Origin of the sequence: Vibrio metoecus, assembly GCF_009665255.1 — a bacterium.
Taxonomy (GTDB): domain Bacteria; phylum Pseudomonadota; class Gammaproteobacteria; order Enterobacterales; family Vibrionaceae; genus Vibrio; species Vibrio metoecus_B.
In genome coordinates this window covers 1,095,758-1,326,443 of sequence record NZ_CP035686.1, presented here as the reverse complement: position 1 = coordinate 1,326,443, position 230,686 = coordinate 1,095,758, and the positions used below count along the sequence as shown (strand labels likewise).

The window sequence follows — 230,686 nt, the reverse complement described above, 5'->3', positions numbered from 1 at the left end:
CCGGGACGTTTGATGGATCTGTATGGTCAGCGCGCCGTCTATTTCGAAGAAATCGAAATGGTGGTACTCGATGAAGCTGACCGCATGTTGGATATGGGCTTTATTGAAGCAATCAATAAAATTATTGATTGCTTGCCAAGTGAAGTGCAGTTCTTACTATTTTCCGCGACACTGTCACGTAAAGTTCGTGAACTGGCGAAAACGGCAGTCAATGATCCTTATGAAATTACTATTGCGGCCAACCAAGCTTCAAAAAGTAATATCAGCCAGTGGTTGATCTCGGTGGATAAAGACACCAAATCGGCGTTGCTAAGCCATTTAATTACTGAACAGCAGTGGGATCAGGCACTGATTTTCATCGAAACCAAGCATGGTGCAGCCAAACTGGTAACACAGCTAGAAAAGCGCGGGATTCAAGCCGAAGCATTTCATAGCGGCCGTAGCCAAGCGATTCGTGCACAGTTGCTTGACGATTTTAAAGCAGGAAAAATCAAATACTTGGTTGCAACCGGTGTTGCGGCGCGAGGAATTGATATTGAGCAGCTGTCTCGTGTGGTGAACTACGATTTACCTTTCCCTGCCGATGAATATGTCCACCGAATTGGTCGAACCGGTCGCGCAGATGCGGTAGGTGAAGCCATTTCGTTTGTGTCGAAAGACAACTTTAAAAACTTATGCATGATTGAAAGCCGTTTAGGTCATTTGATTGAGCGCCGAGTGGTCGAAGGTTTTGAGCCTAAAAAGCCCGTGCCAATTTCGATTCTAAACTATGTGCCGAAACATAAGCGTGTAACGCAAGAACAATAAAGAGTGATCGAAATAATAGCGATTAAAAAAGCCGGGAGAATCCCGGCTTTTTTGTGTCTTGCTTTTACTATCAGTTTGGCGCGTAAAGGCACAAAAATGCGTCTACCGCCCGCTGGGTCGTTGCTTTGAGTTCACTGGGTGTCGGCTTATCAATGGCACCTAATGAGAACGGTTCAAAATATTGCGCCGAAAGCAAGGCTTTGAAATGCATGGCGGCGACCCAAGGATCACACTCTTTCAGTGAACCACACTCAATTTGACAAGCAATATAGCGGCTTAAGCGTGTCCAACCCCGTTTAGGGCCATTTTCATAATAATGCCGCCCAATTTCAGAACGATCTGCTTCGTGAATCGCCATGCGATAAATCGCCATCACATCTGGTGTTAAAACAGAGTTCAAAAAATTGTAACCAAATTCTAATAGGGCGGGTTTTACCTCTCGATTTTGGTCCAAAGAGAGGAAAGAAAGGGCTATTTGCTCTGTAGCTGATGATTGCATAACGGCAGCAAATATCTCTTCTTTCGAACTAAAATAGTTGTATAGCGTCGCTTTTGAGCCCCCCAATGTCTTCGCAATATGTGACATAGAAGTTTGCTCAAAGCCTTGTTGTGTAAAGGAATCTTTCGCAATTTCTAAAATTGCTTGCCTTTTTTCTTCACTTTTTACCCGCATAAAATCGTCTATTTCCAGTTAGAAATTGTGGATAAGTTTCTCTTGACGATTTCCTTCTGTCAAGAGTATAACTGTACAGTACGGTTTAGTTATAAGGTTTTCAAATGTGAAAAATAGCGTTCAATCGGTAGGTTTGCTGCATAAAGCCGCACCTTATTTTGCCATTTCTCTGCTTAGCGCCTTAGTTTTAACGGGGTGTTCAGTACCTGAACATCACAATGATCTGGCGGTGATGCGAGAAGCCAATGAGCTTAGCTCGACCAACATTTTTTCTCACCAAGCTGAAATGGACTGGCCATCAGCAAATTGGTGGCAACGCTATCAAGATGAACAATTAAACCAACTGATCGCGGAGGCGCTGCAGCACTCACCCTCATTAGATGTCGCTATAGCTCGGCTCAAAGGTGCACAAGGCCTAGCTCGTCAGGCAGGAGCGGCTCGATCATTTGATCTCGGGTTAGCGGCATCGGCCACGGAAAGTAAAGTTAGCGAACGTTATCAATCAGCCACGCCGCCAGATGGATGGAATGATTACGGTACGTTGACCCTAAATTTTCAGTATGACTTTGACTTCTGGGGAAAGAACCGAGCAGCCGTGACGGCGGCGACTTCTGAATTAGCGGCGGCTGAAGCGGAAGGTGTGGCAGCGCGTTTGATGATCAGCACATCAATTGCTAATGCCTATGCTGAGCTGGCTCGTCTTTATGCCAATCAACACACAGTACATGCCGCATTGGAAGTGCGTAACAAAACCGTTGAGCTTTTAGAAAAACGCTATACCAATGGTTTAGAAACGCTAGGCTCAGTAAGCCAAGCGAAAGCGATTGCGGCGAGTGTGGAAGCCGAATGGCTTGGAATTAATGAATCTATTCAGTTACAGAAAAATGCTTTGGCCGCTTTAGTGGGGCAAGGTCCTGATCGTGCGCTCATGATTACTGAACCGCATATCCAATTAACTCATCGTTATGGTTTGCCCTCTGAAGCGGGCGTTGGGTTATTGGGACATCGTGCGGATATTACTGCAGCACGTTGGCGTGCTGAGGCTGCATCACAACAGGTGGGCATTGCTCAAGCACAGTTTTACCCAGACGTTACCTTATCCGCGTTTATTGGTTATCAAGCATTTGGTCTGGATCATCTGTTTGATAGTGGCAATAACGCTGGTGCGATTGGTCCGGCGATCTACTTGCCGCTGTTTACTGGGGGGCGTTTAGAAGGGCAACTGACTTCTGCTGAAGCACGCTATCAAGAAGCGGTCGCTCAATACAATGGCACGTTAGTGCAAGCTTTGCATGAAGTGGCAGATGTGGTGACGAGTAGCCAAGCTTTACAAGCACGAATTAACAAAACACAACAAGCCGTTCAGCAAGCTGAGCAAGCATTGCATATTGCGACAAATCGCTATGAAGGTGGCTTAGCCACGTATCTGGATGTTTTGGTGGCTGAAGAATCCTTACTCAGTAACCAAAGAGCGTTAGTCAATTTGCAATCACGCGCTTTCAGCCTAGATTTGGCGCTGATCCATGCGCTAGGCGGCGGTTTTGAAACAACAGAATCTTAATGGGTTATCTTCAATGAATTCAAATAATACTGACACCGAGTTTGATGGTGAACGCGCAGCTCAGTCGCGTAAAAAAGGGTTTCTCGGATTAGCGGCCGCAATTGTGGTTGCAGGGGGGAGCTATGCACTCTATTGGCACTTTATCGGGTCACGCTACATTTCAACCGACAATGCTTATGCGGCAGCTGAAATCGCCGAAGTCACGCCAGCCGTGGGCGGGATTATCGCGCAAGTGAATGTGGTGGACACCGAGTATGTCAAACAAGGTGATGTACTTGTGCAGTTGGATGATACTGATGCGCGATTGGCTTTGCTCCAAGCTGAAGCGGATTTGGCTCTCGCAGAACGCCGTGTGCGTAGCTATCTAGCAAATGATGAAGGGTTGACCGCGATGGTAGAAGCCCAAGAAGCCAATGAACAGCGCGTGAAAGCGCAATTTAAAGCCGCACAAGCGGATTTTGAGCGCGCCAAAATCGATTTATCTCGTCGGGAAGATTTAGTGCGTTCGGGATCCGTGTCTGGTGAAGAGCTGACGAATGCCAAAACAGGGTTTGCACAGGCTCAAGCGAACTTTAACGCCGCAAAAGCCGCTATGGCTCAAGCTCAGGCGACCAAACTATCGACCATCGGCTCACAAAAAGCCAATGCTGCGTTGACTGATAACACGACCGTAGACAGTAACCCGGAAGTCTTACTGGCAAAAGCGCGTTATGAACAAGCGAAAATCGATCTCGAACGGACGGTTATTCGCGCGCCGATCAGTGGTGTGGTTGCTAAGCGTCAGGTGCAAGTTGGGCGTCGTGTACAAGTGGGTATGCCATTAATGACCGTAGTGCCGACGACTCAGATTTATGTCGATGCGAACTTTAAAGAAGTGGAACTTCGCAACGTGAAAGTAGGCCAACCGGTGACGTTAACAGCAGATCTGTATGGTGATGAAGTGACCTATCATGGAGTGGTTGTTGGTTTCTCTGGCGGCACGGGCTCTGCGTTTTCCATGATCCCGGCGCAAAATGCAACAGGGAACTGGATTAAAGTGGTACAGCGTCTACCGATCCGTATCGAGCTGGACCCTAAAGATCTGCAAGCCTACCCATTGCAAGTCGGGTTATCTATGATTGCCACGGTAGATACTGCAGGTAATACGGATCCGCAAACCTTAGCCCAATACCGCGCCGCGAAAGCCTCAACGCAAGGCTAAGGTGAATTCATGAGTCATAACACTGACAATGAGATTCAACCCTTATCAGGATGGGCACTGTTTTTCGGTGCCTTATGTCTGGCAATGGCGAATTTTCTCGCAATTTTAGATACGACCATCGCTAACGTATCGGTTTCAAGTATTGCAGGGAGCTTAGGCACGTCAACCAGCCAAGGGACTTATGTCATCACCTCTTATGCGGTTGCAGAAGCGATTTCAGTGCCTCTTACTGGGTGGTTGGCTTCGCGGTTTGGTTCTATTCGGGTTTTTGTTACCTGTTTTCTGTTATTTGGTGTTTTCTCTCTGCTTTGCGGTTTGGCCAATAGCATGAATATGTTGGTGATGTTCCGGATCTTTCTCGGCTTTGCCGGCGGGCCTTTAATGCCACTCTCGCAGACCTTGATGATTCGGATTTTCCCGAAAAACAAAAGCCATGCTGCGATTGGTATTTGGTCGATGACCACGCTTGTCGCGCCGATTATGGGGCCAATTTTAGGGGGCGTTCTGTGTGATCAGCTCAGTTGGCCGTACATCTTTTTCATCAAAATGCCTTTTGCGATTGCGGCAGCACTGCTGTGTTGGAAGCTACTGAGAAAATTTGAAACCAAAACCAAACATTCAAAAATTGATAAAGTGGGGCTGGCGCTACTGGTTGTGTGGGTCGCGGCACTGCAATTGATGTTGGATGAAGGTAAAGATCATGATTGGTTTGAATCCTCACGTATTGTGATGTTGGCAGCGATTGCCGTGATTGGCTTTATCGCGTTCTTGATTTGGGAATTGACGGAACGTAATCCGGTGGTGGATTTAAAGGTATTCCGACATCGCGGTTACAGCATGAGTATGGTGACGTTGTCACTCGCTTTTGGTGCTTTTTTTAGTATCTCGGTACTGACACCGTTGTGGTTACAAATCTATATGGGTTACACCGCGACTATCTCAGGCCAAGCAACCGCAAAAATGGGGATTTTAGCGGTATTTTTGGCACCTATTGTGGCAAATTTGTCGTCTAAGTTTGATCCGCGGCCGTTCGTTTTCTTCGGCGTAATGTGGTTAGGGCTATGGACTTTCATGCGCGGTTTTAACACGGTGGACATGACGTTCTCGCAAATCAGTTGGCCTTTATTCTTCCAAGGCATCGGCATGCCGTTGTTCTTTGTGCCATTGACTGCGATTGCCTTAGGTAGCGTGAAACCCCATGAAATAGAATCGGCTGCCGGCTTGATGAACTTTATCCGAACCTTGTCTGGTGCCTTTGCTACCTCGATGATCAATACATCGTGGGAACATGAAACACGTTATGTTCATGCTGAGTTGGCAGGTTTAACTGATAAAGCCGGAATGGCTACTCAGGCCATGCAAAGTTCAGGGATGAGTGCTGAGCAGAGCCGATCGGCGATGGATTGGATGCTACAAAATCAGAGTGTGATGGTGGCAACCAACCAGCTATTTATCGTGATTGCTCTGATCTTTGCTTTTGCGGCATGCATGATCTGGTTTGCACCCAGACCAAAAAAGGCTGTGGATACATCCGCAGTGCATTAAATAATAACGGCGTAATACCCAAGGGTGTTACGCCGTTATTCCATCGAGCTGATGAGTCTTGTTAGGTGGAAGGTTACTGCACCCTAAATCGTCCCACGACATCCCCTAACCCGTGGGAGGTGTTTTGCAACTCATCACTGACGGAAGTCACTTGCGCCGCGTTGTTGTTAAGTTCGCGCACCATCTCTTGAATTGCTGCCATGTTTTTGCTCACTTCTTGCGTTACTTGGCGCTGCTCCATCGCTGAGGTCGCGATTAAGGTATTGAGATTGTTGATTTCTACTACCGAATCGGTAACCACGTTGAGCGAGTCCATCACATGATTAGTGCGTTCAGCTGTTTCTTCGCTGTGAATACGGGTTGAATCCATTTCTTTTACTACGTTTTCCGTAGTGGTTTTCAACGTCGCTAGCATGTCATTAATTTGCGAAGTGCTTTGCTGTGTGCGAGAGGCTAATGCACGAACTTCATCAGCGACTACCGCAAAACCTCTACCTTGTTCACCAGCACGAGCAGCTTCAATTGCTGCGTTGAGCGCCAGTAGGTTAGTTTGTTCTGCAATCGCGCCGATGACTTGTAATACGGTGGTGATCTGTTTTGTGTCCTCGCTCATGCGCGTGATCGTTTCCGCCATGGAGGAGACTTGGGTCACTAGCCCGTTCACACTGTTTACGGCTCCGCTAACGGTTTGCTTTGATTGATCAGCGTAGCGATTGGTTCGTTCTGTCAATAGCGCAGCATCATCCGCACTCTGCGCAATAGCACTTGCACTGGCGCTCATTTCTTCAATGGCGGTAATGGCTTGTTCAGTTTCTTGCGTATGTTGGTTCAGTGTATTGAGATTAGACCGCGCCTGATTGCTTAAATGCATCACCGCATGATCAATTCCTTTCGATGAATCTGCCACTTCAATAAACATCTGTTGCAGTTTCTCAATGAAAAGGTTGATGGAGTGAGAGATGTGACCGATTTCATCGTTTGATTCCACCGCAAGGCGTTGGGTCAAATCACCATTACCTTGTGATAGGTCTGCGACCAAAGCGTTGAGGCGGCTCAATGGCTTAAAAGAGACGTGCAGCATGACAACACTGGCAACAATAATGACCGAGGCACAGACGAGAAGCGCGAGGGTAATTCTCCAGTTGAGCTGATCGGTATTGGCCTGAATAGCGGCTAAATCGATGTAGCCAATCAATTGCCAATCTTGTCCTGCAAAATTGATTGGGCGAATAATCGGCGTGAGATTCTCACCCTGTTTATTAGTAAAAATCACACTGCCATTGGCCATCAACTCTGCAAAGCTACCTTCAGTTGCGTAATCGATCATCATTTGGCTAAAGGCGGAAAGGTTGAACACGAAGAAATCAACCGAGTCATCAAAACGCTTGACTGAAAAAGTAATCGTCGGCTGCCCCTCATGCAATGTCACTGGGCTAACCACCACAGCATCACCATGATTTTCAGCGAGACTCACGTACTGCTGTGCATCTTCTTCGCTCATATTGCCTGTATCATCAAAGGCATATCCGTTGACGATCTTAATGATTTTATCGAAGCCCGAACTGGCTTTGGTTTCACCAATATCCATCATGCTGAAATTCAAACTTTGCGCGAGAGCTAACTTACTGTTCAGTTCGTTTTCGAGCTTACGCTGCATTAAGTCAATGTTATGTGTGATGTTGTGGCTATCGGCGTTCTGGATGTAACGGCTGATAAAATGGTTAACACTAAAATATGAGGTGATGATGGTCAGCGAGATAATCGCGATGATCAGAGAAATTATCTTGTTCTTAAACGAGAGTTGGGTCATAGCACTTTACATCCTTAAAAGTGATCAATTTGGATGGCATTTCCTACGCCATTGGAAAAACTCATGCAAAAGTTTGAGTCACATACTAAGTGAGCTGTGTCATGGTTGCAATTGTGTTGCATCTATTTACAGAATTTATCTCGACTATGCCGAGAAATGGCGTTGATGGGGCTGAGTGTTCCAGGTATAAAGAACCCCACGTGCGGTGGGGCTCTTGAACGATCACTTCAGATAGCGTTGGCTTAAGTGTGTCTTGAAATGCTCAGGATTGAGGGTTTCTCCGGTAGCCTGTTTAACCAGTTCATCGGTGCTAAATAAGCTGCCTTTACTCCAGATATTCTCAGACAACCAAGTAAAAATCGGTGAGAGATCGCCGCGGCGAATCGCGCCATCCACATCCACGGTTTTCTTCATCGCCGTCATAAATTGTGCGGCATACATGGCACCTAAGGTGTAGCTTGGGAAGTAACCAAAGCTGCCATCGGTCCAGTGAATATCCTGCATACACCCATTTTGGTCGTTGCCTTTGGTGCTTAGGCCTAAGTAAGCCTGCATTTTTTGATCCCAAAGTTCTGGCACATCAGTGTGTTTGATTTTGCCGTTCATCAAATCCCGTTCGATTTCAAAACGCAGGATCACATGAGCTGGGTAGGTGAGCTCATCCGCATCCACGCGGATAAAATCTTTCTGCACGCGCGTGTAAAGTTTTTGAATATTCTCAATGAGGAATACAGGGTCATTCATTGCCGAAAAATGGTTGCCTGCCAGCTTGGCGAGGTGAGCAATAAACGCAGGGCTACGACCCACTTGCATCTCAAAGAACAGAGATTGCGATTCATGAATGCCCATTGAACGCGCTTCGCCAGCCGGAGTGCCTGCCAAATGCTTAGGTAAACCTTGCTCGTAACGCGCATGGCCAGTTTCATGCACGATGCCCATCAGCGATTGAACAAACTCACTTTCGTTGTAGCGTGTGGTAATGCGCACATCACTTGGCACGCCGCCACAGAAGGGGTGCACACTTTCATCAAGTCGGCCGTGGTTAAAATCAAATTGCAGCAGCTTCATCACATCCAGCCCCAGCGCCTTTTGGCTTTCAGCAGGATAGTGGCCTTTGGGGGCGATAAAACTTTCGCTACTCTGTTTTTCAATCACCACGTCAATTAAGTTGGGTAGCCAAGTTTTGACATCACTAAATACGCGATTGAGCTGTTCAGTTGTCGTGCCCGGCTCGTACAGCTCCAGCATCGCATCGTAAGGTTTTTTACCGGTTGCTTCGGCACGAATTTGCGCTTCTTCTTGAGAAAGTTTGACCACCTCCGCCCAGTTTTTCTCAAAACCGGCCCAATCATTGTTTTTACGCTGGCTGCGCCAAGCGTGCTCACATTTGGAGCCGGCCAGTGATTGCGCTTCGACTAAGGCTTCAGGGAGAACTGTTGCTTGTTGCCATTGGCGTTTCATTTCGCGCAGGGTGGCTTGCTGCTCGGTATTGAGCGTTTCGCTTTCTGCTTGCGCAAACCAATCGGCTAACTGTGGCTGAGTCATTAAACCGTGAATATGCACAGAAAGTTCAGCCATAGCTTGCGAGCGCGCTTCTGCACCGCCACTGGGCATGACGGCGGCTTGATCCCAACCGACAATAGATGACAAATGATTGAAGTTAGAAATTTTTTTAGAATGTTTTACTAATTTATTGAATGCATTCATGGAAATAGCCTTCCGTGACGTTAAATGAAAGCGAAGTGTATCAATCAGGAAGCCCATAACCAAGTGATGAGAAGCGCGTTTTTTCATCAAGATGAATCTTGCCCACCAAGCAAGATCTTGCTCAAGAACAGGCAGGTTTTTGCTTTATTGATGGAGATAATTGAATAACACATTGATTTTAAATGGTAAGTAAGTTGGCATCGACCTTGCTCCTTCTCTGGCGACGGTGCGCTTAGCGCGTTAACGCTTTCATTTTGTTTAATGATTTTTTAGAAAGGAAATAGCCATGCCAACTCCATGTTATATCTCTATCGACGGCCAAACTCAGGGTCTTATCACTGCGGGCGCATGTACTGCAGACTCTATCGGCGATTCATTCGTTGAAGGTCACGAAGATGAGATGCTGGTTCAACAGTTTGATCACGTAGTGACGGTACCGACTGACCCACAATCAGGTCAACCTTCAGGCCAACGCGTGCACAAGCCATTCAAATTCACTGTCGCGCTGAACAAAGCCGTTCCTCTGCTGTACAACGCACTGTCTTCAGGTGAGAAGCTGAAAACCGTTGAGCTGAAATGGTACCGCACGTCTATCGAAGGCAAACAAGAAAACTTCTTCACCACTAAGCTGGAAAACGCGTCTATCGTGGACATCCACTGTGAAATGCCACACTGCCAAGACCCAGCAAAATCTGATTTCACTCAGAATGTGACTGTGTCTCTGTCTTACCGCAAAATCACTTGGGACCACGTTAACGCGGGTACTTCAGGTGCGGATGACTGGCGTAAGCCAATCGAAGCGTAATTTACGCTCCGAGGATATCGCTCACCTTCGGGTGGGCGATTGTAAACCTTAAACCCAGAGTATCGTTTGACGCGGTATTGTGGGTTTAAGGTTTTGCCATTTTTAATGTAGGGGAAGGAAAGGCAGGATGGCGACATTAGCGTACAGCATTGAGGTGGAAGGGCTGGAAGATGAGACTCTGGTGGTCAGAGGCTTTCATGGGCAGGAGTCACTCTCTAATAGTGTCTTTTTAGAGCAGGCCTGTTACGGGTTTCGCTACGAAGTGCAATTGGCGAGTAGGGTATCAAACCTCACCGCCGAGCAGATGGTGGATAAGCGTGCCGAGCTCAAGCTTTACCGCAACTCACAACTGGTGCAGCGCGTGCATGGCATTGTGCGCGCTTTCAGTCAAGGCGATATCGGCCATCACCATACTTTCTACGAACTCACCTTAGTCCCTGCCTTAGAGCGCTTATCTCTGCGCCACAATAGCCGCATTTTCCAAAAGCAGACTGTCCCTGAGATTATTTCTATCTTGCTGCAAGAGATGGGCATCAACGATTACGCTTTTGCGCTCAAGCGTGATTGCGCGCAGCGTGAGTTTTGCGTGCAGTATCGTGAAAGCGATATCGACTTTCTGCACCGCCTCGTCGCCGAAGAAGGCTTGGTGTACAGCTTTGTCCATGAAGCGGGTAAACATACGCTCTATTTCAGTGATGCCAGTGACAGCCTAAGCAAACTGCCTGAGCCTATCCCCTACAACGCCTTAGCGGGCGGCACGATGGATACGCCGTATATCCACGGCTTAACCTATCGCACCCAAGCGGAAGTGAGCGAAGTTCAGCTCAAAGACTACAGCTTCAAAAAGCCAGCCTACTCCTTTTTACAAACCGTGCAGGGCACGGAGCTGGATTATCAGCAAACCCGCTACCAACATTTTGATGCGCCGGGGCGTTATAAAGACGATGTCAACGGTGAAGCCTTTAGCCAAATCCGTTTAGACTACCTGCGCCGCCATGCCCACACTGCGGCAGGGCAGAGCAACCAGCCGCTGCTGCGTGCCGGCTATAAGTTTGACCTGCAAGAGCACCTTGACCCCGCGATGAACCGCGATTGGGTGGTGGTCTCAATTAACCATCAAGGTGAGCAGCCGCAAGCGTTACAAGAAGAAGGCGGCAGTGGTGCAACGACCTACAGCAATCAGTTCAGCTTAATTCCGGGGCATCTTCACTGGCGCGCTGAGCCACAACCCAAACCGCAAGTCGATGGCCCAATGATAGCGACGGTTGTTGGCCCTGAAGGCGAAGAAATCTTCTGTGATGAACACGGACGGGTGAAAATCCATTTCCCGTGGGACCGCTACTCGAACGGTAACGAGCAGAGCTCCTGTTGGGTACGAGTGTCGCAAGGTTGGGCGGGCAGCCAATACGGCTTTATCGCCATTCCGCGCATCGGCCATGAAGTGATTGTCTCTTTCTTAAATGGCGACCCAGACCAACCGATCATCACCGGACGCACTTTTCATGCGACCAATACACCGCCATACAGCTTGCCAGAGCACAAAACCAAAACCGTGCTGCGCACCGAGACGCACCAAGGGGAAGGGTTTAACGAGCTCAGTTTTGAAGACCAAGCGTGCAAAGAGCAAATCTACCTGCATGCGCAGAAAGACTTCGATGGTTTGGTGGAAAACGACCACACCACGGTCATTCGTCACGACCAACATCTGACCGTTGAAAATGACCAGTTCACCCAGATTAAGCGCAACCAACACCTGACGGTCGAGGGAGAAAGTCGAGATGCGGTAACGGGCGAGCAAGTGCTGAGTATTGAAGGCTCGCTGCATGTGAAAGTGGGCAAAGTTTGGGTCAATGAAGCGGGTACAGAGATCCATGTGAAAGCGGGACAGAAAGTCGTGATTGAAGCGGGCTCCGAGATTACCGTTAAAGCGGGCGGCAGCTTTGTGAAAGTCGATCCGGCGGGGGTGCATCTGTCTGGTGCTTTGGTCAATCTCAATTCTGGTGGCAGTGCTGGAAGTGGTAGCGGCTTTGGCGGTGCAATGCCCGCCTTACCGGGCGGCTTAGAGCCTGCCGTGACACTGGCTCCACCGCAAACCATCTCTTACCAAGCGTTGCTACAGGCCGAGCAAGCGAATGTTCCTGCGGTGAAGGTGTGTCCTTTAGCGGGAGCAAACTCATGATTCAGCAATGGTTAGTGAAACAAACCACACCAGTCTTCTGGTTATTAGATCAGCAAGCCTTTAAACAAGTTATTGCGGCTAATAATGGGTTAGTGTTTGACGGCACTCAGATTCTATTTCATGGCGAAACATTTGCTCCTGTGATGAGTTTGTCACCTTGGTTAATTCCTGTCTCCGACAAGGTGCTGGAATTGCCGGATGAGCTGTTACAGCAAGGCATTTTCTTAACCAGTCATAGTTCTACAAGTGAATTATTAAGCCATCTCCAAAGCCTTTTGATTGCAGCACTAGAAGGCGAAGAAGTACTGTTTCGGTTTTATGATAGGCAGGTCATTGTGCCCATGTTGGATGAGATGCGAGATCTGGAACGCAACGAATTTTTAGGGCCAGTAGATAAATTAGCCATCGTTAAACAAGGAATATTTCAAGAATGGGTAAATACGCGTAGTTCCGAGTTTATCTATCAGCCTGCACCTTGGTGGAAAATACAGCCTTATCATTTGATGCCACTTTATCGAACCGAAGTGCATGCTCAAGTTTTAGAACGACGTTTTTGGGAAAAACTTCCTTACGTAATGGAACAGCTTGATGAGCCACAACAATGGATTAAAACCATTTTAGATGAAGCTAAGCAGGCTAATTTGGGGCACGAGAATGCAGAGTACTTAGTTTTAAATCACTTGTGGAAAGCCTCATTAACCACTCTAGAGCAGCTGAGTGATGCACTTCATATTAATCAACAAGAACTTCAGGAAATAATGCAAATTCGGGAGAAATTAGCATGAGTAGCACAGGTGCCCATCCACATTGTCAACCTTGTGAGAATCTCAAACATTGGATTGAAATTATTGTGCGGGATGAACAGAACCAGCCCTTTGAAGGTGTGAGTGGTGTTTTGATTGACGCAATGAAAAATAAGCATCCAATTGAGCTCAGTGCTTCACCTATCCTGATTGAAAATCTTGCGCCCGGTCCTGTTGAAATCGAGTTGGATTATGATCAGTGGTTGAAAGCTGCGCAAGATAAAAGTCACCCAAAAAATGAAGAAAAAGCTAAACCGGTTGAAGAGTTTTCTAGCAGTTACAGTGCCCACAAGAGTGGTCCGGTGGTTTATCAAGAAATTACGACGGGTGATTTGACCAAATTACCGAAAGAGATCGTATTACCAACTAACCATCAAAAAGGCAAAGCCGGAACGCTAAAACTCTTTACAGATAAAACCTATATTCTTCAAGTTAGGGCATACAAGTTTATTACTCTTCGAGTCGGAATGTTCTTTGATGGTACTGCTAACAATACGTACAGCGCCCAATGGGGAAAACAACAATTAGAAAATTACTATCGTAAATGGAAAGCAAAATACGATGCTGAATGCGAAATTAATTCCAAAAACGGTAATGGAGCAAAAAAAGAAGTCCCAATTACGGCACTTTCTAGTGATTGTTTTACCTATCCGAAAAAGGATAATTTCATCCTCTCCTTATTCAAAGATGATGAGGGAGAAATAGAGACGGTTGCGGGTAGTGCAAGTAATGAATTAACCAATGTTCAAAAACTGTTCGATTTATACTCTCAAGACAAATTTTTTAAAGAAAAAAATATGTTTAGCCATGCTGAGTATATCACTGGGATTGGTACGGGAAATAGCACCGCGATTGCTCCTGCAGATGAGTCGATCGTTGTCGGGCAAGGCTTAGGAATTGGTAAGTATGGAGTTACAGCCAAAGTCACTACAGGGATTCAAACACTTTCTCAAAATATAGAACAGGTTACCTCTACATTTGAAACAGTTCTTAAAATGAAAGTCGATGGTATAGAAAAGCTCCAATTTGATGTTTTTGGATTTAGTCGTGGAGCGGCTGCCGCAAGACATTTCATCAATATGGTATTGGATGGTGAAAATGGCGAATTTGCGAAGACGTTTACATTAGGCTGCCAGAAAGCCGATTTACCACTCATTTACGCTTTTGATTGGGATGAGGTCGATGAAATAAAAGCGAATTGCGAAATCACCTTTGCTGGTTTGTTTGATACAGTGGCCTCAGTAGTCAATATTTTTTCTAAAAACTCCTCTTTGGGCCTAGATCTCAATACACACACGGATAATGGTGATGTAAGACTATGGATTGACCCTAGACGAGTCAGGCGTGCCGTACATTTAACTGCGGATCCGACCATTGAATGCCGAGATAACTTTAGTTTGAATCATCTCAATTCTACGGATGAAGAACATTTTCATGAATTTGTTTTGCCAGGCGCTCACTCAGATATTGGGGGCGGCTATTACTCTAGGCTCAGTTTTAACAATCAAGGGTATCTGCTGCCTGTTTTAGAGAAGAAACTTGTTAAGCGTGTGAGTCGTACGTTTTCCGATCGCTGGGATGAAGAGAAAACCAAGCAATATGTGTTAAATGAGCTAGAAAAATATAAGGTGCTAGATAGGCTTACGGGTTGGAAAGATGAGGATTACGTGGTTGAGCCGTTGGACGTTCGTCAAGAAGGTAAGAAAGATGGGGGGCAAGTGACAGGCAAACTTTATATTCAACGTCAAGTGGAAGGGGATCTCTCGCGTTTGTACTTACGTTTAATGTACGGTTTGGCCGAGTTCCATGGCGTTCCCATGTCCGACGAAAATTCCGAAGTCTGGGAAGATAAAGATATGCGTCACTACAACATCGAAGATTATGGCAGCGGCTTTGCCAAGATCAATCAAAGCGTACTAGAGCTAGCTAAAAATGGGCAATATTCAGCGTTGCAACAGAAGCTCTCAATCCCAGAGCTAAAGACAAATCTCATGGCATTGAATCTCTTCCACCATTCATCCGGTGATGATATTGGAATGTCTCCGTTGTGGGACGAAAAAGCAGGCTGCTATAAAAGAGCCAGCTATCCATGCGAACAAGGAAAATAAAATGAATAAAGTGTTCTTGTTATTGTCAGTGCTTTTACTTAACTCATGTTCTACTAATGCTGCATATCAAACCGAGCAGCCATGGACGTGGCGAGTTGGTGTAACAATGCCTTCGTTTTACCCAGTAAAAATTACCCAAATCTACGGTGTTAATGAAAAAGAAAACTGGACTGTATTAATTCATAATATTATCCCCCGTATGAGTGATAGCGATATTGAGTATATCCGTCAGATATTTCCTGATTATGATGGTTTTGGGCTGTCACATGCCTTAGGTATTACAAGCAGAAGCCAAATTGGTGTAGGTTCCACCCAGCTACCTGATACACTTTATGTGTACTGGGTTTCATTGTTTGATACCAAATTTTATGTCACTAAGTATGAGATTCCTGACAACGTAAAACAGTTAGTAGCTACGAAAACAACTTATACTAAATGGAATGGATTTATTGTTGATCCATGTTATCGCGCAGAGTTTATTTTTGGTCTTCTGCCTAATGGGAAAGCTAAAGTTTGGTTAGATGGATGCGGAGAGACTATTTATCTTACGGAGTTAGCTCCTGACCAAACTCCTGATCGTGATAGCAATGGATTTAAAGCCGATACATATAAAGAATCTTCTTATCTTAGAAATATCCAACAACGCGCTAAGGATGCAGGTGTTGAGCTAGAGCCCATCCCTTGGGATAAAGTGAATAAAGTCTATTCCATCAATGAGATTAAAACGCTTGGCGAGTAACTTCGCGTGAGTTGAAAAATCTTCATAAGACACATGAGAGGCTTTGCGGTATAAGAAAGACTTGCTGATTTTCCTTCAAGGATTGATATGGTTATCCAGAATTTCGAAGCTTTTCTTATCGCTATTACTATTTTGACCTTAACACCGGGACTCGATACTGCTTTGGTGATCCGTAACACTTCACGGGCTGGGTTTGCAGATGGATGCACAACCAGCTTGGGTATCTGTTTTGGGTTATTCGTTCACGCCACTTTTTCTGCTATTGGTATCTCCGCGATTCTTGCCCAATCGGCTGAGCTATTTCAAATCGTTAAAATGGTGGGAGCGGCTTATCTGATTTGGTTGGGTATTTCGAGCTTACGATCATTAATGAAAACAGGGCAGGGCATTGAGGTTGCGAGCCTAGCTCATACACAATTTCGCTTAACCCGATCGCTGCGTGAAGGTTTCCTCTCGAATGTGCTGAACCCGAAAACTGCCGTTTTTTACTTAGCTTTTCTGCCTCAATTTATTAATCCTGACTATTCACCGTTAGCGCAATCTTTGCTGATGGCGTTGATTCATTTTGTGATCGCGATGGTATGGCAATGTGGTTTAGCCGGTGCTTTGAGCAGTGCTAAAAACCTTCTGAAAAACGCTTCTTTTATGCGTTGGATGGAAGGTACAACGGGAGTTGTTTTGGTCGCATTAGGTATCAAACTTCTCTTAGAGAAACCTCAAGCCTAACTTGTAATAAAGGTTTAAAAGTAGAAAAAGCGCCGTTGGGCGCTTTTTCTTTGTGCTTAGACCGACTAGGTATTATTGAACTTGGGCTTCGGCTTCGGTGTATTGATAACGCGCGGCAAAATACTGCTTCGTTTCTTCCACGACCACATGGCGTAAGGCAACAAGGCCAATAAGATTCGGAATGGCCATTAAACCATTTACAATGTCGGCGATAATCCAAATCAAATCGAGGTGCAGGAATGCGCCTGAGGCAATCAAGCCAATAAAGACGATTTTGTAAGGTAGTACCGCTTTGGTTCCGAATAAGAACACCATGCAGCGTTCGCCGTAGTAGTTCCAACCCAAAATGGTCGTAAAGGCGAAGAACATCAAACCAATCGAAACCAGCATCGGACCGATAGTTTGTGCATTTAAGCCTGTGGCAAAGGCGTAGGTGGTCATCGCTGCACCGGAAAGATCGCTTTGCCAAGCGCCCGTTAGAATGAGAGCCAAGCCAGTCATCGTACAGATGATGATGGTATCGAAGAAGGTCCCCGTCATAGAGATAAGACCTTGTTCAACGCAGGAGTCAGTTTTCGCCGCCGCCGCAGCCATAGGCGCACTGCCTAAGCCAGATTCATTGGAGAACACGCCGCGAGCAATACCCGATTGAATCGCGAGCATAATGCTCGCACCTAAGAATCCACCTGTCGCAGCAGTCGAGGTGAACGCGGATACCAGCACCAATTCCACGGCGTCTGCGAGTTTGTCCGCGTTGGTAACAATCACACTTAAGCAGGCGACAATGTAAAACAGCGCCATCGCAGGAACCACTTTTCCTGCCACTTTCGCGATGGATTGAATACCACCGATAGTGACAATGGCAACCAGTATGGTCAGTACCACCGCAGAGGCTTCACGAGGGACGCCAAAAGAGATTTGAGTGGCATCTAAGATCGCGTTCACTTGTGGGAAAGTACCAATACCGAAGCAGGCAACCCCTACGGCAAACACTGCAAATAATACTGCCAGTGTTTTTGAACCCACACCATCACGCAGGTAGTACATTGGCCCGCCGACCATTTGCCCTTTGTCATCCACTTGGCGATATTTCACTGCGAGTAAACATTCTGCGTATTTGGTTGCCATGCCAAACAGGGCGGCGAGCCACATCCAGAACAGGGCACCTGGGCCGCCGAGTTTGATTGCGGTCGCAACACCTACGATGTTTCCTGTACCAATGGTGGCAGAAAGAGCAGTACACAATGCGGCGAAGCTTGATACATCACCTTGTTTGTCTGCAGATTTTTCGCGGCCAAATACCATAGCTAAAGCCGTCGGCAGGCGTCGAAATTGCAGTAAGCCCAAGCGGAAGGTGAAATAGACACCGGTGCCGACCAGAAGAATTAACAGTGGTGGACCCCACACTAAACTATCAACAGTTTGCAGAAAAGATTGCAGGTTATTCATGATTTCCCCTTAAAAAATAAACATAAGGAGAAGAGAGAAAGGGTGCGAAAAATGCACAGCAGAGCTCTAGCGAGCTCACTAAAAGATTGGCCTTTCACTCCTCTGTCCTTTTGCCTGAGAGTTTCACTCTGCATATGCGCAGAGCTTGCTCCTTCGGCGACCGATTAAACGGTTCTCTCCAGAGGTTCCTCCAACTACAGTCCTCGCTTATTCGTTGCCAATAAATGGCTAAGAATAATGCACCTGAAAGATTTACTTCTTCGGCGGGTTATTTGGCTCAGATGTTAAAACCTGGTTAACAACCACTCTCCTGCAGTCTTCAACGGAACAATCGTCTTGAATAAAACGATTTGCAAGGCGGATACTAGCGAAAAGAAAATGTGATGTCACCAACAAAAGATGCTGTCTGACTAACTCTTGTCCAACTCTACTTAGGAAACCACTTTTCTCTGACGATAAACTGCGTATAAGTGGTATAAGATAAGTGCGCCAGGAGAGGTGATATGGTGAGATTGATTGCTATAACGTTGTTGATTGCATTAGCGTTTGTATTGATTCGCTATCGCACCAACGAAAAATTGCAGAAGGGGGTTGTCATCGCCATTTTGGCGACCTTCGCTTTATACACCACCTTCTTGGTGATTTCAGAATTGATTCGCTGACGCAAAAGGAGCGAAGCGTGAACAAACACAATGAGTTTGACGACAACGAAGAAGTTGTTGTTATCGAACGAAGAGATAAGCAAGGTTATCTTTATATTGCGATTGCTGCGGCATTAGGTATTGCATTGGGTGGACTGATCGGTTCATCTGTGACAACCAGTCGCTGGGAGGCGTCGTATGACGCGCTGCAGAATCAGCTTGAACAGTTGCAAAATTCGAAAACAGAAGTTGTGAAAGCGGCCGAAGTAACAGAGCAGAACAATGATGAGCAATGGCAGATCAAAATGGATCAGGCCTTAGCTAAGCAGCGGGAAGAGTGGCAAACAGAATCGGTGCAGCGTGATAAGTATGTGGCAGAGCTTGAGAAACACAACCTCGATCTTGAGCAGCAGTTGAATGAACAGAAAATGGCTCTGGAGCTTGCCAATACACATAACAATGAACTTAACCGTCAAACTGATATACAAGCGACTATGCTGGAACGTTCTCGAGAACTTTTCCAACGTGAGTTAAAAATCAAACAGGAATTAGAAGAATTGCAAAAAGAACGTGATTCACTAGTTCCGAAAATCAAGGTGCTGAAGAAAGAGTGTGATATCTACCTTGAAGGAAAATCGTGGGATGCGAAATCGGATTCTTGTGATAAACAGGATGAAGCCAATTCCCGTATTAGCCAAATTGATCAGATGATTCGTGTCCATCAAATGGATTTGGAACAGATTAAATCGCTTTCAGAAGAAATAGGCCTATAGCTGGAAGTAAAAAATAAAAAAGCCACCCATGGTGGCTTTTTTATTGTCATCCCTAAACCACCGTTTTTACAGTGGTGAGCGTTTTAGGTACGAGACTAGTCATTCACTTTGAGTTTTTGAAAGTATTCATCATAGATGACACTTGCTTCGCCCACTTCATCTTGCCATTCACCGCTATCCATAACTGATTGAGGTGGATAAATATTGGGGTCATTAGCAAACTCTTTAGGTAAGAGATTATTTGCCGTTTTGACTGGTGTTGGATAACCGATTTCTAAAGCGATTTTTGCAGCATTTTCTGGCCGCAATAAAAAGTCGATCATTTTATGCGCGGCTTCTACGTTTTTTGCTCCCGTCGGAATGGAGATACTATCCATCCAGAAAATGGCCCCTTTCTCTGGCCAAATTATCTCGATCGGTGCACCTTCTTGGCGCGCCATATAAGCCGAACCATTCCATAACATACCGAGTGATACTTCACCGGCTAAGTATGGGTTGGCTGGGAAATCCGAGTTAAATACCAATACGTTTGGCATCAGTTTTTTCAACTCACGATAGGCTGCTTTAATTTCTTTAGGGTTGGTTGAATTAGGTGAGTAACCCAGTTTGCTTAAAGCGATATGGAAGACTTCACGTGAGTCATCCATCAGCATTAGCTGACCTGCCCATTTAGGATCCCACAGGTCTCCCCAGTTTTTGAGTGACTTCTTATCAAGCATGTCAGTATTAATACCGATGCCAGTCGCCCCCCAAATATAAGGAATCGAATATTTATTGCCGGGGTCAAAAGGTTTGTTGAGATAGTTTGGGTCGAGGTCTTGATAGTGAGAAAGTTTCGAATGATCAATCTCTTGTAGCATTCCTTCTTTGCGCATTTTAGAGACAAAGTAAGTGGAAGGAACTACGAGATCATAACCGGAGCCCTGCGTTTTAAGCTTGGCATACATACTTTCGTTGGATTCATAGGTGGAGTAGATCACCTTGATTCCAGTTTCTTTGGTAAAGTCTTCTAGGACTTCGCTCGGGATATATTCAGACCAGTTGTAGAAGTAAAGTTCTTGGTCTTTAGCCATTGCATTGGTGGTGAACAATGCTGCTGCGCACAGAGCACTCGCAAACAGTTTATTTTTCATTACGTTCCCATAGTGTATAGAAAGAACCTAACTAGGCGATGGAGGGGGAGTATAACAAGATAAAAAAAAATAGGCAGCAAATGCTGCCTATTTGATGCTTTTCTGCGACTTTATTGGCCGGCTTTCAACTTCATGAAATACTCTTCGTACTTCACAGTCTTATCGCCTACGGCAGATTGCCATTCAACACGATCCAGATCTTCTTGAGATGGGAACAGTGGTGCAACATCTTTAAACTTGTCGTTTGATGCCTTAACACCTGTCAGGTAGCCCGTGTCACGTGAAATTTGCTCTGCAATTTCAGGACGTAGCAAGAAGTCGATCATTTTGTGTGCAGCATCAACATTTTTCGCGCCAGAAGAGATCGCAAAGTTGTCAACCCAACCGATACCGCCTTCTTTCGGGAATACCAATTTGATCGGTAGACCTTCTTTTTGTGCGGCAGCAGCAGAGCCATTCCACAGCATACCTAGGCCAACTTCACCTGAAAGGTAAGGCGCTGCAGGGTTATCAGAGTTGAAAACCAGCACGTTTGGCATCAGTTTTCGCAGTTCTGCATACGCTTCATCGATCTGTTTATCGTCTGTTGAGTTACCAGAGTAACCTAACTTGCGCAGAGCGATGTGGAATACTTCACGCGTATCATCCATCAACATCAGTTGACCTTTTAGCTCAGGCTTCCATAGGTCACCCCAGCTTTGGAAGTCATTAGGATCATACATGTCGGTATTAACAGCTAGACCAGTGATAGCAACAACGTGTGGAATTGAGTAATCGTTGTTTGGATCATAAGGTTTATCTAGGTAGTTAGAATCTAAGTTTTTGAAGTTACTCAATTTAGATTTATCGATTTTTTGTAGCATCCCTTCATCACGCATTTTTGCAACGAAGTAGGTAGATGGAACTACCAGGTCATAACCTTCATTGTGCGTTTTGAGTTTTGCATACAAAGTTTCATTCGACTCATAAGTTGAGTAAATAACTTTGATTCCTGTTTCCTTGGTGAATTGCTCTAGGATACCGCTATTGATATACGGACCCCAGTTCATGAACACCAGTTCCTTATCTTCCGCTGCCGCTGTGCCAGACAACAGAGAAAGCGCACATGCGCTACCTGCTAAAAAAGTAGCCAGTTTTTTCATCGACGTTAGCTCCAAACTAAACGTTGCCCTTATGGGCGTTGCAAAGAAAAACAGAATGATTTCCATCATTCTGTTTCGCGTGTTTCCAAACGGACGTGGATTTTACTTCATTTTTTCTCTTGCTAACAGCTGTGAAATAACCACAAGAGTTAATGAAACCACTAACATCACCGTTGCCAGTGCGTTAACTTCTGGTGAAATACCTACTTTGACCATTGAATATATCTTTAATGGCAAAATTTCGTAGGTTGGACCAGTCACAAACGAACTGATAATCACGTCATCCAACGATAGGGTAAAGCTAAGTAACCAGCCAGCCGCTACCGCTGGTTTTGCCAGAGGCAGAATGATCTTCTTCAGTATAACCCATTCTCCGGCTCCAAGATCTTTTGCTGCTTCAAGCATTTTCACATCAAAGCCATTGAGACGGCTGTATACGGTTACCACAACGAATGGTAAGCAAAAGGTGATATGAGCAATCAGCAGTGTAAAAAAGCCGAGCTTGGCGCCTAATACTAAGAACAGAGCAAGCAGCGAAATTGCCATGACGATATCGGGTGACATCATGACGACAAACAGCATGCCACTCACCACCTTTTTACCTTTGAACTGGTAACGGAAGAGGGCAACGGCCGTCAAGCTGCCGATCAGGGTTGCTGCAGTAGCTGAAAAAACCGCGACGTTGATCGAGTGCCAAGCCGCTTGCATTAAACTGTCGTTATTCATGAGAGCGTGGTACCACTTGGTGGTGAAGCCACCCCATTTGATACCAAACTTGTTTTCGTTAAATGAGTTTGCAATCAAAACAATAATTGGTAGGTACAAAAATAAGTACACCAAACTCATAAAGCTAAATCTAATTGAACGTCCCATTAGTCTAGCTCCACCTTCTTATTCAATAGTTTACCTGCACGGTAGTAGGCGTACAGCATGATGGCCATGGCCAATGTCAAGGCAATGCTCGTTGCCGCACCAAACGGCCAGTCACGGGCGTTAAGGACTTGGCTCTTAATTACGTTACCGATAAGTAAGTTTTTCGCACCACCAAGTAGGTCAGCGATGTAGAACATACCGAGTGCTGGAAGTAAAACCAGTAAACAACCACCGATGATGCCGGGCATCGTCAGAGGTAAAATTACACGAACCAAAGTCTGGAATTTATTGGCTCCAAGATCGCGCGCCGCTTCAATATAAGTGCCATCCAATTTTTCGATGGCAGAGTAGAGTGGCAGGATCATAAATGGCAACAAAATGTAAACCAGACCGATCATTACGGCTGTTTCGGTGAACATAATGCGTAATGGGGCATCAATCAGACCGAGTGATATTAACGCTTGGTTCAGAATGCCTTGCGTGCCGAGTACGATTTTTAAACCATAGGTGCGAATGAGTGAGTTGGTCCAGAAAGGAACAATAATCAAAAACAGCATAAATGGACGCCATTTAACTGGCATCTTGGCTACAATGTACGCAAATGGGTAACCAATCACGAGGCAGATCAAGGTTGCGACAATCGCCATGTAAAACGAGTGCAGCATCACTTTGCCGTACAGCGGATCAAGCAAACGTGTATAGTTCTCAAAGGTGAATACAAACTTAATCAAGTTTGCTTCATCACGAGTCAGAAAACTGGTACCAATAATCATCAGGTTTGGGAACAGTACAAATAGCACTAACCAACTGACAATTAAGGTAATAATTGCATTTTGCAGATTAAGCTTTTTGCTCATCATTGAGTACTACCTCCCAGCTTTCAACCCAAGTGATGGCAACCTTCTGCCCGATAGAGTGATCCACATCTGGATCATCTTCGTTGAAGAATTCGCTAACCATCACGCACATACCGGATTCCAGTTCAACCACTGATTCCAGAGTCATGCCTTTGTAGGTGCGGTCAGTCACGTGACCCACAATACCTTTTTCTTCTGACTCTTTGATTTCTTCGATACGTAAGTCTTCAGGACGGAGGAGCACTTGCAGCTTGTCACCAGCCTTCACTTCATCTTCATAGTAAACAATCGACTCGATACCTTCGATGTCAACGCGGATGCGTTTTTCGTCGATACGATCGATAGTCGTTGCTTGGAAGACGTTGATTTCGCCGATAAAACGAGCAACAAAGAGATTTTTGGGGTCTTCGTAGATTTCACGAGGAGAGCCGTCTTGTTCAATTTTTCCTGATCGCATAACGATGATGCGGTCTGACATTGACAATGCTTCTTCTTGATCGTGAGTGACGAAGATAAAGGTAATGCCTAATTGGCGTTGAAGCTGTTTAAGTTCGCTCTGCATTTGTTTACGCAATTTGTAATCCAAAGCTGAGAGCGATTCGTCAAGGAGCAGTACTTTAGGTTTGTTAACCACTGCGCGCGCAATAGCGATACGCTGTTGCTGGCCACCAGAAAGTTGATGCGGTTTACGTTGTGCCATTTCGGCAAGGCGCACCATGCGTAATGCTTCCATAACACGAGGCTCGATTTCGCTTTGAGGTACTTTTTGCATGCGCAAACCAAAAGCAACGTTATCGAACACAGTCATGTGAGGGAAGAGAGCATAGCTTTGGAAGACCGTATTGACGTGTCGTTGTTCAGCAGGAACTTGAGTAACGTCTTGATCATCTAGCAGAATCTGACCTTGATCTGCAGTTTCAAAACCGGCAATCATTCTTAACACAGTTGTCTTGCCACAGCCTGATGGGCCTAGGATAGTTAAGAATTCACCATGATTCACATCAAGATTGAGGTTACCAATGATTTCCTTACCATCGAAACTTTTGCTAATGCCAGATAGACGAATGACTGGCTTTCCTACTGAATGTTGTTCGTTCAACGTCTGTATTTCTCCCACCTCGGCCTGTAGACAATTCTACTTGTTGGACCTGTAGTTAAACAAAAATAAGGGGCGCATCATAAACACCAAGAGCACGATTTCAAAGTCTTTTTCTTACCTTGAAACAGAAAAATTTTTGCCAGTTTTATTCTATTTTGTCTAGCATGCTGATTTTGCTTAACTCTTAATGCTATCAAGCGGTTAATTATCAATCATATCGACAATAATGCAAGATGAGATTGGTAATCAGATTTTAGCCTGAGCTGCATTTCAGTATAATGAACACAATTTTCATGTCGAAGCGTGACGTTATCCGCGCATTCGACCGAACTAGGGCATTTTATGAATAACGATATCGAAAGAGAGTTCAATCTTGGCGGCTCGGTAGACAAAGCACTATCGGGAAGTTATGAGTTAAAAGTCGGTGATGTCTTGAAAGAGGCATGGGGCATGACGGTAAAACACTTTATTAACTTTACTCCGGCTATTTTTGTGCTCATTTTCGTGCAATTAGCGATTTTCTATTTGGCTTTCAAATTGCAGATTGGTGATCTCTCGGTAATTTTATCGGTTTTTGAACAAGGTGGGACTGTACCTGACGGCTTAGTCCAAGCGATGTTTATTGCGAACTTTAGTTATGAAGTGATCAGTGCTCCTATTTATGCAGGCATCAGCTTGATGGCGATGAGCCACGCTGCAGGGCTCAGAACGCAAACTCGTCATATGAGTAAAGGGCTACAATTCACCATCCCGGTTATTTTAGCCACTTTATTTAGTTTAATGTTACAAGGTGTGGCAGGGATGATTCTACCATTCCTCTCCATGTATCTTTCGATTGCTTTTAGTAACTCATTGCTACTTATCTGTGAAAAGAAAGTACCACCGATGCAATCGTTACTACTTTCGTTAAGAGCTGTGAATAAGAAGATTTTTTCATTGATTGCTATTTATTCAGTATTAATGGTGCTATTTATCATGTCTGTATTTCTATATGGAATCGGACTGGTGCTATTTTTACCTTTCTTCTTCCATGTGAAAGGGATCATTTATCGCAATATGTTTGGTATTCGTTTGAAAATTATTGCTACAGATCACCCCAAGGACGATCAGGATAACCACAATCAATCCTCTGGAGTTTTTGATGCATAAAAAGGTAAGTATTGGACTTGTTTGGCTGATGATTGTTGCCATTGCTATTTTTGGCGTTTACCGTTTCGAAAAACCGAAAAGGACAAAACTGCCATTACTAAGAGGTGAAGTTGTGGGCATTGCACCTGACTTTACAGCCATGAGTGACATTTCAGAAAGGAAACAAGCTTTCTTTAATTACCTAAAACCTGGCGTGATGTACGAGAACTCTCGCATTTTACAAGAAAGGGCAATTCTCAAGCGGATTAAAAAAGACTTTGTAGATAGTCAACTCTCCTCCAATAATCTAGCGCAAGCTCAGCGCTTGGCGAGCTTATATTCGCTAGAGTTAAACCAAGGTAATGTGGATGCAGCATGGTTACAAGAGATGCTACATCGAGTCGATGTTATCCCTGAAGCTTTGGTACTCACACAAGCAGCAAATGAATCGGCATGGGGGACATCAAGGTTCGCCAGAGAGGGTAATAACTATTTTGGACAGTGGTGCTATAGCTCTGGATGTGGATTAGTACCCTTGGAACGGACTGAAGGTGCGTTTCATGAAGTTGCTAAATTTGATAGCGTTCAAGATTCGATTCAGGGCTATTTTATGAATGTGAATCGAAACGCTGCATATCGAGAACTACGTGATATTCGTTTTCAACTTCGCCAGAAGAAGCTCAACCCCGCAAGTGATGACAGTGCTAAAGCGATGAGTAATGGTCTATTGAAATACTCAGAGCGTGGTGAATCCTACGTAAAAGATTTACAAGCTATGATGGCGGCAAATCAATCCTATTGGAATAATAATTAAAATGAAATCAAAATCTTACCTCCTACTTGCTCCTTTGTTTTTAAGCCTAAGTGTCCCTGCTGTGGCTCAACAATATATGTTTACCTACAGCAAGTTATTCTCTCAAATGAAAAGTAACACGAAAGAAGATCATCCTGATGTGAAAATGGGTATTTTCTTCATTGATGCACAAAGTAAACAAAACTGCGTGATTGAAAAAGCGTGGATGGAAAAAGAAGAGCATTATGAAGCGTTGAAAACAGGGCCTGGCTATGAACTTTTAGTCCCATTGGATAACAATCTGCGACAAGCGAACCCTCTGGTTTTTGTTGATACACCTCAAGATAAGCGCTGTGATTTTTCTATGGTAGTGATGGCTAAAAAGCCGTTCGAAGGCAAAGTCGCTTACCAAGAAGTGCAAGTATTGTTACCACAAATGCAAGCTATGCTTGAACAACTAGGTGGTATGTTTGCAAGTTGGTTTACTCCGGCAGTTGAAGGTGTCACGTTGGAGTTTTCACCAGAAACAGAAGGGGTTATTACCTTGAGTAACGGGCAAACGGTGGCGATTGTGAATCACAAAGCCCAAGTAGCTCTATCTCAAATTGGTCCAGAGGGTTGGATGGAATTACCAGCCCCCACTTTACGAGTACTGCCATATTTACCGAAGGCGAAAAAATAAAAGCATATTTTCTAGCGTACATAAAACAAAGGCTGCCTTTAGGCAGCCTTTGTTATTAGTCGGACTTTCTGTTAGAGATTGGTGACATTTAACTGGAGTGATGGGTCAAACTCCATCACTAAGTCTTCATCTTCCACGACTTGCGGTGCAATTTCTTCTTTATCAAAGCCAATATCGCCGCCATTAATGACGCCAGAGTTTTTATCAATCGATTTAAAATCGAACAAAGAGAAGTCAGCTAGATGGCTTGGCACCACGTTTTGCATTGCTCTGAACATGGTTTCAATGCGGCCGGGAAAGCGTTTATCCCAGTCGTTGAGCATCATTTTTACCGCTTGGCGCTGTAAGTTAGGCTGTGAGCCACACAGGTTACATGGAATGATCGGGTAGCCGCGCATGTCTGCGTATTTAATGATGTCTTTTTCACGGCAATAAGCTAGTGGACGAATTACAACGTGCTCGCCATTGTCGGATACCAATTTAGGCGGCATGCCTTTCATTTTTCCGCCGTAGAACATGTTCAGGAACAAGGTCTCCAGAATATCATCACGATGGTGGCCAAGAGCAATCTTAGTTGCCCCCAGTTCTTTGGCCGTACGATATAAAATACCGCGACGCAGGCGAGAGCAAAGTGCGCAAGTCGTTTTGCCTTCTGGAACTTTGTCTTGCACGATCGAATAGGTATCTTCTTCAACGATTTTGTATTCAACACCTAAGCTTTCCAAATACTCTGGTAGCACGTGAGCTGGAAATCCTGGTTGCTTTTGATCAAGATTGACGGCGATGAGTTCAAAAGAGATGGGGGCACTTTTTTGCAGGCTCATCAAAATTTCCAGCATGGTAAAGCTATCTTTTCCACCGGACAGACACACCATAATGCGATCACCATCTTCAATCATATTGAAGTCAGCAATTGCTTGACCGGTATTACGACGAATACGCTTTTGCAATTTGTTAAAATTGTATTGTTGAGCTTTGGTCAACTCTTGAGTTTGCGCTGTCATTGCTTGCTATCTTAAATCTCAAAACAAAATGAAGTGCGTATGATACGGATAAATGCAAGAGATGCCAGATTTATAGCATGCAGGGATAAAAAATCCCTGCCTATAGGACAGGGATCAAACACGTAAGACTTAGATTGCGGTTTGCGGGTCGAGTGGGCTTACATAGCCATTAGGCTTTAGTGCGAGTACATCACAGTTAATTTTATCAATAACATGTTCGGCAGTATTGCCGATAAACACGGCCGAAAGCCCAGTTCTACCTGTGGTACCTAAAATTACCATTGCTGCGTTGAGTTGTTTAGCCGCATCAGGAATAACATCTTCAGGCAACCCTTGCTGAACAATCGTCTGTTCTTCACTTAAACCATGTTTCTGGCGTAGTGCTTTCATCGCTGTAAGATGGTGACCGCGGACGGCATCAGTATAAGTGGTTGGGTCAAACTCAGGCAGCTCAATAGTTATGTTCGCGGGGGTAACAGGGTATGCGTTAACAAGATATGGGTTTGCTCCAAGACGCTGGCTAAGGTTGATTAATTGATCAACCATTCGATCATTCAAATCAATGTGTGTATCGACTTCAGATCCCACATGCACTGAAGCAATAATGTTGGCGTTTTCTGGCCAATCAGCATTTTTTACTAACAATACAGGGGTTGGGCATTTGCGCATTAAATGCCAGTCAGTTGGAGTAAAAATAACCGACTCTAACATGTCATGTTTGCGTGTGGCTTTGATAAGGATGTCATGCTCGCCAGCAAAGATTTCTCCAATAATCGCCTCGTAAGGCCTGTTGTGCCATACGACCTTAATTTCAAACTGAACGGATTGATCAACATAAGGTTCAGCGATTGAGCGCATCCATTGTTCTCTCTGGTGAATAACTCCTTTACGCATGGCGTCGCGTTCTTCAAGAGAGAGCATGGATGTCATGTCATAAGAGAAATCATAAATCGACAGGAAGAAAGTCACGTGACTAGTTGAAGTGCTTTTTTGCGCGAGTTGCATTGCGCGAGCTAAAGCGGGTTGTTCATCATGGTTGATGTCGGCCACGACAAGAATTTTGCTGTAAATGCTCATGGGAAACTCCTTGTTCAGTGAGGAGGTCTATTAGCTTTACTTTAGCTTAGTTATGAACAGAGTTTTAGCAAAAAGAGAGGGTATTTCTAAGAAGTATGATGTAGCTCATTATGAGCTACATCATTGATGTTATTTAGATTCTTTAGATACGCCAGCAAGTTCCATTAGCTCAGCATGATTGAGAATCGTAATGTATTTCCCTTTTACGCTCAGGATCTCTGATTTTTGGAAGCGACCTAACAATCGGCTGATGGTTTCAACAGTCAACCCGAGGTAGTTACCAATATCACCACGAGTCATGGTGAGACGAAACTCACGAGGGCTAAAACCGCGTTGAGAAAAGCGAGTTGAAAGGTTATATAAAAATGCAGCAAGACGTTCCTCGGCATTTTTCTTCGAAAGTAACAGGATCATCTCCTGATCGCCTTTGATTTCGCTACTCATTAACCGCATGATTTGTTGGCGAAGTTTCGGCATTTTACCTGATAGGTCATCCAAAATCTCATATGGTATTTCACACACCATAGAAGTTTCTAGTGCTTGAGCAAAGCTTGGGTGTTGATCCTCCGTGATGGCATCAAAACCCACCAAATCGCCCGCTAAATGGAATGCGGTGATCTGCTCATCACCTTGTTCAGTGATGGTGTAGCTTTTAATCGTACCAGAACGAATAGCGTAAAGAGATCTCAGTTCGTCACCAGCTTTAAAAAGCTCCTGACCTTTCTGAATCGGTTTTTTACGCTCGATGATCTGATCAAGCTGGTCGAGCTCAGACTCATTCAAGGTAAAAGGGATACACAGTTGGCTAATACTGCAATCTTGACAGTGAATAGCACAACCACCCGATTGAATGCGCTTCGCAGCAGGCTTTTCGGAAATCATAACAACCTTTCACTAATTGATGTACGTCAATATTTTAGCATTGCTTAACCCTAAAGGGTAGTTAAAATAAATCAGCAATAACTAAACCATCAACTAAGATTAACTATCAGCTTTATGGCATCGTAAGCCGTATATAGCCCATACAGAATCACCAATATTGCTGCACATTGACGGAAAAAAAACGAGTTTTGCCAATGTGTTAGCTTAGTGGCACCCCAGCCACTGGCAAGCATGGCAGGTAGCGTTCCTAAGCCAAATGACAGCATGATCAACGCTCCTTGAGCAAAACTTCCCGCTACCGCAGACCAAGTGAGCATAGAGTAAACTAAACCGCAAGGTAGCCAGCCCCATACCATTCCAAACGGTAGTGCATGCCATTGTTTTTTCAGCGGTAATAGAGACTTACCTAATGGGGAAATCCATGGCCATGCTTTTTGACCGAACTTTTCAAGCCAGAGTAATCCGAACCACCATCGCCCGATGTAAAGACCTAATATCACCATTAAAATGGCGGCCATGAGCCTTAGCCAGACTAACGCCGCTTGAATATCAATGAGGTTGGTTAGTGAGGCTGTAATACCTCCGACAATACCACCAATCACTGCATAACTAAGTAGCCGACCAAGATTGTAGTAAAGCAGTAATACTGGCGAGGTTTTTATTTGATTCAATGAAAGTAGGGCGCTTATCCCCCCACACATCCCCAAGCAATGTCCTACACCTAACAACCCTACAATCGAGGCGCCTAAGTAATCAGGATTCACTGTTGGTCCTTATGCTGAGTGTCATCTTCGTCGAATAGAATGTTATGACCTTGCCTTTCAAGATCTTCGAACTGTTCGCTTTTCACTGCCCACAAAAAAATACCTACTGCAACACAAACAAGTACGATCGCAATGGGGATCAGTAAATACAAGCTTTCCATGGCTATCTCCCTTGCTTTTTGAGCAAACGAAGTGAATTCGAGACAACGATGATGGAACTGGCTGACATGCCGACCACGGCAATATAAGGCGCCACTAATCCTGCTACCGCTAACGGAAGAATGAGCACATTGTAACCCAGCGACCATGCTAAGTTTTCACGAATGATTTTACGAGTCTTCAACGCCAATGTTCTTGCTTCCAACAGCTTATCTAAACGGTCTCCAATCAGCACCATATCCGCCGAGGCTTTGGCCACATCGGTTCCACCACCCATAGCGACAGATAAATGCGCTCCCGCAAGTGTAGGGGCATCATTAATGCCATCGCCTACCATTAAGGTGATGTCAGTTTGGTTTAACTGGCGCAGGTAGTTTAGCTTATCTTCCGGTTTTGCTTGAGCGACGACATTATCGATTTCCATCTCTTTAGCAACGATTTGCGCGCTAGTTTGAGAGTCACCAGTCAATAAGGTAATTTTGATTCCCGCAGCATGGAATTTACTGATGAAGTCTTTGGCTTCTTTACGTATTGGGTCTTGGTAATGAAAAGTTGCAATATGCTGATTATCTAAAGATAAGAACACACAATTAATGTCAGAATGAGATTGTGTATCTAACACAAACTCAGCACTGCCAATTTTAACGAAATGATTTCGGTAGAACCCTTCAATTCCGCTACCGATGACATTTTTTACTTCATTGAGGTTGATACTTTCAACTTTATAGCGACGAAAGGCTTTAGCGATGGGATGGTTAGCATGACTTTCCAATTCCGCAGCAATCGTTAAGCATTCTTGTTCTGTAAAGTCTCCCCAAGTATCCACGGAACAAATTTCAATATTGCCATGGGTTAATGTGCCGGTTTTATCGATCACCAAGTGATTAACTTTACACAGGGTTTCGAATACATGGCTTTTGCGCAGCATGACGCCAATACTTCCCATACTGGAAGTAGCGCAAGTTAATGCTGTTGGCGTAGCGAGTGACAAGGCACAAGGGCAGGTCGCCACCAGAACGGAGAGCATAATCCAGAAGGCATCTTCAGGCCGTGTCTGATGCCAGAAAATCCATGTTCCTGCAGCAATAATCAAAATAATAGCAACAAAATAGCGCGCCACTACGTCGGCTATTTCGGCAATTTTAGGTTTAGAAGATTGAGCGTCATCTTGTAATCTCACGATATTAGAGATCACTGAGTCCGCTTTTGAGGCCGTTACACGTAGGTCGAAAGATTCGTCACCATTGAGTGTACCAGCGAATACTTGATCGCCAGAGTTTTTTACTACAGGCAAAGATTCACCAGTGAGCATAGATTCATCAATATGGACGCGAGTGTTGATGATTTCACCATCGGCAGGAATATGTTCACCCGGTAAAACGCGCACACAATCTCCGGGTTTCAGGGTTTTAACTGGGACTTGCTGACCATCAAGTGTTGTGGCAATAGCCGGGATCAGTTTAAGTAGATTACCACTTGCGGCGGCGGCTTTACGTCTTGCCCGCATTTCCAGAAAGCGCCCGACCAAGAGGAAAAACGTAAACATGGATATCGACTCAAAAAAAACTTCCCCTTGTTGAGTCACTGTAGCTATCAAGCTAGCAACATAGGCAAAAATAAGAGCTAATGAGACAGGTACATCCATGCCTAAGGTTCTTCCACGAACGCTTCGCCATGCATTCAAATAAAAAGGTAGAGCTGAATAGAGCAAAACGGGAGTAGCAAAAATTAAACTTACCCAGCGAAAGTAGTTTTTAAATTCAGCATCAAGGTCACCAAAGGCTTCTAGATAAAGTGCGACGGCTAGCATCATCACTTGCATGGTGGCAAGCCCTGCAATACCAAGACGATAGAGATAGGTTTTCATCGCATGATGATATTGTGCTTCGTGTTTATCTGCCTCAAAAGGCGCAGCTTTATAGCCTAATTTATGGATTTGGGCTAAGACATGGCTGAGCTGAGTTTTCGAACGATTCCAACTCAACAAAGCTCGATTCGTCGTGGTATTCACATGAATCGAGACAACACCTGGTTCGGCGTGAAGTTGTTTTTCAATGAGCCATGCACAAGCCGCACAAGAGACTCCATCTAGTGACAATGTAACCTCTGAGTGGTCGTCATTATGACGCACAAATTCTGCTTGTACATCAGCATTGTCATAATGAATAAGTGCTTTAAGTTGCTCTGGGACGAGATCGACTTTTTCAGCAGGAGCGGTACGGAATTGGTAATAAGAAACTAAGCCATTATCGACGATAGTTTGAGCGACCGTTTGACAGCCCGGACAGCACATTTCACGTTTTTCACCCAATATATCTACGTTAAAGTTCGTGTTGGCTGGTACATCTTCACCACAGTGATAACACGTTTTATTCATGATCTTAGTTCATTAATGGGGTTGACGAAGTTGGGAAAGTAATACGTCCTTGAATCAGCCATTGGGCGTCATGAGGAGTGATCTCAATAAACCAAGGGCCTTGGAGTTCATGATCGAGTTTTACTCGATAAATACCTTGAGCATCTGCGGTGACTAGCTGAGAAAAATCTCGATCTGGAAGCGTTCGGTGAGCAAACATTGCCTGAATCGCAGGATAATGGGGAAGTTGGCCCTTATCAAACACGATGAGCACATTATTACCTTCAGATTGAATGGTTGCGTGCAGTTCTAGTTCTTTGGCTATGTTGATTTTACTAAGATCAATATTGATGCCTTTGCCTTTTTTATAGTAATCCTCAGTCACTAATGAAACAGAGTTATTCGCGAAAACAATGACGGTAGCGACCGTCCAGATCACCACCGTCAGCGGCAAAATGATCAGGAACCAGGGCCAAAATTGTTTATACCAAGGCTTTACCATAAAAAAGTTCTCTACAACGATAAGAGGCTAAAAAATATAAGAAAGACAGCCCCTTGAAAAGGGGCTGTTATTAGAATGTTACTTATTCTCTGAATTGCTTAAGCTCCAGACATAAGCCGCAACCAACTGGATCTTTTCTTCACCTAAGGTGTTGATCCATGCTGGCATAACACCAGAACGACCGTTCATCACAGTTTCGGTGACATCAGCACGTGAGTCACCGTACAACCAGTCATTATCGGTCAGGTTAGGTGCTCCAAATGCAGGGTTACCTTTACCATCTGTTCCATGACACGCAGAACAAACCGCAAAGCGAGCTTTACCTGCCTCGGCTTCTTTGGCATTAACAGAACGACCTGATAGGCTCAGTGCATAACTTACAACTTCTTTTACACCTTGTTCACCTAAAATGTCTTTCCACGCTGGCATTTGACCGATACGACCATGACGAATGGTTGTTACGATAGCTTGTGGTTCTCCGCCGTATAGCCACGCATTGTCAGTAAGGTTTGGGAATCCTCGTTGACCACGAGCATCTGAACCATGACACTGAGAACAGTTTTGTAGGAACAAACGTTGGCCGACTTTAAGTGCTTCACTATCTGCGGCGATATCAGGAAGATCGCGTAAGTTAGTGGTGCCATCTTGGTAAGCTAAACGTTTGAAAGCTTCACCATAATAAGCATTCGCGTCGTCTAATTCTTTTGAATATTGAACCAAGCGCTTATCTTGCTGTGCTGCTGCAATTGAAGCGCGTGATTCTTCAAGAGAACGTACGGTTTGATCTGAACTTTGCCAGCCAAGAATACCTTTGAAGCTACCTAAACCAGGGTAAAGGGTTAAATAGACGGCTGCGAAAATGAAAGTGCTTACAAATAGGTAAGTCCACCATTTTGGCAGCGGATTGTTAATCTCGCGAATACCATCGTACTCGTGCCCCATGTCAACGCCTTCTTCAACCCCCATTTTGTCTTTCAGACACCAAACGAGGAGAATTGCGCAACCGAGCAAAGTACCAACGGTAATTACGATGATCCATAGACTCCAGAATGTAGTCATTACTTAGTCACTCCTTGTTTTTAGAGGTATGTTGCTCTTCATCGGCAAAAATAAGATTGGCAGCTTCATCAAAACGCGCTTTGCGTTTTTTACCATAAGCCCACCAAACAACGCCTATAAAGCATATGAACAGCACTATGGTCCAAATACTGTGAATAGTACCGATATCCATAATTACCTCTGTTATTTCATTGCGTGACCAAGAGATTGAAGATAAGCAATGATGGCATCCATCTCTGTTTTACCTTCCACATCTTTTGTCGCATTTGCTATTTGTTCATCAGTGTATGGCACACCAAATTGGTCACGGAACAAGGTCATTTTTTGTTGCGTGTATTTGCCGTCCAGAGTGTTTTTGGCCAACCATGGGAATGCTGGCATATTAGACTCTGGTACAAGCTCACGAGGATTTGTTAGATGAACGCGATGCCATTCGTCAGAATAACGTCCACCGACACGTGCCAAATCAGGACCTGTACGCTTAGAACCCCATAAAAATGGGTGTTCCCAAACACTTTCACCGGCCACAGAGTAATGACCATAACGTTCAGTTTCCGAACGGAATGGACGAACCATCTGGCTGTGACAAACGTTACAACCTTCACGGATGTAAATGTCGCGTCCTTCGAGTTGCAACGCGGTATAAGGTTTGAGGTTTTGCACTTCTTCAGTTGTTTGCTTTTGGAAAATCAATGGAGTGATCTCTACTAGAGCACCCCAACTGATCGCAAACACGATAAAAATGGCCAACAAGCCGACATTACGCTCAAGTAGTTCATGGCGATTGTTAGAATTAGAACTCATTGCTTAATTCTCCTTATGCCGGCTGCACAATAGCTTTTAAGCTATTTTTCGGTGCAGAAATTGTCTTATAGGCGTTGTAGGCCATTAGGAACATCCCAGACAAGAAAATGAAACCACCAATAAAGCGAACAGTATAGAATGGGTAAGATGCTTGTACTGATTCGACGAAACTGTAAGTTAATGTTCCATCAGAGTTTACTGCACGCCACATCAAACCTTGCATTACGCCGGAAATCCACATCGCAACGATGTACAAAACGGTGCCGATAGTCGCTAACCAGAAATGCGCATTGACCAAACTCATGGAGTACATGCGTTCCTGCCCGAAGAGTCTAGGGATCAAGTGGTAGACAGAACCAATCGATACCATGGCTACCCAACCTAATGCACCAGAGTGAACGTGACCAATCGTCCAGTCGGTATAGTGAGACAGTGCATTAACCGTCTTGATTGACATCATTGGACCTTCAAAAGTTGACATACCATAGAAGGATAGAGACACAATCAAGAAACGTAAGATTGGATCATAACGTAACTTATGCCATGCACCAGAGAGGGTCATAATACCGTTAATCATACCACCCCAAGATGGAGCGAATAAGACAAGAGACATCACCATGCCGAGAGACTGAGTCCAATCGGGTAGAGCAGTGTAGTGCAAATGGTGAGGACCCGCCCAAATATAGAGCGAAATCAGAGCCCAAAAGTGAACGATAGATAGACGGTAAGAATAAACTGGGCGTTCAGCTTGCTTAGGAACAAAGTAATACATCATCCCAAGGAAGCCCGCTGTTAATAGAAATCCTACGGCGTTGTGTCCATACCACCATTGAACCATCGCATCAACCGCACCAGCGTAAATAGAGTAGGACTTACCCCAATAGATCGGTAAAGCCATACTATTCACAATGTGCAGCACGGCTACGGTAATGATAAACGCACCGAAGAACCAGTTAGCAACATAAATATGGGATGTTTTACGTTTCACCAAAGTACCAAAAAACACAACAGCATATGCAACCCAAACAGCTGCAATGGCAATGTCGATTGGCCACTCAAGTTCTGCGTATTCTTTACCTGAGGTATAACCTAAAGGTAAAGAAATTGCAGCGGAAACGATGATGGCTTGCCAGCCCCAGAATGTAAATGGAACTAACGGACCACCGAATAGACGAGTTTGACAAGTACGCTGAACAACATAGTACGATGTTGCAAACAGGGCACTGGTACCAAACGCAAAAATTACCGCATTAGTATGCAGAGGACGTAAGCGACTATACGTCAACCACGGCGTATCAAAGTTTAGCTGTGGCCAAACTAATTGAGCGGCAATCAAAACACCTACAGCCATACCGACTATACCCCAGAGAATTGTCACAAGGGTAAATTGGCGGACCACGGTATAGTTGTAGTTTTGTTCAAGCTGCTTTTCTTGGCTCATTTGCATGCTTCCAATGTTTAATTAACTACACTTTTACTTCCAACACGACTTTCGTCGCAACACCACCCAAATCCACAATAAAAACAATGACATTCAATGTGTTAATTCTTATTGCTGACTTTAAAAAAAAGTGGCATTTTCAACGTATAACTATACTTCAATTAACAATTCAATGACAGTGTAGTAACCTTACACTCCATCAGGATTTGGCCTTTTATTTCAAAAATTTGAAGTTTGTTACACGAGGAACATGCATTCATGGCTGCAGTAAAACTCTCAAAAGCTCGACTTGCTCAAATCATAATCACATTGGTGGTTTTGATCTGCGCTTTTGTCTGGAGAACATTGTCATACGAAAGTGAACCCGTTGTGACATGCCACATGAGCCATCCTTGTGAATTTCGTATTGATGGACGTGCTGTCACCATTTCTCGCCATACTGACTTGGCTTCAGATTTTACTATCTATACTTTCTTACCTTGGAATGAAGATTGGTCGATAGCCACTGACGGTAAAACAACTTATCAACAAGGAAGGCTACAGCTTTCCGTAAAAAAAGAATTGAAAAGCTCGGATGTGAAGATTAACCATCGCATAACGCTAAAATTGGTAGATGTTATGTAGAGTATCCTCTAAAAGCTAAACCATAGATTGGCGCTATTTAAACGTGCCGTTATATCAGGTATAAAGAGCCTCATGTAGCGTAAGAAAATTTGTGTAATGCGGCTAAAAACCACCGTTTCCACTCAAACAAACCTTGAATCTTGTATCTATGAACTCAGAAAAGTCATAGATAAAAAAGATTTGTCGAATTTGGTTTGCTATTTCACTCAAGAATTTGATGCAGAGCAATTAGCTGCATCATTGATAGTGGCTTTTCCTAATATCCCCATTATCGGTTGCTCTTCATGCCGAGGAGTGATGACTCAAGATGGCTATTTTTCTAATCCTGCTGTGGGTTTACTTGGAATTTACGACTTATCCAAATCTGCATATGCCAGTGCTTTAGTTCGCTTGGATGAACATGCCTGCGTATCTGTATTGATCGATCAAGTGATTGATGATGCCTTAAACCGAATTAATCGAAGTGGTGAGTTACCTAGTCTTGTGCTTTTGCATGCAACACCTGGTATTGAAGAAACCTTAATTGAAAGTATTGATAATAAATTTGGTTCACAAGTTCCTATTATCGGAGGTAGTGCGGCAGATAATTACATTGATCAAGACTGGTCAATATTCACAGAACAAGGTGCAACCCACAAAGGAGTTGCTTTGCAGTTGATGTTTCCTTCTCAATCGGTGTTTAGTGGATTTAGTGCTGGATATTCACCTACAGAATTTTCAGGATTGATTACTAAGGCTAAAGGTCGAGTAATAGAAGAGATTGATGACGAGCCCGCCAGTAATTTATACAAGGAATGGGTAGGGGATCACTCCGGAATTCTCATTGGCGATGAGTACATTTTTGATCATGTAACTCGTTTTCCTCTAGGGCGAGCGATCGTTGATAATTCGGACTTTCCTCAATATAAATTGACTCACCCAGTTCGAAGAACTGAAGAAGGTGGGCTAGAAGTATTTGCGAATGTTGAGGTCGGGGAATTGGTTAGTTTAATGACTGGATCTCAAAGGCAACTGATCGAACGAGTGTCTCGTGTTATTCAAGAAGCTAGCTATAAAAGTTATCAGGATAAACCTTTACTCGGTTCATTAACCATATTCTGTGCAGGCTCAATGTTACGCCTTGGAAAAGATATACACAAAGTTCACCATAAAATGCTAGAGCAGCTTGATGGGAGCGATTTTATTTGTCCTTTTACTTTCGGTGAGCAGGGGCGATTCATTAATGGTGAGAATGCACATGGGAATTTAATGATTTCATCAGTTGTATTTTGTGAGGGGTAATCATGAACTCAGAATATACTGAAAAGATCAATGAACTTAGCCTTGAGTTGCAAAAAAGCATTGAGCGTGGAAAACAATTAGCCGAAGAGAATAGGGTGATTTTGTCTGCAATATCTGCATTTAGTGTTGCAGTCAATAAAAATGAGATTTTTGACGAATTAAAAAAACTGCTCAATCGATATATCAAGTTTGATGATTTTGTCGTTATATCGAAAGAAAAGCATTGTAAAGATTTTAAGACTCTTGTCTCATCTAACGACCTCTTCAATGACTTATTATGGCCTATGGGGGATAAGTTTTCTCGTGTGCTTAGTGGAGAGTGTATATTATTTTTTGAACCATTTAAATTAGAAGAGTTTTCTTGTTTAAAACAACACTATGAAGGCAAGGCTAATTCATTATTAATCACTGGAATTCAAGCGCAGACGAGTAACTCAGTGCTGATCTTAATTGGTCACAAGAAAGGGCAGTTTTCTCTTGAAACAAAAGATACATTGTCACGTTTTCGGCCATTGCTTGAAAGAGCTATCTCCGACATGGAGCATAAGGAAGAGCTTATAAAGCTTGTCGAAATAAGAACTCGAGAACTCCGTTTAGCGCAGAAACTTGCCGAACAGGCTAATCAGTCAAAATCTAACTTCCTAGCGATGATGAGCCATGAACTAAGGACACCGTTAAATGCAGTTCTTGGGTTAATAGATGTTTTGCGAGGAGAGTCAACGAGTTATCAGTCTGAGTTGCTTGAACAAATGGAGAGTTCAGCCGAACTGCTCTTAATTATTATTAATGATATTCTGGACTTAAGTCGTATTGAATCTGGACATTTCTCGTTACATTGTCACTGGGTTGATTTGAGAAAAAAACTCGATCAATCATTAGTGTATCATCGACAAATTGCTCAAGAAAAAGGTATCGCATTTAACGTTCAGATTCATACAAATGAAAATTTTGAGTATTACACAGATTCCGCTCGATTAACTCAAATTCTCTTCAATATTGTAGGTAACGCAATAAAATTCACTCAGTCTGGACAAGTAGATATTGATCTGAACTATGACACTCATCAAGTTTCATTTCGAGTGAAAGATACTGGTATTGGTATCGATAAACAGCGAATTGAACGGTTATTTACGCCTTTTATTCAGGCTGATAATTCTATAACAAGAAATTACGGCGGCACAGGATTAGGGTTGGCAATTACGAAACACTTAATTGAGTTAATGGGAGGGACAATTCAGGTTGAAAGTGAATTGGAGGTCGGAACCACATTTATATTGATAGTTCCGGTTCATTCACGTGTGAACTGTACTGGCCGGGAATATACTCATTTACAACCTCAGTCTGGTCTAAATAATCACCACATTCTTGTTGTTGAAGATACAAAAACAAATCAGATGGTTATTCAACTTTTGCTGACTAAAATGGGGTGCCGTGTAACTATCGCTGAAAATGGATTGAAAGCAGTCGAGTTATTAAATAAATCACCTGAATTCGATCTTGTACTTATGGACATTTCAATGCCAGTTATGGATGGTTTATCTGCAACAAAAATAATCAGGGAATTCAACCCTGAGATACCGATTATCGCTTTAACAGCCCATACTGCAGGAAGTGATAAACAAAATTGTATCGATGTCGGTATGAATGATATCGTACTAAAACCAATCAGAAGTAAAGATATCATGAATGTAGTTAAACGGTTTCTTACCTAATAATCATACTTAGCATAGAAGATGATAAATATGATTATTAGGTATTTTATGGTAAATAGGTTTATGTTTAATGTGAGTAATCTTGGTGGGGAAATCTGTCTGTGTTCTTCTGTTTTCAATATTTAATTTAACATAATGCGCGTAATGCGCACTAAGGTGTTTTGGTTTTGGGGTGGTTTTTGTAACAGATTTCAAGCGGCTTGATTAGTGTTACAGGTTCCAACTGCCACGAAGCTTAAGCCCTATGGCAGTTATTTGGTGATTAACGGTTGGTCTTTGGTAATCATTGCGATGGCAGCTACATAATAATTGAGTTCTATTCTAAGTGGATTTTACGACACTAGGAAGCGTCACCTAGCAGTGATTTGGATCCTTATGTAACGTTCTGGGACATCATAGGCATACTTGCTACCTAGTTTGATCGTTCTTTTTGCTATCTGACAGAGCCCATGATCACCTAATGTCGAAACCTTTTTTACTACAGCGCTATTTTGTTGCATGTAGTCAAGATCTATAAATACATCACAGTATCCAACAAGCGGTGCTTTGCTTTTTTTGATGGATTTTTCGATCTGTGTTTTGATTTTCTTCGCAACACGATTTAATTCTGCATCATCCGCAGAGACGGAATGACTATAAATAAGAATACATGTACAGAATGCTAGTTTTAATAATCGCAGCATTATAATCACCTTAAAAATAACATCAGAAAATATACCTGAAATTTTTCTTAGGGTTATAAATGCTTACATTATTTGGGGATGAACCATATTTTCATGCAACTGAGCTGTTTCATGTTAATCTATTCTAGTGACCTTTCTTTGCTGTTGAATTCATGTTGTTAAAACCTTGATGTGGAAACACATTGCGGATACGCTGCTGTACTTTTTTGGGGATTCTCTTAGAGAAAACCAGTTTTGCTCCCGTTCTTTGTTGATACACCTTTAGTTGCCCAGAAAACGGCTCATGTTGAGCAATGTCAACCAAGTTATGCTTAAAAGTATGCGGTAGATGGCCTTTACTTTTAATCAGTTGCCCATCCTTAAATGTTACGACCAAAACAGGTCTATCAACAGCAACTAACCAGAAAATGATTGCCGCCGCGATTAATATTACATACAACATGTATACATCCTTATTCTGACAATAATCGATTAAGATCTTCTTTCAGACTATTTACCGTTTTACTGGCTTTTTCACTTCTCGAAGCTTCACTAAGCAAATACTCAATGGCATCAGATAATGTACAACCTAATTCATTGGCTTTATGAGATAACTTCTCCCACACTCTATAATCTAAATCGATAGATTTCTTACGAGTATGAATTTGTTCTGCATTAAAGTGACGCTTACGTTTAGCCCTAATTGCTTGTTTAAGCTTGTTGTCGAGCTCTGGAGACATATGTTCGTCAATCCACACTAAGACCTGTGTGGGATCATGTTCAAGCATTTTGAGTTTTTGTACCGCAGACTCAATTTCACTTCGATCGATATAATGTGTGATCGCTTCCCCATCCTTCCATTTGTTGATGAGATACTGCCATTTCCAACCACATTCTAAATTTTCAAGTTGTTGATATTTCATCTTCGGTCATTGTCCATTGTTGTACAGTGACAGCGTAACCCAGTATAGGGTGGCTTTCAATTATCATCGTTAAAAAAGCGAGCAAGATCATTGTTGAGTAGTGCTGTTCGCTGCGGGGCTTTTTCTATATAATTTGGCTCTTTTCAATCAGTTCGATATCTCATGACCGAAAGCATCTGGCGCAGTGTAACGCCTCAATTTGAGCAGTTTAACAAAGTCCTTGAAAACTACCCTAACCTAGCTCCCAATTCACTGATAGATATCCAGCCTCGTTTGGCCAGTGCGTTTGACCAGTTTTTCCATCTTGATGGTTTTAGTCGAATTTTATTGATTAATGCACCTGATAACTCCATATATCGGTCATATTTTAGAAATGCTTTGTTAAATGAGAGCCATGATGTACCAGTTGTGACCACCGAAACATTAGATATTTCGGATATTTTGGGACAAATTAAGATTGAACATGGTGGCATCACTCAACAGGTTGCGGGATGCCTTGAGCGGGCGAATGGTGGCTTTTTAATTGTTTCTGCTAATTTAATTTTAGCTAATGCAAGAGCTTGGCCAACTTTAAAGGCTGCGGTTTTAGGGGAACCTGTCTCCCCTATCAATTGTGACCCGCGATCTCCTACTCCTATCTCTCAAACTCAAAGTTATGATGTAAAGTTGATTGTGGTTGGCGATCGTACCCAATTGGGCGATATTGATTTTCTGGATGCGGATATCCACTCTGGCTTATGTCTGTTTTCTGAGCTTGAAATGGATTTGAAGATTGATGAGGAATCGATTGAATATTACCTAGGATACTTACTTTGGTTATGCGCTCAATATGGCTTACCGCCATTAGAGGTTTCTGCTATTAAATCATTAATGACGGCAGGTGCTCGTTTTACTGAAGATCAACACTATGCTCCACTGTGCCTCATGTGGCATAGAGCTCTCTTAGAAGAAGCTCGCGTGGAATCTCAAAATCAGCGTATTGAAGCTGAGCATATTGAGACGGCTTTAGATAAACGCTATTTGCGAGAGTCTTACCTACCTGAGCGTGCATTAGACGATATTCTTGATGGTCAGGTCATTATTGAAACACAAGGTGAGCAAGTGGGTCAGGTTAATGGTTTGACAGTGATCGAAGTCGCCGGACATCCACTGGCTTATGGTGAACCGGCACGAATTTCTTGCGTTATACACTTTGGTGATGGTGACATTGCTGATGTGGAACGAAAAGTAGAGCTCGGCGGTAACTTGCATGCTAAAGGTATGATGATCATGCAAGCCTTTGTGAGTAGTGCATTGAATCTTGATGGTCCCTTACCTTTTTCTGCCTCGATCGTTTTTGAACAATCCTATAGTGAAGTTGATGGCGACAGCGCATCGTTGGCTGAGCTATGTTCGCTTGTAAGTGCATTGTCTGAATACCCGATAGATCAGCAAATTGCAGTTACCGGTGCCGTTGATCAGTTTGGTCGAGTTCAAGCTGTTGGCGGTTTAAATGAAAAAATCGAAGGCTTTTACCAAGTGTGTTGCCATCAAGGATTAACTGGTGAACAAGGCGTCATTCTACCTAGCTCGAATCTGAAAAACTTGTCTCTTCATAAATCCGTAGTAGAAAGCATTAAGAATGGTGAATTTAACATTTGGCCAGTCTCAACCGTTGACGAAGTGATTCCTCTCTTAATGGGGAAACCTTTCCGTGGTGAAGATGAAGATAGTGTAATAGCGAAAATAGCGGAACGAATTGATAATTTTGAAAAACTTGTGCAGCCACACGGAATTGTGGAACGGATCAAAAACTTGCTTGGCTGGCACTGATCGGAGTTGTTTGGCGTACACGTGTTCACTAACATGCACCCAACAAAAGATGGAGTAATCAATAATGCAAAACAAACGTGATTCGTATAGTAGAGAAGATCTTTTAGCTTCAAGCCAAGGTAAGCTGTTTGGTGAGGGATATCCTCAACTTCCTGCACCCAATATGTTGATGATGGATCGTATTACTAAGATGTCAGAAACAGAGGGTGAATTTGGTAAAGGCTTGATCTTGGCTGAACTCGATATCACGCCTGATTTGTGGTTCTTTGATTGCCATTTTCCTGGTGATCCAGTGATGCCTGGTTGCCTAGGTTTGGATGCAATGTGGCAACTTGTCGGCTTCTTCTTAGGCTGGGTTGGCGGTAAAGGCAAAGGCCGAGCACTTGGTGTTGGTGAAGTTAAGTTCACAGGACAAATTTTACCAACAGCCAAAAAAGTGACCTATGAAATCAATATGAAGCGTGTCGTTAATCGTAAGTTAGTGATGGGCTTAGCTGATGGTCGCGTACTGGTTGATGGGAAAGAGATTTACGTCGCCAAAGATCTAAAAGTAGGTTTATTCCAAGATACATCAGCATTCTAATTCATGTTTTTCTAAACGAATAACAGCCCTTTAAGGGCTGTTTTCCTTTGCTTAAAAGCTTTAATTAAAGCTTCATATTGTATGGGAAATTATTTGCAGAGACCAGAAAGTTTATCGTTTCTAGCATCACGCCAACCACCTAACCAATAAGAGCGTACTTCCGTTTGTTGATAGGGACATTCATCATGGGATCGACCATTTAGGCCGGCTTTATATCCTTGTGACTGAGCTCTTTCTAGGCGATCACGCTTTTGTCTCTTCATAGTTCTGTCCTCATACGGTAACTTTGGTATAACGTACAACTATTAAAGTTGTGTGGATCTTTTATGACCACACCATTAGAGAATCGATCAATTTTTCGTGTTTCACAAGCAATAAAAAAGGCACAAGCCCAAATCTGTGAGCTTGTGCCCTTCCTGACAATATTTACAATTTTCTACGGAACCCTAGCAATCCCAACACGACTAGAAGCCCTAAACCTAAGCTACCCCCTTTACGTTCAGAGGCTTGCTCTTCGGTTGGGCGTGTTTGAATATTGTTGCTTGTTGCATTCGTAATTGGAACTAACTTCACAGCTACTACGGTTTCCTCACGGTTACCACCACCACACAATGAGTTGTGTGCGGTTGTATCGTATCCACCATCACATTTTAGTGCTGTGGCAGAAATAACCCCTGCATCATTAATATCCGTGGCATCAATAATCCGGAACTGGTTATTGCCTGTGACTGAACCATCATTGGTTAAATCGTCCAACCACCATGCTTTTTTCGCAAAAATAGCCATGCGATTCGCATCACTGCCATTTGCGTTGTATGGGTAAATGAACCCTCTTTTACGGCGTGGCTTACCGTCGTTTTCTCGAGTGCTATCCGCATCAACTTGTCCAACAATCTCGTTGTAACTATTGATGGAACCCGCTTTACCACCTGCCCCAGCAAAGAAAATACCGCCAGTTAAAAATGATGCTGTTGGTGCACTTGCTGAAACATCATTAATAACAAACAGACGATTGCCCGCTGCTCCATTTTCAGGTCGGCTACCTGCACGTTTGGCCTCGCCTAAAGCAACAAGATTTTTATTCACATCAGTAACTACCGAGTTGCTATGAATATAATCGCCGCTAATTTTTGCCTCTGCACCAGAAACAGCTTTGGTTGTCCAATTAGCGGTATTGGAAAAATTAGCTAGGCTATCGAGTTGAAAAACAGATGCTTGCATGTAGTTATTATCCGCATCGTAGGTGTTATAACCTACAGCATATAACTTATCTCCATCTACAACCACGTCACGCATACTGCCTTGTGCTAGGCGGTTACTTTTGTTTTCTGTATTACTTGGCCAGTTAAGCTCAATGGCAGTTCCATCAGTTTTCCAGATCGCAGGTTTTGAAGAGAAATAATCACCTTCATCACTTTTAAAAGGGCGAGATACACTGCCTACGGTATAAGTACCATCAGTTTTCCAGGCTCGAGTATAAAGAAAACCCGTGGTGAAATTAGGCGCTGAGCCAGTATTACGAGCGGTGATAGCTGCAGCGTTTCGACGATACGTTGTCACGTCACCAGCTTTCACGTTGATTCCGATAGGTTGCGCGGTATCAGTTAGGCTATTGATGACTACGTTTTGGGACTCGTCGATAGAATTTCCCGTTGTTCCAGTACCTACAAAAGCGATTGAGTTTGGAATTTGTGATGCGTTGATTTCTGCCTGCCAACGATTCCAATGTGGCTCAGCCCATTCATTACAGGTAGAATACAGCAGTTCGTTGTAGCAGTAACTTTCAAAATCCTTGAGTTCTTGAACATATAAGAACGCATTATCAATTCCGAAAGCCACTTCATCACGGTAACTTAAACCATCGACAGCTTTACCTGTACTGGCTTTTTCAATGCGAGTCTCACCAGCCAAAGCAAAGTTTTGACAGCTCACGCCACCGACAGTAGAACTGTTAAAACAGCTATCGTTACCAGTGCTTGGCTGAATCGCCACACCCCATGCACTACCGTAGCTTTGCCCGGTGCTTGGTGTCACTTCCATTACTTGGTAGAGTGCCGCGTTGGCCGTTTGGGTAGCAAGCAATACTGCGCTGGCTAAAATCGAACGTTTAAAAGTAATACGACTCATGTTTTCTATTCACTTTCCTGTTGCATCGCTTCAAGCTCTTCCCAACGCTCAAAAGCAATTTCGAGTTCCTGCTCTGTTGCAGTTAACTTGTCTAAAATGGGTTGTGTTTTATCGACAGGCTGACTGAAAAAGTCTGGATTATTGACGATGTCTTGTAACGCTGCGATCTCAACTTCCAGCTCTTCTAACTTTTGTGGAAGAGCTTCAAGTTCGCGTTGCAGTTTATAAGATAACTTCTTCGGCTTAGTTTTTGATGGTGCGGATTTGGGAGACTCCTCAACCACTTTTTCCTTTTTGACGATATTTTCAGCAGCTCTGCTTTGTAAAGCTTGGGCACGTTGTTGCTGGGCATCGTGATAGCCACCGACAAATTCTTCAATCTTGCCGTCGCCTTCAAAAATCCAACTGGAGGTGACAGTGTTATCTACGAATTCACGATCGTGACTGACGAGCAATAAAGTACCTTGGTAATTGGCAAGCATTTCTTCCAAAAGTTCCAAAGTTTCGATGTCTAAATCGTTGGTTGGCTCATCAAGCACCAACAGGTTGTTGGCTTTAAGTAAAATTCGCGCCAGTAATAAACGGTTTTTTTCTCCGCCAGAGAGTGCTTTTACTGGGGTTCGTGCACGTTTTGGTGAGAATAAGAAATCTTGAAGATAACTTAATGCATGGCGAAGACGCCCACCCACCATGACTTCTTGTTTTCCATCCGCGAGGTTATCAATGACGGTTTTTTCAGGATCAAGCAGTTCACGATATTGATCGAAATAGGCGACTTCTAGCTTAGTTCCGCAGTGCAATCTACCGTTGTCGGCTTGTAAATCGCCAAGCAGGATTTTCAACAGCGTACTTTTACCACAGCCATTGGGACCAATAAGTGCAATTCGGTCACCGCGCATAATGTTAAAGCTGAAACCATCAACAATCGTTTTGCCACCAATCGAGTAGTGAAGATTTTCGGCTTCAAAAACAATTTTGCCTGAGCGGTTAGTATCATCAATTTGCAGGTTAACTTTGCCCTGCACTTCACGACGTTCACTACGTTCTTGGCGAAGGCGTTTTAATGCACGCACTCGTCCTTCATTACGAGTTCTACGGGCTTTAATCCCTTGACGGATCCAGACTTCTTCTTGGGCGAGCTTTTTATCAAATTCTGCATTTTGTAGTTCTTCAACACGCAGCATTTCTTCTTTCTCATTCAGGTAGTTTTCATAATCACCAGGAAATGAGCTAAGTTTGCCACGATCTAAATCAACAATTCGAGTTGCCATGGATTTGATGAAAGCACGGTCGTGAGAAATGAAGATGATAGAGCCACGAAAATCTTTTAGGAATCCTTCTAGCCATTCAATGGTGGTGACATCAAGATGGTTTGTTGGTTCATCAAGAAGCAGCACATCAGGATCACAAGCTAGAGCACGCGCTAGTGCTGCTTTACGCTGCCAGCCGCCCGAGAGGTCTGTGAGTTTGGTGTGCCCATCTAACTTTAATGAACCCAATACGTTTTTAATTCTGTCTTCAAAACGCCAAGCACCAGAAACCTCAAGTTGCTCCTGAATATGGGCAAGTTTGTTAATATTCGATTCGGTTGGATCGGTCGCTACGAGATCTAATTGATCTTGATAGATCTTTAATTGTTCACCGATACCTTGTAGACCGCCGGATACATAGTCAAAGACGGTTCCCGCTTGATTACGAGGTGGATCTTGTTCTAAACGCGATACAACGACATCTTGCATGATTTGCATTTTGCCGTCGTCCATTAAAATTTCACCGGCAAGCACTTTCATGAGTGTAGATTTGCCAGCGCCATTACGACCGACTAAACACACCCTTTCATTTTCTTGTAACGCAAAATCCGCGCTATCCAGTAATGGGTGATCACCAAAAGCAAGTTGACCGTTATGGATGGTAATTAATGCCATTATTCTGTAACCACTCTAGTAATTCTTGTAAGTTAAAAGGCCAATTCAGTTCGTTATCTTGGTAAACCACAACCGGTATGGTGACCCCGTAACGAGAAAACAGTTGGTCATCAAACGCAATATCTATAATCTTGAGCTGTTTAGCCAATCCCGATTGCTCAAGCAGCTCATAGGCCATCTCACAGAGATGGCATCCTTCCGTGCTATATAGAGTTATCATTCATGCCTTAATTTTGATGGGTGATCAACCAGCAGTTATGGATCTGTTTATTACGCTCAAAATCCAGTGGCAAGGTTTGGTGCGAAATATTCTGCGCATTCAGCCCCAAGCTTTGTAGCGCTTCCAAGTCCATCTTGAAGTGACGTTTATTGTTAGAAAATACAATCGTACCTTCAGGGCGTAACAGACGTTTGAGGTTTGTCATTAAAGTGACGTGGTCACGCTGAACATCAAAGGTTTGTTCCATGCGTTTGGAATTAGAGAATGTCGGAGGGTCGATAAAGATAAGATCATATTGACCTTGCGCATTGGCTAACCATTGGAGGCAGTCTGCTTGAATGTACTGATGCTGGCGTCCTACTTGACCGTTGAGTTGCATGTTTTCTTTTGCCCACTCAAGGTAGGTTTTTGACATATCAACCGTGGTTGTTGATTTTGCTCCCCCACAAGCCGCATGGACAGTGGCAGAACCTGTATAAGAAAACAGATTAAGGAAATCTTTCCCTTCGGCCATTTGCCCTAAACGACGACGGGTGATTTTATGATCTAAGAACAAACCGGTATCGAGATAATCATAAAGATTGACGATCAGTTTTACGCCATATTCATGAATCTGCATGGTTTGTGCTTGTTGTCCAAGCTTCTCGTATTGAGAGGTACCCTTTTGTCTCTCTCGGACTTTAAGTACAACATTGTTTGCATCAACGTCTAACACTTGAATTGCAGCGCGGATGATATCGGTTAGACGACGCTTCGCTTTTTCTTCCGGAATATCTTTCGGAGCCGCATATTCTTGAATCATGAGGTGATCTTGATAAACATCGATTGCCACATTGTATTCAGGTAAGTCTGCGTCATAAAGGCGGAAACAGTCTAAGCCTTCGCGTTTTGCCCATTTACCAATCTTGTTGAAGTTTTTCTTTAGGCGGTTAGCAAAATCGGGAGCAATCAGAGACTCTTGACTCGCGCTGCCGTTTTCAGTTGTGGTCACATTATTGTCACGTACTGCGATTGTGTAATTTTTCTGGTGACAAGGTAACGCACCATTGTTCAGTTTGAATTGTTTATCTGCACGCATACGCAAACAGCTGAGTAATTCGTCTGAACTCGAAAAGATAGAAGCTTGACAACCACCAAACTCAGCTTTGAGTTGTGCGCCGAATGCAGTGTAAAGTGCAATTAAGCCTGGGTGTGTACCTAAACGCTCACCATAAGGAGGATTACAAATTACAATACCTTCCGCGAAATGCTCTGGGCGTTTTACTTTTGCTGCATCACCCACTGTAAAGGTGATTAACTCTTCCACGCCAGCACGACGAGCATTGTCTTTGGCTGTTTGTAAAACACGGCTGTCGTTATCTACACCATAAAAGTGAGTGTCAACTTTTTTGACTCCACGCTTACCTTGTACGCTAGCTTCTGATTTTACACTTGCCCACAGTTCCGGATCGAAATCTTCTAATGATTCGAATCCCCATTTTTTGCGCTGTAATCCAGGAGCCACATTTGCAGCCATCATTGCCGCTTCGATAAGCAAGGTGCCAGAGCCACACATCGGATCCATGAGGGGTTTATCTGCTTTCCAGCCACTACGCAGAATAATTGCCGCCGCTAAAGTTTCTCTTAGTGGTGCTTTACCTGCCTCCGTTCGATAGCCACGCGCATGCAAACCAGAACCCACCATATCAATACCGAGTAATGCGTTTTCTTTGTGTAAACGTACGTGGATGTGAAGATCGGCAAGATCTTTACTGATCGATGGACGAGGTAGGTTCTTCTTAGTAAAGCAGTCGACAATCGCATCTTTGACCTTCATCGCGCCATATTGGCTGTTGCGAATCTCTCGGTTAGTACCATTGAAATCGACGACCAGTTTTTTCGAACTATGGAAATGATTAACCCAGTTAACCGAAGTCGTTGATAAATAAAGGTCTAAGTCGTTCTGGCATTTAAATTCAGCGACAATACGAACAAATCTTGATGCGAGACGACTCCAGAGGCAGCAACGATAGATCTGCTCATTGGTTGCTTTAAATTTAACCCCGGCCTGAACGGGTTTTGCGTCGTTGATCCCTAGTTGGGTTAATTCTTCAACTAATAGATTTTCAAGGCCGTTAGACGTCACCGCTAGATACTGATTCATAGTGTTCTTTTGCTGATAAAAATGGTCTCAGATTATAACTGACAATGTGAACCATACCTAAAGCTAACTCATCAACAAGATAAAAAAACTCAGTTTTATCCCGTCTTCTCAATCAAAGCTAACCGCATCTAAAAATTTTGTCAGTGTGCACACACTCCCTTGCTATCCATTGATTAATAAAGCACCACTCATTCATCTGAGTATTTATTCACCATGAATTTGGTCTATACCAGTGCAGTTTTTACACTGTAAATAAGTTACAAAATGGTCTAAACGGGGAATTTTTGTTGGGAAACATTAATGTGAAAGCTATAAAAGGGATTTCTTAAGGGCAGGATGAATGTGTGAAATTTGTACCAAGCTCACAATGTGTACTGAGTTGTCTTGGGATCTGAGGCAAAAAAAATCGGCTTACGCCGATAAGAAATGAAGGAACGAAATGGGAAAGGAACGAAATTTTACGAAAAATCTAACTGACCATGGCCATTGGTTGTGTAAGGAAAAGTGTGTTAGCGTCAGACATTCTGTCATGCATCACTTTAATCACCTGGCCAAACTCTAAGGTTTTATTCTCGTTGAGAGCAAATGAAACAAGATCGGTATAAGCACAAAGGCTAGCATTCTCCCCTACTTCCAATGCGATAAAAATGCCATCATTAAGCCCATTACGTAAGATAATGAGATCGCCTTGTTCTGGAATGAACTCTGAACTTTGTGAGTCAAAAAACCAGCTTTTAGGTTGTACTGGCTTGTGAAAACGCTTGGCTGCGATACAGTAAAGCGCCAGTTCTGCTTTGCGAGGTTCACTTAATGGAAGGCAAGCGATTCGTTCTTTATACAACTGAAAGTCTGAGGCATCGTCTACCGTAAAGTGGTTTTCTGCAAACGCACAATCCACCAAAAGATTTCGGCTCAGGTTTGTGCGAAATAGCATATCGTCACCAAGGTTGAGCATCAGATAACCTTCATTATCTGAGTAATACCAACTCCATTTGTCACTTGGTTTAAGCATTGTTCCACTCTCAACGATACATTTAGGGGACTAGGTAAAACGCTTAAATTACCTTTGCCTATGAATATCGGTAATTTTATGAGGCCGTTCAGAAAAAAAAAGAGGAAATGCACTATGCATTTCCTCTGTAATTCAAGCTGTTCATTTGGGAAAACTAGAGGTTTTTAACAATATCTGCGACTAAGCGAGGACCTTGATAAATAAAACCGCTGTAAACTTGAACCAATTTTGCTCCAGCCATCAGTTTTTCTTTAGCGGAGATGTAGGAGTCAATCCCGCCAACACCGATGATTGGAATTTCTTCACCCAACTCTTTATATAAGCATTTGATGACTTCTGTGCTGCGGGTTTGTAGAGGGCGCCCGCTTAGGCCTCCGGTTTCTTCCGCATACTTCATTCCGTCAACTAATGAGCGATCTAAGGTGGTATTGGTTGCAATCACACCATCAATATTATTCTTCAATAAAGACTGACAAATTTGTTTGATTTCATCGTCACTTAAATCTGGTGCAATTTTTAATGCCAGTGGCACATATTTATCATGCTTAGCGGCCAGTTCGGATTGGCGCGCTTTTAAAGCGGCAAGTAATTCATCGAGCGCTTCACCGTATTGCAGTGAACGAAGTCCAGGAGTGTTAGGTGAAGAAATGTTTACTGCAATATAACCCGCGTATGGATAGACCTTATCCATACAGATTAAATAATCCTCTACCCCTTTCTCAATCGGCGTATCTTTGTTTTTACCGATGTTGATCCCAATGATGCCATCGTATTTAGCGCGTTTAACATTCTCAACCAAGTGATCAACACCAAGATTGTTAAAACCCATGCGGTTGATGATGCCTTCCGCATGCACTAGACGAAACAAGCGTGGTTTATCATTGCCTGCTTGTGGTCTTGGTGTCACCGTACCAACTTCAACAAAACCAAAACCCATTGCACCAAATGCTTCAATGCACTCGCCATTTTTGTCGAGTCCTGCGGCTAAACCGACTGGGTTTTTAAAGGTGAGTCCCATACATTGAACAGGACGATGAGGAAGTTGTTGACGATAGAAGAGATCGAGAGGAGTACCGGTGAAACGTTTGAAATTAGAGATGGCCAAATCATGTGCTTTTTCAGCATCCAATTGAAAAAAGCCAGCTCTGGCTAAGCGGTAAAGCATAATGCCTCCGAAAGAAAAAAGCCCCGAATAAACGGGGCGTTATTATTGACTCATTCGTCAGGCAATTCAATGCTTATTCTGAAGTAAGGCAGTTTAAGTTGAGCAAAGTCAACTCTCGTAGTGCCACAGAGAACTTAGCGAATTCATGCACGCTACCGACTTTGAATTCATTAAGAATATTTTCCCAACGAGTAATCGACACTTGGTTTCGCTCCAACCACTTATCCAGAGCGGGCTCAACATCAACGTGAGTACTGGTTAAGTTACCGCTGAGTACCTGAGCGGTTAACTGACGCTGCTGCCAATCGAGATCTTCTCGGAATGAGGCTCTTGCGAGCGCTTGCCAATGGTTATCAACAGCCTGTTGATTGATCTGTTTTAAGAACCAGTGTAGCGACAGTCGATCTCCTAAGCTAAAGTAGAGTTTAGCGGTTTGAGCTACTGCAGTGTTTTTCTCTTTCGCAACACTGGAAATATCCAATGCCGAATAGAGGCTAGAGAGTCGTGCCACGTAATGAGCAAGATCTTTCTCGATCCCCTTCTCTATCCATGCCTCAGCCATGAGTTGATGTTCCGCAATCTCTTCTTTTACCAAAACGTGATCAAGCTGTTCAGTAATCGCTTTTACATCATCTTGGTAACGTTCAATCATGCTCATAACGTTTGGTTTGCCAGTGCGGTTACGCAGCAGCCAACGAGTCAAGCGTCGTAATGTGCGGCGCACGAGGAACATCACATCATATTGGGCACTGCTTTGCGCAATATTGTCTAAGTGGCGAACTTTTTCCAGCACAGTACCAAGGCCATAAATTTCGCGAGCTGCAGCATAAGCGTTAGCAATATCTGTCACGCTTGACCCCGTTTCTTCTTGTAAACGAGTCACAAAGTTGCAGCCCATTTCGTTAACCATTTGGTTCGCTAAGGCTGTAGCGATGATTTCTACTCGTAACGGATGGTTCACCATCTGCTGTGCATAGTGACCGCGTAACTCTGTTGGGAAGTAGTTAACCAGTTGTTTTGCATGAAATTCATCTTGAGCAATTTCTTCACTGGCGAGTTCTTCTTTCAGTGCCATCTTGCCATAGGCCATCAAAACAGAAAGCTCTGGGCGAGTTAAGCCCATGCCCTGTCTTTCACGCTCAAGTAAGGTTTCATCATCTGGAATGTATTCTAATGCACGATCTAGGTATCCATTTTTCTCCATATGATGGATAAAGCGGATTTGCTCTTTCATCAGAGAAACGCCCTGGGCTTCGGTAACAGAAATGGATTCTGACTGGCCGTAAGCATCTTCAATAACAATCGTTCCCACTTCATCTTTCATTGACTCAAGGATTTGGTTGCGCTGTTTTAGCGTTAAATCTCCGTTTGCGACTAAACCATTGAGGAAGATCTTGATATTAACTTCGTTGTCTGAACAGTCCACGCCGCCGACGTTATCTACAAAGTCGGTATTGACTCGGCCACCTTTGAGCGCAAATTCAATACGCCCACGTTGAGTCATCCCTAAGTTACCACCTTCACCGATAATCTTCGCATTCAGATCACGTCCATCAACCCGCAAACCATCATTTGCACGGTCACCTACATCCGTATGGGTTTCGATTGACGATTTGACATAAGTGCCGATCCCACCATTCCACAGGAGATCAACTTCCATTTTTAGGATCATCTTGATCAGCTCGTTGGGAGCTAAAGATGCCTTCTTGGTGTTGAGCATTTTCTGCATTTCAGGTGTTAGCGTGATAGCTTTCGACTTACGAGAAAAGACACCACCACCTTTAGAAATCAACTTAGAGTTGTAATCTTCCCAGCTTGAACGAGGCAGGTTGAACAAACGATTACGCTCTTCCCAACTGCTTGCGGAATCTGGCGTTGGATCAATGAAAATATGGATATGGTTAAAGGCTGCCAGTAGGCGAATATGTTTCGACAACAGCATACCGTTACCAAATACGTCCCCTGCCATATCACCAATACCGATTGCAGTAAAGTCCGTAGTTTGGCAATCAATACCCATTTCACGGAAATGGCGTTTCACCGACTCCCAGCCACCTTTAGCGGTGATCCCCATGGCTTTATGGTCATAGCCATTAGAGCCACCAGAGGCAAAAGCATCGCCTAACCAAAATTGGTATTCTGCAGAAACTGAGTTCGCTAAATCAGAGAAAGTTGCAGTCCCTTTATCCGCTGCAACCACCAAATATGGGTCATCTTCATCGTGACGAACGACATTTTTCGGCGGTACGACTTGCCCTTCAAGGATGTTATCTGTGACATCGAGCAATGCCCGGATAAAGCGTTTATAGCAGCGCTGACCTTCGGCGAAGATTTCATCTCTAGTGGTGTAAAGATATTGCTTCTTACACACAAAGCCGCCTTTCGCACCCACCGGAACGATAACGGTATTTTTCACTTGCTGTGCTTTAACTAAGCCCAAGATCTCTGTGCGGAAGTCTTCTTGACGATCAGACCAACGCAGCCCTCCACGAGCGACTTTGCCACCCCGTAAATGCACCCCTTCGATATCCGGAGCATAAACGAAGATTTCAAAAGCCGGTACCGGCGCTGGGATTTCTGGAATATCGCTTGGTTTCATTTTGAGTGATAACCAAGGTTTTGGTTGTTTGCTTTCATCCAACTGGTAGTAGTTGGTGCGCAGAGTCGCATTAATCATTTCCATGTAGCGACGGATGATCCGGTCATCATCGAGACTTTCAACTTGATCTAACTGCTCAGTGAGGGATTTGATCAGTTCGGCTTGACCTTTCTCACCACCTTTATATTTAGGATCAAAGCGATGTACAAAAAGATCCACCAAACCTTTGGCAAGATCAGGGTGATGGCTGAGCGTGTCTTCAATATAGTGTTGGCTAAATGGGAAACCAACTTGGCGCATATAACGTGCATAAGCGCGCAGAATAGAGACCTCTCGGCCAGAAAGTGATGCACCTAAAATCAGGCGGTTAAAGCCATCGCTTTCTAGCTCTCCTGCCCAAATCGCTGCAAATGCTTGTTGGAAGCGATCGCGCGCTTCGCGGAGGTCAACTTGCTTATCGCTCTTATGGAGCATTGAAAAGTCGAGGATCCAGTATATTTGGCCATTCGCTTTGACCACTTCGTAAGGTGATTCGCCAATCACACGTAAGCCAAGGTTTTCTAGCATAGGCATCACGTCTGACAAATGGATAGGCTCATCTTTGTGGTAGAGCTTGAGTCGAACTGCTTTGGAATCTTTTGCCGTTTCTTGCAAGCGGTAGAACAACATACCCAGTTTATTGTTCCCATCGAGCGCTTCAAGATGCTCAATATCCGCTAATGCAGAGCCTGGCATCACATCTTCTTTGTAAGAGCGAGGGAAAGCTCGTTGGTATTCTTTCGAGAGAGGCAAGCCACGACTCTCTCCAAAATTCGCTACTATGGCTTCTGCGAGACGATCATCCCACGTGGTTGAGGCTTCCATTAAGTTTTGCTCTATTTTTTTCACATCGACGTCAATATTGTTGTTATCAACCCGCACGATATAGTGGGTACGAGCTAAAGAACTTTCGGAGAAATAGGTTGTAAATTCAACCTCTTGCTCGCTGGAGAAGTAGCTTTTGAAGATACGTTGGCTTTGGCGACGCAGCTCGGTATTGTGGCGTTCTTTGGCAACATAAACCATGCAGCTAAAGAAGCGGCCGAATGGGTCTCGACGAACAAACAAACGGAGTAGATCGCGATCTTGCATCTGCACTACCCCCATGCCTACTTCAAGCAGCTCTTCTTCACGTGCTTGCAGTAACTCATCGCGTGGGTAGTTTTCTAGAATGTTATGCAGTGCTTTGTAAGCATAAGATCCTTGGCGGTAACCACTGGCAGCTAAGATACGACCAACTTTTTCACGAATCAGTGGGATGCTTTCCACACTCTGGTTATAAACGGCGGAGGTGTACAAGCCGGTGAAACGATGCTCGCCAATCACTTTGCCTTGGGCATCAAACTTCTTAATACCGATGTAATCGGTATAAGCTGGGCGGTGAATACGCGATTGTTTATTGCCTTTGGTGAGGATCAATAAGAATGGTTTTTTCGCTTCTAGCCTTGCTGAATCTGGGAATTGTGAGAGTTTTACACTACGTACCCGTTCATGCTCTGAAAATAAACCTAAGCCAGCCTCTTGAGTTGGAGTGAGCTCGGTTTCTCCTTTCTCTTCAATCAAATCAAACTCTTTGTAACCCATAAAAGTAAAGTTATGGTTACCAAGCCAACGTAAGAATTGAATTGTTTCCGTTAAACGTTCTGCTTCAATGGGGAGCTGATTATGCTCCACTTCTAGCTGTTTAATGACTTGTTCAAGCTTGTTAGACATCGGCTTCCAATCTTTAACCACAAGTGCCGTGTCTTGCAGGATATCAAGCAGCTCATTTTTGAGTTCCGCCATCTCTTCTTTACTGCTAAGACGATCGACTTCGATGTGGAACATGGATGTCAGTTGACCTTCACCTTGATTGATGCTTTTTACAGAGCCATCCTCATGGCGTGCAATGTGTGCGGGGCCGTTTAACATTAAGTGTGATGCCAATCCTAGGCGACTTAATGCCATTTTGATCGAATCGACCAGAAATGGGCTATCTGGAAGAACAATTTCCACAATAGTATGGGTCGACTGCCAACCTTGGCGACTGACCGTTGGGTTAAACACTCGAACTGAGCGTTCATCGGCGGTTTTTTCATTAATATGGTGCCAGAGGCTGAGTACCGCACCATAAAGATCAGACTCGTTACGTTCAACTAAATCGTCTTGCGAAATATTGCTGAACAGGTGTTGTCCAAGTTGAGTCACTAAGGGTTGTTGAGCAAGCTCTAGTTTGTCTTGAATCAGTTGATACACTTTTTCAAGCAAAACTGGCATCAAAGTTTCACGCGCAGTCATGGTCGACTCCAGAATTTGATTCTTATTTTTGTAGGGTGTGTGCAATAAGCATAGTGCTTACTGTGAGTAATGCGGGGGTTATTGTAAGAGTTTTATTGATAAATAGTTAATTGTTTTGGGGTGGTCATGGAGTAAAAGTGTGAGAATGTGACTAAAGTACCTATTCAAACCACTACAAATTAATGCTTTTACAGAACTTCTAACTTAACGAAACGATTATTTTGGTCAGTTGTTAACCGAAATCGACCTTTTACTCCAATTTGGCTTAAAAATGGCCGTAGACGAGTCGCAGGAAGTTGTAATCTCAAACCTTGCTCTGTTATGACCACGACACTGCTCGCCACACCAGAATAATGCGCGACAAAGGTTTGATAAGAGATGTTTAGAGAGAAAAAATAGTAGTTCATGCAAGTATGAGGTGGCACTAAGTGCCACCTAGTTTACCTTTACTGTTTGGCTTATGCGTCGAGTGCTTTACTCACTTTTTCAAACAAATCACGCGCAAGATTTTCCATACTTTTCAATTGTTCAAGTTCTTGTTTGATCAATGCTTGGCGCTGTTCATCATAGAGTCGGAACTTAAGTAATGGATCAATCAGACGTGAAGCCACTTGTGGATTGCTACTGTTTAGCTCACGCAGGATTTGCCCCGCGAAGCGATAACCTTCCCCTGTTTTCGCATGGAAATTGACTGGGTTAGCATTCAAAAATGCACCAATTAAGCTGCGAGTTCGGTTCGGGTTTTTCAAACTAAACGCTTCATGTTGCATTGCCTGCTGGATCACATCCAACACTTGAGAAGATGGGTTGGAACCTTGCAAAGTAAACCACTTATCCATGACCAAGCCATCGTGCTTCCATTTGTCGCTGTAATCTTGCATCAAGGCTTCACGGCACGCTAACTGCGCCTGATTGGCGGACGTCATGGCTGCTATGGTATCTGTCATGTTGTTGGCTTGCGCATACTGCTTTTGTACCAATGAGTTGCCTTGCGCTGTATAGGCAAGGTAGCTCAAGCACACGTTGCGTAGCGTACGTTGACCAATAGCAGCATGCTCAATCGAGTATGTGTCTTGCTTTAACGTGTGATACGTTGCGCTGAGCTCATCCTCCAATTCGGTCGCTAGAATGACTTTGATTTTAGTAAGAACTTGAGCAATGGCATCCACATCAACGCGCTTGTACCAGCCAGACACTTCGTTATGGCTTGGTAGCGAGAGCATTTCTGCAACAAATTCAGCTTCCAAGTTGTCACTGAGCAAAACACCACGGAAAGCATCTACTACTGCTTCAGCCAGTTCGACAGGCTTACCTTGTTGTACGCGCTCAACGTTGGTGCGAATGTATTTAGCAAGCAATATCTGCCCTGCATCCCAACGTGCGAACTCGTTACGCGCGTGAACCATCAAGAAGATTAACTCTTCATCACTGTAGGCATATTCCAATTTCACTGGCGCTGAAAACTCTCGCAACAGTGATGGGATCGGTTGTTGAGCGACCTTTTCAAAGCGGAAGGTTTGTTTAGCTTGTTTCACATCCAGCACGTTAGAAATAGGCTTTCCGTTACACTGTAGCTGAATGACATCCCCATTTGGTGCGTAAAGCTCAATATCAAATGGAATATGCAGTGCTTGCTTCTCTTTCTGCTCGTGAGTCGGTTCCGTGTTTTGTTCTATCGTCAGCTCATAGCTTTGAGCCACAGCATCATAAACACTACTCACTTTGAGTGTTGGAGTGCCAGATTGGCTGTACCAAAGACGGAACTGCTGTAGGTCGACACCGGAAGCATCTTCCATCGCGGCGACAAAATCTTCACAGGTGGCTGCGGTTCCATCATGACGCTCAAAATAGAGCTTCATGCCGCGTTGGAATTTTTCTTCACCTAGCAATGTATGCATCATTCGAATGACCTCACTGCCCTTTTCATAAACGGTCAGAGTATAGAAGTTATTCATTTCAATGACTTTATCCGGGCGGATTGGGTGCGACATTGGGCTAGCATCTTCCGCAAACTGTGGGCCACGAATGATGCGCACATTGCCAATTCGGTTTACCGCACGCGAGCCGAGATCCGAGGAGAATTCTTGATCGCGGAATACTGTTAAACCTTCTTTCAAGCTCAATTGGAACCAATCTCGACAAGTAACTCGGTTGCCTGTCCAGTTGTGGAAGTATTCGTGGCCAATGACGGCTTCAATACCGAGGTAGTCGGTATCGGTCGCCGTTTTCTCATTGGCTAGCACAAACTTGGAGTTGAAAATGTTCAACCCTTTGTTTTCCATGGCTCCCATATTGAAGAAATCGACAGCGACAATCATGTAAATATCGAGATCGTACTCAAGCCCAAAACGTTGTTCATCCCAACGCATAGAGTTGATGAGTGAAGTCATTGCATGGCCAGCACGATCCAAATTGCCTTTATCAACGAAAATTTCTAGCGCAACTTGGCGACCAGATTGTGTGACGTACTGATCGCGCAGCACATCAAAATCTCCCGCCACCAAAGCAAACAGATACGCAGGTTTTGGATGGGGATCTTGCCACTTCACCCAGTGACGTCCCGCATCTAATTCACCTTGAGCAATCTTGTTGCCGTTGCTAAGCAGATAAGGATTCTGAGCTTTATCTGCAATAACTGTGGTGGTGTAACGAGCCAAAACGTCAGGACGATCCAAATAATAAGTAATGCGGCGGAAGCCTTCCGCCTCGCACTGCGTACAGAATGCACCACCAGATTTGTATAGACCTTCCAGTGCGGTATTGGCTTGTGGATCAAGTTGAGTCACCACGGCAAGGGTAAATTCACTCGGTAAACCGCGGATTTCTAAGTTTGCCTCTGTAACCGTGTAATCTTGCCAATCTTGCCCGTTTACCTTGAGTTCTTTAAGCGTAAGCGCTTCACCATCAAGGGTTAAGGTATTGCTGTCATTTTGCTGTCTAATGTGAGATACCGCCGTCACCAGAGTGGCATTGTCATGAAGATCAAACACCAAATCGATATCAGTAATCGTGTGTGAGGGCGGTTGGTAATCAAGACGGTATTTGGCTTGAGGAATGTGAGCCATTGTCGTAATCCTTTTTTGACTTTATGTTCTGAGACAAAACGCTGAGCGTTAAGTTTATGAGTATGTAACGCATTAATGAGACAAGATCTTAGGCCTGGCGTAATGAATAACAACCCCTAAACGTAAAAAAACAGGGAGCTTATCTGTAAACTCCCTGCCACTATTAACGGCTGCTGTTTTATTGAACACGATTCATCACGACGGTCATACCATCATCGATTTCCAAGGTCAGTTGATCTTGATCGAGCACATAACGGGTATCATGTTCACCTTCTGAGTACAACAACACTAACCGATTACCTTCGGTGTAATAGACACCGCGATGTGTTGCTTCATGACCATTGGGATTCACGATATGAAATGAAAAAACAAAATCGGGTTGTAAGGTTAACTGGATCAGGCTGTGATCGACGTCCTGCTCCATGCCCTCAATTTGATTACTGCTCCAATTACCCGCCAAGGTATTAGGTAATCCTTTGGTAAAGGTAACGCCATTGAGCGTCAATAAATGGTGATTGTTTTCGTATTGGTAAACTTGCGGATCGGAACTATCTAGCCCTAGGATGATGGTTTTCTCATCGGCAGAATAATCCCCATTCCAATGATCCACACTGTAATCTTTTTTCTGAATATCAATCGAAAACTGATAATCCGAAGCCAAGTTTAACTTGATGACTCGGAAATTTTCACTGGATTGCTCGGGGTTTGGATTCAGTAAATACCAATCGCCGAGCAATAAAGGTTGATCAAACTGAGTTAGGTCTGCACGGCTACCATGAGTATTATTAGCACTAAGTACGGGGGATGATGCGGTAAAGAGTATGCTCATCACGAATGTGAATATCCATTTCATCGGTATTCTCCTCACTTTTTTGTAAGCGTAGGCAGAGAGAATATGAAATGCGAAATTATTTGATGTTCATCACATTAATTTTAAAGGCTAAAAAAGTACAAAATAAAACGGACCCTCAGGTCCGTTTAAATAATCGCTTTTAAAGCAATATGTTACCGAGCAATCATGTCAAGCATAATGTTCACTGACTCATCTAAATATGCATCAGGAGTTTCGTAATCTTTCGGTACATCCTGCAAGCTTGCATAAGCTGATTTACCTAACGCTTTCTGGCGTTGGTTGATGCGAGCTAAACGCTCTTCATCGGCTTTAGCACTTTCTTCTTTGCGTACTTTTTCATTTAGAGATAACAGATTGTCATCTTTATCTGCACGATATTTGGCAATATCTTGCTCAATGAACCCGAACTCTAAGTCATTCGATACGCGCTTTTGGTGCTTAGCATCAAGGCTTGCAATGATCGATTTGAAATTATTCAAACGCTCATATTTTGCTTTATCAATGCTATCCCAAGGTAGTGCATTATCTTCAACGCTTTCCCCTGTTTCGGAAGGGTCAACTGCTGTTGGGTAAGCAATATCGGGAATCACGCCTTTATTTTGGGTACTTCCACCATCGATTCGATAGAACTTTTGAATCGTGTATTGTACGTAGCCCAGCTCTTTATCAAACAGATCGTAGATATGGTTGAGAGAACGATGCTGCTGCACAGTACCTTTGCCAAATGAGTTTTCACCTAAAATAATGGCACGGCCATAATCTTGCATTGCAGCGGCAAAAATTTCAGAGGCTGAAGCACTGTAGCGGTTGATTAACACGGTCATCGGGCCGTTGTAACTGATGTTACCGTCAGTATCCGAGTTCACGTTAACTCGACCATAACTATCACGCACTTGTACCACTGGGCCACTGGTAATAAACAAGCCGGAAAGTGCGGTGGCTTCCGTTAATGCCCCACCACCGTTATTGCGGAGGTCGACAATAATGCCATCGACTTTCTTCGCTTTCAGCTCGGTCAGTAATTTCTCAGTATCTTGAGCTAAGCCAACATAAAAACTCGGAACTTCAAGCACTCCGATTTTTTTACCTGCTTTTTCAATCACTTCAGACTTTACCGCTCGATCTTCCAGACGGATTTTATCACGCACCATAGTGACAACGTGACTTTTAGCATCCTTTCCTTCGGGTAAAACCATCAGTTTTACTTTACTGCCTTTAGGGCCTTTGATGAGTTGCACGACGTCATCAAGTCGCCAGCCGATCACATCAACGATCTCTTCGCCTTCTTGGCCAACACCAATAATGCGATCCCCTTCACCCAACTGCTTACTTAATGCCGCAGGGCCACCAGCAACTAGTGAACGGATGATCGTGTAGTCATCAGTCATCTGCAATACTGCCCCAATTCCTTCTAACGAGAGGTTCATCTCTGATTGGAATTGTTCTGCGTTACGCGGTGACAAATAACTGGTATGCGGATCCACTTGACGCGCAAACGCGTTCATATAAACCTGAAAAACGTCTTCACTTTTGGTTTGTGTGAGTCGTTTCATGGCGTTGTTATAGCGTTTTTCTAACGTTTCTTTGATTTCTGGCCACTCTTTACCTGCCAGTTTCAAATTCAGTGCGTCATACTTTACACGTTGTCGCCATAACTCATTGACTTCTTGGATATCTTTAGGCCAAGGAGATTTAGCACGATCTAATTCAATGAATTCATCACTATCGAAAGTCATCTCTTTATCAAGTAAAGAGAGTGCGTATTCGAAACGCTCAAAGCGCTTTTCCATCGATAGGTTGTATAAATCGTATGCAATCTGGTTATTGCCCACTTTCAGCTGATCATCCAACTGCAAAGACCAATTTTTGAATGAATCAATATCGGCTTGAGTGAAAATGTTACGGCTGTAGTCAAGCATCTCAAGATAACGTTCAAACATGGCTTGAGAAAACTGATCGTCCAGATTGAATTGTTTGTAATGAGAACGGGTAAAACGTGAAGTGACACGTTTCGCTGCCGTTTCGTGTTGAGCTTCAGGGGCAAGAAGAGGTAAATCTTCTGGTTTGATTTTGGCTTCTAAAGCCTGAACTGAAGAGGCTGCTAGCCAAAGGCTAGCAGCAATCAGAGATATTTTTGAACGGCATTTCATGCGTAGGAGTATCTCCCTTATGCGCGCAAGTGCTCCGCTTTCACAACCATTTGTAGGCCGTTGGCAAGTTGAACACGCACATCTTCCTTACTGATTTCAACGATGGTCGCAGCCATGTTGCCTTTACCCATATTCACATTGACTTGTTTGCCGACGTTAAGCTCTGACGCAACCAGTGCGCGAGTTTCTACGGGTTTCTCCACTTTCGGTGCATTTTGAGGACGACGAGCTTGTTGCGGCTTTTTCGCCTTTGGCTTGCTTGCCTTCGCTTCTTCACGCACTTTCTTTACTTGTTCTTTACGACGAGCTTCTACGCGAGCTTTGCTCTCCGCCAGTGCCGTTTGTGCGTGTTCTACGTGTTGTTCTTCTAGCTCACCGCATGGGTTACCATCAAGATCAACACGAGTTGCGCCAGGTTTTACACCATGTAAATAACGCCAAGAAGAGGTGTATTGTCTTAACGCGGCACGAAGCTGAGTTTTGCTTACTTTAGGGTCGTCATTCAAGCGATCAGCAAGATCCTGAAAAATACCAATTTTCAGAGGCTTTGCTTCACCTTCTAAAGTAAAGCAGTTAGGGAAACATTCAGCAATGTACGCGATCACTTCTTTGCTGTTTTTTAACTTTTCAGTGTTTTCCATGAGGATTCCTGGTTATTGCGGCTGCCCGCCAAACATTGATGTGTAAATATGTGCGGTATTATAAAGACCTGCAAAGGAAAAACCACAGGCAAAGGGCAATTTATGCCTTATTAGTCTGTGAATTGAGCAGCTTTTCTACTTCGCTCATCAAATAGGTTAGGCCTTGCTCGTCAATTTCACTGAAACGGCCAATGTTTGGACTGTCAATGTCCAACACTCCGGCGACTTTTCCGTTAATCGAGAATGGGATAACGATTTCTGAGTTACTTGCGGCGTCACAAGCAATGTGTCCTTCAAACTGATGAACGTCATATACACGTTGCACTCTGTTTTCAGCGACAGCGGTACCACAAACTCCCTTACCTACTGGAATTCGAACACAAGCGGGTTTGCCTTGAAAAGGACCTAAGACCAATTCTTCTTGTTGCATCAAATAAAACCCAACCCAATTAAGGTCGGTCAATTCCATATTCAGTAAGGCACTCAGGTTAGAAAGGTTAGCAATCAGATTGCTTTCACCTTCTAATAAAGCTAAGGCTTGTTTTGTTAAGCGCTGGTACTGCTCTAAATTCATATTAACTTCCATTTGAAAACTAAAGACTTCACTTTATGAACTACGTACAATACAAACCATATAAATAGGATGCATTCTCATTATTATGACGTACTTCAACGACACTATTAGCCGCTCTTGGCTGATAACTCAAGTAAAAAAACATCGTACTAAACTTCTATTTGCCAACATTATTGCGGTGATTGCAACTCTGATCAGTGTACCTATCCCGCTATTAATGCCGCTGATGGTGGATGAAGTCTTGCTAAACCAACCTGCTCAAGGGGTTGAGGCAATGAATCATTTACTGCCTTTGAATTGGCAAACCGCAACGGGCTATATCATGCTCACCTTGCTACTGGTGGTGATCATGCGTATCGCTAGCCAACTATTGAATATTTTACAAAATCGTCAATTTACCTTGGTTTCGAAGACGATCACTTATGAAATGCGCCGGAAAATGATTGAAAAGCTTGGGCGTATCAGTATTCGTCAGTATGAGACTCGTGGTAGCGGAGGGATTAATGCCCATTTGATCACCGATATAGAAACAATTGATCAATTTATCGGCTCAACACTGAGTAAATTCCTGATCTCACTACTAACCGTTATTGGGACAGCGATAGTGCTGCTCTGGCTAGAGTGGCGGCTTGGGTTATTTATTCTGCTCGTCAACCCGGTGGTGATTTACTTTTCGAGAATGTTAGGCAGCAAGGTTAAACATCTTAAAAAACGCGAAAATCAAGCTTTCGAGCGTTTTCAAAACCGTTTAGTAGAAACCTTAGAGGGAATTTATCAATTACGAGCTGCAAACAAAGAGCGAGAATTCTTAAATCGCCTTATCGCGGATGCTGACGCTGTACGCGAAAATGCCGATAAATACGCGTGGCAATCTGAAGCTGCGGGCCGCCTCTCCTTCTTACTTTTTTTACTCGGCTTTGAGCTATTCCGTGCTGTCGCGATGCTAATGGTGGTGTTTAGCGATCTGACGATTGGTCAGATCTTCGCGGTATTTGGTTACTTGTGGTTTATGCTTAGCCCTGTACAAGAGCTGTTGGGCATCCAATTCTCTTGGTATGCGGCTAAGGCAGCGTTGAAAAGAATCAATGGGTTATTGGAGCTAGAAGAAGAGTTTCGTCCGATCAGCAAAGTGAATCCTTTTACTGAGCCACGGGAAATTGAGATTAAGATTGAGCACCTCAATTTTTCGTATGATGGTGAAAATCCGGTTCTGCACAATTTGTCGCTCACTATTCCAGCGGGTAAAAAAGTGGCGCTAGTCGGAGCCAGTGGAGGAGGTAAATCGACTCTCATTCAGTTGTTGATGGGAGTGTATCGTGCACAAAGTGGCGCAATTCTGTTTAATGGACAAAACTGTGATGACATTGGGTTTGAAGTCATACGTGATCAGATTGCCGTTGTTTTACAACAACCTATACTGTTTAATGACACTTTGCGGCATAATCTCACGCTTGGTGGCCAGTTTAATGATGATGCCTTATGGCAAGCGTTAGACATTGCTCAACTGCAAGATGTGATCGCAAAACTGGATTTGGGGCTAGACAGTCAAATTGGCCGCAATGGTATTCGTCTTTCTGGCGGTCAAAGACAAAGGTTAGCGATTGCACGTATGGTGCTCAGTAATCCTAAGTTTGTGATTTTGGATGAAGCGACTTCGGCTCTGGACACCGCGACGGAAGGAGCCCTGCACCGAGCGTTGTCACAATTTTTACAGGGTAGAACAACCTTAATCGTTGCTCATCGCCTTTCGGCAGTGAAACAAGCGGACTTAATTTATGTACTGGAAGATGGACATGTCAGCCAATCAGGCACGCATAATGAGCTTTTGGAACAAGAAGGTCTCTACCAAACCTTATATGGCAATGTCCAATCACATTGATTCTAGTGACAATGTCACTATTGGTGGTGTTATCTGCCTATGATGCCACCTTTGCCTCGTCACTCTCATGCAATGCAGCCGAGCCGCATTCGTTTGTGCCCCGGTTGCGAATTGGCGGTGGATACCGTCAAGGTCGAACAAGGACATAGTGCCTATTGTCCCCGTTGCGGAACGCAGTTGTATCGCGGGGGTTCTCCTTCTCTATCTGGTAACTTAGCCCTTGCCGTCACATGCTTGCTGCTGTTTATTCCTTCGCATTTTTTCAGCTATATCAACATCCGATTGTTTGGTGTCATGATCCCAGCAACGCTTCCAGACGGAGTGTTCGCACTATGGAATGAAGGCTATTGGCCTTTAGCGTTGTTAGTTTTATTTTGTAGTTCAATAGCACCACTCATTTTATGTTTATCTGTGCTAGGGGCGCATTGGGCTTTGCGTTTTCACCACTTTCAGACGTTACGTCATTCCTTATTACTGATCCATCACCTCAAGGTGTGGGTGATGTTGGATGTCTTCTTGGTCAGCGTGGCGGTGTCTTGCTTTAAGCTCAAAGACTATTCGGATATTTACGTAGGGTCTGGATTATTAGGCTTACTGTTATTACAAATTTTCACAGTCCTTTTGCTGAGTCGCATCAGCACTCGTCATTATTGGGAAACTTGGCAAAAAGAAGAAGATTACGATTTACCCTTGAAGCAAGTGCACTGTCATAACTGCCATCTCTCGCAACCAGAAAGTGGGCACTGTGTGCGTTGTCAGCATAAGCTTTATCATCGTAAACCGAACTCTATCGAACGGACATGGGCCTATGTATTCGCCGCGACAGTGGCGATTGTGCCTGCCAACGTTATTCCAATTTCGATTCTCATCACAAACGGACAGCGTCTTGAAGACACCATCTTCTCTGGGGTTGCTTCATTAGTGAAAAGTGGCATGTGGGGAATCGCCGTCATTATTTTTGTGGCAAGTATTGTGGTGCCTGTGATTAAAATTGTCGGACTTGCTTACTTGCTGCTAGCGATCAAATTTAAACACGAAGTGCATCAGCGACAGCGCATGATGATTTATCGTGGCATAAAATGGATTGGTAAATGGTCTGTCATGGATCTGTTTGTGATTTCTATCATGCTCACTTTAGTTGATCGAGGGCAAATCCTCGATTTTACCCCCGGTTATGGGGCTGTGGCTTTTGGTATGGTTGTGGTGCTCACTATGTTGGCGGCGGAAAGTTTGGATCCTCGCCTACTCTGGGACAATCCTGACGTTACCCGTACTCAACAATAGGTTGTTTGAATGAGTCAAGAAAATACAACGCAAAACTCTTACACACCGGACATTCGCAAACATCGCGGAATCTCGCCACTGTGGATTTTGCCGATTGTGACGATGGCCTTGGCGGGCTGGTTAGTTTTTAAAGCGATACATGATGCAGGAGTGCGAATTCAAATTCACTTTGATAATGCGCAAGGACTGGTTGCTGGGCGTACCACGATTCGCTATCAGGGCTTAGAAGTGGGCATGGTGCGTGATATTAAGCTGTCTGAAGATCTCGACAGTATTTATGTGGAAGCGGATATTTATCCAGAAGCTACCCAACTACTGTCTGACCAAACGCGTTTCTGGATGGTGAAACCCACTGCCAGTTTGTCAGGAGTTTCGGGGTTAGATGCGCTGGTATCGGGTAACTATATTGCCATTCAGCCAGGCACGCTCCATCAAGATGATTATCCCACTAATTTCAAAGCATTAGAGTCAGCCCCCTCGGACTTGTTGGCGCAACGTGGATTAACCATTTCTTTGAAAGCGCGTGATTTGGGCGGTATTTCTGTCGGTTCTCAAATTGTCTATAAGAAAATCCCGATTGGTGAAGTCTTTAATTATCAATTGGATGAGAATGCCCAATCGGTAATCATTCAAGCCTCAATCAAAGATGAATATCGACACATCATCAATACCGAGAGCCGTTTTTGGAACGTCAGCGGTGTTGGGACAAGCATCGGTTTCGAAGGTGTGGATGTACGCTTGGAAAGCTTAAGCGCCTTGCTTGGTGGCTCGATTGCCGTCGATTCACCGGAAGAAGGTAAACCGGTTGAACAAAATGCGCAGTTCCGCCTCTATCGAGATTTAAAAACCGCCGGACGCGGTATCGCGGTATCGATCACTTTACCCGATGGCAACAACATATCCGCGTCCGGTGCTCCTATTATGTATCGCGGCATCGAAATTGGGCAAATTACCGATGTGCAGTTGACCGATAATCGGAAAGGGATTGTCGCGGCAGCCGCGATTCAGCCTGCATTCAATGACATGCTTAATAGCGGTAGCCAATTTGTATTGGAAGAAGCTCAAGTCTCGTTAGCGGGGGTAGAAAACCTCACTAACTTAGTGAAAGGAAATTTCTTAACCTTGATTCCGGGTGAAGGTGAACGGACTCGAAACTTTCATGCGGTGCGTAAAAACGAGTTTAAATACGCTCGTTCAAACAGTATTAGTTTTAAATTAGTCGCCGATAACTCATTTGGTTTAGAAGCAGGCACGCCTATTCTGTATCGCGGAGTGACCGTGGGGAGCGTCACGGCAGTGAATTTAAAACTCGATTATGTTGAGTTAAATGTGCTGATCGATGAGCAGTATGGCGCGTTGATCCGCTCACAAAACCGCTTTTATTTAACCGGCAGTGCTTCAGCAGAGTTAACTGAATCAGGGCTGTCGGTTTCGATTCCACCCGCCAAGCAGTTGTTACTTGGCTCCATCAGTTTTGCCAGTGAAGGAAGCTCTACACCATTAGAACAATATCGCCTCTACCCTAGTCAATCTTTGGCGGAACTGGCGAAATACAACCAATCAGGTTCTCGTTCATTAACACTTTTTGCCAATGAGTTACCATCGATCAGTGCTGGCGCCCCCCTTCTATACCGCAATTTAAAAGTCGGTAGTATTTCTGGTTTCACGCTTACACCGAAAGGGGTACAAATTGAAGCGACTATCGAGAAGCAATACCAGCATTTATTAACGCCCAACACCGTGTTTTGGAATCGCTCAGGCGTCGAAATAAAAGCCTCCATGGATGGTGTCGATGTGAAAGCCGCACCACTGCAAACTTTGCTGCGTGGTGGGATTGCGTTTGATAGTCTGCCGGGCATTGAAAACAAAGTCGGTTCGATGTGGAAGCTGTATAACGACTATGATCATGCCCGTCGTTATGGAGAGAAAATCACGCTTACCGCGTTAGGTACACTTGGCGTTAAAGTGGGCACTCCTGTGCAATATCAAGGGGTTCAAATTGGTGAGGTATTTGAAATCATTCCAGATTTTGAATCTGAATTTGTCAAACTTTCCGCACGAATTGAGCCACAATATGCCCCCCAAATTGCCAAGCAGAATTCACAATTTTGGTTATCGCAGGCCAAAATTGGTTTAAGTGGTATTGAAAATGTACAAAACCTATTAGGCCAAAGTATTGAGGTTCAACCAGGTGTGGGTGATAGCCGTTATGAATTTGAACTGCACAAAGAAGCACGCCACGGCGGTGCAGGTAAAACCTACACATTACAAAGTGAGAAGCGTGGCTCGGTAAATGTCGGCACTCCTGTGCTGTACCGCGATATTGAGATCGGCAAAGTGATCGATGTACGTCTCGGTGAATTCGCTGACCGAGTGATTACCACCATTCGTATTGCGCCGCAGTACACTTACCTACTTCGCCAAAACAGCGTTTTTTGGAATGTGTCTGGGCTCGATATGTCGATTGGCATTACAGGAGCCAATGTGAAAACCGGTACGTTTGATAGCATGTTACGAGGTGGAATTACTTTTGCTACGCCAGAACAGAAACAATTAACGCCTGCGGCTCCTGAAGGACACACTTTCTATCTCTACCCACAAGCACAAGATGAGTGGAGTAAATGGCGGACTCCTATTCCTAAACCATAATCCTTCTCCGTTTCACGAAAAGCAGCTTTAGGCTGCTTTTCTTCTTTTACGGCTACCTTTATGTCATGAACCTATCTGGGTATAATCGCCGACCTTATTCATCAACGGAATTTGCCTGTGCATCCGAACATTTCTCTTCCCGAAGAATTCATTACTTCGATGGCGAAAATACTGCCTGATTCTACCCAACTTGCTGATTTTATAGCTGCCTGTCAAAGGCCATTGCGCAAAAGCATTCGGGTAAATACGCTCAAAATTTCTGTTGCTGAGTTTTGTGAACGTGCGGCTGAAAAACACTGGCAGTTATCGCCTGTTCCTTGGTGTGAGAACGGTTTTTGGATCGAAGCCGATGAAAGCCTCGTTCCACTCGGTAATACTGCCGAACATATGGCGGGGCTTTTCTATATTCAAGAAGCCAGTTCGATGATGCCTGTTTCCGCCTTATTCATGGAAAATGAACAGTATGATTCGGTTCTCGATATGGCCGCAGCACCAGGTTCTAAGACAACACAAATCGCTGCTTTGATGGGTAATGAAGGTGTTTTGGTGGCTAACGAATTCTCTGCAAGTCGTGTCAAAGTGCTTCACGCCAATATTGAACGCTGTGGTATTCGTAATGCGGCGCTAACTAATTTCGATGGCTGCGTATTTGGCGGCTGGCTGCCTGAGCGATTTGATGCGGTGTTAATTGACGCGCCCTGCTCTGGAGAAGGAACGATCCGTAAAGATCCCGATGCGATGAAGAATTGGAGCATGGATGCTATTCATAGTATCGCATCCACTCAGAAAGCGTTGATTGAAAGCGCGTTTCAGGCCTTAAAAGTTGGTGGAACGCTAGTGTATTCCACATGCACTCTCAGTCGTGAAGAGAATCAGCAAGTGTGTTGGCACCTCAAGCAAACTTACGGTGATGCCGTACGTTTTGAATCTCTAGATAACTTATTTGAGCACGCCTCAATTGCGTTGACCGACGAAGGCTTTCTGCACATTTTCCCGCAAATGTACGATTGTGAGGGCTTTTTTGTCGCCAAAATCCGCAAATTGGCGTCAGTACCGGTTCCTGACGTCAATAAGCGTCTGGGGAAATTTCCTTTTAATAAAGCAAGCCCAAAGCAGCAATCAGAAATTGCTCTGCAACTTCAAAAGTCACTTGGGATCGAATTACCATCGGATTCACAAGTCTGGCTGCGCGATAACGATGTGTGGCTATTCCCGCAAGCATTAGAGCCCTTATTGGGTGAGCTGCGCTTTTCTCGCATGGGAATAAAAATTGCTGAAGCACATAAATCGGGTTATCGTTGGCAGCATCAAGTTGCAACCTGTTTGGCCTCCGAAAGTACTACTCATAGTGTGGTGTTGGATACCGCTCAAGCACGAGAATGGTTTATGGGTAGAGATGTCAGACCAGAGGGACAAAGTGGTCAAGGTGAGGTGATCGTCCGTTACGCTAACGATGTGATTGGGTTAGGAAAATGGGTCGGCAATCGCGTGAAGAATGGACTGCCAAGAGAGCTTGTGAGAGATAAAAATCTATTCTGAATCGTTGAACTATAGTATGAAATTCTAAAAGCCTGTCGCTAATTTCAGTATATGTACTAGGCTTAGTATTAAGCAACCTCCTACATTTTCGATTAGCGCAGGCTCTTTAGAGCCATTCCCCTAGGCCCTAAAACCTTACGTTTTGGGCCTTTTTTTAGCTCTAAAATCCTCTATAACAAGAGGTTAAGCTAGACGAATACCGTCATTTTCAATCACGATTTTGCCTTGCTTATACAAACCGCCGATGGTCTTTTTAAAAGTCCCTTTACTCGTACGGAATGTAGCAAAAATCGCCTCTGGCGTTGATTTATCGCTCAATGGCAGGAAACCACCTTTCTTTTCTAAGGTTTCTAAGATCTTAGTGCTTAGCTCATCCATTTTCTCTACCCCCACTTTTTGCAGGGACAAGTCGATTTTGCCATCTTCGCGCACGCTCTTAATGTAGCCCTTGAGTTTCTTACCGATGAACAGCTTGCCAAAAACATCAGAGGAGAAAATCATGCCCCAGTGCGTACCATTCACAATGGCTTTGAAACCAAGCTCTGAGCGTTCAGCGATCAGCAAATCAACTTGCTGGTTTGGCGTGTATTTCGCTGGGGTTTTATCAAGCCACTTGTTGAATTTGGTTGTGCCAACAATACGTCCCGAAGCTTTATCGGTGTAGACGTAAACCAAGACAGTTTGACCTGCCGTAAAACGGGCACGTTGCTCACTGTATGGAATCAGCAGATCTTTGTTTTTAATGCCCCAGTTAGCAAATGCACCTGTGTTGTTAACGCCTTCGATCGTCATTAAGCCCCATTCACCCACTTGAGCAATCGGAGTTTCAGTTGTGGCAGCGAGTTGGTTTTCAGAGTCAAAATACAGGAAAACGTCAATAAACTGCCCAATTTCAGTACCTTCTGGCACGAAGCGCTTAGGCAGTAAGGTAGTGCCGTATTCTCCCGCATCCAAAAAAACACCAAATTCAGCGAATTTCACCACTTCTAAACTATTAATTTGACCAATGTTAATCATATAAAACTGTCTCACAGCAAATTTGCAGAGATTATACGTTATCTCTGTTATGCTTTCTCGCATTGGAGCAATAAATCCGGCAATTTTTACAGGAGTTTTCGTTGATTACCGTAGAGCAGCAAGATGCGGCAACCTTGACGATTGTCAGTCAGATGAAGGGCAGTAAAGAGCTCGATCTAAATTTTTATCTGTTTATCCCAGGTGAATTGGATATCTCACCAGAAGTGATCTCAGAGTCTGAGTTTTTTTACAGTTCTATCCACCAACAGCGTTCCTATTACAGTGATCAAATCTTATTGCCACTGGTGCATAGCCGACTCGCTCAACGTGGGCATCTTTCTTCTACGCAATACCGGGTAAGTTTGAGTTTGTTTGCTTATCAGTATGTGATTGCCTTGGATAAGGCGGTTTCGCAACTCAATAACACCAGTGATACGGTGACGACGGAAGAAGTGGATAGCGTGATTGAGCTGTCATTGGATATTTTGCGCCGTTTACGGCGTAGCATTCCTTATGAAGAGCAACTCAAGCGTTATTACGCCAATATCGATAATTACCTGTCTTGGTATACCGAACAGAGCTTTCTATCCATGATTGCGCACATGACGCGTGATAATGAATATAAAACCAATAAAGAGCGGTTGATTACCTTAGTGGAGAAAGAGCAAGCCCACCGCGCACTCAATCAATACAACTCTGATAAAGCTAACCAAGACATCACGCGGTTAAGTAACAAGATGCGCTTATTGCGTCGTCTCATTGAACACCCTGTTATCCTCAATGAGAAAATCGCCTCTCTGGGCAATAACACTAAGCGAGCAGTAAAAGGACTGGCTACTGGATTGGTGATGATAGCCGTAACGATTACAGCAGTTTCCGCACGTGATTATTGGGGCGAAATTACCGCATCTTTTATTATTGCGATGTCGTTTATTTATGCCCTACGCGAAATTTTCAAAGATGATTTGCGCGATATGCTGTGGCGTTGGATTCGTAAAGGGAGACCCAAATGGCGACGCCACTATTTTGATCCGACGACAGGCAAACAAGTCGGCGATAAAGAAGAGTGGCTGGATTACAAAAAGCTAAGTGATTTGCCCGATCGCATTCAAGCCATTCGTAAGAAGCGCATTGTGCAGCGTGAAGAGCAGATCCTGCACTATCGTTCACATACCGAAATGTCAACCTCACGCTTTATGAGTGGTTATGAAGAAACGCGTGAAACGCTAATGATTGATCTGCGTTCGATCATGCGTCAGATGGATAAAGGTTCAAACCACATTTACCAGCTCAACAATGGGCAAGTAAGTCGTGAGTCGGTCGAAAAGCGCCATCTGTTGAACTTGATAGTGAAAGAGAATCATCACAAAGGTGAGCCTACCTACTATCGTTGGAAAATCGTGCTTAACCGAAGCCGAATTGTGGATATTGAATCTATCCCTCAGACTTAGTGACTTTCAGCGAAAGGGTTAACCAAAACTCAGCCATCGGTTCATCACCATGCAAGGTTGGGCAAGTGGCTATGATATGCACCTCTTGGTTTACCCTTTCCCCTGTTCGCGAAGTTTCCTCTAGCATGCGATCAATCTTCTCACCTTCTATACAATGAAAATGGACTGCGGCTTCGGGGCGTTTATGAAACTCTCCTCGCACCGCTTTGAACGCTAACGAAACTCGGCAACCCCGTTGATTGGCTTTATGCATCGCCATATACCCGCCAGCAACATCCGCTCCTACCGCCAGTACTCCAAAATACATGCTGTTCAGATGATTTTTATTGCGTCTTTTCAGAGGAATGCGCACTTCTACCGCTTGCTCATCAAGCTTGAGTATTTTTGGACGGCATGCCCAAATCAAAGGCACTTTAAAAAAACCAAACAGATTCAAGTAAAGATTGGCTTTCGCTAAAGGTGATAGCATAAAAACTCCGCACAGTAAGTTGTCCGACCACTTCAATCTATCCATCTTTAAATGTCAAATAAATGTTAATAAAATGCCGTATCACCGTGACTTTTACGAGTTCGTAAAGAGTGAGTGGCCTCGGTATGAATTTTGATTTGGTGAAACTCTCATCAAAATGCCCCTTATTGAGCGGATTTACACGCAATCGATGATCTGTTTTGTGGGCAGTGGTTTATTCTCGTTGACAAATTCGTTATCTTTAGCGCTTCGCAACAAAAGGACAAGCGCTCCTATGCCACTGAAAACCGATGAATTAAGAACCCAAGCATTGGGTCCGATGCCGACACCGGCAGAATTGAGTCACGCACACCCAATCACTGATGAAGTCGCGTTACGGATTGCGCAGTCTCGTCGCCAAATTGAAAACATTCTGACTGGAGAAGATGATCGTCTGTTGGTTATTGTTGGTCCTTGTTCAGTACACGATACCGATGCCGCACTCGACTATGCTCGCCGCCTTGCTGCACTACAAGAAAATTATACTGATGAGCTTTTTGTGGTGATGCGGACCTATTTCGAAAAACCACGAACTGTGGTGGGTTGGAAAGGACTGATCACAGATCCAAACTTAGATGGCTCTTACGCTTTAGAAACGGGTCTCAATAAAGCCAGAAAATTGCTTCTCGATGTAAACAAGCTCGGATTGGCTACCGCGACCGAGTTTCTCGATATGATCACAGGTCAATACATCGCAGACCTCATCACTTGGGGGCAATTGGCGCACGTACCACCGAGTCGCAAATTCACCGAGAAATGGCCTCTGCACTCTCCTGCCCAGTTGGCTTTAAAAACGGTACAAACGGTAACGTGAAAATCGCGATTGACGCAATTCGCGCAGCGAAAGCATCACACTATTTTTATTCTCCAGATAAAAATGGCCGTATGACCGTATACCGCACCAGTGGTAACCCATTTGGTCATATCATTCTGCGTGGCGGCGATACTGGGCCGAATTTTGATCAAGCCTCAATTGATGAAGCTTGCCAACAATTAGCACAATGTAACCTACCTGAACGCTTGGTTGTCGATTTTAGTCATGCCAATTGCCAAAAGCAGCATCGTAAACAAGTCGATGTGGCGCGTGACATTTGCCAACAACTCGAAGCGGGTAGCCACAAAATAGCGGGCATTATGGCGGAAAGTTTCTTGGTTGAGGGCAACCAACCAATGCACGATCTCAATAACTTGACTTATGGACTTTCAATCACAGATCCTTGCTTAGGCTGGGATGATACCGCCATGATGCTCGACATGCTGGCACAATCCATCAAAGTCCGCCGCTCTCGTAATTAAGGAAATACCCATGCCTTCTTTTGATATTGTTTCAGAAATTGATGCTGTAGAACTGCGTAACGCAGTAGAAAACTCAACTCGTGAATTGGCTACTCGATTCGATTTTCGTAACGTAGATGCCCGTTTTGAGCTGAAAGAAGAGACGGTCAAGTTGTCTGCAGAAGATGATTTTCAGCTTGGTCAGATGATGGACATTTTGCGCGGAAACCTCGCCAAGCGTGGTGTTGATGCTCGTGCCATGAATGCCAAAGACTCTGTTCATATCGGTAAGCACTGGCACAAAGATGCAGAATTCAAGCAAGGTCTGGAAGCTCTGCTCGCGAAGAAGATCGTTAAATTGATCAAAGATGCCAAAATCAAAGTTCAAGCTTCTATCCAAGGTGACAAAGTTCGCGTGACGGGTAAAAAGCGTGATGATTTGCAAGAAGTGATGGCGATGTTGCGTGAAGCGAATCTTGAACAGCCACTGCAATACAACAACTTCCGCGATTAATCATTTCGTTGGATAGATGCCTTGAGTGGATATGCCCCGCACTAGAGGATGCAGTATCACAAAAACGCCCCGTTTATCGGGGCGTTTTTTTATCCGCTTATTCTTATCGGCATTAACTAAGCGTGTTTGTATTGTTTACCTGCTGAGCTATTCGCTGCTGAACTATGTACCGCACGTTTTTGTACTGCCAGAATTTCTTCTACTAACCTTGGAACTTCAATACTGGCTTTGCCATAGCGTTTCTCTGCAAACTCACTTTCGACGGCGCTGGGTTCCAAATTAATTTCTATCGTGTGTGCTCCATGCATACGTGCGTCATGCACAAAACCGGCTGCAGGATAGACAACCCCTGACGTACCAATAGAGACAAACAGATCCGCTTGTTCAAGCGCGGCATAAATATCGCCCATGCGTAGCGGCATTTCACCAAACCAAACAATGTGTGGGCGCATTTGCGCGGGCATTTGGCAGCAGTGGCACAGATCGCCATTACGAATATCGTCTTTTTGCTCAACCGTTTGATTGGATTCAGGACAGCGCGCTTTCAGCAACTCACCATGCATGTGAATAATGTTCTGGCTGCCGCCACGTTCATGCAGGTTATCAATGTTCTGGGTAATCACAGTGACACTACCCTGCAATTCTCTTTCCAGTTTACCTAGGGCAAGATGTGCCGAATTGGGCTGAATCGCATCAGAGAGCAATTTGCGGCGGCGTTGGTTATAAAACTCCAACACCATATCCGGATCGCGCTGAAACCCTTCGGGTGTCGCCACATCTTCAATACGATGATTTTCCCACAGCCCATCCTGAGCGCGAAAAGTTTGAATACCAGACTCCGCAGAGATCCCTGCTCCAGTCAGTATCACAATATGTCGATACGGTAAGCTCATAACCCATTCCTTTTCTCGGCTTTTGTTTAAGCTTAACACCGAAGCGTTATCAACCCTAGAAAACGGGGATTAGACCATAGTAGTAACAAGGCTATTGATGAGAAAAAAGAGAGCATTGCAGAATGAGTCAGAAGACGAATTGAGGGCTTCTCAAACAGAGAAGCCCATGAAAATCAGTATTACTCTTCGCTGGTTGCAGAGATTTTGTGAATTGCTAAATCGGCGCCATTAAACTCATCTTCTTGTGATAAGCGTAACCCCATCACTTTATGCAAGATGCCATAAACCATCAGTGCGCCACTTAATGCAATCACAATTCCCATTAAGGTTCCAACAATCTGTGTGCTGAAACTTACGCCTCCTAAACCAGCGAAAGTTGTTTGGCCAAAAATACCTGCGGCAATGCCACCCCATGCCCCACACACGCCATGCAGCGGCCATACACCGAGCACATCATCAATTTTTGTTTTGTTTTGTAATTGAGTGAACAGCCAAACAAACACGGCACCTGCAATCACCCCCGTCACCAATGCTCCTAAAGGATGCATTAAATCCGATCCAGCACACACGGCGACCAAGCCCGCTAATGGGCCGTTATGGATAAAACCTGGGTCATTTTTTCCAACAATTAACGCGGCCAGAATACCGCCCGTCATTGCCATTAAAGAGTTCATCGCCACTAATCCACTGATGCCATTTAAGGTTTGCGCTGACATTACGTTAAAGCCGAACCAACCTACACTTAGGATCCAAGCGCCAAGAGCCAAAAAGGGAATGTTAGAGGGTGCAAAGTTAGTGTGCTTACCAGCGCGTACGCGGCCACGACGCATGCCTAAGAAAGCTACGGCTACCAGCGCAATCCAACCACCGACGGCGTGAACGACGACGGAACCAGCAAAGTCGTGAAATGGTGCGCCTAAATTGGCGGCAAACCAGTCTTGTACGCCAAAGTTGCTATTCCAAATGATCCCTTCAAAGAAAGGGTAAACCAGCCCAACGGTGAAAAATGTCGCGAAAAGGATCGGATAAAATCGTGCGCGTTCAGCAATACCGCCAGACACAATCGCAGGAATGGCCGCCGCAAAGGTCAATAGGAAAAAGAACTTCACTAAATCATAACCATTGCCTTGCGACAGTGTCGCTGCATCAGCAAAAAAATGATGCCCATACGCAACCCAGTAACCAATAAAGAAATAGGCAATCGTAGAAACCCCGAAGTCTGCCAAAATTTTCACCAGCGCGTTAACCTGATTTTTCTTCCGAACCGTGCCGACTTCAAGGAAAGCAAAGCCTGCATGCATCAAAAACACCATAATGGCGCCGAGCAGCAAAAATAAAGTGTCTGAACTTTGGGTCAGGGTTTGAACGGCACCTTGAACCTGACTTACGCTATCGCTCATCGATATGATACTCCATCGTCTGTTATGCACTTTTCCTGTGCTTTGTTGTTATTTTCACCAAGTTGGTGAGAAAAGAAGATTTAAGCTCGACTGAGCAAAAGCTGTTCCAGTTTTTGTGCTGATGATGAAATAGAAAATAACTCCATTAATTTATTGATAAATAATGGTATTAATTGTGATGCTTGCGAACAGACAGCGACTAGGTGTTACATTTCGCAGTAGAATTGCACCAATTTGGCGCTTTAGCACCAAAACAACGCGCACAAGAACTTAGCATGTTGAAGAGAAAAAATACCCGGCTGTTTGGCCGGGTATGGAATTACAGATTCGGTCCTTTGGAGGGAGAATGCGGTAAGTTATTTTGATACTGCTGCATGCCTTGGATCATCCGCCAGATCCAAATAGAGATGGCTCCAACGGCAATGAGTGCCCCCACATAAGGAATACCATGCCCAAGTTTGGCAAGCCAAGACTCCGGCATCCAGTAGCGATTCACGCCCATGATGATGCCGTTCGTGGTCGCTACCGTCACAATCAATACCACAAAGAATGTGAGATAGAGGAAGAAACTGCGAATGAGCCCATAGTAGTGAGAATTCGCTATCTCACCATCTTGGTTCTTATCCAGTCGATAACCGGCATAGATGATACCAATGACGCCAGAGAGCAAGCAGGTAAATGGCGTCAGCAAGCTTGCAATGTAGACAAACCACACGGACTTGTGCGCGCTATCTTGATTCATGGCTCACCTCTCCTTTCGTTTGATTGAATGAAGCCGTTTGGGATTCCGCACTTACTTCTTCAATTTCACCGCGGCGCTTCACTTCTTCATACCAAAGATCGTGATGCTCTTTCGCCCACGTTTCATCCACTTTGCCGGTCACCATGCCTTCTAATGCGCCCTCCATACCAAACAAGCCAATGTAGATATGGAAGATAAAGCCACAGATTAAGATCAATGCTGAGAACATATGGATCAGGTTCGACAGCTCCATGTGGCGACGCGTCTGGTCGAAAATTGGGAAATCCAGCACCAAACCACTGATGGCTGCAAAGGTTCCAAACACAATCAATAACCAGTAAATGGCTTTTTCCCCAGCATTGGAAAAGCCTGCTGAAGGGTGTGTACCTTTGTGTTTACCGACCATGCCACCGAGCTTCATAAACCACTGCACATCCACTTTATTGAAGATGGATTTACGCCACCACTTGAGCAGTACAAACATCAGCAAAATGAAAAACAGTGGCCCCATGTAGTTGTGATACTGCTTCGCGGCATAAATGATCCAGCCCCACAGCTCACTCGGGATATACGGTTTTAAGAAGTGTTTACCATACACCAGCATCAGCCCACTGAACGCCAAGGTCAGGAAAGTAAACGCCATACTCCAGTGCAGCGCCCTATCTGAGCGTGACCAACGATTCAGCTTACGTCCGGTGCGCGGCTTACTCAGCATCAACGGGCCAACCGCGATATACGCCAGCACCACCATCGCTATGCTGCCGAAAATCGCCACCGCACCGGCCGGAGACATCCATTTCTCTTTGAGGATAAACCACGTTTCACCCGGTTTACTGATCAACACGCCATGTTCAGGCGACTGAGACGTGGTGTAACCCGCTTCGCCTTGTCGTACCTGACGCCAAAAGTCTGCGCCTGCCAGTTGGGTCATCTCTTTTTGCACCACATCCGGTTTTGCGTTCTCTTCTGCCATCACGGGTTGAGCCAACCAGCACAGCAGTGCTGCCAATAAAGGCAGCACAAAACGAGTGGCGCGAGAAAGTTGTTGTCTCATAGCCACTTAACTCCGAGTTGCGTCATACGAAAGATCTTCACCGTTAGTCCAACCGGCACCTTTCGCCCCACGTTCAACCACGCGTTGACGGAAAATATCGGAGATTTTCTCCGCATCCCCCGCTAGCAGAGCTTTGGTAGAACAGAGAGAAGCACACATGGGCAGTTTACCTTCCGCAATACGGTTGGCACCGTATTTACGCCGCTCCTCTTCCGACCCCGGCTCTGTTTCAGGGCCACCTGCGCAGAAAGTGCATTTGTCCATCTTACCGCGCTCACCAAACGCCGCTTGTTTCGGAAACTGCGGCGCACCAAATGGACAAGCAAACAAGCAGTAACCACAACCGATACAGAGATCTTTGTTGTGCAGTACAATGCCATCTTCGGTATGCACAAAGCAGTCTGCCGGACACACCGCCATACAAGGCGCATCGGTACAGTGCATGCAAGCCACGGAAATCGAGTTTTCACCCGGTTCACCATCGTTGAGCGTAACTACGCGGCGACGCTGGATGCCCCATTCCAGCGCATCATCGTTTTCATTTTTACAGGCAGTGACACAGCCGTTACATTCGATACAGCGTTTGGTGTCACACAGGAATTTCATTCTTGCCATGGGTAAGCTCCTTACGCTTTACGAATGTTACAGAGGGTGACTTTGGTTTCCTGCATCAAGGTGACAGGATCGTAGCCATAGGTAGTGGCGGTGTTTGCCGCTTCCCCAACCACGTAAGGCTGTGTCCCTTCTGGGTATTTTGGACGCAGATCTTCCCCTTGGAACTTGCCACCAAAGTGGAATGGTAAGAACGCCATGCCCGGTTTCACCCGACGTGTCACCATAGCTTTGACTTTGATGCGACCTTTCTCTGCACCTTCAACCCAAACCATATCGCCATCCATAAAGCCTAAATCGTTGGCATCTTTCGGGTTCACTTCAACAAACATCTCTTGTTGCAGTTCAGCCAGCCAAGGGTTAGAACGGGTTTCTTCACCACCACCTTCATACTCGACCAAGCGACCCGAGGTTAGGATGATCGGGTATTCCACTGATTTATCCTGCGCTTGAATCGACTTATACAGCGTTGGAACACGGAAGATGAACGCTTGATCGTCCCACGTGGGGTAATCAGCCAGCAGATCACGGCGTGGTGTATACAGCGGTTCACGGTGCAGCGGTACGCGATCTGGGAATGTCCACACAATCGCACGCGCTTTCGCGTTACCAAATGGAATGCAGCCGTGTTTGATCGCGACACGCTGAATACCGCCAGAAAGATCCGTTTTCCAGTTTTTACCTTCTGCAGCCGCTTTCTCTTCAGCGGTTAAATCATCCCACCATCCGAGTTGTTTCAGCAGCTTATCGCTAAATTCTGGATAGCCGTCTTGCAGCTCACAGCCTTTCGAGTAGCTGTCTTCAGCCAGCAGGCTCTTACCTTCAAACTCCACACCAAAACGGGTACGGAAGTTACCGCCACCTTCGGCTACAGTTTTCGAGGTATCGTAAAGAATGTGCGTGCCGGGGTGTTTCATCTCTGGCGTTCCCCAACATGGCCAAGGCATACCGTAAGTGTCCCCATTCGCAGGGCCACCTTCAGCCGCCAACGTGGTTTTGTGGAAGGTGTGCCAGTTTTGTTGGTGCGTTTTCAAGCGCTCTGGGCTTTGTCCTGTGTAACCAATCGTCCACATTCCACGGTTAAATTCGCGCGTAATGTCTTCAATCAGTGGTTTGTTGTTCTCAACACGAATGTTTTTACACAGTTGGTCGACGATCCCCAGTTTTTGACTGAGCAAATACATGATTTCGTGGTCAGGTTTGGATTCAAACAGCGGCTCAATCACCTGATCACGCCACTGAATAGAACGGTTAGACGCCGTCACACTGCCGTAGGTTTCAAACTGAGTGGTCGCAGGAAGTAGATACACTCCATCCGTGCGATCGTTCATTACCGCAGCAACCGTTGGGTATGGATCAACAATCACCATCATATCCAGCTTTTGCATCGCTTTTTTCATTTCCACGCCGCGGGTTTGCGAGTTCACCGCATGACCCCAATAGAACATGGCGCGAATGTTTTCACGTTGCTGCAGGTTGTCTTTGTTTTCCAGTACACCATCGATCCAACGAGATACAGGGATCCCCGGAGTTTCCATTGGCAATGCGCCGTTATAAGTGCCTTGGTCAAAGCGGTTTTTGATCCACTCGAAATCCACGCCCCAAACGCTTGCCCAGTGTTTCCATGAACCTTCGGTCAAACCGTAGTAACCCGGCAACGTATCGGATAGCACACCTAAGTCGGTTGCGCCTTGCACGTTATCGTGACCACGGAAAATGTTGGCACCGCCGCCCGATTTACCGATGTTGCCCAGTGCTAACTCAAGGATGCAGTACGCACGAGTATTGTTGTTACCTGTGGTGTGTTGAGTACCACCCATACACCAAACCACACAACCCGGACGGTTTTCCGCAAGAATTTTCGCGGTGTTGTAGACTTCTTCTTCGCTTACGCCAGTGACACGCTCAACTTCTGCTGGCGTCCATTTGGCCACTTCAGCACGGATTTCATCCATACCGAAGACACGTTGACGGATGTACTCTTTGTCTTCCCAGTTATTTTTGAACACGTGCCACAGCACGCCCCAAATAAAGGCTACGTCACTACCCGGACGCAGGGAAACAAAGTAATCCGCTTTTGCTGCAGTACGGGTACGACGAGGATCGGCAACCACGATTTTGCAGCTGTTTTTCTCTTTCGCGATCAAAATGTGCTGCATCGCGACTGGGTGAGCTTCGGCGGGGTTAGATCCAATGAACAGCATCGACTTACAGTTGTGCATGTCATTGAATGAGTTGGTCATGGCACCATAACCCCAAGTGTTTGCTACACCCGCAACCGTGGTGGAGTGGCAAATACGCGCTTGGTGGTCAACGTTGTTGGTGCCCCACAGGGAAGCCATTTTACGGAACAGATAAGCTTGCTCGTTACTGTGCTTAGCACTGCCGAGGAAATAAACCGAATCTGGGCCTGACTCTTCACGGATCTTCAGCGCTTTGTCACCAATTTCATTGATGGCTTGTTCCCAAGAGATCTTCTTCCACTTGCCGCCTTCGAGCTTCATTGGGTATTTCAGGCGACGTTCACCGTGGCCGTGTTCACGCAATGCGGCGCCTTTCGCACAGTGACCGCCTGCGTTGAATGGGTGATCAAAAGCCGGCTCTTGGCCAGTCCATACCCCGTTTTGTACTTCAGCGTAGATACCGCAACCGACTGAGCAGTGCGAACAGATGGTACGCTTCACTTCCGTTTTTGCACTGCGATCCACGTCGCTGGCCTGAGCTTTACGGATCATGCCCGGCGTAAACAAAGAGGCACCTACCGCCGCTCCGCCCGCTGCCAGTGACGTGCTTTTCATAAAGGCACGACGACTAATACCGAGCTGATTTTGCTCTTTGGTCACGCTGTCTGAACGTTTGATGAGTCTCATCGGGTTGGCTCCTATAGCGTGTTGTAGTAATCACGAATGTGTTGAGTTTCGTGATAGCCTTTTTTCAGCGGCTCTTTGCTCTCGGTGCTTGCTTCACTGGCGACCGTTTGAGTACTGACCCCCGCGACGACAGCGCCAGCGACAGCCGCTGTGCCTAACCCTTTAAGCAGATCGCGTCTGCTTTGGTTTACTTGGTTCTCTTTTTTCATCGATTGCTTCCTTATTGCTTAAGTTTTAGCAACTTAGCTGTGCGTCTTAAGACGTCTGTTTTCTAATTCCGGTTTGTTCATTGCTCAGCTTTATCGGTCAAGTTCTTCACCTCGATCCGATAACGATTCTTGCGACTGCTTGGTGCTTGTGTCATCGCCACTTGTTCTAAACTCAAAAAAGCGTCCAGAAGCTGCGCGACGGCTAAATAAAATTGTGCATGTGGAGCCTGACGGATTTGGCTCACCAGTTTGCCAAACCACGGGGCGATGTGACGATTGAAGAACGCCTGTTGCGTCTGCGCATCCGCATTTTCGTCATCACCTTGCTCACATAAATAAGCCATGGTTTCGCACAGCGCCGAAATGTGATCTTCTGGCTCGTGCACTTGCTCATCACGCTCTAGCCCTAAGCGGCTCAAATCATCACGAATCTCAGCCAGCGGCTTTTCCATCAATGAACCAGTTAGATGCCATGAGGCAAAAGGCACCACTTCACCACGACCGATACCAATAAACAGCTCTTGATACTCGTCAGCCAAAGAGTCCGCTTGAGCGTTGTGTGCGGCGGCGGATATCGCCTGCCACGCTTTCGCCATTTCGGTGCCATTGGCCTCAAAGTCCAATTCGGCTAGAAAGGTGCACAGCTCTGCTGAGGGCACATCACGCAGCAGTGTGGCGAGCAGCAGGTAGATGTCTGAACGCATTGACTGTGAATGTGTTGACTGTGAACGCATAGATTGCTCTTGCATGGCTTTCTCCTTAATACTTGAGCTGCTGCTCAGGGTCATGTGCCATGGCTTCAAACATGTCGACTACCCGACAGTCTTCGCACATCGCAATCCGATTGAGCGCTTCCGGCGTGGCGAAATGTGAGTGACCGCGTAACTTAGTTTGCAACATGGTAATCATGGATTGTGGCGCGAAAGGCTTATGGCAGCGCAGGCACTTAGCGGGCTCTTCTTGATGCAAAGTCACCACACCTTGGCGTGCCGCTTTGTTCCAGTTGAGTTGTGGCGTCGCGCTAAGCGCTTGTTCAGGGCAAGCTTTGACACACAAGCCGCACTGCACACAGTCTTGTTCAATAAAGCGTAGTGCTGGGCTATCTCCCGCCGGATGCAGTGCACGTGTTGGGCAAACCGCGACACAGCTCATGCACAAAGTACAATCGCTTGTTTGGCATTCAATTTTGCCGTAAGGCGCGCTGATACTGAGTGGTTGAACGCTAGGTTCAGCATTGAGTGTTTCCGCTAACGCATCCAGCGCGGTAAACAGGCGTTCGCGCTTATTACCGATTAAGTCACCCAACTTAAGCCCAAGCGGCTGTTCACACAGTACCGGCATCCCCTCGCGCAGCGATTCGAGATAAAGAATATCAATCGTCTCTTTGGGCAAACCCAAGTGAGTCAGCAGGCTCTGCGCCATGCTCACTTCTTGGTTGAGAATACGCTGGATAGTGGGCGGCATATGACGGCTCGCTGCAAACAGCACTTGAGTTGCACCGTTAACTAAAGCAGCAAACCAGCTGTCGATACCGACAGAAGGTAGCTCTTCCACCACCACAGGAATGACATTGTCTGGCAAGACATTTAATGCCATGACGTTGTAACTTTCATGGCGAGAACTGCAGATCAGCACGATAGGTTTTTCACCACCAACTTGATGGTAATTCGCCAGTAATCGCTCAATAAATTTTTGCGTATCGGTAGGATTAGGCAGTGCGTAGTGAATCGCTTCCGTCGGACAAGCGGTCGCGCAGGTTCCGACGCCCTGACACAGATAAGGGTTAATTTGAATGCGATGGCCAGTTTGATCAGAGCCTTCACTGGAGAGCGCGCCAGCAGGACATGCATCCACACAGCGTTCACACCCTTTCACTCCACGTGAGCTATGCGCGCACAAGTCTGTATCAAGACGAAAATACTTAGGTTTATCGAAGGTACCCATCAAAGTTGGGATCTCTTCCAGCGCATCCGCCAGCTTTGGATAACCGCGTCCTACTGGGAAATAACCAGGCACAGGGACTTCTTCACTCATTAAACCGTTGAGTGACATATCCAATACGATATCAAACGTGTTTCCACCTATAGCGGCTTGCGCCAAATTGACTCGCTTACCGTGGTTTTCTACGTTCACCGAGAATGCGCCGAGGAAACCGCTGATTTCTACCGTATCGGCATAGTACAAATTGCTTTGTGTTCCAGGCTCACCATCTACAGAAAGGAGCGTGATTGAAGTCATACTGCTCAATGGCTCGGTAATACGCTCAATGAGCATCGTTGGTCCAATAATTAAGGTATGGCCGCCACTTTCGTAACTTACGGTAGGAGGAATAAGATTGGTCAACTCAACCGTATGCTCAATCGCATACTGTCTCGCCCGACCGTTTGGAGACGTCGCTTGTTGTAGTAGGTTGTTTAACATTGCTTGCTTCCGCTTATAAGAATCACGAGCGTGTTGGCTCGTTTTACATAAGCTAAAGCAAATAGCGTTCCAAATTTATTTTATTGAAAAATCAGAGAATTTATCGATAACGAGGATGAGAAATAAAAAGCCACAATAAGAGTGAGACATTATGTCTCACTCTACCTATTGAGGAGTAAGTCAAAATGTCCCTAATCTCTATGCGGTATATTTTGTCTCACTGTTCAGTGTGTCAGATGCCGCAGTATCGCAAGAAGAAAGCGTATTGTGATCAGAAAGTCGCGCAGAACCCTCCGCGAATTCGGGCGCAGAAGCTATCGTTTCATCAGGCTTGGTTTGGTCAGGCATACTTTGATCAAGCATAGTTTGGTCAGACATAGCTTTTTCCGGTATAGCCTGTTCAGACTTAACCTCTGGCGTCGTTTCTAGCTCATTACACCATTGGCGTAAGGTTTGTGCGACTTGTGTGGTGAGTGTCGCTGTGTTGCTGTAATCCGCGTTGTAATCATCCAGCATACACACTTCGCTAAACTCACCGCTTAAAAACAGCTTACGCAATGCCGCTTTCTTCAGTTCTTGCGACGCATCGGATACCAACAAACTCGCTACGCTGGGTTCTTCATTCTCTGCTGAATGAGGTTGTTCGAGCGCATCACTCACCAAACCACTTTTAATGTCTACCGAAGATTGATTAGCAATCGGCTCTGCCTGCGCAGGCTCAGAGTTCAAACTCTTAGTTGTATCAAGCGCTTGGTCTGATTCTGCGGTTAATTTACGTTGTGACCAACGAGAGAAAAACGTGTTTTCAGTTGCCACAGGACCTCCCCGCGCCTTCACGTTTCTTGCGGCGAATTTCCAGTAGCTCACCGTGACGACCAATATAGGCTTCCATCCACGCCTGAACGGGTAGTGGCATATCGGCCGACAGCACCAGATAATCGCTGTCCATATAGCGGCTGGCGACGGCTTGCGATACGGTCAATTGCACGATTTTAAGCGGCTGATCTTCAATCGGATCTTCGGCAACCAAGAACAGCTTTGGTGCTTGTGAACTGAGGTTAAAGCGATAGTCAGTACGCTCGTCACGATACAAGTGTAAGGTTGCGACATATTGACTCTGCGCCTCTGGCGTTAAACTGAAACCGTGCAACATCCACTGCGTGGTTTGCCAACGGCCACGTGAGACCAAACGTGGCTCAAGGTTGCAAGCGAGCGGCCAAGCGCAGTCGGTTTTGCTATGAGCAGCATCCGTTAAGGATTCAGGAGAAGTTTGTTCAGTCATAACCCATACTAAATTAACAATCAGAGTTGAAATTAAAGCAATAATTGCGCCATGGGTACCAGTACCTTGCTTTAAGTAGAGCGACATCATCACTTTTGTTCAGTTTGTTTTTGATTCGGCACCCTTTTTGCTACATTGACGGCACTTTTTCTTATTCGCTCTACCGCAAGATCTGCATTCACAGATCGGCGGTGAATAAAGCGAGCATCACACAGGAATCCAGAGTGGCTAAACCTTCCATCATCAAAACCAGCGAAAATCCTCTGCAAACCATTGAAGTTGAAGTGTATGACGAATACGGCGAAAAACTGGTGAAATCGATCGCCTGTGAACGCCCTCTCACTGTTCTGCTCAACTGGAAAGAGATAGTGACCTTGATGACGCTCGGTTCGCGGCCAGAAGCTTTAGTGCTAGGTTATCTGAAGAACCAAAGTTTTATTTCCGATCCTGAAGCGCTCGATTCCATCATCATCGATTGGGAAACTCATTCGGCCGCGGTGGTTACGCGTGAAAACATTGACCATTTAGAGTCGGCGCTGAAGAAAAAAACCGTCACCTCCGGCTGTGGCCAAGGCACCATGTATGGCAACGTGATGAAGCAGCTTGAGAATTACCAAGTGCCACAGCAGCCAATTAAACAGTCACAAATCTACGCTGCATTGGAGGCCTTAACTCACTACAACGACACCTACAAAAAAGCCGGCGCGGTGCATGGCTGCGCAATTTGCCAAGAGGATCGGGTGATCTCTTTTGTGGAAGATGTCGGTCGCCATAACGCCGTGGATACCTTGGCGGGTGAAATGTGGCTGAATGACATGCGTGGTGATGACAAAATTTTTTACACCACCGGTCGTTTAACTTCTGAAATGGTGATTAAAGTGGCGCAAATGGGGATTCCTGTGCTGCTATCGCGCTCGGGTGTGACTCAAATGGGGCTTGAGCTTGCGCAACGTTTTGGCATTACCACGATTGCTCGCGCTTCTGGTCGTCGGTTCCACGTTTACAGTGGCGCAGACAAAGTGGTGTTTGATGTGAAAGGTCACAGTGAAGAGGCATAGCAACATTTTCGCACGATAAAAGGTTTGAACGTTTTTCGGATAGCAAAAGAGCCTCACATAGAGGCTCTTAGTATTATTTTGCATGCAGAATATTGGCTTAGGAAACTTAGCCTTCAACGCCACGTGATTTCAGGAACTCAGCGTAAGTGCCTTTGAAGTCAGTGATTTTGCCATCACGAATTTCGATGATGCGGGTTGCCAGTGAGTCTACGAATACACGGTCGTGCGATACAAAGAACAGCGTGCCTTTGTATTGCTCTAAGGCGTTGTTCAAAGACTCGATCGATTCCATATCCATGTGGTTGGTAGGCTCATCGAGCAGCAGCATGTTTGGCTTGTGCATCATCAGTTTGCCAAGCAACATACGACCTTGCTCACCACCCGACAGCACCTTCACGGATTTCTTGATGTCATCTTGGCCAAACAGCATACGACCCAAGAAGCTGCGCACCACTTGCTCGTCATCGCCTTCTTGACGCCACTGACCCATCCACTCCATCAAGTTCAGATCTTCGGCAAACTCGTGAGCGTGGTCTTGTGCGTAGTAACCAATGTTCGAGTTTTCAGACCACTTGTACATACCGCTACGTGGCTCAAGTACACCCGCTAGCGTGTTCAGCAGTGTCGTTTTACCCGCACCGTTCTCACCGATAATAGCGACACGCTCACCCACTTCAAAAATTGCGTTGAAGTTGCTGAACAGGTCATGATCAAAACCTTGGCTGAGGTTTTCCACAATCAGGGCGTTACGGAACAGCTCTTTCGATTGTTCAAAACGAATGAACGGGTTCTGACGGCTAGATGCCTTCACTTCATCCAGTTTGATCTTATCAATCTGTCTTGCGCGAGAAGTCGCTTGTTTGGCTTTCGATGCGTTCGCCGAGAAGCGCGCTACGAAGGTTTGTAGCTCAGCAATTTGCGCTTTCTTCTTCGCGTTATCAGACAACAGACGCTCACGCGCTTGAGTGGCCGCGGTCATGTATTCGTCGTAGTTGCCTGGGTAAATACGCAGCTCACCGTAATCCAAGTCAGCCATGTGGGTACACACTGAATTTAAGAAGTGGCGATCATGCGAGATGATGATCATGGTGCAGTTACGTGCATTCAGCGTATCTTCCAACCAGCGAATGGTGTCGATGTCCAAGTTGTTGGTCGGTTCGTCAAGCAGCATGATATCTGGGTCTGCAAACAGGATTTGCGCCAGCAGCACACGCAGTTTCCAACCCGGAGCCACACTGCTCATCAAGCCGTAATGTTGCTCAAGAGGAATACCTACCGCCAGCAGCAGTTCACCCGCTTTAGATTCCGCCATGTAGCCATCCATCTCAGCGAATTCCACTTCGAGATCGGCAACACGCATACCATCTTCTTCGGTCATTTCTGGTAGCGCATAAATACGGTCACGCTCTTGTTTTACCTTCCACAACTCTTTGTGACCCATGATAACGGTGTCGATTACCGTGAACTCTTCGTACGCAAACTGATCCTGATTCAGCTTGGCAACGCGCTCGTTTGGATCGTAGCTTACGTTACCGCCACTTGGTTCGAGCTCACCACTGAGGATTTTCATGAAGGTGGATTTACCGCAGCCATTTGCCCCGATTAGACCGTAGCGATTACCTTCGCCAAACTTAACTGAAATGTTTTCAAACAGTGGCTTAGCGCCAAATTGTTGAGTGATATTCGCTGTAGAAATCAAAGCCTGTACCTTAGTGCGTTAACATTCCCGCCCACTTAAAACGGCGCACTTCGAGTGGCTAAATTAAGCTGACAGGGATCACAAATAGAAAAATCTGCGCAACGTTACTTGTTCAGCGCCCAGACTACAAGCCCTGATTTGCATAACGCGCATGAAAGTCAGTCATCTCAAGTGAAATGACCAACAAAATAACGAGCTTTTCGTAGGGGGATTATTGAAGCAGCAAGGTCTCGCGAAGTTTCGCTTCATTTTTGGAAGGTAGGAAGATACTGAAAGTGCTACCCACGCCCAATTCAGACTGCACTTTAATTTCTCCGCCAGACTGGCTAAGCAAACTTTGTGAAACCGAAAGCCCAAGCCCTGTCCCCTCACGTTTGGTGGTATAAAACGGATCGAAAATACGTTTGAGGTTTTCTGGCTTAATGCCACAACCTCGATCTTCAATATGGATCACCGCACCGCGGTTTTGCCCCTCTTCAACCCAATCTTCGCTACGAATAGTGATACGACCTTTGCCGTTCATGGCATGAATCGCGTTCATCTGTAGGTTAACCAGAATTTGCAGCAGTTGATGGCGATTGACCTCTACCGAATTGTGCGCTTTCAGTTCCAGCACAAATTCAATATCGCGCTTTTTCGAACCGGTTTTGACTAAGGTAATACTCTCATCAATGATCGGATTGACGTGCTGCCAAGTGATTTCGTCCTGCACACCACCTTGGCGACTGTATTGCAACAAGCTGCGGGTGATGTTTCGGATCCGCTCAATTTGCAGCAAGATGGCATCAATTTCCTCTTCGACTCTGCTCGCGTCAGCACCAAGCTCAAAACGAATTAACTCGGTATTACCGAGAATCACGGCGGTAGGGTTATTGATTTCATGGGCAATCCCAGCGGTTAGCTCACCAAGTGCCGCCAGTTTTTCATGCACCACTAACTTATTGCGCGTTTGGTTAAGCAAGGCAATGTGGTGTTCAAGCTGCGCGGTTTTCTCTTGCAAACTGGCGGTGCGCGATTGCACTTTTTCTTCTAACTCATGCGCGGCTTGTACGATTTCTTCGTTACGCTGCTGCAACTGATCCAACATGTTGTCGAACTGTTTGGCAAGCTGTGCGAGTTCGTGTTTGTCATCAAGCCCAAGTTGCCCGATACGTTGGTTTTTACCAAGTTGCACCATTTTCACTACACGGTGAATGCGCTCGATAGGACGAAACAGATCGCGCGAGCCGCGGTACACAAACAGGCCTGAAATCACCAGCAGGAAAAGCGTGGTGATCCCGACTTCTAAAATATTGGTGACATAGGTTTTTAAAAACGGCCACATTAAATAGCCGGTGTACAGCATGCCAATTTCGTTATTGTATTGATCGCGAATCGGCTGATACGCGGTGATGTACCAAGCATCATACACATACGCCAGATTAACCCACTGCTGACCACCTTTGAGCACTTGGTTAAACACTTCGGATGACACCCGTGTGCCTATCGCGCGCCCAGCGTGAATTGTGCTATTCAGTGGTACGTTGGTGCTAACTCGTAAGTCATCCAAAAAAAGAGTTAAAGTGCCCGTTGGGCGAAGCAGGTCTTGATGGCTTGGGTAGATAAGATCTCGAATTTGATCGACTAAGGTTGTGCTGTTGTTGAGCAATAAACCACCATCCAAAAAACCTATGATGTCACCGAAGTCATTGCGCACTGGAATCACGGTACGACTGACTAATCCCCGAGTTTCGATCTGTTGAGAATTAAGAATCGGGATTTGCGCTTGCTTGACTAAATCGGGATCGAGCTTTTCTAGCTCATCGGCACTAAGTACATCAAAGAAGGATTCACGCTTGGTGAGATCGAGATAGCGAAACTTCTGCTCTAAGCTATCCACGCGCTCAAAACTTAAGAAATCTAAGCCATAGCGATTTTTTTGATTTTGCACCCAACGCGGCAAGGTACTGAGCGTTTCCGCCTCTTGCAGACGCTTGCGAAAATCGTACGATTCCGCAAAGGCTCGCACGTGATTGGCTTGTTTCTGTTGCAGCAGAGTTACACTGTTTTGCGCCACGCCTAACCGCTCAGACACATCAATTAAAGCGCTGTTCCAGGTGTAGTGCAGTGACCAGTAAATGGTGATCGCAATCAGCGCCAGCAGTGTGAGAAAAATCGGCGCTGAGGTCAGAATCCACAGCCGATAGCGTACGGTGGTTTTAAAACGGTGTCGCCATTTTTGCCACCAAGCCCATTTAGCTTTCATGGCTGAGATCCTCGCTTTCCCACTCTTTGTATTTACGCTCTAGCGTTTTACGAGCCACGCCTAAATCGCGGGCGGCGGCCGATTTATTTCCCTCATACAGCGCCACAATTTGTTGAATATGTGCTTTTTCTACGGCACGCAGAGGCCAATCGTTAGGATATCCTAAGCCGGGTTGCGTGACATTGTCACTAGAGGATGCGTTGGCACTGAAATTTGGTGACATTGTCACCTCAGGTTCTGCATAAATAGGCAGACCATTGAGCTCTCGCCAATAATGCGCAGGCGGTTTGCCCAATAACAAGCAGCGCTCAATTAAGTTTTTCAACTCGCGAATATTGCCCGGCCAATCATAGTCTTGCATCGAAGAGATATCTTCATACGCCCATTTAGGCATTGGCATCCCCAGTTCCGCACAGAGCATTTTGGTGAAAAACGGCAGCAGTTCGTGCAGATCTTGCTTGCGCTCACGCAGTGGGCTCACTTCGATTTTCAGCACATTAAGCCGGTAGTAAAGATCGCCGCGGAAACGGCCATTTTCAACTTCTTGTTGCAAATTGCGGTTGGTGGCAGCCACCACTCGCACGTCTACACTCACCTCTTTTTCCGAACCCACTGGACGCACCGCGCGTTGTTCTAAAACCCGTAATAGCGAGGCTTGCATAGTGAGTGGCATTTCGCCGATTTCATCCAAAAACAGAGTGCCGCCGTTAGCCACGCGAAACAGACCTTCACGACTCTTTTTCGCGCCGGTAAATGCCCCAGAGGTGTGCCCAAACAGTTCACTTTCCAGCAGTTCTGGCGCAATCGCACCACAGTTGATTGGCACAAAAGGACCTTGGCGACCACTTGCTTCATGAATACCGCGTGCAACCAACTCTTTGCCCGTTCCCGATTCGCCTTCAATCAGCACCGAAGCGCGTGACGGAGCAAACTGAACAATATGCTGTTTCAGTAACTCAGTTTGTACTGAGCTACCGATGATTTGCGTAGTACAGGGGCGTTGAAAGTCACGCTGCAAAGCATATTGCAAACGCTCATTCAAGCGCTTATTCATACAGCGTTGTACAGCTTGCAGCATCTGCTCAAGGTTAAATGGCTTGAGGATAAAATCGCTTGCCCCCAGTTTGAGAGCACTGATGGCGGTATCGAGATCAGCATAGCCAGTCATAAAAATCACATCCGCTCGGTGATCTTGGTCGGTAAAGGCTTCTTCCCATTCAATGCCAGAACGTCCGGGCAAATTGATGTCTAAAATCAGCAAGTCGTAATGTTGCTGGCTGCGCAACTCTTCCGCCTCTTCAATGCTGCCAGCCGAATCTACACGCGAAAACCATTTGCTCAGTGCTTTTTTAAGCACCATTTGCATGCCGATTTCATCATCGACGACTAAAACGGAGAACGGCTGATATAAATGTGTTTGGTTGAGATCCAAGGCTTGTGACATAGGGAAATTCCATAACTCATTGAGACAGAACGACTCAATTAACCTTACATTGGCTATGACTAATTTGCGACATTTTGTCCCACCACTATTTATCTGTCACTCAATTTAGACAAAATCTTCCTGATCAGCCTACTTTTTAGGGGGAATTTTATCTTGAATTGCCCAGAATGATGTTGGCATCCCATTTGCAATATCCCCCTTTCGCATACACTTATCAGCAATTGATTTCATTCGGTTATATCAATGCATTAAGCGACAGATATCGCGGAATCAAACACACAATCAACATAGTCATGGAATTCACAATGAAAAAAACGACTTTTACCTTAGCTGCAGCTTCGTTAATTTTGGTCAGTTACTCGGCTTCCAGTGCCGATGACACTCGTATTCGTCTTGCGACCACCACCAGTACTTACGACTCTGGCTTGCTTGATTACCTCCTGCCAAAATTTGAGCAAGATACGGGCTATAAAGTAGATGTGATCGCCACAGGTACAGGTAAAGCACTGAAAATGGGCGAAAATGGCGATGTGGATTTGGTGATGACCCATGCACCGAAAGCGGAAGCCAGTTTTGTAGAAGCAGGTTACGGTGTTCTACCACGTAAACTGATGTACAACGACTTTGTGGTGGTTGGCCCAGAAAGTGATCCAGCAAAAATTGCGGATGAAAAAAGCATCGCTAAAGTGTTTGAAAATATCGCTAAGAGCGGCGCGGTGTTCATTTCACGCGGTGATGACTCAGGCACACACAAGAAAGAACTCGGTATTTGGGCACAAAACAAAATCGAACCAAATTTCGGTGGCTACCGCTCAATTGGTCAAGGCATGGGTCCAACGCTGAACATGGCGTCTGAAATGCAGGCTTATACCCTAACCGATCGTGGTACTTGGCTGGCTTACAACAATAAGCTGGATCTCAAAGTGCTGTTTGAAGGTGATGAGCAGCTGTTTAACCCTTACCAAGTGATCATTGTCAACCCTGAGCGTTACCCTACAACTCAATACCAAGCCGCTAAAGTATTTAGTGATTGGCTGGTGAACCCTAAAGGTCAGCAATTGATTAACGATTACAAAGTGAATGGCCAACAACTCTTTGTTGCCAATGCGGACAAACAGTAATCACTCATGAGTCTTTGGCAAACAACTCTTGATGCTTTGCATCTGTTGGTGAGTCTAGACGCTAAGCTATGGGAGATCGTTGCGGTCTCCTTTAGCGTCTCGCTGACTGCGATTTCGTTGGTACTGATACCCGCCGTGGTGCTCTCTTTTGTGTTGGCGTACACCAACTTTCACGGTAAATGGACTCTGCTTTCGCTGATCAACACCTTGCAAGCGGTTCCGACTGTCGTGATCGGTTTGCTGCTATATATGTTGCTCTCGCGCGCAGGCCCACTCGGTGATTGGCAGATGCTGTTTACCCAACAAGCGATGATTTTAGGCCAAGCACTGATCTGTTTTCCGATTCTGGTTGCCATGATGCATGGTGCGTTGCAATCGACCGATCGTCGCTCACTCGAAACTTCAATGACGCTGGGAGCTTCCGTACCTAGACTCTTTGCAACCTTAGTCTGGGAAGCGCGCTTTCCTTTAATGGCCGCCACCATCGCGGGTTTTTCCCGTATCGTGACCGAAGTCGGCTGCTCAATGATGGTCGGTGGCAATATCATGGGCTTGACCCGCAATATCCCAACGGCCATTTCATTGGAAAGCAATAAAGGCGCTTTTGCGCAGGGTGTGGCGCTTGGTATGGTACTACTTGCGTTGGCATTAGGGCTTAACTTTCTGCTCTCTTCGCTACGGGGCAAAGGCTATTTAAGGACATAAGGCCAATCATGACGATCAAACTTACCGCACAGCAGTTTTCCATGCGTTTTAAAGATCGCGTGTTATTTCATATTCCAGAGATCTCGATTGGCCCCAATGATGCCATTTACCTGAAGGGCGACAACGGTGTGGGCAAAACCACCCTGTTGAAAATTCTCGCAGGCCTATTACAACCGAGCAGCGGCAAGGTACTTGGCCGAAAACCTTGGTGGCAACGCTTGTTTTTGACTTCCGCGACCTCAGAAGTTGTCTATCTTCATCAAAGCCCCTATCTGTTTGATGACACGGTTTATCAAAATGTGGTGTACGGCATTCGTTTCAGTGGCTTGTCTGCGCATGAAAAACGAGCGCAAGTGATCAAAGCCCTGCGTATGGTGGGATTAGAAACTCTGGCCGATGAGCATATTTCTGTGCTCTCAGGTGGAGAAAAACAGCGCGTGGCGATGGCGCGAGCGTGGATCCTCAAGCCTTCGATTTTACTGATGGATGAACCGAGTGCGTCATTGGATCAGGAATCTATTGAGAGATTGGTTATAATGGCGCGAGATTTATTAGAGCGCGGCTCCAGTCTTGTGATCACCAGCCACCAAACCAACGCCCTCACGGCGCTGTGTAAAAAACAGTGGTGGATTAAAGATCGTCAACTGACAGAGTCGCCCTTGCTGCAGATTGTGAAAGAAAAAAATGACAACCACACAGACACTTCCCACACTTCAACCTTCGGACACTAGCTGGGTGATTCTTGCTGGCGGACAAGCCAGCCGCATGGGTGGACAAGACAAAGGGCTGATCCAGTTGAATGGTCAGCCACTGATTCAACATGTGATCGATAAGCTGGCACCGCAAAGCCCGACTTTGCTCATCAACGCCAATCGCAACCAAAGCCAATATCAACAATTTGCGCCGGTGATCAGTGATGAGTTTCCAGATTACCCCGGTCCTTTAGGCGGCATTCATGCGGGTTTATGTCATGCTCCAACCGATTGGGTCGGTTTTGTCCCTTGTGATAGCCCGTTAATTTGCGATGATTTGGTTGCCCGTTTCTGTCAGGCCGTCAAACCCGAGAGCGATATTTTAGTGGCTCATGATGGTGAACATCAGCAACCTGTGTTTACCCTATTTCATAAACGCGTGTTACCCAAACTCAGCGCCTTTTTAGCCCGCGGCGATCGCAAAATCATCTTGCTTTACGATGAATGCCATACCTCTTACGTCGATTTTAGCGATGCACCGAGCTGTTTTTTTAATTTGAATACGCCACAAGAGTTGGCGCAATTTGGAGCGTTACATCCATGATTGCTTCTGCATACCAGAATCCTCAACGCCCTAACCTGCCATTACTCGGTTTCGCTGCCTATTCTGGAACCGGAAAAACGACCTTATTAGAAGCCCTACTTCCTAAGCTGACGGCGGCTGGCTTGCGCATTGGCCTACTGAAACATGCACATCACGATTTTGATGTCGATAAGCCGGGCAAAGACAGCTATCGCTTACGTAAAGCGGGGGCATCTCAAATGCTGATTGCTTCACGTAACCGTCATGCACTGATGACCGAAACCCCCGATGCCGAAGCGGAGTTTGATTATCTGCTGACTCGATATGATGCCGAGAAGCTGGATGTCATTTTGGTTGAAGGCTGTAAAAATATCGCTTTTCCAAAAATTGAACTACACCGCGCTGAAGTCGGAAAACCTTGGCTTTACCCTCACGATGAAAACATCATTGCGATTGCTGCCGATGAATCGGTAGAAACGGCTCTCCCGCAAATGCACATTAATGATCTCGATGCGATCGCTGATTTCGTTTTGGATTATGTCAATAAGTGGTGCGCGCAGCACATTCAACCACACACAGTGTCAGATTCCAAAAACAGTGTAGCGGTATGCTGCGACACTTTATCTCCTGCTTTCCTTTCTGTAGAGCAAGGCCGCGAGAAGATCCTTTCGCTCATTTCGCCTTTGGCAGAGACAGAATCGGTAGCGATTCAAGAGTGCCATCAACGCATACTGGCGCGTGAAGTACACTCTCCGATCAATGTCCCCGCCTATCGCAACTCAGCGATGGATGGTTATGCGCTGCGCAGTGATGATCTTGAAAGAGAAAGCTACCGTGTAGTGGCAGAAGTGTTAGCTGGCAGTCATTACCCTAAAACGGTTGAGCTCGGCGAAGTAGTGAAGATTATGACTGGCGCACCCATGCCGCAAGGTGCCGATACAGTGGTCATGCGTGAACAAGCCACGCAAAACGGCGATGCTTTGAGTTTTGCGGGTGCAAAAATCAAAGCAGGGCAAAACGTACGCCAAGCGGGTGAAGATTTGGCGCAAGGCCAAGCGGTGTTTCACTCTGGCCAGCGTTTGCTTTCTCCAGAAATGGGCATGTTGGCGTCACTGGGTTTCGCGCACGCAGACGTTTTCCGCTCGCTTAAAGTCGCAATTTTCTCGACTGGCGATGAAGTACAAGCGCCCGGCGGTGACATTGAGCCCAACTCTATTTTTGATTCCAACCGCTTTACTCTGACGGGGTTACTCAAACAGCTCGGCTGCCAAGTGATCGATCTCGGCATCATTGAAGATGACGAGGCTAAAATGATGCAAGTGCTTGAGCAAGCGGCAAAACAGGCGGATATGGTGATCACTTCCGGTGGTGTCTCTGTGGGTGATGCGGATTTCATCAAATCCGCACTAGAAAAACTGGGGCAAATTGATTTTTGGCGGATCAATATGCGTCCGGGCCGCCCACTGGCGTTTGGTCAGATTGCAGGAAAACCTTTCTTCGGTCTACCGGGCAACCCTGTCGCGGTAATGGTTTCTTTCATCAACTTTGTGGAACCTGCCCTGCGTAAAATGCAAGGTGAACAAGGTTGGCAACCACTGAAAGTCAATGCGCTTGCGTTGGAAGATCTGCGTTCTCGCCAAGGTAGAACCGAGTTCAGTCGTGGGGTTTATGCGTTCAATGCGCAAGGTCAATTGACAGTACGTACCACGGGCAAACAAGGTTCGGGAATTTTGCGCTCGATGAGTGAAGCGAACTGCTTGATTGAGATTGCTCCGGCGATTGATACGGTAAAAGTCGGTGAAAGCGTGACAATCATCCCACTTCAAGGCAGAATCTAGCCCGTTTATTTAGCGTTGAGAGAGAAACATGGCTCGTACCATCATCTATACCTACAAAAACCAAGAGAAAACGCTGACTTTCTCATACGAAAAGCATCACAACATTCATGAAGCGGTAGCCGAAGCGGAAGGCATTGATTTGACCGAATTTCTGAAGATGGAGATGCAGCTGGAAGCGATTTCCGATACTAAATCGGTGCGTAACTTCCGTGATAACCACTTTAAAAAGCTCGGTTTTGGCATCATCACTCTACAACCGAAAGAGAATTTTGGTGTAGGCAAAAAACCAAAAGCGACTCGCTAAGCCAATATGCTTTAGCTGTAATTTTAAAATACCAATACCCAAACGACTTGGAGTTGCAGGTAGCCGGCAAGCGAGTGAATCCCCATGAGCATAGACAAACTATGTGATTGGGGTGAATGAACGCAGCCAACACCGCTGCAACTTCAAGTAGGAAAGGGAAAAGGGCTTGCAGTGCAAGCCCTTAATTTATTCTGTTGATCTTCAACTTATTTAATGTTTAGGAAAGCCGCTCCGCGCACACCGCCTGAGTCGCCATGTTTGGCTTTAACGATTTTCGGGCATTTCGCAACAGAGAGCAGATGCTTAGGCACACGCTTTGGCATCTCTTCATAAATCAGATCGTAGTTTGACAAACCACCACCTAACACTACGACGTGTGGATCGTTCGCGGTAAAGATGTTACCGAAACAGATCGCCAACAGCTCCATAAAGCGCTCAACGTGCTCAACGGCTTTGGCTTCACCCTCTTTCTGTGCGTTGATGATCTCAATCGCCTTTTTCTTTTCGCCGTAGTAGTGCTCATACAACAGCTCAAAACCACGGCCAGAGAGATAGTTATCCATACAACCTTTGTTACCACAACCACAGTTGAGCAATGGCGCTTTTTCACCAAGATGGAACCAGGCATCAATCGGTAGGCGCATGTGACCAATTTCGCCCGCTACGTGGTTACGGCCTGAAAATATTTTGCCTTGGTAAACCAAACCACCGCCAAAGCCAGTGCCTAGAATCAGGCCCATAACGGATGTGGCATCTTTTAGTTCATCATCCCAAGCTTCGGAGAGTGCAAAACAGTTAGCATCGTTTTCTACTTTTACAGTGCGACCCAGTTTCGCTTCCAGATCAGCACGCAGCGGTTTGCCTTTTGCAGCAGGTACGTTCACCGTTAACACGCAACCATCGTCGGCATCTTCCATTCCCGGAATACCAAGACCAACTGTGCCTTCCACTCCAAACTGAGCATCGTATTTCTGTACCAGCCCCGCGATGGTGTCGATTAATTTTGCATAATCATCAGTCGGTGTCGGTACACGTTCAGTTGCAACACGCTCTAACTGCTCGTTGAACGCACCAAATTCAATTTTGGTTCCGCCAACATCAAAGCCGTAATACATGGCCTTCTCTCCTCAATTTCCTATCCCAGCCTTGGGGAAAAATAAAAAACATAAAAGTGACGCGTATTATCCACAAGGCACTGTCAACAGTCCGTGACAAACCACGTATTTATCCTGCGAATGCCATCGATTGCGCAATAAGTGCTCAGCGTCACTGTCAAGTTTAGAGGCAGCTCTCGCTTTGCTGATGTGCAATCCATGTATGCAGCGCGGGTTTTGCGGTGTTGGGTTTATTGCGCGATTTGCACATCAGGTAGGTTTCTTTAAAGGCTTCAAACCACAGCGATAACGTATCCGCCACATGTTGTTGGCCAAACATTTCCAACACTAAACACGCTACTTCTGCGGTGGCCAAGTGTTGTTCATTTTCCGATTTACGCATGATGTATTGCGATAAGCGTTCCGGCTCCACCGATACCAAAGGCAATGGTGCAAGATACGGTGATTTACGGAAGATGCGCTTCGCTTCACGCCAACTGCCATCAATCAATACCAATAATGGTTTTTTGCCTGAAAATTCAGTTGGGATAGAGCTTAACACACGAGTTTTGTCTTCTTCTGTTTCCGCAGGGAAAATAAGCACTGGATAATAGGCAGGATTACTGAGTAACGCGATCATCTCTGGGTTTGCTTCAGTACGACTCCATTGATACACATGGGTCTCTTTCACCGTATCTGCAATTAAGCGCCCAGTGTTGCTGGGTTTAAATACTTCGTTTTCGGACACAATGAGTAGCACCGCAATGTCACTTTTAATATCGGGCTGATGCTCACACAAGCAGTGAGTTAACTCAACTAAACAGTAAGGACAACGTTTTATCTTGCCACCTCGCGCTAAAAATGGCTTGGTTGAACGTTCTAAGCGATATTGATATAAGTGATGAAAAGCGTGAATTCTCATGGCGCGTACTACAGACTGAAAAATGGCAGCGATTTTACTGACCACTTGGGTTTTGCGCCAGTAAAGTTTGTGAGCCATAAACGAAGAGCAAGGAAAGCAATATGAATGTTTCTGTTGAACATGTTCGATTAGGCATTTTTTTCGCTGTATTGGTGATCTGCGCCTTATGGGAATCCAATTATCCGCGGAAAACACGATCTCAAAGCAAGCTGGTCCGTTGGTTAAACAATTTGGGATTGGTGAGCTTCAATAGCGTTTTGCTTTCCGTGTTAATGCCTTTTCTCGCTTTTAGTGCCGCACAGTGGGCTGAAAACCATCAATTTGGTTTGTTCCACTGGTTAGAAATTCCGCCAACAATAGCTTTAATCGTTTCCGTTATTCTATTGGATGCCGTGATTTATTGGCAGCACTTGCTGTTTCACCGTATTCCTTGGCTATGGCGCCTACATCGTATGCATCATGCCGACCAAGATATCGATGTGACAACCGGTAGCCGTTTTCATCCGCTCGAAATTATCATTTCCGCATGGATTAAAATTGGTGCGGTGACGTTATTGGGCGTTTCCCCGATTGCCGTTGTGGTTTTTGAGGTGGTCTTAAATGCTAGTGCGATGTTTAACCATAGCAACGCCAAACTACCTTACAAAGCCGATCAATGGCTGCGTTTATTGATGGTAACGCCAGATATGCACCGCGTCCACCACTCTGTATTCGTGCACGAAACCCATTCTAATTTCGGCTTTTTCCTCTCACTATGGGATCGCTTGTTTAGAACCTATATTGCGCAACCCGAAATGGGACATGAGCGAATGAAGATTGGCCTCCCCCTGTTTCGTACAGCACGTGAACAGTGGCTAGATAAAATGCTGACGCAACCGTTTCGAGACAAATAGATCAATCCAACTGGTATTTGTGCAGCATGGTCTGTTGATGTCCTGCGATGCTGGCAACTTGCTCAGCGCTTTCCAACATAGCATCCAACTGGCGCTTGGTTTCTTGCCCCTGTTCGGAAATTTCTGCCACAGCTTGACTCACATCCGCCGTAGCGCGCTTCTGTTCTTCGGTGGCATCAGTGATTTGCGCGACTCGAGTACGAATGTGTGAGACCGCGCTTTCGATCTGCATAAACGTGCTTTTCACCTCTTCACTGGATTGCAGAGCAGATACCATTTCCTTGCGTGATTCATCCACCGCTTGGCGCGATTTCGTTGCCGCGTTTACTAACTCGTTCATCATGTCGCGGATATTGGCCGTCTGTTTACTGGTATCGCTGGCTAATTTGCGTACTTCATCGGCGACCACAGCAAAGCCACGCCCCTGTTCTCCGGCACGTGCGGCCTCAATGGCCGCATTCAGTGCGAGTAAATTCGTGCTATCGGCAATCCCGCTGATCATGTCCACCATTTCGCGAATACTGGTGACGCGCTGATTAAGCTCAGACATGGCCATATCATTCGCACTCAAGGTGTTTTCTAGCGCTTGTAGCCGGTGTTGATTTTGCTCAATGACCTGAACACCTTGCGCAGAATGCTCAGCCGCTTGCACAGAATCAGAGAAAGAGTCATTACTCACTCCTGCAATCTCACGGATCGAGGCTTCTAACTGGTTAATCGTCGCCGCCATTGCAAGCAAGGCTTGGTTCTGTGCTGACAAACTTCGGTTGGACTGCTCTGCCGAGCCATAACTCAGCTCTGCTGTTTGATAAAGTGTTTCACAATTGCGCGTTACCAAAGCAATCGATTCATGGGTAGACGTAATCACTTGGTTTAACTGCGCCGCCACATTTTGAAAATCCTGCGGCCCGACTAAAGCGAGGGAATGATTCAGCTTATGCTCCGTCAGTTGGTTAAGGTGTCGAGTGATATTGCTAAGAGAACGCCCAATCCAACGGCGCAAACTGAACCACACGATTAAAATCGCCAACACTAAGATCGCACCACTCACTTGCTGAGTTATTGTCACCGCAGAAATGGTATCACTCACCTCTTGTTTGCCTTGTTGAATATGCTGCTGAGCAAACGCAGACCACTGATTGAGCTGTGCCACTAAATCTTGAGCTACGATAGCCACTGCGGAAAAGTCAGTGTTTTGTTGTTGAGCATCTTCAAGTTTATTGAGGATTTGATCGATGATGGCTTGTGCTTTAAAACCAGACAAAACCATATCATAGGGTGCAGTTAAACTGGCGTAGTCTTTGATTTCTGGATACCACTCTTTGAAATCATCAAATGCTAACTCCAGCCCAGCAACACGATTTTTTAATTCTTGGCGATATTTCTGCGCCGCGGGCATCTCTTCTTCAATAAGCAACAATAGAAAAGTGCTTTCCATCGCACTGGCACTGGCCGTAAAACGGTTAGCGGCATCGACCGCCTCTGGATTGTCGCTTGCGAGGAAAGAAGCGATGCGGCTCATTTCTGGCCCTATCGAACTTAGCCCATAACGAAATTGCTTCGCTTGTTCATTAATCTGTGTTGATTTGCTCAATTGCAGTTGCTGCAGATGTAAAATTGATTGAGCTAATTGATTGAAGTGTTCAATGTTCTTCTTCAATGGTGCAATCTGCTCACTTTCTGCCACACCAGAAAGCTGAGTGATACTTTGCTCTAGTAGCGTTATCTCCGTTCGAGCTTGTACATCAAGTTTTTGCCATTCATTCAATACTTGAGTTAATTCGGTCTCTGTTTTACTGCGCGTTCCATAGCCGAGGTATTTCACCTGCTCAAGGTAGTTTTGCGTGAGCGCAGCATTATTAAGCGCAAAGGGTAAAGCTTGCTCAGATAGCTGAGTAAATTGCGCGCCAACCCGCTCTATGCCACGTAAACTGGTGACAGATAAACTAATCATCAGTATGGTGATGCACAGAAACACAGTACCAAGCGCTTGTGTGAGAGAAAGATTTTTTGTCAAAGCCATGAAAATACGTCTTAGGATTGAGAGTCGACGTCATGGTAGGTAGTGCTTGTTTCAGTTTTATTTCACTTTTTTGTCAGTAAGGTGACTCATGTTGGCGGTCAAGCAAACGTTTTCCCTCTTTTTCCTCCTATTCCTCGTAGGATGTAGTTCTACACCGCCTTCTGAACCAGATTCATCCTCGCTAACACCTGATTTGAGTGATCGCTCTTTTCCTAGTTTTTCGAGTGTCTTCACAGAATGGCGCGGCGTGCCATATCAATTCGGAGGCAATAACAAAAGTGGGATTGATTGCTCTGCATTTGTGCAAATTGCCTATCGGGATGCATGGCAACTCAGCTTGCCACGGACAACGGAATCGCAAGCTCAAACGGGGCAGTTGATCAAATATGAACAAGCGCAGTATGGCGACTTAGTCTTTTTCAAAACTTCACGCACTAACATTCATGTGGGGGTTTATTTGGGAAATAAGCAGTTTATGCACGCTTCGACTTCGAAGGGCGTGATCATTTCGCGAATTGACAACCCTTATTGGGCTGCAAAATTCTGGCAATTTAGGCGGATTGAGAATCCGCCTATGGTATCCAATTAAGGCCTGTCTGGTTAGTCGTATTTCGCGACTGCCGAATCAAACAAGTTTTTCACTAAGGCTATGTATTCATCCAAAAAGGCAATCTGCTCATTAGTCGCGGGTCGATGCCAAACGCCGGCAAGGACTTCGGCAAGATCATCGACTACAGAGTCTGTTTCTTTTAGAAGTTGGAAGCGAACACTAGAATGAAGCTCAGGGTTTTGTTCAAAAATAGCCATAATGTTGCTTGCCACCATATCTGTGATGACATCCTCAACACTTTCCGTTCCCGTATCCCCTTCCTGAGTAAAAACATCCATATTGAATGAAAGATGTTCGATCAGGGCCAGATATCCATCGGTTTCTACAACCACATTCGTTCTCCGCTTTACTGCTGCTGTTCGCCAGTTGGTTTCTATCTTTCTTTAATACTAAGACATGAATAACTATTTTCACAGATGGCAGGTGCTAGTTGCTGCACTTTCCACCAAGAGTACGGTTAATTCGCTCAATCCAGCTTAATTATGAGCTAAAACTGACTGACTGAGAGGAGTTTTATCTCATTATTCGAAAAATTGTTTACACCGTGATCTCATGGCGCACATCGTGACAAATAGTACGAAAGTGAACTCAATGATTTTATGAGTTAAATCACACTTAGTTGTTTCTCTGACTGCAATATTTACTCAAGATAGATTTATGTGCACTCATAAACTTTCATATTGGCTAGCTTGACATACACTAGCCTGTAACCAAATTAAAAAACCGAGAGCTTGAGTTATGTGGCCAGCAATTATTCAACAATTGTCCGCACAGATGGACAAAAGTTTTCACATGGTGGAAAAAGAAAAAGTGCATGGAGGTGACATTAATGAATGCTTTATGGTCAGCGATGGCGTGGATCGCTATTTTGTCAAAACCAACCAACGCGAGTTTTTGAGTAAATTTGAAGCCGAAGTAGAAAACTTGCGTGTCATGCGCGAATCCAACACGGTACAAGTACCGCAATACCTTGTGCATGGAACAAGCAAAACGCACGCTTATCTGGTTCTCAACTATCTTGCCATCAAGCCATTGGATGACGCCGAAAGAAGTTTTGAGTTTGGTGTGCAACTTGCCAATTTACATCGTTGGGGAGACCAGAAAGAATTTGGCTTCGACATCGATAACTACATTGGCGCTACGGTTCAACCCAATCCTTGGCATAAAAAGTGGTCACTATTTTTTGCTGAGCAGCGAATCGGCTGGCAGTTACAATTGCTGCAAGAAAAAGGTATTCATCTGATTAATATTGATGAATTTGTTGATCTCATAAAATCTCGTTTAGCCAATCATACGCCTCGCCCTTCTTTGCTACATGGCGATCTCTGGTTTGGTAATGTAGCAAATTCGGTACATGGACCACTGTGCTTTGATCCTGCCTGTTATTGGGGGATCGTGAATGTGATATTGCGCTTGCAGAATGGTTTGGTGGTTTTCAGCCTGAATTTTTCCAAGGTTATGAAAGCATTTGGCCATTAGATTGGGGATATGAGGAACGTAAAGACATCTATAACCTTTACCATGTGCTCAATCATTACAATCAATTCGGTGGACATTACTTAGATGAAGCGCAGAAATTGATCGAAAAGATATTGTGCTATTGAATGAATCGCAACTAATTGTTGATTTTTATAAATATATCTGCTCTGGTGGTTAATTGTTGGTTTTATGTTTTCCTTCAAACTTTAGACTTAATTTTATTCTTTAAGAAACTTCCCTGATTAGTATTACTGTATCTCCAAGGACGTAAGGAAAGAGATATGAGAAACTTCACAGAAAAGTCCGTTATCTGCCCGCATTGCGGTCACGGTATTCGTTTGACTTTAGATGCTTCGAATGGAAGTCAGGAGTTTTACGATGACTGCCCCGCTTGCTGTCACGCGATCCACCTCAATATGACGGTCGATGAGTTACACGACACCATTGAATTGTATATTGATGCTGATGACGAACAGATTTTCTAACCCTGTTTGTGTTTAGCGTTATCTCTGCATAAGAGCGCCAACTACGGCGCTTTTTTCACATCCATCAGATCAAATTAACCAGTTACGCCGGCTTCCGTTTCATACATTGAGCTTCAACCTGACAATTTGTGATTTATATCAGTTTTTCATGGAGCTTATTGCGACATTTCATTATCATTCCGTCCAGTGCCATGAGTTGAGTATTGCTTAATTTTTTATGGCTCCTCTTTTTGTCCCCCCTTTGGAGAATTCTGTGCATCGTTACAAAATCGAAGCATCAAATTTAATTAAACTTGCGACGCCAGTATTGATTGCTTCCGTTGCACAAACTGGTATGGGCTTTGTCGATACAATAATGGCCGGTGGCGTCAGTGCGATTGATATGGCCGCGGTATCTATCGCTGCTAGTATCTGGCTTCCTTCCATTTTATTTGGCGTAGGTTTATTGATGGCACTTGTGCCTGTCGTTGCGCAGCTCAATGGTGCTGGCCGTCAACATAAAATCCCGTTTGAAGTCCATCAAGGCTTGACCCTAGCACTATTAGTTTCTATCCCGATTATTGCCGTTCTCTTTCAAACACAATTCATCATTCAATTTATGGATGTTGAACAAGCGATGGCAACCAAGACTGTCGGATATATGCATGCTGTGATGTTTGCTGTTCCCGCTTACTTGCTGTTTCAAGCGTTACGAAGCTTTACTGATGGCATGTCGCTAACGAAACCTGCCATGGTGATTGGATTTATGGGACTTTTGCTCAACATTCCACTGAACTGGATTTTTGTCTACGGCAAATTTGGAGCGCCGCAACTTGGCGGTGTAGGCTGTGGCGTTGCAACGGCAATTGTTTATTGGATTATGCTGTTTCTGCTGATGTTCTATATCACAACGTCTAAGCGCCTCGCTCATGTCAAAGTTTTTGCCACGTTCCATAAGCCACAGCCCAAAGAGTTGTTCCGTCTATTCCGCTTGGGTTTCCCTGTTGCCGCCGCACTGTTCTTTGAAGTCACTCTCTTTGCTGTAGTGGCACTGATGGTTGCACCTTTGGGTTCAACCGTGGTGGCGGCTCATCAAGTGGCGCTTAACTTTTCCTCGTTGGTGTTTATGTTTCCAATGAGTATTGGTGCGGCGGTTTCCATTCGAGTCGGACACAAATTAGGTGAACAAGACACCAAAGGCGCAGCTATTGCCGCAAATGTTGGCTTGATGACGGGTCTAGCGACTGCTTGTATCACCGCTTTGCTGACGGTACTGTTCCGCGAACAAATCGCACTGCTCTATACCGAGAACCAAATTGTGGTAGCTCTGGCAATGCAATTGCTGTTGCTGGCAGCGATCTATCAATGTATGGATGCCGTACAAGTGGTTGCAGCTGGGGCGTTGCGTGGTTACAAAGATATGACGGCGATTTTTCATCGAACCTTTATCTCTTACTGGGTACTCGGTTTACCTACTGGCTACATTTTAGGTATGACTAACTGGTTAACAGAGCAGCCAATGGGAGCCAAAGGTTTCTGGCTTGGCTTTATTATCGGGCTTTCTGCGGCGGCGTTAATGTTAGGGCAACGTTTGCTATGGATTCAAAAGCAGAGTGATGACAAACAGTTGCACCTTGCAACCAAATAGTCACAGATGAAACATGAAGGCCAGCCATACGCTGGCCTTTTTATTAGGAAATCAAAGTGCATCAGAAAATCTTACTGCTCATTTTATTGGCAACAACTTTTCAAGCGTTGCGGCATTGTTGTTGGTGCAAATCAGTAACTTGCTTTCTCTCGAACATAGCGAGCAAATCGTGGTTTGCCTTCTGTCGTTAATCCGTTGTAGCGGTAGGTGACTAAACTGCCAATTTCAGGCGGATCTGCACGTTCAGCATCGCTAAAACCACTGCCAATGTAGAATTCAATTCCATCTGGAGTGCGTACTAAAATCGATCCCATCTTCCCTTTATACTTTCCTGAGCCTAAGCGATAACCAATCACCGTGGCTTCAGCATCTTGATGTTTTTTAAGCTTGAGGAGATCGTTACTACGACCCGCTTGGTAACGAGCATCGATTTTGCGCAGCATTACCCCTTCCCCGATTTTCCACTGATATTGTCCAGATAACTCAGTAGTTCCTGTTCAGATTTTATCGGAGTGTGCTCAACAAATTTGATGTGCTTTTTATCTAACTGATTGACTAAGTAGACGAGATTGTAGTAACGCTTACTGTAATCACCCGCAGCATCTGGCATATCAAACAGCATAAAATCAATATTCCGCCAAGCTGATTCTGAAGGTTGCATATCCAACACCGTCTGCTGCACAAGAGTAAAGTTTCCTCTTCCGGCCCACAATTCCCCCTCTAGCGGATAAGGTGGCAGTGGCTCGATAAACCAGGAAGGTGCCGCTATCGGATTTCCGTTGCGTGTGACAAGCTGTTTTCCGGTCCATATCGCACGAATACCATCCAGTTTTTCACTTTTCCAGTAATCATAAATATTGATACCGTGTTGGTAGTCATTTGCGAAAGTAATTGGAATGAAAGCGAGCGGGCTATCATTCGCCGATGTTTGCTGTGAAAGGAGTATTGCTGCGGCAGTGAGTGTCAGTCGTATCAGCATGGTCATGTCCCTAATGAAGATGCAGAGTCATTTTCATTAGGGAAACATATGGATGAAAGGGTGATTGATTAATGATGCGAAACAGTTCATTAATTTCCCTTATTGACTAAACAGCGTATTACATTGCTTAGGGCGCCTTTAACAAATCCGTTAAGAGTTTTGCGTCGAAGGTGACTGCCGTAGTTGAGATAAGTATTTAATCCACTGTTTGGCACTTTCCGAGGCTTGAATACTTTCCGCTCGTTTCGCTTGTAGTAAAGCGGCATCAATCTGATTCAATTTGTAGAGGGCGCGCGTTTTAGCTAGCGCAACTTGCGCTTGTCTATCGCGCTCTTTGACTTGATCAAGTTCGGCTAACGCTTGCTCATAGTCCCCTTCTTGCAATAAGAGTTGCGCCACATACCAGTGATATTTCGCGTCTTTCGTGGCAGCCAAACGCCAGGTTTTAATGGCATGATCCCACTCTTTAGCGCGCTGCCAATAAATGGCGCGTTCGGTAATGAGTTGTAGATTGCTTTCCGCCTCTTCCAAGGTTTCCATGACTTGAGCTGCACGCTCTGGTACCCCATTTTGCGCGTAGAGCTGAGCCAGCAATCGTAAATCTTGCTGGTTGAGTTCGACCCTTTGCATTTTGGCGAGGGCTAAAGTGCTGAGTGCCTCTTTCTTCAACCCTACACGCAGCTCTAGGCTCACCAGTTGACGCCACCAAGCACTCTTTTGCGGCTCCAGTACTAATAAACGTTTCAAAGTGGCGATCGCAGGTTTCCACTGATCCAAATTAAGTTCAGCGCCCAACTGTAGTGAAAGTGGCAATACTGCATCTTGCGATTGGTACTGTGCATACTGCTTAATCCCTTTCAGGACAGATTTCCACTCTTGCAACTGAAAATGCAGTTGAGAAATTCTCAGCCAAAGCTCATCGCCTTTTTGATTTGCTGGAATAGATTCTGACAGCACATAGTAATGCTTCAGCGCCGGACGATACTCTTGTTGGCTGGTCAGTAGATCAGCCAACATTTTCCGAGTTGACCAAGCTTGTTCATCTTGCAGCTCATTACTTTCCACCGCCAATTTCAGTGATGAAATCGCCGCGGGGATTTGCTCATTCTGCCAGTAGAACACCCCAAGCATACGGGCAACATAAGCACGGTCATAACTTCTGCTCAGTTCTGTTTGCTTGAGAACCTGAATTGCCTCTTTCACCTTGTTTTCTTGTGCCAACTGGTTCGCCTTGACGACTTTACTGGCCGTAAACGGGCTTAACTCTGCGGCATGACTCACAACAGATAAACAGGACAGAAGAAGATAACTTAAGATTCGTCGTTTCATTTTTGTAACTTAAACTCCAGTCGAACCGTCAGCCCGGTTTGAAGCACGGCTTTACCATCCACAATTTTCGGTTGGTATTTCCAGTTACGCAAAGCCAGCATCGCTTCACGTTCAAAATAACGTTTGGGGTTGGCATCCACCACTTCAATGTCGCGAGTTTTGCCCAGTTCATCAATGTTAAAACGCAGCGTAACATACCCTTCAACCCCACGTTGCAAGGCTTTGGCTGGATAGTTAGGCTCGACTCGATGCAAAGGCATCACTTGCTGATTCACCGAAAATTCACCAAATTGTGGGGCATTCACTGCCACACCTTCAATCGCGGTGCTAAGGTTTAAATCCACCAGCGGATTGAGTGATGACACATCCATCGCGGCAGTTTGCTCAGATCTCGCAGGCGCTTGAGTTGGCACTTGCGGTACTTGTGGCTGTTCCGGCACACTACGCTGCCTGCGTTGTACATCTTGTTCCTGCTCTGCCATCACCATCGTAAAATTTAGTGCCGCAGTTGGCTTAGGAATGCTTTTCCCGCCGTTATCCACCATCCAAGCCATCAGGCTAAACAGTGCCAACGTAACAGCGAGAGCAATTGGGCTGGCTAAGATCAAGCGACCCATCAGGGTTTCTCCGCTGCAAGCGCAATGTTTTTCACACCCGCACCTTTTGCTGCATCCATCACTTTCACTACCGTGCCGTTAAACGCATGTTCATCGGCTTGAATCACCAGTGAGGCATCCGGCTGATCTAGCAAAAGATGTTCTAGAGTCGCTTGCACTCGTTCCACATCGACCTGACGTTTATCAATGTAGATGTCATTGGCCGCGGTAATCGCAACAAAAATCCCAGCTTGTTTTTGGCTCACCGCATGCGCTGCGGTGGGACGATTGACTTCGACACCCGATTCGCGCACAAACGAGCTCGTCACAATAAAGAAAATTAACATGATAAAGACGATATCCAGCATCGACGTTAGATCGATCTGCGCTTCATCTTGCTTGGAAGGTCTGCGCCCTAGCCTCATGATTGGCTCCTTAACGCTTGTTCTAATTTCATTTCAAGTCCACGACAGGTTTTGCTTAAACGTGCGTGAACAAAAAGTCCGGCTAATGCGGCCACCATGCCTGCCATAGTGGGTAAGGTGGCGAGTGAAATGCCTGAGGCCATCAACTTGGGATCGCTACTGCCTTGAGTCGCCATTACATCGAACACCGAAATCATCCCTGTTACCGTACCAAGTAGTCCGAGCATAGGACAAATGGCCACCAGAACCTTAATCAGATTAAGATTCTGATGTAATGCAATGTGCGCTTCGCCAAGCCATTGCTCGCGAATGGAACGGGCAAACCAACTCTGTTGATCGCTACGTTGTAACCACGAGGTAATCCAATGCTGACGTTGCTTTGGAAACGCCAGCGTCAGAAACAATACGCGCTCAATCACCAGTAACCAGCACAGCAATACGACAGCCGCTAACCACCAAAGTACCGCCCCGCCTTGAGCCATAAACTGCTCAAGCTGCTGCCAGTATTCCAGTAGGAAAGAGAATGCTGAATTCATCATTCGCCCTTACGCGGTTTGTTTAACAAGTGGTTGAACCGATTGAGCGGAGCAGTCAAGCTCCGCTTGTTGAGCAACCAGTCCAATCCCTTGTTTCTCCAGAATATTGCGAATCGCTTCTGCTTGTGCGCTGAGAATATTGTGCGCCAGTAAGAGCGGAATCGCCGCAATCAAACCTTCAACGGTTGTCACCAAGGCCATCGAAATGCCGCCCGCCATGACTTTCGGGTCACCGTTACCAAACTGAGTGATCACTTGGAAGGTTTCAATCATCCCGGTCACTGTACCGAGCAGGCCGAGCATTGGTGCTAACGCAGCCAATAATTTCAGCATGGATAAACCCGTTTCAAGGTGGTTTTGCTCATCCACCACGGCTTCCAACAAACGGAGTTCAAGTGCTTCCACACTGCGTTGCTGCTCTTTGTTGTAAACCGCCAAAATGCGACCCAGTGGGTTATTCCCCGGCTGATCAGGATTTTTGAGCTGAGCCTTAATCTTTTGACGCAGAGTGGCCAATATCGCGCCACGGTATAGAGCGATAATCAGCCCCACACCCAGTAACACGAGAATCACGTTACCAATCACGCCACCGGCTTGTAGGCGCTGACTTAATGTTGGAGTTAAAGCTAGTTGTTCTAGCAATAAACCGCGTGATGGATCAACCTTCATGGTGACAACGTCACCTGAGGTGAGTGATTGAATTCGACTTAAGGTTGGGAAATCTGACGGCAGTTGTTGATAACTCACCGCTTGTTGACGTTGGTTATCCCACTTTACATAGCCTTTTTTAGTAACCAATCCGAATGAGCCTAAACGCAATGCAGGTTCCGTTTGCGTTTCGCCCTGCCCGTTTAACCAAGCAATTTCCGTCGGCTCAACTTGTGCACTGGCTTGAATTTCTTCATTCATGGCTTGCCACAAGCCACGCAGTTGAGCCATCGAAGGCAAGGTTTTCGCCGCAACGACTTCATCAATGCTACTTTGATAAGCACGAGGCTCAACGCCAGTCACTGATTGATCCAGTTCATTTTGCAGCTCTTTGGCATTTTGGCGTACCACACCAAACATCTCGCCTAAGCTGCCCGTTTCCAGTCGCAACGTTTCTTCAAGGCGCGCGAGCGTATTTTCGTTGTCACTGAACTGAGTAGAGAGCTGATCTGCCTCTTTTTGCAGGCGATTGCGTTCAGTGAGCAAAGCGGCTTTCGCAGCTTGAAGCTCTTGTTCGGTTTGCACAAAACCGGATTCACGCTGCTGGTTATGCTGCTGTTGCTGCGCTTTATCTTGATTGGCTTTTTGCACTAAATCATCTGCCGCGTAAGCAGAGCTAAAACCGAGAGCTAGAGGAAGGGTTAATGCCAACGCCAAGGCGGAGTGTTTAAACTTCATTATTTAGCCTCCGCAGCGGTCAAAGAAACAGGCAAGTTCAAGAGTATCGGTGCAATTTGCTGTTGTGCCAGTTGGTAAGCAGCATTGAGATCACTTTTGTTCGCATCCGAAAGTGCTTGCCATGACTGCTGTTTCGCATCCCAATTCCAGAATTGTTCACCATCAAGGCTACGAGCCAGCAGCACTAAACGACCTAAATAAAGCACTTCAGCTTCTACCTGCTGTGCGGAAGACAAGGCAATTTTCGCTTGGTAAGTACCCAGCTTGTTACCGTAATCCAGTTCAATTTGGTACGCCTCAAGAATACGGCGATATTTTTCAGCATCGCTGACATCAGCACGCGGCATCAGTTCTTTGAGCTTTTCAATGCGTTCTTGACGGGCTGCGAGACGGATCGGCTTATCCTGCGCTACCCACTCCTCTAATCCCTCAATCATGTCGTACATCAGTGGCACAATCCCTTGACGAGTACGTTTAATCTCTTCCGTTTGCTGCTCAAGACTGCTCATCTCTTGCTCTTGGTTCGCGACCAGAGACTGTAAATGATTACGATAGATCTGAAGGTTTTTGACTTCTTCATTCAGTTGCTCAATTTCCGCGCGTAATACCAGAGTCTTTTCTGCACTGCGATCAATTTTCTGTTGGCTTTGTGCAGAAGCTTGGTTGGTGCTGTTTTGAATCGCTTGCGCTTGATCGAGCGAAGTAGCATGCGCTGGCAAAAGTGCCGATACGCAAAGGAGTGAGAGACATCTTTTCATAGAGTGTGATTTGCCTTTTTCGGAATGAGTAGGATTCTATTGAGAAACACTCTCATTATCAACCGGATTCATTCATCGTTTCTGCTCTTTGGCGACATAAATCCCTGTTCGTGTACAAAAAATGGTAATTGGTATTCATCATGAAGCGTCCAAACAAATGCATCGCGTTGCACCTTGACATAAATCCTTGATAGATCTTTCATTTTTTTGTCATTAACTAGCCACCGCTCTGTAACTTTTGCTCGCCACTATACCTTCCAACGAAACACCAACAGTCTCGTTCGAAACTTACAAGGAATGAATCAATGAATAAGGTATGGTTATCAGGCTTACTAACCGCAACGGTTTCTGGCGTATTTTCAACTTCGACCCTCGCGGCCACGGAAATCACTTGGTGGCATGCCATGGGTGGTCAACTGGGCGAAACCGTCAATCACCTCGCCAATGAGTTTAATGCGTCGCAAAGCGATTATAAGCTCACTCCTGTTTACAAAGGTTCGTACACAGAAACACTTACCGCAGGCATCGCTGCCTTTCGTGCAGGCCAAGCCCCAAATATTCTGCAAGTGTTTGATGCGGGTGCTGCAACGATTATGAGCGGAAAAGGCGTGGCAAAACCGGTGCAAGATCTGATGATCGAATCCGGCTACCCCTTTACTTCACAAGATTACATTGCTGGCGTGCGTAACTTTTATGCGGACAACAAAGGCAAAATGGTCGGCATGCCATTCAACAGCTCAACGCCTGTGCTGTATTACAACAAAGATATGCTGGCTTCTGTTAACGCGAAAGCCCCACAAACTTACGAGCAGCTAGAGCAAGTGGCCGCTAAGCTAGCTGAAAAAGGCCAAGCGGGATTTGCCCAATCGTTAACGCCATGGATCATGTTCGAGAACTTCAAATCTCGCCACAATCTGCCACTTTCCGATAAGCAGAATGGTTACCAAGATCTCTCAACCAAGATCATGTTTAACTCTGACGATATGCTGATGCATGTGAAAAAACTCAAAGAGTGGTCGGATAAAGGTTATTACAAATATTACGGCAGTGATTGGGATGCCAACCAAACCCCATTCGAACGTGGTGAAGTGGCGATGTGGATGGGCTCTTCTGGCTCATTCGGCGGCTTGCGTAACCGCGTAAAATTCAATCTCGGTACCACCTACTTGCCTTACTGGGAATCGGTCACCAAAAATCCGACTCACACCTTTATTGGTGGTGCAGCCCTGTTTGCTCTGCAAGGCCACAGTAAAGCGCAAGACAAAGGTGTAGCGGCATTCTTCGCTTATTTGACCAAGCCTGAAACGCAAATGTACTGGCACAAAACCACTGGTTACGTCCCAGTGACGAATGCGGCATACGAACTCACGAAACAATCGGGCTACTACCAAGAAAACCCCGATGCAGAAGTGGGCGTGAAACAGCTTAGCCTGCCGGATGGCGAGTGGACCAAAGGCTATCGCCTCGGTTACTACCCACAAGTGCGTGAAGTGATGCACCGCGAATTCGATAACATTTTTGCTGGCCGCTCAACGGTAGAGAGCAGCTTGAACAAAGTGGAAAACGAAAGCGCCAAGCTACTGGATCGCTTCGCACGTACGGTGCAATAGCCTCAATGGCCGCCATTCGAAAGATGGCGGCTTATCTTCTCTTACGTCAATTTTGAGTTTATCTGTGCAACGTCGACAACATTTCGCTCACACTCCGCTGCCCTATTTGCTGCTTGCGCCGCAGATAGTGATCATCGCGGTGTTCTTTATTTATCCCGCCGCTCAAGCGATTTATCTCTCTTTTATGTTGGAAGATCCTTGGGGGCTTTCCTCCACGTTTGTCTGGTTTGAAAACTATCAAGAGCTGTTTAGCTCGGCGGAATATCTGAATTCACTGGGGTTTACCCTACTGTTTTCGGTGATCGTTTCTTTCCTCTCTCTGGCGCTTGCGCTGCTTTTAGCGGTAAAAGCCGACAACATCATTCATGGGCAAAGTGCGTATCGCGTTACTTTGACGTGGGTGTATGCCGTGGCTCCTGCCGTAGCAGGCATTATCGGCGGCTTTCTGTTTAATCCGCACATTGGTGTACTGACTGATCTGTTTCAGCGCATTGGGTGGCAGTTTAGTTTTCAAACCGATCCGTTCGATGCTTCGATTGCCCTCATTCTGGTTTCTGTCTGGAAGCAAGTTTCGGTCAACTTCCTCTATTTTCTGGCCGGTTTGCAGTCGATTTCCTACGCCGTTCGCGAAGCGGCGCTGCTCGATTGCCAAAGCGACAGCAAACGTTTTTGGAGCATCACCTTTCCGCTGCTTGCCCCGACTGGATTTTTCCTGCTGGTGATCAACCTCACTTACGCCTTTTTCGACACCTTCGGGGTGATTGACACCATGACCAACGGCGGCCCCGGTGGCAGCACCACCTCGCTGGTATACAAGGTGTATCGCGATGGTTTTGTCGGAGCTGACCTTGGCGGCAGTTCGGCGCAATCGGTCGTGCTTCTCGTATTGGTGCTGGCGCTGACGTGGTTACAGTTCCGTTTCGTTGAAAAACGTGTTCATTACTAAGGAGTCATGATGAAAAGTAATCGACTCTCGGATCATGTGATCCTGATTATTGGCGCACTGTTTATGCTGGTGCCACTGTGGCTGATTTTCGCCAGTTCTACTCATCAACCTAACGATATTGTTTCTGAAGGTTTGCAATGGACCTTGGGCGATAACCTCAGCGCAGTTTATAGCGAAGCATGGAATAAAAGCCTTGGCTTTGCGGGTAATGTCACTGCACAAAGCATGATTATGAATTCGATGATCATGGGCTTGGGTTTTGCGATTGGCAAAATCGTGATTTCGATGATGGCGGCCTATGCCTTGGTCTATTTCCGTTTGCCTTATGCCAGCGCGTGGTTTTGGCTGATTTTCATTACCCTACTGCTGCCGCTTGAAGTGCGGATTATTCCCTCGTACGAAGTGGTGTCCAATCTGGGCATGCTCAACAGCTACACCGGCTTAGTGCTGCCACTGATTGCCTCAGCCACCGCGACCTTCTTCTTCCGCCAGTTTTTCAAAACCATACCGGATGAACTCTTGGAAGCCGCTCAACTTGATAACGCTGGGCCAGTACGCTTTTTTATCGATATTTTGTTTCCCCTCTCGAAAACCATGATGGCCGCAATTTTCATCATCATGTTTGTGGTGGGTTGGAACCAATACCTGTGGCCAATCATGATGACTACCGATGAGCAGTACAACACGATCGTCATGGGCATAAAGCAGATTCTCAATAACATCAATGAAACCAGTTTGCCGCGTTATGACTACGCATTTGCCATGGTGATCCTCGCCATGCTCCCACCCGTTTTGGTGGTGGTGATTTTCCAACGTTGGTTTGTAAAAGGATTAGTCGAAAGTGAAAAATAACCAGAACTCCAATATTCATCTGCTACGCAGCGCCAAACACGCGGAGCCTGTTATGTTAGACATCAAACAGTTAGTCAAAACTTACGATAACGGCCATCAAGCGGTTAAGGGAGTGGATCTGTCGATTCATCAAGGCGAATTTATCGTGTTAGTCGGCCCATCAGGCTGCGGAAAATCGTCCATTCTGCGCTCTATCGCAGGCTTAGAGAGCATTACTTCTGGCGAAATTCATCTTGCGGGACGCCGCGTCGATAACGAAAAACCGGCCAATCGCGACATCGCTATGGTGTTCCAAAACTACGCGCTCTATCCGCATATGAGTGTCTACGACAACCTCGCCTACGGCCTTAAAAACCGTGGTGTGGATAAACAAACTATCGCGGCGAAAATTGCTAAGGTCGCGAAAACCCTCAAGATTGAAGAGTACTTAGACCGAAAACCGGCCAAGCTTTCGGGCGGACAACGCCAGCGTGTGGCGATGGGGCGTGCAATTGTGCGCGATCCGCAGCTGTTTTTGTTTGATGAGCCGCTCTCGAACTTGGATGCAGCTTTGCGTGCGCATATGCGTTTAGAAATCAAAAAACTGCAGCGTGAGCTTGGCGTAACGAGCGTGTATGTAACCCATGATCAGGTGGAAGCGATGACACTTGCCGATCGCATTGTAGTCGTCAAACAGGGCGAAATTGAGCAAGTCGGCACTCCCGCCGAAGTTTACCATCAACCGGCCAGTACCTTTGTGGCGAGTTTTATCGGCAGCCCTGCAATGAACTTTCTCCATGCATCCATCAAGCAAGGACAACTGCACATCGCAGGCAAGCACTGTTACTTGCCGCAGTTTGACGCCATGAGTGCCGAAAACATCACGCTAGGTATTCGCCCTGAACACGCCTCGCTCCACCCGCTAGCCAATGCGATTGAGTTAAAACTGGATATTCAGGTCGTTGAGCCACTAGGTCCGAACCAGCTGGTGCATGGCAAAATTATCGGTTTAGAAAGCGAGCAGGATTTCATCGCGGTCACTGCAGAAATTCCGCTCGATGTCCATCAAACCCTGCCGATCTGGGTTGCGCTTGAGCAGCTGCATCTTTTTGATCAACAAGGTAAACGCTTTGTCCAGTCACACCGTTCTTGTACACAGAGCAGCAAAGTCGCTAGCACTCGTCAGCAATAAAATTCGTTAACAGTAAGGAAGCTTGTGACTTTATTATCCACCCGCCAAAAGCAAATCTTGGAATACTTGCAACAAACTCACGGGGTGCTTTCGAGTGCCCTACTTTCGGAACGCTTTGAGGTGTCGGTACAAACCATTCGCAAAGACATGAATGATTTGAGCGATAAAGGTATGGTACGCCGCGTGCATGGCGGCATTTCCCTGCCCAGTCCGAATGACAATTTATCGTTCAGTAATCGCGATTTGATCAACCTGACCGCAAAGCAGCGCATCGCACAGAAAGTGGCGCAAGCTCTGCCGGAAGGATGCAGTATTTTTCTCGGCATCGGCACGACCCCGAAACAGGTGGCGCAAGCGCTGCTCGATCATCCCGGTTTGACGGTCGTGACCAATAATATCAATGCCGCACTGACCTTAAGCCGCAACCCCAACATCAATTTGCACCTCGCTGGCGGACTAGTTCGCCATTCCGATGAAGATACCGTTGGCGAAGCGACAACCCGCTTTTACCGCAGCTTTAATATCAAGGTCGGGATTTTTGGTGTTGGCGGGCTCAATCCTCATGGTCAATTGCTTGATTTTACGCCAGAAGAAGCCAATTTAACCCGCGCGATCATAGAACATAGCGAACAGTGTTGGTTAGTTGCAGACAAAAGCAAATTAGAGCGTTATGCTCCCGTGGTCAGTGGTGAACTGTCTGAAATGCATAGGCTATTTGTTGACCAGATCACGCCCGCCTTTCAGCAGTTGTCTCTTTTGCACCACGTCGAACTTATTGAATCGTGATTTGAGTGTGGTTCTCACTAAGGAAGCATGATGCCTTCAATCATCGTCGGCCACCGTGGGGTGGCTGGAACGTATCCAGAAAATACCCGTGTCAGTGTACAAGCGGCTATCAACCTTGGCTTATCTTGGGTTGAAGTTGACGTACAACCGACCAAAGACAATGTATTGGTTGTGTGTCACGACCATACGATTGACCGTTGCAGTAATGGCAAAGGTCGCATTGATGAGTACACACTCGCCGAGCTGAAACAGCTTGATTTCGGTGCTTGGTTTGATCCCCGTTTTACGGGCGAGCCGATCATGACTCTGGAAGAGTTGCTTGAGCTTGCAGCAGAGCACGATTTAGGACTGAATATCGAAGTTAAAGTCGATAAGCATGATGTGGCGAGTGTCGTACAAAACTTAAAAGAACAACTAGATCAAAGCCCATTGGTAGCTGACAAAATCTTACTGTCGAGTTTTAGCCACGACATTATTTTGCAACTGTACCAACACTGCCCAGGCTACAAATTGGGGATTTTGAGTGAACGTTTAACTCAGCGTGATCGCCAAGTGCTCAAAGAAGTGAATGCGTTTAGCTGCAACCTCAACTACCGCTGGATCACGGAAAAACACATCCGTGATTTGAAAAATGGTGGTTATCAGATTTGGTGTTACACCCTCAATCAAGTGGACAAATTCCGTTATCTGGACAAAGTCGATGCGATTTTTTCAGATTTCCCAGAACGTTTTATCAAGTGATATTGACCACGCTACTGATTGCAAAGTAAATAGAAAAGCAAAACGCCCATTGAAAATGGGCGTTTTTTTATCAATGCCTTTCTGTGGCAACTATGTTTATTCAAATAACGCTTTATCGACCTTGATCACCACTTTACGTACCGGCTCACCTTCGCCTTCTACTGCAATCAGTGGACGATGCGGTTGACCGGGATAGAACACAATGAAATCACCCGCTTCCAAATCGACAAACCGTTCTTCGGCTAATTGCGCACTGAATGCCACATCGCGCGTGGCTAGCAAATCTTCATCCAATCCCTTGAACGGCGCTAGGCTATAACCAAAACGCTCACGCCCTTGCAGTAAAATTTGCACATCCAAATAACGCGCATGACACTCGCTACGGCGCAGAGCGAGCGGTTGAGTGTGATCATCCATCACCAGGAAAAACGCAGAATCACCTTGCAACTCATGCTTACCCGTCGGTAGCGGTGTTGCTACACGCTGTAATACTTCATCAATTAGCTGTTGCAATTTAGGTGACAGTGCAGCGCAAAACTGGCGCTGCGCCATATTGCTAATAAACATCAAAAATTCCTTATTGGTACTGCTCGCCAGCGGCGGCAACAAAAGCCATTTCGACTTTATAATCTGGGTCAGCCAACTCCGCTTTCACGCAAGCACGGCTTGGTGCGCAACCTTCAGGGAACCAAGCATCCCAAACTTGGTTAAGCACTGGGAGCTCCGCAAAGTCGGTGATATAAATCGTCACCGATAAAATACGCGAACGATCGCTGCCAACCTTCGCCAATTGACGCCCTGCTTGCGCGAGAACCTGCTCAACTTGGCCTTGCATATCGGCCGACGTGTCGCTATCGGCGACTTCAACAAAATGGGCAATGCCGTTAAACACGGTGATGTCAGACCAACGAGTGCCTGGTTTAATACGATGTATCGTCATGGTGTTCTCTTTTTCTGTTATTCGGTAAGAAGCATGCCGCTTCTTCACTTATTAATATCGGGGAGCAGGATAGCCAAGATGAAGCGTAAAATCGCGCTTTGTCCCCGCAATTTTACTGACACGTTGCTGTTTTACTCATAGTTTGAGCGCTATGGTGGATTCACGGGCGATCAAACTCCCTTGATAGAGTCGATGCTGTGCATCTTGTGGTTTTTTATTAGCAATCTCGACAGCCAAACTCATTGCTTGCTGAGTTAACTCGCCGATCGGCAAACTCACGCTCGATAAACTCGGGATAGCAAAAGCCGCTGCGGGTTCATTATCAATCCCGATTAAGGAAACTTGCTTGGGTACATTAATGCCATGTTCATGCATGGCGCGCATTGCACCGAGCGCCATATCATCGTTACAGGCAAAAACCGCCGTCATGGAAATGCCTTGTTGCAGCAGTTGTTGCATTGCCTGATAACCACCAAGCAGTGTGTTATCCCCTTCGATGACAAAGGACAAGTTCAACTCAATCCCTTGCTCATGTAACGCTTGTTGATAGACATGATAACGAATTTTTCCCGTCTCGCTCACCAACGGCGATGTAATGCAGACGATATGACGATGCCCTAAATTCAACAAATGCAGCATCGCTAACTGAGCAATTTGCGTTTGATCGAGACCAAAGCTGTGTAATTGCGGATGATGTAAACGGCGATTGAGGATCACTAAGGGCGACGGATATTGCTGCTGTAATTCAAGTAATTGCACTTCACTCAAATGACGACTGTACAGCAAGGTCGCATCACAACGCTGCGCCGCTAATGTGGCAACCGCTTCTTTTTCACCTTGCTCACTGTTTTTGCTGTTCACGACCAGCAGTTTTTTTCCTGCTTTCTGCGCGCCTTGTTCGGCTTCAAACAAGATGGAACCAAAATAGCTGCTCTCAAAATGCGGCAGCACCAAGCCAATCGAATTGGTAGTATTAGTTGCAAGTGCCTGTGCCAAACTGTTGGGCTGATAACCGAGCTGCTGCATGGCGGCAAGTACCGCTTCACGCGTTTGTGCTTTGACTTGACCTGTCTCATTCAGCACTCGTGATACCGTGGCTTTGGAGACACCCGCCAATTTACACACGTCGTTTATGGTTACCATCAACAATCCTTCAAACCTGCATCAGCAAAAATTAAGCGGCGACCCAAAGGCCGCCGACACGATTTAAAGCTTTTCTCCGTTACTGGCTATCACTTGTTGATACCAGTAGAAGCTCTTTTTCTTAGCGCGCGCCATGGTGCCACTGCCATCATCGTGTTTATCCACGTAGATAAAGCCGTAGCGTTTTTTGTACTCGCCAGTGGTGAACGATACACAATCGATACAGCCCCAAGGGGTGTAACCCATCACTTCAACACCGTCATAGTCGATCGCTTGTTTGACTGCCGCAATATGCTCAGAGAGGTAGCGAATTCGGTAATCATCGTTGATTGAACCATCCGCTTCGACGGTGTCTAGCGCGCCGAGGCCATTTTCTACCACAAAAATCGGTTTTTGGTAACGCTCATACAGCTCAGAAAGCGCATAACGTAAACCTTGTGGATCAATCTGCCATCCCCAATCGGACGCAGGAAGATACGGGTTTAAGCGGCTGGTTTCAAACAAAGAGGTGGTTTCGCCCTCTTGTTCTGGCGCTGCAGAGACAATATTAGTCATGTAGTAACTGATGGCGAGATAATCGGCGCAGCCTTGGCGCAGGATCTGCTCATCACCAGCTTGCATCTCAATCTCGATGCCTTTGCGTTGCCACTCTTTGCGCAGATAACTGGGGTAATAGCCACGAACCTGTACATCACTGAACAGATATTTCTCACGCATCAACTCTTGTGCCAGCAAAACATCTTCCGGACGTGAAGTGGCAGGATACAGCGGCATCATATGGATCATGCTGCCAATTTTAAAATCCGGATTGATCTCGTGCCCCAGTTTCACCACTAATGCGCTGGCAATAAATTGGTGATGTAGCACTTGGTACATGGCTTGCTCTGGGTGGTCTTGCCCAGCGTAAAGCATACCTGAGTTGCAATAACCAAAGATCGGTAGCTTCCAGTTACGTTGGTTATTGATTTCATTAAAGGTGATCCAGTATTTCACCTTATGCTGGTAACGGGTCATCACGACTTGCGCAAATTTGGTGAAGTGATCAATCAAATCGCGGTTGAGCCAACTGCCATACTGCTTCACCAAATGCAGCGGCATTTCAAAATGTGACAACGTAATGACAGGTTCGATGTTATGTTTCAGTAGCTCATCAAACAGATCATCATAAAACTGTAAACCTGCTTCATTGGGCTGTGCTTCATCGCCATTCGGGAAAATCCGTGTCCACGCAATAGACGTGCGGAAACACTTAAAACCCATCTCAGCAAACAGCGCAATATCTTCTTTGTAGTGATGATAAAAATCGACCGCTTGATGGTTCGGGTAAAATTCGCCCTCCATAACCCCGTCAGTGATCCGACGTGGTACTTCGTGCGCACCGCGAGTCAGCACATCAACAATGCTCACACCTTTACCACCTTGATTCCAACCGCCTTCCACTTGATGTGCTGCTACCGCACCACCCCACAAAAAATCATTAGGAAAAACAGACTTACTCATTGATGACCCCTATCACAAAATTAGAAATTCATTCTCAGCCCAATAAAACTCCCGACACTATAACTTAAACTTTCTTACAATGTAACCGGTTTCAGAAACCGGTTACAGATTTAAAAGCCGTCATTATGAGAAAGGTCAATATTACCTATTAAAAGTATCGGTAATTCTAATTAGTCTCGATGGCATTCTCTGACTAGACTCTAACCGTCAACTGAAAAACTTAACTTATTCGAATAAAAGCTGATTTTTCATTCGAGTCGTGAATTCAAATACAATAACGCCAAGCAAGGAGTAACAGATGGAGCACAATAAAGCAGGTTCAAGCGGCCAATGCCCTGTGATGCACGGAGGCTTGACTTCGGCGGGCATGTCCAACATGGACTGGTGGCCTAAAGCCCTCAACCTCGACATCCTTCATCAACATGACAGCAAAACCAGCCCACTCGGTGCTGATTTCAATTACCGCGAAGAGCTGAAAAAGCTAGATGTCGAATCGTTAAAGCGTGATCTCAAAGCGTTAATGACCAATAGCCAAGAATGGTGGCCAGCCGACTGGGGACACTACGGCGGTTTAATGATTCGTATGGCATGGCACTCTGCAGGTACTTACCGTATTGCTGATGGTCGTGGTGGCGCAGGCACTGGTAACCAACGCTTTGCCCCTCTTAACTCCTGGCCTGATAACGCAAACTTGGATAAAGCACGCCGTTTGCTGTGGCCAATCAAACAGAAGTATGGCAACAAAATCAGCTGGGCCGATCTGATGATCCTTGCGGGTAACATGGCTTATGAATCTATGGGTCTGAAGACCTTTGGTTTTGCCTTTGGCCGCGAAGACATCTGGCATCCAGAAAAAGACATCTACTGGGGTTCTGAAAAAGAGTGGCTTGCCAAATCCGGTAGTGAAAATAGCCGTTACTCTGGTCAACGCGATCTCGAAAACCCACTCGCAGCAGTAATGATGGGCTTGATCTACGTTAACCCAGAAGGTGTTGATGGTAATCCAGATCCACTCAAAACCGCGCAAGACATGCGTGTAACCTTCGCTCGTATGGCAATGAATGACGAAGAGACGGTTGCTCTGACTGCGGGCGGTCATACCGTCGGTAAAGCGCACGGTAATGGCAAAGCCTCTAACCTTGGCCCAGATCCAGAAGCCGCGGATCTGCATGAGCAAGGTCTGGGCTGGAACAACCACACTAGCCGTGGCGTTGGCCGTAATACCGTCACCAGTGGTATTGAAGGTGCGTGGACCACTCACCCAACCAAATGGGATAACGGTTTCTTCTACCTACTGTTCACTTACGAGTGGCAACTAGCGAAGAGCCCAGCCGGCGCATGGCAATGGGAACCGATCAACATCAAAGAGGAAGACAAACCGGTTGATGTGGAAGATCCAAGCATTCGCTACAACCCAATCATGACTGATGCCGATATGGCACTGAAAATGGATCCTGAATATCGCAAGATTTCAGAGCGCTTCTACAAAGACCCCGCTTACTTCTCAGAAGTGTTTGCTCGTGCTTGGTTTAAGCTGACTCACCGCGATATGGGACCAAAAGCGCGCTACTTTGGCCCAGATGTACCGGCAGAAGAGCTGATTTGGCAAGATCCAGTGCCAGCGGGTCGTAAAGATTATGATGTGAATGCGGTCAAAGCAAAAATTGCGGCGAGCGGCCTAAGCATCAGCGAAATGGTCAGCACCGCTTGGGATAGTGCTCGCACTTACCGTGGTTCTGATAAACGTGGTGGCGCAAACGGTGCTCGTATTCGTCTCGCTCCACAAAAAGATTGGGAAGGTAACGAACCTGCTCGTCTAACCAAAGTGCTGGCAGTGCTGGAGAAAATTGCGGCTGAATCAGGCATCAGTATCGCCGATACGATTGTTCTAGCAGGTAACGTAGGTATTGAACAAGCGGCCAAAGCCGCGGGCGTGAATGTGACCATACCGTTCGCACCGGGACGTGGTGATGCAACACTGGAACAAACGGATGTAGATTCATTTGAAGTGCTTGAACCTGTCGCGGATGGTTTCCGTAACTGGCAGAAAAAGCATTATGTGGTAACACCGGAAGAGATGTTGCTCGACAAAGCGCAATTGCTGCGCCTCACCGCTCCAGAAATGACGGTATTGATTGGTGGATTGCGTGTGCTCGGCACCAACTACGGTGGCAGCCAACACGGTGTATTTACTGACCGCGTGGGTGCATTGACGAACGATTTCTTCGTTAATCTGACCGACATGAACTACACCTGGAAACCAACGGGTCGCAATTCTTACGAGATTGTTGAGCGTAAGAGCGGCAAAGCAAAATGGACTGCGACTCGTGTTGATCTGGTATTTGGTTCTAACTCCATCCTGCGTGCTTATGCCGAAGTGTACGCACAGGACGACAACAAAGAAAAATTCGTGAAAGACTTTGTTGCCGCATGGACTAAAGTAATGAACGCCGATCGATTTGATCTGGTCTAATCCATCTTTCACTCCTTTCAAGGCTGCCTCTTGGCAGCCTTTTTATGCAATAAAAAAAGCCCGCAACTGTGCGGGCTAAAATAAAAGGCATGGATAGATCTAATTAAAAGAAGTACTTAATACGTAGACGAACGCCAAGATCTTTGTCTTCTGTATCACTCACTTTTGAGTAGTAAGTACCTAAGTAAAGGTTAAGCGCATCCACATCCCATACGTTAGCAATTTCATAAGAAGCGTAAGTTGTGTTTTGCTTTTCTTTCGCACTACCGAGTTCGTTTTGTGAATAGATGTGACCCAAACCGAAACCATTGAATAGCAAGTTAGCGCCAATCGTGCTGTCTTCTTTTGTGTCGGTAGTATCAAAATCACGGAAAGCGTAATTCAGATTGAGGCTCAACGCATCCGCCGAGTAGTTTGCAGTCACACCGTAGCCGATAAAGTCGTTAGCAGCATCTTTCTTGTCAGCAGTGACATTCGCTTCTACACCACCTGCGATACGGAAAGATTCCGTCGCTTGGAAAGCAATCACTGGACGCAAGAATACCGCGTTTTGATCTGCCGCTGACTCATTTTTAAATAATGAAGAGGCTTCGAGGTAAACATTACCGAGCTGCTTAGAGAAGGCTAATTGGCCATTATCGCCGCGGCCACGAGCTGCATTGGCACGGTATGGTTCGGTACCCGCGTAAGCCAACATAGTATCTTGCCCCACTGGGAACAAATCAAAAGCTTCGAAACGTCCAACCTTGAGTTGCCAATCCGCTTTTTTACCCATCGCGAACCAAGCATCATCTAGATCTACATCGCCATTCGTTTTCAGCAGAGGTTGAGCTTGCATGCCAATATAACGATCCCCCGATACGTTATGTTCAGCAGCAAACTGTACTAAGACGCGTCCACCCTGTTTGAACTCTTGCTTGTCAGTCTCGTTTTTGTCTGTGAAGTCGATATCAAACTCAACATCACCACTTACGCTGAACTTACCCAGTTCATTTTCTGTCGTGATGCCAGCTTGTGCATTCAGTGCTGCAGAAACCAAAAGAGAAGCAAGCGCTAATTTGTAGGTATTTTTCATTATTGTCTCCATTGACATTTTGTCATTGATTTTTATAGGTATTCCATTGTTGTTATGAACAATATCTCACAATGTTCAAACAAACACTTTATGGTGACCACTGCACTTATCCATAAGACGCACCACAAGCGAAGCGCATAATACATTCACTTTTTTTATGTTTTAAGTGACGAGCATCTCAAGTGGGAACGTTCCATAGCGATAAGATTCATAGATAATGAAGAAAATCACGATTCTGAAAATATTTTGAAAGGTAAAATAAATATTGGCATGAATATTAAGTTAATTATCACAATGAATTAATTATCAATAACAACATAATCTCGACAAATTAGAGTAATAAACCTAAATATTGGGCGACTTGATATGAATTTTTGATAAAACGTGTATGTGATGCTGAGAGAATATCAAATTAAAAAAACAACGTTTTTTTGAACTTTCCCTATCATTCCAAGTCTGAATCCCGTCTGTAATCAATTGATAGAATAAATGAGTTTTCTTATGACAAAACGTTGGACACTTCTGGCTACCTTGATTGGTGTGGGGCTTGCAGGGGGTTATTACACTTTGGCTTACTCTCCTGAAGCGTCATCACCGTTGCCAACGCTCAGTGTCAGCCGTGGCACAATCGAAAAACAAGCCGTCGCCGTAGGTCAGATAGTGCCTTCACATGCGGTCGCGATAAAATCACAAATTAACGGCATTGTCGGAGAGATTTACGTGCATGAAGGTCAGCACGTTGAACAAGGACAACCGTTGATCAAAGTACGCCCCAACCCAACGCCACAAGCGTTAACCGATGCCTCCACCGAACTCATGCAAAGTGAAGCTAACTTAGAATCAGATTTACAACGCTTGGACAACCTTGAACGCTTAGTCAAACAACAGATTATTCCTGCCAATTATGATGATTACGTTCGTGCGAAGGCCGATGTCAAAGCCAAGAAAGCCGAAGTACAGCAAAAACGCCAAAACCTAGAGTTGATCCGTAGCGGTGAAGCTTCGATTGGGCAAGCCAAGCTCTCCTCTACCCTATATGCCCCGATCAGTGGCACGATTTTAAATATCAAAGTCGAGGTCGGAGAGCCGATCATTTCCACTGAATCAAGCCAAGCCGCAACGGAAATGATGCAGCTAGCGGATATGAAAAATATCGTATTTAAAGGCAGCGTCAGTGAACATGATGCCGCTCAGCTCAATGCGGGCATGCCCGCCACCATCACGGTTGCGCCTTATCCTGAACAATCAATTCAGGGGCAAGTCCGTAAAGTCGCCATTCAATCTGAACGCTTAAATAATCCAGAAAACAAAGAGAACAAAAGTTTTGATAATGGCTTTGAAGTTGAAATTGCTCAACTGCAGATCCCCGAGAGCATCACGTTACGTTCTGGTTTTTCTGCCAGTGCTCAAATTACCTTACAGCGGGCAGACAATGTACTCACCTTACCTGAACGGGCGCTCAAGTTTGAAGCGGACTCACCCATGGTGTTGATTGCCGATAACTCTGCACAGGGCTACACCGCTCATCCGGTCAAACTGGGTTTATCTGACGGAGTACAGGTTGAAATTTTAGAGGGCGTCACCGAACAGGAAAGTGTCGTGGATAACAGCATGCTGGGAGGCCAGCATGAATAAGCGCTTTCTCGCGGTTTGGTTATTGGGCAGCATTGGCGTTCCACATACGGTATGGGCATTGTCTATCGAACAAGCGTGGCAACAAGCCAAGCAACAATCACCCGATGCGCAAATCGCTGAACTTTCAGTGCAGCTTAGTGTACAAGACCAGCATTTAGCGAAAAGTGAACTACTACCCTCACTGTCCGGTACTGCTGGGGCAAACTGGTCAGAGAATAACAACGGTTCCAACAGCTATGGCGTGACACTTGAACAAACGTTGTGGGACAGCCGAAAATGGAGCGCATTAGATAAAGCCGACGCGAGCTGGGTTTTAGCTCAACTGGAACGCAACCAAGCCTATAACCAACTCGCCCATCAACTTCTCACCGCTTATTTTGAGTTGGCAGAAGCCCAAGGCAATTTGACGCTTGCCCAACAAAAACAAGCCGATGGTAAACAGCTCTTGGCCATCGCTGAACAGCGTTATCTGGCGGGTAAAATAAAATCTGTGGAGTTGGAAGAGTTACGCGTTAATCAACTTGATGAAGAATCAACTATTTTGAATGCCCAAGCGGAACTGGGGACCAAACGTAGTCTGCTTGCGATTTTGATTAATGCTTCGGCACCACAAGTGAATGAAGTCAACACTCACACCCAAACGCCAACGTGGACATTTGATCAAGAGCTCGATCATTGGCTAACCGCCGCCAAAGATCACAGCCCCGACCTCCTGATTGCTATGCAAAAAGTAGCAATCAGCCAAATTGCCAAGCAGCAGAGCGAAAGCGGCTACTACCCTACGTTACGAGCTTCTGCAGGCTATCAAGATGGCGATCAACAAACGGGCGAATTTAATGCCGGCGTAACACTCTCAATCCCCCTTGACTTAAATGGGGCAACACGCAGCGATAACGAAAAATCTCACCTCAACTGGCTGATGGCACAACAGCAACAACGCAAAGTGGAAATCGAACTGGATCAAAATCTGCGTCAGCAGGTGCAACAAATCGAGATCGAGTGGCAACAAATTGCAATGGCCGATCAGCAAGTGACACACCGAGAACAAGTGTTACGCAGCAAACAGAAACTGTTTGATGCCGGTTTAGCCGAGGCTTCTGATTTAATTGATGCGCATAATAGCCTGTTTCGTGCCAAGCATAATCTGGCCAGTCGCTGGTATGCCTACTGGCGTCAACGTATTGCGTTACTCAAACTCACTGGGCAGTTGAATGATGATGCTATCGCGCAGCTTTCAGGAGCGTTTCGCTAATGCGCATTTTGTTACAGCAATCATGGCAAACCCTGCTCGCCCATCGCCTCAAAAGTCTTTTGGCGATCACTGCCATCAGTTGGGGCGTGGTTTCTGTCATCCTGTTGATGGCACTGGGTGAAGGTTTTTATCGTGCTCAAACTGAATCGTTTCGTTTTCTGTTACAAGAAACACAAATGGTGGCTTCAGGGCAAACCAGTGAGGTGTGGCAAGGGATGCCTGCACGCAGAACCATTCAACTGACCGAACCCCTGATGCGAGAAATGGCACAGCGCCCAGAAATTCAACGTTATTCGATTGTATATGACCAGCGAGAGACCAAGATCACCCAGCTGCGAGGGACACCAATGGGCAGTATGGTCAGCGGTGTCGATAGCGGATATTTTGAGCTGGCAGGTTTAAAGCTGATTATTGGGTCGCGAGATTTTAGCCCGTACGACAATCACAATCACCGCCGAGTCGCGATTGTGGGTGATCAAATTGCGGCAAATAGTCAAATTAAAATCGGGGACTGGTTGAAGATTCGTGGCATTACATTCCGAGTGATCGGCATTATGGATGATGAAAGCAGCCGTTTTTCATTTGGTGACAGCAATAAGGTATTTATTCCTTCTGCAACGTTTAAAGATATTTGGGATCAGCAACCCAACATGATGTTAGTACTGCCAAGCGAAGGCGTATCCGGTTGGGCTTTACGTGAACAGCTCAGAAGGAGCTTTGCTAAAAAGTTGCATTTTTCTCCGACAGATCAAGAAGCCGTCTTCCTGCCTGACTTTGGTAGCGGAGTCGAAGTGATCACCGCGATTTTACGTGGCATCCAAGCCTTTCTAGCAACCAGTGGCATGATGACGATGGCTGTCGGAATTTTAGGGGTGGCCAATATGATGTTTCTGGCAGTGACCGAACGCACCAGAGAGATCGGCGTGCGACTCGCGATTGGGGCGACACCACAAAAAATCCAACGGCAATTTCTGCTCGAAGGATTGTTACTGGTGATTTTAGGTACCGGTCTGGGTTTATTGTTTGCCTATCTCGGAGTGACCTTACTGAAATACATCGGATTACCGACATGGCTTGGTGAACCAACAATCACGGTGACAACCTTAGCGTTATCACTCACTGTAACCGGTGTTTTAGCACTTGCGGCAGCCTATTTCCCAGCACAGCGAGCTGCACAGCTAGAGCCTGTCATTGCGCTCAGTAGCCGGAGCTAAGCCATATGTTACCGATAAGACAAATTGTGCAAGAAATGGCGGCCGAAAAACTGAGGTTAAGCCTCACCATTTTAGCCGTTGCTTGGTCAACCCTGTGTATTGCGGGTTTACTGGCTGTCGGTGAAGGGCTTCGCAGTGGAATTGTACGCACCATCCAAAATGGCAATGGTAACCTGATTCATGTCAGCGGCGGTTATGCCACGCAAACCCATGGCCGTTTTCATGAGGGACAAGCACTTTCTCTCACCGAGCAAGATAGCCAAGTCTTGGCCGCTCTACCCATGGTTAAACACGCGTTACCATCCGCAGAGTGGCTGGAGCTACTCACTTTTGAAGATAAGCAATCATGGATGATGCCTTATGCCGTCAAAAGTGAGTATAAAGCCATGAATAAGCTACATCTATTAGCCGGTGGGCGTTGGTTTAACCCATTGGATGAATCTCAGCAAAGAAAAGTCGTCGTACTGGGTTATCAGCTTGCGGTTCAACTGTTTAACCACCAAGAGGGTGACTGGTTTCGTGGTGGAGAATTAGAACGGGATCCGATTGGTCAAATTGTAAAAATTGGTGCTCATCAATTCACAGTCATTGGCGTGTTAGCAAAAAATAGCGGCAATATCGAACGAGGTTCACCGATTGATTACAGCGGTTTTACTCCTTTTAGTACCTGGCAACGCTTTCACCCAAGCCAAGCTATTAGTGGGATTAATCTTGAGCCTGTTGCGGGCAGTGACCGTCAAGCGTTGGCAGCCACGGTACAACAAGTGTTAAAACGCAAATATGGTGCGAGTTTACAAGATAAACAAATTATCACGGTACAGGACCGTTTCTTAAATCAAAAAAGCATGCAGCAGTTTCTGGTACGCCTGCAAAGTTTCCTCGGCATTATTGGTTTTATTACTTTAGCCGTAGCGAGTTTAGGCATTACCAATGTGATGTTTGCTACGGTGAAACGGGCAACGCGCGATATTGGCGTGCGTATGGCCGTAGGTGCGACACCCAATACCATTCGCTGTCACTATTTGGCTCAGTCGCTGATCACGATGGGAATGGGGGGAATAGCAGGCTTAGGTGTGACATTTGCCATGACAAGCCTACTCGCCGCTATTCCTTTACAGGGCAATCCGATTTATGACCACTTAGGCCAACCGGTTCCAGAACTGTCGCTGAGCGTCATTACGATAGTGATTGTCACCCTAACCGTCATGGGCATTGTTGCGGCTTGGTTACCCGCCAATCACGCAGCAAAAGTGACACCGTTACAAGCATTACAGAGTGAATAATGAAGTCGTTATCTTCCGCTCCCTTGGTGGAGCTACAGCAAATTTGTAAACATTACACCAGTGGGCAAAACGTGGTTAAAGCGCTTGATGGCGTCGACTTAACCATTCGTCACGGTGAATTTTTGGCGATTCTCGGACCGTCGGGTTCGGGTAAATCGACCCTGATGAACGTACTGGGGTGTTTGGATAAACCTACCTCGGGCCGTTATCAATTGGACGGCCATCCGGTCGATAGTCTAAGCACTCAACAACTGGCTGCGATCCGCAATCAAAAGATTGGTTTTGTGTTCCAAAGCTTCAACCTATTGGAGTACGCCAGTGCGCTGGATAACGTTGCTCTCCCCTTAGTGTATGCAGGAGTGAAAGCCAAAGATCGTCACCAACGTGCCACTGAACTCTTGACCCGAGTTGGTCTTGCCGATCGCTTAGATCACAAACCCAATCAGTTGTCAGGCGGACAAAAACAGCGCGTTGCGATTGCGCGCGCGCTGATCAATCAGCCGCAAATTTTGCTGGCAGATGAGCCAACTGGTGCGCTGGATTCAAAATCCGGTGCCGAAATTGAAGCGCTGTTCAATGAACTGCATCGCGAAGGTCGCACCATTATCGTCGTCACTCATGATAATGAGCTAGCCAAACGTACTAAGCGAATTGTGACCATTCGAGATGGGCAAGTCGTCAGTGATGAGCCCACGGCTTAACTACCACCTAATGGTGCGGATAAAACAAACGGCGCGTGATGCGCCGTTTGTTTGGATTCAAGTGTAACAAAGGTCACAGATAGCTTAGATCGGTCGCTTTGCCTTTGAAAATCCGATACACAAAAAAGGTGTACAGCAGAATGGTTGGCATGACGATCACCACACCAATCCCCACCACCATCAAGGTTTCAGGTGATGACGCCGCCTGCTGCGCAGTCATGATTCCGGGGACGATCTCAGGAAAGAAGCTGTACGCGAGCCCGAGGAAACTCAATCCAAAAATCAGCACCACACCAAAGAAAGGCCATTGCACACCCGCATCATTTACCGTCGGTACACGTTTGAGATAGCGATCCACCACTAAAATCGTGGCAAAAACGATAATAGGGATAGGCGCAAGTAGGATCACCTCAGGAAAACTAAACCAACGTTCTGCGACTGCAGAATTCACCCATGGATTGACCAAACTGACCGACAGCACCCCTAACGCCGCCAGCCATCCCGCTTTACGCGACCAACGCGCGGCACGCACTTGCAGCTCCCCTTCGGTTTTGAGCACCAACCAAGCGCCACCAATATACACATAGGCGGCGGCCACACAGAGCGCACTCAGCACCGCAAAAGCATAAGCTTCAGGCGCAGATTCAAACCCGACGACATAGCGGCCAATCATATAGCCTTGGGTAAGCGCGGCCAGCAGAGAGCCGATTTTAAAGCACAGATCCCAATGTTCTTTGTGGTCGGCTTTGGCTTTTGCCCGAAAATCAAACGCGACTCCACGCATGATGAGCGCGATTAACATCAATGCAGTCGGCAGATAAAGCTCGGTAAATATCAGGCTATGTGCCGTAGGAAAGGCAATCAGCAAGATACCGACCGCCAACACTAACCAAGTTTCATTGGCATCCCAAAATGGGCCAATCGAGGCGATCATTCGATCGCGTTGCGTCACATCATTACGCGGCAGTAAAATGCCTACGCCCAAGTCGTAACCATCCAACACCGCGTACATAAACACGGTGAAACCCAACAACAACAAATAAATTTCTGGCAAATACTGCATCATAACGCGGCCTTTGTAGAGCTTGGTGAAACTTGCGGTGCTTGCTCGGTTTTACGCGCAAGGTAAAACAGGGTGTGAACATAAGCGACCAACAACACAACATAAGTGATGAGATAAAGCGTCAGCGAGATCCCAACCGAGCTACTGACCACGGTTGTCACGGCTTCAGAGGTACGCAATACGCCACTCACCAACCAAGGCTGGCGACCAATTTCCGTGACATACCAACCCGCAATCGTGGCGACCCAACCAGAAAAGGTCATGCCGATTAAGGCATACATATAGGGTTTGGGCAGCGGTTTGTTACGCCATACACGCCAAGCGCCAAACCAACTGACCAACAGCATCAGCACACCCACTCCCACCATGACGCGAAAACCAAAAAACAGCGGTGCGACGGGGGGATGATCTGGCGCGAAGGCATCAAGTCCAACAATTTCCCCGTTCATATAGTGGGTTAAAATCAAGCTGGCCAAATTCGGAATACCAAGAGCAAAATCATTGCTGCGAGTCTCTTCATTTGGCAGAGCAAACAGCAGTAGCGGTGCGCCGCGCTCGGTCTGCCATACCCCCTCCATCGCCGCAATTTTCGCTGGTTGATGTTCTAAGGTGTTGAGGCCGTGTAAATCCCCCACCAAGATCTGCACAGGAATCGCTAACGCGGCCACACTCACGGCCACTTTTAAGCCCATTTTGGCGGCTTGATGCTTAGCATTACGCAACACTTGATAAGCACTGATCCCGGCAATCAAAAAACTTGCCGTCAATGCCGATGCCAGCAAAGTATGCGCTAAGCGATATGGCATCGAGGGGTTAAAAATCACCTCCTTCCAACTGGTGACATGTACCACGCCATCAATCACTTCATAACCGGCTGGAGTGTGCATCCAACTGTTGAGCACCAGAATCCAAAACGCAGATAAACTGGTGCCCACAGCCACCAGCACAGTCGATAAGGTGTGCAACCATTCCGCTACTCGCCCTCGGCCAAACAGCATCACGCCAAGAAATGTCGCTTCCATAAAGAAGGCGGTCATCACTTCATAGCCAAGTAAGGGACCTGCCACATTGCCCACCCGCTCCATAAAGCCCGGCCAGTTAGTGCCAAATTGAAAACTCATGGTAATGCCCGACACCACACCAAGAGCAAAAGTCAGCGCAAACACTTTTACCCAGAAATAGTAGAGATCGAGCCATTCACTGACTTGTGTTCGTAAATAACGCCATTTGAAAAACACCAATATCCAGCCTAACGCAATGGTTATGGTGGGAAACAGTATATGAAAGCTGATATTGGCAGCGAATTGGATCCGCGACAGCATGAGGGTATCTAACATCTCTTTTCCTCAAAAAATGAAACAAACCAGTGATGGGGTTAACACTAACGACCATCTTTAGTGACTCATACGTCATTGGCACTGGATTGGTTTAGTCCGCGCAGCGCAAATTGCCCGTGCCAGAAAAATTTGATTTGTATCAATTTTGATGAAGGAAACCGAGAGAAAAGGTGTATCTAAACTCAGAGAAATAATGACAAAACATTACCTGATAAGGATAAGAAATAACGCCTTAAGTGAGCGATAAAACCATCAATGCCATAGTCCAAGGATTTTTATACACCCAAACTACTTGGAGTTGCAGGTAGGCGGTAAGTGAGTTCATCCCCATGAGCATAGATACACTATGTGATTGGGGTGAACGAACGTAGCCAACACTGCTGCTGCTTCAAGTAGGAAGGGTATACACGATTCGCCATTCCTGTTCGGGTTGGACTGCTTTTTTCGTCCATAAACGCAAAAGTCGGTTGCAATCATCATCAATGTGATAATAATTATCATTTAAGTAAAGAGGGGGGGGGGATATGGAAAACAGAACGTGGTTATACAACGCCTTTTTTAAGGCGCAGGATCGATTTCTAGCGTATGAAGTGGAGAGCGGTTTTGAACCCGAAGTGATCTATGATTACATTCATTGTGCGCGCTTACTCGTCTCACACCATTACCAAGGTGCAAAAGAGCAAAACTTCCTGCTGTGTGAACTGTTTCTACGCCAAATCTACTTCCATTTTTTAGATGCCATTCAAGACCCTACACGTAGCCGCATTTTCCGCCGCGTCTGCCTTGATTCCATCTATATCCTCTTGATGGAGCTCAACAAATGTTATCAACAAGTGGATAACGGTGAACTGCGTTTACGCCAACTCAAACAACAATTACAACGAATTCAAGCCCCGCTTGATTAACCAAAAGGATCTGTTATGACTCGCGAATACCGAATTGAAAAAGACAGCATGGGTGATGTCAAAGTCCCTGCTGATGCGCTTTATCAAGCACAAACTCAACGTGCCGTAGATAACTTTACGTTAAGCCGCTACACCATGCCTAGCGCGTTTATTGCTGCCCTCGCCTACATTAAACAAGCGGCGGCGATGACCAATGCGCAGTTAGGTCATTTAGAAGGGGACATAGCCCAAGCGATTGCCAATGCATCGCAAGCGGTGATTGATGGTCAGTATGCAGAACAGTTCCCGATTGATGTTTTCCAGACAGGTTCAGGCACCAGCTCCAATATGAACGCCAATGAGGTGATTGCCACCCTCGCCTCGCGTGAATTGGGCTATGCGGTGAGTCCAAACGATCATGTCAACATGGGACAAAGCAGTAATGATGTTATCCCAACAGCAATCCAAGTCAGTGCGGCCATCAATATTGAGCAGCAACTGCTCCCCGCCTTGGCGCATTTAAGTCAAACTCTCGCGGATAAACAGTCAGAGTTGGCTGATGTGGTCAAAACTGGCCGCACTCATTTGATGGATGCGATGCCCGTGACTTTCGCACAAGAACTGGGCGGATGGAAAAGCCAAATCGACCACGCCGCACAAGGCATCAGCCATGCGCTTTCCCCCATCAAAGCCTTGGCGCAAGGCGGTACTGCGGTCGGCACAGGCATTAATGCGGATCCGCGCTTTGCACGTATTTTTGCCGATAACCTCAGTCAATTGAGTCATGTTGCTTTTCAGCCCAGCGACAATTTTTTCTATAACCTAAGCAGCCAAGACTGCGTAGTCGGCCTTTCTGGTCAGTTGAAAAACGCCGCGGTCGCGCTGATGAAAATCGCTAACGATTTGCGCTGGATGAACTCTGGCCCCTTGGCGGGGTTAGGGGAAATTGAGCTGCAAGGCTTACAACCGGGCTCCTCGATCATGCCGGGAAAAGTTAACCCTGTGATCCCGGAAGCCGTGACTATGGTCGCTGCGCAAGTGATTGGCAATGACACTACGATTACCGTGGCTGGCCAATCCGGTAATTTCCAGCTTAATGTGATGCTGCCTGTGATCGCGCACAACCTACTGGAATCAATAGCATTATTGACCAATGCGTGCCATGCGCTCGCCGATAAAGCCATCGCAACTTTTAAAGTTCGTCATGACAATCTGGAAAAAGCCTTGGCCAAAAACCCGATTCTCGTCACCGCCTTGAACCCTGTCATTGGTTATCTCAAAGCGGCTGATATTGCCAAAAAAGCCTACCAGCAAGGCCGCGCGATTTTGGATGTCGCTGCGGAAGAGACGGATCTCGATCGCGCCACGCTTGAAGCGCTGCTTGACCCGAAAAAGCTCACACAAGGCGGCATTGCCCATTAAACCTTAGCCATAAAACCCTAGTCATAAAACCTTCGCCATAAAACAATTCGCCCCTCATTGGAGGGGCGAATTCTAGATATCATTACGGTTTTTATGCCGCTAAACGATCGATAAGGAGCCTAGATCAAGGTTAAGCAAACTTGCTGCGAAAGGCGAAATAGACCGCCCCAACCAGACAAAGCCCAGCCCACAAATAATCGAGCTTTAATGGTTCACGCAGATAAAAGACTGAGAAAGGCACAAACACCATTAAGGTGATCACTTCTTGCAAAATTTTAAGTTGCCCAACATTTAGCGCGGTATAACCAATTCGATTGGCGGGTACTTGCAGTAAGTATTCAAACAGCGCAATGCCCCAGCTCACCAACGCCGCAATAATCCACGGTTTGTTATTCAGCTCTTTAAGATGCGCGTACCAAGCAAAAGTCATAAACACATTGCTGCAAATCAGCAGACCGACACTGACCACAATCGGATTCATTTTTACTCTGTCCTCTTTGGATAACCCTCTCAAACTACGGCGCCGCTAGTCTATAGGAGCACCATGCCGTTTGCATCTTACCTTTGCGGCACTTTACTGCGGATAATCCGATACATATAAAGCACAATAACTAGGTTAATCAGCAGAGCCGCCATACTGAATACACCAGGATGGGTAGACAACTCATACACTTCAAATGGCAGATAGATGGCTCCGCTGAGCAGTGCAAACCACTCCGTCCACAATAAGTTGTGCCAAAGACCATAAGCTTCAATCAAACGGATCGCACCATACACTAGCGCGCCTGCGGCCACCCAGTTCAAATTGAAATGGGTGAGAAGCCCCGCTTGATGGAGTAATTTCTCTGACCAATAACTGGCAGGATTAAGGTGCAAGTGCTGTAACAGATCTAGCAACAATTGCTGTAGGCTATCGCCAGCAACATGGTGCAGCCCTAACCCCAACAGTAGCGACACAATCCCTTTGGTCGACTCTAAAATCGCGACCGCTTTTAAGCCTTGGTGTGTATTCGACATGCTTATTTCACCATGATTCTTGCGCTCGATTACTTCGCTAGTTGATAAGTAATGACATACAGCTCATCGATATTGGGGTAAATCTCTTGGATTAACGCCTTGAGTTTGGGTAATTCTATCGCTTCTTGCTCAGCGTGAAACTCGTTGATCTCATCAAACTTGAGCGGTTCAACCGCCAGAATATCTATCTCACACACTTTACGCTGGGTTTCTAATGTGAACACTTCAACGCGAGTGCCGGGCACGTAATGGCTCTCCGATTTATCACGGATGGTGATGGTCTTCTGGCCAGAGGCCACCAAGGGGGTCAAAAATTCAAAAAAGGTAATTTGAGTTGGGACGGACATATTAAGAGCCTCGATAAATCGCGTATCAGGGGTGCTTTATGAAGCATTCCCCTAATGAGGTCAAGGGATTATCGAGGCTGTTTGTGTGACGAATCAGCGAATCGCGCGTGGTGCTCAATCATCCACGTCGGCTTCTTAGACACAGCGTCTTGCTCTACTTAAAACGCCGATAAAGCCAGATCCACTGCTCGGGATGCGCGGTGATCGCTTGCTGCATCATGTCGGCTAACTGCTGCGCATCCTGCGCAATGTTGCGACCTAAATCATCGGTTTGGTGCAAGGCAAAGCGCGAGAAATGCAGTCTCTGCGTCATCCCCTCACTGAGCGCATAATGAAAATAGATCGGGCATGCGAGTTTATGCGCAAGGAAAAAGGGCGTTGCCGACAATTGTGTGGCTTGCCCAAACCAACGAACAGGCACACCTTCAGTGCGCATATCCGTATGTAACACCACCCATTCACCTTGTTTGATCCGCTGTGCTAACTCCAACATCAAGTTTTGCTTGCGTAGCAGATAGGGAACTCCGGCTAATTTCGCGGCTTGGGAGATCATGGCATTTTCATCTGGACGATCGCCTGAGCTGCCCGCCCCAAAAATGGTGACGGCTTTTTTACCTTGCTGGTTAAGCCACCAAGTCACCCCATCGTAAACGCCCATATGGGGACAAACGATAATACCGCCGCCTTGGTTATCTAGGATCTCTTGAACCAAGTCAGGCTGTTCAACTTGATATTGGCAACGCTTAAGATGGCAAAACCCGAGTAAATTCTTCAATGATAAGCGCGTGGATTGCTCAACAATGGCCTGCTTTTTTATCTCATTCAAATCAGGTAACGCGTAATTAAGTTGTGTTAAAGCCGCTGCCATTTTTTTCCGACTTATCGGCTTAGCCACGAGGCGGCATAAACCATTTTTTATCGACAGTGGTAAATAAAATAAGCCTGAGGTTAACGCTTTTAACCAAAAAATACGCACGTTATTCCCCTACTTCGCTCACTAACCAATCAATGACTTCATTGGTTGACGATTCCATGGTTAATGGCATATCAAATAGATTAATTTGTGCCGAAAACTGGCTTTCTACTTTGGCGACAATATCGATGAAAGAGAAGGAATCAAACTCATCGAAAAATTTATTGGTGAGTATCGATGAAATACCCTCAATACTGGTTTGTAATCGCTCAATAAGAATATTTTCAATGGCTTGTTTCATATGTCTGACTCGCTAATTGTTGTTGTAAAGCTTTAATATCGGTTTTGCCATTGGCATTTCTTGGTAATTGTTCAATGGCATACCAACGCTTAGGCACAAAAGTCGGATTTAATTGTTGTTTGCATTGGCTCAACCACAGATCTGGTAGCCATTGGGTATGGGTATCCACAAACGCCACCGTGCCGCTGGCATAGCCCGACTCACTTAAAGGCCAAGGTACAATCGCCACGCTGTGCGCTTGAGTCACGCGGCGAACAACGGTTTCAATCTCTTCTAATTCCACCCGTTGTCCGGCAATTTTCACTTGGTGATCGCGGCGCCCAAGATGAATCAGCACGCCATTTGATTTAGTGACAATGTCACCTGAACGATACCAAATACGCCCTTCGTGCTGGAAAAAGGCACTTTGCGTATTCAGCGGATCATTCAGATAACCATTGACTAACTGTTTGCCCGACAGAAGTAATTCTCCGCGATACCCCTCGGGGGCAGATTCAAAGCGCATCAACTCGCCTTGTTCGTTGATGATGGCTAAACACTCCTCTTCAAAAGCACGACCAATCGGCACCGATGCCATACCTGAATGGGCGACAAATCGATGATAGGTAATGGCAATCGTGCACTCTGTTGGACCATACAGATTGATCACCGGCTGCTGGGTGGCCTGTTGCCATTGTTCGGCTAAATCATGCAGCAAGGCTTGTCCGCAGAAAAAACTCAGTCGCAGAGAAGGTAAACTGTGTGGCGTTAAGGTTTGTCTTTGTAGGGCCAACTCAATAACAGTAGGCACAGAAAGCCATACCGTTAATTGATGGTGATGAATAAATTCCACTGGACTTAATTTCGCTAATTCAGGCACAACATATAAACAAGCACCAGAGATCAAACTGTAAAAAATATCATGTACTGAAAGATCAAAAGTCAAATCAGAATATTGTCCCACTCGATCTTGCGCATTGAGTGGAAATAGTTTGTCAATTTGGCTGATATAGCTATGCAAATTACTGTAACTGACCGCAATACGTTTGGGCTTACCAGTAGAACCTGAGGTTTGCATGATATAAGCGTACTCATGTTCATTGTCTAAATGGTATTTCGCTACCAGTAATTCCACATCTTGTTCGGTTATTTGCACTGTGTAAAAAGTGTGCTGAGGATATTGCTGACGTAAGGGTTCCATATCCACATCAGGCAGCGCATAAATGTGTAATCGGTCAATGCAAGTCTCAAGTAAGGAGGACAAACGACTCAATTGCTGCGCGTCTACCATGATGGAATCACATTGTGTCGCGATCAGCGTCTCTTGGATCTGTTCTGTTGTTGCTCGCGCATTGAGCGGAATATAAGTCATACCGCCCAAATAGCTCGCCCAAATCGCAGAATAAGCCGCGAGATCGCGCACCGAAAGGATCGCAACTCGCTGCACGCCCTGTAAATGCCAATAGTCACTCAATGAGAGTGCCATATCGGTCATCTCTTGATAGGTGTAGGTTTTCTGTTTCACCCATAATGCAGGGGCATGTCGGTTAGCCTGAATGGCCGCCAAAATAGAGTGTGTTGTCTCGCAGTACATCGCCATTTTATTGATAAATTGGTTATGCACGACACCATAACCCTCTCTCTGTAACAAATCTGTCGCAGAATTGTATGGCATTGTCAGCTACCGCGCGCGCCCTCCTTTCTATGGCGCGAAAGTCTACAACCCATAATCGCAACTAGTTGTCGAGCAACCGATTGACAATAGACATATCAAAATGGCGTTTCGTGGTGATCGCGTAAAAGCTTTCGGTCACCGCGTCCAGTGTTCCGTAATTGCACAGCCGTCCTGTTTCAATTTCATCTTGTACCACGACCTCAGGCACCACAGTGACACCTTCCACATCGCGCGCCAATAGACGTAACATCGCCATATCATCGACTTCCGCGTAGGGCGTTACCGCTAACCCTAACTGTTCACAATACAGATCAAATTGCAGCCGAATTTCACTGCTTGCCCCCGGCACCAAGGTTTTCACTTCAGGTAAATCCTGCGGAAATTTATAACGGCGCAAAGTGTCGCTCGGCGGTCCGACAAGGCAGACACTTTGCTGTGCAATGCGCTTACAACGCCAAGGCTGCGTTGAATCACTCGGTACCGGACGATTGGAAAGGATCAGGTCGAGCTTATGCATTTGTAACTGACCTAGAAGATCTTCCAAAGTAGAGGAAGACAAGATAAGCCGCACATCCGATTTACCGAGCACAGGGCGTAAAAAGTTTTCCTGAAAGTTTCGCGATAAGGTCGCCACCGAGCCAACCCTTAATTGCTGTACTCGTTGTAATTCACCGCTCTCCATGATCGAAAGCAGCTCGCCGCTCAAGTTAAATATGCTTTCGGCATATTCCAGAACCAAATGTCCAACTTCGGTGAGCTGCAAACTGCGCCCTTGGCGCACAAACAGATCATGCCCCAATTGACCTTCTAACTGACGAATTTGTGAAGAAAGCGCCGATTGTGACACATTGAGTTGCTGCGCAGCACGAGTGAGATGCCCCTCTTTAGCCACAGTCCAGAAGTAATGTAAATGGTGAAAATTCAGATGTCGCATCGCTTTGTTCTCTTTTATAGAACGTTTTGTTAATAACAATATATTTTACTTACTCATTCCTTCGCAACCACAATAGCGCCACCGATAACATCTTATTTTTCAATCAGGAGGCCGACCCATGTCGGAACTGTCACCCCAGTGGCTCCTTGTTAGTTTGTATCTTGGTGGCCTTGTATTGAGCTTATGGTTACCTCAACAGCAGTGGCGTATCGCCAAGTTCGCCACTCTCGCCGGCTTCATCGCCATGCTTGGAAATACCCTTTTTGCGATAGGGCAAGCGAGCATAAACCTAGTCCCTGTCGATGGATTAGGCGTCGTGATGGCGCTACTCGTCTCGCTCCTAGGCTGGGTGATAACCCGCTTCGCCCATCGTTATCTGCAAGGCGAAGCGCAGCAAGCGCGTTTTGTCACCGCTACGCTGTTTACCCTAAGCTGCGTAGCCTTGTTGGTCACCAGTCAGCATCTGCTTGTGATCGTGCTGGCGTGGAGCGGAACCAGCGTTGGCCTACATCGTCTCCTGACCTTTTACCCAGAGCGCAAAGCCGCACGCGTGGTGGCACACAAAAAATTCTTAGTCAGCCGTTTTGCCGAAATCTGTTTGTTGTTAGCGCTCGGTATGATCTATCTCGATGTCGGTAGCTTGTCGCTACAAGAGATTCACTTCGCGTTAAACGCGCAGGATTCGCTGCCACTTAGCTTAACTGGGGCTGCGTTGTTGCTCGCCTTCGCTGCTATCTTAAAAACCGCTCAGTTACCTCTGCACGGCTGGCTGATTCAGGTGATGGAAGCGCCAACGCCAGTCTCGGCATTATTGCATGCGGGTGTGGTTAACATGGGGGGATTCGTTCTGCTGCGCGTCGCAGAACTGATTGGGCTTGTTCCTTCGGCGCAATGGTTGCTGGTGATCGTCGGTAGCCTCACTGCGGTGCTCGCTGGCATGGTCATGCTGACTCGGATCAGCATTAAAGTTCGTTTGGCTTGGTCAACGTGCGCGCAAATGGGCTTTATGCTGATGGAAATCGGCTTAGGCTTATATGAGCTCGCCCTGCTCCATTTGATGGCACATTCACTTTATAAAGCTTATGCCTTCCTAAGTTCTGGCGAAGCGGTGGAGCGAGCACGTCTGCATGATTTTCAAGCCCCACAAAGTGTCAATGGTAAAGCCGTGGGAGCTTTGCTCGCGGTAGGGCTCAGCGCAGCGCTTATCCTGATACTGCACCATTTATGGCAATCCTTAACACCCAATTTGCATCTACCCAATGCGGTGGTCGCGATTCTCGCCTTAGGTTTTGCTCCGCTACTTTGGCAAAGTGGACGTTTTACACCAAGTCGCTTGAGCCTCGGTGTGCTACGGGTTGCCCTACTCACCCAACTCTATTTCGTATGGCACCTGCTGTTTGCGGGTTTAGCACCCGAGCTGCGCCCCGCTAGCCCACTCGCGCTGAGCTTTGTGATGTTCTGTTTTATCACTTTGTATCTGATGCAAGTGCTGCTCTGCCTCTACCCCAAAAGCCGTTTATCACTGTGGCTCTATCCTTGGGTTTACCATGGTTTTTATCTTGATGAGACTTTTACGCGCCTGACCTTCAAATATTGGCCCGTGCAATTGACTCTGCCTACCACTCTTTCATCAACTCATTCATCAACTCAAGCGCAACCGACGACAGGAGAACGCGTATGAATGCGCCAAGTTCACTCTCAGCTTTAAGCACCACCGCTAACCCAGCATTATCGACATTTGTCGAACAAGTCTGCGCCTTGATTGCTCCTAACTGGCCGCTGGATCGCATGATTGCGGTGAGTCCTTATTGGAAACGGATTGATAAGCCCTTTGCACAAGCCGCCGCCGAGCTCAAACAATTGGCCGCCTCCCCTATGACCATGACGCTCAATGATTACCACCTTCGTTGGCAAAATAAGCAAATCCAATCAGCGGATTTGCAACAAGCCATCGCTGAACAAAACAGTGACCTTAGCGAATCTACCTTGACTGCCGCTTTACAACAGCCCACAGCGCCGAGTCATCCTTGGCCATTGCTGTGCGACACCGTCGATAGCCGGCGTGATCTTGAGCATCATCCCGCATGGAATGACGCCATCACCCATCAAATTTCGCAATTTTGCGCCGCCTATTTTGACCATCATCAAGCCGATTGGAGCCCAGATCAGCAAACCGGACTCTTTGCCACTTGGCGTGAGGCGATGATCCACGATCGCAGCATCACGCTGCTGCTCAAAGTGACAAGCGTAAAACAAAAAGCCACCAAGCTTCCCGAGGATGCTATGGCCGCCATCGAGCAAACTCTAGCGCAACTCGCTATTGCCCCTGCGCAACAAGAAACGTATTTACAAGCCGTGTTAATGCGCATCAGTGGCTGGGCATCCTGGTGTGCTTATCTCGCATGGCTGGCAGGGTTTGAGGGTCGGCACGATGAGCACCTGCGCGATCTGTTGGCGATTCGTCTCTGCTGGGAGAACTTACTTGATGATGGTGAGCGCGGTATGGGCTCTGTGTGGTTACAATGGCAGCAATCTTGGGCACCGCGCCAATCGTGCGAGGAGGATCGCGCACTACGCATTGCGCTACTGTGGCAACGCAGTGCGGAAATCGCCTATCAGCGCCAGCTCTTTGCTGCGCTGACATCAATACAAGAGTCGGCTCCCCAATCAAGTTATCCCGAGGTGCAAGCGGCTTTTTGTATCGATGTGCGTTCAGAAGTCATTCGCCGCCACTTAGAAGCGCAATCACCCCATATTCAAACCCTTGGCTTCGCAGGCTTTTTTGGCTTACCGATCCGCTATCAGTTATTGGGCACCGAAGCAAGCCGCCCACAGTTACCGGGCTTATTAGCGCCGAGCTTGACCGTCTCTGACAGCACAGGGGATGAAGATCAAGACGCGAAATTGGCCTTGCGTCGCCGTGCTCGACTCAAGCGACACTTTAGCTGGCGCGCGTTTCATCACCTCCCCGCCTCCACGTTTACTCTGGTGGAAACCACGGGGTTGGCTTATTTAACCAAGCTCCTTAAACGCACCTTATCCTACCCTGTATCGAGCGCATCGGTGGAGCGTTTCGCCTTTACGGAACATGAGTGGCAGAGTGTCAAACCGCAATTCACGCGCGATCCACAGACGTTAACGCTGCGTGCTCAAATGGCGGCCAACATTCTAAGAGCGTTGGGGATCGCCACCGAGCAAGCACGCTTGGTGCTACTCGTGGGGCACGGCTCACAGACGCAAAATAATCCGCAGCGTGCAGGGCTGGATTGTGGAGCCTGCTGCGGTCAAAGCGGCGAAGTCAACGCTCGCACGTTAGCAGCATTGCTAAATGATCAGGCGGTGCGCCAAGCGTTGCCTGAATATGGAATTTCGCTGCGCGATGACGTCCACTTTATCGCGGCGCTACACAACACCACAACAGAAGCGATAACGCTTTTTGATCGCCATGAGATCCCAACAAGCCATCGCGAGGCGCTAGAACAACTTGATCAGCAGCTCACGGCCGCCAGCCATGGCGCACGTAAAGAACGCGCGCCAAGTCTTGAACTGAATCACAACCACCAAGAGCTACCAAGCAAGGACAACGCCCTATCTGCCCCGCAATTGGAGCAAGCGTTTCTGCGTCGAGCCCATGATTGGGCGCAAACTCGCCCTGAGTGGGGTCTGACCAACAATGCCGCTTTTATCATTGCACCGCGGCAACGTTCAAAGCAGGCGAAACTCGATGGCCGAGTGTTTTTGCATGAATACCAACCGGAGCGAGATCCCGAAGGGCAATTACTGACACAAATTATGACGGCCCCGATGTTGGTCACACACTGGATTAACATGCAGTATTTTGCCTCCACCGTCGATAATCGCCGCTTCGGCAGTGGCAATAAAACCTTGCATAATGTGGTGGGAGGAAACATCGGCCTTTTTGAAGGCAACGGAGGCGATCTGCGCTGTGGCTTAGCCCTGCAATCGCTGCATGATGGCCAAGGGTGGCGACATGCAGCCTTACGCCTCACTGTGGTGATTGATGCGCCACGCGAACGGATTGAGCAAGTGATGGCTTCACACCGCGTGGTTGAACATTTGGTTAAGCATGAATGGCTCTATCTGGCCCGTTTTGCTGATCAAGGGATTGAGATATATCTCCAAGGCACTTGGCAACGCATCACTCAGCCCAGCTCAGGTTGTCCACAATCTCGGTAGAGAGGGAGGGAGAGAGAACTGGATAATTCACTCCCCCATACACGCAATGCAGCGATTGAGTAAGGGGTGGTGATGTCCGGCATCGGAAACGATAGCAACCTGACTGACAAACGGCATATCTTGAATCGTCTTCACCACCACCGAATGGTCAAGATGATCTGTGAGCGATAAAGGAACTATCGCAATGCCAAACCCAGCTTGCGCCATAGTAATTGCCGTTCTTAACTGTGGCGCAGCATACGATCGCGCGATATTGACTCCGGCTGCGCTGAATGCGGCTTCAATATTGTCGTACAGGGCCGGGCCGACCTCTCGTGGAAACATCAATACATTTTCATGGTTGAGCTGGATGAGCTGAATCTTTTCCACTTCCGCTAACGTATGCACGGCGGGGATCACCGCCACAAATGGGTCATCAAATAATATCTTTCGCCGTAGCGCTTCACTGGCATAACAAGGCAAACGCATAAATGCGATATCCAACTGTTTTTCTTGGATCATTCTAGCCAACTCTGGCATCGGATGTTCTACGGCGATCAATTGTAGATCTGGAATCGTTTCATGCAGTTGGCGCACTTTTTCTAATACCACAGAACTGCTGGCGGTTGAGGCAGCAAAGCCTAAACGCAGTTCAAGATGCTCTCCCCTTGCCCTTTGTCTAACTCGATCTTTGGCTCGTTCAACTTGTTGGAGAATGCTGGTCGCATCCTGATAAAAAAGCTCACCGGCGGGCGTCAACTCAACGCCTCGTGATAATCGTTTGAAAAGATTGACGCCAAGCTCTTCTTCTAACTTTTTGATTTGCTGACTTAAAGGTGGCTGGGCTATGCCAAGTTGCTCCGCCGCACGCGTGAAATGTTTTGCCTCTGCGACGGCCGCAAAGTACTTCATGTAACGAAATTCCATCAACCACCCATATATTTTCTATATCAAAATAAATCTTATTTATATTGGATTTAGCGCCACTAAGAAGTCAACCTAAATATACACACAGATTCATATTAGAGTTGACTTATGAACCCTTTACTCTCTGCCCACTGTTCATGCTCACAAGAGATTGCTCAGCAATTTGCCCACTATCAACACATCAGTGGTGAAGGCGAGATTTATCAAACCTCATTGATGAGCGCCTTAATCGCTGGGGTTTATGAAGGTGCAACCACCATAGCGCAACTTTTAGAACATGGGGACTTTGGTCTCGGTACGTTTAATGAACTGGATGGCGAATTGATCGCATTTGATCGGCAAGTCTTTCAACTGCGCGCTGATGGTTCTGCCCAACCCGCACATCCTGAGCAGCAAACGCCTTTCGCCGTTTTTACTTTTTTTAAAGCGGATATAGAGCTGCCCATTACCGAGCGCATGACTCGTGAACAAGTGCATCAGTTGATTGACCGATTAGTCCCGAGCGACAACCTATTTTGTGCGATTCGCATTGATGGCACCTTTCCGAGTGTGCAAACCCGTACTGTACCTAAACAACAGCGGCCCTATCGACCTATGTTAGAGGTGGTTAAACAGCAGCCCGTTTTTCGTTTTCAACAGCAACATGGCGTGATTGCTGGATTTCGCAGCCCGCAATACACCACAGGCATCAACGTGCCCGGCTACCACGAACATTTTATTACTCAGCAACGTACGGGTGGCGGACACATTCAAGATTACATCATCCGTTCTGGATTCTTACAAATTGGGCGAGTTTCGCGTTTGGTGGTCGACACTCCGGTGTCTCGTGACTTTCTTGAGGCGAACCTCACCCCTAATAACATCCGTACAGCCATCGAAGCAGCGGAAAAATAATCGCCCAACCTGAAATGCTTGTGATTGGCGACGAAAGCGCTTTCCTGTTGCGATTATCTCAGTGCAGGAGTGCCATCCACCTATCGCAAAACAACTTTCACTTAGGGTGTAACGTCAGGCAACTAAGGATCACTTATGCAATCCAACATTCACTTGCGCAGCGGAGCACAACTTATCGCCCAACAGCTTGAAGCTATTGGTGTGCGTTATGTCTTCGGCATTCCGGGGGCCAAAATCGACCGTCTTTTCGACGCGATTGAGGATACCAAAATCCAAATGATCCCAGTCCGTCATGAAGCGAATGGCGCTTTTATGGCGGGTATTATGGGGCGTCTTTCAGGTCGAGCGGGAGTCACCTTAGCCACATCGGGCCCCGGCTGCGGCAACCTTGTAACAGGCGTCGCGACAGCCAATTCTGAAGGCGATCCGATGATCGCTATTGGCGGCGCAGTCAAACGTGACTATCAACAAAAGCAGACCCACCAGAGCATGGATACGGTGAGTATTTTTCGTTCTATCACCAAATACAGCGCCGAAATTCAACATGTCGATGCCACCAGCGAAATCATGGCTAATGCATTTCGTCTCGCCGAATCGGGTCGCCAAGGCGCGTGTTTTATCAGCGTACCGCAAGATGTGCTGGCCGATAAAACCTCAAGCGAAATTATTATCCCCAGTGCTTATCAGCCCACGGCTGAAGCCGACCCAGACAGTTTGCAGGAAGCCGTAGAACGGATTCAAAAAGCGCAGCGCTGCGTCGTATTACTCGGACTGCATGCCAGCCACCAAGCCACTGCTGAAGCGGTCAGCGCTTTTTTACATAAAACCCAGTTACCGGTCGTGGGCACCTACCAAGCCGCTGGCGCAGTAGACATCAACTACTATCACCATTTCGCCGGACGAGTCGGCTTATTCAATAATCAGCCCGGAGATGTGCTGCTTAAAGAGGCCGATTTGATCATCACCATCGGTTTTAATCCGATCGAGTACGATCCTGAGCTATGGAATAGCCAGCGCTGTCCTATCGTTCATATCGATATTGAGCCTGCGCAGTATCAAATCCACTACCAGCCATGCCTACAAATTGTCGGTAACATTGCCAGTAATTTGGCGGTACTCTGCCGCCCACTACCCGGTTTTACTCGCCTCTCCCTGACTGCATTAGCGATTTTGGAAGAAGTGACTCAGCAGCGTCACGCCATCAAAGCCTACCCTTTGCGCTATCAAAATGCGGGATTTCATCCGCTAACTTTGATTAAGACCATGCAAGCGCTCATCAAACCCGATACCACCCTCTGTCTCGATATGGGGAGTTTCCATATATGGATTGCGCGCTATCTGAGCTGTTTTCGTGCACGGCAGATGCTGGTATCTAACGGACAGCAGACCATGGGCGTTGCCCTACCTTGGGCGATTGCGGCCAGCTTACTCAAACCCGGCCATAAAGTCGTTTCAGTATCCGGTGATGGCGGCTTTATGCAATCAAGCATGGAGCTCGAAACCGCGGTGCGCCTCAAATGCAATATCGTACACATCATTTGGGTCGATAACGCTTACAACATGGTCGAGATGCAGGAAGTGCAGAAATACCGTCGCGCCGCTGGAGTAAAATTCGGCCCTATCGACTTTAAAGCCTACGCCGAATCCTTTGGCGCTCGAGGCTACGCCATCACGCAACCCGATCAGTTGCTCCCTACTCTGCGCCAAGCGATGGAAGTCGAGGGCCCCGCCGTCGTCGCGATTCCAGTCGATTACTCGGATAACCCCAAATTGATGCAAGCGCGCACCGAAGCCAATCAAGATCCCGTATTTCAAACCCTAGAAGGAGTTTTCGCATGAGAGGTTTAACCCATAAAGTCGCCTTAGTGACAGGTGCCGCTAACGGTATTGGACTGGCGATTGCCGAACGTTTATATGAAGAAGGCGCAACCTTAGCGCTGGCTGATTGGAATGAAGAGCAGTTAGCCATTGTGATTGAGCAGTTTGATTCTGCGCGAGTTTACGCGCAAAAAGTCGATGTCTCGGATCCCGAACAGGTGCAAGCTTTAGTACGTAAAACGGTCGAGCGTTTCGGGCGTCTAGATATTCTCGTCAACAACGCAGGGATTCATATTCCGGGCACAGTGTTGGAGTGCAGCGTGCAAGATTGGCGACGCATCGCCTCGGTTAATATAGATGGAGTGGTCTACTGCGCAATGCACGCATTACCTGAGCTAATAAAAACGCGCGGCTGCATGGTGAATACGGCGTCCGTGTCCGGCTTAGGCGGCGACTGGGGCGCAGCCTTCTACTGCGCGACTAAAGGTGCGGTAGTCAATTTCACTCGCGCTCTAGCACTGGATCACGGTGCGCAAGGTGTACGCATTAACGCGGTATGTCCAAGTTTGGTGAAAACCAATATGACCAACGGCTGGCCACAAGCGATCCGCGATCAATTCAATGAACGCATCGCTTTAGGCCGAGCCGCAGAACCAAAAGAAATAGCCGCCGCCGTCGCCTTTTTAGCCAGTGATGATGCCTCGTTTGTCCATGGGGTGAATCTTCCCGTTGATGGCGGTGCCACCGCCTCCGACGGGCAACCTAAAATCGTTTAACCTCATTGTCCCCGTGATGAATAACCCTAGCCAGTTCTGAGAGCGCCGAGAGGCGCTCTTTTTATCGCCACAAGATCTCCGTTACTGAGTGTTCATATAGTCAGCATCACGGACTTTGACTTAAAACAACAAAAGCACACACTGGATCCTTTACCGCACAAAATCGGCCATTAATTAATAAAAATGTCACAACAACCGACTAGTGTTTGAGCCGTTTAATGCATAAGTACTAGTGGACAACCATGAATCACATCCCCCCCTACCAAAATGAATTGAGTGATATTTTGCGCAAACAGCGCATTACCCCGCTATTCCAACCCATTGTGCACCTTGCGAGCGAGCGTGCTATAGGGTACGAGTCGCTCAGTCGAGGCCCTCAACAAAGTCCTCTTCATACGGCGGGTTCTCTGTTTGAAGCGGCTGAACAGTGCCAGCGCTTACCCGAGTTAGAGAAAATTTGTGTACACAAGGCGGCGGCAGCGTGGTCAACGTTTGGCCTCAATGCACAACTTTTTATCAACCTCAGCCCCGACATGTTACTGCACTCACAGCACCATCAATGGGAACTACCACAGTTAATGCAGCGCCACCATTTATCACCCCATCAGGTGGTATTTGAGATCTCGGAACGCACTCCTGCTTTGCAATTAGAAGAACTGAAAAGTTCGATCCATCACTTGCAAGCTCAAGGTTTTTCGATCGCAATTGATGATATGGGTTCGGGTTACTCAGGTTTGAAACTGTGGTCTGAACTGCAACCGGATTTTGTCAAAATTGATCGCTATTTCATCCACAACATCGATAGCAACCCCATCAAGCTCAAGTTTGTACGCAGTTTGGTACAACTTTCCCAGCAATTAGGTTGCCAATTGATTGCGGAAGGCGTTGAAACTCGCTCCGAATTGCTGGTGATTGCCGATCTCGGCATTGAGTTAGTGCAAGGCTACTTATTCGGACGCCCCCAGCCTACGCCGTTACTGGATTATCGTCACCATAGATTATCGGCTCATACCCTCCGTAAGCTAGAGGTCAATACAGCAGCAACGTTTTCGGTGCAACCGATGCACTTCATTACCCGAGTTCTGGGCGAAGCGCCATTGATTCCTACTGTCTGTAGCCCAAGCTAACTCTTTACCACAGGATGTGATGAACTATCAGCTTATGGAAACTGCTAATCGTTGGAAAAACGCGCTTCACTCCATAAAAGGTGAATTGCTCATTATCGGAATGATAGTGGTCAGCATCGTATTGATTAATACGCCTAAACTGCTATTTGAAGAGAAGATCCACGCCTACGAAAGAGATCAATTGCAACTCACTGTTGCGTTACAAAAAACACGCGTTGATTACGCAAGTGCCATTCTAGAACAGTTCGACTCAGCCTCGCTACACCCTCGCTTACAAGAGTTTTTTACCCAAAACCAAGGCAATGTGTGTGTCATTGGTTATGGATCCCCCCAACGTTGCCCATCCAACGTCATTGATACAGTGAGATCGATGTCATCCGCCGCCGAACTGCTGGCAGAGCCCAAAGTCAGAATCGCTTTTGCTGAAGATGTCACGCTGTTCTTCAAGCCCAACGGCAAACAGATCCGCGTGTTATGGTTTCACCACGCCCAATTCTGGTCTGTACAACAAAAAAGCATCAGCTTGGTTCTCGTCAGTGGCAATAACATTCAATTTTTAGATAACAAGATTTCCCACTATAAGCCTCTACTCAACTATACGATTCTGCGCCACCGAGATAATTACGGTACGGTGCACTTTGAAAATACAGACATGAGCTTTTTGCGCTGGAGTATCGGTGATTATCAATTGATCAGTGTGTTCAACGACAAAGTGCGTCTGTTTAACTTAATTTACTGGGTGATGTCGGCATGTTTAACCTTTTTGCTCATCTTAGCTTGGCTACTAACTCGGCTAAACCTACAAAAAGTGACGGCTCAAAAACACGCCTATCTAGACAATTTAACTCGGCTCCATAATCGGCATTTTTTGAGCAAAATTAGCCCAAAAATGATTGAACATCCTCATTCAGTCGCCGCGATGATCGATATTGATCACTTCAAAAAAATTAATGACAAGTACGGTCATATCACCGGAGATCGTATTTTGCAGGCGGTAGCTCGTTGCTTACGAAAAAACGTTCGCGATACCGATGTATTGATCCGCTATGGAGGCGAAGAGTTTTTGTTGCTGTTTCAAGCGCCATCCACTCATGAAGCATGGCTGACGCTCGATCGCTTGCGTGAACGAGTGAAAGAAGATCACCTCTTGTATGGCACCAGTATTTCTATCGGTTTTAGTTACATTGATGCAAGTTTACCTGCCGCCATTTCACGGGCAGATAATGCCCTATACCAAGCCAAAGAGGCTGGCCGCAATACTGTGGTGGCCGCGACTGAGCCATTATCCGGCTCAGTCAACGACCTTTCCATTCCCTGCTAAACACCCGTTATTCATCCAGTTGGTAGGTAAACTGGTAGCAAGTGCGGTAATGGTAGTGCTCTTGTGGCCGCAAAATACAACTGGTCTGGGGCCATTCGGGATGGTGTGGTGAATCGGGCAAAAACTGTGTTTCTAGCGCTATACCGGCATAATCGACATACTCAGAACCACGCCTATTTGGTGTTCCGGCTAGCCAATTGCCGGTATAGAGTTGCATTGCAGGTTTATCCGTTGTTACCTGCAATTGTACTTTTCCATCGGCAGAGTAAAGTTTTGCTATCGGCTGGCGCACATCGCGCTCTGGTGCAAAAAAGTAACTGTGGTCATAGCCTTTGGCATTCACTTGCTGCGGTTCTTGCAACAGATGTTCACCCACCTTCTTCGGTGACGTAAAATCAAAACCCGTTCCCACAACCGATTGCAATCCACCGCAGGGAATTCCAACTGCATCCGTGGGCAAATACTGCGCCGCATCAATCCAAAGTTGATGCTCAAGGCAGAGCTTGCCACTCTCCGCGCCATCTAAATTAAAGTAAGCGTGATTGGTCAGATTCACGGCGGTCGCACGATCGGTGGTGGCTTGGTAGTCGATATTCACCCCACCTTGCTCATCCAACCGGTAGGTCACTGCAACGTGGAGGTTACCCGGAAAGCCTTGATCTCCGTCAGCAGAAAGCAGTTGAAAGGTCACATGCTGTGCGCTTTGCTGCGTGATTTGCCAGCGGCGACGGTCAAAACCTTGGACTCCGCCGTGTAACGTATTCCCAGCTTGATTCGTGGAAAGCGCATAGCTTATGCCATTGATGCTGAATTCACCGCGCGCAATGCGGTTGGCATAGCGCCCAACACTCGCCCCCAAATAGCTGCCTTGACGCAAAAAATCTGCCATGCTGTTCACGCCAAGTAATACCTCGCGTGGTGATTCACCGAGTGGCAATCTACAGCTTAACCATGTCGCCCCAATATCCATCAGCACGACACGCATTCCGGCTTGGTTGCTCAACTCAACAAGGTTGGCAGGTTGACCATCGTAAGCCAGCTGCTTTGTCATACCGTCAAATAATGTGTTCATTCATCGCCTTATACGTGTTCAATCAGACCTGCGCCCGACGTCGCGTGACACACATAAATTGACTCTTTCAAGCCTGTTGCCGCTTGATATTCGCGCTCCACTGCGCGTTTCACGGCATCCACTTGAGTGGGATGCACAAGTGCCACCACGCAACCACCAAAGCCACCGCCGGTCATGCGTACCCCGCCTTGCTCCCCAATCACGGCTTTCACGATTTCCACCAACGTATCAATCTCTTTAACCGTGATTTCAAAATCATCTCGCATCGACGCATGTGATGCCGCCATTAACTCGGCTAAGCGAGGCATATTGCCTTCACGTAAAGCCTGCGCCGCCTGTAAGGTACGCTCGTTTTCTGTGATGATATGACGCGCTCGCTTTGCCACCAATGGATCCAATTCCGCTTGCTTCGCGGTAAATTGAGCCAGGGTCACATCACGTAATGCTTTGACTCCGAATGCTTTGGCTCCCGCTTCGCATTGTTGGCGGCGAGTGTTGTATTCACTATCCACTAAGCCACGCTTTTTATTGGAATTGATGATCACAACGGCCATCTGCTCTGGCATCGAAACTGCTTCGGTCTGCAAACTGCGACAATCCAACAACAAAGCATGGTTAGCTTGGCCTTGCGCCGAGATCATTTGATCCATAATCCCGCAGTTGCAGCCAACAAATTGGTTTTCGGCTTGCTGCCCATTGAGTGCGATTTCAGCTTGGCTGATTTTTAACTGATACAACTCTTTAAACGTTTGCCCAATCACCACTTCTAATGCAGCAGATGAACTCAGTCCAGCACCCTGTGGCACATTTCCGGATACCGCAATGTCTGCGCCATGAAACTCATAGCCGCGCTCAATCAAGCATTTCACGACACCGCGAATGTAGTTCGCCCACATTTTCTCAGGCTGAAAGGTAATCTCTTCTCGAAGATCAAATTGGTCAGTGTCATTACCATAGTCAACCGCCACCAAACGCACGAGAAAGTCTTCACGTTTCGCAGCCGCAACAACCGTCTGATAATTGATCGCACAAGGCAGTACAAAGCCATCATTGTAGTCGGTGTGTTCACCGATCAAATTGACTCGCCCCGGAGCTTGTACCCGATGTGTAGCAAAATAGCCAAAGACTTGCTCAAAGGCCGTGTTAACGTTTTGGATTAATTCTGACATAGGGCTTCTCACTTTAAATTGGAACAACCGCACTGCGCTCACAACAGTGTCGCATCGTTTTTACTGCTCTTTGTAATGCACATCGCTCACTGCACGCAGGCGCTCTGCCGCTTGCTCAGCGGTTAAATCGCGCTGGCTTTCTGCCAACATTTCATAGCCAACCATGAACTTACGGATGGTTGCGCTGCGCAGCAAAGGTGGATAAAACAACGCATGCAGTTGCCAGTGTTCTATGTTGGTCTCAGGTTCAAAAAAGGGTGCGTAATGCCACCCCATCGAATATGGGAAGGCACATTGGAATAAATTGTCGTAGCGACTGGTCAGTTTTTTGATCGCGAGTGCGAGATCATCACGCTGTTCATCATTAAGTTCACTCATGCGACGGATATGAGTTTTCGGCAGCAGCAGCGTTTCAAATGGCCAAGCCGCCCAATAGGGTACAACTGCCAGCCAATGTTCAGTTTCCACTACAGTTCGCTCGCCATCTTTTAGCTCCGCTTGCACGTAATCCACCAGCAAGTTGCTGCCATGGTTTTGGTAATAAGCCTTGAGATGTTGCTCTTTGCGTTCAATTTCATTAGGTAAAAAACTGTTCGCCCAGATCTGCCCGTGCGGATGGGGTTGAGAACAGCCCATCGCTTCTCCTTTATTCTCAAAGGCTTGAACCCAAACGTACTCTTTACCCAATTCTTCGATTTGCTCATTCCAGGTTTCAATCACGCAGCGAATTTTATCTAAAGGTAACTCTGGCAAGGTTTTGCTGTGATCCGGTGAAAAGCAGATCACTCGGCTTAAACCACGCACGCCTTGAGTTTTGAACAACGGATTATCGGATTCAGGAGCGGCTGGCGAATCGACCATCAGTGCGGCAAAGTCATTATTAAACACATAAGTGCCTGAGTAATTCGGGTTCACATCGCCAGAAATACGAGTATTAGATGGACATAAAAAACACTGCGCATCGTAGCTAGGTAACTCAGCTAACGCAGGTTTTTCATCCGCTCCGCTCCAAGGGCGTTTTGCTCGATGCGGTGATACTAAGATCCACTGCCCTGTCAAAGGGTTATAACGACGATGTGGATGGTCCACGGGGTTAAATTTAAGCTCAGACATAGCGATCTCTCCGTTTCTCTCCAGCAATCCGGTGAGAAGACGATCATCAATATTCAAAGGTTAGGCTGGCAACGCAGTTGCCTTTAGCAAAAGCATAGCAATCTTCTCTACTGACATTCTGTGAGGCTAATCGCACAGTGTAAACGTTTCCATCTTTATTTAAAGCAACGTGATGACAAGGCCGGGCAATCCGCTCAAACAATCGAATGAGAAGATTCAATAAGATCAAGTGGATGGTGTCTAAACATCAATAACAGCGTAGAACCAAGCTGTAGGATATTTTCAGACTCAATCAGCACAAGTTAAACGTTTACACAAAAGTTTCATCGAGTACGAAACCCAACGATCATTATTCCGTTAGATACATTCGTCATATCAAGAGTCGAAGGCGTAATCATCTAACTGAATTTTAGGGGCTCGCAACGCATTCAGCGCCCCCAGCAACGCGAGCAGTCCGGCAACCGCAAAACCAATTTGAAAGGCATGCAGCACCTCACTTTGTGGCATAGCAGCAATCGCTTTCAGGCCACTATGTGGAGAGAGCCCCGGTAGTAAAGAGTAGATCAAGGTACCAAAAAATGCGGTACCCACCGAAGCCCCCAAAGAGCGGCTTAATGAAGCCATGGCGGTAATCCGCCCTAAATTTGCCTTGCCCGCTAACGTTTGAATCAACACTTGAGTTGAAGGCATCACCGTGCCTAGCCCTAGACCGCACAAGGCAGCAATCACACTGACCCACTGCGCCGATAACGGAAAAAAGGCTAATGCCGCAAATGCACAACTGCTTAAGCTCATGCCAAAAACGGGTAAGAATTTCGGCACGCCTGTTTTAGCGATCACTTTACCGGTGATATAGGCCCCACCAATAATCCCGCATGAAAGTGGGATTAACAGCAAGCCCGACTGCGCGGCATTAACCTTGAGTCCCAATTGCAAAAAAATGGGCAGAAAAAAGATCAATGCAAACAGACATGCAGCAAAAATAAACGTAGACAGTAGCGGAATATAAATTTCTCTGCGGGCTAATAAATGCAGCGGAAGAAAAGAGGCTTTAACACGCTTTTGCTGATTAATAAACAGCACAGAGGTGAGCACGAATAAGCCAACCAGTATCGCACTGGTGTTAGAAAACCATGGAAAATAATGCCCGCCCGCCGACAGCCAATAAATGATGAGTGTCATCATACTCGGAAAAAGGATCAGCCCTGCAACATCAATCGATGCCTCTGATTTGCGTGAACTTTGCACAAACTTGAATCGCGCCAAGCGATATAACGCAATACCGACTAAAGGCAAATTAAACCAGAACAGCCACTGCCAAGAGAGGTAAGTTACTAGCATCCCGCCAAGTACAGGGCCACCAATGCTGGCCACCGCAAACAAAGAAGAAAAGTACCCTTGAAACCTCGCACGCTCACGCGGAGGAACCAATTCACCAATCAGGGCTTGCGACAAACTCATCAATCCACCGCTGCCTAGCCCTTGTACAATACGCCCCGCGACGAGCCACGGCATATTGATCGCAAACGCACAAATCACTGAACCTAAGGCAAAAATACTCAATGCAATCATCAACATCGGTTTGCGCCCATACTGATCGCCTAACCAACCATACACGGGGACACTAGCGGCACTGGCTAGCATGTATCCGATCGCAATCCATGAGGAGAGTTGTAAATTGCCTAGGTCACGTACGATCGTTGGCGTCGCGGTCGCGAGTAGGGTTTGATCCACGGCGGCCAAAAACATCGGCAGAAATACCGTAAAGAAAATACTGAGAAAGGTTTTTCTATCCACTGGCTGTGACATACATCCCCCACTGACACCCTGCGTATTACCAGAACAATTTCATAGCACAAACACACAGTTATCATAAAGCAATCCTAGCCGCTCAGTGAGTAGATATTGCAACCTAGCTCCACAAGCCTCTGCCCAAAGCTTCATTGTTCGAATAACCTGTTCAGCCGATCGATTGTATTTCTGGTTAACAGAATAAAGATGTGTGCCGATGCATGATGAATGATGAATGATGAATGAAAAGTACATAACATAACGGGACATAAGTAAAAATGCGAATCACAGAAACAACAAAGCCCGCATTATGCGGGCTTTGTTGTGTGTTCAAACTGAACGAATTCTGGTGCGTCTAAGTGGACTCGAACCACCGACCCCCACCATGTCAAGGTGGTGCTCTAACCAACTGAGCTATAGACGCATACTGTTTTGAAGTTTCTCATGGTGCGTCCGAGTGGACTCGAACCACCGACCCCCACCATGTCAAGGTGGTGCTCTAACCAACTGAGCTACGGACGCATCGCCTGAGAACGAGGTGGATATTAACGGCAGATTTTCTGACGTGCAAGCCCAATTTCTTTGTTTTTGAACCGTTTGGCTTTTCTATCATCAGTTTGATGATTTTTTACACTTCCACCATTTGTTTTCTTATATTCCTTCCCTAAAGCATGGACGATTTCAAGAATTAGAGCGCCGTCTAGTTTTGTGATATGCATTCAAGATCAATGTTGATCCGAGCAGTTAAGGCTGTACTATAAACGCTTAATTTTAGCCCCGAAGAGGGTAAGTCATGGATGCTAGGTTATTCGACAACACGCAAACACTGCGAGCGTCAGTGTTGTGCGGTCTCAGCTTCTTTTGGGCTTTGATCGCTTTTTTGATGGCGCTGATCAATTTTTGGTCACAACCAGAAATACAACTCGGGCTTATTGAGTTGGTTTGTGCTTTTTATTCTCTGTATATTTATACTCTGGCCAAACGCCGCGCTCACACGCAGGGGCAGGTTTACCTGTATCTATTCATCCTCACAGGCACAACCCTTTTCGCGACCTACATGAAACCCTTAGTGATGGGCATTTATGTTTGGAGCTGTTTTGTGCCTATCCTCTTTTATATTTTTACCTCAACTCGCTTTGCTTTTCTCACTTCAAGTATCTTCTTGCTCTTGCAAGGCAGCGTTGTATATTGGCAATCACAAAATGATCCCTCAATTTCTGGGGCAATTTTACTGCACTTTTGTTTTGCCTATATTGGCCTTTGGGTCGTGGCTCATGTGTATGAAGAAAATCGCCGTAAAATTGAGAACTCCCTACTCTATCTGGCATCACGAGATCCTCTCACTGGGGCTCACAATCGTTTGTCGCTGACGACCTCCTTCCATCACTTTGAACAGTTTAGTGATCAAACATCACTCAGTTTATTGGTGATTGATTTGGATTTTTTCAAATTAATTAATGATCAGTATGGCCATGATACGGGTGATAAAGTTTTGGTGGAAACCACACGCCTGTTGGCTCAAGTGGTTGGCGACAATAATTTATATCGGATTGGTGGTGAAGAGTTTTGCGTAACGCTGTTTGATCAATCTTTAGAACAAGCCGAAAGAGTTTGTGAGCGGTTAAGAACCATCATTAGCCAGCATTTATTCGCTTTTGGTGATAAGCGTGTGCAAGTGACCATAAGTATCGGAGTATGTGAATATCAACCAGGAGATCAACTCAATGATCTTCTGAAATTTGCAGATATTGAACTGTATCGGGCCAAAAAGGCGGGAAGAAATCAGGTTCGTTTATTTCAACATGCGCAATTCAACATCAACCGAGCGAATCAACAAACCGAGAACCTGTAATTAGTTATTATCGTTAGCTTCTTCGTCTTCAAATTCGTAAACCACATTGTAGTTTTCTGTGTAAGAACAGTGTGGTTGACGGCTACAAGTAAAGAAGCGTCGCCCACGGTATTCACCTTGAGTTGCCACTTTGATCACCATCGGACTGCCGCAACGCTTACAAAAGCGCACTTCTTGATCCGGCTGAATGAGATCAATGTGTGCAGCCAGCAAACGTCGCAGTTTTCCCACTTGATAGCTCATTCGAACATTGGTACCAATCAAAGGGATATTGGCAGATTTGCACACGTGGAGTAGCAGCTTCTCACGCTCAACCTTACCTTTTTGCAGCTCTTTACCATCATCCAATTCAATGACGACTCTGGGTTCAAGCGTTCTCGCATCACACACCAAAAAGTCAAAGTAACTTTTTGATATTTTGTTATAGGCAATGAACCAATGCTTTTTGCTTGGTAATTTATGCGGCGTGATGACATTCGCCATATTCACTTTTGCCAGTACCACACCGTGGTCGCCCACAGCACTGACTAACGCGTTATAAAACGCGCTTTCTTTCATATCGAGCAGCGGCCCTCTTTTTTTATAGGTATACTCCTTGGTGTCATCGTGACGGATCACGTACTTTTGAATAATGAAAAAAAACAGCACAAGCAGGATGACGACAATAAAAATTTCAACCATAAATCATTTGAACCGCAGTAATTAAAGAAGTGACATCCTAATGTGCTCAAAAAGTGCCAACCTGTTATCACTTCTTGCAATCAATGGATGATCGATTTGCTATTGATAACTGATGTTGTGTTGAAAGACCAGTTTGGATTATTGATTTTGTGCCGAAAATAAAGGAGTTAGCCCATTCTTATTGAAAGAAGGTTGTTGAGTCACGAAAAAGGCTCTCCATTAATTCTTCTCTGGCATTTTCAGCTCAATCACTTGGCGTTGATTGAGTCTTAATAAAGACAATGACTTTCCCCAATATTGCTCAATCAAACGATCCATTAACCCCGACTCTACGGCCTTTTTCAAAGCCTGTTCTAAGGTATCTTTGTACTGAGCAGTTTTAGGGCTGAGATAGAATCTAAAATCATTTTGATACTGGAGCAGCAAATGCTGCTCAATAGCAAGGTGGGGATTGAGGATCGACTCTTGGTAAATTTCAGTCACACCACGAGGGAAATAGTTCACCTCTCCAGTGACGGTAAGTTTTTTGTACAGTTCTCTCCATTCCCCATTTTGAATATAAAAAGGCAACTGATTGTAACGCCAGACAGCAATATCCAACCAATGCTCACCTAACCCTGCAATCAACTGTGTTTTACGCATGTCATCTAAAGTGGCGACGTTGTCGAATCGACTTTGCAGGCTGGGAGGAATGAGCAATATGCGCTGCCCGATTAAACCATGCGTCAGCGGAATATCGATATAAGCAAAATGTTGATTACGCTCTGGACTTTCTAATAACCAAGTCAATGACAATTGGTCGTTTTCCACCATTTTCACTACGCGTTTTTGGGGAAGGTGTGAATAAGGAGTCTCAATAATCAGCTCAATACCTTGATCAGCTAAAGCGCGAGTGAGTAATTCATGGTAGTAAGCGTGACCATTATCGTTTTGTGCAGGTAACACCAACGTTATGGTTTGATTACCCGCCCAAACGCTGACTGAAAAGAATAATAAAAAAAATGGCAACCAAGATGTTCGCATACTGCCTCCACCGCTACTTTATCCTCTGCCATCTCATAGTGCGGTATTGCCAAGACGTCTACTGTTGAAGGTTTAACGTTTTCACTACAAAGGGACTCTTATCATTGAGAAAAGCGGAGCTTAGCTCCGCTTCTGTCACATATTGAGTACGTATTTATCCATCATCGACACCATTCTGCCAATTTCTGGTTTTGTGATGGTATCGTTAGCCCCCAGAGCCAACGCTTTGGCACGGTTATCATCACTCATCAATGAGGAGAACATAACAATCGGCATTGACCGATAAGATTCATCATCACGCAGGCGTTTGACTAGATGCATACCATCCATACGTGGCATTTCAACGTCAGTGACAACCGCATCCACCAGTTCGCTGACGGCAATATTCTCTTCTTTCGCGACGGTTTTGATCTCCATTAATTTCTCAAAAGCTTCACCACCGTCTTTACATGCAATGATGTTATAACCGGCAGAGCTCAACGTATCTTGGATCAAACTACGAATAAAGGCTGAGTCATCCACCACCATGACCGTTTTGGCATTACGCTTGGTAACCATGCGCTGATTCAGGTCGACTTTTCTATCCACCGTCACATCGTATTTTTCCATGCTCAACTCAGGGTTGATATCAGCAATAATTTTCTCGAAGTCGAGGATCATGATGAGTTTTTTATCTTGGCGTACCACCGCCACCACACAATCTTGCTCACCTGCCTCAAGAAATTGACTCGGTGATTCTACGTCATTCCAAGAAATACGATGGATCCGGCTAATACTGTCGATCAAGAAGCCGTTGGTCATGCGGTTAAAATCCGTCACGATCACATATTTTTTGCTGATATCGGTCGAAGTAGGCACTCCAAGCCATCCTGCGAGATCAACGAGCGGCGTCAAAATTTCCCGTGAGGAAAACACCCCTATCATATGTGGTTGGGCATTCGGATAATCAGTGGTTTCTGGCACTCGAATAACTTCGCGAACTTTCGCGACGTTAATACCGTAGTAGCAGGTTTTGGTCCGCCCATCAGGAAGCACTTTCTCAAGATGAAATTCGATGATCTCTAACTCGTTAGTGCCGCTTTCAGTCAAAATAGTACTGCTTGGGTTGCTCATAATCGTCACATCTTCTCGGGATGGTTATCAATATTTATCGAGTATTGCTTGATATCGATTTACGCCATGTTCATCAACACTGTTTTTAATCAGCTCAATGCCCTTTTGTAAATCCGCTAATACCGACTTATCTATATTTTTGTTAAATGCATAATACAGTGAACCTTGCATTAAAACGTACACGGTTTCAAAGTCTTCAACAGGAATATTTTCTTGGCTCATCCACCATAGTGCTGTTCTTTCATCATAGGCCAACAAATCAATACGGCGCTTTAGTAGCTGTTCAGCCAAACTGCTCACAGTTGAACCCTCTACCATTGATTCTCTTGGTACGCCTACTTGCAGTAATTGCTGTTCTCCAATGTCATCACGGATCACGCCAATTCGATAATTCCCTAACTCAATCGGATCGGTCACCGTGATGTGACTTGATTTGCGTGCTAACACGACCACTTTTATATCGGCAATCGGCCCCACCCAGTTAAATAAATTTTCACGATGTGTGGTACGAGTCGTTGAAAACAACACACCATCTGACTTTAGGAGCGCCGAACGGTAAGATCGCGGCCAAGGTTGCACTAAAATATGTTCTGGATTCAAGGTTACATGAGTTACCGCTGCAGCTTGTTGAAGTAAATCAACCGCAATGCCTGCTGGCTTACCATCTTGTTCAAAGTTTAGTGGTGGATAATTTTCTGTGTAATACGTTAACGACTCCAAACCTTGAGCTTGCACGTTGACACTGAAACTCCATCCAAGAACAACACCGAGTATTGCTGTCAAACAAAAACGCCATTGCATCTGTCGACCTCATCACATTCGTGTAATCTGTTTAAACTTTAGATGCAGTTATCCGATCCGTCTAATCAGGATGTGTGACGAAGCACTCGGCGGTATGTTCGTTCTGGTCGTCCAACCGTACCATAAGTGAGATCAGCCTCCAACTCTCCAGCACTGATAAGATACTCAAGATAGCGCCGAGCTGTTGTGCGGCTTGCCCCAATTTTGTCACCCGCTTCATCGGCAGTCAGCATGGCAGACTCTTGAAATAACACACGAATTTTATCTAACGTTACCGCATCAATTCCTTTCGGTAAACGCTGAGGTAAAGTGTCAGTAGCATGTGGCGTAAACATTTTATCCACCTTGCTCTGATCAAAATCCGCCCACTGTGTTAGCTCGATTTGCCGCAACTGATATTTTTTTAAGGCGGCCTCAAGTCTTGGAAACATCACTGGCTTGAGTAAATAATCCACTACCCCTCCGCGCATGGCTTGTTGTAGGGTATCCACCTCGCGTGCCGCCGTGATCAAAATAACATCGCAATGTACATTGCGCCCACGGATCCACTGTAGAAACTCCAGTCCCGTACCATCAGGGAGATAAACATCCAATAAGACAAGATCCGGATTAAGCACTTCTACTTGCAGACGCGCATCAGCTTGTGAAGTCGCAATACCCACCACATCAAAACCGTCTAATTGATTGAGATAACGATGATGAAGTTGAGCTATCGCAGGGTCATCTTCAATAATCAGGATCCGGGTATTCATTACATTTCATCCTTGGGTAAATAGACCGTCATTCTTGTACCTTGTGTTTTGCTATGCATTTCCAACTGCCCTTGATAACGATCGGCCAGTTGTTTGACCAAATAAAGCCCCACACCACGATTTTGTTTCGCTTTGCTCGACACGCCCTTTTCGGTCAGTTGCCATTGTTCTAGCTCTTTGGGTAAACCACAGCCTTGGTCATCCACCTCTAAAATGATTTCGTTGCCAAAATCACTGATCGACACTTCAATCACTCTTCGTTCTTGTGGAACTACGCTAAGTGCTCGCACCGCGCTCAAGGAGGCATCAAACGCGTTATCAATCAGATTACCAAGAATAGTGACCACATCTTCTGCTTTAATGTGCAGTGGTAAAGCTTCAAGGCGAGCCCCCTCTTCAACCCATAACTCTAAACCGAGTTCGCGAGCGCGTTCCGTTTTCCCAAGTAGCATTCCAGCAATCAGCGGATCCTTAATCGTTTCACGCAAAAATTCAATAAGCGACTGATAATGCTCTGTTTCCTGCCCAATCAATTGCTGTACAGATTCAATCTCCCCCATTTGCAACAACCCACTGATGGTATTTAATTTATTTCTATGTTCATGGGTTTGTGAACGAAGCATTTCAGCATATTCACGCGTTTGAGCCAGTTGTTCAGTCAATTCATTAATTTCATCGCGCAAACGAAAGCTGGAAACCGCACCAACCACTTTACCCTCGACGACAATCGGACTTCGGTTAGCGATAATCCAATGTTTATTCAAATAAAGTTCGATATCGTGATCCGTTCTACCAGTAGCAAGTACCGTATAGAGATCACTTTCTGGCAATAACGTCGTTAAGCGTCGATTCAACGCCTGCTCGCGTTGCAAACCCAAGATCTCGCAAGCACTTTTATTAATCGAACGCAAAATGCCTTTGTCATCGATACTGATGATCCCCTCTTTCAAGGTGCTCATCGTCACGTCTAACTCAACATACAATCGAGCGATTTCCTCTGGTTCAAAGCCCAAAATCGCACGCTGAAAACGACGGGAAGCATAGCTAGAGACCAACGCATTGGCTCCCACCACTAAGAGAGCTGTCGCAATCAGATAAAATAGAAAAGGTTCGACTCTATCTTGTAGCCGTTCAATCAAGTAACCAACCGAAACCACTCCAAGAATTTGACCATCGCGCCCCACAACCGCCGCTTTGCCGCGCACTGATTTACCTAAAGAACCTTGAGCAAAAGAAACATACGCTTCGCCATCAAGCAAAGCTCTATCGTTGTCCCCGCCAACCATGGGTTTCCCAATACGTTCATTAAGCGGATGAACAAGCCGAATGCCTTTATTGTCACCAATCACGATGAACGCGGCGCCAATCAATTGGGTTAACTCTCGATAGGCTTGTTGTTGTTCATCACTGGCATTGCCCGTTTGGATCATCGAAATAACTGCAGGTGTTTGAGCGAGAAACGCTGCGACTCCGAGCGCCTTTTGGCCTACTTCTTGTTCTTGGGAGTGTTTGACATAGATAAATCCCGCCGCAACCAACAGTAGCAGCTCGATCAATCCCGATAATGTCATGATAATTAACATTCGCTTGCGGAAAGTAAGGCTATTCCACACCATAATTCACTCCTTGTTGGCGAGTGAAAACTAACATCAATTTAACATGGTTGTGAGTTTGTCAGTACATAAGTGTGAGGCTGACACGGGATCCTCCCTCTCCACTTTTCGTTAGTGCATTTTTCAGCACCACCAAGCAAAACTGATTGCATATCCATTTTATGGCACAGGTCACAACAAATCTGCACTTCACTGCCGCAACTTTATTGGTTAAGAAGTATACTTAATGCGCAGTGAGCATAAACCAGAGTGGGACGCAACGAGAACCTAACAACCACAATAATCCGTGCGACCAAGTTCACTCAACAACACGTCAGAAGGAATAGGGACATGAGAAGAGATGCTTTTGGAATTTGCCTTTCAAAAGACATGCTTTGCGAGCATTTACACTCAACGTTCACCCATGTGAGAGCTTATGAAATTGAGCCAGAGACTCATGATGAAATGCGCGTATTGTTCGCGTTTCCCCAAATGTCCGGCAAAGATGTTCTCACCACAATGCAGGGAACTAAAAAATTAGTCTGGAGAGCCGATTACCACTGTCCTTCTTACCCTCATTGCTAACCGCTAATCATTGTACTGGATGGCGTTTTATCTCACAGCCAAACATTGATTTTTGGCGGAATCACTTGTTATCCCCAAAACTGACTTGCTCTTGCAAGTCAGTTTTTTATACTGAGCTCGTTAACTCTTTGTTTGACTTCATCACACAAAAAATAGAGCATTAGCTCTAAATTCATTCTGTCGAGTCCAAAATGAAAGTAAAATTCCTCTCTTTGGTGGTCTGTTCTCTACTCTCCATACCGACTACCTACGCTGCCCCCTTGTCATTTCAAGATGCTTGGGAATTGCTGCAACAACAAAACAACTCGCTTGCCGCACAAAGAGCCAATGTTGAACGCTATTCCCATCTAAAAGACGCCACGCAAAATCTGAACTTACCTTCAGTCAGCGTTGGGGCGAATTTTACTCGGCTTGATCAGGATGTAACGCTTTCAGGAAAACAAATCTTTGATAGCACAGGTCAACCTCTGCCAGCTTTACCCCCGACACTCGCGCCACTACTTGCAGGGTTGGGATCGATTCAGTCCACCATCACTGAACGCGATATTTTCACTTCGTCGATCCGTGCTATTTGGCCTATTTTTACTGGCGGCAGAATTACCGCCGCTCAAGATGCCGCTGCAGGTAAACAGGATGAAGCGCAAAGCCAACTGGCGATGGAAGTACAAGCCCGCTATGAGGATTTAGCTAAATATTACTTTAGCGTGGTGCTTGCCAAAGAGGTGCTGGAAACACGGGTTGCGGTAGAAGAAGGGCTGACTCAGCACCGAGATCACGCGCTTAAGCTCGAACAACAAGGGCAAATCGCTCATGTTGAGCGTCTACAAGCCGATGCGTCTTTAGACAAAGCCAAAGTCGAACGCAAAAAAGCACAGAAAACATTAGACATAGCCCAAAGTGCACTGACCCAAATTCTGGGCGCCACTGAAAAGGTAGAACCTAGCGGTACACTTTTTATTAATACCAGCCTCCCCCCGATGCATGCCTTTATTGAGCAAACGCTAAACACTTATCCTGGCTTGAACTTACTGGATGCTAAAGAGAAGCAAGCCAGCAGCCTGATTAAAGCGGAACAAGGCAAATACTATCCTGAAGTTTACCTTTACGGTGATTACAGCCTGCATGAAGATGACTCACTCGCCAGCCAAATGAAACCTGATTGGTTAGTCGGGGTGGGAGTGAATATTCCACTGATTGAAAATACGGGCCGTAGTGAGCAAGTGAAAGCCGCTAATAGTGCTGTCAATCAAGTTCGCTACTTAAAAGCGCAAGCTAAGCAAGATCTCAGCGTGTTGGTCGAAAAAACCTATTTAGAAGCCGAACAAGCGTTAGAAGAAGTCACTGGACTGAATTCCAGTTTGAATTTGGCACAAGAGAACCTGCGTTTACGCCAAAAAGCGTTCAGCCAAGGTTTATCCACCTCCGTCGATGTAGTGGATGCCGAACTCTATCAGGCGAGCATTCGCACTCAGCAATCATTGGCTAGCTTTAATTATCTTATTTCACTGAATAAATTACTGGCGCTGTCGAGCGAGATGAACAGTTTCTCCACTTATCATCAATCGGCAGTCTCTCTCTCTTCACTACACAAAAATGCAGCAGCCAAGTAAAAGGAATCGCAATGAAAACAGTAAAAACCACCTTAATGACCCTCACTGCTGTTGCCGTTGTCGGTTGGATTGGTTATCGCTTTTATCAAGCTTATCAACCCGATCCTGTTATGTTACAAGGCCAAATTGAGTCCCAGCAGTACAGCATTTCCTCCAAAGTACCGGGGCGTATTGACCAGGTTTTGGTACGAAAGGGCGATCAAGTTGAAAAAGGCCAACTGATTTTTACCCTACTCAGCCCTGAAATTGATGCCAAATTAGAACAAGCGATAGCTGGTCAAAAAGCCGCCGGAGCGTTGGCTCAAGAAGCAGAAAATGGCGCGCGTGAACAGCAAATTCAGGCCGCTAAAGATCAATGGCTTAAAGCTCAAGCCGCCGCAGATCTCGCTGAAAAAACCTATCTTCGCGTGAATAACCTTTATAACGATGGCGTGATGCCTGAACAAAAACGCGACGAAGCGAAAACCCAGTGGCAAGCCGCCAAATATACCGAGAGTGCCGCACTACAAATGTATGAACTCGCGAAAGCTGGCGCACGTGAAGAAACCAAACAAGCCGCGCTCGAAAAAGCACGTATGGCTGCTGGTGCGGTGGCTGAAGTCGAGGCGTATGCCGCCGATACCAAGATTCAAAGTTGGTTTGATGGTGAAGTGTCACAAGTGTTGATGCACAGTGGTGAGCTGGCTCCGCAAGGTTTCCCTGTCGTCACCGTAGTCGACACGCAAGACACTTGGGCGGTATTCAATGTTCGTGAAGATCTGCTTAAACACTTCACTCAAGGCACTCAGTTTGAGGCCTACTTACCTGCGCTTGATAATACCGTTGCGTTTAAAGTCACTCACGTTGCTGTGATGGGCGATTTCGCGACTTGGCGTTCAACCGATGCAACCCAAGGTTTCGATCTACGAACTTTTGAAGTGGAAGCCCGTCCAGTCACACCAACTGAAGGACTGCGCATGGGTATGAGCGTCGTGGTTAAGCTATAAGTTGTGGTTAAACTTAAGATGAAACACGCCATCCCTGTTCAATGGACGTTACTACGTCACGATCAATGGTTACTCTCATGCTTAACTTGGGTGCCGCTACTCCTCGCGGCCTCCATCTGGTGGATTTTTTCACAAGGTATCGCACGGGATCTGCCATTCGGTGTAGTGGATCTTTCCCACAGCCAACTTTCGCGACAACTGATCCGAGAAGTGGATGCAACATCCACTCTGCAAGTCAGTGAGCATTATGCGAGTGTGGATGAAGCAAGCCAAGCAATGCGTAGTAACCAAATTTATGGCTTTATGGTGATCCCAGCGCAATTCGATAAAGCAATATATCGTCAAGAACAGCCACAAGTGACCACTTTTTATAACAGCCAGATGATATTAGTCGGTAAATTGGTGAACTCCGCAGTTGTGCAAGCACAAGGAACCTTTAATGCACAGGTTGATGTGGTGAAGAATCTCGCCACTAAAAGTCATACCACAACGCTGGCGGCAATGGGGCGCTCAGTCCCCGTGCGAACCCAAATTACGCCTCTTTTTAACCAAAATACCAACTACGCACAATTTCTGGTCTCGGCCATTGTTCCTGCTTTATGGCAAATCACGATTGTCGTCAGCACTATTTTGATTCTGGCGGCCAACTATCGTCATTATGGCTTGAAGACATGGCTAGCCGATGCACCGCTGCGACATTTAATTCGCACCCTACTCCCTTATTTGCCGATTTTTATGCTGCAAGGGCTCGGTTTTTTAATTTGGTTTTATGATGTGCTGCGTTGGCCGATGTTTGGGCATTTTTCTGTATTATTGATTGCACAAGCCATTACGGTTATCGCTTGCGTAATCATGGGGGCATTTTTCTACTTCCTCACGCTCGATCCAGCTCGTGCAATGAGCTTTGCCGGAGCATTCACCGCGCCCAGTTTTGCCTTTATGGGAATTACCTTTCCGGCGAGCGATATGAACACGCTCGCTCAAGCGTGGCGCAATTTGTTACCGATCAGCCACTACATTGAAGTGCAAGTGAACCAAGTGAGCTATGGGCTTGAGGCCTTAAGTTCTTTACAACCTATGGTCAATATGTGGGGCTATCTTCTGCCGCTTGGTTTGGCTCTACTTCTGATCCGCAAGCATTTAGCGCGGGAAATGGGAGCTGCCGTATGACCCTATTTGAGCTATTTAAAGCAGAATTAAAAGCACTCTTCACCAACCCTGTTGTCGTGCTGACCGTTTTTGGTGGCGTGGTGTTTTATTCTTTCCTCTACCCGCTGCCTTACGCCAAGCAGATCCCCCGTGAACAGACCGTTTCTGTGGTCAATCTCGATCAAAGTCAGGCCAGTTTTCAACTGGAGCGGATGGTGGATGCCACGCCGCAAGTCAAAATTGTTCAGCGTGATCACACCATTGCCGATGCCAAACAAGCTTTCTTAGACAAGAAAGTGGCTGGCATACTGGTTATCCCTGAGCATTTCTACAAAGACTTATTGTTAGGGAAAAGCCCAACGCTCGCTTATGCGGGCGATGCTTCCTATTTTCTGGTTTACGGTACGATTGTTGAAGGTTTAGCCCAAGCGGGTGGCACACTCGCAGCACAAACCAAAGTCAGTCGTTTGGTCATCGAAGGTGAACCGATGGCGTTTGCCGCGCAGCATTTCTCGCCAACCAGTGCCAACCTGAAACCCACTTTTAACCCACGTATGGGCTATGTCGATTACGTCGTACCCGCCGTTTTTGTATTGATCCTGCAGCAAACGCTGATCATGGCAGCTGGATTGATGGTTGGGACACAAAAGCAAGGCCACGGCTATTGGAGTCGAGTCGCTCCTGCCAAACTGTTGTTAGTGCGTAGTTTTGTGCTGGTTGCAGTCTACTACTTGCTGAGTCTTTATTATTTCGGAGCTAGCTTTGATTTACACGGCGTAAATACGTTAGCAAAACCCAATGATCTACTCAGTCTGCTCTTGCCATTTTTATTAGCCTGTAACTTTGTCGGTATTGCGTTGGGAGCTGTGACTCCAAGACGTGAACTGGTCACTTTGGTGGTGTTAATTAGCTCGATGCCACTGATTTTTACCGCTGGTTTTATTTGGCCGTTGGAAATGATCCCTGCGCCTTTAGTCTGGCTTGCGCAGTGCTTCCCAAGCACGCCGGCAATCCAAGGCTTTCTAGGCTTAAACCAAATGGCGGCCAGTTGGTCAACCATAGCACCAAAATGGACACTCCTTTGGGCACAGGCTTTGGTATGGGGCGGTTTGGCGTTTTATCTTTTACGCCGAGATCTCCAGCGTACCGCTAAACACCCACAATAATGTCTACTCTTGCCACTGTTGACGCATGCGTTCGACAGTGGCTTCATCCACCCCATGCACGTTTTGATAACGTTCTCGACACACCAGAATCGTCAGCTTAGCTCGATATTGTCGGGCAAGTTTTCGGTATACCGCCATCTCCCAATGCCGAACAAAAGTATTCGATACCACCACGTCTTTGCCTTGTTGCAGCCAGTATTCCGTCTGTTGTTGACACCATTCATGGGCATGCGCCAAGTGTTCGGGGCGAAAATGGTACTCACCTTGTGGATTGACAAAATACATGTCTGCTTCCAGATGTACGGCAGGCAAGGTCTTCGCCAAGGTTGATTTCCCCGAACCGGGCAAACCGCGAATAAGGGTTAAGTGAGGTCGCATAGTTGATTCACAGTAGTCAATTGTGCCGAGAGATACTAACTTAGATTGAGGTTTGTTGCATTTTGCTATCGACAATAATTTTCGGTTGAGTTATAAGTCTAGATGTTTAGACGTCCATATCAAGCTTAGGGAGAAAGCTGTGCCGATTAGAATCCCCGACCAATTACCCGCGAGTGATGTGCTACGTAACGAAAACATCTTCGTTATGTCGGAATCACGTGCTTCGACGCAGGAGATACGCCCACTCAAGGTGTTGCTATTAAACTTAATGCCCAAAAAAATTGAGACGGAAACTCAATTTTTGCGCCTACTCTCTAATTCCCCCTTACAGGTGGATATTGAGCTGCTGCGCATCGATGATCGCCCAAGCAAAAACACCCCTGAAGAGCATCTCAACACCTTCTATCGTCAGTTTGAGTTAGTCAGAAACCGTAATTTCGACGGGTTGATCATAACTGGCGCACCTCTTGGCCTAGTGCAGTTTGAAGATGTCGCGTATTGGGAACATTTACAAAACATCATGAGTTGGGCGAAAGCACATGTGACTTCCACCCTTTACATCTGTTGGGCTGCGCAAGCAGGGCTAAAACTGCTGTACAACTTGCCTAAACGCACTCGTGAAGAGAAATTGTCCGGTGTGTATTACCATGATATTCACAAACCTTTTCATCCACTTTTACGCGGGTTTGATGATCGCTTTTTAGCGCCACACTCTCGCTATGCCGACTTTGAAGCTGACTTTTTGGCTGAGCATACTGATCTCGATATTCTCGCAACTTCCGATGTGGCGGGCGTTTACCTTGCGGCAACGAAAGACAAACGCAACGTGTTTGTAACCGGACACCCAGAATACGATGCCTTTACTTTACATAGCGAATATGTGCGCGATTTAGGTGAAGGGCTAAGTCCTGCAATTCCGGTGAACTACTACCCGAACGACAACCCAGATAATAAGCCCTGCGCCAGCTGGCGTAGCCATGGACACCTGCTATTTTCTAACTGGCTTAACTACTGTGTTTACCAACAAACACCGTACGATTTGGAAAAATTCAGCGAAGCAAACTTCACCAAAGATGAATAACCATTTCTGGGCCGCTTTACGCGGCCTTTTTTATACCTTAATTCATGCTCACATGGTCGCAATAGCGAGCGACATCAAGCAGATAAAGTCGTTAAGATTTGCCAACTGACTCGCAGACTTCACCCTCATTGCTCGGTCTTCTGTCTTAATTGCCTATCATGGGATAGTTAAGTGGAGGGGTATATGAAAAGAATGTTGGCAGTCGGTGTGATATTGGCCTTAAGCGGCTGTGTCACCGTAACCGAAACATCAGATATTGCAGCACAAAGCGATCCAACCGAAATGGCGGAAGCACGGATTGCCCTTGGTTTAGGCTATTTAGAAAATGGCAGCATGATCAAAGCCCGTGAAAACCTAGAAAAAGCGCTGCAACATGCCCCTCATTATTATCGTTCACAGCTCTCTATGGCTCACTATTTTGAGATGGTGGGAGAAAATGACTCGGCGCGAAAAATGTATCAATCGACGTTAAATCAGCACCCCAAAAACGGGAATGTACTGAATAACTTTGGTACTTTTTTGTGTAAACAAGGGGAATATGATACGGCGGATCAGTATTTTCGCCGAGCGGTCGAGCAACCTTATTATTACCTAATTTCGGCAAGTTACGAGAACGCGGGACTGTGTGCCTTAAAAGCGGGCAAGAATGATAACGCCCGTGAATATTTCAAGCGAGCGGTGGATCATGATCCGAATCGGCTACTGTCCATTTTACAACTCACTAAAATGGAAATTGACGCCGGAGATTACACTCAAGCTCGACTGCGGTTAATGGCATTAAATCAACGTTATGGCTACCAAAAAGCCTCACTCAAGCTATTGGTTGAGCTAGAAAAGCGTGCCGGTAATTCTGCATTAGAGCAGAAATACCAAACACTACTGGAGGCACAATCCTAGGTTTATTAAAGATTCGTCGGACGACCATTGCCTTTGCGATCGCGGTAGTGAATACGGCGTAGCCGACGTACCTTTTTAGCGCGCTGAATTTTTTGGTATTCGCGATAGATAACCCGAATAAAAAAACCAAGCCCAATCAGCAACAAAAGCGTAAAGACACTCATAAAAGGAACACACAGCCAGTGCGGTTGACAGGGTGCATAGAGCGGAACATCTTCGATTCTCATCTTGCCCCTCCTTTGTTAGTCTTTGATCGAACTGCATTTATGGATTAATGCTAGTCTGTTAACAACAGATTATCACTTTGTTTTCCACCACAGCTTGCGCTGCTCTGCATTTTGAAAACTCCAAGCAACAAAACGGCTGATCTTCTGTCCTTGTGCCATCTCTATTACATGTATCGACTGAGCGCCCAATTTTTCGAGCTGTTTTTTCATGCCGCGTACATTGTCACCCTTAGAAATCAAAGAACTAAACCAAAGCACTTGTTCGGCAAACTGCTGGCTTTCTACCGCCATTTTACCAATGAAAGCCGCTTCTCCTCCTAGGCACCATAACTCGGCTTTCTGACCACCAAAATTTAGCCTTGGGTGGCTTGAGGTTGGCGTTGCTAAACGGCCTTTCTTGCGTTGATTTGCCTGTAAGTTGGTCAACTTACGTTGGGTTCCTTGTTGAGCGTCCGCTAAGGATGCATGAAAAGGCGGGTTGCAAGTCGTCAGCGTATAACGCTCATTCGCCCCAATAATGCCGTTAAAAATATGTTGGCTGTTCTTTTGCAGGCGGCATTCGATATGGCCTTGCAGCTTCGAGTTGCTTTGAACAATCAAACTCGCTTGTTGAATTGAAACAGGATCAACATCACTGCCAACCCATGACCATCCGTATTCCGTAACTCCAACAATCGGATAGATACAATTCGCACCTACCCCAATATCCAGTGCTGTAACTTGAGAGTGGTTTAATTGGGGATTGTCCTTAAGCAAAAGATCGGCCACGCGATGAATGTAATCCGCACGACCCGGAATGGGCGGGCATAAAAAGCCCTCTGGGATATCCCAATAGGTGACACCGTAATGCAGAGCCAAAAGCGCTTTATTGAGTAACTTGACCGCGATCGGATCGGCAAAATTAATCGTCCATTGCCCTTTAGGATTTTTCATCACATGGGATTGCAACTCTGGCACAACCTTAATCAGTGCCGGAAAATCATACTGCCCGCGATGACGATTGCGTGGATGCAACCCAGATTTAACGGCAGCGACTTCCTCACCTTGTATTTTGTGGGTTACAGGCTGCTTATTTTGCTGCTTTTTCACAACTGGCTTATTGGCTTTCGGTTTTCGATTTGTTTTTTGCCCATGTTTTGGCTTAAGTGGAGTGTTCATGCTTTGCCTGCCTTGAGCTCTAGCACCATCATGTATAGCCGTGCATCCAGTTCAAGCTGATGATAATTCGGTTCCATATGGCAACAGAGCTGATAAAACGCTTTGTTGTGTTCTTTCTCTTTTAAATGCGCCAATTCATGCACCACTAACATGCGCAGTAGCGGTTCAGGTGCTTGTTTAAACACATTGGCAATACGGATTTCATTTTTTGCTTTCAGTTTATTGCCATGCACCCGAGAAACGTAGCTGTGTAACCCTAGCGCATTATTAATGAGATGAATTTTTCCGTCATACACCACTTTACTGAGCGGAGCCGTTTTCTTCATATATTGGTTTTTTAAAGCCATGGTGAAGTCAAACAGCGCTTTTTCACTCTGGATATCGTGCCGCTCAGGATAACGCTGCTCAAACCAAGGTATCAGCTTGTCGTTTGCGATCAGTTGAGCAACTTGTTCAACAATGTGTTGGGGATATCCCTGAATGTACTTCAGTGCAGGGTGCATACTCATTTCGCGTGCTCAGTTCGGGTTACAAAAAAGGTCGGCAAGTTTACTCAATTTCCACTCAAGAATCACCTGCATCGATAAATACGAGCGCATCAAACATGCCCAAACTACTTGAAGTTGCAGGTAGGCGGCAAATGAGTGAATCCCCATGAGCATAGAGACACTATGTGATTGGGGTGAACGAATGTAGCCAACACCGCTGCAGCTTCAAGTAGGAAGGGGATATTTGCATCTCCAGCCGACTCTCGATACACTTTGCGCCCTTTTGATACATGAGAGATTCCAATGAAACGCGTGGTTTTGTACATAAAAGATAAATGCCCACATTGCAAAGACGCCCAGCGTTATCTGGACTCAAAAGGCATTAAGTACCGCTTATGCAACGCAAAAATGGAACGCGGCCGCAAAGAGCTTGATGCTCTCGGCGCTCGCAGTGTACCAGTACTAAAAATTGGTGATCGTTTGATGATCGGCTGGAACCACACCAATTTTGAACGTATTTACAGCAGTAAAGATTAATAGCAGCAAAGATTAATGCTCTTCTTGGCGCTAAACGTACTTTTTCACAAACTCGATAAAAGTACGATCGGCATTGGACAGATAACCTTCTTTACGCCAAGCCAATGCAAGATCAAGCCACACCGGCGGTTCAAACGGAATCGCCTTCACTTCCGGTTCATTGCTGGTCACCAACTCCAACAGCGCGGTAATCGCATACTCATGTTTCACTATGCTTAAAATCATAGGTAACAAATTGGTTTCAAAAGAAAAATCCGCAGTAAACTTATGTTCTCGGCACACTTTATCGATAAAGTCTCGGTGAAAATAACCGGGTTTAAACATTACCAGTTCATGCTCAAAAAACTCGGCAAAAGTAAGATGACGACGTTCAGCTAACTCATGATTTTTGCCAACCACAGCAACCATTTGCGAAGAGAGCAACGGATCTGCTGCCAAATCGTCCGGCAGATCGTGATTCAAAATCACCCCAATATCCAACTCGCCTGAGAGCAGCATTTTGCGGATCGATTGAGTACCCGCTTCGATCACCGTCATTTTCAGATTCGGAAAGTGGCTTTTAAACGCCATAATGATTTGCGGGAAAAAGTAAGAGCCCATCATGCTTGGCGCGCCAAGGCGTACCTCGCCTTTCACAACGCCTTTGAGCTCATCAACCGCCAATTGGGCATCATTGACTTGTTGCAAAATGCGCTTGGCATGTTCAAGCAACACTTCGCCTTCATGAGTCAACGCGACTTTTCTTTCATCTCTTTTGAATAAGGTAACACCGAGCTGCTGCTCAAATTTCTTAATCGAAATGCTCAGTGCAGGCTGCGCAATATGCAGTTGCTGCGCGGCTAAGGTAAAACTTTCCCATTCTGCCACGGTCACAAAGTGACGCAGTTGTCGAACTTCCATCATATATCCTGTATATCGCAACCATATTTTTAATATATTTCATTAATCGAGATGCCACTGCTATCGTGATCACATCACCGCCTTTTTGCATCTTGGATCCGCTGTATGATTGAACTGCATTCTCCTCAATATTTAAAAGTGACCTTTGCCCTCGCCTTCGGCTCATTTTTAGTTTTCTGCAATCTTTATCTTTTCCAACCCATGCTGCCTTATTTGGCGAATCACTTTGCGGTTTCGGAAACCCAAATTAACTGGTTGTTTGCAGCGTCAACCTTAGCCTTATCACTTTGTCTCGTGCCTTGGGCGGTCACTTCGGAAGCCGTTGGGCGACGATTAGTGATGCTGACCGGCTTATTTGCTATGCCTGTGATTGGCTTAGCCATGCTTTATGCTGAGCAATTTTGGTTTTTGGTACTCACCCGAGCTTTAATGGGCGTAGCTTTAGCGGCTTTTGCTTCGGTTGCGGTGGCGTACATGGTGGAAGAGCTTTCTCCGCAAGCGTTTGGTAAGGCGATTGGTGGCTATATCGCGGCAAACTCATTGGGCGGTATTACCGGCCGCATTGCTGGAGGGTTACTCACCGATGCCCTTGGTTGGCAACATGCGGTCGTCGCGATGGCCATTTTTACTCTGCTCGGCGCACTTTTGGTCGCGTATTTACTGCCCATTCAACAGCATTTTAAACCGCAGCGTGGGCTGTTTTTCCATCACAATCGTGCGTTGGTTAAACATCTGCAAAACCGTACACTCTGGCTTGCTATGTTGATTGGCGGAGTTAACTTCGCGCTGTTTGTTAACCTCTATTCCGTCATGGGATTTCGTTTAGTCGCCGAACCCTACTCACTACCGATTGGCATTGCTTCACTGATTTTCGTCTGTTATTTGGCTGGAACACTGAGCTCAAAGCTCACCGCCAACTGGAACCGGCGTTTCTCCGCGATTCCCGGCATGATGCTTGGCGCACTCATCAGTATGGCGGGCATGTTGATTGCGTTGATTGAAGCGATACCCGCCATGCTGGCCGGTTTGATTTTGATTAGCTTCGGCGCCTTTTTCACCCACACTTTGGCTTACGCTTGGGTCAGCCAAAAAGCCACACAAGCCAAAGCCACCGCGACTGCACTTTACTTGGTTCACTACTACATCGGCGGTAGTTTAGGTGGTTTTTACCTGTTGTACTGTTGGCAACACGGTGGTTGGGAAATGGTTACCCTCGGCGGGTTAGGGCTGTACTTCATCTTGTTTATCCTTGGTTGGCGCTTAAGCCGACAAAATAAACAAACGCCACAGGGCAGTCAGGCTTTGGCCAGCCCTTCGGCCTAAGTTGTGCTATGCTCAGCGCCACATGATACAAGTAAAACGAAGAATCTGAGCTCAACATGTCAACGGAAACCATCATTCAAGAAGTCGATCACTGGCTTAATCAGGTCGTGATCGGCTTAAACTTATGCCCATTTGCCGCAAAACCACAGCGTAATCAGCAAATTAAAATCTATGTCAGTGAAGCCCGTGATGAAGAAGCACTGCTGCAACATATTTACGATCAGTTGCTTGAACTTGATACTAAAGAGCCGCAAGAGCTTGAAACCACTCTTGTCGTTGTACCGAACCTGCTGCACGATTTTGTTGATTACAATTTTTACATCGACTGGGTGGAAGCGTTAATTCGCCAGCAAGATTGGGAAGGTGTGTTTCAAGTCGCGACGTTCCATCCTGATTACTGCTTTGCAGGCACAGATCCAGAGGATGATGAGAACCTTACCAACCGCTCACCCTACCCGATCTTTCACCTGATCCGCGAAGAGAGCATGGAAAAAGTGCTGAAACACTACCCAAATCCAGAAGCCATCCCTGAGACCAATATCGCAAGAGTCAGCAGCCTTTCTGCACAAGAAAGAAAACAGCTTTTCCCTTATCTGTTTCGCTAAACACATCAGCATATTCATGGCTAATCGTGCCAACTAACACGAAGTAGACTTCATTCTCTCCAGAGACAAAAATCCCGCCAGTTGGCGGGATTCTTATTTAAGCGTGACTAATCTTTTAGGTGGATTATGTTTTCCAAATTAGAGAGTAAATCAATCGCAGCCACGCCATCGAGCTGGATTGTAACGTGCTCTGTAGATCCCTTATTGATAACGATTTCCGAGTTTTGTCCCTGACCCGAGATCTCGATAACATGGCTATTAAGCAGTTGATCTAAAGTTCTGGTTTCATCAGGGAACAAATCGCTTAAATCAATCTTGTCTTGACCAATCGTAAAGTCGGTAATCCGGTCTTTACTGTTATCTAAATCACCATCAACCCATTTAAAGAGATCGTCACCTGAGCCACCAGTTAGGATGTCACTGCCAAGGCCACCGATCAGAACGTCGTTACCTGAATCACCACGTAGAACGTCATTACCACGACCTCCTGAAAGATAGTCATTATCCGCACCACCTCTGAGTGCATCGTTGCCATCACCGCCAATCAGAGTGTCATTACCCGCTCCGCCATAAGCGGCAAGGTTTCCACCTCCGCCATAAACGGTATCATTACCACTACCTAAATTCACCGTATCAGTGATCGGCTGAATTTGGCTTTGTACCGATTGTAATAACACACCATCATGATCAGTAATCACGTCATTTTTCATAAACGCGCTATCCGCCAGTGTAGATTGTGACGGCGTGGAATTATTAAAGTTAGGAATTGAGCTACCGGTATAAACCGTATTATCCGCGCGACTAATGCCTAAATCGATGTAATCGTTACTATCTCCTGAATGGATCACCAAGTCCGTATCAATCGTTACGGCTACTTGTTGTGTCACAGGTGCGATCGCTGTAGTGCCTTCATAATAAGCATTGAGCGCAATATTCAAGTTAGCATTATCACCATCGGTTTTGGTCAACAAGAAAGAATCAACACCGCCACGTCCCACATACTCATTCGGATGTAATACCGTAACCGGAATTGTCGCACTCGTCGTTGCACTATCTTGGTTACTGCTTTCAGTCGCCGTAGCTTCAACGGTAATATTGAAATTACCATGGTTCGGCGCCTTAATTTGTAAGCTGCTGTAATCCCACCCTGTAATATCTACTTCACCATTTGAACCCACTGTAACTTCATGACCTTGATCGTCTTTCAATATCGAACCTTCTGGCATTCCTTTTAATTTAAGACTCAAGGTTTCAGAGGTATCGGTATCATTCAGTGAAGTGGAAATTTCACTCAGTTTAATGAAATCTCCGCGGTAGCCCATATTATCAACAACTTTAAACGCCAAATTATCTAAAATCGCCCCATAGCTGTTAGCATCATCGCTTTCAAACAACAGACGATATTCCCCAGTTTGATCAATAGGGAGCGTAACTTTTTGATCTCTCAACCAGTTCGCATTGGTTGGATTGAAATCATAAAGAGTGATCGCCTCTGCAAGGATAGGAACACCGTAAGCGTTCAGAGGAACAAGCTTAATGGTTAAGCCTGAACTGTTCACAGAGCCAGCACGAGCTGCAATATCAAAATCTAGCTCATAAAAACGACCCGCTTGAGCATGAATATCGGTATACAGCGTCTTGTCACCGTTATTGAACTCAATTTCCATGACTTTATTTGTTGAAGAACCACCGGAGACATAGATATTTTCGTAACCGATTTCAACTTTGCCGCTATTATTGCTGGTATGCCACGTTCCAATCGTGTTCAGACCTTTAATCTGATTAGCAACCACGCCATCCCAACTGCCATTCAATCTCGCATCCTCGAAATTGATTGCAGCAACAGAAGTATAGCCATTGATGGTCAGGTTCGGCGCATCAGCCACCGCATCAACATGGATGTTCAGAGTCCCTGTCGCTCCGGTATTAGTCGTATAGGTAATTTGGGGCAGTGAGCCGCTCCAGTTATCTTTTGGATCAAAGGTATAATCACCATTTGCCTTAAGCACTAAAGTACCTTCAGCCAACTGATACATCGTATTACCAGCGGTATAAACACCATTGACTCCCTCAACGTGGAAGCTGGTGACTGAGAGAGCGCTGTCTATATCGCTATCGTTGGCCAGCACATTACCCGTCGCAATAGAATCTTCTGCAATCGACTTATGATCAGGTTGAGTAACCGTCGCATCATCAACAGGGGTGATGGTGATGGCGAGTGTGCTCGTTTTTCCAGTGTTGGTTGTGTAGGTAATAACCGGAACTTCACCATTCCAGTTATCTGCTGGCTTAAATGTGTAACTGCCATCCGAATTAAGCGTCAGCTCACCTTGCTCTAAGCTAACAGGGCTACCCACCACGTGAGAAGTGGCATCATTACCTACCGTGAAATGATCCACTGAGGTATTTTTGCTTCCATCATTGTCTAACACATTACCGGCCACCACGGTGTCTTCCAAACCAACCTTGTGATCTTGGTTAGCATTGAAATCCGCCATCGTAACTCGGTTCACATTGATAGAAAGTAACGCAGTTGAGGTATCACCATCACCATCTTTCATGGTGTAAGTGAAAATCTCGATCGCATCATTAGGAATTGAAGATGCATTCGCTGTCACTTGGTATGTGTAGCTACCATCAGCGAGCAAGATCAAATTGCCATACAGGCCCGCAATCATAGATCCAACGCTGCCTGAGACACCGGAACTCACGTGATTACCAGAGGCTGCTCCGACAACCGTCATATCTACATCTGCCCCAGAAACATCATTGGCTAATACGTTGCCTGATGTGGATGGCAATTCATACCCCTCACCAGGTCCAACACGTACAACTAATTCATAGCTGTTAGTTGCGTTTTCACCCGTTCTAATTTCTGTCACAATTTGATTGGTGCCAGGGATCCTAAAGCCAATCACTTGCAAGGTATAGAGAGCCCCTGCATTCTCAAAAGTCACATTGGTATTACCAACTTTAATGATGTCTTTTGAGGCTTCTGGATCATTGGTATTTGGCGTTTCATTGTGATCAAAATTCAGTTTCAACGTTACAGGTGTAAGTACGCCGTGGGCATCTGTCACTGAGAACGCAACATCCATACTGGCACTGGTAATCGCACCACCTGAATAAACGGGATAATTGTAATGAGTAAAAGTGCCCAAAATAATATCTTGGTTTAAGGCAAACTCACCGTTTAGCGCACTATCATTATCGATAAATCCGTAGCCAGAGCTGTATGAGCTGGCGGGTTGACCCCAACGGATTTGGTCTTTTCCACTGTCATTATCTAAGCCACCACCATTTGGTGCATTAGTGCCATCAAACGTGGTTACGTTGGTACCATTACTCCATGATGTCCAGTTAGCAACCACACCAGAGACCGTGAAACTGTCAACAACAATGTCCACTTCACCACGGTCATCAAGAGCCGTAGAAACATCATCAACAATTTTAACGTCTAAGCTATCTGTGATCTGGCTGCCATCCACATCAATCACAGTCACAGAGATATGATCGGTATAGTCCGTGTCATTTGCATTGGTGGTTGAATCGTTATCCACATTTTCGTTCAACGTATATTCGTATTGAACTGTTCCACCAGTGAGATCACCACTGAAACCCGTCAAGGTGAGTTCACCATAAGGCGTTGAAATTGTTGCTTCAGATGAATTCAACGCAAGAAGTTCTGCCACACTAAAACTATGACCCGCGATCACTAAAGACGCTAAGCCGTCAATAGAAGTAAAACTGAAACTCCCTACTTTGCTAAGAGCAGAGTGATCTGGCGACGAACCACCCGAAAGATGAGATTCATGGACAGTTAACTCAGCATTAGCCCCATTCAACCCTGAAATATTAAGCGCTTCATCCACGTTGCTCTCTTTCAGGGTCACCGTCGCTTCCGCTGTCGAGCCGAAGCCGTCGGTCATCACCACTTGGTAGTCGCCGCTGTTCGCGCCTTTCTCGAAGTCGTTCACGTCCGACGCCACGCCCGCGGCCGTGATGCGGATATTGCCGTTCGCATCGATGGTGTAGAAGCCATCTTGACTGGTGTTGTGTAACGAGCCGTCTGTGTGCTTGAACTGGTAACTCGTCACGCCGTCTAGGTCGCCGCCCGACAAGGTGCCAACCACCGCGTCCGCCACTTGGTTTTCCGCGTACGTCACCGTCTGCGCAACGAACGAGCCTGACTCATCCACGTTGCTCTCTTTCAGGGTCACCGTCGCTTCCGCTGTCGAGCCGAAGCCGTCGGTCATCACCACTTGGTAGTCGCCGCTGTTCGCGCCTTTCTCGAAGTCGTTCACGTCCGACGCCACGCCCGCGGCCGTGATGCGGATATTGCCGTTCGCATCGATGGTGTAGAAGCCATCTTGACTGGTGTTGTGTAACGAGCCGTCTGTGTGCTTGAACTGGTAACTCGTCACGCCGTCTAGGTCGCCGCCCGACAAGGTGCCAACCACCGCGTCCGCCACTTGGTTTTCCGCGTACGTCACCGTCTGCGCAACGAACGAGCCTGACTCATCCACGTTGCTCTCTTTCAGGGTCACCGTCGCTTCCGCTGTCGAGCCGAAGCCGTCGGTCATCACCACTTGGTAGTCGCCGCTGTTCGCGCCTTTCTCGAAGTCGTTCACGTCCGACGCCACGCCCGCGGCCGTGATGCGGATATTGCCGTTCGCATCGATGGTGTAGAAGCCATCTTGACTGGTGTTGTGTAACGAGCCGTCTGTGTGCTTGAACTGGTAACTCGTCACGCCGTCTAGGTCGCCGCCCGACAAGGTGCCAACCACCGCGTCCGCCACTTGGTTTTCCGCGTACGTCACCGTCTGCGCAACGAACGAGCCTGACTCATCCACGTTGCTCTCTTTCAGGGTCACCGTCGCTTCCGCTGTCGAGCCGAAGCCGTCGGTCATCACCACTTGGTAGTCGCCGCTGTTCGCGCCTTTCTCGAAGTCGTTCACGTCCGACGCCACGCCCGCGGCCGTGATGCGGATATTGCCGTTCGCATCGATGGTGTAGAAGCCATCTTGACTGGTGTTGTGTAACGAGCCGTCTGTGTGCTTGAACTGGTAACTCGTCACGCCGTCTAGGTCGCCGCCCGACAAGGTGCCAACCACCGCGTCCGCCACTTGGTTTTCCGCGTACGTCACCGTCTGCGCAACGAACGAGCCTGACTCATCCACGTTGCTCTCTTTCAGGGTCACCGTCGCTTCCGCTGTCGAGCCGAAGCCGTCGGTCATCACCACTTGGTAGTCGCCGCTGTTCGCGCCTTTCTCGAAGTCGTTCACGTCCGACGCCACGCCCGCGGCCGTGATGCGGATATTGCCGTTCGCATCGATGGTGTAGAAGCCATCTTGACTGGTGTTGTGTAACGAGCCGTCTGTGTGCTTGAACTGGTAACTCGTCACGCCGTCTAGGTCGCCGCCCGACAAGGTGCCAACCACCGCGTCCGCCACTTGGTTTTCCGCGTACGTCACCGTCTGCGCAACGAACGAGCCTGACTCATCCACGTTGCTCTCTTTCAGGGTCACCGTCGCTTCCGCTGTCGAGCCGAAGCCGTCGGTCATCACCACTTGGTAGTCGCCGCTGTTCGCGCCTTTCTCGAAGTCGTTCACGTCCGACGCCACGCCCGCGGCCGTGATGCGGATATTGCCGTTCGCATCGATGGTGTAGAAGCCATCTTGACTGGTGTTGTGTAACGAGCCGTCTGTGTGCTTGAACTGGTAACTCGTCACGCCGTCTAGGTCGCCGCCCGACAAGGTGCCAACCACCGCGTCCGCCACTTGGTTTTCCGCGTACGTCACCGTCTGCGCAACGAACGAGCCTGACTCATCCACGTTGCTCTCTTTCAGGGTCACCGTCGCTTCCGCTGTCGAGCCGAAGCCGTCGGTCATCACCACTTGGTAGTCGCCGCTGTTCGCGCCTTTCTCGAAGTCGTTCACGTCCGACGCCACGCCCGCGGCCGTGATGCGGATATTGCCGTTCGCATCGATGGTGTAGAAGCCATCTTGACTGGTGTTGTGTAACGAGCCGTCTGTGTGCTTGAACTGGTAACTCGTCACGCCGTCTAGGTCGCCGCCCGACAAGGTGCCAACCACCGCGTCCGCCACTTGGTTTTCCGCGTACGTCACCGTCTGCGCAACGAACGAGCCTGACTCATCCACGTTGCTCTCTTTCAGGGTCACCGTCGCTTCCGCTGTCGAGCCGAAGCCGTCGGTCATCACCACTTGGTAGTCGCCGCTGTTCGCGCCTTTCTCGAAGTCGTTCACGTCCGACGCCACGCCCGCGGCCGTGATGCGGATATTGCCGTTCGCATCGATGGTGTAGAAGCCATCTTGACTGGTGTTGTGTAACGAGCCGTCTGTGTGCTTGAACTGGTAACTCGTCACGCCGTCTAGGTCGCCGCCCGACAAGGTGCCAACCACCGCGTCCGCCACTTGGTTTTCCGCGTACGTCACCGTCTGCGCAACGAACGAGCCTGACTCATCCACGTTGCTCTCTTTCAGGGTCACCGTCGCTTCCGCTGTCGAGCCGAAGCCGTCGGTCATCACCACTTGGTAGTCGCCGCTGTTCGCGCCTTTCTCGAAGTCGTTCACGTCCGACGCCACGCCCGCGGCCGTGATGCGGATATTGCCGTTCGCATCGATGGTGTAGAAGCCATCTTGACTGGTGTTGTGTAACGAGCCGTCTGTGTGCTTGAACTGGTAACTCGTCACGCCGTCTAGGTCGCCGCCCGACAAGGTGCCAACCACCGCGTCCGCCACTTGGTTTTCCGCGTACGTCACCGTCTGCGCAACGAACGAGCCTGACTCATCCACGTTGCTCTCTTTCAGGGTCACCGTCGCTTCCGCTGTCGAGCCGAAGCCGTCGGTCATCACCACTTGGTAGTCGCCGCTGTTCGCGCCTTTCTCGAAGTCGTTCACGTCCGACGCCACGCCCGCGGCCGTGATGCGGATATTGCCGTTCGCATCGATGGTGTAGAAGCCATCTTGACTGGTGTTGTGTAACGAGCCGTCTGTGTGCTTGAACTGGTAACTCGTCACGCCGTCTAGGTCGCCGCCCGACAAGGTGCCAACCACCGCGTCCGCCACTTGGTTTTCCGCGTACGTCACCGTCTGCGCAACGAACGAGCCTGACTCATCCACGTTGCTCTCTTTCAGGGTCACCGTCGCTTCCGCTGTCGAGCCGAAGCCGTCGGTCATCACCACTTGGTAGTCGCCGCTGTTCGCGCCTTTCTCGAAGTCGTTCACGTCCGACGCCACGCCCGCGGCCGTGATGCGGATATTGCCGTTCGCATCGATGGTGTAGAAGCCATCTTGACTGGTGTTGTGTAACGAGCCGTCTGTGTGCTTGAACTGGTAACTCGTCACGCCGTCTAGGTCGCCGCCCGACAAGGTGCCAACCACCGCGTCCGCCACTTGGTTTTCCGCGTACGTCACCGTCTGCGCAACGAACGAGCCTGACTCATCCACGTTGCTCTCTTTCAGGGTCACCGTCGCTTCCGCTGTCGAGCCGAAGCCGTCGGTCATCACCACTTGGTAGTCGCCGCTGTTCGCGCCTTTCTCGAAGTCGTTCACGTCCGACGCCACGCCCGCGGCCGTGATGCGGATATTGCCGTTCGCATCGATGGTGTAGAAGCCATCTTGACTGGTGTTGTGTAACGAGCCGTCTGTGTGCTTGAACTGGTAACTCGTCACGCCGTCTAGGTCGCCGCCCGACAAGGTGCCAACCACCGCGTCCGCCACTTGGTTTTCCGCGTACGTCACCGTCTGCGCAACGAACGAGCCTGACTCATCCACGTTGCTCTCTTTCAGGGTCACCGTCGCTTCCGCTGTCGAGCCGAAGCCGTCGGTCATCACCACTTGGTAGTCGCCGCTGTTCGCGCCTTTCTCGAAGTCGTTCACGTCCGACGCCACGCCCGCGGCCGTGATGCGGATATTGCCGTTCGCATCGATGGTGTAGAAGCCATCTTGACTGGTGTTGTGTAACGAGCCGTCTGTGTGCTTGAACTGGTAACTCGTCACGCCGTCTAGGTCGCCGCCCGACAAGGTGCCAACCACCGCGTCCGCCACTTGGTTTTCCGCGTACGTCACCGTCTGCGCAACGAACGAGCCTGACTCATCCACGTTGCTCTCTTTCAGGGTCACCGTCGCTTCCGCTGTCGAGCCGAAGCCGTCGGTCATCACCACTTGGTAGTCGCCGCTGTTCGCGCCTTTCTCGAAGTCGTTCACGTCCGACGCCACGCCCGCGGCCGTGATGCGGATATTGCCGTTCGCATCGATGGTGTAGAAGCCATCTTGACTGGTGTTGTGTAACGAGCCGTCTGTGTGCTTGAACTGGTAACTCGTCACGCCGTCTAGGTCGCCGCCCGACAAGGTGCCAACCACCGCGTCCGCCACTTGGTTTTCCGCGTACGTCACCGTCTGCGCAACGAACGAGCCTGACTCATCCACGTTGCTCTCTTTCAGGGTCACCGTCGCTTCCGCTGTCGAGCCGAAGCCGTCGGTCATCACCACTTGGTAGTCGCCGCTGTTCGCGCCTTTCTCGAAGTCGTTCACGTCCGACGCCACGCCCGCGGCCGTGATGCGGATATTGCCGTTCGCATCGATGGTGTAGAAGCCATCTTGACTGGTGTTGTGTAACGAGCCGTCTGTGTGCTTGAACTGGTAACTCGTCACGCCGTCTAGGTCGCCGCCCGACAAGGTGCCAACCACCGCGTCCGCCACTTGGTTTTCCGCGTACGTCACCGTCTGCGCAACGAACGAGCCTGACTCATCCACGTTGCTCTCTTTCAGGGTCACCGTCGCTTCCGCTGTCGAGCCGAAGCCGTCGGTCATCACCACTTGGTAGTCGCCGCTGTTCGCGCCTTTCTCGAAGTCGTTCACGTCCGACGCCACGCCCGCGGCCGTGATGCGGATATTGCCGTTCGCATCGATGGTGTAGAAGCCATCTTGACTGGTGTTGTGTAACGAGCCGTCTGTGTGCTTGAACTGGTAACTCGTCACGCCGTCTAGGTCGCCGCCCGACAAGGTGCCAACCACCGCGTCCGCCACTTGGTTTTCCGCGTACGTCACCGTCTGCGCAACGAACGAGCCTGACTCATCCACGTTGCTCTCTTTCAGGGTCACCGTCGCTTCCGCTGTCGAGCCGAAGCCGTCGGTCATCACCACTTGGTAGTCGCCGCTGTTCGCGCCTTTCTCGAAGTCGTTCACGTCCGACGCCACGCCCGCGGCCGTGATGCGGATATTGCCGTTCGCATCGATGGTGTAGAAGCCATCTTGACTGGTGTTGTGTAACGAGCCGTCTGTGTGCTTGAACTGGTAACTCGTCACGCCGTCTAGGTCGCCGCCCGACAAGGTGCCAACCACCGCGTCCGCCACTTGGTTTTCCGCGTACGTCACCGTCTGCGCAACGAACGAGCCTGACTCATCCACGTTGCTCTCTTTCAGGGTCACCGTCGCTTCCGCTGTCGAGCCGAAGCCGTCGGTCATCACCACTTGGTAGTCGCCGCTGTTCGCGCCTTTCTCGAAGTCGTTCACGTCCGACGCCACGCCCGCGGCCGTGATGCGGATATTGCCGTTCGCATCGATGGTGTAGAAGCCATCTTGACTGGTGTTGTGTAACGAGCCGTCTGTGTGCTTGAACTGGTAACTCGTCACGCCGTCTAGGTCGCCGCCCGACAAGGTGCCAACCACCGCGTCCGCCACTTGGTTTTCCGCGTACGTCACCGTCTGCGCAACGAACGAGCCTGACTCATCCACGTTGCTCTCTTTCAGGGTCACCGTCGCTTCCGCTGTCGAGCCGAAGCCGTCGGTCATCACCACTTGGTAGTCGCCGCTGTTCGCGCCTTTCTCGAAGTCGTTCACGTCCGACGCCACGCCGCGGCCGTGATGCGGATATTGCCGTTCGCATCGATGGTGTAGAAGCCATCTTGACTGGTGTTGTGTAACGAGCCGTCTGTGTGCTTGAACTGGTAACTCGTCACGCCGTCTAGGTCGCCGCCCGACAAGGTGCCAACCACCGCGTCCGCCACTTGGTTTTCCGCGTACGTCACCGTCTGCGCAACGAACGAGCCTGACTCATCCACGTTGCTCTCTTTCAGGGTCACCGTCGCTTCCGCTGTCGAGCCGAAGCCGTCGGTCATCACCACTTGGTAGTCGCCGCTGTTCGCGCCTTTCTCGAAGTCGTTCACGTCCGACGCCACGCCCGCGGCCGTGATGCGGATATTGCCGTTCGCATCGATGGTGTAGAAGCCATCTTGACTGGTGTTGTGTAACGAGCCGTCTGTGTGCTTGAACTGGTAACTCGTCACGCCGTCTAGGTCGCCGCCCGACAAGGTGCCAACCACCGCGTCCGCCACTTGGTTTTCCGCGTACGTCACCGTCTGCGCAACGAACGAGCCTGACTCATCCACGTTGCTCTCTTTCAGGGTCACCGTCGCTTCCGCTGTCGAGCCGAAGCCGTCGGTCATCACCACTTGGTAGTCGCCGCTGTTCGCGCCTTTCTCGAAGTCGTTCACGTCCGACGCCACGCCCGCGGCCGTGATGCGGATATTGCCGTTCGCATCGATGGTGTAGAAGCCATCTTGACTGGTGTTGTGTAACGAGCCGTCTGTGTGCTTGAACTGGTAACTCGTCACGCCGTCTAGGTCGCCGCCCGACAAGGTGCCAACCACCGCGTCCGCCACTTGGTTTTCCGCGTACGTCACCGTCTGCGCAACGAACGAGCCTGACTCATCCACGTTGCTCTCTTTCAGGGTCACCGTCGCTTCCGCTGTCGAGCCGAAGCCGTCGGTCATCACCACTTGGTAGTCGCCGCTGTTCGCGCCTTTCTCGAAGTCGTTCACGTCCGACGCCACGCCCGCGGCCGTGATGCGGATATTGCCGTTCGCATCGATGGTGTAGAAGCCATCTTGACTGGTGTTGTGTAACGAGCCGTCTGTGTGCTTGAACTGGTAACTCGTCACGCCGTCTAGGTCGCCGCCCGACAAGGTGCCAACCACCGCGTCCGCCACTTGGTTTTCCGCGTACGTCACCGTCTGCGCAACGAACGAGCCTGACTCATCCACGTTGCTCTCTTTCAGGGTCACCGTCGCTTCCGCTGTCGAGCCGAAGCCGTCGGTCATCACCACTTGGTAGTCGCCGCTGTTCGCGCCTTTCTCGAAGTCGTTCACGTCCGACGCCACGCCCGCGGCCGTGATGCGGATATTGCCGTTCGCATCGATGGTGTAGAAGCCATCTTGACTGGTGTTGTGTAACGAGCCGTCTGTGTGCTTGAACTGGTAACTCGTCACGCCGTCTAGGTCGCCGCCCGACAAGGTGCCAACCACCGCGTCCGCCACTTGGTTTTCCGCGTACGTCACCGTCTGCGCAACGAACGAGCCTGACTCATCCACGTTGCTCTCTTTCAGGGTCACCGTCGCTTCCGCTGTCGAGCCGAAGCCGTCGGTCATCACCACTTGGTAGTCGCCGCTGTTCGCGCCTTTCTCGAAGTCGTTCACGTCCGACGCCACGCCCGCGGCCGTGATGCGGATATTGCCGTTCGCATCGATGGTGTAGAAGCCATCTTGACTGGTGTTGTGTAACGAGCCGTCTGTGTGCTTGAACTGGTAACTCGTCACGCCGTCTAGGTCGCCGCCCGACAAGGTGCCAACCACCGCGTCCGCCACTTGGTTTTCCGCGTACGTCACCGTCTGCGCAACGAACGAGCCTGACTCATCCACGTTGCTCTCTTTCAGGGTCACCGTCGCTTCCGCTGTCGAGCCGAAGCCGTCGGTCATCACCACTTGGTAGTCGCCGCTGTTCGCGCCTTTCTCGAAGTCGTTCACGTCCGACGCCACGCCCGCGGCCGTGATGCGGATATTGCCGTTCGCATCGATGGTGTAGAAGCCATCTTGACTGGTGTTGTGTAACGAGCCGTCTGTGTGCTTGAACTGGTAACTCGTCACGCCGTCTAGGTCGCCGCCCGACAAGGTGCCAACCACCGCGTCCGCCACTTGGTTTTCCGCGTACGTCACCGTCTGCGCAACGAACGAGCCTGACTCATCCACGTTGCTCTCTTTCAGGGTCACCGTCGCTTCCGCTGTCGAGCCGAAGCCGTCGGTCATCACCACTTGGTAGTCGCCGCTGTTCGCGCCTTTCTCGAAGTCGTTCACGTCCGACGCCACGCCCGCGGCCGTGATGCGGATATTGCCGTTCGCATCGATGGTGTAGAAGCCATCTTGACTGGTGTTGTGTAACGAGCCGTCTGTGTGCTTGAACTGGTAACTCGTCACGCCGTCTAGGTCGCCGCCCGACAAGGTGCCAACCACCGCGTCCGCCACTTGGTTTTCCGCGTACGTCACCGTCTGCGCAACGAACGAGCCTGACTCATCCACGTTGCTCTCTTTCAGGGTCACCGTCGCTTCCGCTGTCGAGCCGAAGCCGTCGGTCATCACCACTTGGTAGTCGCCGCTGTTCGCGCCTTTCTCGAAGTCGTTCACGTCCGACGCCACGCCCGCGGCCGTGATGCGGATATTGCCGTTCGCATCGATGGTGTAGAAGCCATCTTGACTGGTGTTGTGTAACGAGCCGTCTGTGTGCTTGAACTGGTAACTCGTCACGCCGTCTAGGTCGCCGCCCGACAAGGTGCCAACCACCGCGTCCGCCACTTGGTTTTCCGCGTACGTCACCGTCTGCGCAACGAACGAGCCTGACTCATCCACGTTGCTCTCTTTCAGGGTCACCGTCGCTTCCGCTGTCGAGCCGAAGCCGTCGGTCATCACCACTTGGTAGTCGCCGCTGTTCGCGCCTTTCTCGAAGTCGTTCACGTCCGACGCCACGCCCGCGGCCGTGATGCGGATATTGCCGTTCGCATCGATGGTGTAGAAGCCATCTTGACTGGTGTTGTGTAACGAGCCGTCTGTGTGCTTGAACTGGTAACTCGTCACGCCGTCTAGGTCGCCGCCCGACAAGGTGCCAACCACCGCGTCCGCCACTTGGTTTTCCGCGTACGTCACCGTCTGCGCAACGAACGAGCCTGACTCATCCACGTTGCTCTCTTTCAGGGTCACCGTCGCTTCCGCTGTCGAGCCGAAGCCGTCGGTCATCACCACTTGGTAGTCGCCGCTGTTCGCGCCTTTCTCGAAGTCGTTCACGTCCGACGCCACGCCCGCGGCCGTGATGCGGATATTGCCGTTCGCATCGATGGTGTAGAAGCCATCTTGACTGGTGTTGTGTAACGAGCCGTCTGTGTGCTTGAACTGGTAACTCGTCACGCCGTCTAGGTCGCCGCCCGACAAGGTGCCAACCACCGCGTCCGCCACTTGGTTTTCCGCGTACGTCACCGTCTGCGCAACGAACGAGCCTGACTCATCCACGTTGCTCTCTTTCAGGGTCACCGTCGCTTCCGCTGTCGAGCCGAAGCCGTCGGTCATCACCACTTGGTAGTCGCCGCTGTTCGCGCCTTTCTCGAAGTCGTTCACGTCCGACGCCACGCCCGCGGCCGTGATGCGGATATTGCCGTTCGCATCGATGGTGTAGAAGCCATCTTGACTGGTGTTGTGTAACGAGCCGTCTGTGTGCTTGAACTGGTAACTCGTCACGCCGTCTAGGTCGCCGCCCGACAAGGTGCCAACCACCGCGTCCGCCACTTGGTTTTCCGCGTACGTCACCGTCTGCGCAACGAACGAGCCTGACTCATCCACGTTGCTCTCTTTCAGGGTCACCGTCGCTTCCGCTGTCGAGCCGAAGCCGTCGGTCATCACCACTTGGTAGTCGCCGCTGTTCGCGCCTTTCTCGAAGTCGTTCACGTCCGACGCCACGCCCGCGGCCGTGATGCGGATATTGCCGTTCGCATCGATGGTGTAGAAGCCATCTTGACTGGTGTTGTGTAACGAGCCGTCTGTGTGCTTGAACTGGTAACTCGTCACGCCGTCTAGGTCGCCGCCCGACAAGGTGCCAACCACCGCGTCCGCCACTTGGTTTTCCGCGTACGTCACCGTCTGCGCAACGAACGAGCCTGACTCATCCACGTTGCTCTCTTTCAGGGTCACCGTCGCTTCCGCTGTCGAGCCGAAGCCGTCGGTCATCACCACTTGGTAGTCGCCGCTGTTCGCGCCTTTCTCGAAGTCGTTCACGTCCGACGCCACGCCCGCGGCCGTGATGCGGATATTGCCGTTCGCATCGATGGTGTAGAAGCCATCTTGACTGGTGTTGTGTAACGAGCCGTCTGTGTGCTTGAACTGGTAACTCGTCACGCCGTCTAGGTCGCCGCCCGACAAGGTGCCAACCACCGCGTCCGCCACTTGGTTTTCCGCGTACGTCACCGTCTGCGCAACGAACGAGCCTGACTCATCCACGTTGCTCTCTTTCAGGGTCACCGTCGCTTCCGCTGTCGAGCCGAAGCCGTCGGTCATCACCACTTGGTAGTCGCCGCTGTTCGCGCCTTTCTCGAAGTCGTTCACGTCCGACGCCACGCCCGCGGCCGTGATGCGGATATTGCCGTTCGCATCGATGGTGTAGAAGCCATCTTGACTGGTGTTGTGTAACGAGCCGTCTGTGTGCTTGAACTGGTAACTCGTCACGCCGTCTAGGTCGCCGCCCGACAAGGTGCCAACCACCGCGTCCGCCACTTGGTTTTCCGCGTACGTCACCGTCTGCGCAACGAACGAGCCTGACTCATCCACGTTGCTCTCTTTCAGGGTCACCGTCGCTTCCGCTGTCGAGCCGAAGCCGTCGGTCATCACCACTTGGTAGTCGCCGCTGTTCGCGCCTTTCTCGAAGTCGTTCACGTCCGACGCCACGCCCGCGGCCGTGATGCGGATATTGCCGTTCGCATCGATGGTGTAGAAGCCATCTTGACTGGTGTTGTGTAACGAGCCGTCTGTGTGCTTGAACTGGTAACTCGTCACGCCGTCTAGGTCGCCGCCCGACAAGGTGCCAACCACCGCGTCCGCCACTTGGTTTTCCGCGTACGTCACCGTCTGCGCAACGAACGAGCCTGACTCATCCACGTTGCTCTCTTTCAGGGTCACCGTCGCTTCCGCTGTCGAGCCGAAGCCGTCGGTCATCACCACTTGGTAGTCGCCGCTGTTCGCGCCTTTCTCGAAGTCGTTCACGTCCGACGCCACGCCCGCGGCCGTGATGCGGATATTGCCGTTCGCATCGATGGTGTAGAAGCCATCTTGACTGGTGTTGTGTAACGAGCCGTCTGTGTGCTTGAACTGGTAACTCGTCACGCCGTCTAGGTCGCCGCCCGACAAGGTGCCAACCACCGCGTCCGCCACTTGGTTTTCCGCGTACGTCACCGTCTGCGCAACGAACGAGCCTGACTCATCCACGTTGCTCTCTTTCAGGGTCACCGTCGCTTCCGCTGTCGAGCCGAAGCCGTCGGTCATCACCACTTGGTAGTCGCCGCTGTTCGCGCCTTTCTCGAAGTCGTTCACGTCCGACGCCACGCCCGCGGCCGTGATGCGGATATTGCCGTTCGCATCGATGGTGTAGAAGCCATCTTGACTGGTGTTGTGTAACGAGCCGTCTGTGTGCTTGAACTGGTAACTCGTCACGCCGTCTAGGTCGCCGCCCGACAAGGTGCCAACCACCGCGTCCGCCACTTGGTTTTCCGCGTACGTCACCGTCTGCGCAACGAACGAGCCTGACTCATCCACGTTGCTCTCTTTCAGGGTCACCGTCGCTTCCGCTGTCGAGCCGAAGCCGTCGGTCATCACCACTTGGTAGTCGCCGCTGTTCGCGCCTTTCTCGAAGTCGTTCACGTCCGACGCCACGCCCGCGGCCGTGATGCGGATATTGCCGTTCGCATCGATGGTGTAGAAGCCATCTTGACTGGTGTTGTGTAACGAGCCGTCTGTGTGCTTGAACTGGTAACTCGTCACGCCGTCTAGGTCGCCGCCCGACAAGGTGCCAACCACCGCGTCCGCCACTTGGTTTTCCGCGTACGTCACCGTCTGCGCAACGAACGAGCCTGACTCATCCACGTTGCTCTCTTTCAGGGTCACCGTCGCTTCCGCTGTCGAGCCGAAGCCGTCGGTCATCACCACTTGGTAGTCGCCGCTGTTCGCGCCTTTCTCGAAGTCGTTCACGTCCGACGCCACGCCCGCGGCCGTGATGCGGATATTGCCGTTCGCATCGATGGTGTAGAAGCCATCTTGACTGGTGTTGTGTAACGAGCCGTCTGTGTGCTTGAACTGGTAACTCGTCACGCCGTCTAGGTCGCCGCCCGACAAGGTGCCAACCACCGCGTCCGCCACTTGGTTTTCCGCGTACGTCACCGTCTGCGCAACGAACGAGCCTGACTCATCCACGTTGCTCTCTTTCAGGGTCACCGTCGCTTCCGCTGTCGAGCCGAAGCCGTCGGTCATCACCACTTGGTAGTCGCCGCTGTTCGCGCCTTTCTCGAAGTCGTTCACGTCCGACGCCACGCCCGCGGCCGTGATGCGGATATTGCCGTTCGCATCGATGGTGTAGAAGCCATCTTGACTGGTGTTGTGTAACGAGCCGTCTGTGTGCTTGAACTGGTAACTCGTCACGCCGTCTAGGTCGCCGCCCGACAAGGTGCCAACCACCGCGTCCGCCACTTGGTTTTCCGCGTACGTCACCGTCTGCGCAACGAACGAGCCTGACTCATCCACGTTGCTCTCTTTCAGGGTCACCGTCGCTTCCGCTGTCGAGCCGAAGCCGTCGGTCATCACCACTTGGTAGTCGCCGCTGTTCGCGCCTTTCTCGAAGTCGTTCACGTCCGACGCCACGCCCGCGGCCGTGATGCGGATATTGCCGTTCGCATCGATGGTGTAGAAGCCATCTTGACTGGTGTTGTGTAACGAGCCGTCTGTGTGCTTGAACTGGTAACTCGTCACGCCGTCTAGGTCGCCGCCCGACAAGGTGCCAACCACCGCGTCCGCCACTTGGTTTTCCGCGTACGTCACCGTCTGCGCAACGAACGAGCCTGACTCATCCACGTTGCTCTCTTTCAGGGTCACCGTCGCTTCCGCTGTCGAGCCGAAGCCGTCGGTCATCACCACTTGGTAGTCGCCGCTGTTCGCGCCTTTCTCGAAGTCGTTCACGTCCGACGCCACGCCCGCGGCCGTGATGCGGATATTGCCGTTCGCATCGATGGTGTAGAAGCCATCTTGACTGGTGTTGTGTAACGAGCCGTCTGTGTGCTTGAACTGGTAACTCGTCACGCCGTCTAGGTCGCCGCCCGACAAGGTGCCAACCACCGCGTCCGCCACTTGGTTTTCCGCGTACGTCACCGTCTGCGCAACGAACGAGCCTGACTCATCCACGTTGCTCTCTTTCAGGGTCACCGTCGCTTCCGCTGTCGAGCCGAAGCCGTCGGTCATCACCACTTGGTAGTCGCCGCTGTTCGCGCCTTTCTCGAAGTCGTTCACGTCCGACGCCACGCCCGCGGCCGTGATGCGGATATTGCCGTTCGCATCGATGGTGTAGAAGCCATCTTGACTGGTGTTGTGTAACGAGCCGTCTGTGTGCTTGAACTGGTAACTCGTCACGCCGTCTAGGTCGCCGCCCGACAAGGTGCCAACCACCGCGTCCGCCACTTGGTTTTCCGCGTACGTCACCGTCTGCGCAACGAACGAGCCTGACTCATCCACGTTGCTCTCTTTCAGGGTCACCGTCGCTTCCGCTGTCGAGCCGAAGCCGTCGGTCATCACCACTTGGTAGTCGCCGCTGTTCGCGCCTTTCTCGAAGTCGTTCACGTCCGACGCCACGCCCGCGGCCGTGATGCGGATATTGCCGTTCGCATCGATGGTGTAGAAGCCATCTTGACTGGTGTTGTGTAACGAGCCGTCTGTGTGCTTGAACTGGTAACTCGTCACGCCGTCTAGGTCGCCGCCCGACAAGGTGCCAACCACCGCGTCCGCCACTTGGTTTTCCGCGTACGTCACCGTCTGCGCAACGAACGAGCCTGACTCATCCACGTTGCTCTCTTTCAGGGTCACCGTCGCTTCCGCTGTCGAGCCGAAGCCGTCGGTCATCACCACTTGGTAGTCGCCGCTGTTCGCGCCTTTCTCGAAGTCGTTCACGTCCGACGCCACGCCCGCGGCCGTGATGCGGATATTGCCGTTCGCATCGATGGTGTAGAAGCCATCTTGACTGGTGTTGTGTAACGAGCCGTCTGTGTGCTTGAACTGGTAACTCGTCACGCCGTCTAGGTCGCCGCCCGACAAGGTGCCAACCACCGCGTCCGCCACTTGGTTTTCCGCGTACGTCACCGTCTGCGCAACGAACGAGCCTGACTCATCCACGTTGCTCTCTTTCAGGGTCACCGTCGCTTCCGCTGTCGAGCCGAAGCCGTCGGTCATCACCACTTGGTAGTCGCCGCTGTTCGCGCCTTTCTCGAAGTCGTTCACGTCCGACGCCACGCCCGCGGCCGTGATGCGGATATTGCCGTTCGCATCGATGGTGTAGAAGCCATCTTGACTGGTGTTGTGTAACGAGCCGTCTGTGTGCTTGAACTGGTAACTCGTCACGCCGTCTAGGTCGCCGCCCGACAAGGTGCCAACCACCGCGTCCGCCACTTGGTTTTCCGCGTACGTCACCGTCTGCGCAACGAACGAGCCTGACTCATCCACGTTTTGTTCGGTCAATGTGACATTAATGTTAGTGACATTGACCCCATCAGATGCACTGATAACTAAATTATGGACATTAGCCAACGCTTCAAAATCATTTGCAACCGCAGCAATACCTACCGAGGTTAAACTAATCACTCCAGTTACTGGATCAATTTCAAACCAGCCATTTTGATTGCCACTGGCTATGTTATAAGTCACCGCCGATCCTTCTGGATCGATAGCGTTAACAATACCAATAATGGTGCTATCGTTACTGTTTTCATTATAATTAAAGATGTATTCACCATTTATTGTATTTTCAAACGTAGGGGCAACGTTCTCTTGATTTGGTACAACAACCGAACTTTGTAATAGATTCAACAGACTCAAACTTTGTGTTCTTGATAGGCCAATGGCTTCGAAGCCAGATGTATCAAATTGTGTAGCGGCAATAATTTCTGTACCATCACGTTCAATTGAGGCACTACCCGTTATTGATGAACCTTGGACTCCGCCTGCGGCTGGGGCGAGATCTTCACCTAATGCTGTAGGATCGGCACCTTGTTCTAGCGCCGTTAAAATCTGCTCAATATCATCAGTTATAAGCTGGGTATTGCCTTGAGCATCGGCAAGTTGCGCGCTAGGTTTGGCTTGTTCACCAGGAACTAGGCTACTACCATTGGGGTCAAGGATAATCGCACCTTCAGGAACTGCTTCTCCTGCGTTGATGATCGCGATATTTCCATTTCTATCAATCACGAGCAGCTGATTCGCTGCAAGATTTGCTAAAGACAACAAAGCATGAATTCCCATATAAAGCCTCAGACCCTAATACTTTTGAGTGTGTTGATAATTGACACTCTTCCTTCGCCACGAAATCAGTTCAGATAAATGCTAACTTTAGTTAAAAACATGTTTAAATCCTTACACCGCAGGCATAAAAACCTTGTCGTTTCATCTGGCAACAACATAAATTCTGAACTAAAATCACACCACAACACTTTGGAAGTGTTAACTTTATTCCAAAATCATCCACAACTGAAATGTTTTAACACTTTTAGTTTACATCGTTATGGCTAGTTCACAGGGGTTTATTTAGGTAAATATGTGATACGCTTCTCGCGTGCGTCATAATGTTGACGTCAAATGTCCTATATGTCTTATAAATGATAATGAATCTGGATTAGACTAAAGGTCATTCATTGAGTAATGACCCACACTGGGGAGAACGTTTTTGAAAGGATTACCATTAAAAGCGATTGCGCTCGCTATCGCATTGAGCAATCCGGTTTCTGCGCAAACGTTGGAGCAAGCGGTATCCATCACGTTGGCATCCAATCCGGAGCTAAAAAGCGCATTTAATCAATTTAAAAGTCGCGAATATGATGCCGATGCATCATCAGGGGCTTATTTGCCAAAAATCGATCTTGATGCGGGCATCGGTTACGAATCTATCAATCCTGCAGAATCTAGCGGTAATAGAAATACGGATTTAACACGAAAAGATGCAACATTGACACTGACTCAATTGATCTGGGATGGCTCTGCAACACTCAATGATATGGATAGAACGGCAGCGGAAGCCGAAGCGGATCGTTACCAATTATTGGCAGATGCATCGAACATGGCTTTAGAAGTAAGCAAAATCTATCTTGATGCAACTAAAGCTCATGAAATTCTAACCTTGTCTGAAAATAATCTTGCGATTCACAAAGCGATTTATCGTGATATTAAAAAGCGTGCGGACTCTGGTATTGGTTCTACCGCTGATGTGACACAGGTTGAAGCTCGTTTAGCAAAAGCACACAGTAACTTGCTTGCTGCACAAAATAATCTTTTGGATATACATACCCAATTTCGCCGTCTCGTGGGGCAAGAACCTTTAACTCTGGAGTTTCCTCGTGCTGACGAAAATGCCATACCCTCTTCTGTAGAAAAGGCGTTAGAGCTGGCTCAAGCACATCACCCTGTGATTAAAGTGTCACAAGCGGATGTGGATGCCGCTCGTTTCCAATATAAGCAGTCAAAAGCCCCTAATTACCCAACACTCTCCTTTGAAGCCGCACAAAGCTGGCGTAATGATGCCGGTGGTGTAGAAGGTAGCAGCGATGAATTTAGCGCGATGTTGCGTCTGCGCTACAACCTATATAATGGTGGCAGTGATAGTGATCGCACTGAAAGTGCAGCTTATCAACTAAACCGCTCGAAAGATTTACGTGAAAAAACTTTCCGTACGGTTGAGGAAGGGCTTCGCTTGTCATGGAGTGCTCTCGATCTCACTCTGCAACAAAAAGAGTTTTTGGCCGATCATGTGGATTCCGCTTCAAAAACCGTGGTGGCTTATCGTAAGCAATATCAAATAGGCCAGCGTACCCTGCTCGATCTGTTGAACACGGAGAATGAACTGTTTGAAGCCCGTAAAGACTATTTGGATGCTAAATACTCCGAGCAATATGCCAAATATAGAGTGATGAATGCATCGGGTAACTTATTGGATGCCTTGAGAGTGGATATTCCTCAGGAATGGACAGCGAAGGTGGAGTACTAATATGTCAATCAAATCATGGGCTCTGCCACTATTTATTTGTACCGTTACAACCTCTGCTTTCGCCAATCAAGACGAATACATTAAACATGAGAGTGATGAGTACGACTACCGTGCGACTCCGCTTGCTGATCAAATTGCTGATCTGAAAGACGATGATAAGGATGGTGTGATTAATGCTCGCGATCTCTGCCCTGATACTCCGAAAGGCTCTGAGATTGATAATGACGGTTGCGGAACTTTTATTAAGGCATCACAAATGCAGCAATTGCACATTTTGTTTGCCAATGATTCTAGCGCAATTGAACCCGCATTTTTGACGCAAATCCGTCAAATGGCTGAGTTTTTGCAAACCTATCCTTCAACATCTATTGAGTTACAAGGCTACGCGAGCAAAGTAGGTAGCGCAGAACATAACCTAGCACTCTCTAAGCTGCGTTCAGAAGCAGTTCGTGACCAATTACTGCGTTATGGAGTGACGCCAGAGCGCCTGAACATTGTCGGATACGGTGATAGCGTTTTGGAAGCAGATGGTACCGATGATGTGAGTCACGCTCGTAACCGCCGCGTTACGGCAACCGTTGTTGGATATAAAGGTGAAGTTGTCAAAGAGTGGACAATTTTTACAACGCTTCCGATGTAGTTGCTGATATGAGATAAAAAAGCCGTGATTTTTCACGGCTTTTTTATTGGTAAGAAACGGTATTAATTGACCTCCTACCCTATCCAGGATTTTATTGGATAGACCACAGAGATAAAGTGCGTTTGAAATCTTCATAGCCAAACTGGTTGATTTTTTGTATCTCACCATTTTGACGTTCACAATACACAGACGGCATTTTCAGGCCGTTAAACCAATTGAGTTTGACCATGGTGTAACCTGCGCTATCTAGGATGTGCAGTTGTTGCCCGACCTGTAATGGCTCATCAAACTTAGCTACGCAGAATTGATCGCCGGCTAAGCAAGAACAAGAGCCGATCACATATTCGTGCTGACCATTATCACTGGCTTCTAACACTGAAGCGGGTTCTTTGTAAATCAATGTGTCTAAACGGTGCGCTTCCGTCGCTGAATCAACAATCGCGGTTTTCATCCCGTTTTCCACAATGTCTACAACTGTCACTACAAGATCGGTCGTTTTGGTGATGACAGCTTCACCCGGCTCAAGATAAAGTTGAACTGCATGACGCTCCGCAAACGCTTTCAATGCTGCACCCAACTTATCGACATCGTACCCCGGCCACGTAAAGAATACGCCCCCACCTAAACTAACCCAATCGAGTTTATCGAGGTAACGACCAAAACGTTCTGAAATCGCATCCAATAAACCAATGAACGCATCCACATCTTTGTTTTCACAGTTCATATGGAACATGACGCCATCAATAGTATCAAACACACGTTCATCAATATGATCGGCCTGTACCCCTAAACGTGAAAACTGACGCGCGGGATTAGCAAGGTCTTGACCTGCATAGCTGACGCCGGGGTTGATACGCAGGCCTAGAGATGCTTTACCTTCAATTAAATGACGGTATGCCGCTAATTGAGATTGAGAGTTGAAGATCATTTTGTCGCAGATGTCGACGACTTCTTTCACATCGTCTTCACTGTAACCAACTGAATAAGCGTGGGTTTCACCGCCGAAAGTTTCATAGCCCAGTTTCACTTCAAAGGGACCAGAGCTGGTTGTGCCATCCAGATAGGGTTTGATGATGTCAAAAACACCCCACGTTGAGAAACACTTCAGTGCCAACACCATCTTCACACCCGAAATTTCCTTCAGGTGCTTAGCAATTTCGAGGTTAGCGATGAGTTTTGCTTCATCAATCATGAAGTACGGGGTTTTTAATTCATTTTTTTGCATGTCAGTTCCTATTTCCTGCAATGTTTCCATTCATGCTTGCCTATAGCAAAAATGGAAAAACAGCCATAACCATTTGGCTATAGCTGTTTAGAATTAATCACGGAGGTTTTCACACTCTGCGTGCATTATTTCACGATTTGAATATCAGGTTGACCCGGCTGAAGCTCCATCACATCCCAACCTAAACCGATAGATGGCATAGTTTCTAGGAATGGATCTGGATTGAGCTGTTCCATGTTAAATACACCTAGTTCAGCCCACTCACCACGGAAAAACTGCAGCGCTGCCGTAATTGCTGGCACGCCAGTGGTATAAGCAATCGCTTGATGCTCCACATCGTGGTAAGCAACTTCATGGTCGGCATGGTTGTAGATGAACACGCTACGCGCTTGACCATCTTTCTTACCTTGCACCCAAGTACCAATACAAGTGAGCCCTTTGTAACCCGGTGCTAACGAGGTTGGATCAGGAAGCATTGCTTTCAGCACTTGCAGTGGTTTAACGACCGTACCATCATGCAAAGTCAGTGGCTCTGGATTTAATAAACCGATATCACGCATCACATTGAAATAATTCAGGTAGCGATCACCAAAGCCCATCCAGAATTCAATACGCTTAGCAGGAATAAACTCTTTCAGTGAACGCAGCTCGTCGTGCGACATAGAGTAAACTTTGAATTTTCCACATTTAGGAAAATCAAATTCCAGCATACGAGTATGGCAAGGTACGCGCTTCCACTCACCTTCATCCCAGTAGATGGAATCACCCTGAATTTCCAACAAGTTGGTTTCAGGATCAAAGTTGGTCGCGAATTTCTTGCCATGATCGCCGGCATTAATGTCCAACACATCAATAGTGTCGATTTCATCGAACAAATATTTCGCAGCGTAGGCAGCAAATACGCTGACAACACCCGGATCAAAACCCGCGCTTAAAATCGCAGTGATCCCTGCTTGCTTGAATTTGTCACGAAACGCCCATTGTGCGTCGTACGCTTCCGGAACTTGCTGACCTTCAGAGCATAAATCAACCGAAACGGAAGTATCCAAATAGGATACTTTCGCTTGGTAACACGCTTCCATAATGGCAACGTTAACCCATGGTGGCCCAGCATTGATCACTAAATCTGGCTTTACTTCATTAATCAGTTTCACCAGTGATTCAGTATCGTCCGCGTTAACCTGACGCGCTTCTAGTTTCTTGGAAGAATCTTTAAGGTTGTTTTTACCTTTGATCGACTCAATGATTTTTTCACATTTCGCAATCGAGCGAGATGCAATAGTAATATCACCCAGCACGTCGTTGTTTTGTGCGGCCTTGTGTGCCACAACCCAACCTACGCCGCCTGCACCAATCTGTAGAATAGACATAGTTCCCTTACCTTTAGTCCGCTAGCTCAACCGCTAGAGTTTCAATTTTAGCCAGTAGAGAGTCGAAATCCGACATCGTCAAACATGGGTTCAAAATTGTGAATTTTAAGGCCGTTTTGCCATCCACTATGGTTTCGCCAAGCACAGCGACACCACGTACCAGCGCCTGAAGGCGAACCACTTTGTTCAGTTCATCCAGATCAGAAGCTTGCTCATTTACCGCGCGGAATAACACGGTAGACAAAGATGGTTCAGCCAAAAGCTCGAAGCTTTGATGCTGACGTACCAGTTCCGCCACCTGCTTGGTTTGAGCGAGCAGATGATCGTACATGGCGCCCAGTTGTTTAGGTCCCACGTTTTGCATGGTCATAAATACTTTTAGGGCATCAAAACGTTTGGTGGTCGAAATCGACTTATCGACCAAGTTTGGTAACGTATCGTGCTCACGGTTTAAGTAGTCTGCATGGTGCAGCAGGTACTTAAAGTTATGCTTGTCTTTCAGCAGCAATGCGCCACAGCTGATGGTTTGGAAAAACAGCTTATGGAAATCAACACTGATGGATTGAGCACGCTCGATGCCATTGAGGCGATCCTTATGACTGCTCAGGATTAACGCACCGCCATAAGCACTGTCCACATGCATCCAGAGTGCGTGCTTCTCAGCCACATCGGCGATCGTCACCAGATCATCAATCGCACCGTGGTCGGTAGTGCCTGCGGTACCCACAATGGCAAAGGGAATCAGCCCTTCAGCTTTGGCTTGTTTAACCGCAGCTTCAAGCTTAGTCACATCCATCGTGCCATTAGGTAGTGCGTCAACGGCAAGAATTGCTTTCTCACCTAGCCCCATCCAAGATGCCGATTTTTGTACCGTGAAGTGAGATTTCTTCGAGCACACAATACGCAGTTTGTCCGCATACTCAGGTAGACCCAATTTCTGGATTGAATGGCCACTGAGCTTATCGGCGATCCAGTCACGAGCCAGCATTAAGCCCATCTGGTTGCTTTGCGTGCCACCGCTGGTAAAAATACCGTCCGCTTGCGCGCCCAGTTCATACTTTTCACACATCCAATCCACCACTTTCTGCTCAACAAAGGTTGCTGCAGAAGATTGATCCCATGAGTCCATGGATTGGTTCAATGACGCAATAATGGCTTCAGCAACAACGGAAGGCATTAAGGGTGGCGTGTGCAAATGCGCGATACAGTCAGGGTGTTGAACCATGATGGAGTTTTTCGCGATCAACTCTGCGGTTTCAGAGATAACCTCTTTTAATGACGCATTTTTGTTATCCAGATCCACCGCGTAAATCGCTTCTTCCAGCACTTTAGGGTCAAGACCTGAGTAAGGTGCTTTTACTTCTTCAAACACGGCTTTCATCGCAGCGGTCGTATGGTTCATCACTTGTGAGAACTCTTGGCTGCCCATGTGGCCAGTATGAATAAAGTGTTTTTTCCACTCTTGGTTAACTTGCTCAGGATCTTTTTTGCCGCCACCTGCAGCAAGAATCGCTTCTTCAAGCACGCGTAAAGCGAAATCGAGCTGTTCAAACGAGATGATGACTGGTGGCAAGAAACGAATCACGGAGCCATCACGGCCGCCCTTTTCTACCATCAAGCCGCGCTCAAGTGCCGCACGTTGAATTGCCAGTGTCAGTTGTGGTGCTGATTTTGGCTCACCAAACTTGTTCAGTTCGCCGCTTGGATCTTTAATCTCAAGACCGAGCATCAAGCCTTTTCCACGTACTTCGGCAACACAGTTGACTCGGCTTTGGATTTTTTCTAGGCCAGCGCGTAGGTATTGACCCGCAATACGCGCGTGCTCAACGAGGTTATCACGCTGAATGATTTCAAGCGCTTTGGCGCCAGATACCATTGCAAGCTGGTTGCCACGGAAGGTTCCGGTGTGCTCGCCCGGACGCCATGTGTCGTGCTTTTTGTTGATAACCAGAATCGACATGGGTAAACCGCCGCCGATCGCTTTTGATAAGCAAAGCACATCAGGAATAATGCCGGACTCTTCAAATGCAAAGTTGTGGCCTGTTTTGCCTACACCACATTGGATTTCGTCAAAGATCAACAGGATGCCGTGCTCATCACAAATGCGGCGCAGTTCACGCAGCCAGAATGCCGGCGCAGGGATAACCCCCCCCTCACCTTGTACTGGTTCAACGATGATTGCAGCAGGTTTCATGATCCCTGCTTCATCGTCATTCAGCAGACGTTCAATGTAACGGATGCTGGCTTTCGCGCCTTCATCACCACCTAAACCAAACGGACAGCGTAAACTGTATGGGAAAGGCATAAAATGCACATCGGACATCAAGCCCGTACGGCGCGCCTTGGTATTGAGGTTACCCATCATCCCCATAGTACCGTTAGTCATACCGTGGTAAGCACCGCGGAAGGCAAACATGGTGTTACGACCCGTGGTTTGCTTGGCTAGCTTGATTGCTGCTTCAACCGCATCCGCACCCGATGGGCCACAGAACTGGATCACACAATCTTCACCCAACGCTTTAGGCAAAAAGCCTTTCACGGTTTTGATGAAATGGGTTTTCGCTTCGGTTGCGATATCCAGCGTTTGGTATGGCAAACCAGAATCGAGTTGTGTTTTCAGTGCTTGGTTGATTTCTGGATGGTTATAGCCAAGCACTAAGGTACCTGCGCCTGCTAGACAGTCCAAGAAAATCTGCCCACGTGTATCTTCCACCAAACAGCCATAGGCTTGCTTAATGGCAATAGGAATACGACGTGGATAGGAACGCACTTCAGATTCATGCGCAGCTTGATCAAGCAGCACTTGGTCTGGCGTGAGATCGTAAAGACCGTCTAATAACGGCACTTGATTTGAAAATAGAGTTGCGATGTGGTTATCGACTTCAAAGGCTGTACTCATCTTTTTTCCCCTTGAGATGATTCGTTTCCGCCTTTCCGGTTTAGGTTATGGAAATGGCGAATAGCAAAATGCTCCGCGTTTGCGCATAGGCAAGCCGGAATGTGGGTCATCGTTTGGATGACGAATTGCTAAATCAGAGAATCAAGGTTCAGTAATGCTACTGTCCTGTTGAACAGGGCATAGAGGAAGTACAAAGCTGATTAGTGCGTATAAATTAAGTGAGTTCAATGTTGGGTATCCCATGCACATGCTGCCCCGCAGCAAGAGTATCCCGTCTATCGACAAAAGGACTTGTCGATACCTACCCTACGTGGTGTCACAATCAGCCTGAATGGTCACCACGCGTGTCCCCCAGAAGCTCAGTCCGAGATTGGCGCGAACCTTATCATAAAAAGAAAGTCAAGCGCAATCGTTTTTAATAATTATTCGCATCAGTTGCATAGTAAAATTGACATAAAACGTTATAAGCCAAATCCCTTTTGCCATACAAACTTTGTATACATCTATCTTTCATCGAAGAGAATCAAAGCGATACAAAAATGCCCCCGCAGTGCGGAGGCATTATGCTCACCAAATCATAGTGATTATTGTGCAGATTTCAGCGGTAAAGAGAGGCGCAGCAATGCATAACCCAATAGTGCTGCCGTGGTAGATCCCATCAGAATCCCCAAACGCGCGTAGGTGTCATAAGCTTCATTCACTTGGCCAAAAGCCAGTGATGAAATGAAAATCGACATGGTAAAACCAATCCCACACAATACAGATACTGCAAAAATATGTCTGAAATTAATACCCTCTGGCAACTTCGCCACGCCCAGTTTGACTGCAGCCCAACTGAAGCTGAAGATACCAATCGGCTTACCTAAGCAAAGCCCCAACGCCACACCTAATGGCAGCATGGATGTTAAACCGGCTAAAGAAACGCCTTGTAATGAGATACCTGCATTGGCAAAAGCGAACAGCGGTAAAATACCAAACGCCACATAAGGGTGCAGTGCATGCTCCAGATGCTTCAGTGGAGAATGCTCACCCTTGTTGCCTTTCAGTGGGATAGCAAATCCAATGACCACCCCTGCCAATGTTGCATGCACACCCGATTTCAATACAGCAATCCACAAAATCAAACCCGCAACTAAATACACACTGAGTCTAGTCACGTGTTTAGCGTTAAGCATGAACAGTACACCCGTCATGATAAAGCCGATGGTGAGTGCAATGGTTGATAAATCACTGCTGTAAAACAGAGCGATGATCACTACTACGCCAAGGTCATCGATGATCGCCAGCGCCAATAGAAACACTTTCAAACTCACTGGAACGCGCTTACCCAGTAAAGCCATAATACCCAGAGCAAATGCAATATCAGTCGCGGCAGGGATCGCCCAACCTTGGATTGCCTCTGGATCGTTAAAATTGAACATCACGTAAATCAGTGCAGGGGCAAGCATACCGCCTACTGCAGCAATTGCCGGGAAAATGGCCGTTTCACGCGATTTTAAAGCACCTTCCAACAACTCGCGTTTTACTTCTAAACCGATCAACAAGAAGAACACCGCCATTAAGCCGTCGTTGATCCAGTGCGAAACCGACATCCCAAACAGATAGGTATGCAAAAAGGCTTGATAACCTTCAGCCATTCCTGAGTTGGCAATAACCATAGCAATCGCCGCAGCAATCACCAACAAGATGCCGCCCGCCGATTCCATTTTAAAGAAGTCTCGAATCATGTCAGACATAAGTTTGTCCTTAAATTATGTTAATAATTGATTAACAATAGAATGATGACCCAGAGTGTAGCTAGGCTTGAGGCAATGGAAAAATCGATTGTAATGAGGCATTACTTCGGTTTTTCCGAGTTTATTCAGATTTCAGTGTAAATTTCACCTAATTTCAGTATAGACATAGCGCTTTGCATACCAATGGCAAAAATGGTAACGGATTGTTTTATCTTACCGGCATAACAAAGAAAGCGCATAACGCGCTTTCTTTGGGACAAACAATAATGAAGGTATGTCAGCCTTAATAACCCGATAACTGCATAAATCCGGTTTCGTTATGGCTGCCTAGTATTTTTATTCGACCTTCCCAATAGGGGATCAAAAAGGCTTGCCATGCATCTCGATCCAACGGCTCAATAGAAACATCAATTTGTTGCTTAGGAATGATTAACCGCCAACGTAAAGGAATACGCTTACCATTGCTGAGTTGAGACGAAGAGAGTGACTCTAGCTGGATATCGCTATTCGACAACACGATATTCTTACCCTTGCGGTCATACAACATGCCATAGAAATAGTCTGGAACACCATCATGACGAAAGCGATTGACACTTAACCAGCGCTGTTCATCTAGCGGGATAACGAAGTGATCGGTTCCGGTTTGCTCTGTCGCGACCAGTTCACTGCCCCACTCTTTGCTTAACCACGCTCGCCCGCTGACACGAAGCGCAGGCTGGTTAATGTTGGGGGCGAATAAACCATGTACGGCAATGTAAGGTTGTTGAAATTGGTAACTCGCCAACGAAAGTAGATCTTGCCTGATTTGATATCCGCGATCGCCTGAAAGCACGTAGGGACCCAATGCTCTCAGTTGCAAATTCAGTGCGAAATTGTCCGCGCTAATCTGTAAATTACCGGGTAAAGGCCCCATTCCAAGCGATCGCCAAGTCCAATTGTCAATCCACATACGGAAAGGTTGATCACTACTCCCCGTTTGACCAATTCCGCCGCGAGCTATTTTTTGATCCCGCAAAGCCATTTTCTTACCGTTAATGACTACCGAAGAGAAATACAGTTGTGGTGTCTGCCACCCCATCGTATCGCGTTCGTCCTGAGCTAAACGCAGAAAATTCCACTGAACACTGAATGTGTTGCCACTTTCATCTTCAAGCCAAGCGTAAAATCGCCACCACTCTTGTTGGAATTCGGGACGAGAAGCGAAATCCTCCGGCAAACGGACAGGGTGATTGGGAAGCACAGGTTCAAATACCGCCTGCTTGGTATGATTAGGATGGTCTGGTGAAGAGAGCAACATGCTGTGGTATTCATTTTTCTCATAGCCAATAAAGCCCACCACAAAGAACAAGGCGCCTAAACAGAGCCAAATCCATTTATTTGCTCGCAGTTGAAAACGGCGCATTACAATGCCTCTCGCAACGATTTCATCGGTGATTTCCGCGCTAAACGAATCACGGGTAAAGCGCCAGCTAAAATCAGCGCAACCATTGACCAAACCACAGTATGCACATATTGCCCTGGCACCATTTGTAACTGCATTGTCCAACCAAAAGAGTGTTTAATCACCACATCAATCACCAATTTGGCCAAGGTTAACCCCAATGGCAAAGCAATTAACAAAGAGATCGCACCAAAAACAAACAATTGCATTCCGCCAATCAATACTAACTCTTTCCCAGAGACACCAAGACAACGCAGTAAGGAAACATGGCGCTGACGTGATGTTTCTCCGGCTAGGGTTGAAAAGAAAATGCCACAGACTGCAATAAATAGCGTGATATTACCCAACGTTCCTGCGATTGAGAAAGTACGATCGAAGACTCGCATTGCGTGTGTATGAATATTGGTGTTATCAAAAATACGATCCGCATCCAGCCTGAAAATGGTGTCGAGGCGTTTTTTCACGCTTTCTCCGGTTAGCCCTTCTTTGAGCACGACCGCCAACGCAACGTTGCCCGTTCCAGCGAACGCTTTCATCCAGTTTTGATGCGACATCATTACTTGATGATAAGGATTGCCATAATCGTAATAAACACCAAACACCGCCCACCCAGAACCCATTGGCTCAGGTAAATCAATCAAATCACCCGGTCGGATGCCAAGTTTCAGTGCCATCGACTCACTCACCATCACACCACGTGCATGATGCAAATGATACCAGTAGTTCGGCACACCTAACTTCACCGTCAAAGAGTCCAATTCACCATCAGAAGCGCCGGTGCTCACCACTTGCACAGGGCCATGTTGAGAGGCAAAATCTTTTTCCCATCGCCACCACACTGAATCGACTTCAGGTTGTTGCCCGAGCCATTGGCTCATGCGCGAAGCCATACTATTACTTGGATAGAGGTAGATATCAGCGGCGAGTCGCTGGCTCAACCAACGATCAGTGGTATCACGAAAACTGCCCACCATGGTTTCAACACCAATATTGGCTGCCAACGCCACCATGAAGGCCATGGTCGCCACACCTCGATAACTCATACTCGCAGCCGCATCGGCAAAAAACCAACGTACCTTGACCCAACGCAGCGTATAGGAAAAACTGGTGAACAGTGTCCAGATAATGTATGGCGTAAACAGCGCAACACTCAGCAACATCAAACCAATAATCGCGAAACCTGATTGCTGGCTTTGAGGTGCTTGGTATATCGCTACTGCGGCAACGCACAAGGCGCAAGCTAACAACGCTTGCAACTTAAACTCTTTACCGGCGAAGCGGACTAACGACAATCGAGCCGATAAGCGGATCGGTTGTGAACGTAACAAGCGTACTAAAGGCCAAGCGCATGAGGCCAGCGCCGCAAAGAGAGCCATCAGTAAGCTGTAACTACTCCATGACCAATCCCACCCAATATCCAAATCCACATTGGCGTTATACAGGTAGCCTAAACTGCTGGCGACTGCAGGAATTAATTGGTTAGCGAGCAATAAACCAAACACGTTACCGCACAACCAACTGACGAGCACCAACAGCAGCAGTTCAACCATCAGTGCCTGCCCCAACTGCCAGCCATTCACCCCCATCTGTCTGAGTGTGCCAACTAAAGGTTGACGCTGTACCATTGAAAGTGACATTGCCTGATAAAAAATAAAGATGCCGACAAGGAAAGCCAACATGCCCATCGCGGTTAAATTCAGGTGAAAGGCCTGCGTTAACGATTCCAACTCAGAACGGGTGCTGCGCACCAAAGTCAAACCATTCGGCAAACTCTTCTTCAAACGATCCAACTTAGCGGCGGGCATATCCGCACACGCTATCACCGTGAGCCCGGAGCCCTTTTTCAGCATGCGCACTAAAGACAAATCGGCCACCACTCGCATTCCCGTCACTTGGTTATGCGTATCAATGGTGATCGGGCCGAGTTTCGAACCATCGGTCAGCGCAATGTAGTCCCCTTCTTGCCAATCTTGTAATTTGGCTAACTCTTGACTCACCATGATCGGATATGGCGGATTCATTAATTGCAATCCGGTTTGTTGCGCCAATGTTTTACTGCTGTCTAAAGACAGTAACGCAACAGGATCAACACCTTGCAAAATAATATCTAAGCCAGAAGTGGTACTGAAACGATAGTCATCAAAAGGCACACATTGCTGAAAACCATCTCGACGCAGTTGAATATAAAAACCTTGAGGGATTTTATTGGCAATGTGTTTAGAGCGAATACGATAAGGCAGAGGATTGGAAAACAGTTTTTCACCATGCTCGTAACTCTGTCTTGCATGATGATTTATGGCCGTAACGCCAACCAGTAAGGAAACCCCAAGAGTTAAACCAAGCCAGACCAGAAAAATCTGCAGCGGATAGCGACGATAATGACCCAATAGCGCTTTAACTACGGGCCATAACATGCAGCTGTCCTCCTTGCAGACGAATACAACCATCCATATGTTGTGCGACTTTTTCACTGTGCGTCACCAATAATAGTGCACAGTCCAACTGACGCGTCAGCGAGGTCAGCAAACGCATCACTGCTTCGGCATTACGCTCATCCAAGCTGCCCGTCGGTTCATCGGCAAGGAGAATTTTCGGTTCCATATACAAAGCACGAGCAATCGCTGCTCTTTGTTGTTGGCCACCAGACACTTCTTCAGGGTATCGGCCAAGCAGAGGCATGAGATCTAAAGCAGAAAGGATTTGTCGCCACAAGCCGGCATCTTCAGGAAGCCCTTTAAGTTGGCGACAAAAACGAATGTTATCGGCAATATTCAACGTTGGCAGCAAATTATATTGCTGAAAAATCTGCCCAATATTATTGCGGCGAAATGCGGTGCGGTTGTGCTCTGAGGTATGGTGCATAGGGAAGCCGGGAAACCAAATTTCGCCAGAATCTACGCAGTCGAGTCCCGCAATAAGATTAAGCAATGTGCTCTTACCCGAACCACTTTCGCCCATCAGCGCTAACTGATCGCCTTGATTTAACGTCAACTCAGCCCCCTGCAACACAGGATGAAACTCATCACCGTCTACATAGCCTTTGCATAGGTCTACCAGTTGTAACATCAAACCACTCATTGCCGAAAATGAAACTGGGAACAGAATCTACACCAAAACCCCAAACGGAGAAAGCATTTTGGCTAGCAGATCACACTATATGCATTAATTTGCACCAATCGACCGATGAGTGTCTAATTTTCAATCAAATTCTTCATCCACTTCTTGCTTTTCATACGGTGTAATGAGCCAAACCATTTCACGGCTTCTTCGGTAAGGAACAGCAAATAAATCCATTCCGGATCGACTTTAAGCACCAAGGCGGCAAAAGCGGCCAATGGAATTCCAATACACCATTGCGCAACGATGTCTTGCCCTAGGCAGAATTTCACATCGCCCCCTGCTCGCAACACACCCACAATCACCGTCATAGGTAGTGAACGCAGCACAATGCCTAGACTCAAGATCAAAATGAATTTTTCTGACAGCTCCCGAGTTTCCGGCGTCAGCGCAGTAAACGCACCAAGGACTGGAATTTGCAACAGATACAAGCAGATAGCGACAACCACTCCCACCAGCACACTGCACGCAGTGACCCCAATTGCTTGGTAATAGACGGCCTGATAATTTTTGGCACCGAGTTGATTACCCACCAGAACTGCGGCGGCATTCGACATGCCGATCAATAGGCTCAACGAAATCGACTCAACTGGGGTCATCACCGATAACGCCGCGAGCCCTTGCACGCCCGTCTGCCCCATAATCGCATGGTAGGTGAATAACCCCGCAGCCCAGATCAAGAAGTTAAACGTTGTTGGCAAAGAGAGGCGTAGAAAACGGCTGATCTTGGGCCAGTCAATCACCGCTTTCACATCTAACCAACCAAAGGCCATCAAATGCTGTTTGCCATACAAATAGCTGTATAAACAAGCCACCTCAATTGCCCCACTGAGCACGGTGGCTATCGCGGCACCTTCAATCCCCATCGCAGGGAAGCCGAACTTACCAAAAATCAGGATCCAGTTAAGCAGAACGTTGGATAAGATACCGATACCACTGAAAAAAGTGCTCACGCCAGGCTTGTGCATGGCGCGCAACCCAACAGCCATACTGCTCACACACGCTACCGCAAACATGGTGAACGAGGTGATCACCAAATATTGGCTACCTAAGGCGTTGACTTGTGTTGATTCGGTCGTCAGCGACATAATTTGTTGTGGGAAGAACAAGAACAGCAACACGGTGAAAAAGGCAAAGAAGTTAGAGACTAACCACGTGAGTGCCGTACTTTCACGCACACCTTTGCGATCCCCTGCCCCCCAATATTGCGCGGTCAGCAATGCGCCACCCGTGGTCACACCCACCAACATAATGGTGGTCACAAAAGTAGCGCGAGCGGCAACGCCAACGGCCGCAATTTCCGCTTCTCCAAGTTGACCTAACATCAAGACGTCAACCAACCCTCGGCTGGAAAACATGATATTTTGTAGTGTGATCGGCAACGCGATGGCGATCAGGCGGCGAAAAAAATCCCCTCTCATGTGGGATAAAACTTGAGAGACAACAGACACAACATCACTCCACAGCGTGTGATATCCCCTTCCTAATCAGTCCATAAACTCGACTAAGGAGGGCATAGTAAGCAGAAAAATCCGCGTTATTATACTCACGCGTGCATAATCACAACAAACGATTAAAAAGGATGACCGAATGAAAAAGGTATTAGTGTTAGGTGCATCAGGTTATGTAGGGGCGCAACTGCTGCCATTACTTCTGGATGCGGGATACCAGATCACCGCAGCCTCCCGTCAAATTGAAGCGCTCAACACTCGTCTGCCTACTCATCCCAACTTGACTCGGCTCAGTCTCGATCTCGCTGATCGTCAGAAAACGCTCGCGACCATCCCCAATTATGACCTAGTGTTTTTCTTAGTGCATGGTATGGCTCATGGGGGAGATTTTGTCGATTACGAGCTGTTATTGGCACAAAACGTAAAGGATGCGCTCGATCTTCCGCATAATCAGGTGCGACATGTCATTTATTTAAGCTCTTTGCAGCCAGAATCCGGTCACTCGCCACACCTACAAGCTCGTTACGATACCGGTCGAATTTTGCGCCAATCTCTCGTGCCCATTACTGAACTTAGAGCAGGTGTCATTATTGGTTCTGGTTCTGCGGCTTTCGAGATCATGCGTGATTTTGTGTATAACCTGCCCGTGCTGATCACGCCCAAATGGGTTGACTCCAAAGCCAACCCTATTGCGCTAACCAACCTCAATACTTATCTGCTTAAGTTTGCCCAAGAGCAGCCACGCGAACATCAGATGTTTGAACTTGGAGGACCCGATGTATTGAGTTATCGAGAACAATTTCGCATTTTGTGCGAGCTCACTGGCAAACCATTTCGCTTGTGGTCGACACGCTTTCTCACCCCGCGCATGGCTTCACGCTGGTTAGGCATGGTCACGTCCGTGCCAAGCACTATTGGTCGCTCTCTTCTAGAAGGATTGACCCACGATTTTATTGCAGACACCCATTCAATAGCGGCACGCTACCCGCAAGTGTTAATTTCCTACCGTGAAGCTGCCGCCCAAGCGATGGAGAGTGAGGGGACTTTTGTGCGTAGTCAGGTGTGGGGCTTTGATCCTAACGCCATTTTACGTTGGCAGCCCGGGTTTGGTTATTACCCGAAACAGGCGGGTGCCAGCATCGAAACCGAATTAAGTAGCCAGGAACTATGGAAAGTGATCCGCACCATCGGCCGTCGTGACCAAGGTTACTTTTTTGCCAACGTGTTGTGGCGCACACGAGAATGGCTCGATCTCTTTTTCGGCGGTGGTAAACCGATACGGCGTTATCCGGCCGGTGCTGAACTGGCAGTCGGTGATTTTATTGATTCTTGGAAAGTGATTCGCTGCCAACCTCAACAGTTTTTGTCACTGCTGTTTGGCATGAAAGGCCCCGGATTGGGACGTTTGGAATTCACCATTGACGATTTAGGTGGTAAACGACGCCTCAATGTAACGGCTTGGTGGCATCCACAAGGTTTTCTTGGCCTTTTGTATTGGTATGCGATGATGCCGGCTCACCTGTTTATTTTCCGTGGCATGGTACGAGCAATCATAAAAAAATCCCGCCGCGATTAAGCGGTGGGATCAATTTATAGTACAGCTCAAATCGATTTATTGAGCGCGAAACGAGAGCGGAATCTCTGCCAACTGTGTGCCTTGGTTAGCAGGGAAAATCAGGTACTCACCGTGATATTTCACATTCGATTTGTAATCCGTCTGCTTGTGAACCATAAATCCGGCAGCGAAAGCTTTTTCCACAAAACCGGCATGATGACCACGCACAAACCAATTCATAGGTTTGACTAACAGCTCGCCATCGAAACAGGCTTCACACTGCACGGAACACAATGCCAATGAGTTCTGACCATCAGTAAAAATCTGCACTTTTCCAGCATTGACTAACGGCTCAGAGGTTGAAACTTCCCAACCGGCTTGCTCCATCTCATCCAAGAAAGCTTCGATCTGCTTATCGGTAATCGGCGTATGGTCTTGCTCAGCAAAAAAATGGGCGTAATACGCAGAAATGCGTTGAAAGGTCGGTAACAGTTGTGATTCTGTCCCTTTCGAGCGCCCCGCTTTCTGCCACTGAGTTAAATTGTCACCCACACAACGATGAAAACGTTGTGCTTTCAGCGCCTTGGTCACCCAGTGCACTAAAAAATGGTTATTCGCCACAGGCGCATTCGCCAGTTTGCCCGCTTTATGCTCGGCCTCTAATTCTGCCAATGCAGTGTTCACCACATTTTGAATTTCTAAATGGTAGTTCGCCATTACGCTTTTCTTCCTAACGTCCAGTAAAAGGCGCCTGATAACACAGAGCAAGCGGCCATCACAAATATCATTGGCCACGTTTCCGTACCCGGCAGTGCCGCTACCACGGCACCAATAATCGAGCCAGTACCAAAACGCAGCGTCCCCGCTAATGACGAAGCCGTACCCGCCATGCGTGGGTATTTACTTAGCAGTAATCCCATGGAGTTACTGCCTATCGTTGAAATCGTGCCAACAAACAGCACCACAAAAGGTACCGTTCCCCACAATCCCCAATTCATTAACCAACTCGTGAATAGGCCAATCCCAGCAATCAACTGGATAAATAAGCCAAAACGCAGCATGTTGTGCGAACCAACTCGTTTTACAAAACGGCCGTTAATGCTGGTCATGGCGATCATCGCCACGATATTCAGTCCAAACAGGTAGCCGAACTCACTCGGGCTGACACCATAAATATCGATGTATACAAACGCCCCAGCGGTTAAGAAAGCGAACATTCCCGCAAATGAAAAAGCACCCGAGAAAATAAGCCCCATCGCTACAGGGTTTTTGCAAAGATTATAGTAGTTACGAATGGTGCTACGAAAACGCAATGGTTGACGATTCTCAGGGCTTAGTGTTTCAGGAATTTTCCACATCACCATTGCGATCACAAGCGCGGCAAACAGTGCAAGTACCCAGAAAATCGAACGCCAACCGAACCAAATCGCCAAGTGCCCGCCAATCATAGGCGCAACCAAGGGGGCGAGTGTCACCACTAAAGTGACAAACGACATCGCTCGCGCAAAATCTTCGCGATCAAACATATCGCGCACCACGGCTTGGATAACTACCGCGGCAGCAGCGCCTGCAAAACCTTGCGCTGCACGAATATAGGTTAACGCATCAATCCCATTCGTGGTGGCGCTGACCATCGCTGCGATGCCGAATAAAAAGATACCGCATAACATCACTGGGCGGCGGCCATAGCTGTCAGCAAGAGGACCATGTAGTAACTGCCCTATCGCAAAACCTGCGGTGTATGCCGTCAGGGTAATCTGTACCGCACCGGCGTTCACACCAAAATCGCGGGCAATGGTTGGCATGGCGGGTAAATACATGTCGATCGCTAGCGGTGTCAACGCACCGAGCGCACCGAGCACAATATAAAGCAACAAGCTCATTTGTGGGGCTTGTTGGGGATTTATGGTTGGGGCAGACATAATTCTCCGTAGAGTTAAATTCATGTTTTGGCATACACCTTACAGTGTATGCCAATCAGAGATTGCTTGATGAGGCAATAAATCGTGGGTGACTTGACGCTCAGGCTGAGTGCTAAGTCCTGTCGGTCTATGGTCTTAAAAAATGCCGCGATTAACTAGTTCTAATTCGGAAACAATCTATTTCCTAAATCTTTGTTTATTTCCAGATTGAAGCGACTTCGTCTTCTGTTAAATAGCGGTATTCGCCGGGCTCTAATGCCTCATCCAATGTGATTTGACCAATTCTCTCACGATGTAACCCAATGACTTTATTACCCAACGCCGCAAACATGCGTTTCACTTGGTGGTATTTGCCTTCATGAATGGTCAGCAGCGCTTCGGTTTCACTGACAATTTCCAACTGTGCTGGCAAGGTCAATTCACGCTCACCGCGTAATTCGATGCCTTTAGTGAATTGCTCAGCGTAATCAGCTTGAATGGGATCGGCCAACCACACGCGGTACGTTTTCTCACACTTATGTTTTGGTGAAGTCACACGGTGTGACCACTGGCCATCATCGGTAATCAGCAGTAAACCTGTGGTATCGACATCCAAGCGGCCTGCGAAATGCAAATCTTCAATATTCACTTCATCAAGCAAGGTAAAAGCAGTTTGGTTGAAGCCATCTTCATGTGAGCAGACCACACCGTCAGGCTTATGCATCATGATATAGCGTGGGCCGTGCAGCGTGATTTCGCGATCTTGCCACTCAACGCATGAAGTCTCTTTGAGCTTGAACGCGCCACTTTTTTGTACAACATCATCAACGGTCACTTCACCACTTTTGAGAAGTTGAGTGGATTCTTTGCGCGTCGTACCGAGCGCATCACACAGGAATTTGTCTAAACGCATGCTTACCTCATCTGCTTGAAGTCGGCTATTATACAGACCTGTCACCATAATTACCCAGCGCAATTGCATGTCACGCATCCTAAGCGATGCAAAACACATCAATTGCCCAAACAACTTCGGTAACTCCCATCGGATGTATACGTTACGACCTTATCAAGCCGACTCAGTCAAAGCCGTCGTGCACTATTTTCGCCAGCACTCGACCCCAGCCGTGATTGTGCTCCCGACCGGTGCGGGCAAAAGCTTAGTGATTGCAGAACTCGCCCGCCTTGCACGTGGTCGCGTATTGGTATTGGCGCATGTCAAAGAACTGGTTGAGCAAAACCACGCCAAATATGAAGGCTATGGCCTGACGGGAGCCATTTTTTCGGCAGGATTAGGCCGTAAAGAAACCGACCAACAAGTCGTGTTTGCCTCAGTACAATCAGTAGTTCGCAACTTATCCGAGTTCCAAAACCAGTTCTCTTTATTGGTGATTGATGAATGCCATCGTGTACCCGATGACAAAAACAGTAGCTATCAAAAAGTGATCAGCCACTTGTTGGAACTCAATCCGGGAATGAAAGTGTTAGGGTTGACTGCAACTCCTTATCGGCTCGGAATGGGATGGCTCTATCAGTACCACACTCGCGGTTTAGTACGCAGCGAAGAGTCCCGTTTTTTCCGCGATTGTATTTTTGAGCTGCCGATTCATTATCTGCTCGATGAAGGCTTTCTCACCCCCGCGAAACTGATTGATACACCCGTGATGAGTTACGACTTCTCACAGCTTAAACCAGCCAATACTGGGCGTTACCGCGAATCTGAACTCGATTTAGTGATTGAACAGTCACAACGCGCCACACCGCAAATTATCGCGCAGATCATTCAGTTTGCTAAAGATCGACAAGGAGTGATGATTTTTGCTGCGACCGTGCGCCACGCCGAAGAGATTTATCGCTTACTGCCCACCGAGCACTCCGCTCTAGTGATTGGGGATACCCCAACGCCAGAACGTGACCGCATCATCCAAGCCTTCAAACAGCAGCAAATAAAGTTTTTGGTCAATGTATCCGTGCTCACCACTGGGTTTGATGCGCCGCATGTCGATTTGATTGCGATTTTACGCCCCACCGAATCAGTCAGCTTATATCAGCAGATCATTGGCCGCGGGCTGCGCCTTTCCTCCGGTAAAACCGACTGCTTGGTACTCGACTATGCGGGTAATCAGTACGATTTATATCAACCTGAAGTGGGCGATCCGAAACCCGATTCAGACAGCGAAATCATCACTATTCCCTGCCCTGCTTGTGGTTTTAACAATAATTTTTGGGGCAAGCTGGATGCGAACGGCTTCTTGCTTGAACATTATGGCCGCCGCTGCCAAGGTTTTTTCACTGATGATGAAACAGGCGAGCGTGAACATTGTGGTTACCGTTTTCGTGCGAAATACTGCAATGAATGTGGTGCGGATAACGACATCGCAGCGCGCATCTGCCATGAATGCGATGCCACGTTAGTTGACCCTGATAAGAAGCTCAAAGAGGCGCTCAATCTGAAAGATGCCTTGGTATTTGAATGTACCGACATGAGCTTGAAAGTTCATAAAGACGCCAAAGGGAAAAGTCAGCTTCAAGTGACTTACCACGGCCAGGATGCCGTACAAGTACACCAATTTTGGCCGTTGAGTACACCGCGCCAAAAGCAGCAATTTCTCGATCAATTTGTGCGCCCACATTTGGCGGATAAACATCGTCCATTTGAGGCCGCAACGCCGGCTAAAGTGGTGGATCATCAGCACCGTTTTCGTCCGCCATTGTTTGTGATTGCTCGCAAATCTGGCCGTTTCTGGGCAATCCGTGACAAAGTGTTTGCCGATGAGTTTGTTTCTCCAACTGAGAGCAAGCCATTACAGCCCTAGAAATAACAACTATCCCCTGCAAACCGGAAAGAGTTGAAAATGAATTCACTTTCTGTTCATTTTTCTCCGGCTATACTCGGCAACAGATTCAAAATTCAGGTATTGACTATGCACATTCTCCATATGCCGCTGAAGCCGCAAGCGAGTACCCTACTCCTAGTGCTCTTTTTAGGGTTCATATTTCCTGCTCACGCCGATAACAAAGTGCAAGATTGGGAACAAGGTTCGTATCGTGAAGGGACGCAGATCGAAATTGATGAAGACCAAGATGACGTTTACCGCGCCGTTCAAAAAGGCCTTATTCGTCCATTTGCAGAACTCTATGCCACTGTTGATCAACAACTGAATGGACGCTTAATCAAAGTTGAACTTGATGAAGACGACAGCGAATGGATTTATGAGCTGAAATTGGTGTATGACAACCAAGTATTCCGCGTGGAATATAATGCTGCCACGCTTGAATTGATGTCGATTCGCGGACGCAACGTCATTCGTGCTATAAAAAAATAACCGAGCAAGCCATGAAAATATTAGTTGTTGAAGATGATGTACAGTTGGGTAATCAAATCCTATCAGCCTTAGATCAAACTGGCTGGGTTCCCGAACTCTCACAAGATGGGATTGATGCGCTGTACCGCGCCACTGCCGAAGAATGGGACGTGATTGTGCTCGATCTCGGCCTGCCTAAATTGGATGGTTTGACGGTACTTAAAGGCATTCGAGATGAAAACATCAACACACCCGTGGTGATTTTGAGTGCGCGCGACACCCTGACTCAACGTGTAGAAGGTTTAAATGCAGGTGCGGATGATTACCTGACTAAACCTTTTGAAATGGTGGAGCTGATCGCTCGCATTCGTGCTCAATTACGTCGTGCTTCGGGTAACGCCTCCCCAGTCATGCAAGTGGGCGATCTCAGTTTAGATACACGCACTTCCAAAGTGATGTGGCGTGGACAAGCAATTAGCCTCACGGCCTTAGAATATAAAGTGATCGCGTATTTCATGCATAACCCAGAGAAAGTGATTTCGCGTACTGAGCTGGTAGAGCATATCTATAAACAGGATTTCGATCGCGACTCCAACACCATTGAAGTTTTTATTGGTCGTTTGCGTAAAAAAATTGCGCCAGATGTGATCAAAACTGTACGCGGTCTTGGATATCAACTGCATGCCTGCTAAGCCACATTTTTTACGCCATCTCAGTTTAAAAACCCGCTTGCTGCTCGCAGCCACGTTGTGGCTTAGTGCAATGATCCTAGCGGCGGGTTACCTGATTCCAAGCCTCATTCATCAATACTTGATTCAAGATGTGCAAAGCCAGTTGCAACTCTCGATGGATGAGATCACCGCCAATCTGGAAGCCAATCCGCAAGGGCAGCTTACCCTTACAACTCGCCTTGCCGATCCGCGTTTTGCGCAGCCGTACAGCGGGTTGTATTGGTCAGCCACCTTGGGTAAACAAACCTTGCGTTCACGTTCATTGTGGGATCGTTTTTTAACCGAAGAATCGCATGTGCACGACACGGTTTATCGCGGTGCAAATGGTGAATCTTTGATTGTGCTAAAACGTACCGTTTATTTACCGGATTTTTCACAGCCGATCACCATCACAATTGGCCTAGACGATGCACCACTTAAAGCGACATTGCAGCGAGTCAGCAAAGAGTTGTGGATGATTTTAGGACTGCTGTTTAGTGGAATACTGATTTTGATTGGAGCACAAGTGACGTGGTCACTTCGGCCGCTCTCTAAAATGCAACGCGAACTGGCCGCATTGCGTAATGGTCAGCAAAATGCTGTGAATGGTGATTACCCGAAAGAGATTTCACCACTGGTGAATGACCTCAACGCTTTACTGTTCCACTACCAAGAATTGTTAGAACGAGCGCGCCATCATGCGGGTAATCTGTCACATGCACTGAAAACGCCGCTCTCCGTACTTAAAAACGAAGTTGCACAACTGGAAAGTTCACAGCTCAAGGCTCGATTACAACCTTCCGTAGAACAGATCCAACAGCAAATTGACTATCATCTGGGTCGAGCTCGTATGGCAGGTTCCGCCAACATTCTTGCCGTCAAAACCTCGCCAAGTTTAAGGGTGGATGCGATTTCGCAAGCATTTGACAAAGTCTATGCTGAGCGAGAAATCACGCTGGTCAATGAGCTTGATTCAGACTTGGAAGTGACCGTTGAACCGACTGATTTCGATGAAATGATCGGTAATCTGCTCGAAAACGGCTATAAATGGGCAAATAGCCTTATTCGCGTTCATAGCCACCCTATAGATGAACATTGGGTACAGATCTGTATCGAAGATGATGGGCAAGGGATTCCGGCGGACAATATTGAGAAAGCGTTAAAACGTGGCGTTCGCTTAGATGAAACCACACCCGGTACTGGGCTTGGCCTTAATATTGTGAGTGAAATGGCACACAGTTATCGTGGCGCTCTGGCGTTGGGTGAGAGTCGTTTGGGTGGTTTAAAAGCAACGCTCACGTTAAAAAAACCGTCACACGATGTAAAAGCAGCCAAATCACGCTAAAAACCGTATAAACGCCGATTTTCAGTTGCTCGGCCAGTCAATGAATGCTAGTATCCGCGCTCGTTTCTGACCCTATTTATAGGCTTAGAAACTCTACGACAAGGACAAGGTCGCATTGTCCTGTCACTCTGTTTTTTACTAATTTGAGAGTAAATACTATGAAATTCGAAGCAGTATTACGTACTGATCTAGGTAAAGGTGCGAGCCGCCGCCTACGTAACACTGGTTACTTCCCAGCGATCGTTTACGGTGGTGAAGCAGCTCCAGTTTCTATCTCACTGAACCACGATGACGTGATGAACCAAATGGACAAGCCTGAGTTTTACGAAGCTATCGTTCTGGTTATCGACGGCCAAGAAGTGAAAGTGAAACCACAAGACGTTCAACGCCACGCGTACAAGCCAAAAGTTGAGCACATGGACTTCATCCGTATCTAATTCCCTACCAAGGAATTATTCGGATTAAATCCAGCCTTTTGCATAAATAAGATCATCGGCATTACCAACCGAGAAATCTAAAAATTCGAAACCCCGATAGCTACCAACTGTCGGGGTTTCACCGTTTTAGACACTTGAAATACTTTTCACCGTGCTGCTATTTGCAATCAGATCAGCAAGATGCATAGCTTCAATCCAGCTCCTCAGCAAAACGTGCGGCTCGTGCTTGAATCAAGCTGCAATGAGTAGCTGCCATCAGTTCTGCTAACGTTATCGACGGGTTCTGCGCAACTAAGCGCTGCAATTTGGCTTCTAAAGGCTCCAACTTATCACTGTGCAGCCTTAATCCGGCGTCTAACTTTTTGATCAAATACTCAACTTCACGGTCATCTTCCACTCTAAGTTGGATAAGAAAAGCCTGAATAGCCATCGCCTCCCCCATCAACTGCCAGTTGCGTGAGCGGCGAATACGTTTGAACTCACAACCCAAGGGTAGAGCTTGCTGCTTCAAACGCTTTACTGTCTCCCCACCGATACGGTGAATCAAAGAAGGCAACATAATCGCCACCAATTGATCGGTTACTTCCACTGAGCGGTGCCTACTATCAACGCGATTTTATCTATTTCCTTTGGGTTTACTGAAACGACTTCCAAAACTGGTAAAGGCCACTAATATCCGCCGAGCACATCAAATCCATACATTGACTCAAACGTTCATCTGGCCATGTCCACCACTGCATCTCTAACAGCATCTCAATGTGTGCTGGACTAAACCGATATTTAATGTGCTTAGCAGGGTTAGAGCCTACAACTTCGTAAGGCGCTACATCCTTGGTCACAACAGCCCGGCTTGCAATGATTGCGCCATCACCCACCGTAATACCTGGCATAATCATCGCTTCAGAGCCAATCCAAACATCATTCCCAATGCAGGTGTCGCCCGCTCTGGAAAACCCATCTTTGGCCTCTGCGAAGTTCGGATTTTGCTGATAGAAAAAAGGAAAGGTACTAGCCCAATCGACTCTATGGCCTTGATTACCTGCCATCATAAATACCGCGCCTGAACCAATCGAGCAGAAACTGCCAATGATTAATTTATCGACATCGTTACGCTCAGGGCTGAGATAACGCGCGCAATCATCAAAGCTATGAGCGTGGTAATAGCCTGAGTAGTAGCTATGGCGCCCCACAATGATATTGGGGTTGGTGATCTGTTCTTGGATTGGTTTGCCAGCAAACGGACTTTCAAAATAATTCATCTTATTTCTCGTGACGGTGTTCTATTGATTATCGGTGGTGAGTAGATAACTCACTTTACCTTGCTTATCAAGGGTGAATAACCAAACACTCTTATCCACTTGAAAACGATATTGGTTGGTAACTGAGGTTGCCTCCAATTGTTTGATAAACTTGCTCCAATCTTGCTGTGCAATCACAAACGAGCCTTGTGAGTGGTTTGTATCCAGATTATTCGCGATCTGAATTTGCGTGGTTGAGGCGGGAAGAATTTGCGGCAGCCAGCCGCGTTCAAACAGATGATCCGCCTGAGCCTGCTGATAATCGGCGTAGTAATTTTCAACCACATCTGAACAGCCCAATAACACCAAAGTAAAAGTAAGGAGTAACTTTTTCATTCAAACCTCATGGGTTGTTATGCTAAGAAAGATAAAACCGATTGAGCTCGGATTTTACAACAATTGGGAACCTTGCAATGGCCGATATTGTCAGCAAAAAGCAAGAAGCCACAGATACGTCTTTTTAACCAATCATCCAATGCCCATAACAAGGAAGTCTATGCCCTTAGTCACTGAAACCCGCCGGCTAGTCATTCGGCATTTTGAGCACGGCGATACGCAATTTATCATTCGGTTACTCAATGAAGAGTCTTTTATCCGCTATATCGCCGACAAAAATGTACATACCACCGAAGATGCCCTGAACTACCTCACAAATGGTCCAATCGCCAGTTATCATGCCAATGGATTTGGCCTCAATATGGTTGAGCTTAAGGCGTGCGGTACACCAATTGGCATGTGTGGCATCATAAAAAGGCCAGAACTGCAAGAACCCGACCTCGGTTATGCTTTTTTGCCTGAACATTGGCGTAAAGGCTATGCCGAAGAGGCGGCAATAGCAGTATTGCACCACGCTTTCCAGCACTTTCATTTCCAGCAACTCCTCGCGATAACCCTGCCTAACAATCAAGCCTCCAATGCTTTATTGAAGAAAATCGGCTTTACCTTGCTTGGTTCTTGCGAACTGTATGGCGATGAAAATAACTTGTATCGATATCAGCATAAAAAATCATGATCTATCTATCATAACGCCATGAAATTGATGCCAGTGATGTCGCTTGAACCATACTGAAATGAATACAACTTCAATAACTTTTCATTTTTTGTCGGGGGTGGATCATGGTATCCAATCTACAGAATCGTGCTCATCGCACGATAGCCACAGGCACTACAAACTCACTACATAGCGTTGGTCTTCGCTTAAAGTTGATTGTAGTGCTGATTGTCGTTTCAATTCTTTTTCTGGGGTTCAAGGGACTAACAGGCATGCAAAATGCCTCTAACTCTATTGAATCACTTTACAAAAAAGGCATGCAGCATACGATTCGGGCTGGTCGCATACTGGATGAATTAGGCAGTGCACGTAGCCAACTACTACTGGCTTTCCAACATGACCCCTCTTCGAAATATGCACTTATGCATGATCATCCGATCCAAATTCACATTGAGGCGATCCAAACTTCCATCTCTGACTTACATGAAATTATCGACAGGCAGATTCTCGCCACTGCCTTGGATGAGAAAGAAAAATCCGTCATTGATCCATTGAAAGAGAAACTCGACCAAGTCACCGACAATGGTTTTGTACCAGCACTCGCCCTACTTAAAGAAGAGAAATACGACGAGGCCAACATGGTTCTGTTGCAAAAAATCAATCCTCTTTATGGCGATATTAAAAAAGCCGCAGAAGCGTTTCTGGATATCCAGATCCAAGAAGGTAAAGACAACTTTTCCAGTTCACAGTCCGATATTCAGCAATTTATTTGGAGTGTCAGTTTGCTAGGTACCCTAGCTTTAGTCGTCACCACAACCCTAGCGTTATTGATTGCAAAACGAGTGAACAATGCAGTTCACCAGTTGGCGAGTTCCGCAACCAATATTGCCAATGGTGACCTCACGCAGCGGATCCCCATAACCGGAGACGATGAATTCTCTGATATTGCAGAATACGTCAACCGTATCGTGGGCAGCTTTCAAGAGGTGATCAGCAGTAATCGGCATTCGATTTCTGCATTAGCGGCTGCCGCCGAAGAGAATGCAGCAGTCGCAATGCAAACGAAGCAGAACATCGTGGAACAACAGTCACAAACCCAGCAAATTGCCACGGCCATTCATGAATTTACCGCCACGGTTCATGAGGTTGCACAAAGCGCAGACTTAGCCGCCGAGGCTTCCGGAGAAACTGAGCAAGCCGCAAAGCAAGGGCGTAAAGTGGTTGATGAAAATATCGCGATGATTGAGAACCTTTCCTCTGATTTACAAAAAATGCTCGCAGCAATGCAACTGCTTGCCAAAGATTCAGAAGATATCGGTAGTGTGGTGGATGTTATTCAAGGCATTTCTGAACAGACTAATTTATTGGCGCTCAATGCTGCTATTGAAGCGGCACGCGCGGGGGAACAAGGACGAGGCTTCGCAGTGGTTGCCGATGAAGTACGAACCTTGGCAAGCCGCACCCAAGAATCGACAAAACAAATTCTTCAAACCGTGCAACGTTTACAACAAAGCAGTCGAGATTCTGCTCATTTAATTGAACAGGGGGTGGATGGTGCCTCAAAAGCGGTCGAAAAAGCGCGTTTAGCCGGTACTGCCCTGTCGCAAATTACGGCTAACGTAGATCGTATCTCAACCATGAACACACAAATTGCCACCGCATCAGAAGAGCAAAGTGCAGTGACAGAAGAAATCAATAAAAACATTATCACCATCAGTGATATCTCCAACCAAACTGCATTAGGAGCCCAACAGAGCTCCGAAGCCACACT

At 47.0% G+C, this 230,686-nt stretch carries 189 protein-coding genes, 2 tRNA genes, 3 pseudogenes and 1 riboswitch (2 of these 195 cut by a window edge); of the genes and pseudogenes, 81 read left to right on the top strand and 113 right to left on the bottom strand.

The window, feature by feature from the left end; translation table 11 throughout:
• Nucleotides 1-807 carry the 3' portion of a DEAD/DEAH box helicase gene (locus EPB59_RS06030; RefSeq protein WP_154171836.1) on the top strand. Its footprint begins 390 nt before the window's first position, so only the last 807 of its 1,197 coding nucleotides appear in the window; the start codon falls outside the window, past its left edge; the stop codon is at nucleotides 805-807.
• A 70-nt stretch (nucleotides 808-877) separates the two neighbouring features.
• Here EPB59_RS06030 and EPB59_RS06025 read toward each other — a convergent pair whose 3' ends face one another.
• Complete coding sequence (locus tag EPB59_RS06025) at nucleotides 878-1,480, bottom strand: TetR/AcrR family transcriptional regulator (RefSeq protein WP_055027099.1); 603 nt, start codon at nucleotides 1,478-1,480, stop codon at nucleotides 878-880.
• Between the two features lie 106 nt (nucleotides 1,481-1,586).
• Between EPB59_RS06025 and vceC the strand changes: the two genes are divergently transcribed.
• Genes vceC through vceB form a run of 3 tightly spaced genes read left to right on the top strand, consistent with a single transcriptional unit; the run spans nucleotide 1,587 to nucleotide 5,787 of the window.
• A complete protein-coding gene (vceC, locus tag EPB59_RS06020) occupies nucleotides 1,587-3,041 on the top strand; it encodes a multidrug efflux MFS transporter outer membrane subunit VceC (protein WP_154171835.1) in 1,455 nt (484 codons plus the stop codon).
• Nucleotides 3,042-3,054: 13 nt separating this feature from the next.
• Entirely contained in the window at nucleotides 3,055-4,242 is a 1,188-nt protein-coding gene (vceA, locus tag EPB59_RS06015) for a multidrug efflux MFS transporter adaptor subunit VceA (RefSeq protein WP_055050749.1), read from the top strand.
• A 9-nt stretch (nucleotides 4,243-4,251) separates the two neighbouring features.
• The gene (vceB, locus tag EPB59_RS06010; RefSeq protein WP_055034509.1) at nucleotides 4,252-5,787 is read left to right on the top strand and encodes a multidrug efflux MFS transporter permease subunit VceB; all 1,536 of its coding nucleotides are present in this window, start codon (nucleotides 4,252-4,254) and stop codon (nucleotides 5,785-5,787) included.
• Between the two features lie 73 nt (nucleotides 5,788-5,860).
• Here the strand turns inward: vceB and EPB59_RS06005 are convergent, their stop codons facing one another.
• Together EPB59_RS06005 and EPB59_RS06000 are read right to left on the bottom strand one after the other, a co-directional pair.
• Nucleotides 5,861-7,597 (bottom strand): methyl-accepting chemotaxis protein, encoded by a 1,737-nt coding sequence (locus EPB59_RS06005; protein WP_154171834.1) that lies wholly within the window; start codon nucleotides 7,595-7,597, stop codon nucleotides 5,861-5,863.
• 222 nt (nucleotides 7,598-7,819) lie between these two features.
• A complete protein-coding gene (locus EPB59_RS06000; protein WP_195707073.1) occupies nucleotides 7,820-9,304 on the bottom strand; it encodes a carboxypeptidase M32 in 1,485 nt (494 codons plus the stop codon).
• A 286-nt stretch (nucleotides 9,305-9,590) separates the two neighbouring features.
• Between EPB59_RS06000 and hcp-2 the strand changes: the two genes are divergently transcribed.
• From hcp-2 to EPB59_RS05970, 6 genes are all read left to right on the top strand, one after another.
• On the top strand, nucleotides 9,591-10,109 hold the full coding sequence (hcp-2, locus tag EPB59_RS05995) for a type VI secretion system effector Hcp-2 (RefSeq protein WP_001142921.1): 519 nt from the start codon (nucleotides 9,591-9,593) through the stop codon (nucleotides 10,107-10,109).
• Nucleotides 10,110-10,236: 127 nt separating this feature from the next.
• Complete coding sequence (locus EPB59_RS05990) at nucleotides 10,237-12,288, top strand: type VI secretion system Vgr family protein (RefSeq protein WP_154171832.1); 2,052 nt, start codon at nucleotides 10,237-10,239, stop codon at nucleotides 12,286-12,288.
• Nucleotides 12,285-13,073, top strand: coding sequence for a DUF4123 domain-containing protein (locus tag EPB59_RS05985; RefSeq protein ID WP_055050754.1), 789 nt, complete (start codon nucleotides 12,285-12,287; stop codon nucleotides 13,071-13,073). The genes EPB59_RS05990 and EPB59_RS05985 overlap by 4 nt, the downstream gene beginning before the upstream one ends.
• On the top strand, nucleotides 13,070-15,199 hold the full coding sequence (locus EPB59_RS05980) for a phospholipase effector Tle1 domain-containing protein (protein WP_154171831.1): 2,130 nt from the start codon (nucleotides 13,070-13,072) through the stop codon (nucleotides 15,197-15,199). The genes EPB59_RS05985 and EPB59_RS05980 overlap by 4 nt, the downstream gene beginning before the upstream one ends.
• Before the next feature lies 1 nt (nucleotide 15,200).
• Complete coding sequence (locus EPB59_RS05975; RefSeq protein WP_154171830.1) at nucleotides 15,201-15,938, top strand: DUF2931 family protein; 738 nt, start codon at nucleotides 15,201-15,203, stop codon at nucleotides 15,936-15,938.
• 87 nt (nucleotides 15,939-16,025) lie between these two features.
• The gene (locus EPB59_RS05970; RefSeq protein WP_154171829.1) at nucleotides 16,026-16,664 is read left to right on the top strand and encodes a LysE family translocator; all 639 of its coding nucleotides are present in this window, start codon (nucleotides 16,026-16,028) and stop codon (nucleotides 16,662-16,664) included.
• Nucleotides 16,665-16,736: 72 nt separating this feature from the next.
• On the opposite strand, the gene EPB59_RS05965 is transcribed toward EPB59_RS05970, so the two are convergent.
• A complete protein-coding gene (locus EPB59_RS05965) occupies nucleotides 16,737-18,113 on the bottom strand; it encodes an alanine/glycine:cation symporter family protein (RefSeq protein ID WP_154171828.1) in 1,377 nt (458 codons plus the stop codon).
• 92 nt (nucleotides 18,114-18,205) lie between these two features.
• Nucleotides 18,206-18,305: riboswitch (glycine riboswitch) on the bottom strand.
• A gap of 311 nt (nucleotides 18,306-18,616) precedes the next feature.
• On the opposite strand from EPB59_RS05965, the gene EPB59_RS05960 reads away from it, so the two are divergent.
• Nucleotides 18,617-18,775, top strand: a complete 159-nt coding sequence (locus tag EPB59_RS05960; RefSeq protein WP_095477840.1) for a hypothetical protein — start codon at nucleotides 18,617-18,619, stop codon at nucleotides 18,773-18,775.
• A gap of 17 nt (nucleotides 18,776-18,792) precedes the next feature.
• Nucleotides 18,793-19,527, top strand: coding sequence for a chromosome partitioning protein ParA (locus EPB59_RS05955; protein WP_154171827.1), 735 nt, complete (start codon nucleotides 18,793-18,795; stop codon nucleotides 19,525-19,527).
• Between the two features lie 95 nt (nucleotides 19,528-19,622).
• Here the strand turns inward: EPB59_RS05955 and EPB59_RS05950 are convergent, their stop codons facing one another.
• The 5 genes from EPB59_RS05950 to potA all read right to left on the bottom strand — a co-directional run bounded on the left by EPB59_RS05950 (nucleotide 19,623) and on the right by potA (nucleotide 24,649).
• Nucleotides 19,623-20,660, bottom strand: coding sequence for an extracellular solute-binding protein (locus EPB59_RS05950; RefSeq protein WP_055050760.1), 1,038 nt, complete (start codon nucleotides 20,658-20,660; stop codon nucleotides 19,623-19,625).
• 110 nt (nucleotides 20,661-20,770) lie between these two features.
• A complete protein-coding gene (locus EPB59_RS05945; protein WP_055028956.1) occupies nucleotides 20,771-21,802 on the bottom strand; it encodes an extracellular solute-binding protein in 1,032 nt (343 codons plus the stop codon).
• Nucleotides 21,803-21,904: 102 nt separating this feature from the next.
• On the bottom strand, nucleotides 21,905-22,675 hold the full coding sequence (gene potC, locus EPB59_RS05940; protein WP_055028955.1) for a spermidine/putrescine ABC transporter permease PotC: 771 nt from the start codon (nucleotides 22,673-22,675) through the stop codon (nucleotides 21,905-21,907).
• A complete protein-coding gene (potB, locus tag EPB59_RS05935; protein ID WP_195707097.1) occupies nucleotides 22,675-23,532 on the bottom strand; it encodes a spermidine/putrescine ABC transporter permease PotB in 858 nt (285 codons plus the stop codon). Before potB ends, potC begins: the two co-directional genes overlap by 1 nt.
• A complete protein-coding gene (gene potA / locus EPB59_RS05930) occupies nucleotides 23,516-24,649 on the bottom strand; it encodes a spermidine/putrescine ABC transporter ATP-binding protein PotA (RefSeq protein WP_154171826.1) in 1,134 nt (377 codons plus the stop codon). The genes potB and potA overlap by 17 nt, the downstream gene beginning before the upstream one ends.
• Nucleotides 24,650-24,973: 324 nt before the next feature.
• On the opposite strand from potA, the gene EPB59_RS05925 reads away from it, so the two are divergent.
• The 3 genes from EPB59_RS05925 to EPB59_RS05915 are packed head-to-tail and all read left to right on the top strand — an operon-like array spanning nucleotide 24,974 to nucleotide 27,234.
• A complete protein-coding gene (locus tag EPB59_RS05925; RefSeq protein WP_195707071.1) occupies nucleotides 24,974-25,780 on the top strand; it encodes a hypothetical protein in 807 nt (268 codons plus the stop codon).
• Nucleotides 25,773-26,573, top strand: coding sequence for a glucosaminidase domain-containing protein (locus EPB59_RS05920; RefSeq protein WP_195707070.1), 801 nt, complete (start codon nucleotides 25,773-25,775; stop codon nucleotides 26,571-26,573). The genes EPB59_RS05925 and EPB59_RS05920 overlap by 8 nt, the downstream gene beginning before the upstream one ends.
• A gap of 1 nt (nucleotide 26,574) precedes the next feature.
• Nucleotides 26,575-27,234, top strand: coding sequence for a DUF2987 domain-containing protein (locus tag EPB59_RS05915; RefSeq protein WP_055050765.1), 660 nt, complete (start codon nucleotides 26,575-26,577; stop codon nucleotides 27,232-27,234).
• 71 nt (nucleotides 27,235-27,305) lie between these two features.
• Here EPB59_RS05915 and ttcA read toward each other — a convergent pair whose 3' ends face one another.
• The 11 genes from ttcA to ccoN form a co-directional block, all read right to left on the bottom strand.
• Nucleotides 27,306-28,238 (bottom strand): tRNA 2-thiocytidine(32) synthetase TtcA, encoded by a 933-nt coding sequence (gene ttcA, locus EPB59_RS05910; RefSeq protein ID WP_154171823.1) that lies wholly within the window; start codon nucleotides 28,236-28,238, stop codon nucleotides 27,306-27,308.
• Nucleotides 28,239-28,367: 129 nt separating this feature from the next.
• On the bottom strand, nucleotides 28,368-29,315 hold the full coding sequence (gene uspE / locus EPB59_RS05905) for a universal stress protein UspE (RefSeq protein ID WP_154171822.1): 948 nt from the start codon (nucleotides 29,313-29,315) through the stop codon (nucleotides 28,368-28,370).
• A 129-nt stretch (nucleotides 29,316-29,444) separates the two neighbouring features.
• Nucleotides 29,445-30,197 carry an FNR family transcription factor gene (locus tag EPB59_RS05900; protein ID WP_000622577.1) on the bottom strand — a complete coding sequence of 251 codons (753 nt, stop codon included), beginning with the start codon at nucleotides 30,195-30,197 and terminating at the stop codon, nucleotides 29,445-29,447.
• Nucleotides 30,198-30,286: 89 nt separating this feature from the next.
• A complete protein-coding gene (locus EPB59_RS05895; protein ID WP_154171821.1) occupies nucleotides 30,287-30,961 on the bottom strand; it encodes a sulfite exporter TauE/SafE family protein in 675 nt (224 codons plus the stop codon).
• Complete coding sequence (gene ccoS, locus EPB59_RS05890) at nucleotides 30,958-31,122, bottom strand: cbb3-type cytochrome oxidase assembly protein CcoS (RefSeq protein WP_000445302.1); 165 nt, start codon at nucleotides 31,120-31,122, stop codon at nucleotides 30,958-30,960. The genes EPB59_RS05895 and ccoS overlap by 4 nt, the downstream gene beginning before the upstream one ends.
• Nucleotides 31,123-31,124: 2 nt before the next feature.
• Nucleotides 31,125-33,497, bottom strand: coding sequence for a heavy metal translocating P-type ATPase (locus tag EPB59_RS05885; RefSeq protein WP_154171820.1), 2,373 nt, complete (start codon nucleotides 33,495-33,497; stop codon nucleotides 31,125-31,127).
• 4 nt (nucleotides 33,498-33,501) lie between these two features.
• The gene (locus EPB59_RS05880) at nucleotides 33,502-33,978 is read right to left on the bottom strand and encodes a FixH family protein (protein ID WP_055050770.1); all 477 of its coding nucleotides are present in this window, start codon (nucleotides 33,976-33,978) and stop codon (nucleotides 33,502-33,504) included.
• 78 nt (nucleotides 33,979-34,056) lie between these two features.
• Entirely contained in the window at nucleotides 34,057-35,037 is a 981-nt protein-coding gene (gene ccoP / locus EPB59_RS05875) for a cytochrome-c oxidase, cbb3-type subunit III (RefSeq protein ID WP_000206859.1), read from the bottom strand.
• Between the two features lie 7 nt (nucleotides 35,038-35,044).
• On the bottom strand, nucleotides 35,045-35,209 hold the full coding sequence (locus EPB59_RS05870; protein ID WP_000351114.1) for a CcoQ/FixQ family Cbb3-type cytochrome c oxidase assembly chaperone: 165 nt from the start codon (nucleotides 35,207-35,209) through the stop codon (nucleotides 35,045-35,047).
• Nucleotides 35,210-35,220: 11 nt separating this feature from the next.
• The gene (gene ccoO / locus EPB59_RS05865) at nucleotides 35,221-35,841 is read right to left on the bottom strand and encodes a cytochrome-c oxidase, cbb3-type subunit II (RefSeq protein ID WP_055027665.1); all 621 of its coding nucleotides are present in this window, start codon (nucleotides 35,839-35,841) and stop codon (nucleotides 35,221-35,223) included.
• A gap of 13 nt (nucleotides 35,842-35,854) precedes the next feature.
• Nucleotides 35,855-37,282: a cytochrome-c oxidase, cbb3-type subunit I gene (ccoN, locus tag EPB59_RS05860; protein ID WP_055028948.1), complete on the bottom strand. Its 1,428-nt coding sequence runs from the start codon at nucleotides 37,280-37,282 to the stop codon at nucleotides 35,855-35,857.
• Between the two features lie 258 nt (nucleotides 37,283-37,540).
• On the opposite strand from ccoN, the gene EPB59_RS05855 reads away from it, so the two are divergent.
• The 3 genes from EPB59_RS05855 to EPB59_RS05845 all read left to right on the top strand — a co-directional run bounded on the left by EPB59_RS05855 (nucleotide 37,541) and on the right by EPB59_RS05845 (nucleotide 40,899).
• Nucleotides 37,541-37,906, top strand: a complete 366-nt coding sequence (locus EPB59_RS05855; protein WP_195707069.1) for a hypothetical protein — start codon at nucleotides 37,541-37,543, stop codon at nucleotides 37,904-37,906.
• 165 nt (nucleotides 37,907-38,071) lie between these two features.
• Nucleotides 38,072-39,187: an FIST signal transduction protein gene (locus EPB59_RS05850; RefSeq protein WP_195707096.1), complete on the top strand. Its 1,116-nt coding sequence runs from the start codon at nucleotides 38,072-38,074 to the stop codon at nucleotides 39,185-39,187.
• 2 nt (nucleotides 39,188-39,189) lie between these two features.
• Nucleotides 39,190-40,899 (top strand): ATP-binding protein, encoded by a 1,710-nt coding sequence (locus tag EPB59_RS05845; RefSeq protein ID WP_154171817.1) that lies wholly within the window; start codon nucleotides 39,190-39,192, stop codon nucleotides 40,897-40,899.
• Nucleotides 40,900-41,249: 350 nt separating this feature from the next.
• Here EPB59_RS05845 and EPB59_RS05840 read toward each other — a convergent pair whose 3' ends face one another.
• The 3 genes from EPB59_RS05840 to matP form a co-directional block, all read right to left on the bottom strand.
• Complete coding sequence (locus EPB59_RS05840) at nucleotides 41,250-41,582, bottom strand: hypothetical protein (protein ID WP_154171816.1); 333 nt, start codon at nucleotides 41,580-41,582, stop codon at nucleotides 41,250-41,252.
• 124 nt (nucleotides 41,583-41,706) lie between these two features.
• Complete coding sequence (locus EPB59_RS05835) at nucleotides 41,707-42,024, bottom strand: DUF3634 family protein (protein ID WP_055044826.1); 318 nt, start codon at nucleotides 42,022-42,024, stop codon at nucleotides 41,707-41,709.
• Between the two features lie 10 nt (nucleotides 42,025-42,034).
• Nucleotides 42,035-42,484, bottom strand: a complete 450-nt coding sequence (matP, locus tag EPB59_RS05830; RefSeq protein ID WP_055050773.1) for a macrodomain Ter protein MatP — start codon at nucleotides 42,482-42,484, stop codon at nucleotides 42,035-42,037.
• Between the two features lie 162 nt (nucleotides 42,485-42,646).
• Between matP and EPB59_RS05825 the strand changes: the two genes are divergently transcribed.
• A complete protein-coding gene (locus EPB59_RS05825; RefSeq protein ID WP_154171815.1) occupies nucleotides 42,647-44,296 on the top strand; it encodes a S16 family serine protease in 1,650 nt (549 codons plus the stop codon).
• Nucleotides 44,297-44,360: 64 nt separating this feature from the next.
• Nucleotides 44,361-44,879: a bifunctional 3-hydroxydecanoyl-ACP dehydratase/trans-2-decenoyl-ACP isomerase gene (fabA, locus tag EPB59_RS05820; RefSeq protein WP_001180254.1), complete on the top strand. Its 519-nt coding sequence runs from the start codon at nucleotides 44,361-44,363 to the stop codon at nucleotides 44,877-44,879.
• An 89-nt stretch (nucleotides 44,880-44,968) separates the two neighbouring features.
• Here fabA and rmf read toward each other — a convergent pair whose 3' ends face one another.
• The 14 genes from rmf to EPB59_RS05750 all read right to left on the bottom strand — a co-directional run bounded on the left by rmf (nucleotide 44,969) and on the right by EPB59_RS05750 (nucleotide 65,669).
• Complete coding sequence (gene rmf, locus EPB59_RS05815; protein ID WP_001881287.1) at nucleotides 44,969-45,142, bottom strand: ribosome modulation factor; 174 nt, start codon at nucleotides 45,140-45,142, stop codon at nucleotides 44,969-44,971.
• 163 nt (nucleotides 45,143-45,305) lie between these two features.
• Entirely contained in the window at nucleotides 45,306-47,006 is a 1,701-nt protein-coding gene (locus tag EPB59_RS05810) for a DUF3466 family protein (protein WP_154171814.1), read from the bottom strand.
• Nucleotides 47,007-47,011: 5 nt separating this feature from the next.
• Entirely contained in the window at nucleotides 47,012-48,931 is a 1,920-nt protein-coding gene (locus EPB59_RS05805) for an ABC transporter ATP-binding protein (protein ID WP_154171813.1), read from the bottom strand.
• Entirely contained in the window at nucleotides 48,909-49,151 is a 243-nt protein-coding gene (locus EPB59_RS05800) for a glutaredoxin family protein (RefSeq protein ID WP_154171812.1), read from the bottom strand. Before EPB59_RS05800 ends, EPB59_RS05805 begins: the two co-directional genes overlap by 23 nt.
• A gap of 7 nt (nucleotides 49,152-49,158) precedes the next feature.
• A complete protein-coding gene (rlmKL, locus tag EPB59_RS05795; RefSeq protein ID WP_055050778.1) occupies nucleotides 49,159-51,294 on the bottom strand; it encodes a bifunctional 23S rRNA (guanine(2069)-N(7))-methyltransferase RlmK/23S rRNA (guanine(2445)-N(2))-methyltransferase RlmL in 2,136 nt (711 codons plus the stop codon).
• Between the two features lie 469 nt (nucleotides 51,295-51,763).
• On the bottom strand, nucleotides 51,764-52,306 hold the full coding sequence (locus tag EPB59_RS05790; protein ID WP_154171811.1) for a cell division protein ZapC: 543 nt from the start codon (nucleotides 52,304-52,306) through the stop codon (nucleotides 51,764-51,766).
• Between the two features lie 154 nt (nucleotides 52,307-52,460).
• Complete coding sequence (gene pyrD, locus EPB59_RS05785) at nucleotides 52,461-53,471, bottom strand: quinone-dependent dihydroorotate dehydrogenase (RefSeq protein WP_154171810.1); 1,011 nt, start codon at nucleotides 53,469-53,471, stop codon at nucleotides 52,461-52,463.
• A gap of 73 nt (nucleotides 53,472-53,544) precedes the next feature.
• Complete coding sequence (locus EPB59_RS05780) at nucleotides 53,545-58,386, bottom strand: NAD-glutamate dehydrogenase (RefSeq protein ID WP_154171809.1); 4,842 nt, start codon at nucleotides 58,384-58,386, stop codon at nucleotides 53,545-53,547.
• Nucleotides 58,387-58,574: 188 nt separating this feature from the next.
• On the bottom strand, nucleotides 58,575-58,793 hold the full coding sequence (locus EPB59_RS05775; RefSeq protein WP_162231900.1) for a DUF2835 domain-containing protein: 219 nt from the start codon (nucleotides 58,791-58,793) through the stop codon (nucleotides 58,575-58,577).
• Between the two features lie 51 nt (nucleotides 58,794-58,844).
• The gene (gene pepN / locus EPB59_RS05770; RefSeq protein WP_154171808.1) at nucleotides 58,845-61,451 is read right to left on the bottom strand and encodes an aminopeptidase N; all 2,607 of its coding nucleotides are present in this window, start codon (nucleotides 61,449-61,451) and stop codon (nucleotides 58,845-58,847) included.
• A gap of 178 nt (nucleotides 61,452-61,629) precedes the next feature.
• Nucleotides 61,630-62,304, bottom strand: a complete 675-nt coding sequence (locus tag EPB59_RS05765; protein WP_055050783.1) for a hypothetical protein — start codon at nucleotides 62,302-62,304, stop codon at nucleotides 61,630-61,632.
• A gap of 152 nt (nucleotides 62,305-62,456) precedes the next feature.
• Complete coding sequence (gene prc, locus EPB59_RS05760) at nucleotides 62,457-64,454, bottom strand: carboxy terminal-processing peptidase (RefSeq protein WP_154171807.1); 1,998 nt, start codon at nucleotides 64,452-64,454, stop codon at nucleotides 62,457-62,459.
• 17 nt (nucleotides 64,455-64,471) lie between these two features.
• Nucleotides 64,472-65,095 (bottom strand): RNA chaperone ProQ, encoded by a 624-nt coding sequence (proQ, locus tag EPB59_RS05755; protein ID WP_000432042.1) that lies wholly within the window; start codon nucleotides 65,093-65,095, stop codon nucleotides 64,472-64,474.
• Between the two features lie 100 nt (nucleotides 65,096-65,195).
• Nucleotides 65,196-65,669, bottom strand: coding sequence for a GAF domain-containing protein (locus tag EPB59_RS05750; protein ID WP_055050785.1), 474 nt, complete (start codon nucleotides 65,667-65,669; stop codon nucleotides 65,196-65,198).
• Nucleotides 65,670-65,754: 85 nt separating this feature from the next.
• Here EPB59_RS05750 and EPB59_RS05745 point away from each other — a divergent pair, with 85 nt between their 5' ends.
• The 4 genes from EPB59_RS05745 (at nucleotide 65,755) to rsmF (ending at nucleotide 73,020) form a co-directional block, all read left to right on the top strand.
• Nucleotides 65,755-67,548, top strand: a complete 1,794-nt coding sequence (locus tag EPB59_RS05745) for an ABC transporter ATP-binding protein (protein ID WP_154171806.1) — start codon at nucleotides 65,755-65,757, stop codon at nucleotides 67,546-67,548.
• Between the two features lie 39 nt (nucleotides 67,549-67,587).
• Nucleotides 67,588-68,832 (top strand): paraquat-inducible protein A, encoded by a 1,245-nt coding sequence (locus tag EPB59_RS05740; RefSeq protein ID WP_154171805.1) that lies wholly within the window; start codon nucleotides 67,588-67,590, stop codon nucleotides 68,830-68,832.
• 9 nt (nucleotides 68,833-68,841) lie between these two features.
• Nucleotides 68,842-71,481 (top strand): PqiB family protein, encoded by a 2,640-nt coding sequence (locus EPB59_RS05735; RefSeq protein ID WP_154171804.1) that lies wholly within the window; start codon nucleotides 68,842-68,844, stop codon nucleotides 71,479-71,481.
• 117 nt (nucleotides 71,482-71,598) lie between these two features.
• On the top strand, nucleotides 71,599-73,020 hold the full coding sequence (gene rsmF, locus EPB59_RS05730; protein ID WP_154171803.1) for a 16S rRNA (cytosine(1407)-C(5))-methyltransferase RsmF: 1,422 nt from the start codon (nucleotides 71,599-71,601) through the stop codon (nucleotides 73,018-73,020).
• A gap of 183 nt (nucleotides 73,021-73,203) precedes the next feature.
• On the opposite strand, the gene EPB59_RS05725 is transcribed toward rsmF, so the two are convergent.
• Nucleotides 73,204-74,037 carry a CvfB family protein gene (locus tag EPB59_RS05725; protein WP_055034081.1) on the bottom strand — a complete coding sequence of 278 codons (834 nt, stop codon included), beginning with the start codon at nucleotides 74,035-74,037 and terminating at the stop codon, nucleotides 73,204-73,206.
• A gap of 101 nt (nucleotides 74,038-74,138) precedes the next feature.
• Here EPB59_RS05725 and EPB59_RS05720 point away from each other — a divergent pair, with 101 nt between their 5' ends.
• Nucleotides 74,139-75,488, top strand: coding sequence for a hypothetical protein (locus EPB59_RS05720; protein WP_055028909.1), 1,350 nt, complete (start codon nucleotides 74,139-74,141; stop codon nucleotides 75,486-75,488).
• On the opposite strand, the gene EPB59_RS05715 is transcribed toward EPB59_RS05720, so the two are convergent.
• The gene (locus EPB59_RS05715) at nucleotides 75,472-75,957 is read right to left on the bottom strand and encodes a PaaI family thioesterase (RefSeq protein ID WP_154171802.1); all 486 of its coding nucleotides are present in this window, start codon (nucleotides 75,955-75,957) and stop codon (nucleotides 75,472-75,474) included. The two genes, EPB59_RS05720 and EPB59_RS05715, sit on opposite strands and share 17 nt — an antisense overlap.
• A gap of 274 nt (nucleotides 75,958-76,231) precedes the next feature.
• On the opposite strand from EPB59_RS05715, the pseudogene EPB59_RS05710 reads away from it, so the two are divergent.
• Nucleotides 76,232-77,292, top strand: a pseudogene (locus EPB59_RS05710) (3-deoxy-7-phosphoheptulonate synthase).
• Nucleotides 77,293-77,302: 10 nt separating this feature from the next.
• On the top strand, nucleotides 77,303-77,785 hold the full coding sequence (locus EPB59_RS05705; RefSeq protein WP_001138889.1) for a YajQ family cyclic di-GMP-binding protein: 483 nt from the start codon (nucleotides 77,303-77,305) through the stop codon (nucleotides 77,783-77,785).
• Between the two features lie 116 nt (nucleotides 77,786-77,901).
• On the opposite strand, the gene cobB is transcribed toward EPB59_RS05705, so the two are convergent.
• From cobB to EPB59_RS05650, 11 genes are all read right to left on the bottom strand, one after another.
• Nucleotides 77,902-78,678 (bottom strand): Sir2 family NAD+-dependent deacetylase, encoded by a 777-nt coding sequence (gene cobB / locus EPB59_RS05700; RefSeq protein ID WP_195707068.1) that lies wholly within the window; start codon nucleotides 78,676-78,678, stop codon nucleotides 77,902-77,904.
• A gap of 179 nt (nucleotides 78,679-78,857) precedes the next feature.
• A complete protein-coding gene (locus EPB59_RS05695) occupies nucleotides 78,858-80,078 on the bottom strand; it encodes an ammonium transporter (protein WP_055050794.1) in 1,221 nt (406 codons plus the stop codon).
• 319 nt (nucleotides 80,079-80,397) lie between these two features.
• Nucleotides 80,398-80,820 (bottom strand): hypothetical protein, encoded by a 423-nt coding sequence (locus EPB59_RS05690; RefSeq protein ID WP_001070864.1) that lies wholly within the window; start codon nucleotides 80,818-80,820, stop codon nucleotides 80,398-80,400.
• On the bottom strand, nucleotides 80,807-81,874 hold the full coding sequence (locus EPB59_RS05685) for a formate dehydrogenase subunit gamma (protein ID WP_195707067.1): 1,068 nt from the start codon (nucleotides 81,872-81,874) through the stop codon (nucleotides 80,807-80,809). The genes EPB59_RS05690 and EPB59_RS05685 overlap by 14 nt, the downstream gene beginning before the upstream one ends.
• Before the next feature lie 6 nt (nucleotides 81,875-81,880).
• Entirely contained in the window at nucleotides 81,881-82,489 is a 609-nt protein-coding gene (fdh3B, locus tag EPB59_RS05680) for a formate dehydrogenase FDH3 subunit beta (protein ID WP_148515857.1), read from the bottom strand.
• 11 nt (nucleotides 82,490-82,500) lie between these two features.
• The gene (locus EPB59_RS05675) at nucleotides 82,501-85,356 is read right to left on the bottom strand and encodes a formate dehydrogenase subunit alpha (RefSeq protein ID WP_154171799.1); all 2,856 of its coding nucleotides are present in this window, start codon (nucleotides 85,354-85,356) and stop codon (nucleotides 82,501-82,503) included.
• Between the two features lie 11 nt (nucleotides 85,357-85,367).
• Nucleotides 85,368-85,565, bottom strand: a complete 198-nt coding sequence (locus EPB59_RS05670) for a twin-arginine translocation signal domain-containing protein (RefSeq protein ID WP_000711977.1) — start codon at nucleotides 85,563-85,565, stop codon at nucleotides 85,368-85,370.
• Between the two features lie 77 nt (nucleotides 85,566-85,642).
• Complete coding sequence (locus EPB59_RS05665; RefSeq protein ID WP_101411347.1) at nucleotides 85,643-86,299, bottom strand: TorD/DmsD family molecular chaperone; 657 nt, start codon at nucleotides 86,297-86,299, stop codon at nucleotides 85,643-85,645.
• 25 nt (nucleotides 86,300-86,324) lie between these two features.
• Nucleotides 86,325-87,986: a 4Fe-4S binding protein gene (locus EPB59_RS05660; protein WP_154171798.1), complete on the bottom strand. Its 1,662-nt coding sequence runs from the start codon at nucleotides 87,984-87,986 to the stop codon at nucleotides 86,325-86,327.
• A gap of 198 nt (nucleotides 87,987-88,184) precedes the next feature.
• A complete protein-coding gene (locus EPB59_RS05655) occupies nucleotides 88,185-88,865 on the bottom strand; it encodes a DUF3306 domain-containing protein (protein ID WP_154171797.1) in 681 nt (226 codons plus the stop codon).
• Nucleotides 88,792-89,268 (bottom strand): DUF3305 domain-containing protein, encoded by a 477-nt coding sequence (locus EPB59_RS05650; protein WP_154171796.1) that lies wholly within the window; start codon nucleotides 89,266-89,268, stop codon nucleotides 88,792-88,794. Before EPB59_RS05650 ends, EPB59_RS05655 begins: the two co-directional genes overlap by 74 nt.
• Before the next feature lie 224 nt (nucleotides 89,269-89,492).
• Between EPB59_RS05650 and EPB59_RS05645 the strand changes: the two genes are divergently transcribed.
• Nucleotides 89,493-90,326 carry a formate dehydrogenase accessory sulfurtransferase FdhD gene (locus EPB59_RS05645; protein WP_154171795.1) on the top strand — a complete coding sequence of 278 codons (834 nt, stop codon included), beginning with the start codon at nucleotides 89,493-89,495 and terminating at the stop codon, nucleotides 90,324-90,326.
• Between the two features lie 106 nt (nucleotides 90,327-90,432).
• Here the strand turns inward: EPB59_RS05645 and EPB59_RS05640 are convergent, their stop codons facing one another.
• The 3 genes from EPB59_RS05640 to EPB59_RS05630 all read right to left on the bottom strand — a co-directional run bounded on the left by EPB59_RS05640 (nucleotide 90,433) and on the right by EPB59_RS05630 (nucleotide 95,714).
• Nucleotides 90,433-92,025, bottom strand: a complete 1,593-nt coding sequence (locus EPB59_RS05640; RefSeq protein ID WP_041048394.1) for an ABC-F family ATPase — start codon at nucleotides 92,023-92,025, stop codon at nucleotides 90,433-90,435.
• Nucleotides 92,026-92,236: 211 nt separating this feature from the next.
• Complete coding sequence (locus EPB59_RS05635) at nucleotides 92,237-94,270, bottom strand: sensor histidine kinase (RefSeq protein ID WP_154171794.1); 2,034 nt, start codon at nucleotides 94,268-94,270, stop codon at nucleotides 92,237-92,239.
• Nucleotides 94,260-95,714, bottom strand: coding sequence for a sigma-54-dependent transcriptional regulator (locus tag EPB59_RS05630; RefSeq protein WP_154171793.1), 1,455 nt, complete (start codon nucleotides 95,712-95,714; stop codon nucleotides 94,260-94,262). Before EPB59_RS05630 ends, EPB59_RS05635 begins: the two co-directional genes overlap by 11 nt.
• Before the next feature lie 305 nt (nucleotides 95,715-96,019).
• Here EPB59_RS05630 and EPB59_RS05625 point away from each other — a divergent pair, with 305 nt between their 5' ends.
• Genes EPB59_RS05625 through EPB59_RS05600 form a run of 6 tightly spaced genes read left to right on the top strand, consistent with a single transcriptional unit; the run spans nucleotide 96,020 to nucleotide 100,957 of the window.
• The gene (locus EPB59_RS05625; RefSeq protein WP_000753835.1) at nucleotides 96,020-96,835 is read left to right on the top strand and encodes a substrate-binding domain-containing protein; all 816 of its coding nucleotides are present in this window, start codon (nucleotides 96,020-96,022) and stop codon (nucleotides 96,833-96,835) included.
• Between the two features lie 6 nt (nucleotides 96,836-96,841).
• A complete protein-coding gene (locus EPB59_RS05620) occupies nucleotides 96,842-97,540 on the top strand; it encodes an ABC transporter permease (RefSeq protein ID WP_154171792.1) in 699 nt (232 codons plus the stop codon).
• A gap of 8 nt (nucleotides 97,541-97,548) precedes the next feature.
• Nucleotides 97,549-98,271 carry an energy-coupling factor ABC transporter ATP-binding protein gene (locus tag EPB59_RS05615; RefSeq protein ID WP_154171791.1) on the top strand — a complete coding sequence of 241 codons (723 nt, stop codon included), beginning with the start codon at nucleotides 97,549-97,551 and terminating at the stop codon, nucleotides 98,269-98,271.
• Nucleotides 98,225-98,836 carry a molybdenum cofactor guanylyltransferase MobA gene (mobA, locus tag EPB59_RS05610; RefSeq protein ID WP_032471412.1) on the top strand — a complete coding sequence of 204 codons (612 nt, stop codon included), beginning with the start codon at nucleotides 98,225-98,227 and terminating at the stop codon, nucleotides 98,834-98,836. Before EPB59_RS05615 ends, mobA begins: the two co-directional genes overlap by 47 nt.
• Nucleotides 98,833-100,653, top strand: a complete 1,821-nt coding sequence (locus EPB59_RS05605) for a bifunctional molybdopterin-guanine dinucleotide biosynthesis adaptor protein MobB/molybdopterin molybdotransferase MoeA (RefSeq protein ID WP_154171790.1) — start codon at nucleotides 98,833-98,835, stop codon at nucleotides 100,651-100,653. The genes mobA and EPB59_RS05605 overlap by 4 nt, the downstream gene beginning before the upstream one ends.
• 28 nt (nucleotides 100,654-100,681) lie before the next feature.
• Nucleotides 100,682-100,957, top strand: coding sequence for a DUF2960 domain-containing protein (locus EPB59_RS05600; protein ID WP_000124575.1), 276 nt, complete (start codon nucleotides 100,682-100,684; stop codon nucleotides 100,955-100,957).
• Nucleotides 100,958-101,163: 206 nt separating this feature from the next.
• Here the strand turns inward: EPB59_RS05600 and nagK are convergent, their stop codons facing one another.
• Together nagK and EPB59_RS05590 are read right to left on the bottom strand one after the other, a co-directional pair.
• The gene (gene nagK / locus EPB59_RS05595) at nucleotides 101,164-102,072 is read right to left on the bottom strand and encodes an N-acetylglucosamine kinase (protein WP_154171789.1); all 909 of its coding nucleotides are present in this window, start codon (nucleotides 102,070-102,072) and stop codon (nucleotides 101,164-101,166) included.
• A 163-nt stretch (nucleotides 102,073-102,235) separates the two neighbouring features.
• Nucleotides 102,236-102,973 (bottom strand): tRNA-uridine aminocarboxypropyltransferase, encoded by a 738-nt coding sequence (locus EPB59_RS05590; RefSeq protein WP_154173187.1) that lies wholly within the window; start codon nucleotides 102,971-102,973, stop codon nucleotides 102,236-102,238.
• Between the two features lie 101 nt (nucleotides 102,974-103,074).
• On the opposite strand from EPB59_RS05590, the gene EPB59_RS05585 reads away from it, so the two are divergent.
• The gene (locus EPB59_RS05585) at nucleotides 103,075-103,866 is read left to right on the top strand and encodes a sterol desaturase family protein (protein WP_154171788.1); all 792 of its coding nucleotides are present in this window, start codon (nucleotides 103,075-103,077) and stop codon (nucleotides 103,864-103,866) included.
• 1 nt (nucleotide 103,867) lies between these two features.
• Here EPB59_RS05585 and EPB59_RS05580 read toward each other — a convergent pair whose 3' ends face one another.
• Nucleotides 103,868-105,889 (bottom strand): methyl-accepting chemotaxis protein, encoded by a 2,022-nt coding sequence (locus EPB59_RS05580; protein WP_154171787.1) that lies wholly within the window; start codon nucleotides 105,887-105,889, stop codon nucleotides 103,868-103,870.
• Nucleotides 105,890-105,977: 88 nt separating this feature from the next.
• Between EPB59_RS05580 and EPB59_RS05575 the strand changes: the two genes are divergently transcribed.
• Complete coding sequence (locus EPB59_RS05575) at nucleotides 105,978-106,478, top strand: C40 family peptidase (RefSeq protein WP_055050807.1); 501 nt, start codon at nucleotides 105,978-105,980, stop codon at nucleotides 106,476-106,478.
• A gap of 11 nt (nucleotides 106,479-106,489) precedes the next feature.
• On the opposite strand, the gene EPB59_RS05570 is transcribed toward EPB59_RS05575, so the two are convergent.
• Nucleotides 106,490-106,831, bottom strand: a complete 342-nt coding sequence (locus EPB59_RS05570; protein WP_000259893.1) for a DUF3802 family protein — start codon at nucleotides 106,829-106,831, stop codon at nucleotides 106,490-106,492.
• A 406-nt stretch (nucleotides 106,832-107,237) separates the two neighbouring features.
• On the opposite strand from EPB59_RS05570, the pseudogene EPB59_RS05565 reads away from it, so the two are divergent.
• The 3 genes and pseudogenes from EPB59_RS05565 to vcmA all read left to right on the top strand — a co-directional run bounded on the left by EPB59_RS05565 (nucleotide 107,238) and on the right by vcmA (nucleotide 110,090).
• Nucleotides 107,238-108,103, top strand: a pseudogene (locus tag EPB59_RS05565) (fructosamine kinase family protein).
• A gap of 156 nt (nucleotides 108,104-108,259) precedes the next feature.
• Nucleotides 108,260-108,463: a CPXCG motif-containing cysteine-rich protein gene (locus EPB59_RS05560; protein ID WP_001243588.1), complete on the top strand. Its 204-nt coding sequence runs from the start codon at nucleotides 108,260-108,262 to the stop codon at nucleotides 108,461-108,463.
• Between the two features lie 253 nt (nucleotides 108,464-108,716).
• Entirely contained in the window at nucleotides 108,717-110,090 is a 1,374-nt protein-coding gene (gene vcmA / locus EPB59_RS05555) for a sodium-coupled multidrug efflux MATE transporter VcmA (RefSeq protein ID WP_154171786.1), read from the top strand.
• Between the two features lie 131 nt (nucleotides 110,091-110,221).
• Here the strand turns inward: vcmA and EPB59_RS05550 are convergent.
• The 7 genes and pseudogenes from EPB59_RS05550 to EPB59_RS05520 all read right to left on the bottom strand — a co-directional run bounded on the left by EPB59_RS05550 (nucleotide 110,222) and on the right by EPB59_RS05520 (nucleotide 116,099).
• Nucleotides 110,222-111,069 (bottom strand): annotated as a pseudogene (locus tag EPB59_RS05550) (DNA ligase).
• A gap of 150 nt (nucleotides 111,070-111,219) precedes the next feature.
• Nucleotides 111,220-112,398 (bottom strand): tetratricopeptide repeat protein, encoded by a 1,179-nt coding sequence (locus EPB59_RS05545; RefSeq protein WP_154171785.1) that lies wholly within the window; start codon nucleotides 112,396-112,398, stop codon nucleotides 111,220-111,222.
• The gene (locus tag EPB59_RS05540) at nucleotides 112,395-113,015 is read right to left on the bottom strand and encodes an energy transducer TonB (RefSeq protein WP_055034107.1); all 621 of its coding nucleotides are present in this window, start codon (nucleotides 113,013-113,015) and stop codon (nucleotides 112,395-112,397) included. Before EPB59_RS05540 ends, EPB59_RS05545 begins: the two co-directional genes overlap by 4 nt.
• Entirely contained in the window at nucleotides 113,015-113,419 is a 405-nt protein-coding gene (locus EPB59_RS05535; protein WP_001236421.1) for an ExbD/TolR family protein, read from the bottom strand. Before EPB59_RS05535 ends, EPB59_RS05540 begins: the two co-directional genes overlap by 1 nt.
• A complete protein-coding gene (locus EPB59_RS05530) occupies nucleotides 113,416-113,955 on the bottom strand; it encodes a MotA/TolQ/ExbB proton channel family protein (RefSeq protein ID WP_195707094.1) in 540 nt (179 codons plus the stop codon). The genes EPB59_RS05535 and EPB59_RS05530 overlap by 4 nt, the downstream gene beginning before the upstream one ends.
• Nucleotides 113,956-113,964: 9 nt before the next feature.
• Nucleotides 113,965-115,341: a MotA/TolQ/ExbB proton channel family protein gene (locus EPB59_RS05525; protein WP_154171783.1), complete on the bottom strand. Its 1,377-nt coding sequence runs from the start codon at nucleotides 115,339-115,341 to the stop codon at nucleotides 113,965-113,967.
• A complete protein-coding gene (locus EPB59_RS05520; RefSeq protein WP_154171782.1) occupies nucleotides 115,341-116,099 on the bottom strand; it encodes a DUF3450 domain-containing protein in 759 nt (252 codons plus the stop codon). Before EPB59_RS05520 ends, EPB59_RS05525 begins: the two co-directional genes overlap by 1 nt.
• Nucleotides 116,100-116,404: 305 nt before the next feature.
• Here EPB59_RS05520 and EPB59_RS05515 point away from each other — a divergent pair, with 305 nt between their 5' ends.
• From EPB59_RS05515 to EPB59_RS05490, 6 genes are all read left to right on the top strand, one after another.
• On the top strand, nucleotides 116,405-117,709 hold the full coding sequence (locus EPB59_RS05515; RefSeq protein ID WP_055050815.1) for an extracellular solute-binding protein: 1,305 nt from the start codon (nucleotides 116,405-116,407) through the stop codon (nucleotides 117,707-117,709).
• Between the two features lie 64 nt (nucleotides 117,710-117,773).
• The gene (locus EPB59_RS05510; RefSeq protein ID WP_055050816.1) at nucleotides 117,774-118,655 is read left to right on the top strand and encodes an ABC transporter permease subunit; all 882 of its coding nucleotides are present in this window, start codon (nucleotides 117,774-117,776) and stop codon (nucleotides 118,653-118,655) included.
• Nucleotides 118,656-118,664: 9 nt separating this feature from the next.
• A complete protein-coding gene (ugpE, locus tag EPB59_RS05505) occupies nucleotides 118,665-119,507 on the top strand; it encodes a sn-glycerol-3-phosphate ABC transporter permease UgpE (RefSeq protein ID WP_000841549.1) in 843 nt (280 codons plus the stop codon).
• On the top strand, nucleotides 119,497-120,678 hold the full coding sequence (locus EPB59_RS05500; RefSeq protein WP_154171781.1) for a sn-glycerol-3-phosphate import ATP-binding protein UgpC: 1,182 nt from the start codon (nucleotides 119,497-119,499) through the stop codon (nucleotides 120,676-120,678). The genes ugpE and EPB59_RS05500 overlap by 11 nt, the downstream gene beginning before the upstream one ends.
• Nucleotides 120,679-120,702: 24 nt before the next feature.
• Nucleotides 120,703-121,464: a DeoR/GlpR family DNA-binding transcription regulator gene (locus EPB59_RS05495; RefSeq protein WP_154171780.1), complete on the top strand. Its 762-nt coding sequence runs from the start codon at nucleotides 120,703-120,705 to the stop codon at nucleotides 121,462-121,464.
• A gap of 30 nt (nucleotides 121,465-121,494) precedes the next feature.
• On the top strand, nucleotides 121,495-122,205 hold the full coding sequence (locus tag EPB59_RS05490) for a glycerophosphoryl diester phosphodiesterase (protein ID WP_055050817.1): 711 nt from the start codon (nucleotides 121,495-121,497) through the stop codon (nucleotides 122,203-122,205).
• A gap of 96 nt (nucleotides 122,206-122,301) precedes the next feature.
• Here EPB59_RS05490 and EPB59_RS05485 read toward each other — a convergent pair whose 3' ends face one another.
• The 4 genes from EPB59_RS05485 to EPB59_RS05470 all read right to left on the bottom strand — a co-directional run bounded on the left by EPB59_RS05485 (nucleotide 122,302) and on the right by EPB59_RS05470 (nucleotide 125,788).
• Nucleotides 122,302-122,772 (bottom strand): YhcH/YjgK/YiaL family protein, encoded by a 471-nt coding sequence (locus tag EPB59_RS05485; protein WP_154171779.1) that lies wholly within the window; start codon nucleotides 122,770-122,772, stop codon nucleotides 122,302-122,304.
• 10 nt (nucleotides 122,773-122,782) lie between these two features.
• The gene (locus EPB59_RS05480; RefSeq protein WP_154171778.1) at nucleotides 122,783-123,145 is read right to left on the bottom strand and encodes a RidA family protein; all 363 of its coding nucleotides are present in this window, start codon (nucleotides 123,143-123,145) and stop codon (nucleotides 122,783-122,785) included.
• A gap of 135 nt (nucleotides 123,146-123,280) precedes the next feature.
• Complete coding sequence (locus EPB59_RS05475; protein ID WP_154171777.1) at nucleotides 123,281-124,288, bottom strand: LacI family DNA-binding transcriptional regulator; 1,008 nt, start codon at nucleotides 124,286-124,288, stop codon at nucleotides 123,281-123,283.
• 63 nt (nucleotides 124,289-124,351) lie between these two features.
• Nucleotides 124,352-125,788 (bottom strand): 6-phospho-beta-glucosidase, encoded by a 1,437-nt coding sequence (locus tag EPB59_RS05470; protein WP_154171776.1) that lies wholly within the window; start codon nucleotides 125,786-125,788, stop codon nucleotides 124,352-124,354.
• A gap of 298 nt (nucleotides 125,789-126,086) precedes the next feature.
• On the opposite strand from EPB59_RS05470, the gene katG reads away from it, so the two are divergent.
• A complete protein-coding gene (gene katG / locus EPB59_RS05465; RefSeq protein WP_154171775.1) occupies nucleotides 126,087-128,261 on the top strand; it encodes a catalase/peroxidase HPI in 2,175 nt (724 codons plus the stop codon).
• Nucleotides 128,262-128,364: 103 nt separating this feature from the next.
• On the opposite strand, the gene EPB59_RS05460 is transcribed toward katG, so the two are convergent.
• The gene (locus EPB59_RS05460; RefSeq protein ID WP_081017662.1) at nucleotides 128,365-129,336 is read right to left on the bottom strand and encodes a carbohydrate porin; all 972 of its coding nucleotides are present in this window, start codon (nucleotides 129,334-129,336) and stop codon (nucleotides 128,365-128,367) included.
• 501 nt (nucleotides 129,337-129,837) lie between these two features.
• Here EPB59_RS05460 and EPB59_RS05455 point away from each other — a divergent pair.
• The 5 genes from EPB59_RS05455 to EPB59_RS05435 are packed head-to-tail and all read left to right on the top strand — an operon-like array spanning nucleotide 129,838 to nucleotide 135,421.
• Nucleotides 129,838-130,971, top strand: a complete 1,134-nt coding sequence (locus EPB59_RS05455; protein ID WP_055050822.1) for an efflux RND transporter periplasmic adaptor subunit — start codon at nucleotides 129,838-129,840, stop codon at nucleotides 130,969-130,971.
• Nucleotides 130,964-132,223 carry a TolC family protein gene (locus EPB59_RS05450; protein ID WP_154171774.1) on the top strand — a complete coding sequence of 420 codons (1,260 nt, stop codon included), beginning with the start codon at nucleotides 130,964-130,966 and terminating at the stop codon, nucleotides 132,221-132,223. Before EPB59_RS05455 ends, EPB59_RS05450 begins: the two co-directional genes overlap by 8 nt.
• Nucleotides 132,223-133,437: an ABC transporter permease gene (locus EPB59_RS05445; protein WP_154171773.1), complete on the top strand. Its 1,215-nt coding sequence runs from the start codon at nucleotides 132,223-132,225 to the stop codon at nucleotides 133,435-133,437. The genes EPB59_RS05450 and EPB59_RS05445 overlap by 1 nt, the downstream gene beginning before the upstream one ends.
• A gap of 5 nt (nucleotides 133,438-133,442) precedes the next feature.
• The gene (locus EPB59_RS05440) at nucleotides 133,443-134,720 is read left to right on the top strand and encodes an ABC transporter permease (protein ID WP_154171772.1); all 1,278 of its coding nucleotides are present in this window, start codon (nucleotides 133,443-133,445) and stop codon (nucleotides 134,718-134,720) included.
• Nucleotides 134,720-135,421: an ABC transporter ATP-binding protein gene (locus EPB59_RS05435; RefSeq protein WP_154171771.1), complete on the top strand. Its 702-nt coding sequence runs from the start codon at nucleotides 134,720-134,722 to the stop codon at nucleotides 135,419-135,421. The genes EPB59_RS05440 and EPB59_RS05435 overlap by 1 nt, the downstream gene beginning before the upstream one ends.
• 73 nt (nucleotides 135,422-135,494) lie before the next feature.
• Here the strand turns inward: EPB59_RS05435 and EPB59_RS05430 are convergent, their stop codons facing one another.
• Nucleotides 135,495-136,487 (bottom strand): cytochrome d ubiquinol oxidase subunit II, encoded by a 993-nt coding sequence (locus EPB59_RS05430; RefSeq protein WP_154171770.1) that lies wholly within the window; start codon nucleotides 136,485-136,487, stop codon nucleotides 135,495-135,497.
• Entirely contained in the window at nucleotides 136,484-137,821 is a 1,338-nt protein-coding gene (locus EPB59_RS05425; protein ID WP_154171769.1) for a cytochrome ubiquinol oxidase subunit I, read from the bottom strand. Before EPB59_RS05425 ends, EPB59_RS05430 begins: the two co-directional genes overlap by 4 nt.
• A 524-nt stretch (nucleotides 137,822-138,345) precedes the next feature.
• On the opposite strand from EPB59_RS05425, the gene EPB59_RS05420 reads away from it, so the two are divergent.
• Entirely contained in the window at nucleotides 138,346-138,726 is a 381-nt protein-coding gene (locus tag EPB59_RS05420) for a hypothetical protein (RefSeq protein ID WP_154171768.1), read from the top strand.
• Between the two features lie 15 nt (nucleotides 138,727-138,741).
• Nucleotides 138,742-140,127, top strand: coding sequence for a class II fumarate hydratase (locus EPB59_RS05415; protein WP_154171767.1), 1,386 nt, complete (start codon nucleotides 138,742-138,744; stop codon nucleotides 140,125-140,127).
• Nucleotides 140,128-140,257: 130 nt separating this feature from the next.
• Here EPB59_RS05415 and EPB59_RS05410 read toward each other — a convergent pair whose 3' ends face one another.
• From EPB59_RS05410 to EPB59_RS05380, 7 genes are all read right to left on the bottom strand, one after another.
• Nucleotides 140,258-140,608 (bottom strand): DMT family protein, encoded by a 351-nt coding sequence (locus EPB59_RS05410; RefSeq protein WP_001068360.1) that lies wholly within the window; start codon nucleotides 140,606-140,608, stop codon nucleotides 140,258-140,260.
• Nucleotides 140,609-140,685: 77 nt separating this feature from the next.
• Entirely contained in the window at nucleotides 140,686-141,144 is a 459-nt protein-coding gene (locus EPB59_RS05405; RefSeq protein ID WP_154171765.1) for a DUF2127 domain-containing protein, read from the bottom strand.
• Between the two features lie 29 nt (nucleotides 141,145-141,173).
• On the bottom strand, nucleotides 141,174-141,491 hold the full coding sequence (gene yqfB, locus EPB59_RS05400; protein WP_000115899.1) for a N(4)-acetylcytidine aminohydrolase: 318 nt from the start codon (nucleotides 141,489-141,491) through the stop codon (nucleotides 141,174-141,176).
• A 154-nt stretch (nucleotides 141,492-141,645) separates the two neighbouring features.
• Nucleotides 141,646-142,467 carry a glycine--lipid A transferase AlmG gene (almG, locus tag EPB59_RS05395; protein WP_154171764.1) on the bottom strand — a complete coding sequence of 274 codons (822 nt, stop codon included), beginning with the start codon at nucleotides 142,465-142,467 and terminating at the stop codon, nucleotides 141,646-141,648.
• A 1-nt stretch (nucleotide 142,468) separates the two neighbouring features.
• Nucleotides 142,469-142,705 carry a lipid A modification system glycine carrier protein AlmF gene (almF, locus tag EPB59_RS05390; RefSeq protein ID WP_154171763.1) on the bottom strand — a complete coding sequence of 79 codons (237 nt, stop codon included), beginning with the start codon at nucleotides 142,703-142,705 and terminating at the stop codon, nucleotides 142,469-142,471.
• Complete coding sequence (almE, locus tag EPB59_RS05385) at nucleotides 142,689-144,359, bottom strand: lipid A modification system glycine--protein ligase AlmE (protein WP_154171762.1); 1,671 nt, start codon at nucleotides 144,357-144,359, stop codon at nucleotides 142,689-142,691. The genes almF and almE overlap by 17 nt, the downstream gene beginning before the upstream one ends.
• Nucleotides 144,360-144,420: 61 nt before the next feature.
• On the bottom strand, nucleotides 144,421-145,293 hold the full coding sequence (locus EPB59_RS05380; RefSeq protein ID WP_195707066.1) for a LysR family transcriptional regulator: 873 nt from the start codon (nucleotides 145,291-145,293) through the stop codon (nucleotides 144,421-144,423).
• 118 nt (nucleotides 145,294-145,411) lie between these two features.
• Between EPB59_RS05380 and EPB59_RS05375 the strand changes: the two genes are divergently transcribed.
• Nucleotides 145,412-146,974 (top strand): NADH-quinone oxidoreductase subunit L, encoded by a 1,563-nt coding sequence (locus EPB59_RS05375; protein WP_154171760.1) that lies wholly within the window; start codon nucleotides 145,412-145,414, stop codon nucleotides 146,972-146,974.
• A complete protein-coding gene (locus EPB59_RS05370) occupies nucleotides 146,971-149,490 on the top strand; it encodes a YbcC family protein (RefSeq protein ID WP_195707065.1) in 2,520 nt (839 codons plus the stop codon). The genes EPB59_RS05375 and EPB59_RS05370 overlap by 4 nt, the downstream gene beginning before the upstream one ends.
• A 27-nt stretch (nucleotides 149,491-149,517) precedes the next feature.
• Here the strand turns inward: EPB59_RS05370 and EPB59_RS05365 are convergent, their stop codons facing one another.
• Entirely contained in the window at nucleotides 149,518-150,396 is an 879-nt protein-coding gene (locus EPB59_RS05365; RefSeq protein ID WP_000395771.1) for a LysR family transcriptional regulator, read from the bottom strand.
• Between the two features lie 108 nt (nucleotides 150,397-150,504).
• Between EPB59_RS05365 and budA the strand changes: the two genes are divergently transcribed.
• The 5 genes from budA (at nucleotide 150,505) to EPB59_RS05340 (ending at nucleotide 156,332) form a co-directional block, all read left to right on the top strand.
• The gene (gene budA, locus EPB59_RS05360) at nucleotides 150,505-151,290 is read left to right on the top strand and encodes an acetolactate decarboxylase (protein WP_001068896.1); all 786 of its coding nucleotides are present in this window, start codon (nucleotides 150,505-150,507) and stop codon (nucleotides 151,288-151,290) included.
• Nucleotides 151,291-151,425: 135 nt separating this feature from the next.
• On the top strand, nucleotides 151,426-153,129 hold the full coding sequence (gene alsS, locus EPB59_RS05355; protein ID WP_154171758.1) for an acetolactate synthase AlsS: 1,704 nt from the start codon (nucleotides 151,426-151,428) through the stop codon (nucleotides 153,127-153,129).
• Nucleotides 153,126-153,884: an SDR family NAD(P)-dependent oxidoreductase gene (locus EPB59_RS05350; protein WP_154171757.1), complete on the top strand. Its 759-nt coding sequence runs from the start codon at nucleotides 153,126-153,128 to the stop codon at nucleotides 153,882-153,884. Before alsS ends, EPB59_RS05350 begins: the two co-directional genes overlap by 4 nt.
• Before the next feature lie 242 nt (nucleotides 153,885-154,126).
• Nucleotides 154,127-155,011: an EAL domain-containing protein gene (locus EPB59_RS05345; RefSeq protein ID WP_154171756.1), complete on the top strand. Its 885-nt coding sequence runs from the start codon at nucleotides 154,127-154,129 to the stop codon at nucleotides 155,009-155,011.
• 100 nt (nucleotides 155,012-155,111) lie between these two features.
• Nucleotides 155,112-156,332, top strand: a complete 1,221-nt coding sequence (locus tag EPB59_RS05340) for a GGDEF domain-containing protein (RefSeq protein WP_154173185.1) — start codon at nucleotides 155,112-155,114, stop codon at nucleotides 156,330-156,332.
• Nucleotides 156,333-156,339: 7 nt separating this feature from the next.
• Here EPB59_RS05340 and galM read toward each other — a convergent pair whose 3' ends face one another.
• The 7 genes from galM to EPB59_RS18415 all read right to left on the bottom strand — a co-directional run bounded on the left by galM (nucleotide 156,340) and on the right by EPB59_RS18415 (nucleotide 162,196).
• Nucleotides 156,340-157,404, bottom strand: coding sequence for a galactose-1-epimerase (galM, locus tag EPB59_RS05335; protein WP_195707064.1), 1,065 nt, complete (start codon nucleotides 157,402-157,404; stop codon nucleotides 156,340-156,342).
• Between the two features lie 8 nt (nucleotides 157,405-157,412).
• Nucleotides 157,413-158,573, bottom strand: coding sequence for a galactokinase (gene galK, locus EPB59_RS05330; RefSeq protein ID WP_001292296.1), 1,161 nt, complete (start codon nucleotides 158,571-158,573; stop codon nucleotides 157,413-157,415).
• A 60-nt stretch (nucleotides 158,574-158,633) separates the two neighbouring features.
• Entirely contained in the window at nucleotides 158,634-159,686 is a 1,053-nt protein-coding gene (locus EPB59_RS05325) for a UDP-glucose--hexose-1-phosphate uridylyltransferase (protein WP_154171755.1), read from the bottom strand.
• Between the two features lie 375 nt (nucleotides 159,687-160,061).
• The gene (locus EPB59_RS05320; protein ID WP_055050833.1) at nucleotides 160,062-161,495 is read right to left on the bottom strand and encodes an MDR family MFS transporter; all 1,434 of its coding nucleotides are present in this window, start codon (nucleotides 161,493-161,495) and stop codon (nucleotides 160,062-160,064) included.
• 329 nt (nucleotides 161,496-161,824) lie between these two features.
• Nucleotides 161,825-161,901, bottom strand: a tRNA-Val gene (locus tag EPB59_RS05315).
• A gap of 21 nt (nucleotides 161,902-161,922) precedes the next feature.
• Nucleotides 161,923-161,999 (bottom strand) — tRNA-Val (locus EPB59_RS05310).
• A 23-nt stretch (nucleotides 162,000-162,022) separates the two neighbouring features.
• The gene (locus tag EPB59_RS18415) at nucleotides 162,023-162,196 is read right to left on the bottom strand and encodes a hypothetical protein (protein WP_195707063.1); all 174 of its coding nucleotides are present in this window, start codon (nucleotides 162,194-162,196) and stop codon (nucleotides 162,023-162,025) included.
• A 74-nt stretch (nucleotides 162,197-162,270) separates the two neighbouring features.
• Here EPB59_RS18415 and EPB59_RS05305 point away from each other — a divergent pair, with 74 nt between their 5' ends.
• Entirely contained in the window at nucleotides 162,271-163,329 is a 1,059-nt protein-coding gene (locus EPB59_RS05305) for a GGDEF domain-containing protein (RefSeq protein ID WP_154171754.1), read from the top strand.
• Here the strand turns inward: EPB59_RS05305 and EPB59_RS05300 are convergent, their stop codons facing one another.
• From EPB59_RS05300 to EPB59_RS05275, 6 genes are all read right to left on the bottom strand, one after another.
• Complete coding sequence (locus EPB59_RS05300) at nucleotides 163,330-164,010, bottom strand: DUF2726 domain-containing protein (RefSeq protein ID WP_154171753.1); 681 nt, start codon at nucleotides 164,008-164,010, stop codon at nucleotides 163,330-163,332.
• A 219-nt stretch (nucleotides 164,011-164,229) separates the two neighbouring features.
• Nucleotides 164,230-165,033: a hypothetical protein gene (locus EPB59_RS05295; RefSeq protein WP_154171752.1), complete on the bottom strand. Its 804-nt coding sequence runs from the start codon at nucleotides 165,031-165,033 to the stop codon at nucleotides 164,230-164,232.
• 135 nt (nucleotides 165,034-165,168) lie between these two features.
• Nucleotides 165,169-166,146 (bottom strand): chemotaxis protein CheV, encoded by a 978-nt coding sequence (locus tag EPB59_RS05290; protein WP_000070387.1) that lies wholly within the window; start codon nucleotides 166,144-166,146, stop codon nucleotides 165,169-165,171.
• A gap of 27 nt (nucleotides 166,147-166,173) precedes the next feature.
• Complete coding sequence (locus tag EPB59_RS05285; RefSeq protein ID WP_154171751.1) at nucleotides 166,174-166,947, bottom strand: substrate-binding periplasmic protein; 774 nt, start codon at nucleotides 166,945-166,947, stop codon at nucleotides 166,174-166,176.
• A 65-nt stretch (nucleotides 166,948-167,012) separates the two neighbouring features.
• Nucleotides 167,013-167,699 carry a response regulator gene (locus EPB59_RS05280; RefSeq protein WP_154171750.1) on the bottom strand — a complete coding sequence of 229 codons (687 nt, stop codon included), beginning with the start codon at nucleotides 167,697-167,699 and terminating at the stop codon, nucleotides 167,013-167,015.
• Entirely contained in the window at nucleotides 167,699-169,315 is a 1,617-nt protein-coding gene (locus EPB59_RS05275) for a sensor histidine kinase (protein WP_154171749.1), read from the bottom strand. The genes EPB59_RS05280 and EPB59_RS05275 overlap by 1 nt, the downstream gene beginning before the upstream one ends.
• Before the next feature lie 327 nt (nucleotides 169,316-169,642).
• On the opposite strand from EPB59_RS05275, the gene EPB59_RS05270 reads away from it, so the two are divergent.
• The 5 genes from EPB59_RS05270 (at nucleotide 169,643) to EPB59_RS05250 (ending at nucleotide 174,787) form a co-directional block, all read left to right on the top strand.
• Nucleotides 169,643-169,876 carry a hypothetical protein gene (locus tag EPB59_RS05270; protein WP_001250486.1) on the top strand — a complete coding sequence of 78 codons (234 nt, stop codon included), beginning with the start codon at nucleotides 169,643-169,645 and terminating at the stop codon, nucleotides 169,874-169,876.
• Between the two features lie 191 nt (nucleotides 169,877-170,067).
• Nucleotides 170,068-171,486 carry a TolC family protein gene (locus EPB59_RS05265; RefSeq protein WP_154171748.1) on the top strand — a complete coding sequence of 473 codons (1,419 nt, stop codon included), beginning with the start codon at nucleotides 170,068-170,070 and terminating at the stop codon, nucleotides 171,484-171,486.
• An 11-nt stretch (nucleotides 171,487-171,497) separates the two neighbouring features.
• Entirely contained in the window at nucleotides 171,498-172,472 is a 975-nt protein-coding gene (locus EPB59_RS05260) for an HlyD family secretion protein (RefSeq protein WP_154171747.1), read from the top strand.
• 18 nt (nucleotides 172,473-172,490) lie between these two features.
• Nucleotides 172,491-173,642, top strand: a complete 1,152-nt coding sequence (locus tag EPB59_RS05255; RefSeq protein WP_195707062.1) for an ABC transporter permease — start codon at nucleotides 172,491-172,493, stop codon at nucleotides 173,640-173,642.
• Nucleotides 173,639-174,787: an ABC transporter permease gene (locus EPB59_RS05250; RefSeq protein WP_154171745.1), complete on the top strand. Its 1,149-nt coding sequence runs from the start codon at nucleotides 173,639-173,641 to the stop codon at nucleotides 174,785-174,787. The genes EPB59_RS05255 and EPB59_RS05250 overlap by 4 nt, the downstream gene beginning before the upstream one ends.
• A gap of 3 nt (nucleotides 174,788-174,790) precedes the next feature.
• On the opposite strand, the gene EPB59_RS05245 is transcribed toward EPB59_RS05250, so the two are convergent.
• Nucleotides 174,791-175,165, bottom strand: a complete 375-nt coding sequence (locus EPB59_RS05245) for an ATP-binding protein (protein WP_001247357.1) — start codon at nucleotides 175,163-175,165, stop codon at nucleotides 174,791-174,793.
• A gap of 139 nt (nucleotides 175,166-175,304) precedes the next feature.
• Between EPB59_RS05245 and metA the strand changes: the two genes are divergently transcribed.
• Entirely contained in the window at nucleotides 175,305-176,246 is a 942-nt protein-coding gene (metA, locus tag EPB59_RS05240) for a homoserine O-acetyltransferase MetA (protein ID WP_055050845.1), read from the top strand.
• 183 nt (nucleotides 176,247-176,429) lie between these two features.
• A complete protein-coding gene (gene pilW / locus EPB59_RS05235) occupies nucleotides 176,430-177,143 on the top strand; it encodes a type IV pilus biogenesis/stability protein PilW (protein WP_055050846.1) in 714 nt (237 codons plus the stop codon).
• Between the two features lie 5 nt (nucleotides 177,144-177,148).
• Here the strand turns inward: pilW and EPB59_RS05230 are convergent, their stop codons facing one another.
• The 3 genes from EPB59_RS05230 to EPB59_RS05220 all read right to left on the bottom strand — a co-directional run bounded on the left by EPB59_RS05230 (nucleotide 177,149) and on the right by EPB59_RS05220 (nucleotide 179,031).
• Nucleotides 177,149-177,370 (bottom strand): hypothetical protein, encoded by a 222-nt coding sequence (locus EPB59_RS05230; RefSeq protein WP_001217312.1) that lies wholly within the window; start codon nucleotides 177,368-177,370, stop codon nucleotides 177,149-177,151.
• Between the two features lie 72 nt (nucleotides 177,371-177,442).
• Nucleotides 177,443-178,528: a 23S rRNA (adenine(1618)-N(6))-methyltransferase RlmF gene (rlmF, locus tag EPB59_RS05225; RefSeq protein WP_154171744.1), complete on the bottom strand. Its 1,086-nt coding sequence runs from the start codon at nucleotides 178,526-178,528 to the stop codon at nucleotides 177,443-177,445.
• Nucleotides 178,525-179,031: a M48 metallopeptidase family protein gene (locus tag EPB59_RS05220; protein WP_000553153.1), complete on the bottom strand. Its 507-nt coding sequence runs from the start codon at nucleotides 179,029-179,031 to the stop codon at nucleotides 178,525-178,527. The genes rlmF and EPB59_RS05220 overlap by 4 nt, the downstream gene beginning before the upstream one ends.
• Before the next feature lie 288 nt (nucleotides 179,032-179,319).
• Between EPB59_RS05220 and EPB59_RS05215 the strand changes: the two genes are divergently transcribed.
• A complete protein-coding gene (locus EPB59_RS05215) occupies nucleotides 179,320-179,553 on the top strand; it encodes a glutaredoxin family protein (RefSeq protein WP_000832721.1) in 234 nt (77 codons plus the stop codon).
• A 30-nt stretch (nucleotides 179,554-179,583) separates the two neighbouring features.
• On the opposite strand, the gene EPB59_RS05210 is transcribed toward EPB59_RS05215, so the two are convergent.
• The gene (locus tag EPB59_RS05210) at nucleotides 179,584-180,453 is read right to left on the bottom strand and encodes a LysR family transcriptional regulator (protein ID WP_000453908.1); all 870 of its coding nucleotides are present in this window, start codon (nucleotides 180,451-180,453) and stop codon (nucleotides 179,584-179,586) included.
• Nucleotides 180,454-180,558: 105 nt separating this feature from the next.
• On the opposite strand from EPB59_RS05210, the gene EPB59_RS05205 reads away from it, so the two are divergent.
• Entirely contained in the window at nucleotides 180,559-181,776 is a 1,218-nt protein-coding gene (locus tag EPB59_RS05205) for an MFS transporter (RefSeq protein ID WP_000571081.1), read from the top strand.
• Nucleotides 181,777-181,832: 56 nt separating this feature from the next.
• Entirely contained in the window at nucleotides 181,833-182,381 is a 549-nt protein-coding gene (locus EPB59_RS05200; protein ID WP_000102805.1) for a DUF1415 domain-containing protein, read from the top strand.
• Nucleotides 182,382-182,488: 107 nt separating this feature from the next.
• On the opposite strand, the gene EPB59_RS18510 is transcribed toward EPB59_RS05200, so the two are convergent.
• Nucleotides 182,489-192,244: an Ig-like domain-containing protein gene (locus EPB59_RS18510; RefSeq protein WP_241666225.1), complete on the bottom strand. Its 9,756-nt coding sequence runs from the start codon at nucleotides 192,242-192,244 to the stop codon at nucleotides 182,489-182,491.
• Nucleotides 192,241-201,762, bottom strand: coding sequence for a cadherin repeat domain-containing protein (locus tag EPB59_RS18505; protein ID WP_241666224.1), 9,522 nt, complete (start codon nucleotides 201,760-201,762; stop codon nucleotides 192,241-192,243). The genes EPB59_RS18510 and EPB59_RS18505 overlap by 4 nt, the downstream gene beginning before the upstream one ends.
• A gap of 421 nt (nucleotides 201,763-202,183) precedes the next feature.
• Between EPB59_RS18505 and EPB59_RS05175 the strand changes: the two genes are divergently transcribed.
• Nucleotides 202,184-203,497, top strand: coding sequence for a TolC family outer membrane protein (locus EPB59_RS05175; protein WP_154171743.1), 1,314 nt, complete (start codon nucleotides 202,184-202,186; stop codon nucleotides 203,495-203,497).
• 1 nt (nucleotide 203,498) lies between these two features.
• A complete protein-coding gene (locus EPB59_RS05170) occupies nucleotides 203,499-204,137 on the top strand; it encodes an OmpA family protein (protein ID WP_055051761.1) in 639 nt (212 codons plus the stop codon).
• A gap of 91 nt (nucleotides 204,138-204,228) precedes the next feature.
• On the opposite strand, the gene nspC is transcribed toward EPB59_RS05170, so the two are convergent.
• The 8 genes from nspC to EPB59_RS05130 all read right to left on the bottom strand — a co-directional run bounded on the left by nspC (nucleotide 204,229) and on the right by EPB59_RS05130 (nucleotide 217,376).
• The gene (gene nspC, locus EPB59_RS05165; protein WP_195707061.1) at nucleotides 204,229-205,362 is read right to left on the bottom strand and encodes a carboxynorspermidine decarboxylase; all 1,134 of its coding nucleotides are present in this window, start codon (nucleotides 205,360-205,362) and stop codon (nucleotides 204,229-204,231) included.
• Between the two features lie 125 nt (nucleotides 205,363-205,487).
• A complete protein-coding gene (locus EPB59_RS05160; RefSeq protein WP_154171741.1) occupies nucleotides 205,488-206,732 on the bottom strand; it encodes a carboxynorspermidine synthase in 1,245 nt (414 codons plus the stop codon).
• A 13-nt stretch (nucleotides 206,733-206,745) separates the two neighbouring features.
• On the bottom strand, nucleotides 206,746-209,631 hold the full coding sequence (locus EPB59_RS05155) for a pyridoxal phosphate-dependent class III aminotransferase (RefSeq protein ID WP_154171740.1): 2,886 nt from the start codon (nucleotides 209,629-209,631) through the stop codon (nucleotides 206,746-206,748).
• Between the two features lie 584 nt (nucleotides 209,632-210,215).
• The gene (nhaA, locus tag EPB59_RS05150; RefSeq protein WP_154171739.1) at nucleotides 210,216-211,367 is read right to left on the bottom strand and encodes a Na+/H+ antiporter NhaA; all 1,152 of its coding nucleotides are present in this window, start codon (nucleotides 211,365-211,367) and stop codon (nucleotides 210,216-210,218) included.
• A 283-nt stretch (nucleotides 211,368-211,650) separates the two neighbouring features.
• On the bottom strand, nucleotides 211,651-212,769 hold the full coding sequence (locus EPB59_RS05145) for a lipocalin-like domain-containing protein (protein WP_154171738.1): 1,119 nt from the start codon (nucleotides 212,767-212,769) through the stop codon (nucleotides 211,651-211,653).
• On the bottom strand, nucleotides 212,769-215,222 hold the full coding sequence (locus EPB59_RS05140) for an ABC transporter permease (RefSeq protein WP_000964622.1): 2,454 nt from the start codon (nucleotides 215,220-215,222) through the stop codon (nucleotides 212,769-212,771). Before EPB59_RS05140 ends, EPB59_RS05145 begins: the two co-directional genes overlap by 1 nt.
• On the bottom strand, nucleotides 215,203-215,874 hold the full coding sequence (locus EPB59_RS05135) for an ABC transporter ATP-binding protein (protein WP_055031447.1): 672 nt from the start codon (nucleotides 215,872-215,874) through the stop codon (nucleotides 215,203-215,205). Before EPB59_RS05135 ends, EPB59_RS05140 begins: the two co-directional genes overlap by 20 nt.
• A gap of 125 nt (nucleotides 215,875-215,999) precedes the next feature.
• Nucleotides 216,000-217,376, bottom strand: coding sequence for an MATE family efflux transporter (locus EPB59_RS05130; protein WP_055031448.1), 1,377 nt, complete (start codon nucleotides 217,374-217,376; stop codon nucleotides 216,000-216,002).
• Nucleotides 217,377-217,515: 139 nt separating this feature from the next.
• Between EPB59_RS05130 and EPB59_RS05125 the strand changes: the two genes are divergently transcribed.
• Complete coding sequence (locus tag EPB59_RS05125) at nucleotides 217,516-218,952, top strand: DUF2867 domain-containing protein (RefSeq protein ID WP_154171736.1); 1,437 nt, start codon at nucleotides 217,516-217,518, stop codon at nucleotides 218,950-218,952.
• Between the two features lie 36 nt (nucleotides 218,953-218,988).
• Here EPB59_RS05125 and EPB59_RS05120 read toward each other — a convergent pair whose 3' ends face one another.
• The 3 genes from EPB59_RS05120 to rsuA form a co-directional block, all read right to left on the bottom strand.
• Nucleotides 218,989-219,648, bottom strand: coding sequence for a DUF2913 family protein (locus EPB59_RS05120; RefSeq protein WP_000024974.1), 660 nt, complete (start codon nucleotides 219,646-219,648; stop codon nucleotides 218,989-218,991).
• On the bottom strand, nucleotides 219,648-220,853 hold the full coding sequence (locus EPB59_RS05115) for a Bcr/CflA family multidrug efflux MFS transporter (RefSeq protein ID WP_055051770.1): 1,206 nt from the start codon (nucleotides 220,851-220,853) through the stop codon (nucleotides 219,648-219,650). Before EPB59_RS05115 ends, EPB59_RS05120 begins: the two co-directional genes overlap by 1 nt.
• Nucleotides 220,854-221,049: 196 nt before the next feature.
• Nucleotides 221,050-221,745 (bottom strand): 16S rRNA pseudouridine(516) synthase RsuA, encoded by a 696-nt coding sequence (gene rsuA, locus EPB59_RS05110; protein ID WP_154171735.1) that lies wholly within the window; start codon nucleotides 221,743-221,745, stop codon nucleotides 221,050-221,052.
• A gap of 133 nt (nucleotides 221,746-221,878) precedes the next feature.
• Here rsuA and EPB59_RS05105 point away from each other — a divergent pair, with 133 nt between their 5' ends.
• The 5 genes from EPB59_RS05105 to rplY all read left to right on the top strand — a co-directional run bounded on the left by EPB59_RS05105 (nucleotide 221,879) and on the right by rplY (nucleotide 226,626).
• Entirely contained in the window at nucleotides 221,879-223,645 is a 1,767-nt protein-coding gene (locus EPB59_RS05105; RefSeq protein ID WP_154171734.1) for a DEAD/DEAH box helicase, read from the top strand.
• Between the two features lie 108 nt (nucleotides 223,646-223,753).
• Nucleotides 223,754-224,155, top strand: a complete 402-nt coding sequence (locus EPB59_RS05100; protein ID WP_055051772.1) for a PepSY domain-containing protein — start codon at nucleotides 223,754-223,756, stop codon at nucleotides 224,153-224,155.
• Nucleotides 224,156-224,166: 11 nt separating this feature from the next.
• The gene (locus EPB59_RS05095) at nucleotides 224,167-224,826 is read left to right on the top strand and encodes a response regulator transcription factor (protein ID WP_000699606.1); all 660 of its coding nucleotides are present in this window, start codon (nucleotides 224,167-224,169) and stop codon (nucleotides 224,824-224,826) included.
• Complete coding sequence (locus tag EPB59_RS05090) at nucleotides 224,816-226,189, top strand: ATP-binding protein (RefSeq protein ID WP_195707060.1); 1,374 nt, start codon at nucleotides 224,816-224,818, stop codon at nucleotides 226,187-226,189. The genes EPB59_RS05095 and EPB59_RS05090 overlap by 11 nt, the downstream gene beginning before the upstream one ends.
• 158 nt (nucleotides 226,190-226,347) lie before the next feature.
• Nucleotides 226,348-226,626: a 50S ribosomal protein L25 gene (rplY, locus tag EPB59_RS05085; RefSeq protein WP_000667185.1), complete on the top strand. Its 279-nt coding sequence runs from the start codon at nucleotides 226,348-226,350 to the stop codon at nucleotides 226,624-226,626.
• Nucleotides 226,627-226,816: 190 nt separating this feature from the next.
• Here rplY and EPB59_RS05080 read toward each other — a convergent pair whose 3' ends face one another.
• Genes EPB59_RS05080 through EPB59_RS05070 form a run of 3 tightly spaced genes read right to left on the bottom strand, consistent with a single transcriptional unit; the run spans nucleotide 226,817 to nucleotide 228,260 of the window.
• Nucleotides 226,817-227,215, bottom strand: coding sequence for a ribosome recycling factor family protein (locus tag EPB59_RS05080; protein ID WP_154171732.1), 399 nt, complete (start codon nucleotides 227,213-227,215; stop codon nucleotides 226,817-226,819).
• A gap of 46 nt (nucleotides 227,216-227,261) precedes the next feature.
• Nucleotides 227,262-227,885 (bottom strand): type B chloramphenicol O-acetyltransferase, encoded by a 624-nt coding sequence (gene catB / locus EPB59_RS05075; RefSeq protein WP_055051775.1) that lies wholly within the window; start codon nucleotides 227,883-227,885, stop codon nucleotides 227,262-227,264.
• Nucleotides 227,886-227,906: 21 nt separating this feature from the next.
• Nucleotides 227,907-228,260: a hypothetical protein gene (locus EPB59_RS05070; protein WP_055051776.1), complete on the bottom strand. Its 354-nt coding sequence runs from the start codon at nucleotides 228,258-228,260 to the stop codon at nucleotides 227,907-227,909.
• A 160-nt stretch (nucleotides 228,261-228,420) separates the two neighbouring features.
• Between EPB59_RS05070 and EPB59_RS05065 the strand changes: the two genes are divergently transcribed.
• On the top strand, nucleotides 228,421-228,936 hold the full coding sequence (locus tag EPB59_RS05065) for a GNAT family N-acetyltransferase (RefSeq protein ID WP_154171731.1): 516 nt from the start codon (nucleotides 228,421-228,423) through the stop codon (nucleotides 228,934-228,936).
• 101 nt (nucleotides 228,937-229,037) lie between these two features.
• Nucleotides 229,038-230,686 carry the 5' portion of a methyl-accepting chemotaxis protein gene (locus EPB59_RS05060; RefSeq protein ID WP_154171730.1) on the top strand. Its footprint extends 58 nt past the window's final position, so the window shows 1,649 of its 1,707 coding nt (coding positions 1-1,649); its start codon is at nucleotides 229,038-229,040; its stop codon lies off the right edge, out of view.

What these genes read in the sequence shown, in the direction of transcription:
- EPB59_RS06025 (WP_055027099.1), bottom strand. Translation starts at nt 1,480, where the DNA reads ATGCGGGTAAAAAGTGAAGAAAAAAGGCAAGCAATTTTAGAAATTGCG.
- vceA (WP_055050749.1), top strand. Translation starts at nt 3,055, where the DNA reads ATGAATTCAAATAATACTGACACCGAGTTTGATGGTGAACGCGCAGCT.
- vceB (WP_055034509.1), top strand. Translation starts at nt 4,252, where the DNA reads ATGAGTCATAACACTGACAATGAGATTCAACCCTTATCAGGATGGGCA.
- EPB59_RS06005 (WP_154171834.1), bottom strand. Translation starts at nt 7,597, where the DNA reads ATGACCCAACTCTCGTTTAAGAACAAGATAATTTCTCTGATCATCGCG.
- EPB59_RS06000 (WP_195707073.1), bottom strand. Translation starts at nt 9,304, where the DNA reads ATGAATGCATTCAATAAATTAGTAAAACATTCTAAAAAAATTTCTAAC.
- hcp-2 (WP_001142921.1), top strand. Translation starts at nt 9,591, where the DNA reads ATGCCAACTCCATGTTATATCTCTATCGACGGCCAAACTCAGGGTCTT.
- EPB59_RS05990 (WP_154171832.1), top strand. Translation starts at nt 10,237, where the DNA reads ATGGCGACATTAGCGTACAGCATTGAGGTGGAAGGGCTGGAAGATGAG.
- EPB59_RS05985 (WP_055050754.1), top strand. Translation starts at nt 12,285, where the DNA reads ATGATTCAGCAATGGTTAGTGAAACAAACCACACCAGTCTTCTGGTTA.
- EPB59_RS05980 (WP_154171831.1), top strand. Translation starts at nt 13,070, where the DNA reads ATGAGTAGCACAGGTGCCCATCCACATTGTCAACCTTGTGAGAATCTC.
- EPB59_RS05975 (WP_154171830.1), top strand. Translation starts at nt 15,201, where the DNA reads ATGAATAAAGTGTTCTTGTTATTGTCAGTGCTTTTACTTAACTCATGT.
- EPB59_RS05970 (WP_154171829.1), top strand. Translation starts at nt 16,026, where the DNA reads ATGGTTATCCAGAATTTCGAAGCTTTTCTTATCGCTATTACTATTTTG.
- EPB59_RS05965 (WP_154171828.1), bottom strand. Translation starts at nt 18,113, where the DNA reads ATGAATAACCTGCAATCTTTTCTGCAAACTGTTGATAGTTTAGTGTGG.
- EPB59_RS05960 (WP_095477840.1), top strand. Translation starts at nt 18,617, where the DNA reads ATGGTGAGATTGATTGCTATAACGTTGTTGATTGCATTAGCGTTTGTA.
- EPB59_RS05950 (WP_055050760.1), bottom strand. Translation starts at nt 20,660, where the DNA reads ATGAAAAATAAACTGTTTGCGAGTGCTCTGTGCGCAGCAGCATTGTTC.
- EPB59_RS05945 (WP_055028956.1), bottom strand. Translation starts at nt 21,802, where the DNA reads ATGAAAAAACTGGCTACTTTTTTAGCAGGTAGCGCATGTGCGCTTTCT.
- potC (WP_055028955.1), bottom strand. Translation starts at nt 22,675, where the DNA reads ATGGGACGTTCAATTAGATTTAGCTTTATGAGTTTGGTGTACTTATTT.
- potB (WP_195707097.1), bottom strand. Translation starts at nt 23,532, where the DNA reads ATGAGCAAAAAGCTTAATCTGCAAAATGCAATTATTACCTTAATTGTC.
- EPB59_RS05925 (WP_195707071.1), top strand. Translation starts at nt 24,974, where the DNA reads ATGAATAACGATATCGAAAGAGAGTTCAATCTTGGCGGCTCGGTAGAC.
- EPB59_RS05920 (WP_195707070.1), top strand. Translation starts at nt 25,773, where the DNA reads ATGCATAAAAAGGTAAGTATTGGACTTGTTTGGCTGATGATTGTTGCC.
- EPB59_RS05915 (WP_055050765.1), top strand. Translation starts at nt 26,575, where the DNA reads ATGAAATCAAAATCTTACCTCCTACTTGCTCCTTTGTTTTTAAGCCTA.
- ttcA (WP_154171823.1), bottom strand. Translation starts at nt 28,238, where the DNA reads ATGACAGCGCAAACTCAAGAGTTGACCAAAGCTCAACAATACAATTTT.
- uspE (WP_154171822.1), bottom strand. Translation starts at nt 29,315, where the DNA reads ATGAGCATTTACAGCAAAATTCTTGTCGTGGCCGACATCAACCATGAT.
- EPB59_RS05900 (WP_000622577.1), bottom strand. Translation starts at nt 30,197, where the DNA reads ATGATTTCCGAAAAGCCTGCTGCGAAGCGCATTCAATCGGGTGGTTGT.
- ccoS (WP_000445302.1), bottom strand. Translation starts at nt 31,122, where the DNA reads ATGGAAAGCTTGTATTTACTGATCCCCATTGCGATCGTACTTGTTTGT.
- EPB59_RS05885 (WP_154171820.1), bottom strand. Translation starts at nt 33,497, where the DNA reads ATGAATAAAACGTGTTATCACTGTGGTGAAGATGTACCAGCCAACACG.
- EPB59_RS05880 (WP_055050770.1), bottom strand. Translation starts at nt 33,978, where the DNA reads ATGGTAAAGCCTTGGTATAAACAATTTTGGCCCTGGTTCCTGATCATT.
- ccoP (WP_000206859.1), bottom strand. Translation starts at nt 35,037, where the DNA reads ATGACTACATTCTGGAGTCTATGGATCATCGTAATTACCGTTGGTACT.
- EPB59_RS05870 (WP_000351114.1), bottom strand. Translation starts at nt 35,209, where the DNA reads ATGGATATCGGTACTATTCACAGTATTTGGACCATAGTGCTGTTCATA.
- ccoO (WP_055027665.1), bottom strand. Translation starts at nt 35,841, where the DNA reads ATGAGTTCTAATTCTAACAATCGCCATGAACTACTTGAGCGTAATGTC.
- ccoN (WP_055028948.1), bottom strand. Translation starts at nt 37,282, where the DNA reads ATGAGCCAAGAAAAGCAGCTTGAACAAAACTACAACTATACCGTGGTC.
- EPB59_RS05855 (WP_195707069.1), top strand. Translation starts at nt 37,541, where the DNA reads ATGGCTGCAGTAAAACTCTCAAAAGCTCGACTTGCTCAAATCATAATC.
- EPB59_RS05845 (WP_154171817.1), top strand. Translation starts at nt 39,190, where the DNA reads ATGAACTCAGAATATACTGAAAAGATCAATGAACTTAGCCTTGAGTTG.
- EPB59_RS05840 (WP_154171816.1), bottom strand. Translation starts at nt 41,582, where the DNA reads ATGCTGCGATTATTAAAACTAGCATTCTGTACATGTATTCTTATTTAT.
- EPB59_RS05835 (WP_055044826.1), bottom strand. Translation starts at nt 42,024, where the DNA reads ATGTTGTATGTAATATTAATCGCGGCGGCAATCATTTTCTGGTTAGTT.
- matP (WP_055050773.1), bottom strand. Translation starts at nt 42,484, where the DNA reads ATGAAATATCAACAACTTGAAAATTTAGAATGTGGTTGGAAATGGCAG.
- EPB59_RS05825 (WP_154171815.1), top strand. Translation starts at nt 42,647, where the DNA reads ATGACCGAAAGCATCTGGCGCAGTGTAACGCCTCAATTTGAGCAGTTT.
- fabA (WP_001180254.1), top strand. Translation starts at nt 44,361, where the DNA reads ATGCAAAACAAACGTGATTCGTATAGTAGAGAAGATCTTTTAGCTTCA.
- rmf (WP_001881287.1), bottom strand. Translation starts at nt 45,142, where the DNA reads ATGAAGAGACAAAAGCGTGATCGCCTAGAAAGAGCTCAGTCACAAGGA.
- EPB59_RS05810 (WP_154171814.1), bottom strand. Translation starts at nt 47,006, where the DNA reads ATGAGTCGTATTACTTTTAAACGTTCGATTTTAGCCAGCGCAGTATTG.
- EPB59_RS05805 (WP_154171813.1), bottom strand. Translation starts at nt 48,931, where the DNA reads ATGGCATTAATTACCATCCATAACGGTCAACTTGCTTTTGGTGATCAC.
- EPB59_RS05800 (WP_154171812.1), bottom strand. Translation starts at nt 49,151, where the DNA reads ATGATAACTCTATATAGCACGGAAGGATGCCATCTCTGTGAGATGGCC.
- rlmKL (WP_055050778.1), bottom strand. Translation starts at nt 51,294, where the DNA reads ATGAATCAGTATCTAGCGGTGACGTCTAACGGCCTTGAAAATCTATTA.
- EPB59_RS05790 (WP_154171811.1), bottom strand. Translation starts at nt 52,306, where the DNA reads ATGCTTAAACCAAGTGACAAATGGAGTTGGTATTACTCAGATAATGAA.
- pyrD (WP_154171810.1), bottom strand. Translation starts at nt 53,471, where the DNA reads ATGCTTTACCGCTTAGCCAGAGCTGGCTTTTTTCAATTGGATGCTGAA.
- EPB59_RS05780 (WP_154171809.1), bottom strand. Translation starts at nt 58,386, where the DNA reads ATGACTGCGCGTGAAACTTTGATGCCAGTTTTGCTTGAAAAAGTGTAT.
- EPB59_RS05775 (WP_162231900.1), bottom strand. Translation starts at nt 58,793, where the DNA reads ATGAACTACTATTTTTTCTCTCTAAACATCTCTTATCAAACCTTTGTC.
- pepN (WP_154171808.1), bottom strand. Translation starts at nt 61,451, where the DNA reads ATGGCTCACATTCCTCAAGCCAAATACCGTCTTGATTACCAACCGCCC.
- EPB59_RS05765 (WP_055050783.1), bottom strand. Translation starts at nt 62,304, where the DNA reads ATGAAATGGATATTCACATTCGTGATGAGCATACTCTTTACCGCATCA.
- prc (WP_154171807.1), bottom strand. Translation starts at nt 64,454, where the DNA reads ATGAAATGCCGTTCAAAAATATCTCTGATTGCTGCTAGCCTTTGGCTA.
- proQ (WP_000432042.1), bottom strand. Translation starts at nt 65,095, where the DNA reads ATGGAAAACACTGAAAAGTTAAAAAACAGCAAAGAAGTGATCGCGTAC.
- EPB59_RS05750 (WP_055050785.1), bottom strand. Translation starts at nt 65,669, where the DNA reads ATGAATTTAGAGCAGTACCAGCGCTTAACAAAACAAGCCTTAGCTTTA.
- EPB59_RS05745 (WP_154171806.1), top strand. Translation starts at nt 65,755, where the DNA reads ATGACGTACTTCAACGACACTATTAGCCGCTCTTGGCTGATAACTCAA.
- EPB59_RS05740 (WP_154171805.1), top strand. Translation starts at nt 67,588, where the DNA reads ATGATGCCACCTTTGCCTCGTCACTCTCATGCAATGCAGCCGAGCCGC.
- EPB59_RS05735 (WP_154171804.1), top strand. Translation starts at nt 68,842, where the DNA reads ATGAGTCAAGAAAATACAACGCAAAACTCTTACACACCGGACATTCGC.
- EPB59_RS05725 (WP_055034081.1), bottom strand. Translation starts at nt 74,037, where the DNA reads ATGATTAACATTGGTCAAATTAATAGTTTAGAAGTGGTGAAATTCGCT.
- EPB59_RS05715 (WP_154171802.1), bottom strand. Translation starts at nt 75,957, where the DNA reads ATGCTATCACCTTTAGCGAAAGCCAATCTTTACTTGAATCTGTTTGGT.
- EPB59_RS05705 (WP_001138889.1), top strand. Translation starts at nt 77,303, where the DNA reads ATGCCTTCTTTTGATATTGTTTCAGAAATTGATGCTGTAGAACTGCGT.
- cobB (WP_195707068.1), bottom strand. Translation starts at nt 78,678, where the DNA reads ATGAGCTTACCGTATCGACATATTGTGATACTGACTGGAGCAGGGATC.
- EPB59_RS05695 (WP_055050794.1), bottom strand. Translation starts at nt 80,078, where the DNA reads ATGAGCGATAGCGTAAGTCAGGTTCAAGGTGCCGTTCAAACCCTGACC.
- EPB59_RS05690 (WP_001070864.1), bottom strand. Translation starts at nt 80,820, where the DNA reads ATGAATCAAGATAGCGCGCACAAGTCCGTGTGGTTTGTCTACATTGCA.
- EPB59_RS05685 (WP_195707067.1), bottom strand. Translation starts at nt 81,874, where the DNA reads ATGAGACAACAACTTTCTCGCGCCACTCGTTTTGTGCTGCCTTTATTG.
- fdh3B (WP_148515857.1), bottom strand. Translation starts at nt 82,489, where the DNA reads ATGGCAAGAATGAAATTCCTGTGTGACACCAAACGCTGTATCGAATGT.
- EPB59_RS05675 (WP_154171799.1), bottom strand. Translation starts at nt 85,356, where the DNA reads ATGAGACTCATCAAACGTTCAGACAGCGTGACCAAAGAGCAAAATCAG.
- EPB59_RS05670 (WP_000711977.1), bottom strand. Translation starts at nt 85,565, where the DNA reads ATGAAAAAAGAGAACCAAGTAAACCAAAGCAGACGCGATCTGCTTAAA.
- EPB59_RS05665 (WP_101411347.1), bottom strand. Translation starts at nt 86,299, where the DNA reads ATGCGTTCACAGTCAACACATTCACAGTCAATGCGTTCAGACATCTAC.
- EPB59_RS05660 (WP_154171798.1), bottom strand. Translation starts at nt 87,986, where the DNA reads ATGTTAAACAACCTACTACAACAAGCGACGTCTCCAAACGGTCGGGCG.
- EPB59_RS05650 (WP_154171796.1), bottom strand. Translation starts at nt 89,268, where the DNA reads ATGACTGAACAAACTTCTCCTGAATCCTTAACGGATGCTGCTCATAGC.
- EPB59_RS05635 (WP_154171794.1), bottom strand. Translation starts at nt 94,270, where the DNA reads ATGAAAGCTAAATGGGCTTGGTGGCAAAAATGGCGACACCGTTTTAAA.
- EPB59_RS05630 (WP_154171793.1), bottom strand. Translation starts at nt 95,714, where the DNA reads ATGTCACAAGCCTTGGATCTCAACCAAACACATTTATATCAGCCGTTC.
- EPB59_RS05625 (WP_000753835.1), top strand. Translation starts at nt 96,020, where the DNA reads ATGAAAAAAACGACTTTTACCTTAGCTGCAGCTTCGTTAATTTTGGTC.
- EPB59_RS05620 (WP_154171792.1), top strand. Translation starts at nt 96,842, where the DNA reads ATGAGTCTTTGGCAAACAACTCTTGATGCTTTGCATCTGTTGGTGAGT.
- EPB59_RS05615 (WP_154171791.1), top strand. Translation starts at nt 97,549, where the DNA reads ATGACGATCAAACTTACCGCACAGCAGTTTTCCATGCGTTTTAAAGAT.
- mobA (WP_032471412.1), top strand. Translation starts at nt 98,225, where the DNA reads ATGACAACCACACAGACACTTCCCACACTTCAACCTTCGGACACTAGC.
- EPB59_RS05605 (WP_154171790.1), top strand. Translation starts at nt 98,833, where the DNA reads ATGATTGCTTCTGCATACCAGAATCCTCAACGCCCTAACCTGCCATTA.
- EPB59_RS05600 (WP_000124575.1), top strand. Translation starts at nt 100,682, where the DNA reads ATGGCTCGTACCATCATCTATACCTACAAAAACCAAGAGAAAACGCTG.
- nagK (WP_154171789.1), bottom strand. Translation starts at nt 102,072, where the DNA reads ATGTATTACGGCTTTGATGTTGGCGGAACCAAAATTGAATTTGGTGCG.
- EPB59_RS05590 (WP_154173187.1), bottom strand. Translation starts at nt 102,973, where the DNA reads ATGAGAATTCACGCTTTTCATCACTTATATCAATATCGCTTAGAACGT.
- EPB59_RS05585 (WP_154171788.1), top strand. Translation starts at nt 103,075, where the DNA reads ATGAATGTTTCTGTTGAACATGTTCGATTAGGCATTTTTTTCGCTGTA.
- EPB59_RS05580 (WP_154171787.1), bottom strand. Translation starts at nt 105,889, where the DNA reads ATGGCTTTGACAAAAAATCTTTCTCTCACACAAGCGCTTGGTACTGTG.
- EPB59_RS05575 (WP_055050807.1), top strand. Translation starts at nt 105,978, where the DNA reads ATGTTGGCGGTCAAGCAAACGTTTTCCCTCTTTTTCCTCCTATTCCTC.
- EPB59_RS05560 (WP_001243588.1), top strand. Translation starts at nt 108,260, where the DNA reads ATGAGAAACTTCACAGAAAAGTCCGTTATCTGCCCGCATTGCGGTCAC.
- EPB59_RS05545 (WP_154171785.1), bottom strand. Translation starts at nt 112,398, where the DNA reads ATGAAACGACGAATCTTAAGTTATCTTCTTCTGTCCTGTTTATCTGTT.
- EPB59_RS05540 (WP_055034107.1), bottom strand. Translation starts at nt 113,015, where the DNA reads ATGGGTCGCTTGATCTTAGCCAGCCCAATTGCTCTCGCTGTTACGTTG.
- EPB59_RS05535 (WP_001236421.1), bottom strand. Translation starts at nt 113,419, where the DNA reads ATGAGGCTAGGGCGCAGACCTTCCAAGCAAGATGAAGCGCAGATCGAT.
- EPB59_RS05530 (WP_195707094.1), bottom strand. Translation starts at nt 113,955, where the DNA reads ATGAATTCAGCATTCTCTTTCCTACTGGAATACTGGCAGCAGCTTGAG.
- EPB59_RS05525 (WP_154171783.1), bottom strand. Translation starts at nt 115,341, where the DNA reads ATGAAGTTTAAACACTCCGCCTTGGCGTTGGCATTAACCCTTCCTCTA.
- EPB59_RS05520 (WP_154171782.1), bottom strand. Translation starts at nt 116,099, where the DNA reads ATGAAAAGATGTCTCTCACTCCTTTGCGTATCGGCACTTTTGCCAGCG.
- EPB59_RS05515 (WP_055050815.1), top strand. Translation starts at nt 116,405, where the DNA reads ATGAATAAGGTATGGTTATCAGGCTTACTAACCGCAACGGTTTCTGGC.
- ugpE (WP_000841549.1), top strand. Translation starts at nt 118,665, where the DNA reads ATGAAAAGTAATCGACTCTCGGATCATGTGATCCTGATTATTGGCGCA.
- EPB59_RS05490 (WP_055050817.1), top strand. Translation starts at nt 121,495, where the DNA reads ATGCCTTCAATCATCGTCGGCCACCGTGGGGTGGCTGGAACGTATCCA.
- EPB59_RS05485 (WP_154171779.1), bottom strand. Translation starts at nt 122,772, where the DNA reads ATGTTTATTAGCAATATGGCGCAGCGCCAGTTTTGCGCTGCACTGTCA.
- EPB59_RS05480 (WP_154171778.1), bottom strand. Translation starts at nt 123,145, where the DNA reads ATGACGATACATCGTATTAAACCAGGCACTCGTTGGTCTGACATCACC.
- EPB59_RS05475 (WP_154171777.1), bottom strand. Translation starts at nt 124,288, where the DNA reads ATGGTAACCATAAACGACGTGTGTAAATTGGCGGGTGTCTCCAAAGCC.
- EPB59_RS05470 (WP_154171776.1), bottom strand. Translation starts at nt 125,788, where the DNA reads ATGAGTAAGTCTGTTTTTCCTAATGATTTTTTGTGGGGTGGTGCGGTA.
- katG (WP_154171775.1), top strand. Translation starts at nt 126,087, where the DNA reads ATGGAGCACAATAAAGCAGGTTCAAGCGGCCAATGCCCTGTGATGCAC.
- EPB59_RS05460 (WP_081017662.1), bottom strand. Translation starts at nt 129,336, where the DNA reads ATGAAAAATACCTACAAATTAGCGCTTGCTTCTCTTTTGGTTTCTGCA.
- EPB59_RS05455 (WP_055050822.1), top strand. Translation starts at nt 129,838, where the DNA reads ATGACAAAACGTTGGACACTTCTGGCTACCTTGATTGGTGTGGGGCTT.
- EPB59_RS05450 (WP_154171774.1), top strand. Translation starts at nt 130,964, where the DNA reads ATGAATAAGCGCTTTCTCGCGGTTTGGTTATTGGGCAGCATTGGCGTT.
- EPB59_RS05445 (WP_154171773.1), top strand. Translation starts at nt 132,223, where the DNA reads ATGCGCATTTTGTTACAGCAATCATGGCAAACCCTGCTCGCCCATCGC.
- EPB59_RS05440 (WP_154171772.1), top strand. Translation starts at nt 133,443, where the DNA reads ATGTTACCGATAAGACAAATTGTGCAAGAAATGGCGGCCGAAAAACTG.
- EPB59_RS05435 (WP_154171771.1), top strand. Translation starts at nt 134,720, where the DNA reads ATGAAGTCGTTATCTTCCGCTCCCTTGGTGGAGCTACAGCAAATTTGT.
- EPB59_RS05430 (WP_154171770.1), bottom strand. Translation starts at nt 136,487, where the DNA reads ATGATGCAGTATTTGCCAGAAATTTATTTGTTGTTGTTGGGTTTCACC.
- EPB59_RS05425 (WP_154171769.1), bottom strand. Translation starts at nt 137,821, where the DNA reads ATGTTAGATACCCTCATGCTGTCGCGGATCCAATTCGCTGCCAATATC.
- EPB59_RS05420 (WP_154171768.1), top strand. Translation starts at nt 138,346, where the DNA reads ATGGAAAACAGAACGTGGTTATACAACGCCTTTTTTAAGGCGCAGGAT.
- EPB59_RS05415 (WP_154171767.1), top strand. Translation starts at nt 138,742, where the DNA reads ATGACTCGCGAATACCGAATTGAAAAAGACAGCATGGGTGATGTCAAA.
- EPB59_RS05410 (WP_001068360.1), bottom strand. Translation starts at nt 140,608, where the DNA reads ATGAATCCGATTGTGGTCAGTGTCGGTCTGCTGATTTGCAGCAATGTG.
- EPB59_RS05405 (WP_154171765.1), bottom strand. Translation starts at nt 141,144, where the DNA reads ATGTCGAATACACACCAAGGCTTAAAAGCGGTCGCGATTTTAGAGTCG.
- yqfB (WP_000115899.1), bottom strand. Translation starts at nt 141,491, where the DNA reads ATGTCCGTCCCAACTCAAATTACCTTTTTTGAATTTTTGACCCCCTTG.
- almF (WP_154171763.1), bottom strand. Translation starts at nt 142,705, where the DNA reads ATGAAACAAGCCATTGAAAATATTCTTATTGAGCGATTACAAACCAGT.
- almE (WP_154171762.1), bottom strand. Translation starts at nt 144,359, where the DNA reads ATGCCATACAATTCTGCGACAGATTTGTTACAGAGAGAGGGTTATGGT.
- EPB59_RS05380 (WP_195707066.1), bottom strand. Translation starts at nt 145,293, where the DNA reads ATGCGACATCTGAATTTTCACCATTTACATTACTTCTGGACTGTGGCT.
- EPB59_RS05375 (WP_154171760.1), top strand. Translation starts at nt 145,412, where the DNA reads ATGTCGGAACTGTCACCCCAGTGGCTCCTTGTTAGTTTGTATCTTGGT.
- EPB59_RS05370 (WP_195707065.1), top strand. Translation starts at nt 146,971, where the DNA reads ATGAATGCGCCAAGTTCACTCTCAGCTTTAAGCACCACCGCTAACCCA.
- EPB59_RS05365 (WP_000395771.1), bottom strand. Translation starts at nt 150,396, where the DNA reads ATGGAATTTCGTTACATGAAGTACTTTGCGGCCGTCGCAGAGGCAAAA.
- budA (WP_001068896.1), top strand. Translation starts at nt 150,505, where the DNA reads ATGAACCCTTTACTCTCTGCCCACTGTTCATGCTCACAAGAGATTGCT.
- alsS (WP_154171758.1), top strand. Translation starts at nt 151,426, where the DNA reads ATGCAATCCAACATTCACTTGCGCAGCGGAGCACAACTTATCGCCCAA.
- EPB59_RS05350 (WP_154171757.1), top strand. Translation starts at nt 153,126, where the DNA reads ATGAGAGGTTTAACCCATAAAGTCGCCTTAGTGACAGGTGCCGCTAAC.
- EPB59_RS05345 (WP_154171756.1), top strand. Translation starts at nt 154,127, where the DNA reads ATGAATCACATCCCCCCCTACCAAAATGAATTGAGTGATATTTTGCGC.
- EPB59_RS05340 (WP_154173185.1), top strand. Translation starts at nt 155,112, where the DNA reads ATGATAGTGGTCAGCATCGTATTGATTAATACGCCTAAACTGCTATTT.
- galM (WP_195707064.1), bottom strand. Translation starts at nt 157,404, where the DNA reads ATGAACACATTATTTGACGGTATGACAAAGCAGCTGGCTTACGATGGT.
- galK (WP_001292296.1), bottom strand. Translation starts at nt 158,573, where the DNA reads ATGTCAGAATTAATCCAAAACGTTAACACGGCCTTTGAGCAAGTCTTT.
- EPB59_RS05325 (WP_154171755.1), bottom strand. Translation starts at nt 159,686, where the DNA reads ATGTCTGAGCTTAAATTTAACCCCGTGGACCATCCACATCGTCGTTAT.
- EPB59_RS05320 (WP_055050833.1), bottom strand. Translation starts at nt 161,495, where the DNA reads ATGTCACAGCCAGTGGATAGAAAAACCTTTCTCAGTATTTTCTTTACG.
- EPB59_RS18415 (WP_195707063.1), bottom strand. Translation starts at nt 162,196, where the DNA reads ATGCATATCACAAAACTAGACGGCGCTCTAATTCTTGAAATCGTCCAT.
- EPB59_RS05305 (WP_154171754.1), top strand. Translation starts at nt 162,271, where the DNA reads ATGGATGCTAGGTTATTCGACAACACGCAAACACTGCGAGCGTCAGTG.
- EPB59_RS05300 (WP_154171753.1), bottom strand. Translation starts at nt 164,010, where the DNA reads ATGGTTGAAATTTTTATTGTCGTCATCCTGCTTGTGCTGTTTTTTTTC.
- EPB59_RS05295 (WP_154171752.1), bottom strand. Translation starts at nt 165,033, where the DNA reads ATGCGAACATCTTGGTTGCCATTTTTTTTATTATTCTTTTCAGTCAGC.
- EPB59_RS05290 (WP_000070387.1), bottom strand. Translation starts at nt 166,146, where the DNA reads ATGAGCAACCCAAGCAGTACTATTTTGACTGAAAGCGGCACTAACGAG.
- EPB59_RS05285 (WP_154171751.1), bottom strand. Translation starts at nt 166,947, where the DNA reads ATGCAATGGCGTTTTTGTTTGACAGCAATACTCGGTGTTGTTCTTGGA.
- EPB59_RS05280 (WP_154171750.1), bottom strand. Translation starts at nt 167,699, where the DNA reads ATGAATACCCGGATCCTGATTATTGAAGATGACCCTGCGATAGCTCAA.
- EPB59_RS05275 (WP_154171749.1), bottom strand. Translation starts at nt 169,315, where the DNA reads ATGGTGTGGAATAGCCTTACTTTCCGCAAGCGAATGTTAATTATCATG.
- EPB59_RS05270 (WP_001250486.1), top strand. Translation starts at nt 169,643, where the DNA reads ATGAGAAGAGATGCTTTTGGAATTTGCCTTTCAAAAGACATGCTTTGC.
- EPB59_RS05265 (WP_154171748.1), top strand. Translation starts at nt 170,068, where the DNA reads ATGAAAGTAAAATTCCTCTCTTTGGTGGTCTGTTCTCTACTCTCCATA.
- EPB59_RS05260 (WP_154171747.1), top strand. Translation starts at nt 171,498, where the DNA reads ATGAAAACAGTAAAAACCACCTTAATGACCCTCACTGCTGTTGCCGTT.
- EPB59_RS05255 (WP_195707062.1), top strand. Translation starts at nt 172,491, where the DNA reads ATGAAACACGCCATCCCTGTTCAATGGACGTTACTACGTCACGATCAA.
- EPB59_RS05250 (WP_154171745.1), top strand. Translation starts at nt 173,639, where the DNA reads ATGACCCTATTTGAGCTATTTAAAGCAGAATTAAAAGCACTCTTCACC.
- EPB59_RS05245 (WP_001247357.1), bottom strand. Translation starts at nt 175,165, where the DNA reads ATGCGACCTCACTTAACCCTTATTCGCGGTTTGCCCGGTTCGGGGAAA.
- pilW (WP_055050846.1), top strand. Translation starts at nt 176,430, where the DNA reads ATGAAAAGAATGTTGGCAGTCGGTGTGATATTGGCCTTAAGCGGCTGT.
- EPB59_RS05230 (WP_001217312.1), bottom strand. Translation starts at nt 177,370, where the DNA reads ATGAGAATCGAAGATGTTCCGCTCTATGCACCCTGTCAACCGCACTGG.
- rlmF (WP_154171744.1), bottom strand. Translation starts at nt 178,528, where the DNA reads ATGAACACTCCACTTAAGCCAAAACATGGGCAAAAAACAAATCGAAAA.
- EPB59_RS05220 (WP_000553153.1), bottom strand. Translation starts at nt 179,031, where the DNA reads ATGCACCCTGCACTGAAGTACATTCAGGGATATCCCCAACACATTGTT.
- EPB59_RS05215 (WP_000832721.1), top strand. Translation starts at nt 179,320, where the DNA reads ATGAAACGCGTGGTTTTGTACATAAAAGATAAATGCCCACATTGCAAA.
- EPB59_RS05210 (WP_000453908.1), bottom strand. Translation starts at nt 180,453, where the DNA reads ATGGAAGTTCGACAACTGCGTCACTTTGTGACCGTGGCAGAATGGGAA.
- EPB59_RS05205 (WP_000571081.1), top strand. Translation starts at nt 180,559, where the DNA reads ATGATTGAACTGCATTCTCCTCAATATTTAAAAGTGACCTTTGCCCTC.
- EPB59_RS05200 (WP_000102805.1), top strand. Translation starts at nt 181,833, where the DNA reads ATGTCAACGGAAACCATCATTCAAGAAGTCGATCACTGGCTTAATCAG.
- EPB59_RS18505 (WP_241666224.1), bottom strand. Translation starts at nt 201,762, where the DNA reads ATGGGAATTCATGCTTTGTTGTCTTTAGCAAATCTTGCAGCGAATCAG.
- EPB59_RS05170 (WP_055051761.1), top strand. Translation starts at nt 203,499, where the DNA reads ATGTCAATCAAATCATGGGCTCTGCCACTATTTATTTGTACCGTTACA.
- nspC (WP_195707061.1), bottom strand. Translation starts at nt 205,362, where the DNA reads ATGCAAAAAAATGAATTAAAAACCCCGTACTTCATGATTGATGAAGCA.
- EPB59_RS05160 (WP_154171741.1), bottom strand. Translation starts at nt 206,732, where the DNA reads ATGTCTATTCTACAGATTGGTGCAGGCGGCGTAGGTTGGGTTGTGGCA.
- EPB59_RS05155 (WP_154171740.1), bottom strand. Translation starts at nt 209,631, where the DNA reads ATGAGTACAGCCTTTGAAGTCGATAACCACATCGCAACTCTATTTTCA.
- nhaA (WP_154171739.1), bottom strand. Translation starts at nt 211,367, where the DNA reads ATGTCTGACATGATTCGAGACTTCTTTAAAATGGAATCGGCGGGCGGC.
- EPB59_RS05145 (WP_154171738.1), bottom strand. Translation starts at nt 212,769, where the DNA reads ATGCGCCGTTTTCAACTGCGAGCAAATAAATGGATTTGGCTCTGTTTA.
- EPB59_RS05140 (WP_000964622.1), bottom strand. Translation starts at nt 215,222, where the DNA reads ATGTTATGGCCCGTAGTTAAAGCGCTATTGGGTCATTATCGTCGCTAT.
- EPB59_RS05135 (WP_055031447.1), bottom strand. Translation starts at nt 215,874, where the DNA reads ATGTTACAACTGGTAGACCTATGCAAAGGCTATGTAGACGGTGATGAG.
- EPB59_RS05125 (WP_154171736.1), top strand. Translation starts at nt 217,516, where the DNA reads ATGAAAAAGGTATTAGTGTTAGGTGCATCAGGTTATGTAGGGGCGCAA.
- EPB59_RS05120 (WP_000024974.1), bottom strand. Translation starts at nt 219,648, where the DNA reads ATGGCGAACTACCATTTAGAAATTCAAAATGTGGTGAACACTGCATTG.
- EPB59_RS05115 (WP_055051770.1), bottom strand. Translation starts at nt 220,853, where the DNA reads ATGTCTGCCCCAACCATAAATCCCCAACAAGCCCCACAAATGAGCTTG.
- rsuA (WP_154171735.1), bottom strand. Translation starts at nt 221,745, where the DNA reads ATGCGTTTAGACAAATTCCTGTGTGATGCGCTCGGTACGACGCGCAAA.
- EPB59_RS05105 (WP_154171734.1), top strand. Translation starts at nt 221,879, where the DNA reads ATGTATACGTTACGACCTTATCAAGCCGACTCAGTCAAAGCCGTCGTG.
- EPB59_RS05100 (WP_055051772.1), top strand. Translation starts at nt 223,754, where the DNA reads ATGCACATTCTCCATATGCCGCTGAAGCCGCAAGCGAGTACCCTACTC.
- EPB59_RS05095 (WP_000699606.1), top strand. Translation starts at nt 224,167, where the DNA reads ATGAAAATATTAGTTGTTGAAGATGATGTACAGTTGGGTAATCAAATC.
- EPB59_RS05090 (WP_195707060.1), top strand. Translation starts at nt 224,816, where the DNA reads ATGCCTGCTAAGCCACATTTTTTACGCCATCTCAGTTTAAAAACCCGC.
- rplY (WP_000667185.1), top strand. Translation starts at nt 226,348, where the DNA reads ATGAAATTCGAAGCAGTATTACGTACTGATCTAGGTAAAGGTGCGAGC.
- catB (WP_055051775.1), bottom strand. Translation starts at nt 227,885, where the DNA reads ATGAATTATTTTGAAAGTCCGTTTGCTGGCAAACCAATCCAAGAACAG.
- EPB59_RS05070 (WP_055051776.1), bottom strand. Translation starts at nt 228,260, where the DNA reads ATGAAAAAGTTACTCCTTACTTTTACTTTGGTGTTATTGGGCTGTTCA.
- EPB59_RS05065 (WP_154171731.1), top strand. Translation starts at nt 228,421, where the DNA reads ATGCCCTTAGTCACTGAAACCCGCCGGCTAGTCATTCGGCATTTTGAG.